This window comes from Chryseobacterium sp. B21-037, from assembly GCF_028570785.1.
Taxonomy (GTDB): domain Bacteria; phylum Bacteroidota; class Bacteroidia; order Flavobacteriales; family Weeksellaceae; genus Chryseobacterium; species Chryseobacterium proteolyticum.
In genome coordinates, this window is the sequence record NZ_JALGCB010000001.1 from 980,415 (window position 1) to 1,211,100 (window position 230,686).

At 36.4% G+C, this 230,686-nt stretch carries 225 protein-coding genes, 2 tRNA genes and 2 pseudogenes (2 of these 229 only partly in view); 141 read left to right on the plus strand and 88 right to left on the minus strand.

The annotated features are described in order from the left end of the window. The 7 genes from pdhA to MTQ00_RS04155 all read left to right on the plus strand — a co-directional run. Nucleotides 1-92 carry the 3' portion of a pyruvate dehydrogenase (acetyl-transferring) E1 component subunit alpha gene (gene pdhA / locus MTQ00_RS04125; protein ID WP_172283218.1) on the plus strand. It extends 910 nt beyond the left edge of the window, so only the last 92 of its 1,002 coding nucleotides appear in the window; its start codon lies off the left edge, out of view; its stop codon occupies nucleotides 90-92. Nucleotides 93-188: 96 nt separating this feature from the next. After that, nucleotides 189-1,805, plus strand: coding sequence for a pyruvate dehydrogenase complex dihydrolipoamide acetyltransferase (locus tag MTQ00_RS04130; RefSeq protein ID WP_273647843.1), 1,617 nt, complete (start codon nucleotides 189-191; stop codon nucleotides 1,803-1,805). 140 nt (nucleotides 1,806-1,945) lie between these two features. Continuing rightward, a complete protein-coding gene (locus MTQ00_RS04135; protein WP_172283214.1) occupies nucleotides 1,946-2,614 on the plus strand; it encodes an ABC transporter ATP-binding protein in 669 nt (222 codons plus the stop codon). A gap of 12 nt (nucleotides 2,615-2,626) precedes the next feature. Then, a complete protein-coding gene (locus MTQ00_RS04140) occupies nucleotides 2,627-3,196 on the plus strand; it encodes a murein L,D-transpeptidase catalytic domain-containing protein (protein WP_273647844.1) in 570 nt (189 codons plus the stop codon). 37 nt (nucleotides 3,197-3,233) lie between these two features. Further along, a complete protein-coding gene (gene radC / locus MTQ00_RS04145; protein WP_273647845.1) occupies nucleotides 3,234-3,911 on the plus strand; it encodes a RadC family protein in 678 nt (225 codons plus the stop codon). Beyond that, nucleotides 3,908-4,828, plus strand: a complete 921-nt coding sequence (locus tag MTQ00_RS04150; RefSeq protein ID WP_273647846.1) for a hypothetical protein — start codon at nucleotides 3,908-3,910, stop codon at nucleotides 4,826-4,828. Before radC ends, MTQ00_RS04150 begins: the two co-directional genes overlap by 4 nt. Nucleotides 4,829-5,095: 267 nt before the next feature. Beyond that, nucleotides 5,096-5,842 carry a phytanoyl-CoA dioxygenase family protein gene (locus tag MTQ00_RS04155; RefSeq protein WP_273647847.1) on the plus strand — a complete coding sequence of 249 codons (747 nt, stop codon included), beginning with the start codon at nucleotides 5,096-5,098 and terminating at the stop codon, nucleotides 5,840-5,842. On the opposite strand, the gene MTQ00_RS04160 is transcribed toward MTQ00_RS04155, so the two are convergent. Further along, nucleotides 5,837-6,583 (minus strand): FkbM family methyltransferase, encoded by a 747-nt coding sequence (locus MTQ00_RS04160; RefSeq protein WP_273647848.1) that lies wholly within the window; start codon nucleotides 6,581-6,583, stop codon nucleotides 5,837-5,839. The two genes, MTQ00_RS04155 and MTQ00_RS04160, sit on opposite strands and share 6 nt — an antisense overlap. 185 nt (nucleotides 6,584-6,768) lie before the next feature. On the opposite strand from MTQ00_RS04160, the gene MTQ00_RS04165 reads away from it, so the two are divergent. Beyond that, a complete protein-coding gene (locus MTQ00_RS04165) occupies nucleotides 6,769-7,281 on the plus strand; it encodes a DUF7935 family protein (RefSeq protein WP_273647849.1) in 513 nt (170 codons plus the stop codon). Nucleotides 7,282-7,303: 22 nt separating this feature from the next. Then, nucleotides 7,304-7,915, plus strand: coding sequence for an inorganic pyrophosphatase (locus MTQ00_RS04170; protein WP_172283200.1), 612 nt, complete (start codon nucleotides 7,304-7,306; stop codon nucleotides 7,913-7,915). A 126-nt stretch (nucleotides 7,916-8,041) separates the two neighbouring features. Here the strand turns inward: MTQ00_RS04170 and MTQ00_RS04175 are convergent, their stop codons facing one another. Next, nucleotides 8,042-9,769 carry an amidohydrolase gene (locus MTQ00_RS04175; RefSeq protein WP_273647850.1) on the minus strand — a complete coding sequence of 576 codons (1,728 nt, stop codon included), beginning with the start codon at nucleotides 9,767-9,769 and terminating at the stop codon, nucleotides 8,042-8,044. 132 nt (nucleotides 9,770-9,901) lie between these two features. On the opposite strand from MTQ00_RS04175, the gene MTQ00_RS04180 reads away from it, so the two are divergent. Continuing rightward, nucleotides 9,902-12,643: a sodium-translocating pyrophosphatase gene (locus MTQ00_RS04180; RefSeq protein ID WP_172283198.1), complete on the plus strand. Its 2,742-nt coding sequence runs from the start codon at nucleotides 9,902-9,904 to the stop codon at nucleotides 12,641-12,643. A gap of 63 nt (nucleotides 12,644-12,706) precedes the next feature. On the opposite strand, the gene MTQ00_RS04185 is transcribed toward MTQ00_RS04180, so the two are convergent. Continuing rightward, nucleotides 12,707-13,846 (minus strand): aminotransferase class I/II-fold pyridoxal phosphate-dependent enzyme, encoded by a 1,140-nt coding sequence (locus MTQ00_RS04185; RefSeq protein ID WP_273647851.1) that lies wholly within the window; start codon nucleotides 13,844-13,846, stop codon nucleotides 12,707-12,709. An 89-nt stretch (nucleotides 13,847-13,935) separates the two neighbouring features. Between MTQ00_RS04185 and MTQ00_RS04190 the strand changes: the two genes are divergently transcribed. From MTQ00_RS04190 to MTQ00_RS04205, 4 genes are all read left to right on the plus strand, one after another. Further along, complete coding sequence (locus MTQ00_RS04190) at nucleotides 13,936-14,988, plus strand: M28 family metallopeptidase (protein ID WP_273647852.1); 1,053 nt, start codon at nucleotides 13,936-13,938, stop codon at nucleotides 14,986-14,988. A 93-nt stretch (nucleotides 14,989-15,081) separates the two neighbouring features. Continuing rightward, nucleotides 15,082-15,525: a GNAT family N-acetyltransferase gene (locus MTQ00_RS04195; RefSeq protein ID WP_273647853.1), complete on the plus strand. Its 444-nt coding sequence runs from the start codon at nucleotides 15,082-15,084 to the stop codon at nucleotides 15,523-15,525. Next, nucleotides 15,522-15,890 (plus strand): glyoxalase, encoded by a 369-nt coding sequence (locus tag MTQ00_RS04200; protein ID WP_172283190.1) that lies wholly within the window; start codon nucleotides 15,522-15,524, stop codon nucleotides 15,888-15,890. Before MTQ00_RS04195 ends, MTQ00_RS04200 begins: the two co-directional genes overlap by 4 nt. 6 nt (nucleotides 15,891-15,896) lie before the next feature. After that, nucleotides 15,897-16,400 (plus strand): endonuclease V, encoded by a 504-nt coding sequence (locus MTQ00_RS04205; protein ID WP_273647854.1) that lies wholly within the window; start codon nucleotides 15,897-15,899, stop codon nucleotides 16,398-16,400. A 147-nt stretch (nucleotides 16,401-16,547) separates the two neighbouring features. Here MTQ00_RS04205 and MTQ00_RS04210 read toward each other — a convergent pair whose 3' ends face one another. From MTQ00_RS04210 to MTQ00_RS04220, 3 genes are read right to left on the minus strand one after another with little or no spacing between them, the layout of a single operon-like run. Further along, the gene (locus MTQ00_RS04210) at nucleotides 16,548-18,137 is read right to left on the minus strand and encodes an MFS transporter (protein ID WP_273647855.1); all 1,590 of its coding nucleotides are present in this window, start codon (nucleotides 18,135-18,137) and stop codon (nucleotides 16,548-16,550) included. A gap of 5 nt (nucleotides 18,138-18,142) precedes the next feature. Further along, complete coding sequence (locus tag MTQ00_RS04215; protein ID WP_172283185.1) at nucleotides 18,143-19,189, minus strand: HlyD family secretion protein; 1,047 nt, start codon at nucleotides 19,187-19,189, stop codon at nucleotides 18,143-18,145. A gap of 9 nt (nucleotides 19,190-19,198) precedes the next feature. Continuing rightward, complete coding sequence (locus tag MTQ00_RS04220) at nucleotides 19,199-20,518, minus strand: TolC family protein (protein WP_273647856.1); 1,320 nt, start codon at nucleotides 20,516-20,518, stop codon at nucleotides 19,199-19,201. 166 nt (nucleotides 20,519-20,684) lie between these two features. On the opposite strand from MTQ00_RS04220, the gene MTQ00_RS04225 reads away from it, so the two are divergent. The 7 genes from MTQ00_RS04225 to ilvA all read left to right on the plus strand — a co-directional run bounded on the left by MTQ00_RS04225 (nucleotide 20,685) and on the right by ilvA (nucleotide 29,500). Beyond that, on the plus strand, nucleotides 20,685-21,473 hold the full coding sequence (locus MTQ00_RS04225) for a helix-turn-helix transcriptional regulator (RefSeq protein WP_273647857.1): 789 nt from the start codon (nucleotides 20,685-20,687) through the stop codon (nucleotides 21,471-21,473). Nucleotides 21,474-22,241: 768 nt separating this feature from the next. After that, on the plus strand, nucleotides 22,242-23,141 hold the full coding sequence (locus MTQ00_RS04230) for an aminotransferase class IV (RefSeq protein ID WP_172283179.1): 900 nt from the start codon (nucleotides 22,242-22,244) through the stop codon (nucleotides 23,139-23,141). Next, the gene (gene ilvD, locus MTQ00_RS04235; protein ID WP_273647858.1) at nucleotides 23,134-24,816 is read left to right on the plus strand and encodes a dihydroxy-acid dehydratase; all 1,683 of its coding nucleotides are present in this window, start codon (nucleotides 23,134-23,136) and stop codon (nucleotides 24,814-24,816) included. Before MTQ00_RS04230 ends, ilvD begins: the two co-directional genes overlap by 8 nt. 10 nt (nucleotides 24,817-24,826) lie before the next feature. After that, the gene (gene ilvB, locus MTQ00_RS04240; protein ID WP_273647859.1) at nucleotides 24,827-26,566 is read left to right on the plus strand and encodes a biosynthetic-type acetolactate synthase large subunit; all 1,740 of its coding nucleotides are present in this window, start codon (nucleotides 24,827-24,829) and stop codon (nucleotides 26,564-26,566) included. Between the two features lie 8 nt (nucleotides 26,567-26,574). Further along, nucleotides 26,575-27,114 (plus strand): acetolactate synthase small subunit, encoded by a 540-nt coding sequence (ilvN, locus tag MTQ00_RS04245; protein WP_228457034.1) that lies wholly within the window; start codon nucleotides 26,575-26,577, stop codon nucleotides 27,112-27,114. 69 nt (nucleotides 27,115-27,183) lie between these two features. Next, on the plus strand, nucleotides 27,184-28,245 hold the full coding sequence (ilvC, locus tag MTQ00_RS04250) for a ketol-acid reductoisomerase (RefSeq protein ID WP_273647860.1): 1,062 nt from the start codon (nucleotides 27,184-27,186) through the stop codon (nucleotides 28,243-28,245). Further along, nucleotides 28,235-29,500 carry a threonine ammonia-lyase IlvA gene (gene ilvA / locus MTQ00_RS04255; protein WP_273647861.1) on the plus strand — a complete coding sequence of 422 codons (1,266 nt, stop codon included), beginning with the start codon at nucleotides 28,235-28,237 and terminating at the stop codon, nucleotides 29,498-29,500. Before ilvC ends, ilvA begins: the two co-directional genes overlap by 11 nt. A 440-nt stretch (nucleotides 29,501-29,940) precedes the next feature. On the opposite strand, the gene MTQ00_RS04260 is transcribed toward ilvA, so the two are convergent. Continuing rightward, nucleotides 29,941-30,504 carry a 5' nucleotidase, NT5C type gene (locus tag MTQ00_RS04260; protein ID WP_273647862.1) on the minus strand — a complete coding sequence of 188 codons (564 nt, stop codon included), beginning with the start codon at nucleotides 30,502-30,504 and terminating at the stop codon, nucleotides 29,941-29,943. Between the two features lie 81 nt (nucleotides 30,505-30,585). On the opposite strand from MTQ00_RS04260, the gene MTQ00_RS04265 reads away from it, so the two are divergent. Continuing rightward, nucleotides 30,586-31,335, plus strand: a complete 750-nt coding sequence (locus tag MTQ00_RS04265; protein ID WP_273647863.1) for a DeoR/GlpR family DNA-binding transcription regulator — start codon at nucleotides 30,586-30,588, stop codon at nucleotides 31,333-31,335. 43 nt (nucleotides 31,336-31,378) lie between these two features. Here MTQ00_RS04265 and MTQ00_RS04270 read toward each other — a convergent pair whose 3' ends face one another. The 3 genes from MTQ00_RS04270 to MTQ00_RS04280 form a co-directional block, all read right to left on the minus strand. Then, nucleotides 31,379-31,552 carry a hypothetical protein gene (locus MTQ00_RS04270; RefSeq protein ID WP_172283168.1) on the minus strand — a complete coding sequence of 58 codons (174 nt, stop codon included), beginning with the start codon at nucleotides 31,550-31,552 and terminating at the stop codon, nucleotides 31,379-31,381. 83 nt (nucleotides 31,553-31,635) lie between these two features. Beyond that, a complete protein-coding gene (locus MTQ00_RS04275) occupies nucleotides 31,636-32,583 on the minus strand; it encodes an MBL fold metallo-hydrolase (RefSeq protein WP_273647864.1) in 948 nt (315 codons plus the stop codon). 525 nt (nucleotides 32,584-33,108) lie between these two features. Continuing rightward, nucleotides 33,109-33,180: transfer RNA gene (locus tag MTQ00_RS04280), tRNA-Arg, on the minus strand. Nucleotides 33,181-33,345: 165 nt separating this feature from the next. Between MTQ00_RS04280 and MTQ00_RS04285 the strand changes: the two genes are divergently transcribed. Both MTQ00_RS04285 and MTQ00_RS04290 read left to right on the plus strand, forming a co-directional pair. Beyond that, nucleotides 33,346-34,143, plus strand: a complete 798-nt coding sequence (locus tag MTQ00_RS04285) for an SDR family oxidoreductase (protein ID WP_172283165.1) — start codon at nucleotides 33,346-33,348, stop codon at nucleotides 34,141-34,143. A 76-nt stretch (nucleotides 34,144-34,219) separates the two neighbouring features. After that, nucleotides 34,220-35,134, plus strand: a complete 915-nt coding sequence (locus MTQ00_RS04290; protein WP_172283163.1) for a helix-turn-helix domain-containing protein — start codon at nucleotides 34,220-34,222, stop codon at nucleotides 35,132-35,134. Between the two features lie 55 nt (nucleotides 35,135-35,189). On the opposite strand, the gene MTQ00_RS04295 is transcribed toward MTQ00_RS04290, so the two are convergent. Together MTQ00_RS04295 and MTQ00_RS04300 are read right to left on the minus strand one after the other, a co-directional pair. Next, nucleotides 35,190-35,738, minus strand: coding sequence for an AAA family ATPase (locus MTQ00_RS04295; RefSeq protein WP_273647865.1), 549 nt, complete (start codon nucleotides 35,736-35,738; stop codon nucleotides 35,190-35,192). A 36-nt stretch (nucleotides 35,739-35,774) separates the two neighbouring features. Further along, complete coding sequence (locus MTQ00_RS04300; protein ID WP_273647866.1) at nucleotides 35,775-36,761, minus strand: GlxA family transcriptional regulator; 987 nt, start codon at nucleotides 36,759-36,761, stop codon at nucleotides 35,775-35,777. 120 nt (nucleotides 36,762-36,881) lie between these two features. Between MTQ00_RS04300 and MTQ00_RS04305 the strand changes: the two genes are divergently transcribed. Both MTQ00_RS04305 and MTQ00_RS04310 read left to right on the plus strand, forming a co-directional pair. Then, a complete protein-coding gene (locus tag MTQ00_RS04305; RefSeq protein ID WP_273647867.1) occupies nucleotides 36,882-37,331 on the plus strand; it encodes a DUF1569 domain-containing protein in 450 nt (149 codons plus the stop codon). A gap of 70 nt (nucleotides 37,332-37,401) precedes the next feature. Beyond that, nucleotides 37,402-38,550, plus strand: coding sequence for a hypothetical protein (locus MTQ00_RS04310; RefSeq protein ID WP_273647868.1), 1,149 nt, complete (start codon nucleotides 37,402-37,404; stop codon nucleotides 38,548-38,550). A 50-nt stretch (nucleotides 38,551-38,600) separates the two neighbouring features. On the opposite strand, the gene MTQ00_RS04315 is transcribed toward MTQ00_RS04310, so the two are convergent. Beyond that, nucleotides 38,601-40,040: a S41 family peptidase gene (locus MTQ00_RS04315; protein WP_273647869.1), complete on the minus strand. Its 1,440-nt coding sequence runs from the start codon at nucleotides 40,038-40,040 to the stop codon at nucleotides 38,601-38,603. Between the two features lie 51 nt (nucleotides 40,041-40,091). After that, nucleotides 40,092-41,948 carry a helix-turn-helix transcriptional regulator gene (locus MTQ00_RS04320; RefSeq protein WP_273647870.1) on the minus strand — a complete coding sequence of 619 codons (1,857 nt, stop codon included), beginning with the start codon at nucleotides 41,946-41,948 and terminating at the stop codon, nucleotides 40,092-40,094. 233 nt (nucleotides 41,949-42,181) lie between these two features. On the opposite strand from MTQ00_RS04320, the gene MTQ00_RS04325 reads away from it, so the two are divergent. Genes MTQ00_RS04325 through MTQ00_RS04345 form a run of 5 tightly spaced genes read left to right on the plus strand, consistent with a single transcriptional unit; the run spans nucleotide 42,182 to nucleotide 45,241 of the window. After that, complete coding sequence (locus MTQ00_RS04325) at nucleotides 42,182-42,505, plus strand: DUF4870 domain-containing protein (RefSeq protein ID WP_172283152.1); 324 nt, start codon at nucleotides 42,182-42,184, stop codon at nucleotides 42,503-42,505. Between the two features lie 19 nt (nucleotides 42,506-42,524). Then, nucleotides 42,525-42,998, plus strand: a complete 474-nt coding sequence (locus MTQ00_RS04330) for a hypothetical protein (protein WP_273647871.1) — start codon at nucleotides 42,525-42,527, stop codon at nucleotides 42,996-42,998. Further along, on the plus strand, nucleotides 42,998-43,495 hold the full coding sequence (locus MTQ00_RS04335; RefSeq protein ID WP_273647872.1) for a hypothetical protein: 498 nt from the start codon (nucleotides 42,998-43,000) through the stop codon (nucleotides 43,493-43,495). Before MTQ00_RS04330 ends, MTQ00_RS04335 begins: the two co-directional genes overlap by 1 nt. A 29-nt stretch (nucleotides 43,496-43,524) precedes the next feature. Next, nucleotides 43,525-44,505, plus strand: coding sequence for a hypothetical protein (locus tag MTQ00_RS04340; RefSeq protein ID WP_273647873.1), 981 nt, complete (start codon nucleotides 43,525-43,527; stop codon nucleotides 44,503-44,505). A gap of 4 nt (nucleotides 44,506-44,509) precedes the next feature. Continuing rightward, entirely contained in the window at nucleotides 44,510-45,241 is a 732-nt protein-coding gene (locus MTQ00_RS04345; RefSeq protein WP_172283145.1) for a hypothetical protein, read from the plus strand. A gap of 362 nt (nucleotides 45,242-45,603) precedes the next feature. Here MTQ00_RS04345 and MTQ00_RS04350 read toward each other — a convergent pair whose 3' ends face one another. Continuing rightward, nucleotides 45,604-46,710, minus strand: coding sequence for an epoxide hydrolase family protein (locus MTQ00_RS04350; protein WP_273647874.1), 1,107 nt, complete (start codon nucleotides 46,708-46,710; stop codon nucleotides 45,604-45,606). 309 nt (nucleotides 46,711-47,019) lie between these two features. Here MTQ00_RS04350 and MTQ00_RS04355 point away from each other — a divergent pair, with 309 nt between their 5' ends. Continuing rightward, entirely contained in the window at nucleotides 47,020-47,658 is a 639-nt protein-coding gene (locus tag MTQ00_RS04355) for an NAD(P)-dependent oxidoreductase (RefSeq protein ID WP_273647875.1), read from the plus strand. Between the two features lie 53 nt (nucleotides 47,659-47,711). Here the strand turns inward: MTQ00_RS04355 and uvrA are convergent, their stop codons facing one another. Further along, nucleotides 47,712-50,504 carry an excinuclease ABC subunit UvrA gene (gene uvrA / locus MTQ00_RS04360; protein WP_273647876.1) on the minus strand — a complete coding sequence of 931 codons (2,793 nt, stop codon included), beginning with the start codon at nucleotides 50,502-50,504 and terminating at the stop codon, nucleotides 47,712-47,714. Between the two features lie 602 nt (nucleotides 50,505-51,106). Between uvrA and MTQ00_RS04365 the strand changes: the two genes are divergently transcribed. Together MTQ00_RS04365 and MTQ00_RS04370 are read left to right on the plus strand one after the other, a co-directional pair. Further along, on the plus strand, nucleotides 51,107-52,915 hold the full coding sequence (locus MTQ00_RS04365) for a TonB-dependent receptor plug domain-containing protein (RefSeq protein ID WP_273647877.1): 1,809 nt from the start codon (nucleotides 51,107-51,109) through the stop codon (nucleotides 52,913-52,915). A 53-nt stretch (nucleotides 52,916-52,968) separates the two neighbouring features. Next, the gene (locus MTQ00_RS04370) at nucleotides 52,969-53,685 is read left to right on the plus strand and encodes a DUF2490 domain-containing protein (RefSeq protein WP_172283137.1); all 717 of its coding nucleotides are present in this window, start codon (nucleotides 52,969-52,971) and stop codon (nucleotides 53,683-53,685) included. Here MTQ00_RS04370 and MTQ00_RS04375 read toward each other — a convergent pair. The 10 genes from MTQ00_RS04375 to MTQ00_RS04420 all read right to left on the minus strand — a co-directional run bounded on the left by MTQ00_RS04375 (nucleotide 53,682) and on the right by MTQ00_RS04420 (nucleotide 64,089). Then, complete coding sequence (locus MTQ00_RS04375; RefSeq protein ID WP_172283136.1) at nucleotides 53,682-54,128, minus strand: phosphohydrolase; 447 nt, start codon at nucleotides 54,126-54,128, stop codon at nucleotides 53,682-53,684. The genes MTQ00_RS04370 and MTQ00_RS04375 overlap by 4 nt on opposite strands. A gap of 79 nt (nucleotides 54,129-54,207) precedes the next feature. After that, the gene (locus MTQ00_RS04380; RefSeq protein WP_273647878.1) at nucleotides 54,208-54,543 is read right to left on the minus strand and encodes a YegP family protein; all 336 of its coding nucleotides are present in this window, start codon (nucleotides 54,541-54,543) and stop codon (nucleotides 54,208-54,210) included. Between the two features lie 112 nt (nucleotides 54,544-54,655). Further along, nucleotides 54,656-56,446, minus strand: a complete 1,791-nt coding sequence (locus MTQ00_RS04385) for an acyl-CoA dehydrogenase family protein (RefSeq protein ID WP_172283132.1) — start codon at nucleotides 56,444-56,446, stop codon at nucleotides 54,656-54,658. 109 nt (nucleotides 56,447-56,555) lie between these two features. After that, nucleotides 56,556-57,734: a thiolase family protein gene (locus tag MTQ00_RS04390; protein ID WP_273647879.1), complete on the minus strand. Its 1,179-nt coding sequence runs from the start codon at nucleotides 57,732-57,734 to the stop codon at nucleotides 56,556-56,558. Nucleotides 57,735-57,783: 49 nt separating this feature from the next. After that, nucleotides 57,784-58,137, minus strand: a complete 354-nt coding sequence (locus tag MTQ00_RS04395) for a four helix bundle protein (protein ID WP_273647880.1) — start codon at nucleotides 58,135-58,137, stop codon at nucleotides 57,784-57,786. Nucleotides 58,138-58,176: 39 nt separating this feature from the next. After that, nucleotides 58,177-60,582 carry a 3-hydroxyacyl-CoA dehydrogenase/enoyl-CoA hydratase family protein gene (locus MTQ00_RS04400; protein WP_273647881.1) on the minus strand — a complete coding sequence of 802 codons (2,406 nt, stop codon included), beginning with the start codon at nucleotides 60,580-60,582 and terminating at the stop codon, nucleotides 58,177-58,179. A gap of 62 nt (nucleotides 60,583-60,644) precedes the next feature. Beyond that, nucleotides 60,645-61,094, minus strand: coding sequence for a MarR family winged helix-turn-helix transcriptional regulator (locus tag MTQ00_RS04405; RefSeq protein WP_172283496.1), 450 nt, complete (start codon nucleotides 61,092-61,094; stop codon nucleotides 60,645-60,647). Nucleotides 61,095-61,258: 164 nt separating this feature from the next. Then, complete coding sequence (locus MTQ00_RS04410; protein WP_273647882.1) at nucleotides 61,259-62,182, minus strand: ABC transporter ATP-binding protein; 924 nt, start codon at nucleotides 62,180-62,182, stop codon at nucleotides 61,259-61,261. A gap of 345 nt (nucleotides 62,183-62,527) precedes the next feature. Next, nucleotides 62,528-63,499, minus strand: coding sequence for an iron ABC transporter permease (locus MTQ00_RS04415; protein ID WP_273647883.1), 972 nt, complete (start codon nucleotides 63,497-63,499; stop codon nucleotides 62,528-62,530). 23 nt (nucleotides 63,500-63,522) lie between these two features. Continuing rightward, nucleotides 63,523-64,089: a TlpA family protein disulfide reductase gene (locus tag MTQ00_RS04420; RefSeq protein WP_273647884.1), complete on the minus strand. Its 567-nt coding sequence runs from the start codon at nucleotides 64,087-64,089 to the stop codon at nucleotides 63,523-63,525. Between the two features lie 29 nt (nucleotides 64,090-64,118). Between MTQ00_RS04420 and MTQ00_RS04425 the strand changes: the two genes are divergently transcribed. Together MTQ00_RS04425 and MTQ00_RS04430 are read left to right on the plus strand one after the other, a co-directional pair. Further along, entirely contained in the window at nucleotides 64,119-65,243 is a 1,125-nt protein-coding gene (locus MTQ00_RS04425) for an iron-sulfur cluster-binding domain-containing protein (RefSeq protein ID WP_273647885.1), read from the plus strand. Next, on the plus strand, nucleotides 65,240-65,857 hold the full coding sequence (locus MTQ00_RS04430; protein ID WP_172283116.1) for a SanA/YdcF family protein: 618 nt from the start codon (nucleotides 65,240-65,242) through the stop codon (nucleotides 65,855-65,857). The genes MTQ00_RS04425 and MTQ00_RS04430 overlap by 4 nt, the downstream gene beginning before the upstream one ends. On the opposite strand, the gene tamL is transcribed toward MTQ00_RS04430, so the two are convergent. Then, complete coding sequence (gene tamL, locus MTQ00_RS04435; protein ID WP_172283114.1) at nucleotides 65,854-68,466, minus strand: translocation and assembly module lipoprotein TamL; 2,613 nt, start codon at nucleotides 68,464-68,466, stop codon at nucleotides 65,854-65,856. The genes MTQ00_RS04430 and tamL overlap by 4 nt on opposite strands. Between tamL and MTQ00_RS04440 the strand changes: the two genes are divergently transcribed. Then, entirely contained in the window at nucleotides 68,452-69,177 is a 726-nt protein-coding gene (locus MTQ00_RS04440; RefSeq protein ID WP_273647886.1) for a TrmH family RNA methyltransferase, read from the plus strand. The two genes, tamL and MTQ00_RS04440, sit on opposite strands and share 15 nt — an antisense overlap. Before the next feature lie 78 nt (nucleotides 69,178-69,255). Here the strand turns inward: MTQ00_RS04440 and MTQ00_RS04445 are convergent, their stop codons facing one another. From MTQ00_RS04445 to porQ, 5 genes are all read right to left on the minus strand, one after another. Next, nucleotides 69,256-69,753, minus strand: coding sequence for a phosphoribosyl-ATP pyrophosphatase (locus MTQ00_RS04445; RefSeq protein ID WP_172283110.1), 498 nt, complete (start codon nucleotides 69,751-69,753; stop codon nucleotides 69,256-69,258). A gap of 3 nt (nucleotides 69,754-69,756) precedes the next feature. Beyond that, on the minus strand, nucleotides 69,757-70,065 hold the full coding sequence (locus MTQ00_RS04450) for a phage holin family protein (RefSeq protein ID WP_172283108.1): 309 nt from the start codon (nucleotides 70,063-70,065) through the stop codon (nucleotides 69,757-69,759). Between the two features lie 82 nt (nucleotides 70,066-70,147). Then, nucleotides 70,148-70,495 (minus strand): YtxH domain-containing protein, encoded by a 348-nt coding sequence (locus MTQ00_RS04455; RefSeq protein ID WP_273647887.1) that lies wholly within the window; start codon nucleotides 70,493-70,495, stop codon nucleotides 70,148-70,150. 96 nt (nucleotides 70,496-70,591) lie between these two features. After that, complete coding sequence (cmk, locus tag MTQ00_RS04460) at nucleotides 70,592-71,266, minus strand: (d)CMP kinase (protein ID WP_273647888.1); 675 nt, start codon at nucleotides 71,264-71,266, stop codon at nucleotides 70,592-70,594. Nucleotides 71,267-71,329: 63 nt separating this feature from the next. Then, nucleotides 71,330-72,319, minus strand: a complete 990-nt coding sequence (gene porQ, locus MTQ00_RS04465; RefSeq protein WP_172283105.1) for a type IX secretion system protein PorQ — start codon at nucleotides 72,317-72,319, stop codon at nucleotides 71,330-71,332. Nucleotides 72,320-72,486: 167 nt separating this feature from the next. Here porQ and pyrH point away from each other — a divergent pair, with 167 nt between their 5' ends. Together pyrH and frr are read left to right on the plus strand one after the other, a co-directional pair. Then, nucleotides 72,487-73,194 (plus strand): UMP kinase, encoded by a 708-nt coding sequence (pyrH, locus tag MTQ00_RS04470; RefSeq protein ID WP_172283104.1) that lies wholly within the window; start codon nucleotides 72,487-72,489, stop codon nucleotides 73,192-73,194. 112 nt (nucleotides 73,195-73,306) lie between these two features. Beyond that, nucleotides 73,307-73,861 (plus strand): ribosome recycling factor, encoded by a 555-nt coding sequence (frr, locus tag MTQ00_RS04475; RefSeq protein WP_172283103.1) that lies wholly within the window; start codon nucleotides 73,307-73,309, stop codon nucleotides 73,859-73,861. A 166-nt stretch (nucleotides 73,862-74,027) separates the two neighbouring features. Here frr and MTQ00_RS04480 read toward each other — a convergent pair whose 3' ends face one another. The 3 genes from MTQ00_RS04480 to MTQ00_RS04490 form a co-directional block, all read right to left on the minus strand. After that, nucleotides 74,028-75,479, minus strand: a complete 1,452-nt coding sequence (locus tag MTQ00_RS04480) for an LptF/LptG family permease (protein WP_273647889.1) — start codon at nucleotides 75,477-75,479, stop codon at nucleotides 74,028-74,030. 65 nt (nucleotides 75,480-75,544) lie between these two features. Next, entirely contained in the window at nucleotides 75,545-76,192 is a 648-nt protein-coding gene (locus tag MTQ00_RS04485; RefSeq protein ID WP_273647890.1) for a LolA family protein, read from the minus strand. 68 nt (nucleotides 76,193-76,260) lie between these two features. Next, nucleotides 76,261-78,774, minus strand: a complete 2,514-nt coding sequence (locus MTQ00_RS04490) for an FtsK/SpoIIIE family DNA translocase (protein WP_273647891.1) — start codon at nucleotides 78,772-78,774, stop codon at nucleotides 76,261-76,263. A gap of 634 nt (nucleotides 78,775-79,408) precedes the next feature. Between MTQ00_RS04490 and MTQ00_RS04495 the strand changes: the two genes are divergently transcribed. From MTQ00_RS04495 to MTQ00_RS04530, 8 genes are all read left to right on the plus strand, one after another. Further along, nucleotides 79,409-81,100, plus strand: coding sequence for a hypothetical protein (locus tag MTQ00_RS04495; RefSeq protein WP_273647892.1), 1,692 nt, complete (start codon nucleotides 79,409-79,411; stop codon nucleotides 81,098-81,100). 44 nt (nucleotides 81,101-81,144) lie between these two features. Beyond that, on the plus strand, nucleotides 81,145-81,645 hold the full coding sequence (locus MTQ00_RS04500; RefSeq protein ID WP_273647893.1) for a hypothetical protein: 501 nt from the start codon (nucleotides 81,145-81,147) through the stop codon (nucleotides 81,643-81,645). Nucleotides 81,646-81,909: 264 nt separating this feature from the next. Continuing rightward, entirely contained in the window at nucleotides 81,910-82,557 is a 648-nt protein-coding gene (locus tag MTQ00_RS04505) for a cysteine hydrolase family protein (protein ID WP_273647894.1), read from the plus strand. 62 nt (nucleotides 82,558-82,619) lie between these two features. After that, entirely contained in the window at nucleotides 82,620-83,201 is a 582-nt protein-coding gene (locus MTQ00_RS04510; RefSeq protein ID WP_172283096.1) for a Crp/Fnr family transcriptional regulator, read from the plus strand. Between the two features lie 196 nt (nucleotides 83,202-83,397). Further along, nucleotides 83,398-86,664, plus strand: coding sequence for a cytochrome c biogenesis protein CcsA (gene ccsA, locus MTQ00_RS04515; RefSeq protein WP_273647895.1), 3,267 nt, complete (start codon nucleotides 83,398-83,400; stop codon nucleotides 86,662-86,664). A 182-nt stretch (nucleotides 86,665-86,846) separates the two neighbouring features. Further along, on the plus strand, nucleotides 86,847-87,713 hold the full coding sequence (locus tag MTQ00_RS04520; protein WP_172283094.1) for an SPFH domain-containing protein: 867 nt from the start codon (nucleotides 86,847-86,849) through the stop codon (nucleotides 87,711-87,713). Between the two features lie 69 nt (nucleotides 87,714-87,782). Then, nucleotides 87,783-87,977 carry an Arc family DNA binding domain-containing protein gene (locus tag MTQ00_RS04525; protein WP_172283093.1) on the plus strand — a complete coding sequence of 65 codons (195 nt, stop codon included), beginning with the start codon at nucleotides 87,783-87,785 and terminating at the stop codon, nucleotides 87,975-87,977. 393 nt (nucleotides 87,978-88,370) lie between these two features. Continuing rightward, nucleotides 88,371-89,399 carry a hypothetical protein gene (locus tag MTQ00_RS04530; protein WP_273647896.1) on the plus strand — a complete coding sequence of 343 codons (1,029 nt, stop codon included), beginning with the start codon at nucleotides 88,371-88,373 and terminating at the stop codon, nucleotides 89,397-89,399. 108 nt (nucleotides 89,400-89,507) lie between these two features. On the opposite strand, the gene MTQ00_RS04535 is transcribed toward MTQ00_RS04530, so the two are convergent. After that, nucleotides 89,508-89,705 carry a hypothetical protein gene (locus MTQ00_RS04535; protein WP_172283065.1) on the minus strand — a complete coding sequence of 66 codons (198 nt, stop codon included), beginning with the start codon at nucleotides 89,703-89,705 and terminating at the stop codon, nucleotides 89,508-89,510. Nucleotides 89,706-89,838: 133 nt separating this feature from the next. Here MTQ00_RS04535 and amaB point away from each other — a divergent pair, with 133 nt between their 5' ends. The 10 genes from amaB to MTQ00_RS04585 all read left to right on the plus strand — a co-directional run bounded on the left by amaB (nucleotide 89,839) and on the right by MTQ00_RS04585 (nucleotide 101,314). Continuing rightward, complete coding sequence (gene amaB / locus MTQ00_RS04540; RefSeq protein ID WP_273647897.1) at nucleotides 89,839-91,389, plus strand: L-piperidine-6-carboxylate dehydrogenase; 1,551 nt, start codon at nucleotides 89,839-89,841, stop codon at nucleotides 91,387-91,389. Between the two features lie 106 nt (nucleotides 91,390-91,495). After that, a complete protein-coding gene (gene lat / locus MTQ00_RS04545; RefSeq protein WP_172283058.1) occupies nucleotides 91,496-92,821 on the plus strand; it encodes an L-lysine 6-transaminase in 1,326 nt (441 codons plus the stop codon). Nucleotides 92,822-92,884: 63 nt separating this feature from the next. Continuing rightward, complete coding sequence (locus MTQ00_RS04550) at nucleotides 92,885-93,115, plus strand: DUF2007 domain-containing protein (RefSeq protein WP_273647898.1); 231 nt, start codon at nucleotides 92,885-92,887, stop codon at nucleotides 93,113-93,115. Nucleotides 93,116-93,270: 155 nt separating this feature from the next. Continuing rightward, entirely contained in the window at nucleotides 93,271-93,783 is a 513-nt protein-coding gene (locus tag MTQ00_RS04555; RefSeq protein ID WP_172283053.1) for a GNAT family N-acetyltransferase, read from the plus strand. A 116-nt stretch (nucleotides 93,784-93,899) separates the two neighbouring features. Continuing rightward, nucleotides 93,900-94,355: a transcriptional regulator gene (locus MTQ00_RS04560; RefSeq protein WP_172283050.1), complete on the plus strand. Its 456-nt coding sequence runs from the start codon at nucleotides 93,900-93,902 to the stop codon at nucleotides 94,353-94,355. A gap of 6 nt (nucleotides 94,356-94,361) precedes the next feature. Then, entirely contained in the window at nucleotides 94,362-95,546 is a 1,185-nt protein-coding gene (locus tag MTQ00_RS04565; protein WP_172283048.1) for an efflux RND transporter periplasmic adaptor subunit, read from the plus strand. Next, nucleotides 95,546-98,692, plus strand: coding sequence for an efflux RND transporter permease subunit (locus MTQ00_RS04570; protein WP_172283046.1), 3,147 nt, complete (start codon nucleotides 95,546-95,548; stop codon nucleotides 98,690-98,692). The genes MTQ00_RS04565 and MTQ00_RS04570 overlap by 1 nt, the downstream gene beginning before the upstream one ends. An 89-nt stretch (nucleotides 98,693-98,781) precedes the next feature. Next, nucleotides 98,782-100,197: a TolC family protein gene (locus MTQ00_RS04575; RefSeq protein ID WP_172283044.1), complete on the plus strand. Its 1,416-nt coding sequence runs from the start codon at nucleotides 98,782-98,784 to the stop codon at nucleotides 100,195-100,197. Nucleotides 100,198-100,340: 143 nt separating this feature from the next. Beyond that, entirely contained in the window at nucleotides 100,341-100,835 is a 495-nt protein-coding gene (locus MTQ00_RS04580) for a GNAT family N-acetyltransferase (protein WP_273647899.1), read from the plus strand. After that, nucleotides 100,835-101,314, plus strand: coding sequence for a MarR family winged helix-turn-helix transcriptional regulator (locus MTQ00_RS04585; RefSeq protein WP_273647900.1), 480 nt, complete (start codon nucleotides 100,835-100,837; stop codon nucleotides 101,312-101,314). The genes MTQ00_RS04580 and MTQ00_RS04585 overlap by 1 nt, the downstream gene beginning before the upstream one ends. Before the next feature lie 430 nt (nucleotides 101,315-101,744). Here MTQ00_RS04585 and MTQ00_RS04590 read toward each other — a convergent pair whose 3' ends face one another. After that, on the minus strand, nucleotides 101,745-102,122 hold the full coding sequence (locus tag MTQ00_RS04590) for a membrane lipoprotein lipid attachment site-containing protein (RefSeq protein ID WP_172283038.1): 378 nt from the start codon (nucleotides 102,120-102,122) through the stop codon (nucleotides 101,745-101,747). Nucleotides 102,123-102,339: 217 nt separating this feature from the next. Then, the gene (locus MTQ00_RS04595; RefSeq protein ID WP_172283036.1) at nucleotides 102,340-102,573 is read right to left on the minus strand and encodes a hypothetical protein; all 234 of its coding nucleotides are present in this window, start codon (nucleotides 102,571-102,573) and stop codon (nucleotides 102,340-102,342) included. Between the two features lie 257 nt (nucleotides 102,574-102,830). On the opposite strand from MTQ00_RS04595, the gene MTQ00_RS04600 reads away from it, so the two are divergent. Then, a complete protein-coding gene (locus MTQ00_RS04600) occupies nucleotides 102,831-103,427 on the plus strand; it encodes a Crp/Fnr family transcriptional regulator (RefSeq protein WP_273647901.1) in 597 nt (198 codons plus the stop codon). A gap of 85 nt (nucleotides 103,428-103,512) precedes the next feature. Here the strand turns inward: MTQ00_RS04600 and MTQ00_RS04605 are convergent, their stop codons facing one another. Beyond that, nucleotides 103,513-104,109: a Crp/Fnr family transcriptional regulator gene (locus tag MTQ00_RS04605; protein ID WP_172283032.1), complete on the minus strand. Its 597-nt coding sequence runs from the start codon at nucleotides 104,107-104,109 to the stop codon at nucleotides 103,513-103,515. 441 nt (nucleotides 104,110-104,550) lie between these two features. Here MTQ00_RS04605 and MTQ00_RS04610 point away from each other — a divergent pair. Next, nucleotides 104,551-104,624, plus strand: a tRNA-Ala gene (locus MTQ00_RS04610). A 706-nt stretch (nucleotides 104,625-105,330) separates the two neighbouring features. On the opposite strand, the gene MTQ00_RS04615 is transcribed toward MTQ00_RS04610, so the two are convergent. Further along, entirely contained in the window at nucleotides 105,331-105,981 is a 651-nt protein-coding gene (locus MTQ00_RS04615; RefSeq protein ID WP_273647902.1) for a hypothetical protein, read from the minus strand. 153 nt (nucleotides 105,982-106,134) lie between these two features. Between MTQ00_RS04615 and MTQ00_RS04620 the strand changes: the two genes are divergently transcribed. From MTQ00_RS04620 to MTQ00_RS04695, 16 genes are all read left to right on the plus strand, one after another. Then, on the plus strand, nucleotides 106,135-106,704 hold the full coding sequence (locus MTQ00_RS04620) for a C40 family peptidase (RefSeq protein WP_228457032.1): 570 nt from the start codon (nucleotides 106,135-106,137) through the stop codon (nucleotides 106,702-106,704). A 160-nt stretch (nucleotides 106,705-106,864) separates the two neighbouring features. After that, nucleotides 106,865-107,677 (plus strand): 2,3,4,5-tetrahydropyridine-2,6-dicarboxylate N-succinyltransferase, encoded by an 813-nt coding sequence (locus MTQ00_RS04625; protein WP_273647903.1) that lies wholly within the window; start codon nucleotides 106,865-106,867, stop codon nucleotides 107,675-107,677. 28 nt (nucleotides 107,678-107,705) lie between these two features. After that, nucleotides 107,706-108,875, plus strand: coding sequence for a glycosyltransferase family 87 protein (locus tag MTQ00_RS04630; protein WP_273647904.1), 1,170 nt, complete (start codon nucleotides 107,706-107,708; stop codon nucleotides 108,873-108,875). 4 nt (nucleotides 108,876-108,879) lie between these two features. Continuing rightward, nucleotides 108,880-109,809: a glycosyltransferase family 2 protein gene (locus tag MTQ00_RS04635; protein WP_273647905.1), complete on the plus strand. Its 930-nt coding sequence runs from the start codon at nucleotides 108,880-108,882 to the stop codon at nucleotides 109,807-109,809. After that, on the plus strand, nucleotides 109,810-110,586 hold the full coding sequence (locus tag MTQ00_RS04640) for a polysaccharide deacetylase family protein (protein ID WP_273647906.1): 777 nt from the start codon (nucleotides 109,810-109,812) through the stop codon (nucleotides 110,584-110,586). It abuts the gene before it with no gap. Next, nucleotides 110,583-111,680 (plus strand): glycosyltransferase family 4 protein, encoded by a 1,098-nt coding sequence (locus MTQ00_RS04645; protein ID WP_273647907.1) that lies wholly within the window; start codon nucleotides 110,583-110,585, stop codon nucleotides 111,678-111,680. The genes MTQ00_RS04640 and MTQ00_RS04645 overlap by 4 nt, the downstream gene beginning before the upstream one ends. A 248-nt stretch (nucleotides 111,681-111,928) precedes the next feature. Then, complete coding sequence (hisG, locus tag MTQ00_RS04650; protein WP_273647908.1) at nucleotides 111,929-112,786, plus strand: ATP phosphoribosyltransferase; 858 nt, start codon at nucleotides 111,929-111,931, stop codon at nucleotides 112,784-112,786. 2 nt (nucleotides 112,787-112,788) lie between these two features. Continuing rightward, a complete protein-coding gene (gene hisD / locus MTQ00_RS04655) occupies nucleotides 112,789-114,072 on the plus strand; it encodes a histidinol dehydrogenase (RefSeq protein WP_273647909.1) in 1,284 nt (427 codons plus the stop codon). Then, nucleotides 114,073-115,098, plus strand: a complete 1,026-nt coding sequence (gene hisC, locus MTQ00_RS04660) for a histidinol-phosphate transaminase (RefSeq protein WP_273647910.1) — start codon at nucleotides 114,073-114,075, stop codon at nucleotides 115,096-115,098. Nucleotides 115,099-115,100: 2 nt separating this feature from the next. Further along, nucleotides 115,101-116,195, plus strand: coding sequence for a bifunctional histidinol-phosphatase/imidazoleglycerol-phosphate dehydratase HisB (gene hisB, locus MTQ00_RS04665; protein WP_273647911.1), 1,095 nt, complete (start codon nucleotides 115,101-115,103; stop codon nucleotides 116,193-116,195). Between the two features lies 1 nt (nucleotide 116,196). Then, nucleotides 116,197-116,781: an imidazole glycerol phosphate synthase subunit HisH gene (gene hisH, locus MTQ00_RS04670; RefSeq protein WP_273647912.1), complete on the plus strand. Its 585-nt coding sequence runs from the start codon at nucleotides 116,197-116,199 to the stop codon at nucleotides 116,779-116,781. Further along, complete coding sequence (gene hisA / locus MTQ00_RS04675) at nucleotides 116,778-117,500, plus strand: 1-(5-phosphoribosyl)-5-[(5-phosphoribosylamino)methylideneamino]imidazole-4-carboxamide isomerase (protein WP_273647913.1); 723 nt, start codon at nucleotides 116,778-116,780, stop codon at nucleotides 117,498-117,500. The genes hisH and hisA overlap by 4 nt, the downstream gene beginning before the upstream one ends. Next, entirely contained in the window at nucleotides 117,493-118,257 is a 765-nt protein-coding gene (hisF, locus tag MTQ00_RS04680) for an imidazole glycerol phosphate synthase subunit HisF (protein ID WP_273647914.1), read from the plus strand. Before hisA ends, hisF begins: the two co-directional genes overlap by 8 nt. After that, complete coding sequence (gene hisIE, locus MTQ00_RS04685) at nucleotides 118,244-118,831, plus strand: bifunctional phosphoribosyl-AMP cyclohydrolase/phosphoribosyl-ATP diphosphatase HisIE (RefSeq protein WP_273647915.1); 588 nt, start codon at nucleotides 118,244-118,246, stop codon at nucleotides 118,829-118,831. The genes hisF and hisIE overlap by 14 nt, the downstream gene beginning before the upstream one ends. Nucleotides 118,832-119,051: 220 nt before the next feature. After that, nucleotides 119,052-121,172, plus strand: coding sequence for a TonB-dependent receptor (locus MTQ00_RS04690; RefSeq protein ID WP_273647916.1), 2,121 nt, complete (start codon nucleotides 119,052-119,054; stop codon nucleotides 121,170-121,172). 246 nt (nucleotides 121,173-121,418) lie between these two features. Next, nucleotides 121,419-123,416: a glycoside hydrolase family 97 protein gene (locus tag MTQ00_RS04695; protein WP_273647917.1), complete on the plus strand. Its 1,998-nt coding sequence runs from the start codon at nucleotides 121,419-121,421 to the stop codon at nucleotides 123,414-123,416. 68 nt (nucleotides 123,417-123,484) lie between these two features. Here the strand turns inward: MTQ00_RS04695 and MTQ00_RS04700 are convergent, their stop codons facing one another. The 10 genes from MTQ00_RS04700 to thrS all read right to left on the minus strand — a co-directional run bounded on the left by MTQ00_RS04700 (nucleotide 123,485) and on the right by thrS (nucleotide 132,505). Beyond that, a complete protein-coding gene (locus MTQ00_RS04700) occupies nucleotides 123,485-124,663 on the minus strand; it encodes a M28 family peptidase (protein ID WP_273647918.1) in 1,179 nt (392 codons plus the stop codon). A gap of 128 nt (nucleotides 124,664-124,791) precedes the next feature. Continuing rightward, nucleotides 124,792-124,869: a hypothetical protein gene (locus MTQ00_RS22360; RefSeq protein ID WP_442868072.1), complete on the minus strand. Its 78-nt coding sequence runs from the start codon at nucleotides 124,867-124,869 to the stop codon at nucleotides 124,792-124,794. Continuing rightward, complete coding sequence (locus MTQ00_RS04705; RefSeq protein ID WP_273647919.1) at nucleotides 124,848-125,975, minus strand: M28 family metallopeptidase; 1,128 nt, start codon at nucleotides 125,973-125,975, stop codon at nucleotides 124,848-124,850. The genes MTQ00_RS22360 and MTQ00_RS04705 overlap by 22 nt, the downstream gene beginning before the upstream one ends. A 128-nt stretch (nucleotides 125,976-126,103) precedes the next feature. Continuing rightward, nucleotides 126,104-127,279: a M28 family peptidase gene (locus tag MTQ00_RS04710; protein ID WP_273647920.1), complete on the minus strand. Its 1,176-nt coding sequence runs from the start codon at nucleotides 127,277-127,279 to the stop codon at nucleotides 126,104-126,106. Nucleotides 127,280-127,389: 110 nt separating this feature from the next. After that, entirely contained in the window at nucleotides 127,390-127,734 is a 345-nt protein-coding gene (rplT, locus tag MTQ00_RS04715; RefSeq protein ID WP_172282993.1) for a 50S ribosomal protein L20, read from the minus strand. 121 nt (nucleotides 127,735-127,855) lie between these two features. Continuing rightward, a complete protein-coding gene (gene rpmI, locus MTQ00_RS04720) occupies nucleotides 127,856-128,053 on the minus strand; it encodes a 50S ribosomal protein L35 (protein WP_034676300.1) in 198 nt (65 codons plus the stop codon). Nucleotides 128,054-128,233: 180 nt separating this feature from the next. Further along, nucleotides 128,234-128,797: a hypothetical protein gene (locus tag MTQ00_RS04725; protein ID WP_172282991.1), complete on the minus strand. Its 564-nt coding sequence runs from the start codon at nucleotides 128,795-128,797 to the stop codon at nucleotides 128,234-128,236. Between the two features lie 173 nt (nucleotides 128,798-128,970). Further along, on the minus strand, nucleotides 128,971-129,792 hold the full coding sequence (locus MTQ00_RS04730) for an alpha/beta fold hydrolase (protein ID WP_273647921.1): 822 nt from the start codon (nucleotides 129,790-129,792) through the stop codon (nucleotides 128,971-128,973). 191 nt (nucleotides 129,793-129,983) lie between these two features. Next, on the minus strand, nucleotides 129,984-130,514 hold the full coding sequence (gene infC / locus MTQ00_RS04735) for a translation initiation factor IF-3 (protein WP_172282988.1): 531 nt from the start codon (nucleotides 130,512-130,514) through the stop codon (nucleotides 129,984-129,986). A 71-nt stretch (nucleotides 130,515-130,585) separates the two neighbouring features. Beyond that, nucleotides 130,586-132,505 (minus strand): threonine--tRNA ligase, encoded by a 1,920-nt coding sequence (gene thrS / locus MTQ00_RS04740; protein ID WP_172282986.1) that lies wholly within the window; start codon nucleotides 132,503-132,505, stop codon nucleotides 130,586-130,588. A gap of 93 nt (nucleotides 132,506-132,598) precedes the next feature. Between thrS and MTQ00_RS04745 the strand changes: the two genes are divergently transcribed. After that, nucleotides 132,599-133,792 (plus strand): DUF4932 domain-containing protein, encoded by a 1,194-nt coding sequence (locus MTQ00_RS04745; RefSeq protein ID WP_273647922.1) that lies wholly within the window; start codon nucleotides 132,599-132,601, stop codon nucleotides 133,790-133,792. An 8-nt stretch (nucleotides 133,793-133,800) separates the two neighbouring features. Next, a complete protein-coding gene (locus tag MTQ00_RS04750) occupies nucleotides 133,801-134,760 on the plus strand; it encodes a dipeptidase (protein ID WP_273647923.1) in 960 nt (319 codons plus the stop codon). A 52-nt stretch (nucleotides 134,761-134,812) separates the two neighbouring features. On the opposite strand, the gene MTQ00_RS04755 is transcribed toward MTQ00_RS04750, so the two are convergent. After that, nucleotides 134,813-136,357, minus strand: a complete 1,545-nt coding sequence (locus tag MTQ00_RS04755; protein WP_273647924.1) for a hypothetical protein — start codon at nucleotides 136,355-136,357, stop codon at nucleotides 134,813-134,815. A gap of 146 nt (nucleotides 136,358-136,503) precedes the next feature. On the opposite strand from MTQ00_RS04755, the gene MTQ00_RS04760 reads away from it, so the two are divergent. The 4 genes from MTQ00_RS04760 to leuB all read left to right on the plus strand — a co-directional run bounded on the left by MTQ00_RS04760 (nucleotide 136,504) and on the right by leuB (nucleotide 140,928). Further along, a complete protein-coding gene (locus MTQ00_RS04760; RefSeq protein ID WP_273647925.1) occupies nucleotides 136,504-137,667 on the plus strand; it encodes a 2-isopropylmalate synthase in 1,164 nt (387 codons plus the stop codon). Nucleotides 137,668-137,705: 38 nt separating this feature from the next. Next, nucleotides 137,706-139,094 carry a 3-isopropylmalate dehydratase large subunit gene (gene leuC, locus MTQ00_RS04765; protein WP_273647926.1) on the plus strand — a complete coding sequence of 463 codons (1,389 nt, stop codon included), beginning with the start codon at nucleotides 137,706-137,708 and terminating at the stop codon, nucleotides 139,092-139,094. Nucleotides 139,095-139,214: 120 nt separating this feature from the next. Continuing rightward, nucleotides 139,215-139,814, plus strand: coding sequence for a 3-isopropylmalate dehydratase small subunit (gene leuD, locus MTQ00_RS04770; RefSeq protein ID WP_172282977.1), 600 nt, complete (start codon nucleotides 139,215-139,217; stop codon nucleotides 139,812-139,814). Then, entirely contained in the window at nucleotides 139,804-140,928 is a 1,125-nt protein-coding gene (gene leuB, locus MTQ00_RS04775) for a 3-isopropylmalate dehydrogenase (RefSeq protein WP_172282975.1), read from the plus strand. The genes leuD and leuB overlap by 11 nt, the downstream gene beginning before the upstream one ends. A gap of 75 nt (nucleotides 140,929-141,003) precedes the next feature. Here the strand turns inward: leuB and MTQ00_RS04780 are convergent, their stop codons facing one another. From MTQ00_RS04780 to MTQ00_RS04825, 10 genes are all read right to left on the minus strand, one after another. Next, nucleotides 141,004-141,189 (minus strand): hypothetical protein, encoded by a 186-nt coding sequence (locus MTQ00_RS04780; protein ID WP_172282973.1) that lies wholly within the window; start codon nucleotides 141,187-141,189, stop codon nucleotides 141,004-141,006. A 10-nt stretch (nucleotides 141,190-141,199) separates the two neighbouring features. Beyond that, a complete protein-coding gene (locus tag MTQ00_RS04785) occupies nucleotides 141,200-141,805 on the minus strand; it encodes a DUF4230 domain-containing protein (protein WP_172282971.1) in 606 nt (201 codons plus the stop codon). A 3-nt stretch (nucleotides 141,806-141,808) separates the two neighbouring features. Then, entirely contained in the window at nucleotides 141,809-142,375 is a 567-nt protein-coding gene (locus tag MTQ00_RS04790; protein WP_273647927.1) for a thioredoxin, read from the minus strand. Nucleotides 142,376-142,378: 3 nt separating this feature from the next. Further along, nucleotides 142,379-142,846 (minus strand): nucleoside triphosphate pyrophosphohydrolase family protein, encoded by a 468-nt coding sequence (locus MTQ00_RS04795; RefSeq protein ID WP_273647928.1) that lies wholly within the window; start codon nucleotides 142,844-142,846, stop codon nucleotides 142,379-142,381. A gap of 192 nt (nucleotides 142,847-143,038) precedes the next feature. Then, nucleotides 143,039-143,458 carry a hypothetical protein gene (locus MTQ00_RS04800; RefSeq protein ID WP_273647929.1) on the minus strand — a complete coding sequence of 140 codons (420 nt, stop codon included), beginning with the start codon at nucleotides 143,456-143,458 and terminating at the stop codon, nucleotides 143,039-143,041. A gap of 13 nt (nucleotides 143,459-143,471) precedes the next feature. Continuing rightward, a complete protein-coding gene (locus tag MTQ00_RS04805) occupies nucleotides 143,472-144,179 on the minus strand; it encodes a glycohydrolase toxin TNT-related protein (RefSeq protein WP_273647930.1) in 708 nt (235 codons plus the stop codon). Between the two features lie 421 nt (nucleotides 144,180-144,600). Then, nucleotides 144,601-146,835 (minus strand): reprolysin-like metallopeptidase, encoded by a 2,235-nt coding sequence (locus MTQ00_RS04810; protein ID WP_273647931.1) that lies wholly within the window; start codon nucleotides 146,833-146,835, stop codon nucleotides 144,601-144,603. 249 nt (nucleotides 146,836-147,084) lie between these two features. Then, nucleotides 147,085-150,015 carry a reprolysin-like metallopeptidase gene (locus tag MTQ00_RS04815; RefSeq protein WP_273647932.1) on the minus strand — a complete coding sequence of 977 codons (2,931 nt, stop codon included), beginning with the start codon at nucleotides 150,013-150,015 and terminating at the stop codon, nucleotides 147,085-147,087. Between the two features lie 201 nt (nucleotides 150,016-150,216). Beyond that, entirely contained in the window at nucleotides 150,217-150,714 is a 498-nt protein-coding gene (locus MTQ00_RS04820) for a DinB family protein (RefSeq protein ID WP_273647933.1), read from the minus strand. 16 nt (nucleotides 150,715-150,730) lie between these two features. After that, the gene (locus tag MTQ00_RS04825; protein WP_172282956.1) at nucleotides 150,731-151,870 is read right to left on the minus strand and encodes an acyl-CoA dehydrogenase family protein; all 1,140 of its coding nucleotides are present in this window, start codon (nucleotides 151,868-151,870) and stop codon (nucleotides 150,731-150,733) included. Between the two features lie 195 nt (nucleotides 151,871-152,065). Between MTQ00_RS04825 and MTQ00_RS04830 the strand changes: the two genes are divergently transcribed. The 6 genes from MTQ00_RS04830 to MTQ00_RS04855 all read left to right on the plus strand — a co-directional run bounded on the left by MTQ00_RS04830 (nucleotide 152,066) and on the right by MTQ00_RS04855 (nucleotide 158,917). Next, a complete protein-coding gene (locus tag MTQ00_RS04830) occupies nucleotides 152,066-153,940 on the plus strand; it encodes an endonuclease (protein ID WP_273647934.1) in 1,875 nt (624 codons plus the stop codon). Between the two features lie 204 nt (nucleotides 153,941-154,144). Next, nucleotides 154,145-154,750 carry a SatD family protein gene (locus MTQ00_RS04835; RefSeq protein WP_172282953.1) on the plus strand — a complete coding sequence of 202 codons (606 nt, stop codon included), beginning with the start codon at nucleotides 154,145-154,147 and terminating at the stop codon, nucleotides 154,748-154,750. 1 nt (nucleotide 154,751) lies between these two features. Further along, entirely contained in the window at nucleotides 154,752-155,447 is a 696-nt protein-coding gene (locus tag MTQ00_RS04840) for a DUF3307 domain-containing protein (RefSeq protein ID WP_273647935.1), read from the plus strand. Between the two features lie 32 nt (nucleotides 155,448-155,479). Then, complete coding sequence (gene purC, locus MTQ00_RS04845) at nucleotides 155,480-156,199, plus strand: phosphoribosylaminoimidazolesuccinocarboxamide synthase (protein WP_172282949.1); 720 nt, start codon at nucleotides 155,480-155,482, stop codon at nucleotides 156,197-156,199. A 110-nt stretch (nucleotides 156,200-156,309) separates the two neighbouring features. Beyond that, entirely contained in the window at nucleotides 156,310-157,803 is a 1,494-nt protein-coding gene (purF, locus tag MTQ00_RS04850) for an amidophosphoribosyltransferase (protein WP_172282947.1), read from the plus strand. Between the two features lie 166 nt (nucleotides 157,804-157,969). Next, nucleotides 157,970-158,917 carry a glycerophosphodiester phosphodiesterase family protein gene (locus tag MTQ00_RS04855; RefSeq protein ID WP_273647936.1) on the plus strand — a complete coding sequence of 316 codons (948 nt, stop codon included), beginning with the start codon at nucleotides 157,970-157,972 and terminating at the stop codon, nucleotides 158,915-158,917. Between the two features lie 101 nt (nucleotides 158,918-159,018). Here the strand turns inward: MTQ00_RS04855 and MTQ00_RS04860 are convergent, their stop codons facing one another. The 3 genes from MTQ00_RS04860 to MTQ00_RS04870 all read right to left on the minus strand — a co-directional run bounded on the left by MTQ00_RS04860 (nucleotide 159,019) and on the right by MTQ00_RS04870 (nucleotide 161,572). Next, a complete protein-coding gene (locus MTQ00_RS04860; protein WP_172282943.1) occupies nucleotides 159,019-159,723 on the minus strand; it encodes a porin family protein in 705 nt (234 codons plus the stop codon). A 498-nt stretch (nucleotides 159,724-160,221) separates the two neighbouring features. Continuing rightward, entirely contained in the window at nucleotides 160,222-160,782 is a 561-nt protein-coding gene (locus MTQ00_RS04865; RefSeq protein WP_273647937.1) for a porin family protein, read from the minus strand. Nucleotides 160,783-160,924: 142 nt separating this feature from the next. Beyond that, on the minus strand, nucleotides 160,925-161,572 hold the full coding sequence (locus tag MTQ00_RS04870) for a porin family protein (protein ID WP_172282940.1): 648 nt from the start codon (nucleotides 161,570-161,572) through the stop codon (nucleotides 160,925-160,927). Between the two features lie 507 nt (nucleotides 161,573-162,079). On the opposite strand from MTQ00_RS04870, the gene MTQ00_RS04875 reads away from it, so the two are divergent. Then, a complete protein-coding gene (locus tag MTQ00_RS04875) occupies nucleotides 162,080-162,853 on the plus strand; it encodes a hypothetical protein (protein ID WP_273647938.1) in 774 nt (257 codons plus the stop codon). Nucleotides 162,854-162,928: 75 nt separating this feature from the next. Here the strand turns inward: MTQ00_RS04875 and aroB are convergent, their stop codons facing one another. Further along, entirely contained in the window at nucleotides 162,929-163,975 is a 1,047-nt protein-coding gene (gene aroB / locus MTQ00_RS04880) for a 3-dehydroquinate synthase (RefSeq protein ID WP_172282936.1), read from the minus strand. 101 nt (nucleotides 163,976-164,076) lie between these two features. Between aroB and MTQ00_RS04885 the strand changes: the two genes are divergently transcribed. Beyond that, the gene (locus tag MTQ00_RS04885; RefSeq protein ID WP_273647939.1) at nucleotides 164,077-165,246 is read left to right on the plus strand and encodes a pseudouridine synthase; all 1,170 of its coding nucleotides are present in this window, start codon (nucleotides 164,077-164,079) and stop codon (nucleotides 165,244-165,246) included. A 196-nt stretch (nucleotides 165,247-165,442) separates the two neighbouring features. On the opposite strand, the gene pncA is transcribed toward MTQ00_RS04885, so the two are convergent. Further along, nucleotides 165,443-166,048 carry a bifunctional nicotinamidase/pyrazinamidase gene (gene pncA, locus MTQ00_RS04890; RefSeq protein ID WP_172282934.1) on the minus strand — a complete coding sequence of 202 codons (606 nt, stop codon included), beginning with the start codon at nucleotides 166,046-166,048 and terminating at the stop codon, nucleotides 165,443-165,445. A gap of 266 nt (nucleotides 166,049-166,314) precedes the next feature. Between pncA and MTQ00_RS04895 the strand changes: the two genes are divergently transcribed. From MTQ00_RS04895 to MTQ00_RS04915, 5 genes are all read left to right on the plus strand, one after another. Next, entirely contained in the window at nucleotides 166,315-167,457 is a 1,143-nt protein-coding gene (locus tag MTQ00_RS04895) for a DEAD/DEAH box helicase (protein ID WP_172282932.1), read from the plus strand. A gap of 183 nt (nucleotides 167,458-167,640) precedes the next feature. Next, a complete protein-coding gene (locus tag MTQ00_RS04900; protein ID WP_172282930.1) occupies nucleotides 167,641-168,177 on the plus strand; it encodes a YfiT family bacillithiol transferase in 537 nt (178 codons plus the stop codon). Next, nucleotides 168,171-168,632 carry a DUF1569 domain-containing protein gene (locus MTQ00_RS04905; RefSeq protein WP_228457030.1) on the plus strand — a complete coding sequence of 154 codons (462 nt, stop codon included), beginning with the start codon at nucleotides 168,171-168,173 and terminating at the stop codon, nucleotides 168,630-168,632. The genes MTQ00_RS04900 and MTQ00_RS04905 overlap by 7 nt, the downstream gene beginning before the upstream one ends. Next, on the plus strand, nucleotides 168,629-169,009 hold the full coding sequence (gene ytxJ / locus MTQ00_RS04910; RefSeq protein ID WP_273647940.1) for a bacillithiol system redox-active protein YtxJ: 381 nt from the start codon (nucleotides 168,629-168,631) through the stop codon (nucleotides 169,007-169,009). Before MTQ00_RS04905 ends, ytxJ begins: the two co-directional genes overlap by 4 nt. Further along, complete coding sequence (locus MTQ00_RS04915) at nucleotides 169,006-169,596, plus strand: Crp/Fnr family transcriptional regulator (protein WP_172282926.1); 591 nt, start codon at nucleotides 169,006-169,008, stop codon at nucleotides 169,594-169,596. Before ytxJ ends, MTQ00_RS04915 begins: the two co-directional genes overlap by 4 nt. On the opposite strand, the gene MTQ00_RS04920 is transcribed toward MTQ00_RS04915, so the two are convergent. Then, the gene (locus tag MTQ00_RS04920) at nucleotides 169,593-171,017 is read right to left on the minus strand and encodes an aminotransferase-like domain-containing protein (RefSeq protein ID WP_273647941.1); all 1,425 of its coding nucleotides are present in this window, start codon (nucleotides 171,015-171,017) and stop codon (nucleotides 169,593-169,595) included. The two genes, MTQ00_RS04915 and MTQ00_RS04920, sit on opposite strands and share 4 nt — an antisense overlap. A gap of 89 nt (nucleotides 171,018-171,106) precedes the next feature. Here MTQ00_RS04920 and MTQ00_RS04925 point away from each other — a divergent pair, with 89 nt between their 5' ends. From MTQ00_RS04925 to MTQ00_RS05035, 23 genes are all read left to right on the plus strand, one after another. After that, the gene (locus tag MTQ00_RS04925; protein WP_273647942.1) at nucleotides 171,107-171,991 is read left to right on the plus strand and encodes a DMT family transporter; all 885 of its coding nucleotides are present in this window, start codon (nucleotides 171,107-171,109) and stop codon (nucleotides 171,989-171,991) included. A gap of 257 nt (nucleotides 171,992-172,248) precedes the next feature. Continuing rightward, on the plus strand, nucleotides 172,249-172,488 hold the full coding sequence (locus MTQ00_RS04930) for a hypothetical protein (RefSeq protein WP_273647943.1): 240 nt from the start codon (nucleotides 172,249-172,251) through the stop codon (nucleotides 172,486-172,488). A 256-nt stretch (nucleotides 172,489-172,744) separates the two neighbouring features. Then, a complete protein-coding gene (locus MTQ00_RS04935; RefSeq protein WP_273647944.1) occupies nucleotides 172,745-173,341 on the plus strand; it encodes a Crp/Fnr family transcriptional regulator in 597 nt (198 codons plus the stop codon). A gap of 41 nt (nucleotides 173,342-173,382) precedes the next feature. Continuing rightward, nucleotides 173,383-173,997, plus strand: coding sequence for a Crp/Fnr family transcriptional regulator (locus MTQ00_RS04940; protein ID WP_273647945.1), 615 nt, complete (start codon nucleotides 173,383-173,385; stop codon nucleotides 173,995-173,997). Between the two features lie 219 nt (nucleotides 173,998-174,216). Beyond that, on the plus strand, nucleotides 174,217-175,035 hold the full coding sequence (locus tag MTQ00_RS04945; RefSeq protein WP_273647946.1) for a KGG domain-containing protein: 819 nt from the start codon (nucleotides 174,217-174,219) through the stop codon (nucleotides 175,033-175,035). Nucleotides 175,036-175,105: 70 nt separating this feature from the next. Continuing rightward, nucleotides 175,106-175,696, plus strand: coding sequence for a ferritin-like domain-containing protein (locus MTQ00_RS04950; RefSeq protein ID WP_172282913.1), 591 nt, complete (start codon nucleotides 175,106-175,108; stop codon nucleotides 175,694-175,696). Between the two features lie 21 nt (nucleotides 175,697-175,717). Beyond that, nucleotides 175,718-176,065: a hypothetical protein gene (locus MTQ00_RS04955; RefSeq protein ID WP_273647947.1), complete on the plus strand. Its 348-nt coding sequence runs from the start codon at nucleotides 175,718-175,720 to the stop codon at nucleotides 176,063-176,065. 11 nt (nucleotides 176,066-176,076) lie between these two features. Further along, complete coding sequence (locus MTQ00_RS04960) at nucleotides 176,077-176,457, plus strand: hypothetical protein (protein ID WP_273647948.1); 381 nt, start codon at nucleotides 176,077-176,079, stop codon at nucleotides 176,455-176,457. A gap of 39 nt (nucleotides 176,458-176,496) precedes the next feature. Further along, nucleotides 176,497-178,632 carry a catalase gene (locus MTQ00_RS04965; RefSeq protein WP_273647949.1) on the plus strand — a complete coding sequence of 712 codons (2,136 nt, stop codon included), beginning with the start codon at nucleotides 176,497-176,499 and terminating at the stop codon, nucleotides 178,630-178,632. A 48-nt stretch (nucleotides 178,633-178,680) separates the two neighbouring features. Further along, complete coding sequence (locus MTQ00_RS04970) at nucleotides 178,681-179,850, plus strand: zinc-dependent alcohol dehydrogenase (protein WP_273647950.1); 1,170 nt, start codon at nucleotides 178,681-178,683, stop codon at nucleotides 179,848-179,850. Nucleotides 179,851-179,894: 44 nt separating this feature from the next. Further along, nucleotides 179,895-180,395 carry a CinA family protein gene (locus MTQ00_RS04975; RefSeq protein ID WP_273647951.1) on the plus strand — a complete coding sequence of 167 codons (501 nt, stop codon included), beginning with the start codon at nucleotides 179,895-179,897 and terminating at the stop codon, nucleotides 180,393-180,395. A gap of 4 nt (nucleotides 180,396-180,399) precedes the next feature. Further along, the gene (locus MTQ00_RS04980) at nucleotides 180,400-181,200 is read left to right on the plus strand and encodes an SDR family NAD(P)-dependent oxidoreductase (RefSeq protein ID WP_273647952.1); all 801 of its coding nucleotides are present in this window, start codon (nucleotides 180,400-180,402) and stop codon (nucleotides 181,198-181,200) included. 5 nt (nucleotides 181,201-181,205) lie between these two features. Beyond that, on the plus strand, nucleotides 181,206-181,958 hold the full coding sequence (locus tag MTQ00_RS04985; protein ID WP_194304268.1) for an SDR family oxidoreductase: 753 nt from the start codon (nucleotides 181,206-181,208) through the stop codon (nucleotides 181,956-181,958). Between the two features lie 5 nt (nucleotides 181,959-181,963). Further along, nucleotides 181,964-183,433: an alpha-amylase gene (locus MTQ00_RS04990; RefSeq protein WP_273647953.1), complete on the plus strand. Its 1,470-nt coding sequence runs from the start codon at nucleotides 181,964-181,966 to the stop codon at nucleotides 183,431-183,433. 24 nt (nucleotides 183,434-183,457) lie between these two features. Next, on the plus strand, nucleotides 183,458-183,601 hold the full coding sequence (locus MTQ00_RS04995; protein WP_273647954.1) for a hypothetical protein: 144 nt from the start codon (nucleotides 183,458-183,460) through the stop codon (nucleotides 183,599-183,601). A 63-nt stretch (nucleotides 183,602-183,664) separates the two neighbouring features. Next, entirely contained in the window at nucleotides 183,665-185,176 is a 1,512-nt protein-coding gene (locus MTQ00_RS05000) for an FAD-dependent oxidoreductase (RefSeq protein WP_273647955.1), read from the plus strand. A 17-nt stretch (nucleotides 185,177-185,193) separates the two neighbouring features. Further along, nucleotides 185,194-185,850 (plus strand): DUF6766 family protein, encoded by a 657-nt coding sequence (locus MTQ00_RS05005; protein ID WP_273647956.1) that lies wholly within the window; start codon nucleotides 185,194-185,196, stop codon nucleotides 185,848-185,850. Between the two features lie 84 nt (nucleotides 185,851-185,934). Continuing rightward, nucleotides 185,935-186,615 (plus strand): response regulator transcription factor, encoded by a 681-nt coding sequence (locus MTQ00_RS05010; protein WP_172282883.1) that lies wholly within the window; start codon nucleotides 185,935-185,937, stop codon nucleotides 186,613-186,615. 119 nt (nucleotides 186,616-186,734) lie between these two features. Continuing rightward, a complete protein-coding gene (gene porY / locus MTQ00_RS05015; RefSeq protein ID WP_273647957.1) occupies nucleotides 186,735-188,021 on the plus strand; it encodes a sensor histidine kinase in 1,287 nt (428 codons plus the stop codon). An 87-nt stretch (nucleotides 188,022-188,108) separates the two neighbouring features. Continuing rightward, nucleotides 188,109-188,852, plus strand: coding sequence for a COG4705 family protein (locus tag MTQ00_RS05020; RefSeq protein WP_273647958.1), 744 nt, complete (start codon nucleotides 188,109-188,111; stop codon nucleotides 188,850-188,852). A 64-nt stretch (nucleotides 188,853-188,916) separates the two neighbouring features. Continuing rightward, nucleotides 188,917-189,342 (plus strand): hypothetical protein, encoded by a 426-nt coding sequence (locus tag MTQ00_RS05025; protein ID WP_273647959.1) that lies wholly within the window; start codon nucleotides 188,917-188,919, stop codon nucleotides 189,340-189,342. 5 nt (nucleotides 189,343-189,347) lie between these two features. Further along, entirely contained in the window at nucleotides 189,348-191,771 is a 2,424-nt protein-coding gene (locus MTQ00_RS05030) for a TonB-dependent receptor domain-containing protein (RefSeq protein WP_273647960.1), read from the plus strand. A 17-nt stretch (nucleotides 191,772-191,788) separates the two neighbouring features. Then, complete coding sequence (locus MTQ00_RS05035) at nucleotides 191,789-192,577, plus strand: phosphatase PAP2 family protein (RefSeq protein WP_273647961.1); 789 nt, start codon at nucleotides 191,789-191,791, stop codon at nucleotides 192,575-192,577. Between the two features lie 36 nt (nucleotides 192,578-192,613). Here the strand turns inward: MTQ00_RS05035 and pdxR are convergent, their stop codons facing one another. Then, a complete protein-coding gene (pdxR, locus tag MTQ00_RS05040; protein ID WP_273647962.1) occupies nucleotides 192,614-194,068 on the minus strand; it encodes a MocR-like pyridoxine biosynthesis transcription factor PdxR in 1,455 nt (484 codons plus the stop codon). A gap of 100 nt (nucleotides 194,069-194,168) precedes the next feature. Between pdxR and MTQ00_RS05045 the strand changes: the two genes are divergently transcribed. The 3 genes from MTQ00_RS05045 to MTQ00_RS05055 are packed head-to-tail and all read left to right on the plus strand — an operon-like array spanning nucleotide 194,169 to nucleotide 195,777. Continuing rightward, nucleotides 194,169-194,624, plus strand: a complete 456-nt coding sequence (locus tag MTQ00_RS05045; protein ID WP_273647963.1) for a cupin domain-containing protein — start codon at nucleotides 194,169-194,171, stop codon at nucleotides 194,622-194,624. Between the two features lie 30 nt (nucleotides 194,625-194,654). Further along, complete coding sequence (locus MTQ00_RS05050; protein ID WP_273647964.1) at nucleotides 194,655-195,539, plus strand: dihydrodipicolinate synthase family protein; 885 nt, start codon at nucleotides 194,655-194,657, stop codon at nucleotides 195,537-195,539. 4 nt (nucleotides 195,540-195,543) lie between these two features. Continuing rightward, nucleotides 195,544-195,777, plus strand: a complete 234-nt coding sequence (locus MTQ00_RS05055; protein ID WP_172282865.1) for a thioredoxin family protein — start codon at nucleotides 195,544-195,546, stop codon at nucleotides 195,775-195,777. A gap of 82 nt (nucleotides 195,778-195,859) precedes the next feature. Here MTQ00_RS05055 and MTQ00_RS05060 read toward each other — a convergent pair whose 3' ends face one another. After that, nucleotides 195,860-196,366 (minus strand): pyridoxamine 5'-phosphate oxidase family protein, encoded by a 507-nt coding sequence (locus tag MTQ00_RS05060; RefSeq protein ID WP_273647965.1) that lies wholly within the window; start codon nucleotides 196,364-196,366, stop codon nucleotides 195,860-195,862. A gap of 287 nt (nucleotides 196,367-196,653) precedes the next feature. Here MTQ00_RS05060 and MTQ00_RS05065 point away from each other — a divergent pair, with 287 nt between their 5' ends. The 6 genes and pseudogenes from MTQ00_RS05065 to MTQ00_RS05085 all read left to right on the plus strand — a co-directional run bounded on the left by MTQ00_RS05065 (nucleotide 196,654) and on the right by MTQ00_RS05085 (nucleotide 201,439). Continuing rightward, nucleotides 196,654-197,892: a Na+/H+ antiporter gene (locus MTQ00_RS05065; RefSeq protein WP_172282861.1), complete on the plus strand. Its 1,239-nt coding sequence runs from the start codon at nucleotides 196,654-196,656 to the stop codon at nucleotides 197,890-197,892. Nucleotides 197,893-198,028: 136 nt separating this feature from the next. Beyond that, nucleotides 198,029-198,279: pseudogene (locus MTQ00_RS22260) on the plus strand (DUF6597 domain-containing transcriptional factor); the annotation flags it as partial. Between the two features lie 186 nt (nucleotides 198,280-198,465). Continuing rightward, on the plus strand, nucleotides 198,466-198,822 hold the full coding sequence (locus MTQ00_RS22265; RefSeq protein ID WP_337249981.1) for a helix-turn-helix domain-containing protein: 357 nt from the start codon (nucleotides 198,466-198,468) through the stop codon (nucleotides 198,820-198,822). A gap of 178 nt (nucleotides 198,823-199,000) precedes the next feature. Next, entirely contained in the window at nucleotides 199,001-199,957 is a 957-nt protein-coding gene (locus MTQ00_RS05075) for a nitrilase family protein (protein ID WP_273647967.1), read from the plus strand. A 138-nt stretch (nucleotides 199,958-200,095) separates the two neighbouring features. Then, entirely contained in the window at nucleotides 200,096-200,704 is a 609-nt protein-coding gene (locus tag MTQ00_RS05080) for a Crp/Fnr family transcriptional regulator (RefSeq protein ID WP_273647968.1), read from the plus strand. Between the two features lie 90 nt (nucleotides 200,705-200,794). After that, nucleotides 200,795-201,439: an NADPH-dependent F420 reductase gene (locus tag MTQ00_RS05085; RefSeq protein ID WP_273647969.1), complete on the plus strand. Its 645-nt coding sequence runs from the start codon at nucleotides 200,795-200,797 to the stop codon at nucleotides 201,437-201,439. A gap of 54 nt (nucleotides 201,440-201,493) precedes the next feature. Here the strand turns inward: MTQ00_RS05085 and MTQ00_RS05090 are convergent, their stop codons facing one another. The 4 genes from MTQ00_RS05090 to MTQ00_RS05105 all read right to left on the minus strand — a co-directional run bounded on the left by MTQ00_RS05090 (nucleotide 201,494) and on the right by MTQ00_RS05105 (nucleotide 203,273). Beyond that, complete coding sequence (locus tag MTQ00_RS05090) at nucleotides 201,494-201,853, minus strand: rhodanese-like domain-containing protein (RefSeq protein ID WP_273647970.1); 360 nt, start codon at nucleotides 201,851-201,853, stop codon at nucleotides 201,494-201,496. Next, nucleotides 201,850-202,152, minus strand: coding sequence for a DUF3817 domain-containing protein (locus tag MTQ00_RS05095; RefSeq protein WP_172282849.1), 303 nt, complete (start codon nucleotides 202,150-202,152; stop codon nucleotides 201,850-201,852). Before MTQ00_RS05095 ends, MTQ00_RS05090 begins: the two co-directional genes overlap by 4 nt. Nucleotides 202,153-202,154: 2 nt before the next feature. Beyond that, complete coding sequence (locus tag MTQ00_RS05100; protein ID WP_273647971.1) at nucleotides 202,155-202,613, minus strand: hypothetical protein; 459 nt, start codon at nucleotides 202,611-202,613, stop codon at nucleotides 202,155-202,157. A 69-nt stretch (nucleotides 202,614-202,682) separates the two neighbouring features. Beyond that, on the minus strand, nucleotides 202,683-203,273 hold the full coding sequence (locus MTQ00_RS05105) for a TetR/AcrR family transcriptional regulator (protein WP_273647972.1): 591 nt from the start codon (nucleotides 203,271-203,273) through the stop codon (nucleotides 202,683-202,685). Between the two features lie 186 nt (nucleotides 203,274-203,459). On the opposite strand from MTQ00_RS05105, the gene MTQ00_RS05110 reads away from it, so the two are divergent. The 3 genes from MTQ00_RS05110 to MTQ00_RS05120 all read left to right on the plus strand — a co-directional run bounded on the left by MTQ00_RS05110 (nucleotide 203,460) and on the right by MTQ00_RS05120 (nucleotide 206,522). Continuing rightward, nucleotides 203,460-204,689, plus strand: coding sequence for an MFS transporter (locus tag MTQ00_RS05110; protein WP_273647973.1), 1,230 nt, complete (start codon nucleotides 203,460-203,462; stop codon nucleotides 204,687-204,689). 184 nt (nucleotides 204,690-204,873) lie between these two features. Further along, entirely contained in the window at nucleotides 204,874-205,452 is a 579-nt protein-coding gene (locus MTQ00_RS05115; RefSeq protein ID WP_273647974.1) for a 5'-methylthioadenosine/S-adenosylhomocysteine nucleosidase family protein, read from the plus strand. Nucleotides 205,453-205,631: 179 nt separating this feature from the next. Beyond that, nucleotides 205,632-206,522: an MBL fold metallo-hydrolase gene (locus MTQ00_RS05120; protein WP_273647975.1), complete on the plus strand. Its 891-nt coding sequence runs from the start codon at nucleotides 205,632-205,634 to the stop codon at nucleotides 206,520-206,522. A gap of 20 nt (nucleotides 206,523-206,542) precedes the next feature. On the opposite strand, the gene MTQ00_RS05125 is transcribed toward MTQ00_RS05120, so the two are convergent. Further along, nucleotides 206,543-206,998: a PCC domain-containing protein gene (locus MTQ00_RS05125; protein WP_172282837.1), complete on the minus strand. Its 456-nt coding sequence runs from the start codon at nucleotides 206,996-206,998 to the stop codon at nucleotides 206,543-206,545. Nucleotides 206,999-207,019: 21 nt separating this feature from the next. After that, nucleotides 207,020-207,613: a Crp/Fnr family transcriptional regulator gene (locus MTQ00_RS05130; protein WP_273647976.1), complete on the minus strand. Its 594-nt coding sequence runs from the start codon at nucleotides 207,611-207,613 to the stop codon at nucleotides 207,020-207,022. A gap of 562 nt (nucleotides 207,614-208,175) precedes the next feature. On the opposite strand from MTQ00_RS05130, the gene MTQ00_RS05135 reads away from it, so the two are divergent. Beyond that, on the plus strand, nucleotides 208,176-208,517 hold the full coding sequence (locus tag MTQ00_RS05135; protein ID WP_172282833.1) for a helix-turn-helix transcriptional regulator: 342 nt from the start codon (nucleotides 208,176-208,178) through the stop codon (nucleotides 208,515-208,517). 6 nt (nucleotides 208,518-208,523) lie between these two features. On the opposite strand, the gene MTQ00_RS05140 is transcribed toward MTQ00_RS05135, so the two are convergent. Beyond that, nucleotides 208,524-209,255, minus strand: coding sequence for an MBL fold metallo-hydrolase (locus MTQ00_RS05140; RefSeq protein ID WP_273647977.1), 732 nt, complete (start codon nucleotides 209,253-209,255; stop codon nucleotides 208,524-208,526). A 166-nt stretch (nucleotides 209,256-209,421) separates the two neighbouring features. Here MTQ00_RS05140 and MTQ00_RS05145 point away from each other — a divergent pair. Further along, a pseudogene (locus MTQ00_RS05145) lies at nucleotides 209,422-209,953 on the plus strand (GNAT family N-acetyltransferase). On the opposite strand, the gene pdeM reads toward MTQ00_RS05145, so the two are convergent. The 4 genes from pdeM to MTQ00_RS05165 form a co-directional block, all read right to left on the minus strand. Then, nucleotides 209,950-210,594, minus strand: a complete 645-nt coding sequence (gene pdeM, locus MTQ00_RS05150) for a ligase-associated DNA damage response endonuclease PdeM (RefSeq protein WP_172282827.1) — start codon at nucleotides 210,592-210,594, stop codon at nucleotides 209,950-209,952. The pseudogene MTQ00_RS05145 and the gene pdeM sit on opposite strands and share 4 nt — an antisense overlap. A 116-nt stretch (nucleotides 210,595-210,710) precedes the next feature. Next, complete coding sequence (locus tag MTQ00_RS05155) at nucleotides 210,711-213,113, minus strand: ligase-associated DNA damage response DEXH box helicase (RefSeq protein WP_442868073.1); 2,403 nt, start codon at nucleotides 213,111-213,113, stop codon at nucleotides 210,711-210,713. Between the two features lie 49 nt (nucleotides 213,114-213,162). Beyond that, entirely contained in the window at nucleotides 213,163-214,743 is a 1,581-nt protein-coding gene (locus MTQ00_RS05160) for an ATP-dependent DNA ligase (RefSeq protein WP_273647979.1), read from the minus strand. Next, a complete protein-coding gene (locus MTQ00_RS05165) occupies nucleotides 214,740-215,762 on the minus strand; it encodes a ligase-associated DNA damage response exonuclease (RefSeq protein ID WP_273647980.1) in 1,023 nt (340 codons plus the stop codon). Before MTQ00_RS05165 ends, MTQ00_RS05160 begins: the two co-directional genes overlap by 4 nt. Before the next feature lie 216 nt (nucleotides 215,763-215,978). On the opposite strand from MTQ00_RS05165, the gene MTQ00_RS05170 reads away from it, so the two are divergent. From MTQ00_RS05170 to MTQ00_RS05185, 4 genes are all read left to right on the plus strand, one after another. Beyond that, nucleotides 215,979-216,767 (plus strand): SDR family oxidoreductase, encoded by a 789-nt coding sequence (locus MTQ00_RS05170; RefSeq protein WP_273647981.1) that lies wholly within the window; start codon nucleotides 215,979-215,981, stop codon nucleotides 216,765-216,767. A 72-nt stretch (nucleotides 216,768-216,839) separates the two neighbouring features. Beyond that, the gene (locus MTQ00_RS05175) at nucleotides 216,840-217,241 is read left to right on the plus strand and encodes a GlcG/HbpS family heme-binding protein (RefSeq protein ID WP_273647982.1); all 402 of its coding nucleotides are present in this window, start codon (nucleotides 216,840-216,842) and stop codon (nucleotides 217,239-217,241) included. 18 nt (nucleotides 217,242-217,259) lie between these two features. Then, on the plus strand, nucleotides 217,260-218,081 hold the full coding sequence (locus tag MTQ00_RS05180; protein ID WP_273647983.1) for a helix-turn-helix domain-containing protein: 822 nt from the start codon (nucleotides 217,260-217,262) through the stop codon (nucleotides 218,079-218,081). Between the two features lie 6 nt (nucleotides 218,082-218,087). Next, nucleotides 218,088-218,588 (plus strand): hypothetical protein, encoded by a 501-nt coding sequence (locus MTQ00_RS05185; RefSeq protein WP_273647984.1) that lies wholly within the window; start codon nucleotides 218,088-218,090, stop codon nucleotides 218,586-218,588. Nucleotides 218,589-218,611: 23 nt separating this feature from the next. Here MTQ00_RS05185 and MTQ00_RS05190 read toward each other — a convergent pair whose 3' ends face one another. The 7 genes from MTQ00_RS05190 to MTQ00_RS05220 form a co-directional block, all read right to left on the minus strand. Beyond that, nucleotides 218,612-219,526 carry a helix-turn-helix domain-containing protein gene (locus MTQ00_RS05190; protein ID WP_172282815.1) on the minus strand — a complete coding sequence of 305 codons (915 nt, stop codon included), beginning with the start codon at nucleotides 219,524-219,526 and terminating at the stop codon, nucleotides 218,612-218,614. 29 nt (nucleotides 219,527-219,555) lie between these two features. Next, nucleotides 219,556-219,810, minus strand: coding sequence for an Atu4866 domain-containing protein (locus MTQ00_RS05195; RefSeq protein ID WP_273647985.1), 255 nt, complete (start codon nucleotides 219,808-219,810; stop codon nucleotides 219,556-219,558). 5 nt (nucleotides 219,811-219,815) lie between these two features. After that, nucleotides 219,816-220,667: an SDR family NAD(P)-dependent oxidoreductase gene (locus MTQ00_RS05200; protein WP_172282811.1), complete on the minus strand. Its 852-nt coding sequence runs from the start codon at nucleotides 220,665-220,667 to the stop codon at nucleotides 219,816-219,818. A gap of 110 nt (nucleotides 220,668-220,777) precedes the next feature. Next, complete coding sequence (locus MTQ00_RS05205) at nucleotides 220,778-221,698, minus strand: helix-turn-helix domain-containing protein (RefSeq protein ID WP_273647986.1); 921 nt, start codon at nucleotides 221,696-221,698, stop codon at nucleotides 220,778-220,780. 59 nt (nucleotides 221,699-221,757) lie between these two features. Further along, on the minus strand, nucleotides 221,758-222,477 hold the full coding sequence (locus MTQ00_RS05210; RefSeq protein WP_273647987.1) for an SDR family oxidoreductase: 720 nt from the start codon (nucleotides 222,475-222,477) through the stop codon (nucleotides 221,758-221,760). 109 nt (nucleotides 222,478-222,586) lie between these two features. Beyond that, complete coding sequence (locus MTQ00_RS05215; RefSeq protein WP_273647988.1) at nucleotides 222,587-223,051, minus strand: PPC domain-containing DNA-binding protein; 465 nt, start codon at nucleotides 223,049-223,051, stop codon at nucleotides 222,587-222,589. Between the two features lie 17 nt (nucleotides 223,052-223,068). Then, nucleotides 223,069-223,911: an NAD(P)-dependent oxidoreductase gene (locus tag MTQ00_RS05220; RefSeq protein ID WP_273647989.1), complete on the minus strand. Its 843-nt coding sequence runs from the start codon at nucleotides 223,909-223,911 to the stop codon at nucleotides 223,069-223,071. Between the two features lie 316 nt (nucleotides 223,912-224,227). Here MTQ00_RS05220 and MTQ00_RS05225 point away from each other — a divergent pair, with 316 nt between their 5' ends. The 5 genes from MTQ00_RS05225 to MTQ00_RS05245 all read left to right on the plus strand — a co-directional run bounded on the left by MTQ00_RS05225 (nucleotide 224,228) and on the right by MTQ00_RS05245 (nucleotide 228,997). Then, on the plus strand, nucleotides 224,228-224,854 hold the full coding sequence (locus MTQ00_RS05225; RefSeq protein ID WP_273647990.1) for a chloramphenicol acetyltransferase: 627 nt from the start codon (nucleotides 224,228-224,230) through the stop codon (nucleotides 224,852-224,854). Between the two features lie 154 nt (nucleotides 224,855-225,008). Then, the gene (locus MTQ00_RS05230) at nucleotides 225,009-226,196 is read left to right on the plus strand and encodes an MFS transporter (protein WP_273647991.1); all 1,188 of its coding nucleotides are present in this window, start codon (nucleotides 225,009-225,011) and stop codon (nucleotides 226,194-226,196) included. Nucleotides 226,197-226,302: 106 nt separating this feature from the next. Beyond that, entirely contained in the window at nucleotides 226,303-227,001 is a 699-nt protein-coding gene (locus tag MTQ00_RS05235; RefSeq protein ID WP_273647992.1) for a DsbA family oxidoreductase, read from the plus strand. Between the two features lie 114 nt (nucleotides 227,002-227,115). Continuing rightward, the gene (locus MTQ00_RS05240) at nucleotides 227,116-227,910 is read left to right on the plus strand and encodes a helix-turn-helix domain-containing protein (protein WP_273647993.1); all 795 of its coding nucleotides are present in this window, start codon (nucleotides 227,116-227,118) and stop codon (nucleotides 227,908-227,910) included. A 70-nt stretch (nucleotides 227,911-227,980) separates the two neighbouring features. Then, entirely contained in the window at nucleotides 227,981-228,997 is a 1,017-nt protein-coding gene (locus tag MTQ00_RS05245; protein WP_273647994.1) for a S41 family peptidase, read from the plus strand. Nucleotides 228,998-229,090: 93 nt separating this feature from the next. Here MTQ00_RS05245 and MTQ00_RS05250 read toward each other — a convergent pair whose 3' ends face one another. Further along, entirely contained in the window at nucleotides 229,091-230,188 is a 1,098-nt protein-coding gene (locus tag MTQ00_RS05250) for a taurine catabolism dioxygenase TauD (protein ID WP_273647995.1), read from the minus strand. A 213-nt stretch (nucleotides 230,189-230,401) separates the two neighbouring features. On the opposite strand from MTQ00_RS05250, the gene MTQ00_RS05255 reads away from it, so the two are divergent. Beyond that, on the plus strand, nucleotides 230,402-230,686 hold the start of the coding sequence (locus MTQ00_RS05255; RefSeq protein WP_273647996.1) for a pyridoxal phosphate-dependent decarboxylase family protein. The gene runs 1,239 nt beyond the window's last position; 285 of the gene's 1,524 nt are visible here — the first part of the coding sequence; its start codon is at nucleotides 230,402-230,404; its stop codon lies off the right edge, out of view.

Sequence of the window (230,686 nt, forward strand, 5' to 3'; positions counted from 1 at the left end):
TGGAAAATTCCCCATATCCAACCGCGGAAAAAATCTATGAGTATGTATATGCACAGGAAGATTTCCCATTCGTAGATAAACTGGAAAACTAAACATAATAGGAGATCATATGATGATGACCGGGAGTTATTATCATATCCCTTTCATTATCAAATTATCAAATTAATTCATTATCATATTAAAAAATTATGGCAGAAGTAATTACAATGCCTCGTCTTTCCGACACAATGACGGAGGGGAAAGTGGCGAAATGGCATAAAAAAGTTGGAGATAAAGTAAAAGAAGGAGATATTTTAGCTGAAATTGAAACAGATAAAGCTGTTCAGGATTTCGAATCTGAGATAGAAGGAACCCTTTTGTACGTAGGTGTAGAAGAAGGCGGTGCTGCAGCTGTAGATTCTGTTCTTGCAATCATTGGTAATGAAGGTGAAGATATATCCTCATTAAAAGGAGGAAGCGCTCCGGCAGCGGGAGGATCTGAAGAGAAAAAATCCGAAGAAGAGGTTAAAACCGAAAATAAAGAAACGAGTGTAGAACAAGCTTCTTCTGAAGTTCCTGCAGGAGTGGAAGTGATTACAATGCCAAGACTTTCTGATACAATGACAGAAGGAAAGGTAGCGAAATGGCATAAAAACGTAGGAGATACCGTAAAAGAAGGAGATCTTCTTGCGGAGATCGAAACTGACAAGGCTGTTCAGGATTTTGAATCTGAATTCAACGGGGTATTATTAAAGCAAGGTGTCGAAGAAAACGGAGCAGCTCCGGTAGATTCGGTATTGGCGATTATAGGACCTGCGGGAACAGATGTTTCAGGAGTAGGTGCTGCAAAATCATCGGGTGCTGTTTCAGAAAAACCAGCTGAACAAAAATCCGAAGTGAAGGCAGAAGATAAACAAGCTGCTCAGGCGGTGAGTTCATCATCTACGGATAGAATTGCTATTTCTCCTTTGGCTAAGAAAATTGCTCAGGAAAAAGGGGTGGATATCCATGGTGTACAAGGTTCCGGAGAAAACGGAAGAATTGTAAAAAAAGATATAGAAAATTATCAGCCTTCTCAGGCTAAGCCCGCAGCATCTGCTCCGACGGCAAGTCCTGCAGCTCAGGTTGCTTTAAATTTTGTTCAGGGAGAAGATACGGAAACTCCAAACTCTCAGGTAAGAAGCATAATTGCAAAACGTCTAGCAGAAAGTAAGTTCTCTGCACCTCACTATTACCTGATGGTAGAGATCAATATGGATAAAGCAATTGAGGCAAGAAAAGAAATCAATTCCTTACCAGACACGAAGATCTCTTTCAATGATATGATCATTAAAGCAACAGCTGTTGCGTTAAGAAAACATCCGCAGGTAAATTCAAGCTGGGCAGGTGATAAGATCATTCACAGAGGAAACATCAATATCGGAGTAGCCGTTGCGATTCCTGATGGCTTGGTAGTTCCTGTTCTTAAGAATACAGACCAGATGAACTACAATCAGATTTCTGCGGCTGTGAAAGATATGGCTTCAAGAGCTAAATCTAAAGGCTTAAAAGCAAATGAAATGGAAGGTTCTACATTCTCTATCTCTAACCTTGGAATGTTCGGAATTGAAACATTTACAAGTATCATCAACCAACCGAACTCTGCAATCCTTTCTGTTGGAGCAATCATTGAAAAACCAATTGTTAAAAACGGAGAAATTGTAGTTGGAAACATTATGAAGCTATCTTTAGCATGTGACCACAGAGTAGTAGATGGTGCTACAGGAGCTCAATTCTTACAGACTTTAAAAACATATCTGGAAAGTCCTTTGACTTTATTACTGTAACAAATCCGGATGATATAGATAAAAACCTCTCGTTACGAGAGGTTTTTTGTTTGTAGATCTTGTAATTCAATAGAATTTCAATCATTAAAAAATTAATGTAAGATCATTAGAGTTTTATTTATATTCACTATTTTTGAAACATGATTATAGCAAGAAATATCCATAAATCTTATGGAAATTTAGAAGTGTTAAAAGGGGTTGATATTCATATCAAAACCGGGGAAGTAATTTCTATTGTGGGAGAGTCCGGAGCCGGAAAATCTACTCTATTACAGATTTTGGGAACATTGGATTCACCTACTAATTCAAAACTTTACGACACCGAAATTACATTGGCTGGCGAGTCATTTATCAATATGACAGATAAGCAGCTTTCTAAATTCAGAAACCAGAATATTGGTTTCGTATTTCAGTTCCATCAGTTGCTTCCTGAATTCACAGCACTGGAAAATGTTTTGTTACCTACCAAAATTGCAGGAGCAAATGAAAAAGAAGCGCTGGAAAAAGCTTATGCGCTATTTGAAGATCTAAGAATTGAACAGAGATTGCATCATAAGCCGAACCAGTTATCTGGTGGAGAAGCACAAAGGGTAGCGGTAGCAAGGGCACTTATCAATTCTCCCAAAACTATTTTTGCTGATGAACCAACGGGGAATCTTGATTCAAAAAATGCGGATGATCTGCATCGTTTATTTTTTGATCTTAGGGATAAATACAATCAGACCTTTGTCATTGTAACCCATAATCCCAATCTTGCGGAGATTACAGACCGTAAGCTGGTGATGAAAGATGGAATGATTATAGAATAGTTTGCTTCAATCATGCAAAAAAGGATGTTCTTTTTTCTGGTATTATTTATTTTTGTGGGCTTTAAGTCACAGATCAACTCTAATTTGCCGGAAGCAAAGATCATCGAAATTAAAAGATTCTTAGCCGGGAAAAGTTATAATCAAGACCTCGCTATATTCATTAATTATAAAATCCACTCCGGTAAATACCGTTATTTTGTTTACGACCTGAAAAATAATACAATACTTCAGCAGGCTATTGTTTCTCATGGAAGTGGTTCCGTTAATAAAAACACGGACGTCCTTAGCTTTAGTAATACTGAAGGCTCTTTTCAGTCTTCCTTGGGGAAATTTGAAATCAAAGAAAGTTATATAGGGAAGTTCGGGAAATCTTACCGGTTAAACGGTCTTGATTCAAGCAATAATAATGCAATGGGCAGAGCTATTGTTATTCATTCATACGGATGCATACCGGATAAAGAATCACAAACGCCTGCTTGTCTGAGCCTTGGCTGTCCGATGTTATCGTCTGGTGCTTTTCAACAAACCGCCCGCTTTATTGATTCATCTAAACTACCGGTAATATTGTATGCTTTTTATTAAAAATTCGTACTTTGTACTTTTAATTTAAACTTCAATTATGTCCATTAAATTTCTTGCTGAGGATGACAGGCCACGGGAAAAATTTTTACGAAAAGGTAAAGATTCACTTTCCGATTCTGAATTATTGGCCATTGTAATGGGAAGTGGAAATAAAGATGAATCTGCCCTGGAATTAGCCAGAAAGATTTTATCATCTGTTAATAATAACTGGAATGAACTCAGTTTGCTATCCGTTAAAGAGCTTATGAAGTTTAAAGGGATAGGTGAAGTAAAAGCACTGTCAATTGCTACCTCTCTTGAAATAGGACGCAGACGTGCCCGGCAGGAAATCTCAGACAAGCCGGTTATTTCGAATAGTAATGATGCTTATGTCATTTTTAAAAATCATTTATCGGATTTAAGGACTGAAGAATTCTGGGCACTGTTCCTTAACCAAAGTAACAAAGTTACCCATATTTCACAGCTGACACAGGGGGGGATCAGTCAATCTATCGTTGATGTACGGGTTCTTTTCAAAACTGCGCTGGATAATTTTTCTACAGGTGTAATTATAGCACATAATCATCCTTCCGGAAGTTTAAAACCCAGCCGTGAAGATCTCACCATAACCCAAAAGATAAAGGAAGCGGGAAGGTTTTTAAGCATCCAGCTTTTGGACCATTTAATAATAACCCAGAATGCATATTTTAGTTTCTCAGACGAAGGATTATTATGATTAAGAGAGTACGATACCCTGAAATTGATTTTAAAAAATATACCCAATGCCTGGAAGGCTCTGAACAAAGGAAATATTCAGCTTCTAAAACTTTTTTAGATATCACGTCCCTGGATAAATGGGAATTGCTTGTTTACAATGATTATGAAGCAGTAATGCCGGTTCCGTACGTAAAAAAATACGGAATAAAAATTGTTCACAATCCTATGCTTTGTCAGCAGCTAGGCGTTTTTTCAAAGAAAGATGATGTTTCAATCAACCAGGCGTTTTTGGAATTTTTACAGGAAAACTATCTGATAAGAATTTACCAGTTCAATGATTGTAATCAGTTTCAATCTACAATACCATTGAGAAAAAATTTCCTTATTCTACCTGATGCATACGAAAGGGTATATGCCAAATATTCACCTAAAAGGAAAAGGAAGTTAAGGCTTGACGAAAACGTACTGGAGAATTCCCTGATTAAAAATGTAAGCTTTGAAGAGGCCCGAAGTTTTATTTCGGCCAATATGCTTGGACTTGATAAAGAAGGTGATCTTAACGGCTTTTTAAGGATTTTTGAAGTATTTTATAAGCTGGGTAAAATTAAATTTTCAGCTTTTTATTTTAAAGATCAGATCATTAATATAATTGCGCTTTATGAAGATTTAGGTACTGTTGCCTTACTTGGAACATTTAACGATAAAGAACATGTAAAAATTTCTGGCGCATCCGTTCTCATCGATCATGCAATCAGGAATCATATTGAAAGTAAAATATTTGATTTTGAAGGAGGAGAGCTACCTAATATTGAAGAGTTTTTCAGAGGATTCCGTCCGGAATTAAGACCTTATGGGGTTCTGCAGAGTTCTGTGAAATCTTTGGCTGAGAATTTAGTGAGATTAATTATTAAAGGAAAATTCTCAACATTAAAATAGATGACAAGACCTGTATCTCATTTAGATTCGTTCTAAATATTATTTGTACCTTTATGAGGTTATTTTAACAACCTATTTAGCGATGTTCAAGCAGATCCGAAATTACAAATTACCTTACGTTATTTATAATTTTTTCAATAAGAATAAATTAAAACATAATATTCCGCTTTATAAAAAGTATGGTGTGAAAAAGAACTACTTTTCAAGTATTTCAAGTAAAGATTTTTCGCATCTTCCTGCAAGCAAAGAGAAGTGCATCAGGAAAAGATGATGAATACGGATTTTTATAAAAGCCTATCGGAAGAAAATAAGGAAAGTGCATCCAGTTATAATGATAATGGATATCTGATCTTAAAAAATTACCTTAATTCTTCAACGGTGGACCAGATCAATGCTGAAATCGAAAAATTAATGAATGACGGGACTTTGAAATTCCGTTACGGCGGTAAGCTGATGTTTGCTATCCATCATTCGGAAATTATCAGAAGTATTGGTAATGATAAGGAGTTTCTCGATTTTCTATCGGTGTTACTGGACGGGCAGGCCAAACTTTTCCAGAGTATCAATTTTATTAACGGGAGCCAGCAAAAAACACATTCGGATAGTATCCACATGACTACCTATCCTCTGGGAGGATTATTGGGCGTATGGATCGCTTTGGAAGATGTAGACGAAAATAACGGAGCATTGCACTATATTCCGGGAAGCCATCAATTACCTTATTTCCTGAATTCTGATTATGATAATGAAGGAAGTGTCTTTAAAATCGGTAAAAAAAGTTATAAGGCTTATGAAGAGTTTTTAGAAAATAAAGTTCAGGAGCTGGGATTAAAGAAAGAGGTTTTTCGAGCTAAAAAGGGAGATCTTTTAATATGGCATGCGAACATTCTCCATGGAGGGGAACCACACCTGGATAAAAGCAGAACCCGCAAAAGTCTTGTTTATCATTATTTTGATGAAAACAGTGTTTGCTATCATGAAGTGACCCAACGTCCCGCACTTTTTGAATTATAAACCGACTGGTTTGCATGCAAAAAACACATCTTTACTCTGGTTTTTTATGGTAAATTGATATGGACTCAGATCTCTGTTTAACGTAATGGAATCATAAGGCGGGTGAGTTTCAATTACTATATTCTCTACATTTTGAAGCCATGAATTATTTTTGCTGAGTAGTTCAGCTTCCGCTCCTTCAATATCGATTTTAAGAAGATCAATATTTTGGATACCATTATTTTTCATGATGCTTACAATAGATAAAGCGTCCGTAAGAATACCGGTTTCAGATATTTTTTGATTGTAAGAAAGTTCATCTCCACCAAAGTGTAAAGTATCATCTTCAAAATAGGCTGCTGCATGTAAACAAATAATATTCTTAAATGACTGCGTATTAGCTTTTAGCAGTTCAAAATTATCCCGGGAAGCTTCTACTGCATAAATTTTAGCATTTGGATATTTCAGAGACAGGTAAATGGAGGTCATTCCGATGTGAGCACCAAGATCAACTATAATCTCAGGGCTTTTGTTTAAGAATTTAAGATGATCGGTATAGGTTTCTTTCCAGAATATTTCGTAGAAAATATCAATATCACCTTTAAAGGTCCTCAAATACAGGCTGAATTCTTTTTTATTCTTCTTAAAATTATATACAAAGGTCTCATTGTTATTAAAATTGAGATCGTTCTTTCTGAATTTGGAACTGTACCTTTTTGAATTCACAATAATTGTAAAAAAGGTCTTCAGAGTACCGCTCATATTTTTATTGAAAATTACCTTTGAAATGTAGTTTTTTAAAGACATTATAAATTATAAGATGGTTGACAGTACAAATTAATGGTATTTATGTTTATTTCACTATTTTTTTGATAGGAAAATAAAAAATAAAAGCTTTAAACTTGCATAGTGAATAGTAAATTATTAGTAATTTTGCACATCGAATTATGACAAGTTTTTCAGAATATCTGCCGTATGCTTTTGCTCTAATTATTGCAATTCCTTTTCTGGTTTTGCTGAGACAATTTGTACATAACTATATTACCCTTAAAAACCAGGAAATAAAGCTTCTGTCCGTGAAATCAAATTCTGAGAACAAGAGCCATTCATATGAAAGGATGACCTTGTTTCTGGAAAGGATCAAACCTTCGAATATCGTTCAGCGGTTTGATAAGGATCTGGCAGTTCATGAATTTATTTTTCTTACAGAAAAAACGATCAATGAAGAGTTCGAGTACAATTCTTCTCAGCAGCTTTATTTAACGAAAAATTCATGGAAGAATGTTGTCGATTGTAAAAATGCAATTATAGATTTGCTTCATAAGACGTATGAAGGTCTTAATAATAATGCCGATCTTAATGAATTTAAAACGGTTTTTATTATGAATTACATGAATGCTGAAGATTATATTGCTGTTACCATAGAAGATTTAAGAAGAGAAGTTTTAATATTATCATAACAAAAAAATTAAAATATAAATAATGATTCCAAATTTTAAAGCACATCCGTGGCATGGAATTTCTGCAGGAGAAGATGCGCCAAATGTTGTAAATGTATTTGTGGAGATTGTTCCTTCAGATACGATTAAGTATGAAGTTGATAAGGAAACTGGATATTTAAAAGTAGACCGTCCTCAGAAATTTTCAAATATTATCCCTGCTTTGTATGGTTTTGTGCCAAGAACATATTGCCATAATGAAGTTATGAAGCTTGCTGTTGAAAGCGGTGCTGACGATGTAACAATGGGAGATCATGACCCATTGGATATTTGTGTATTAAGTTCACACAACATCCACTCAGGAGGAATGTTGATGGAAGCTATTCCAATCGGTGGTTTCAAAATGATTGATGGAGGTGAGGCAGATGATAAAATTGTTGCTGTAATGGTAGGTGATCACGCTTTCGGACATTTCAGGGATATCGCTGAATTACCGGAAGCTGAAGTAAGAAGATTGATGCATTACTTCTTAACATACAAAAACTTACCGGATGAGCCTGCAAAATGTAGAATCCAGGAAGTTTACGGAGTAGAGCATGCAAGAAAAGTAATAAAAGCATCGCAAAAAGACTACGCAGAAAAATTCGGGGGCTAAAATAAAACAGCATTCGGAACACAATATATAAGGCAGATGAATTTTCATCTGCCTTTATATTTAAATGAAGTAGGAAAAGGACCTCCGGTCATTAAATATAACCCTTGATCGTATTATAAGAACCTCCTATTTTCTTTGATAAACAGAAACTCCTTCTTTAATCGTTTCCAATACTTTAATATTCCTGATTTGTTCAGGATCAATGGTTAATGGATTTTGATCTAATATGACGAAATCAGCAAGCTTTCCAGCTTTGATTGAGCCTTTCCTTTCTTCTTCCTGAAGCTGATAAGCTGCATTAATCGTGATGGCTTTTAATGCCTGAAGAGGGGTTATTCGTTCATTGGGACCCAGGATCCTTCCGGAACGGGTTTTCCTGTTCACTGCAGAATACATTGCTGTAATCAAATCGGGTGGCGTAACGGGAGCATCGTGATGCATGGTGAAGATAATTCCTGCTTTTAACGCTGAATTTGCAGGACTGATGAATGATGCCCTTTCCGGCCCGAAAACGCTTGAATAATGCCAGTCTCCCCATAAATATACATGAGTAGAAAAATAAGAAGGAATAAGCCCTATATCTTTAATTTTCTGAATATGATCCGGACGGCTGTTCTGAACATGGATCAGGGTAGCACGGAGTTCCGGCCTGTAAATATTTTCCTCTTTCAGTTTTCCGATCACCCGTAAGGCCTGATCAATAGCAGCATCACCATTTACATGAAGCTGTGCGGTGATATTGTTTTGAAATAAAGTTTTCAGATCATCGTATAAGACCTGGTCAGAAAATATCGGAAAGCCTTTATAATCTGCTGACTGGCCTTCGGGAGGAACGAGATAAGGCTGGGTAAGCCAGGCCGTTTTTCCCTGTGGCGAGCCGTCATCTGAAAATTTAAAACCGCCAAGTTTTAAATGATTGTTGTATTTCATATATTTCGGCTTAAAGGTACTCAGCTCCTTTTTGAAATACTCATAATCGGGAAAATACACAACATCTGCTTTAAAAACGTGTTCGGATGCCGCTTTTTCCAGAAGGGCCACACTTTCGCCCATTGTCCTTCCGTCACAGATGGTGGTCTGGCCATAGCTGAGCCATTCATCCTGAGCTTTCTTAAGATTCTGCATGGCCTGCTCCTGAGCATTTCCTGTTTGTTTACTCATTTTTTCTGTAAGGGAAAGAAGCGCTGAAAAGCTTGCGTTTTCTTCTAATTTTCCATTAAGCTTTCCTGTTTTTTTATTTCGCCCGTAATGGCCTCCTTCCGGATCTTTTGAAGAATCTGATATCCCTAAAAACTTTAGCATGGCGGTATTGGCTACACTTGCATGACCTGAGGTATGAATAACAATAATAGGATTGATTTTGCTTATAGCATCCAGTTCGTCCCTGGTCGGATGTCGGTGTTCGGTCATGATGGCATCATCATATCCATTGCCTATGACCGGTTGATTAGCAGGAATAGCATGGTCTTTAAGGTATTTTCTGATGGTATTCTGAAGGTCTTTAATGGAATTAACCGTACCATAAGGTTCAGGAAACAGATCGATTGCCTGCAGCATCCCCGCTCTTGAAGTGAGGTGGCTGTGAACATCAATAAAACCGGGAAGTAAAACTTTCCCCTCAAGATTGATGATCTTCGTTCCTTCATCTGTGTAACGTTCAGCTTCTGCCTTTATTCCGGCGAAAAGTATTTTACCATTTTTTAAAACTACTGCCTCCGACTGGGGAAGTGTATCTTCCATTGTTAAAATTGTTCCTCCAAAATAAAGAATTTCTGCTTTTTCTTTGTGAGGTCTTCCTGCACAGCTGATAACAATAAGAACTACTGAAAATAGTAAATAAATTGATGCTTTCATACAATATTGTGTTTTTGTGGTGTTCTTAAATTTACGAATAAATATATTATCGGCCTAGTCTTAATAAACCATAAGAATTTTTGTTATATTTATAAAACTAATTACTATTTATTAATATAAAAATAATAAACTATGGATTTGTTCTATTTAATTCCGGTTTTTGGTGTTATTGCTTTACTATACACTTTTATACAAAGTAATTGGGTGCAAAAACAGAATGCCGGAAATGAAAAAATGAAAATTATCAGCGGGCATATCGCTGACGGTGCGATGGCTTTTCTAAAGGCCGAGTACAAGATTTTAACTTATTTCGTAGTAGTTGTGGCGATCTTATTAGCCGTAATGGGAATGAGTAATTCTAATTCCCACTGGAGTATCGGGATTGCCTTTGTGGTAGGAGCTATTTTTTCTGCTTCTGCAGGTTTTATTGGGATGAAAATAGCAACCAAAGCCAATGTGAGAACTGCAGAAGCTGCGAAGACTTCATTGTCTAAAGCTTTAAAAGTTTCATTTACAGGAGGTTCAGTAATGGGAATGGGGGTTGCAGGATTAGCCGTTCTGGGCTTAGGAGCTCTTTTCCTGATCATTAAGCAGATCTTTGCTGCTGATGCTCCGGTTGATTCTCATGAGATGGAAAAAACGATTGAGATCCTTACCGGGTTTTCTTTAGGCGCAGAGTCTATTGCATTGTTTGCCAGAGTGGGCGGCGGTATTTATACTAAAGCGGCCGACGTAGGGGCGGATCTTGTAGGGAAAGTGGAGGCAGGAATTCCTGAGGATGATCCCCGGAATCCGGCTACCATTGCAGATAATGTGGGAGATAATGTAGGGGATGTGGCAGGAATGGGAGCCGATTTATTTGGTTCTTACGTAGCCACTGTTCTGGCAACAATGGTACTGGGAAGAGAGACAATTTCGGTGGATTCTTTCGGGGGATTTGCTCCCATTCTGCTTCCGATGCTTATTGCAGGAACCGGGATCATTTTTTCCATCATAGGGACCTTATTTGTCAGAATTAATGACAATGAAGGAGCTTCAACTTCCAGTGTGCAGAATGCATTGAATCTGGGAAACTGGGGAAGTATCGTAATTACTGCGGTAGCTTCTTATTTCCTGGTTACTTATATTTTACCTGAAACAATGGTATTAAGAGGTCATGAATTTACCAAAATGGGTGTTTTCGGGGCTATTATGGTAGGATTGGTGGTAGGAACTTTAATGAGTATCATCACTGAATTCTATACAGCGATTGGTAAAAGGCCGGTTTCTAGTATTGTGAGACAATCTTCGACCGGTCACGCAACGAATATTATCGGAGGTCTTGCTGTAGGAATGGAGTCTACTTTGCTTCCTATTATTGTTTTGGCAGGAGGTATTTACGGATCTTATCTATGCGCCGGTCTTTATGGAGTGGCTATTGCAGCGGCCGGAATGATGGCGACAACAGCTATGCAGTTAGCGATTGATGCCTTTGGACCCATTGCTGATAATGCCGGAGGAATTGCTGAGATGAGCGAGCTCCCGAAAGAAGTTCGTGAGAAAACAGATATTCTTGATGCTGTAGGAAATACCACCGCAGCTACAGGAAAAGGATTTGCTATCGCTTCTGCAGCATTAACAGCCCTGGCTTTATTTGCGGCATTCGTAGGAATTGCAGGAATTGACGGAATCGATATATACAGGGCTGATGTTTTAGCCGGCTTATTTGTAGGGGGAATGATCCCTTTTATTTTCTCGTCACTGGCAATCACAGCGGTGGGGCAGGCGGCAATGGCCATGGTGGAAGAAGTAAGGAGACAGTTTAGAGAGATCCCGGGAATTCTTGAAGGGACTGCTGAACCCGAATATGAAAAATGTGTTGCCATATCAACGGATGCGTCGATAAGAAAAATGATGCTTCCGGGAGCCATAGCGATTATATCTCCTTTATTAGTAGGTTTTATTTTTGGTCCTGAAGTATTGGGTGGATTCTTAGCCGGAGCTACGGTATGTGGTGTTCTGATGGGGATGTTCCAGAATAATGCCGGAGGTGCGTGGGATAATGCCAAAAAATCTTTTGAAAAGGGTGTAGATATCAACGGTCAGACTTATTATAAAGGTTCAGAGCCTCATAAAGCTTCTGTAACCGGTGATACTGTGGGGGATCCGTTCAAAGATACTTCCGGACCATCGATGAATATTTTAATTAAATTAATGTCTATTGTTTCTTTGGTGATTGCGCCTACATTGGCCACTTTACATAAAGATAAGATTGAAGCTGAAAGAAAAGCGACAATTGAAAATTTATTGAGCAAAGCCGGTGCACATTCAGGTGTTGAAAATATGGATCCTGGAGTTTCTGGAATTACTGTAACTCCAGCCGAAATCAAAGGACATTTGAATGAAAACGGAGATTTTGTATATGAAACCGGAAATATCAAGGAAATCAAGCTGAACAATGGAAAAACCATTTCACTTGGAGAAAACAGCCGTCTGTTTGAGATGTATAACAGCATAAAAAACAAAAATCAATCTGTTCTGGATCCTAATCATTGGTACACAATTGAAAATCTTTATTTTGAAAGTGGTTCCAGTGATCTTAAGGCGGGTTCTGATGCTCAGCTGGCTAATTTAGCGGAACTGTTGAATGCTTTTCCGGGTCTTAGGATAAAATTAGGTGGTTATACAGATGATACAGGAAATCCTGACAGTAATAAAAAACTATCCAACTTAAGGGCTCAAACAGCTAAACTGAAACTTTTAGAAATGGGTATACCTTCAGATAGAGTAGAAGCAGAGGGATATGGTTCCCAATTCCCTGTTTGTGAAGAAAATGATACCGATGAATGTAAAGCAAAGAACAGAAGGATTGACGTAAGGGTCCTTTCTTTATAATTCAAAATAATATCTACAAAAAGCACCGCAAATTGTGGTGCTTTTTTATGTGGAGCAATCTAGCTACAGGTTCTTTTTTAAATGTTCCATCGCCCGGATGATCATATCATCGCTTTTAATAAAGCTAAATCTTACATAATCAGAGTTTTGCCTTGAATTATAAAAGGCTGACAAAGGAAGGCATGCGACCTGTTTTTCTGTGGTCAGCCACTTTGAAAATTCAACATCAGTCATGGTTTTAGAGATGTTTCTAAAGTTAACCAATTGAAAAACACTTCCTTCTGACCGCTGTTCAACAACTAAAGGCGTATTTTTAATTAATTCATTGAACAGATCTCTCTTCTTTTGCATCAGGAGTTTGTTTTCCAGGGGATCAAAAACCTCAAGGTATTTTGCAATAGCATATTGAGCAGGACCATTGGCACTATAGGAAATATACTGTTGATGACATCTGAATTGAGAGGATAGAGGTTCCGGCGTAAGCAAATAGCTTACTTTCCATCCTGTTGTATGGAACATTTTACCAAAGGAAAAAATGCAGAACGTCCTTTTTCTAAGTTCTTTGTGTAAAAAGGAACTGTAATGTTCCTGTTCATCATAGCAATAGGTGTCGTAGATTTCTTCCGATATAAGATAGATTTCCTGATGATTGATCAGATCATAAAGATGATTCCAATCCTGTTCTGACCATATTTTGCCGGTGGGGTTTTGTGGAGAATTCACAATGATTGCTTTGGTCTTTTCCGATAAACAGCATTGAAGTTTATCCCAATCTATATCAAAATCATTTCCAAGATCATAATATACAGGAACACCACCATTGAGAACAATAGAAGGAGCATAAGTGTAATAGGATGGCTGGATAATAATCACTTCGTCTCCGGGATTTATAATGCTTTTTAAAGCCGTATATAAGGCAAAGGTTGTACAAGGGACTATGGTGATCTCTTCCTTTTTCAGATGGATCGGATTTTTACGTTTTTCATTAAACCTGATGATGGATTCTATAAGCGACGGGCTACCCGCAAGCGGTTCGTACTGATGGTGAATCAGATCAACTGATTCTTTAAGGTAATATTTGAGGCGGTGATCAATATCAAAATCAGGTAACCCTAGTGATAAATCATAACTGTTATGCTTTGCGGCCAGCTCAGACATATCAGTAAAAAAAGAATAATGTGTAAATCCGTAAATATTTTCCACCTTTTGCGTGTTTATATCAAATATAAGGAAATTTAGAATCGGTTATAGATTAAATAAATTTTGTTACTTTTAGTAAAATTATTTTTGTAATGAGAAAAATACTTATTCCACTATTGGCTGTCGCGATATTATCTTCTTGCGAAACTGCTAAAGTGACATCGGAAAATCAAAACGGACAATCGGCTTCAAAGGCAATGTCTAAGTCTGAGAAAGCTTTTCAATCTGCATATAAAGAAATTAAGCTAGATGACCTGAAGCAAAATTTATATGTGATTGCTTCCGATGAAATGGAGGGCAGAGATACCGGAAGCCCGGGACAGAAAAAAGCGGGAGAGTATATGGTTAAATTTTACAAAGATCTCGGAATTTCTTATCCAAAAGCTTTAGGTTCATATTATCAGAAAGTACCCGCATCTTTCATGCAACAGAGAGGAGGGAGAAATCTTCCTGATTCTGAGAATATCCTTGCATTTATTGAAGGTTCTGAGAAGCCTGACGAAATAGTTGTGGTTTCTGCGCATTATGATCATGTAGGTACGAAGAACGGGATCGTATACAATGGGGCTGATGACGATGGAAGCGGAACTGTAGCTGTGATGGAGATAGCTAAAGCTTTTCAAAGTGCTAAGAAAGCCGGTAACGGACCCAAAAGATCCATTTTATTCCTGCATGTAACGGGAGAAGAGCATGGATTATTCGGATCAGAATATTATACGGACAATCCGGTCTTCCCATTAGCCAATACGGTAGTAGATCTGAATATCGATATGATCGGAAGGGATGATCCTGAAAACAGAGGAAAAAACTATGTGTATGTAATAGGCTCGGAAATGCTGAGTTCACAGCTGAAAGTAATTAATGAAGCAGCCAATAAAAAGACCAATAATTTAGCACTTAATTATAAATATGATGATCCTAATGATCCTGATAGATTGTATTACAGATCGGATCACTATAACTTTGCAAAGAATAATATTCCTGTTGCTTTTTTCTTTGACGGAATCCATGAAGACTATCATAAACCAACCGATGATGTTGAAAAGATTGATTTCAGTTTATTGCAAAAAAGAGCTCAGCTGGTATTCACAACAGCGTGGGAAATTGCCAACAGACCGGAGAGAATTACGGTTGATAGAAAATAATAGATAATAAAATACTATAATCAATTACTTTATATAAATGATGTAATTATTTATTATATAGTTGTTTATTTATTTTTATTGAAGTATTACGTGATGGTAATTCGAGAGGCGAAATCAGAAGATATTTTTCATATACAGATAGTGAGAAATGCTGTAAAAGAAAATAGATTGTCAAATCCTGATCTTGTTACTGATAAAGATTGCGAAGAATTTTTATTTGAAAGAGGGAAAGGTTGGGTGTGTGAAATCAATGATCAGGTTGTCGGTTTTTCAATTGTTGATTTGAAAGAAAATAACATTTGGGCACTATTTGTTCACCCAGATTTTGAAGGTCTTGGAGTAGGGCAAAAGCTTCACCACATCATGCTGGATTGGTATTTTCAGCAAACTAAAAAAAGTGTTTGGCTGGGAACAGCTTTTGATACAAGAGCTGAAAAGTTTTACCGGAAGATAGGCTGGAATGAAACAGGAACTCATGGAAAGCACGAAATTAAATTTGAAATGACTTATAAAACCTGGAAACAAATAAAGCCATGAAACAAAAAATGAAATCAATTCGACCATTTATTGGTGCTCAAAACTTTATGGAAAGCAGATCTTTTTATACGGATCTGGGATTTGAGGAAATTGTTTTAGAAGAAAAATTATCATTATTTAAAAAACAAGATATTGCATTCTATCTTCAGGATGCATATGTGAAAGAGTGGATTGATAATACCATGATCTTTGTTGAAGTAGAAAATGTGGATGAATATTGGCAGGAACTTTTGGATTTGAACTTGACAGAGAAATATAATACTATAAAACTAACGCCCGTAAGAACCCTGAATTGGGGAAAAGAATGTTTCGTGCATGATCCTTCTGGTATTTTATGGCATTTTGGAGAATTTTTCAACCATTAATTGAAGATGATTTACGCTTTTGATACCTACTATTATGAGAATTACGCCTACACAGTCTGTCTGGCATTCAAAGACTGGGAAGATGATCTGGAAACAGCAGCTTACAGTGAAAAAACTCCTATAACTTCTGATTACGAAAGTGGAGCTTTTTACAAACGGGAACTTCCATGTATTCTAAGTTTATTATCAAAGATTGATCTCAAAAATGGAGATATTCTGTTAGTAGATGGTTATGTGACTCTCAATAATGAAGGTAAGATTGGACTCGGAGGATATTTATATGAAAAATTAGAAGAAAAATATCCTGTTGTGGGAATTGCAAAAAATGAATTCTCCGCTCCTGACTCTCAGCGGAGAACAATCTATAGGGGGGAAAGTAAAACACCGTTATTTCTTACTTCGAAAGGAGTTGATGTAGATTTCTTAAAAAATAAAATAGAGAAAATGCACGGATTGTACAGAATACCGACATTGTTGAAAAAACTAGATCAATTGACAAGAATTGCTTAATTACAACCTTCTTATCTACAACTAGGTGAGGACTTTGTCATAATTTTGAATTTTATAAAAGGATAAAAACGGATAAGAAGCAGAATATATAATTCTGCTTCTTATTTCGTTAATGTAGTCCATAATAAACGGAATTTACGAACCAGTTTAATAAGGTACATTTCCTTTTCGCAATCTGAGAACAATATTTTGAATTCCAGGTAAGCATATCAAAATAACAATTACAACAAGCAATCCGATCAGCATAATATCATAATAATCTTTTGTTGAGCGTATTAATATCTGTTGTTTTATAAAATAATTGAAGTAAGCATTTGAGGCTCCTTTGGAAGTATACATATCGTTGCCTGCATTCAAATAAGCTTGTTGAATATTCTGCAGGGTAATTGATAATTGGGGATTCGTTTCTGTCAATGATTCTCTGAGTTTATCATTGGCTTCAGATCTGGTATATAATTGTGTATAATTGTTTACAGCCATACTGCTGCTAAATCCTAAGAATCTGGCAAAAATACCAAGAAAAGCAGCATTGAAGGCAACCTTTGGAGGTGCTGAAGAAACCATAAATGATACAATAGGAACAAACAAGACCCCTGTAGAAACTCCATAGATGAACATTGGAAGAATAAAGTCTTTTGTTTCGCCCGTAGAAGATACAAATTGTAACATGTAGAAATAATAGCAGGCCATGATGACAAATCCTGTGATAATAATTCTTATCAAGGAAATCCCCATTAAGATAAAACGAGCAGTGATTGCCATGCTGATTGCTGTACCTAAGATAACGCCTATCCAAACAGGAATAATATGGAGAGGATCAGTGGCAAGGACAACTTCTATATAACCATAGGTAAGGCCGGTTGTTCCTTTAAAAATATAAAAAACAAAAAGCAATAATAAACCGATGACAAAATTTTTGGCTTTAAAGATCTGTAAATTAATCAATGGATGTTTTAACCTGTTTTCCCGGACTATAAAAAGAAACAATAGGATGATAAAGAACATACCCAACAGAACAATAACTGGACTATCTAACCAATTGAGCTGCTGTCCATATATCAAAATGTATCCGATAACAGAGGAAAATGTAAGATAGTAGAGATACCCGATCCAATCTACTCTGTAGAGAGGAATCTTTTTTGAAAACCTGGCTTTTGAATTCATGCCTATTAAAATCACAAAAAGCAGAGTAATGAGCATTAAAATCAATCCGAAAAACAGCCAGTTAAAGTCTAAGACATCAAGTAAAATACTACTATAAATAGCATATACGGGAACTGCGATCTGTATGGCTGCATAGAAAATACTGTAACCGATAACTCTTGCTCTCGTGGAAGATAAACGGGAAAAAACCATATTGAGGATGATACTGCAAATGAGTGCACAGGCAATTCCCTGAACGACTCCACATACCAGAAATAATCCCCAGTTTTTAGAATAAAAACAGATGAGTGAATTCACCGAATTTAATGCTAACCCTATTATCAGATATTTCCTGGGTGCAAAATATTTAGTAATACGAAAATCTAAAGCTAAAAAAGTGACTGCAGAAGAATAGGTAAGTACCATAGCATATTGAACATCTGTTGGCTGGACTCCATAATATCCTGCCATACTGATAGGCCTTCCGTACAGAGCAAAGCTGAATAAGGAGACCATTAATATGGTAAAAATAATGCTTCTGGCCAGCCATTCAGGGATCCAACTTTTAAATATGGGCATATTGTGGGCTTCCATTAGCTTTAATTTTTGTTGATATACACATTAGCATTCATTCCTGCAGATAGCCCGGACAGTTTCTCCTTGGTTTCTGTAAGTTTGATTCTTACAGGAATACGTTGTATTACTTTTACAAAATTGCCTGTAGCATTATCTGGTGGTAGAAGAGAATAGCGGGAACCTGTAGTAGGAGATAAGGATTCTATGACACCTGAAAATGTTTCTCCTGGAAAAGCATCCACTTCTATATTGACCTTTTGGCCTATTTTGAATGTCTTGATCTGTGTTTCTTTGAAATTGGCTACCACCCATTTCTCCTGCGATTTATTGACAAGAAATGCCAGAGTCTGCCCAGGTTGAATCAGTTGTCCTTCCTGAATGTTTTTTTTTCCTATTTTACCATCAAATGGAGCCGTGATTACCGTATAACGTATATCGAGATCCTGCCTTTCTATAGATGCCTGTCTTACTTTTATTTCAGCATTTATTGCGAAACGTTGTGCTTGTATATCATTGAGTTTTGACTCTGCTACCCGAAGAGATGCGAGCGTTTCTTCGTAATCCGATTGATTGGTTAATAGGGAAGTATGTACATTATCAAATTTTTGTTGAGTAGTCGATTCATCTGCCAGAAGGTTTTTATAGCGATCGTATTCCTTTTGCTGCTGATCCAGTTTAGCTTTGATTCCTGAAATATGGGCTTTTATGACATCAATATTTTTGATCTGGGTTTGTTCACTGGCGCTTAGTATAGGGAGTTTGGCCTCCGATGTCGCTAATTCTGCTAAAGCTGTTTCTTTTTTAAGATCATATTCATCCCTTTCAATACGTACGAGAGTATCTCCTTTATGGACTTCCTGATTATCCTGATAATAAATTTTGCTGATATATCCCCCAACTTTAGCATTTATAGGTGATAGATAAGCTTCTATCTGTGCATCATTGGTCTGCTCATACCAATATCCTTTCCAGAAATGAAGTACAGCCCAAGTGATGATTACGATTAATAATAGTATTCCTAACCATTGTGTTGCTACTACTATAATACGGTCTGTTTTATTCTTGTTCATAATTTTATTTTAAAGTGTTCCTGTGATAATCAATAGTTTTATATGGCTTAGTCTTAAATTTGCTTCAGCAGATGTAAGATTGAATTTAGCTTGTAACAGAATGTTCTCAGCATCTAAAAGATCGGTCAGAAGAGATTGCTGATTGAGGTAGCTGTTTCTGATTACTCTCACACTTTCAGTACTTTGACGGATGGTAAGTTCTGCTGTCTCTACACTTTCTCTTGCCTGTTCTCTTTCAAGGAAAGCATCTCTTACTTTAATCGATAGGTCGTCTTGTTTTATCCGGCTCTTTTCAATCTCCTGTTTTTTCAGGTTATATGCATGAGCAATAGTGTGTTTACTCTTATAAAGATTGTCTACAGAGTAGGTTACCTTTAAACCTATTTGACCAAATCCCCAGAGATCATTGGAGTATGGATAAAATGAAATTTGAGGATACGTATAGTTGTATCTGGAGTATAAAGAAATCCTTGGTAATAGGCTTGATTTTACCTGCCTAATATTAAGCTCACTTAATGTCTGATTTGTGTTAACAATCTTAAGATCAGGTGAATTATCGAGTGCAGCTGCAAGATAGTCTTCATAATTAGATCCTTGTAAATTTTTGTTTTCCAGAATATCTTCAGAAGAAATAGCCAGTGGCTCAGTACTACTTCTTCCCATCAGAATGTTGAGTCGTTGCTTGGTAAGATCAATTTTCTTTTTTACATCCGAATCACTGAGTTGCAATTGAGATAGTTTGACTGAGATTCTTAATACATCACTCTTCAATACAATACCATTCTTGTTAAGATTTTCAATGGTGGATAGCTGCTTCTTTTCGCTAGAAATTTCGGAGGAAATAAATGATTCAAATTCCTGGAATTTGTACAGATCGTAATAGGATGCAGCGATCATATATTTTACATTATCTTTCTGTAATTCAAACTCATATTGTTTGCGTATTTTCTCTTCTTTTTTAATTTCAATGTTTCTTTTGTCTTTTCCTCCACTATAAAGATTGAAATCCAGATTGTAGCCCAATCCATAACCATATCCCTTAATTGGAACACTTTGAGGTGACGAAAACAGACCATTTTCATACAGAAGAAACTTGGAGTTAAGACGAAAATCTCCAACGACAGACAATTCTGGTAATTGCTTATCTTTTGCTTCTAAAATACTGATATCGCTTTCTTCTTTTGCAAGTTCTGCAAGTTTCAATTGTTTGTTTTGTGACTCTGATATATTCCAGATTTCATTCAATGTCAATACGGAGGGATTATCCTTTATTTGTGCTTTTATACCAGCCGAAACAGCCAGGTACAGAAGTATGATATATCTTTTCATTGTCAGATTACATTTTTATACTGGCAAAATTATTGTGGATTAAAATGAGTCTTTTTATAATATTAGCCTTATTTTTGTTTATTCTGGCCAATATTTTTAAGTTTATCTCTATTTGATAAGTCATTATCAGTGTTCTGTTGTAAAATTTTAAAATCGACTCCTGCCTATGAAAACGATAAAAGAAGTAAGAGAAAAAGTAGATGCTCATCCTGCATCCATATTGATGATCCGTCAGCAATGGGAACAAAGACTACCCATGCATAGGCATCAGAAAGGGCAGTTGCTTTTGGTTATTGGTGGAATGGCAAAATTGAGAACAAAAGAAAAAGATCTTTACATTCCACGCAGTCACTATATCTGGATGCCTAAAATGTACTCGCATAATTTGATGTTCAATTCTAAGGATCTTGATATCATTAATATTTACTTTCCGGAGGAAGAAAAATTTAATCATCCATTTTACGATGATCTGGGGATATATCCTGTAAGTAATCTACTTTCTGAGCTTTTGAAATTCGGAAAGGATTGGAATGGAGATTTCTTTCCAGATTCATGGGAATATGAATTTCTTCTCACTATGAAACATTTACTTCCTAAGGAGAATCTGAAAAAATTTTCTATCCAGTTGCCTACCACCAGTGATGAACGTCTTACTGCAATTATAAAATTTGTTCGAAACAATTTAGAAAACCCACTCACACTAGAAGAAGTAGGGGGTAAATTTGGATTTAGTGTAAGAAGTCTGACCCGTATATTTACCAATAAATTGGGGATTTCGTTTATCCAGTATGTAAAGATGGTAAGGATCATTCGTGCAATGGAATTACTAAAAGATACCACTCTGAGTATGAGTGAGATTGCTTATGAAATTGGCTATTCCAATATTTCAGCATTTAGCAATACATTTCAGCAACTGACTAATATGAGACCAACAGAATTTAAATCGATGCTTTAATGAAATAATTATTCCCGTCTGTAATTGCATCTTAAGCTTTTCTATCAAGGATTATAGATACCATTAATCATTTTGTTTTTTATTGAGATTTAATTAAAAAAATGATAAAATATTTTTTTAATTAAAAAAAGTTTATACATTTGTCACATCAAAAAATAAAAGTGAACAGTACATTCAACAATATTATTACTATCGTTATTGTCATTATCGGATTCCGGTGATGAGCGATGGTATTGTTGAAACTCTATAAAATTATTAGAAAGCCATCCTCATCCGGGATGGCTTTTTTTTATACCCGAATTTTAAAAAATCTAAAAAAATTAAAATATGTATTACAACAAAAAATTTAAACTCCATAATCTGAAAAAGGTTCTGAAATCATTCGGAGTTTGCAATCATTCTTTTCAATCGGATAGCAATGATACATCCGGTGCTTTTTATCTAACAAATCAAAGTACTGTAGGACTAATGATTTTATAATGCAGAAGTGAAGTCTTTTTATAATTCTGCTATTGTAGAATTAGATAATTTAAATTATTGATTATTAGTGTTTTATATTTATTTTATCGTGATTTGAATATTGTAATTTTAATTGAAATATGAAAGATAGAAAATATACAAGCCTTAGTTTTGAATCAAAATTAGAAAAGAACTTCATGTACTGCTTTTGGAATCGGAACAGGTTAAGTAAGGTTTATTACCATGTTGACCCGACTGATGAGAATAGCTTTTTTTATGTCTAAACTTAAAATAATTTAAAAAATAAATATGTATTACAACGAGAAAACGATGCTTTATTATGACGGAAAGTTCCAGGAGGCTACTACTGCTTCTACGGGTCTTTACGGACAATCACTTCACTACGGATATGCTGTCTTTGAAGGAATTAAATCATACAAAACAAAGAACGGGACCAAAATTTTTAAGGCAAAAGAACATTATGACCGCCTGAAAAAATCAGCAGAATTAATGATGATTCCTTTTGATTATTCTACGGAAGAGATGATTGACTTGACCTATAAGCTTTTGGAAATGAATAATTTAAGTAATGCATACATCAGACCATTAGTAATTTGCTCTCCTAACATGAGCCTTTCAAAAGGAAACAAAAGTTCTTTGATTATTGAAGCGTGGAGTTGGGATAACGGATACTTATCCGACCATGCAAGGATAATGACCTCTTCTTTTGAGCGCCCCAATCCGAAGGCATTTAGAATAGAAGCAAAAGCGAGTGGTCATTATGTAAACTCTATTCTTGCATCGCAGGAAGCCAAAGATAAAGGATTTGACGAAGCAATGCTTTTAGATGGCAATGGAAATGTAGCGGAAAGTTCAGGAGCTAATATTTTTTATGAAAAGGATGCAAAATTATATACACCGGCAAAAGGGAGTATTCTTCCGGGGATAACCAGAGCGACAATGTTCGAGATATGCGATCAGCTAGGGATTAGCTACGAAGAAAAATTCTTTAAACCTGAAGAAATGGAAGGAGCAGATGCCGGATTTTTTTGTGGTACTGCAGCGGAAGTGGTTGCATTAGAATCATTGAATAATATTCCATTTAAACTGAAGTGGGAAAACAGTGTGTCTGCTTTGATTCAAAAAGCTTACAGACATCTGGTTTTTGAAGAAGATTATTCCTATTTAAAACAAGCGTTGTATGTGTGAAACATTAAATAAATATTCCAGGGTTCTCACTCAGGATCCTACTCAACCGGCAACCCAGGCGATGTTTTACGGAATCGGCTTTAAAAAAGAGGATTTCGATAAAGCCCAGGTTGGAGTAGCGAGTATGGGATATGACGGAAATACCTGCAATATGCACCTTAACGGGCTGGCAGAACTGGTTAAAAAGGGAGTAAACGGACAGAATCTTGTTGGCCTGATGTTTCATACCATAGGGATCAGTGACGGAATGACCAATGGGACAGATGGAATGCGATATTCTCTTGTCAGCAGGGATGTGATTGCAGACAGCATTGAAACGGTGTGTGCAGGACAGTACTATGACGGTCTTATTACAGTTCCGGGATGCGATAAAAATATGCCTGGTTCCCTAATGGCAATGGCGAGATTAAACAGGCCATCGATCATGGTATATGGGGGAAGCATAGAAGCAGGACACTATAAAGGCAATGATCTCAATATCGTATCTGCTTTTGAAGCATTGGGAAATAAGATTGCAGGAAAGCTTTCTGATGAAGATTATGATGGAATCATCAAAAACTCCTGTCCAAGTGCGGGGGCTTGTGGTGGTATGTATACAGCCAATACAATGGCTTCGGCGATTGAAGCACTGGGTATGAGCTTACCATACTCATCTTCTTATCCGGCTCTAAGCAAAGAGAAAAAGGAAGAATGTGAGTTTGCCGGACATTATATGAGGATATTGCTGGAAAAAGACATCAAGCCTTCCGATATCATGACGCCAAAGGCTTTTGAAAATGCCTTGAGAATCATTATGGTTTTAGGGGGAAGCACGAACGCAGTCCTCCATTTCATTGCAATAGCAAAGAGTATTGGTCATCATTTAACGCTGGATGATTTTCAGAAGATTAGCGATACTACACCTTTGCTGGCTGACCTGAAACCTAGCGGCAAGTACCTGATGAAAGATCTTCATGAGGTAGGAGGAGTACCGGCTGTGATGAAATATCTATTGGATCTCGGACTTCTTCATGGAGACTGCCTTACGGTAACCGGAAAGACAATGGAAGAAAACCTTAGAAATATTACTTCAATTATAGATAGGAAACAGGATATTATCAGAGATATCAGCAATCCTATAAAAGAAACAGGCCACATCCGAATTATGTACGGCAACCTGGCGGAAAGAGGCTGTGTGGCCAAAATTACAGGTAAGGAGGGAAATTTTTTTAAAGGAAAAGCAAGGGTTTTTGATGGTGAAAAAGAATTTATCAAAGGTATTGAAGACAAAATAATCCAGGAAGGTGATGTAGTTGTGATTAAGAATGAAGGCCCTAAAGGCGCTCCTGGAATGCCTGAAATGTTGAAACCAACTTCTGCATTGATGGGTTCCGGACTAGGTAAGAATGTAGCATTAATTACGGACGGGCGCTTTTCCGGGGGAACTCATGGTTTTGTGGTAGGGCACATTACACCTGAAGCCTTTGAAGGAGGATTAATTGGTTTGGTTAAAGACAATGATGTGATCGAACTAGATGCTGTAAAGAATACCATCAACCTGATTATATCAGATGAAGAATTAAAAGAAAGAAAAGCCGGATTCAAACAACCGGATTATAAAGTAAAAACAGGGGTGTTATACAAGTATGCAAAGCTGGTATCAGATGCCTCTCAGGGATGTATAACAGATTTTTAAATTGAATATAATGGAATCAACATTTAATGCATTAGAAACAGAAAGGTCTACACAGACCATAAAAAAATTGAAAGGGGCAGAAGTTATTTTGGAAATCCTGAAAGCTGAAAACGTCAATACGATCTTCGGATATCCTGGTGGAGCTGTCATTCCGATTTATGACGCATTATATGATTACAAAGACGATTTAAAGCATATTCTCGTTAGACATGAACAGGGAGCAATCCACGCAGCACAGGGGTTCTCCAGGTCTTCGAACCATACCGGGGTAGCTATTGCAACCAGTGGCCCGGGAGCAACCAATCTGGTAACAGGACTTGCAGATGCTATGATTGACAGCACACCGGTTGTTTGCATAACCGGACAAGTATATGCATCCCTTTTGGGATCTGATGCTTTTCAGGAAGTAGATGTGATCAATGTTACCGCTCCTGTTACCAAATGGAACTGTCAGGTAACCGATGCTAAAGATATTCCGACAGCTTTGGCAAAAGCTTTCTATATAGCAAGATCAGGGCGACCGGGTCCTGTATTGGTGGATATTACTAAAAATGCACAACTTCAGGAAATCGATTTTACAGGATATGAGGCCTGTAATTCCATCCGGTCTTATCATCCTAAACCCCGAATCAGGCATGAATATATTGAGCAGGCTGCTTTACTGATCAACGCTGCTAAAAGACCATTCCTACTTTTCGGGCAAGGAGTGATTATAGGACAGGCAGAAAAAGAGTTACAGAATTTGGTTGAAAAAACCGGCATTCCTGCGGCTTCTACTGCTTTGGGTTTAGGAGCACTTTCTACAGAACATCCGCTTTATATAGGAATGCTAGGAATGCATGGACATTATGCTCCTAACAAATTAACCAATGATTGTGATGTGATTATCGCTGTAGGAATGCGATTTGACGATCGTGTAACCGGGAAATTGGATCAATATGCCAGACAAGCTAAAGTAGTTCATCTCGATATTGACCTTGCGGAAATAGATAAAAATGTAAAAGCGGATGTCCCTGTTCTTGGTAATTGTAAAGAAACACTTCCTCTGCTGACTGAGGCTCTTTCAGAAAACTCACATAAAGAGTGGCTGGATCAGTTTAAAGAACTGCATCGTGAAGAAAATCTTGAGGTTGTACACAAGGAATTGAATCCGGAAACAGAAGAACTTACCATGGGAGAGGTGTTAAAATACCTGAACCAACTCACCCATGGAGAGTACATCATCTGTACGGATGTGGGACAGCACCAGATGATTTCCTGCAGATATGCTGAATTTAAAAAATCAAAAAGAAACGTCACTTCCGGTGGTCTTGGAACAATGGGATTTGGTCTTCCTGCAGCAATAGGTGCAAAAATGGCAAATCCTGACAAGCACGTGATCTGTATTGCCGGAGACGGTGGTTTTCAGATGAACATCCAGGAGCTGGGAACTATTTCACAATTCGGAATAGGGGTAAAGATGATTGTTCTGAACAATTCTTTTCTCGGGATGGTTCGTCAATGGCAGGAACTCTTTCATGACAAGCGATATTCTTTCGTGGATATCACCAGTCCGGACTTTTCTGCTGTTGCTGAAGCCTATGGCATTAAAGCAAAGCATGTAAAAGAAAGAGCTTTCCTGGAATCTTCATTAAAAGAAATGCTTGAAACAGAGGGATCTTATCTTCTGGAAATAAAAGTAGGGAAAGAAAATAATGTTTTCCCGATGGTCCCACAAGGATGCAGCGTAAGTGAAATCCGCTTAAAATAAAAATAAATATGATGAATAAACAGGAATACACCATAAGCGTTTTCACAGAAAACCAGGTAGGATTACTCGCCAGAATAGCAACGGTTTTTTCTAGGAGGGGGATTAATATAGACAGCCTGAATGTTTCACCTACAGAAATTACAGGTATTTCCAGGTTTACCATTGTAGTGGAAACTACATATGAAACTGTAAGGAAAATATCCCGCCAGATTCAGAAGCTGGTAGAAGTGATAAAAGTATATTACAATACCAATGAAGAAATCGTATGGCAGGAACTGGCACTTTTTAAAATAGAAACCAATGTCGTTTCTGAAAAATTCTATGTTGAAAGGATTTTAAGACAATATGGTGCAACCATCGTAAGTGTGAGAAATGATTATACTGTTTTTACGATTGTGGGACATCATGAAGAAATAGGCCGTTTCCTTGACCTTCTGGAGCCCCATGGTCTTATAGAGTTTATCAGAAGCGGAAGAGTAGCAGTTATTAAATCCAATGAAGCTTTCCATAAAAAGCTGACGGCCCTTGAAAAAATGGCTTATCAATAAAAAACACAAGTTCAATATATTATAATGTGGCCAGAATTGGCCGGAAAAATAACAATTAAAAACAAAATTATGGCATTAATTAAATTTGCAGGAGTAGAAGAAAATGTAGTAACAAGAGAAGAATTTCCAATTGAAAAAGCGCAGGATGTATTAAAAAATGAGACTGTAGCGGTTTTAGGATATGGTATCCAGGGACCTGGTCAGGCTTTAAACCTTCAGGATAACGGAATCAATGTAATTGTCGGACAACGTAAGAATTCTAAAAGTTGGGATAAGGCAGTACAAGATGGATTTATTCCGGGTGAAACATTATTTGAATTAGAAGAGGCAGCACAAAGAGGAACTATTCTGTGCTATCTTTTAAGTGATGCAGCACAGATCGAATTCTGGCCAACATTAGAAAAACACCTTACCCCTGGAAAAACATTATATTTCTCACATGGTTTCGGAATTACCTATAATCACCAGACTAATATCGTACCGTCTAAAGAGGTAGATGTAGTTTTGGTAGCGCCTAAAGGATCCGGAACATCTTTAAGAAGACTTTTTGTGGAAGGTAAGGGATTGAACAGCAGTTATGCCATCCATCAGGATGCAACGGGAAATGCGAAGGATAAAGTAATTGCATTAGGGATTGCGGTAGGCAGCGGATATTTGTTCGAAACCAACTTTAAGAAAGAAGTATATAGTGATCTGGTAGGAGAAAGGGGCTCATTGATGGGTGCAATACAGGGACTTTTTGCGGCTCAGTTTGAAGTATTGAGAGCTCAGGGACATTCACCTTCCGAAGCCTTTAATGAAACCGTTGAGGAATTAACACAGTCTTTAATGCCTTTGGTGGCAGAGAACGGAATGGATTGGATGTATGCCAACTGTTCAACAACAGCCCAAAGAGGAGCTTTAGATTGGTGGAAAAAGTTTTATGATGCTACTAAACCTGTATTTGAAGAGCTGTATCAAAGTGTGAAAGAAGGAACTGAATCACAAAAATCAATTTCAAGTAACAGTAAAGAAAATTACAGGGAAGGTCTTAACAAAGAGCTTGAAGAATTGAGAAACAGCGAATTATGGCAAGCCGGGAAAGTCGTAAGATCGTTACGTCCGGATAGAGAATATGAATATGAAAAGTAAAACCATTACTTTCCCTTCCTTAGATGCTGTTAAAAAGGCCCGGAAAACCCTGGAAAATATTGTCAATACAACACCACTGCAGGAAAGCGTTAGACTTTCCAGACAGATTGGAGCGAATATTTTTTTGAAAAGGGAAGATATGCAACCGGTCCGTTCCTATAAGATCAGGGGTGCCTATAATAAAATCTACAGCCTCCACAGAAATGATAAAACCGGAAATGGTGTTGTTTGTGCCAGTGCAGGAAATCATGCCCAAGGCGTTGCTTTTGCATGCAGGAAAATGAAGATCAACGGAACGATTTTCATGCCCGTCACGACTCCTAAGCAAAAACTGGAGCAGGTAGCCATGTTTGGGGAACAGTATGTTGAAATAAAGCTTATAGGCGATACTTTTGATGACTCAAAGAATGCGGCCATAGCATACAGTGAAAATTCGGGAGCTGAATTTATCCATCCGTTTGATGATGTGGAAATCATTGAAGGCCAGGCTACCTTGGCCATGGAAATTCTGGAACAAGCAAAAGATCCTATAGATTTTGTACTTGTACCACTTGGAGGAGGTGGGTTAGCTGCTGGCATTATCACTGTGTTTTCGATTTTATCACCTCAAACGAAAATCATTATTGCAGAACCAAAGGGAGCTGCATCGATGAAGGCATCTGTAGAAGCAGGAACCAATATCGAATTGTTGCACATTGATAAATTTGTAGATGGAGCTGCTGTTCAAAAGGTAGGTGACCTTGCTTTTGAAATCTGCAGGGACCATATCCATGAGTGTATTGCTGTTCATGAAGGAAAAGTATGTGAAACTTTATTGGAACTTTACAACAAGGATGCAATGGTGCTTGAGCCTGCAGGTGCATTGACGATAGCTGCACTGGAGCTCTGTAAAGAAGAGATAGCAGGAAAAAATGTTGTATGCATTGTAAGCGGAAGTAACAATGATATTACAAGGACGGAGGAGATTAAAGAAAGGGCAATGCTTTATAAAGGATTGAAACATTATTTTATTGTAAAATTTCCTCAGCGACCGGGTGCTCTTAAAGAATTTGTTCTGAGTGTTTTGGGAACATCGGATGATATTACTTTTTTTGAATATACCAAAAGGAATTCCCGGGAAACTGCTTCAGCGATCGTTGGTATTGAAGTTCCTTCTTTTTCAGACTTTGAAGGATTATTAAAGAGAATGAAGCAGGCAGGGTATTATGAATCATATCTCAATGATTCCCCCAATATGATGAATATTTTAATTTAGATTAATGAATCAAGCCACTTACAAAAGTGGCTTGATTATTTGGTAAACATAAGCTTTGACAGGTAATAAATACCCGTTATAGTCTTATGGATACTTAAAATAAGGCTAAACTGATAAATGTCATGGTGTTTATTATTTTTATTCAGTCTAAATAAATATAAATTTGTTGTAGCAAAATAACAATAAGAAATAGAGAGATAATTACTCTCAATTATTACGGTTTGTTTTTTGGAAAGTATAATAAAAATAACACAACTAATCATATCCATATCAATTTTTGTTTTTTTAACCGGTGAGGCCATATCTCACCGGTTTTCTTTTATTATAGGATAAATGTTCCTGTAAAAAGAAACCCTTCCTATTATTGGAAGGGTTAGTTGTTAGAGTAAATTATTTCGGTTTATTAGATAAATCAAATCGTTACGATTATTCCTGATGGCTTAAACAGCTTCAGATTTACTTAAATTCCTGATATCATTGAATAATGTCCGTACTTCACCCCATGTATTTACTCTTTGATGGTGATCTATATTACTGTTGTGTCCTGCGTTAAACATAATTGGTCTTCCCTTACAGAAATCCAGATTTTTAATATGGTCATCAATAAGGTAGTCCGTATCGATTACACTCTTATCTCCGCACATAATGATATTTTTCCATGAAATAAAAGGGAAGTGCTCCTGCAGCCATTGGTATTTTTCATATAATGAAAGCGGAAACTCCATTGCTGCTGTCACAATATATACATCATAATCTTTCATCAGTTCCTGTACTACCTCTATGGCACCAGGCATCACTGGCAAGGTGCGGAAAAATCCCGGAGTTTGCAGATATTCGAATATTATTTCTTTGTTGGGAAAAGCGTCCGGTTCCGGTTTACCGATCATATCTTCCCGGCTGATTAAAATGCCATGATCCCTGTGATACCAGGCGATTAATTGTGCCTCTACATCTGCAATTACACCATCCATATCTATAGCGATCGTTTCTTTTTTATTTTTCATTTTGCAATTATTTGCAACAAATATATAAAATATTGCATGAAGTTGCATTATCTTGCAGTAAATATTTTCTATATTTGTGTTATGATAAAAGCTGAAAGACAGGATCGCATTCTGGAATATCTGGCCAAGGACAAAAAGGTTTTGCTTGATCAATTGAGCAAAACCCTTAAAGTATCTGAAGATACCATACGCCGGGATATTAAAGAATTATCCGATAAAGGGTTGCTTAAAGCTGTCCGTGGTGGTGCTCTTCAACGGTCATCAATGCCGTTGCATTTTAAGGACCGGCAGAATATTGATGTAGCCCACAAAAAGATGATTGCAGAGAAGGTTTTGGAATATATCACTCCCGGCATGGTTCTGCTTGTGGATTCAGGAACCTCAGCATTGGCTGTAGTAGCGAATTTGCCAAAGGATATCGCTTTAACTGTTGTCACCAATAGCTTTCCTGTGGCTTCTCTTTTGGAAGACCATACAGAAATTGAAGTTTTGTTTATGGGGGGAATGCTGAATAAAATTTCATTCTCTACAACAGGATACGAAACCATACAAAGTATAAGAAATATCAGGGCAGATATCTGTCTACTGGGTGTTTGCAGTATTGATCTGGAGGTGGGTGTGACGGGAGATGATTACGAAGATAGCCTGGTTAAAAGAGTAATGATAGAAACTTCAAAATGTACGATTGCCTTATCGACCTCAGATAAACTGGGAAAATCGGAATCCTTTTACATATGCGCCACGAATTCCCTGAATGTGATCATCACAGAAGCTGATCCCGATTCTGATTATTTAAAACCTTATATAGAAGCGGGTATAGAAGTACGGTAAAATCAAAAGGCAAAGAATAACTTTCTTTGCCTTTTGATCAATTCTAATCGATAATAATGGCCATGCATAACCCATTAGGCCCTGCTTGTGATCTTGGACGGCATGCTCCGTTAATGCAGCACCAGTCATCACCACATTCCAGGTTGGCAGGACATTGCAGGTATCCGCCATTAATACGTCTTAGTTCACTTCTTTCCAATGATTTTAAATTTTTCATAGTACATAGTTTTAGTTGTAAAACAAATGTAATGAATTATGTAATAGGAAATTATCTGTTATTTAAAAAAACTGTTTATCTTTTTACAAAGTGATTTTTTCTCCTTGTACAGGGAAAATATACCGGATTCCCAAAGTATTTTTTTCCTTCAGTTGCTTCTTGATTTTCTCTATGCTATCATCCACAGGTTTCAGGTGGGTAATGATTACAGGGACGTTTTTTAGTTTTCCGGGTTGACAAAAACCATTCAGAATATTCAATTCATTTTCCAATAACGCTGGGGTAAGATGTCCAAATAATGATTTATCCGGTTGTGCATTTGGAAAAGAAACTTCTATTAGAATTCCTTTTAGCTTTTGCTTATTTACATGTGGAGCAACCTGTTTCCATAGTTTTTCGAGCTTATTGCTTTTTTCTATACGATCGCTTCCCGTATCTCCCAGGTAAAGAAGGTAATCGTCATTATACCGTAAAAGAAAAGCTGTACTTTCATAAGGGTTGACGTGGCTAAGCGGAAAAGCTGTCACATACATTTCTGTGTCTGTTAGAGGTATTTCCCTGTTTTCTTCCAGACTGATCATTTTATATTTACCTAACCTGGGTGTTTCTCCGGTATCGGTAAAATTAGCCCAGCTTTGCCACGAGAAATATTTATCTGTAATGATGTTTCCAACAGAAGGTAGTGTATACACGGACTTTTTTGTATCATCCGGGCTGTTGATGATCAATCCGCTTACATGATCAAGATGTGCATGGGAGATAAGATAGCCTTTGATATTTTGTTGGATCACCTGCAATGCAGAATTTTGTTTAAAATTTCCCTTCTCTATTGCTTTTTCAATTCCGGAACGTATTGTTCCGGCATCAAGAGTAATATAATTGTCAGAATGCACCGGAGCAGCCATGTAGCTGGATAAGTTACTTTCATAACCTCCACCATAAATCCCCAATGGGATTACTTTGAAGCTGTTCTGTGCGGAACAAATGGCTGTCGACAAAATAATAGCCAGGCTGAAAAATTGTTTTATCATGTAAAATACGTGTTATTGTTATGAGGAATAATGGGAATACAAATTTAATTTAAAACATAGCGATCACAAAACAAATTAAAGAAATCTATGTTTTGTAAGACTCCAGGTAATTATAATTATGTTTATTACAATTCTGAAATAAGGGAAAAGGGCTTCTCATAAATGAAAAGCCCCTGCTGCAAATGCATTACATATAAGCATGTAATAATTTATTAAATAAAAGCTTCCCGCTGGAGGGAAGCTTTAGACTAAAATGATGAAAATTATTATTAAGGTGATGTTTCGTATTCAAAAATAGTGATTGCTATACATTTGTTTTTATGATCATGATCATAAAGTGGTGAATTATACTAGTCGTTTATCAAAAATAATTATGAAACTTACTTTACCAAAGTAGCGTCAAGTTCTTTTTTTCAACTATGAAAAAAAGAACTTTCACTTCAAATAAAGTTGCCGCTTGTTTAATTCCGATTTTGAATGTTTCGGGGGATACTATTTTTAGAGCTTTGAACAAAAGGTGATGTGTAGCCTCACCAGGGATCGAACCTGGATCTAAAGTTTAGGAAACTTTTGTTCTATCCATTGAACTATGAGGCCTTAGTGGGTCAAATATATTAATATCCATTTAAAAATAAGCCATGTTCAGCCATTTTTTCTTTCAAAAAGGCTGATTTCCATTTTGGCTACATCAATATCCGTTTTGGCAACTTCAGTCATTCTTCGAGTGCGGACATTTGTATTGTAATTTTAATACAACAAAAAATGAAAACAATTTTTATAACAGGTGCCTCTACAGGACTTGGAAAAGCGAGTGCCAAATTATTTCAAAGCAAAGGATGGAACGTAATAGCAACGATGAGAAATCCGGAATCTGATACCGAACTGCATACTTTAGAAAACGTAACGTTACTTCCTTTGGATGTTACCAATCCGGAACAGATCAAATCTACAGTAAAAAAGGCATTGGAGATGAGTTCGATAGACCTTGTATTCAATAATGCGGGATATGGTTTAATAGGACCTTTGGAAGCTTTAACAGATGATCAGATTGTAAAACAATTAAATACCAATCTTTTGGGAGTGATCCGTGTTACACAGGCTTTTATTCCTTATTTCAGGGAAAAGAGAAGCGGAATGTTCATTACTACAACTTCTATTGGAGGCTTGATTGCTTTTCCATTAGGATCTACCTATCATGCCACGAAGTGGGCATTGGAAGGATGGAGCGAAAGCCTGGCATTTGAACTGAATACCTTCGGGGTGGATATAAAAACCGTTTCTCCAGGCGGGATTAAAACAGATTTTATCAGTAGGTCGCTGGATATGGGTACCCAACCGGAATATGAACCAATGATCAATACTATGTTTTCCAATACGGAAGCGATGATGGAAGGGGCTTCAGAGCCTGAATTAATTGCTGAAGTAGTATATGAAGCTGCTACCGACGGTAAAAAGCAACTTCGCTATGTTGCAGGTAAAGATGCTAATGAGCTGTATGCACAACGTCTGGAGATGGGAGCAGAAGCATTCCGTGAACAATTCGGAAAGCAATTTATATAAATATTCATTCAAAGAACAGTGCAGATATAACGACTGCACTGTCTTTTTAACTTTAAATAATGCTTACATTTATATTATGGAAAAGAAAGATAATGCTCCTCTGAAAATTTCCTCTATTTCCGAGCTGCACGATATATTACAGGTTCCCAAACCGCTACATCCTCTGATCAGTCTTGTGGATAATACCACAATGAGTGTAAATAAAGAAATACTAAACCGGAATTTTGTCTTGAATTTTTACAAGATATCATATAAATTTTCTGAAAACGGGAAAATGGGATATGGGCAAGGATATTATGACTTTAACGAGGGTGGAATGATGTTTACGGCTCCCAACCAGATCCTGTCCACTGACGAAGAAGCGGAATACCATGGATATACCTTATTCATACATCCTGATTTTATTAGGAATTATCCCTTGGCTAAGAATATAAAGAAATATGGCTTCTTTTCTTACGATACAAATGAAGCACTTCACTTATCCGACAAAGAGAAGAAGCTTATCGTTGGATTGCTGGATAATATCAATGGAGAACTCCATACTGCGATTGATGATATCAGCCAGGATGTCATTATATCTTATATTGAAGTATTACTCAATTACAGCAACAGATTTTATAAGCGTCAGTTTATTACCCGCAAAACCGTAAGCAATGATCTTCTTTCCCGGATGGAAAAGATCCTGGAGAATTATTTTGAAGATCAGGAGACCTTACAAAATGGACTTCCTACCGTTGAGTTTCTGGCTTCCCGACTGAACCTGTCACCCCATTACCTGAGTGATATGCTTCGCAACCTTACAGGTCAAAATGCCCAGCAACATATCCATGAAAAATTAATTGAAAAAGCGAAAGAATATCTTACAACCACCAGCTTATCTGTAGCAGAAATAGCTTATCAGCTGGGATTCGAGCATTCACAATCATTTAATAAATTATTCAAAAAGAAAATGAATATCACACCCCTTATGTTTAAGCAATCGTTTAACTGATTATCGCAAAGGGCTGAAATGTAAGAATGGTTGCTTTTTATTGTTGGAAATCACTTTATATGATATTCCTGAGAATAAAGTTTGCCCGTGCCTGCGGAGTATCAGGCGGTACATCTATAGGCGTATAACCATAATCAATATAGGTAGACCTCATCACATCATAAGTTTCTGCTGCTTCTTCCCAGGTTTGCTTTCTTTCGCCGTCTGTTCTGTAAATTTCCGGCCAGGGTGGAAGAATAAATATTTGAGGATTATATAGATAGTTTTTAGTAATACTTTTCATTTCAGGGCTAACAGGTAGTTGAATCATACGTGCATAGCAAAAAGCATCTATAATCCCACGATCAAAAAAAACAATCTCATCCCGAACAGCAGAAACAGCCTCATAACTTTGTAAAGATGCACTGATCATAAGATCCGTATAGAGTTCTCTGTTTCCCCATGGAAGTCCATTTCCTTTATTTTTTATCTGTTCTTTAATGATTTGTCTTGCATCTTCTTCTACTGTCCGATATCCTGCATTTTCAAGCTCGTTCAGTAGAGTTGTTTTTCCAACACCGGGACCACCGGTGATGACGTAAAAGTTGTTCCTACGGTATTTCATGCCCATTTTTATGGAGTTTTTTAGAAGGAAAATGATTTAATCTATTTCCTGGCTTTTATATTTGTTCCTGTAATCTGCCGGAGTGAGTCCTGTGATTCTTTTAAAGACCGTTCTGAAGGTTTTAAGATCGTTATAACCGATACTGTAAGTAACATCAGCAATATTGTGTTCTCCGGATTCAAGAGCTTTCTTTGCAGCTTCCACCTTTACACGCTGGATGTACTCTATAGGATTTAGGGAAGTCGCATTTTTAAAGCGGCGGATAAAATTTCTGCGGCTCATATTCACCTGGCTGGCGATCTGTTCTACTGAAATTTCTGTTGTAAATTTCTTTTCAATATAACTTTGTGCTTTATGGATTTCATCATCATTATGCCTGCGCTGTCCGGAAAAGATCGTAAAAATGCCCTGGGAGCTTCGTCCATAGTCAAGAGCATAGAATTTGCTTAAAGAAACCGCCACTTCTTTACCGCAGTTTTTTTCAATGAAATACAAAATTGCATTCAATGATGAAAATCCGCCACCGCCTGTAATGATCGCCTTAGAATGGGTAACCACATGCTCCGGTTTGAAATCGATCAAAGGGTATCGATACTGAAGATCTTCTATAGCGTTCCAATGTGAAGTCGCAGGCATATGATCAAGAAGTCCGCTTTCAGCAAGGAAATATGCTCCGGTACAAAGACTGATGATCTCACATTTTTGTTCATACTTTTTCAGAATCCATCCCGTCAGTACAGCATTTTTTGTTAATATGGCATTCACATCTTCCTGTCCGGATTTCATGGGAGCCACAATCACAACATCTGTATCGAATTTTTCTGCCAGTGTTCTGCTACAGCAAAACTGCATAGGCAGCCCGGATGAAACTTCTTTATGATGAATCCCGATAAGTTCTATATGAAAGGGAAGTGGCTTGCCATTCATTAATGCCATCTCATTGGCACTGCTAAAAAGTGCTGTTACCGTGGAGACTGCTGTAGGCATGGCATCTTCATACACTATAATTGAAATATGTTTCATAATATCAGTGCTTGTATACTCAAAAGTACATAATTAAATGGCACAAAATGCACTGCATGTTGTCATTTATGCGTTGCCCCTTTTAAAAAGAGGCTCTTTAATTTTACATAAAAATCAGTTATGAAAACAATATTTGAACATAAAGACAGGCAGGAGCTGATCGAAAGGATCAGTGCACTAACAGATAATAAGACTGCACAGTGGGGAAAAATGAATCTTTATCAGATGATCAGACACTGTACCGTTTGGAATGATTGGATTTTAGGAAGAAATAAACAAGAGTATAAACAGGAATTTTTGGGAAAACTATTTGGGAGAATGGCTTTAAAAAGATTATTGCGGGAAGGAGCTGTCATGGATAAAAATGTACCGGCAGGTGAATTTGCCATTAAAGAAAAAACAGGAGATACGGACTTATATAAAAAAATATGGTTGGAGCAGATTGCTGCTTATGAAAACTATTCAAATCCTGATTTTATCCATAATTTCTTTGGGAAAATGAAAACAGAGGATTTGGGCATGTTTGTTTATAAACACATGGATCATCATTTACGGCAGTTTAATGTATAATATTCATGATATAGGATACTAATCATTATTTCTTGCTATATTGGTCTTTCACTAATTGTTACCTAATATCATGAAATACCTATATTTAGTAGTATGCTCACTTTTAATTATTGCCTGTAAAGGACAGGGAAAAACAGATCTTTCAACATTGAGATTGAATGAGTCCATTGAAGATCTGATCGACTTTAAAAATAAAAATATGGTTGAAGTAAATACTGTTGAATATCCCTTTTGTTTATTTATTGAAATAGATAATTCAGAGAAGTTTACGTTTGACGGAATAGATTTAAAAGGACAAAAAGTATTTTTCCAGATTAATTCCGAGCGATTGAAAACAGACAGTATTACAAAATTTGGTGGAGGTCATTTTGATATGCAAGGTTTTAAAGATAAAAAAGAACTTGCTGCAATTCTGAAAAAACAAAAAGCAGATCCCACGATATATGGATTCAGGATAGAAATGAAAACTCCTGCCCTGAAGAAAGAAATCCTAAAAAAGCTCGAAAGCCGGTACGGAAAGGGAATTAAAAATCCTAATACGGATAATGGGCTATACTGGAATGTAAAAAAAGACAATCGATATATTTTCTATGCACCGGACTATGACAGGCTAATCATTCTGAATAATACAAATCTTTCAAAAACATGTTATTGGGATGCTATGAACGGTCTTATAGATTTTGGCGGATGTGACAATGAATCTTATACGAAGGAACTCACCAAGAACAGAACCGATTCTAAAGATATCAAAGATAAACCTGTTATCAAAATTGATAAAAGCTGGAATATAAACGGTCTTGCACTTGGTACTTCAACCGAAGCGGATTTTGTTAAATCTTCGCTCAACAAAAATTTTGAAAGAATAACCACCGTAGATTCAAAAGGAGACCTCAAAGAATTGATGCAGCAAAATACCTATAATAATTTTCATTTTTATTTCACGGCTGGAAAAAACGGTGAAAATGATCAGAAAAATAACATTTTGAAAGGTTATGCGATCAATGATTTTGAAGCGGTGGAGGTTTCATTTGGGAATCAGTTGAAAAAAGGAATGAAAGGAGAGGATGTATTAAAGATCATAGGTAAAAATGATGTTGTAGGAGATCCGGGATTAAAGTACTCCAATTATTTAGAGATTAAAAATCCTGCTTATAAAATCAATTTAATATTTGATGATAATAAATTGTTTTCAAGCATGTATGTGCTCAAAAAAGAATAGAAATTGTGCCAGAAAGAGATAAAGCTCCGGTAAATCCGGAGCTTTAATATTTATTCCATGATCCACTCGGTAGCTTTTTGTAGAACGGCATCAACATTTTTATCCTCTGAAGGAGTAATCATAATGTCCGGTTGTATGCCTTCCTTGTATTCCTTTCCTGTCCGGTCCATTTCGTAGGAAACCGCAAGGTAAAGTGTTCTTCCATCACTCAGTTCGTATCCCTGATTTGCACTGGTAAGTCCTGCAGAAGGCTGACCAAAGGTTTTAACATTCTTTTTTCCGATAAAGGAAATAGTGGTCGCCTCACCACTACTGGCTGTCATAGGTCCTATTAAGACTGCTATTTTAGGGTTCTGATCATGTAGCGTATAGGGTTTTGAAACAGAAACACTATACATACTGCCATCCTTGTATTTCCAGGCACTTTTGCTTTTTCCATCTTTTGTAAAATAACCCAAAGCTCCCTCTCCTGTTAAGGGGCCTAATCCCGTTATCATGGGATACATATTGCCTCCGGTATTGGATCTGAGATCCACAATCCAGCCTTTCAGGGTGTTTTCTGAATCAAGCTTTTTAATCATACCCTGTATTTTTTCAGCAAAAGCATTACCTACTTCTTTGTTAAGAGATGAAAATGCGGGGACCATAATATAACCGATCTTTTGGTCCAATAATTTATATGCAGGTTCAATAGGAGAACTTTTGGTACTCTTTTTTTCTTCAGCATATTGTTTGTTGTCCACGAAAGAATGATTATCTCCTGCAGCCCGCAACACTTTTATAATATGTTGAATAGCAGGAGCTGTAACTTCCTCTGTTACCATACCTCCTGAAAGTTTCTGAAGGTTATTATCAAGTGAACTCCAGTCTATTTTATCTTTAAAAATCGAATTTTTCTTTACGATGTTTTTAAATTGATTGATATACTTCAAAGCGGTCTTCGAAGCTTCCTTATCGGAAAATGGGATTTCCGTGACAGAAAAATCATCAAACCAAACTTTACCACTTCCTTTTAAAAAGCCACCCAATACAAAGTAGTCTGCCTGATCATTAAGTATAAATTCCAGGGTGTACTTTTTCCAATCTTCATTTTGGACTATTTTACGGTTTTGGGAAAAAGAATTTCCGAAATCAACCATAGTATTCTTTCCATCCCAAACCTGTGCCCACAGAGAAATATTACCCAGGATATTTGCTGATTTTATAAAAGCACCGATTTCAACTTTTCTTAATCCTTTTCCAGGAATCTTTACTTTTTGAGAGAAAGTTTGTAATTCATTAACATGATCCTGTTTACCGAAGATTTGTAATGAGCCGTTACCGGAGTGTTTAACCTCACCATCATATTTCATCTCATATGGGTCGAGGACTTTATGGCTCCAATCCGAAGGATAGTTGTTTTCTGTTTTTTCAAAGCCGGGATTTTGTAATTGGGCTGACGCAAAAATGCTACCGGCCAAAAGAAAAATACCAATGGAAATTTTTTTCATGGTTTAAATTTGATTTCTAAAAATAGGAATATTTAAAAAATATCCAACCCTCTAATTACCTAATTTCTGAAGGAAAAGATTAAGATCTTCCTCTTTGTCCAGTCCTAATTTTTGTTTGATCCTGTAGCGGCTCATTCTTACACTTTTAGGCTCGATATGCATCAATTGGGAAATCTGGCGGTTATCCATTTTAAGATAAAGGTAAGCACAAAGCTTCATATCAAGAAGGGTAAGCTTTTTATGGGCTTTTTCGTTGATGAGGTTAAAGAAATCGGGGTGAACTCTCTGGATCTGGAGTTTTGCATCTTCAAAATCATTATCAAGAACGAGCTCTTCTTTCATAATCTTCTGCATATTCAGAGAGCTGTCATCGGCAAGTTTATCTTTGATGCTATGCAACATGCGGTTTTTATGTTCCAGCTGAAGGACGTTGGCCATTGCTTCTTTTTGGAGTTGCTGCTGCTGGGCTTCCAGCAGTTGTTGTTCTGCCCTTAATCTTGCCTGTTCTTCCTTCTCCAGTTTTACCTGCATTTCAGATTCGTGTTTTTCGAATTCAAGTTGTTTCTCCCGTTCTAAGGAAAGACGCAGTTTGAAATGGTAGGAACGAAACATAAAAAGGAGTCCAAGTAATGAAGCGATAGCAATGCAAACATATAAATAGTTTTGAAGTTTACGGCTTTCCTCCCTTTCTTTGAGTATTTTCACTTCATTATTCTTTTTTTCTGTTTCAAATTGTATCTCAAGCTTCTGTGCATTAAGGGCTTGCTGCTGATTAAAATTCTTATCGCTGTATTCGGTTACTTCCGCCTGAAAATCCAAAGCTTTTTCAAAATTGCCCTGATTTTTATAAAAGTTAGACAAAGCCTGGGTAATATTGATTAAAGTATAATAGTATGGGGCTTTATCGGCTTTCATCAGATGATAAGCTTCTAATAGATACTTTTCTTCTAAAAGAGTATTACCATCTCTTTTGGCATATTCACTTAATATCCCAAAGCTACTGGCTTTAACTTCTGAAGCATTAGGATTATCTTTTAATATATTCCCCGCTGTCTCAGCATAATAAATGGCTTTTTTTTCTGCATCTTTATCATTGGCTGGAAAATATTTTAAATATACATTGGCAATATTGTTACAAGTGATGGCATAGGTATATCTGGATACTCTTGTTGGATATTTCAGATAAAGATCTTCAGACTTTCTTAAATAAAAGAGAACACTGTCCAGTCCTTTTTTTTCTTTGGAAGAATTGTAATTATATTCGTGGGCAACGGATAAGGCTGCATACGCATTACTGAGAAGATTATAATTTTTTGTTTTTTTTGCATTTTCAACTGTTTTGTGCGCATAGTTATTGACTTGGGGTACATTATTCCATGTTGAATATGAAGCATAAAGCTGATAATAAAAACAGGCTGCAATATAAGGGTCCGGTGATTTTTCCAGCTCTTTTAACCCGAGCTGACAATATTTTATCCTTTTTTCGTGGTCATCCAAAGTTTTATACAAGAACACTTTTGCATAATATGCGGAAGCCATTGCCTGAGGATTTTTAGATTGTTGGGCAATCATTAAAGCCGAATCACTTATCTTTTTTAAAGAGGCTATTTGCTGATCATTGGCTTTTATAACTGTGAGAAGTGTATAAGCTTTTGTTGCTTCAAGGTAATTCTTATTCCTTAAGGCGATACGGGCACTCTGCCTTGCCTTATTTTCGGCAGCAGAATAGTTTCTGTTTATTCTGTAAGCTTCTGCAAGTTGATTTAATAAAAAGGGCTTTTCTTTTTCCTCAGTGGCCGGTTTATTAATTGCCGATTGAAGACTGTCGGTATACACACCCTGAGGAAAAACATGACAGCTTATTCCTAAACAGGTCCATAAAAATATTTTGTAGAATACAGATTTCATATACTTAAAATTAAGATAATTTGTTAGATTCCCGCATAAAAGTTTGTAAATATGGACGAATATATAGAATAGCAAGATGCTGGAAACCAGTGCTGTTTGATTCCTGTAGTCATATTGTAGACACCCTTATAAGAGAAGTAGATGTTTTGTAGCATCATAAAGTTTGGAAATACGCGCCATTCAAACGAATCTTTGTCTTAGCAATATTGCTGTATAATTAATCACAGATTTTTATGAACAACAAAACTTTATCTATCGTTTCCTATATTACTCCTATAGGCTGGATTATAGCCTATCTATCAGGAAAAGACAATGCAGACGCTCTACTTAAATATCATTTAAGACAGTCTTTAGGACTTATGATTATAAGTATCCTTTTCAATATTTTAATGAGAATACTGGTTTCTGTGACACCTGCATTATCTTTTTTAGGTATCGCAGGACTTCTTATTACCATATTCTGGATATTGGGAATCATTAATGCCGCAAACGGAGCAGAAAAGCCGGTTCCCGTATTCGGAAAAATGTTTGAAGATAAATTTAATTTCATTGGTTAACACAAGCAGGAAAATTAATATGGACGATTATAAATATTTCATCCGTGAAGGCAATCAGTTTCATCTTAAAACCAAAGTCTCAACTGCAGTTCTAAGAACAATATTATGTGTAGTAATAGCTGTTGTTTTGTATTACATAATCCCTCCGGAAAATAAGATAAGGCTTTGGTCAGCTGTTCTTTTCGTGTTCTTTGCATTGGTTAATTTGTTGAGGACAACAAAAAAATTGATCATCGATACACAGGCCAGAACCATCATTCATAAAAATAATATATTGAGTGGAGAAGCTGTTTACCGTTTTGAAGATTTTGAACAATTTTATGTACTCGTGGGAAAATATCTTTTTATCACCATGGACAGTACAGCTTTCTTAATATTTGATCAGAATGGCAGAGAGAAGAGAGTTCCGGTCGTTGTAGGGCTTTTTAGTTCAAGAACTCCACAAAATGCCATTAATGAAGTAAGCGAAATCATGAATATTGCAGAAAAATAATGGAATCGAATAAATATCAACTGGAAATAACCTCCACTGAATTAAGTATAAAACCTTATTTCGGATATTTACCAAAGATAAAGATATTCGCTTTTCTGGCTATTGTTATATTCTGTTTTGTTCCCTTTTTCACCCAGCTGAATGATAACGTCCGATATACGTTGTATGGCCTTGGTGGGATCATGTTATTGTATGCGGTATATGATTTTATCTTTTGGGCCGGTATAAAATTCCTGTTTGATAAAAAAACAAACAGTATTTACAAGATTTACCCATTGTCGGTAAGAAAAAGATTAATGGCTTTTGATGAAATGACAATTATCAATACTGCAGAATATGGTGACAGGGCTTATGCCATAGGTAAAAAGAAGAAACAGTTTCTAAGAAATTATCCTATTAGTGATACCTTTTCAGGAAGTAAAAGAAGTAATAGGAGAGAGGATGAATACGTAGAACAGATACTGAATCCTATTCTTGAGTTTGTAAATAATCCTTAAATCTAAAGTCACTCCAAATACATATCAATATGAAAAAAAAGATTGTTATATTCTGGATACTGTATATGTTGTTTTTTGCAATCCCATTTCCAATGATTTTGTATTACAACATCAAGGGGGATGACCCTACTGATCTCAGCCTTGTAAACCCATGGCTTGCTTTAGGTATTTTAGCCGTTTCTCTTATATTATGGATCATTATTCTTACCGGGTATTTTCGCAAATGGATCCTGTCTAATTTTACAGCAAAAAAGAATATTGAATATTTAAACAAAAATGGAGTCCCTCGCAAAGCCGAAATAATTGAAGCTGTAAAAATAAAGGAGGAGAGTAAATATAACTCTTATGACCTAAAACTATTATTTAAAAATTTAGTAGATACTGAAATTGTCCAGAAAACAACGGTAAACGATTCAAAACCTCAGCAGCATCGATTTGAAGCCGGGAAAAAGATTGATATTCTTATTGACAAAGAAGTAAAAAGAGAACCTTATTTTATTTTTGCAGGAACTGAAGCGAAGATCAGTATCCTGACTATTTCTCTTATTTGCTTAGGATGGCTTGCGCTTGTTGCAATTATTTCCTGGTATTATATCTACTCTTATCATACGGAAAGTATGGGAATGGGTTGGAGGTTTATGGTTTTCTGGCATCCTCTTATTCTTTGCCCTGCCATTCTTTTGCTGTATAGAGTAGGATTTCCTTTGATTATAAGAGTATTTGAAGGAAAAAAAAAGGGTGAAGCAGCGCTTATTAAATTGAAAGGGATAAAAACTACAGCCAGATTACTGAGCGCCAAACAGACAGGAACCTATATCAATGAACAGCCCATGGTTCTGTTTAAAGTAGAATATATAGATTTCCAAAATCATACAAGAAGGGCAGAGCTCAAAAAAATTGTAAATCTTCTTGACCTGAATATAGTAAAACAGGCAAACATAGATATTTTTTACCTCAAAGAAAATCCTGACCTTGTTGCATTTGCCTCTGATTTGGATCAAATTAGTTAACACCATGAAAAAATCAATCATTATAATAATTGCAGGCAGTACTCTTTTTACAGGTTGCGAACAGATTTCAAAGAGTGTTAAGGATACCCTTAAGCCTGTACCAAAAGATAGTATCTCTACCTATGTAAAAAAGGAAGAAACTTTTCCTGAAAGCCCATTTGATCCTGCAGTAGAACGGCAGATAGAAGAAGCGCAGCATATGGTCAATACTATTTTGGAAAAACATACTAAAACCCATGTTCAGACTCATCAGGAAGGTAAAAGCACAGACTTTCTAAGCAACGAAGAAAAATTAATCAAAGCTGAGGAAGCACTGAAAAAGCTGCCTCAGTACATGGGTAAAGAGATCTTTATCTACTCTTCCGTTTATTTTTATAACGACGGCAATATCAGGCTGATGCTTCAGCATCCTCAGAACCCGGAATACATAGACAATTACCGTTATGAAAATGGTAAATGGTCTGATCCCAGCCCGGAACAATTATCCGTTAAAGATAATATTAAAACCAGGTTGGTCCCCTTAAGAAAGCTTCCTTTCGTAAATATTGCCAAAGCGGCAGAAATCTATAATGAAAAAACAGCTCGCGTTGAAGGAGCAAAGCCTGTTACAAATATTTCCATTTCGGTCTGGAACAATATGATAAGATGGTATCCTTCAAGCATTAACGGAAGCAGGGAACGCTATTCAATTGAGCTAAACGAAAACGGAACATTAAAAAAATTTGAAAGAGAGTAGTAAGGAGGTATAATATAAAAGAATCCGCTCTTTAGGAGCGGATCCAGTAGATAAATACATCTCATTTTTTTAATTAGACAACAATAAAAAGCACAGCCGACAATGCTGTGCTTAAATTTTTATAAATTTAATTGCAATTTCAAATCTGAAAAAAGCAAAAAACGATTTCATTTCAGTTGTATTACATAGTAAATGTAGGAATAATTTTAATACAAAACATGAATTAAATGTTAAAATTCACAAGTTATCCACATTTTTTTGTGGATAGGTCTGTGATCCGGTCTTTCAGTGTATTTATTGAGTTAATCAATTTGAGGTTTTTATCCTTATCATGGTGTTTTGAGAACCAATTCTTAGCGCAGCTACAAAGAATAAAAGAATGATCTCAATTCATCTGAAAATACCTCGGGTATTTCCAATGCTGCAAAATGGCCGCCCTTATCCAGTTTTTTAAAAGAGACAACATTGACAAACCGTTCTGCCCATTCTCTGGGAAACTGTGCCTCACGGGGAAGCACTACAATTCCCGCAGGAACATCGTTTTTTTCCAATGGCTGAGATCCTCCCCATTGTGCTATAGCATCGGCTTTATACATTCTCATGGATGTACCGATGGTCTGGGTGACCCAATAGATCATAATATTAGTAAGCAACTCATCGCGTCCTCCAAAAGCTGTTTCAATTAATTCAGGAGGAGCACCGGCGTTTCCAAAACTAATGATCCATGCCGCTAACCCTACAGGAGAGTCATTGAGTGCATAAGCCAATGATTGTGGTTTTGTAGAGTGAACCATAGCGTAAGCACCTTCGGAATACCACCAGCGCTGTACAAACTGGGCAAATTGCTTTTCTTCCTCTGTCATTGTATTCGGATCTTCCTGTCCCATAGGGTAACCGATATCCGTAAAATGAACCCCCTCCATAATATCCGGATATTTGGAAGCTAAAGCTTTGGTAACTCCCATTCCCACGTCTCCACCCGCAGCACAAAATTTATTATACCCTAATGTTTCCGTCATTAATTTGATCCATACATCTGCTACGGCTTCACTACTAATGGCAATCTTATCAGAAAAGCCAAACCCTGGAATGGAAGGAATAATAAGATCAAAAGTTTGTTCACCCTCCGTAAGCAGAGGAATTATTTTGTGAAAACGATAAAAGGTATCCGGCCAGCCGTGGGTTAGCAATAAGGGGATGGAATTGCTTCCTTTTCCTTTTATATACTGGAAATGAATCTGAATCCCGTCAATGTCAGTTGTATATTGGGGATATTGATTCAACTGGTCTTGATGTTTTTTCCAGTCGTATTCATTGATCCAGTAGTCTGTAATTTCCTTCAGGTACTTTTCGCTTGTTCCGAAGTGCCAGTCAGAACCTTCAGCTTCTCCGGGCCATCGGGTGTTTTGAATTCGGTTTTTCAGATCTGTAAGAACAGTCTCTGAAATGTTTACGGTAAATGGTTTCATATGATTTGAATTTGGTTGTATGAGTTGCATTATGGTTCTTAACAAATATAATTCTTTAATTGTTTTGTAAAGTCGTATTAATTAGATATTTATAAATTTTTATACTGCTGTTTTAAATTAAATAAGTAAATTTATCCTATTAAAATCTCTTTATAAATATCATCAGTATTTACCGGTAAGATTCTATAACCGGGCTTTATAAGGGTTCAGGCTCCTGGACTCCTTGTCTTTTTATATTTACATAAAAACAAAACCAATGGTAATATCATATTACCGGCGTGTACAGTTTATAACATTAAAGAGATTCTTATGAAAACAAATACAATAGCCGTGATCGGCGGTACCGGAAAATCCGGAAAATATCTTGTTCGTCAGCTTTTGGAAAAAGGCTATTCCATTAAACTTTTGCTCAGAAATCCCGAGAATTTTAAATCAAAAAATTCTCTGATAGAAATTATGAAAGGGGATGCCAGAAATTATCAGTCCGTTCATGCTTTACTTAAAGATTGCAGCTGTGTTATCAGTACTTTAGGGCAGCCGGTTGGTGAAGATCCTATATTCAGTGATGCCACAGGAAATATTCTAAAGGCAATGACCTTTCACGGTCTTAAAAGATATATTGTAACTACCGGATTGAATGTTAACACCCCTTTTGATAAAAAAAATATAAAGGTGAAACAGGCAACAGACTGGATGTATCAAAACTATCCGAAAACAACGAAAGACAAGCAGACAGAATATGAATTACTTACGACAACAGATCTGGACTGGACATTGGTAAGACTTCCTTTAATTATTCAGACCGATGAACATTTCAATGTGGAAACCAATCTGGAAGATTGTAAGGGTGAAAATATCAGCGTAGCAGACCTGGCGGAATTTCTGATTTCACAAATTGAAGATACAACATACATCAGGGAAAGCCCCTTTTTGTATAATGTACTTTAAGATCATTTAATAAGATTAAAAAACAGAGAGTCAAATTTGACTCTCTGTTCATATTAATTTTCTAATTTTTCTTTGATATATTTGGCCGTATGCGACTTTTTATTGTCTGCCAGTTCTTCAGGTGTCCCGGCAAAAACTACTTCACCACCATATTTTCCGGCTTCAGGACCAATATCAATAATATAATCTGCAGATTTGATGATGTCCGGTTGATGTTCTATAACAATTACAGAATGCCCAAGATCAATCAGTGCCTGAAGAGATTTCAGTAATTTTTGGATATCATGGAAATGGAGTCCGGTTGAGGGTTCATCAAAGATAAATAACGTCTTATCCGTTGTTACTCCTTTTACCAGGAAAGAAGCAAGTTTTACACGCTGTGCTTCACCTCCCGAAAGGGTAGAAGAGCTTTGCCCAAGCTGTAAATAACCTAAACCAACCTCCTGCAAAGGTCTTAATTTCGTAACAATTTTGTCTTCATGATTTTCTTTAAAAAACTCAAGAGCTTCATCCACCGTCATATGGAGGATATCAGAAATATTCTTCTCATCAAACTTTACTTCCAGAATTTCATTTTTGAAACGGGTTCCTTTACAGGTTTCACATTCCAGCTCGATATCAGCCATAAACTGCATAGAGACATTAATAACCCCTTCTCCTTTACACTCATCACATCTTCCACCATCTACGTTGAATGAGAAATGTTTCGGTTTATAGCCCATCATCTTAGACATCTTTTGTTTGGCAAAAAGATCTCTGATATCATCGTAAGCTTTAAGATAAGTAACAGGGTTTGAACGTGAAGATTTCCCGATAGGATTCTGATCGATGAGTTCAATATTCTTGATCAGTTTTTTAGGAAATTCCACTGTATCGTAATCTCCCTTTTTTCCTCCCATTCCCAACTGTATCTGGATATCGTTTGTGAGAATTTCTTTCATTAGTGTAGATTTGCCACTTCCGGAAACTCCTGAAATAACAACCAGATTTTCCAAAGGAACATCTACATCAATATTTTTGAGGTTATTTTGTCTGGCTCCTTTAATATGGATCCATTCCTTAGCTTTCCTTCTTTTCTCAGGAACTTTAATTTCCAGTCTGCCTGTTAAATAATGAGAGGTAAGGGTATCAGCATTTTTTAATTCTTTATAATCCCCGGCAAAAACAAGTTCACCGCCCAGGTAACCGGCTTCAGGACCAATATCGATAATATAGTCTGCAGCTCTCATTACATCTTCATCGTGTTCAACAACGATAACGGTATTTCCCAAATCCCGCAGATTTTTTAAAACTCCGATTAAATTTTCAGTATCCCTGGAGTGTAACCCGATTGAAGGTTCATCCAGAATATAGATGGAACCTACTAATGAACTTCCCAAACTGGTAGCCAGGTTAATCCTTTGGCTTTCTCCTCCAGACAGCGTGTTGGATGTTCTGTTAAGGGTAAGATATCCTAATCCCACCTTTAATAGGAATTCCAGACGGGTAGTGATCTCATAGAGAAGCCTTTTAGCTACTTCCTGATCATATTCCGAAAGCTGTAAAGAATTGATTAAAGGGAAGAGCTCGTCAAGCGGTAATTCAATCGTAGACTGGATATTATGCCCGTCAACTTTTACCCAGCTTGTTTCTTCACGAAGCCTTAAACCTTCACAGGTTGGACAAAGTGTTTTACCCCGATAACGGGAAAGCATGACACGGTATTGGATCTTGTATAAATTTTCTTCAAGCATTTTGAAGAAATTATTGATCGATGGAAAACTGCTGCTACCATCTCCTTTCCATAAATAATTTTTTTGCTCCTTCGTAAGCTGATGATAAGGCTTATGGATAGGAAAGTCCCCCGCTTTTTTGATGAATGCTTTTTTCCATTCACTCATCGTTTCTCCTCTCCATGCCACAACAGCATCTTCATAAACGGAAAGGGTCTTGTTAGGAATTACAAGGTCTTCATCGATTCCTATTACTTTTCCATAACCTTCACAGGTAGGACAAGCACCATAAGGATTATTAAAACTAAAAAAATGGACATTGGGCTCCAGGAATTCTATCCCGTCCATCTCAAATTTATTGGAAAACTCTCTGACTTTTCCTGTTTCAATATTTTTAAGCGAGCAATACCCTCTACCTTCGTAGAAAGCCATCTGAATAGAGTCTGCCAATCTTTGAAGAAAACTCTCATCTTCTTCATAAGCAAAACGGTCGATCACCAGATTAATGACCATTCCTTTTTCAGGAGTAAATCCAAAGCTTTCGAGATCTTCAATTCCCGCAACGTTATCATTAATCTCCAATCTTGTAAAACCGGCTAGCTTGAGGACATTTAAGTTCTCTGCAAAATTGTCAATATCATATTCCAGTGGAGCCGTTAAAAGAAAAGAAGAATCCTTCTTTGAAGATTTAATAAAATCCACGACATCTGTCACCGAATCTTTTTTTACCTCCTGTCCTGAAACCGGGGAAAATGTTTTCCCGATTCTGGCAAATAAAAGTTTAAGGTAATCATAAATTTCTGTGGAAGTTCCGACTGTTGAACGGGGGTTGGAAGAAATAACTTTTTGCTGGATAGCAATTGAAGGAGCGAGTCCTTTAATATCATCCACTTTTGGTTTTTCCAGTTTCCCTAAAAACTGTCGTGCATACGAACTTAAGCTTTCAACATATCTCCTTTGTCCCTCCGCATAAATTGTGTCAAAAGCGAGTGATGATTTTCCGCTTCCGGACACTCCTGTGATAACGATCAGTTTATTTTTCGGGATTAATACATCGATGTGCTTCAGGTTGTTAAGATGTGCATTTTTAACAAATACCTGCTTTTTTATATCTATTTCTGTAATTGATGCCATAGTAAAATTAAGACCAACAAAAATACGAATTTTTAACGGATTTTCTTCGTCTAATTATCGCTTTTACTATTCAAAAAATCTATTAAACAGACTGTTAATATTTACAAAATAAAAACATTGACCCGGTCATTGCTTTGGTACTTTTTTGATAAAAAAACACTTATGTAAATACTTTAAACAGACCAATTGATTATTTCAATAATAAAATATTATTACTGCGGTGTATTAAACAATAAGTTATAAAATGATAGCAATGAATCTGTTCATCAGCATTAATTATTAAACAAAGAAGGAAAGATGCAATATATTATTTAGCATGTTAAAGAAATTTTATGAATTTTTATGTTTTTTTAAGTTGCAGTATTGCTTCGTATTTTAAATTTATTTAACATTGCAGCGTATAAATGTATATAATAATGGTAAAGTTATTCAGAGACCTTGTTACACATTTAATGAGAAAAAGGTAATTACTTCCCCACACAAGATGCAGTCCACTGCATCTTTTTTTATTTATATCAATTAAAGTTTATGATAATAATCATTTGTAAGTGTTGTTCAAGTCGTCTAATTTTGGAAATCTTAAAAAAATCTTAAATTAAGGAATGAAAAAGCTGGGAGCCGTTTTTTTTCTGGGAGCTATTGTAATGGGACAAGCACAGGAAAAAGCATCAGATATTGAAACGATAGAAGTTCAGGGAAAATTTATAGCTACTCCCTATAAGAGTGCCAATCAGAATATTACCATAATTTCAAGAGAAGAGATCGCAAATGCTGCGGCCAAAAGTATTGATGAAATTCTTCAGATGGTTCCTGGAATGGATATCAGAAGAAGAGGGGCCAATGGTGTACAGAGTGATGTAGGATTTCGTGGAAGCTCATTTGAACAGGTCCTTATACTATTAAACGGGATTCGGATGAATGATTCACAAACGGGGCACAATTCTTTAAATATTCCGGTGGATCTGGAAGATGTTGAGCGCATAGAAATTATTAAAGGTCCAGCAGCACGTAGATTTGGCCAAAATGCCTATGCGGGTGTCATCAATATCATCACCAAAACAATTTTAGGTAAAAAGGTAAAAATAAGTGCGGAAGGCGGAGATTATGAGACCTATGGTTTCGGGTTGAATGCCCAATTGGGAAATGAAAAGTTTTCCAACTCCCTGCAAGCTAATTCATCCACTTCCCAAGGATATATGCATAATACGGATTATGAAATACGGAATGTGTTTTACCAGAGCAAATTAGGGATTAGAAATGGAGATATAAGGCTTCAGGCAGGTTTTTCAGAAAAGAAATTCGGAGCCAATGGATTTTATTCATCACCGAAGGCTACAGAGCAGTATGAGGAGATGCAGGCTTCCATTATCAGTTTAGCCCACCAGCAAACTTTTGGGAAACTGAAACTTAATTCTAATGTATATTGGAGAAGGGGACAGGATATGTATTTATATAACAGGCAAAATCCTGCTCTGTACAGGAACATGCATATCGGAAATAATGTTGGAGGAGAAGTTAATTCAAGTTATACATGGGGATTGGGAACGACAGGGGTTGGTGTCGAACTGAGAAAAGAGTTTCTGGTGAGTAATAACCTTGGAGACAGAAACCGTTTTGTCACCCAGGTACTCTTTGAACATCACTTTTCATTGCTGGACAAAAAACTAAATATCAGTCCCGGAATTTCCTGGGCTAATTACTCCAAGGAAGGAAATTTCTTCTATCCAGGGCTGGATGTAGGTTATAATTTTGATTCAAACAACAAGGTCTATGCGAATGTGGCAAGAGTACACAGGGTGCCAACATTTACAGATCTGTATTATATAAGTAAAACAGAGCAGGGAAACCCTGGTCTTTTGCCTGAGAATGCTGTTTCATCAGAAGTGGGATATCAATATCAGAATAAAATATTACTGGCAAAAATCAGTGGTTTTATGCGCAGTTCAAAGAATTCTATCGATTGGGTAAAGAAATCCTTGGAGGACCCTGTATGGTATGCTCAAAATGTAGGAGAAATTGATACGAAAGGAGTTGAGATAGAATTTAATCACAGATTATTCCCTTGGATAAAATATTCTTTGGGGTATACGTACCTGGATACCGAATTTAAACAGTCTAATGATTTTGTTTCAAGATATGTTCTCGATAATCTGAAACATCAGTTGGTTGCCAAACTTGAGACAAGTTTCCTGCAACATTTCACTAATGAATTAGTATACCGTTATAATGACAGAGTGAATCTTGGCAGCTATAATTTATTGGACGAAAAAATTAGTTTCGTTAAAAAGGATTTCTCAGTCTATGTTCTGATTAATAATGTTACGAATACGAAATATACCGAAACCTTTGGTGTTCAGATGCCTAACAGATGGTTTCATATAGGATTTACCTACAATATTAATATTAAGTAAAGTTAATATTAACGAGTGGTTAATTAATTTTATTTTTGCAAAAATTTTTTCAGATGAAACTTTTCTTAGGTTTAAGTTTGCTATGTAGCATGGCATTTATAAAGGCACAAGAGCATATTTCAAGCTTTAATGCTGTAACCCTCACCTATAAATTTCATCCAAAATTTTTCTTGTATGCAGAAGGTCAGCTTCGAGGAAATGAAGATTATACTTATCCCGATTATTACGAAATAAAAGGAGGGCTGGGATATAATCTCACAAAAAACCACAAGCCGTTTATAGGCCTTGGAAGATATGTGAACTATAAATCCCAGAGCTTAAGCAGGGAGGAATTCAGGGTATGGCTCCAGGACGTTATCGACGTTAAGAAAGGGATTGTAAAATTTGAGAATCGTCTTCGCGCGGAAAAGAGCTGGTTTTACGAACCTAAAACAGATAAAACATCTCAAAGGATGCGTTATCGTTACCGTTTGAATGTAAGCGTACCTCTTAATGCGAAAACAATCGAAAAAGGAACTGTATTTGCCAATGCTTATGACGAAGTATTTTTTGTAAGCCCTATGAAACCTACATTTGCCCGAAACAGGGTTTACGGTGGATTCGGTTATCAGATTGACGAATATTTCGGTGTTTTATGTGGTTACCTCTGGCAAAGAGAATTCGATGCAACCGGAAACAAAAACCTTCATTTTATTTACTTAGCCCTGAACATTAATATCGATGGCACCGATCACCATACAAAAACTTATGAATTCCCGGGAGCGGATTAATATTTTTCGATGAGATAATGATATGCCTTAAGGTATTTATTAAATCTTTTAATGTCTTTAGGAGTAAGTTCCCTGTTTACTCTTCGTAAATCCATATTATCCCGCAGATCGTTTAATTTGACAGCTACAGCAAGGGGAGATCTTTCGGTTCGTTTTATGAAATCGTCATAATCCTCTTCGGGATCGAACTTGGTAAGGCAACTAATGGCAAACAGGATATATTCCGGAAAGCCCTCATTTCGTAAAAAATCAAGACTAAACTCAGAAGGGTGATCTTCTACGACATCATGCAATACCCCTACGATTTTTTCATCCATTGTTTTTCCGTACTCCATAACACGCATTACATGGGCAATATAGGGTGCATGGTATTTATCGGTCTGCCCTTTATGCGCTTTATCAGCAATCTTTATGGCTCTGTGTAAAAGTTCTTCTTTAGTCATTTTTTTTGAAAAGATTCTGTGCAAAAATAGAAAATGCCTTAAATAAATAAGACATTTCTTTTAATTATTTTAAAATATTTTATCCCTGTGTTTCGTCTTCAACAGATGCAATGGGAGCGTTGTTTTTTACTGATTCTATGCCGTTCTCCATACCATTTTCAGATTCATACATCTGGCTGGTTCCAATAATCTGGCCATTCCCTGCTTTTAGATTAAAATAAGACTTTTCATTAGAAGAAGTTTTTCTTTCAAATTTAGAGTCGTCTCTAGAATTGATTCTCACGGATTCTATGCCGTTTTCACATCCTGATTTGGAGCTGTATCCCTGGCTTGTTAAGATTACCTGGCCGTTTCCTGCTTTCAGGTTGAATTGATAATCCCCGTTTGTTCTTGTAGAAATAATAAATTTTCCCATAATTTATTTGTTTTATGATGATGTTTCGGTTATTTAAAAGTAACAAAAATTTATAAAACAAAAAAGCACTTCAAAGTGAAGTGCTTTAACATCAAATTTATTTTAGAAAAGACTAATAATGTCCTTTTTCAATATAGTGTGCTGCAACTTTTTCAGTAAGAGCAACTATATTAGGATGATTAGTATATTTTGTAAATCTTCTTAATCCGGAAAGCATCATTCTTTGCTCATCTCCCTCAGCAAAAGAAACAATTCCTTCTTTAGCAGCAACGATGATTTTCTCAACTGCTTTGTAAAGGTTAAGCTGAGCCATAGCTGCTTCTACAGAATCAGGAGTAAAGTGTTTTTCAGCTCTTAAGATTGCAGATTCTGCCATGTAGATCTGATTAAGGATTTCTGAAGCATTTAGCAATAAGTGTTGCTGCTTTTCAATATCCATCATATATTTTTGAAGGGCAGCTCCTGAAACCATTAAGAATACTTTTTTAAGGTTTGCAATAATCGCTTTCTCCTCACTCATAAAGGCAGAATAATCCGGCACCTCAAATGAAGGGATACCCATTAATTCTTTACTGATTGCCATAGCAGGAGATAACAGGTCTAATTCACCCTTCATCGCTCTCTTGATCAGCATTCCTACTGCAAGTAGTCTGTTGATCTCATTGGTACCTTCATAGATTCTTGAAATCCTTGAATCTCTCCAAGCTGCCTCCATAGGAGTTTCCTCCGAGAATCCCATACCTCCGTATACCTGAATTCCTTCGTCAGCTGTATGTTGCGCCAGGTCAGATACGAAAACTTTAAGAATTGAACACTCTACAGCAAATTCTTCAACACCCTTTAATTCTGCAGCCTGATGATCTAATCCTCCCGCTACCAGTTCATCAATCTTATCCTGAATATCTTTAGCCGCTCTGTACGAACCTGCCTCACTTACAAAAATTCCTGTTGCCATCTCAGCAAGCTTCTTTCTGATCGCTCCGAAAGTTGAAATAGAAACGCCAAACTGTTTTCTTTCGTTAGCATACTGGATAGAGTGGTTGGTAATTCTTCTCTGGGCATCAAGACAAGCTGCAGCTAATTTGATACGACCAACGTTCAATGCGTTCAAAGCAATTTTAAATCCGTTGTTTCTTTCTCCCAAAAGGTTTTCAACAGGAATTTTCATATCGTTAAAGAAAACCTGACGGGTAGAGGATGCACGGATCCCTAATTTATGTTCCTCTTCTCCGAAAGTTAAGCTTTCAGGATTTTCAAGTTCAGAACGGTTGATTACAAAGCCTGTAATATTTTTATCATCATCGATCTTTGCAAACAGAGTGAAAGTATCGGCAAATCCAGCATTGGAAATCCACATCTTTTGTCCGTTGATGATATAATGTTTACCATCCTCAGATAATTTAGCTCTTGTTTTTCCTGAGTTGGCATCAGAACCTGCATCCGGCTCTGTTAAACAATAGGCTCCAAACTTAGTTCCTGTAGCCAGATCCGGAAGATATTTTTTCTTTTGCTCTTCTGTACCGTAAAGAACAATTGGTAATGTTCCGATTCCGGTGTGCGCTCCGTATGCCGTAGCTAATGAACCGGTAACTCCCGAAATATAATCGCAGGCAAGCATGGTTGTTACAAAGCCCATTCCCAGTCCTCCATATTCTTCAGGAACAGCAATTCCAAGCATACCCATTTCACCAAGCTTACGCATTGTCTCTTCTGTAAATGCATAATCTTTCTTTTCGAAACGTTCCTTTTGCGGAACTACTTCTCTGTCAATAAATTCTTTCGCAGAATCACGAAGCATTTTTTGTTCCTCATTAAGTTCTTCAATAGAGAAGATCTCATTAGCAGGAATTTCTTTAATTAAAAACTCACCGCCTTTTCGTGTTTTATTAAGTGTATCACTCATTGTTTTTTATTTTTTTAGATTAATTATTTGTATTAAAGTATTCATGTAATATGTATTTATGAAGTTTCCTTCATCATGAATACTTTTTACGTCAATACATCAATACATTTTATAGAAGTTCAAAAATACTTGCTGCTCCCTGTCCTGTTCCTACGCACATTGAAACCATACCGTATTTATTTCCGCGTTTTCTCATTTCATCCAGAAGCTGTACAGTAAGCTTTGTTCCGGTACATCCAAGAGGGTGCCCCAGAGCGATTGCTCCTCCGTTTACATTAAGGATATCAGGGTTTAGACCTAATTCTTTTTTGATGGCAACTGACTGGGAAGCGAAAGCTTCATTTAATTCAATTAATTCGATGTCTTTTAATTCAAGGCCTGCTTGTTTTAGTGCTTTTGGAATAGCATAGATAGGTCCCATTCCCATGATTCTAGGCTCAAGTCCTGCAGCAGCATAGGCAACAAGCCTTGCTTCCGGCTGTAAACCTAACTCTTTTACCATTTCCTCACTCATAACCATTACGAAAGCAGCTCCATCACTCATCTGAGAAGAGTTTCCGGCTGTTACGCTTCCTCCGTTGGCGAATACAGGTCTTAGTTTAGCCAAACCTTCTAAAGAAGTATCTTTTCTTGGTCCTTCATCAACAGAAAAATCAAACTTTTTGGTTTGCATCTTCTGGTTTTCATCCAGGAAATTATATTCTACAGGAAGGGGAACAATCTGATTGGTAAACTTACCTTCAGCATTAGCCTTTAAAGCTTTCATATGAGATTCAAAAGCGAACTGATCCTGTTCTTCTCTTGTGATCTTATATTGTTTTGCCACTTCTTCCGCAGTATAACCCATTCCCCAATAATAGTCAGGGTTTGTTTTGGCAATATCAGTTTCCGGAACCGGCTTGTATCCTCCCATAGGAATATAAGACATTGATTCAGTACCACCGGCAATAATACAATCCGCCATTCCGGCCTGAATTTTAGCTGAAGCAATAGCAATTGCCTCACTTCCTGATGCACAATATCTGTTTACAGTTACACCTGGAACTTTATCCGTATTCAATCCCATCAAAGAGATCAGACGGGCTACGTTTAAGCCCTGCTCAGCTTCAGGCATTGCATTTCCTACGATAAGGTCATCAATCCTGTTTTTATCCAATTGCGGAAGCTCAGCCATTAATTTTTCAATTACTGTAGCCGCCATTACATCCGGACGTGTAAAGCGAAGGGAACCTTTAGGCGCTTTACCCACCGCTGTCCTGTATCCTTTTACTATATATGCTTGTTTCATTTTTTTGTATTTAAGTATTAATGTAAAATGTATTAATGATCTAAAATGTTTAAGTATTAAATTTTTGCTTCAATTTGGCCAGCATATTTTGAATATGTTTAGTTTCTGAATAAATAATATCAAAATCATCATTTTTGAAAAACCCCAAATCATTAGCGATTAATATTTGTGTTTCGAATTCAAAGGATGATCCTAAGGCAATATTCAGGAAATGTGAAAACTGAGCATCTGTATCACGACCCGCACCTTCAGCAATATTTGAAGAAATTGAATAAAGACTTCTTCTTGATTGAGAGGTAAGTCCGAATATTTCATCTTTTGGAAAATCAAGCGTGGCCAGGTAAAAAATTTTACAAAGTTTCATTGATTTTGTCCAAACTTCTAGGTCTCTGAAATTGTGCATCGTTAATACATTAATACTTTTTACATTTTACAGAAAATTCTAATTCCTAAGTGGTTTTCCATTCTGCAACATGTACTGTATTCTTTCCAGGGTTTTTCTTTCTCCGCAAAGTTGAAGGAAAGTTTCTCTTTCAAGATTCAACAGGTATTGTTCGGTTACAACAGTTGGTTCGGAAAGATTTCCACCTACCATTACATTGGCCAGTTTATCTGCGATCTTCTTGTCGTGTTCAGAAATAAAGTTTCCGGTTAACATCTGGTCTGTTCCTACATAGAACATTCCCAATGCATCTTTTCCTAAAACTTTTACGCTTTGTTCAATAGGTTGTGTGTATCCTTGCTCTGCTAATAATTTTGCAATCTTTTTAGCCTCTGCAATTTGTCTGTTTTTACTTACGGAAACAATATCTTTTCCTTTTTCAAGGATTCCCATATCATAAGCTTCGTAGGCTGAAGTTGCTACTTTACCCATGGCAATGTTCATGAAAGCTTCGCGTAACCTGTTATTTTTCACATCATCGGTGTGAAATTCTCTTGAAGTTCTTAAAGTTAATTCTTTAGTACCACCACCACCAGGAATTACACCAACTCCGGTTTCTACCAGGCCGATATAAGTTTCCGCAGCAGCAACTACACGGTCAGCGTGCATGGTCATTTCGCAGCCGCCACCAAGAGTCATTCCATGAGGAGCCACTACGACAGGAATTGAAGAATAACGAACTCTCATCATTGATTTCTGGAAATAGGCTATAGCCATATTCAGATCATCCCAGTCCTGTTCAATAGCCATCATAAGGATCATAGCTAAATTGGCACCTACCGAGAAGTTGGTCCCCTGGTTACCGATTACAAGACCATCGTATTCTTTTTCAGCTAAGTCGATCGCACGGTTAAGTCCGTCAAGAACTTCTCCGCCAAGAGAGTTCATCTTGGAGCGGATCTCAAAATTGATAATTCCGTCTCCCAGGTCTTCAATAGCTGAGCCTGAATTGCTCCAAAGCGTTTTATTCTTTCTGATATTATCTAAAATAATGAAGGCATCCTGACCCGGGATATTGTTGTAATTTCCTGAGTTTTTGTCATAATAGATACTTTGACCTTCATCATTAACTTTATAGAATGTTTGTCCTTTTTCCGCCAATTCTTTAGCCCAATCAGAAACCTCATAGCCTGCATCTTTCGCAAGTTCAATACCTTTTTGAATACCTACGGCATCCCAGATCTCAAACGGACCGTTTTCCCATCCGAAACCAGCTCTCATGGCATCATCAATTTTATAGATGTCATCAGAAATTTCCGGGACTTTATGAGATACGTAAGCGAATAACGCACCCAAAGATTTTCTGTATAATTCTCCTGCTTTATCTTTTCCGCCGATTAAAACCTTGAATCTGTCGATAGGTTTATCAATGGTTTTAGTAAGCTCAAGGGTAGGGAAAGATGATTTTCCCTGAAGTTCATATTCTAAAGTATCCAGATTTAATCCGTGAATTTCAGATTTTCCATCCGCATTCTTCACTTTCTTGTAAAATCCTTGCTGTGTTTTAGAGCCTAACCATTTATTATCCATCATTTTCTGGATATAATTGGGAAGCGCAAACACATCATTAAAGTCATTGGCTTCTGAACCACTTTGGCGTACACCGTTAGCTACCATAACCAGAGTATCCAAACCTACCACATCTGCTGTTCTGAAGGTTGCTGATTTTGGACGGCCGATCACCGGTCCTGTTAATTTATCTACATCGGAAACGGTAAGACCTAACTTCTGTACATTATGTAAAAGGTCCATCATGGAAAATACCCCGATTCTATTGGCAATGAATGCCGGTGTATCTTTTGCCAAAACGGTAGTTTTACCCAAGAACTTAGCTCCGTAGTTCATATAGAAATCAACGATCTTGGGATCTGTATCATTGGTTGGGATAATCTCCAAAAGAGGAAGATAACGTACCGGGTTGAAGAAGTGGGTTCCTGCGAAATACTTCTTGAAGTCATCGCTTCTTCCTTCCGTTAATAAGTGGATAGGAATTCCCGATGTATTAGAAGAAATTAAAGTTCCTGGTTTTCTGAATTGTTCAATCTTTTCATAGACAGATTTTTTGATGTCCAGTCTTTCAACGACCACTTCAATAATCCAGTCTGTATTTTTTATTTTCTGTAAATCATCATCAAAATTTCCTACTTTGATTCTATCTGCAAATTTTGGAGAATAGAGTAGTGCAGGACTCGCTTTTTTAAGTTTTTCAAAGTTCTCTGCAGCAATTCTGTTTCTTACTGCTTTATCATCTTTGGTCAAACCTTTTTTTTGTTCTGCTTCAGTCAATTCAAAGGGAACAATATCTAAAAGCAAAACTTCCACACCAATATTGGCGAAGTGAGCTGCGATACCGCTTCCCATGATTCCTGAACCAAGAACCGTAACGTGTTTGATTCTTCTTTTCATCTGTAAACTATTTATTATTTATTTTTATTGGGTCAGACGTAACCTTTCGGTTGTATGTTAATTTATTTTCTGTTATTCAGATCGTTGGCAATTTTCATTATTTCATTCATTACTTCCTTAAAAATTTCCATTTTTTCCGGAGCAATTTTATCCATGACCCTTTTGTTGAAACTTAAGACCACTTCTTTTGAAAGATTTCTTGAGTTTAGCCCTTTGTCTGTAAGTTTTATGATAACCTCTCTTTTGTCGGTAGTGGTTTTCTCCTTATAGATATAGCCGTTATCTTCTAGAAGTTTTATAATTCTTGTAAGAGAAGTAGGCTCAATGGCCATCTTGGGTCCCAAATTTGTGCTTCTTGTCCCTTCTTTAGGATCTATTTTAAGAAGCGTGAGCGCCTGAACGGCTGTAGAATCGTGCTCCTGGGCAAGTTCTGTGAACATTTTGGATACAGCAAGCCAGGTTTGTTTTAGAACCAGATCTACATTTTCTATTTTTTCTTTGTTGTTATCCATCATTTTTGGTAATAGGTTTTTATCAAATTTAGTAAATATTATGCATGCATAGTATTTATTAACGTTAAAATTTGTTAACAATCTGATAGTAAATCGATTAAATTGTATGATTAGCATAATACTATGCATGCATAGTATGTGAAATAAATAATAAAAAGTACGTATTAATGAATGTTTCTGATGGAATCAATGATTTCTTCGAATGATTCACATTGATGTTTTGTGTTATGGTAATAAATTACCCAAAACTTGTTTTGAAACTCAAATTTAAAAGATGAGAGGTCTTTTTGAAAGTTTTTTTGAAGCAGTGAATACAGCATCTCCTTATAAATCGGAGGAGCAGAAATTTCCGGTGCTACAAAACTTTCGTTAACCTGAAATAAAGAAACGTTGGTCAGTTCATCATGTTGGAGGAGGATATCTTCAACAATCCCTGAATACAAATGATTGTCTTTTACGTACCATATCTTATCAGCAAATTCTTTTGCCAGCCGCCAGTCATGGGAAGAAAAAAGGATAAGTTTGTTTTGTTCCTTTGCCAGCCTGCGTAATGTTTTAAGGATGATAATCTTATTTTTTTCATCAAGATGAGTGGTAGGCTCATCTAGAATAATAATAGGGGAGTTTTGTGTTAAAGCACGTCCAATAAATGCTTTCTGAAGATTTCCATCAGAGAGATTTTTCAGGAGTATATCCTTATACTGATTCAAATTCAGTTCACTGATGATATGTGAAACTTCATCTCTGTCCTCTTTTTTTAATTCAAAATAATATGGATAATAAATATATTTTCCTAACGAAATAAGATCTTCCACCGTATAGTTTTGTGGAATAACCGCCTTAGAAAAAACAATGGCAATATTCTCGGCAATTTCTTTAACAGACAGTTTCTTTATATTCTTACCATTTATTAAAATTTCTCCTTGTAATAGTGGTATCTGATGTAAAATTGATTTAATCAGAGTGGTTTTTCCTACACCATTGTTTCCAATCAACAAGCATACGTCTCCTAAATTCAAGTGGGTATTAGTATTTGAAATCAGGGTGGTATTATAACCAATATGGGCTTGTTTGATTTGTAGATGCATTTTGAATTTTAATTCGTTAAATAGATCATTATTAAAAAGAGGATAACTGGCGTGATGCTAAAGATTAAATATAAAAATTTATTTTCTTTTACTTTGCATAAACTATAAATTGCCAAAGACAAAGAACCGATGAAGCATATTGGTAATGTAACCATAAAGTAGTGAAGGTGCCCCACTGAATATATCCAATGCAATTCTTTATCAAATCTCAATGTTTTAGAATATTTTAAAAAGGTAATGCCAGAAATAAATAGAAAGATGTTTATGACTATTAATCGTTTTAGTGACATTTTGTGTTTTTTATAATACTTTGTTTACATTTTTCCAAAATAATAGCGAAATTATTTAAATCTTATTCTGCTTCAAAAGCATCACAAGGATAACGGGGATTCCAAAAATAGAACTTATCACATTCAACGGAATTTGACTTTTCTCTGCAATAATTGAAAACAGTAACATCATCAGCATTCCCAGCATCATATTCAAGATCCACTGCTGCCATAGTTTTGCAGGATTGTAAATAAGTCTGCAAAAATGAGGAACAATAATGCCTATAAACAAAATAGGCCCCAAAAATGCCGTTATAGATGCTGATAGGAGCGAAGCGGCTATGATGATGAACAGCTTTAAATGATGCAAGTTTACTCCAAGGCTCTGTGCATAGGAGCTTCCCAAGGAATTTCCAATTAATGGTTTAATGGTTTTAAAAGACATATATAAGCCGACAATGACCAAAACAGATAATACAAGGATCTGGTTTCTGGTGACCATATTATTTGCGCCGAAAGACCATAGGATATAATTTTTCAGACTTTGATTTTCTGCATACAACTGAAGTAAAGAAACAATTGCTCCGGCCAGTGCGGAAACTAAAAACCCGAAGATAATAAGATAAGATTTGTCCTGGAATTTCTTAGAAATGGATAAAAGTACGATCATCAGGAAGAAACTGCCGATAATCGCTGATAAGCTCAGGAAACTGTTCTGGAGATAATCCGGAAGCAGAATATCATGAGAAAAGAAAATATAAAATGAAACAGATAAACTAGCTACGGAAGTGATACCTAATATATCCGGCCCTGCTAATGGATTCTGGAAGTATTCCTGCATCAGAAACCCTGAAGTGGGAATAGAAATTCCGGCTAAAAGCATTACCAAAACCCTGTTGATACGAATATCTGCAATCTGGCCGTTGGCTGAGCTATAAAAAAAATCCTTTAGGTTTAAACTTAAAAATCCTGTATTCAGATTAATAACAGCAGCTAGAATAATGGCGATTATAAATAAAAAACACAGGATTTTGAATTTTTTTGACATTTTCAGAAGTGATTCTGTACAATTTATTTTAAGAATGAATCGATCTTAGAGTTTAAAAGTTCTTCATTCATCATTCCAAGATATTCGTCAGTTTTTGCTCCTTTTCTCATATAAGTAAAAGGGATAGAACCACCGTCCCATTTTTTAAAATTTTTCGGAAAGAAATTCTCATCAAGCTTTTGGCCATCCAGTAAGATTATGTTTTTTGCAAGATCATTTTTTTCTGCAAAATCTTTAACTGCAGTACTCCAATCAGATTTTTTATCCAGATTAACAAAAGTAAACTTTACAGGTTTTCCTTTTAGTTCTTCCATTTTTTTTCTGAAATGTGGAATTTCCTGAATACATGGCCCACACCAAGTGGCAAAGAAATTAGTAACATACAGTGTGTCATTATTTTTTGCCAGATAGTCTCCAATGTTTTCGGGAGAAATTTCTTTTGAAATATAAGCTGTGTGATCAGCAGAAGTAGTATTTTCTGCAACAGCTACTGAATCCTGGGATATCCCTTTGTCATCAATTTTTGAACTTTCTTTTTTACAACTGGTCAGCGCAAATATAACTAGGGTTGATAAAATGATCTTCTTCATAATTATTTTAGTATTTTTGATTTTGAAGTATGGAACAACAAATCTATAAAGGGAAACTTACAACGTTTCATTGGTTAAAAATAGCGAAAAAGGAAGAACTGACCAAAAATACTTTCTCCCTGGAATTTGAGATTCCCGGGAATTTACAGAAGAATTTTGAATTTGAAGCGGGTCAGTTTGTCAGTATTAAATTTCAGTACCATGGAAAAGATATCATCAATGATTATTCAATGACATCGGCTCCTTACGAGAAAAAAATTAGCCTGGGCATAAAAGTAAATTCTCCTGTAGGAGCAACAGCAGAACTGTTTAAAAATTATAAGGTTGGAGATGAACTATTGGTAAGTGAACCGGGAGGTCGATTTACTTTAATATCTAAACCCAGTGAGTTCAGAACGATAGTCGGTTTTGCTGCAGGAATCGGGATAACCCCTGTGTTAAGCCATTTCAAAAATATTCTTCATAATGAGCCCAGAACGCGACTGTTTTTGTTTTTCGGAAATAAAAATTCTGACGAATTAATCTACCGGGATCTTTTGGATAATCTGGCCAGAACTTATGGGGACAGATTACAGATATTTTATTTCTTTTCGCAGGAAAAAACACCGGATCAGCTTTTTTATGGAAGGCTAGATGCGAAAAAGTTAAACCTTATTATCAATCAGATTTTGCACCTTGATGATACAGACGAAGAATCCACCATCTGGGATGCAGTAGATGAAGTTCTGATCTGTGGAAAAGGGGAGATGATAAAAACACTGGCCAATGCCTGCTACCATCATGGAATCCCGAAAAAAAATATTCATTTTGAACTTTTTGAAGAGTTTAATGATGATATTTACCCTATAGAAAAAGAGTTTCCGTTGATTGAAAATGTGGAAATCGACTTTAAAATATTGGGAAAAGACTACAGTACCCATCTTCCGGATAACAAGGATAAAATTCTGCAGCAATTGCTGGTTCAGAAATTTCCTGTTCCTTATTCCTGTAAATCTGGAATTTGCGGAAGTTGTGAATGTTATTTGGAAGAAGGAGAAGTTGAATTACTAGAGAATGAATATTTAACGGAAAAAGAAGAGTTGCAAGGGAAAATATTAGCATGCATGTCTATAGCAAAAACAAAGAAAATAAAGCTTAACTTTGATCTCATTTGAGAGCTGTAAAAAACATATTCAATCTTATTCTCACATCAATAGAAATTGGAATTCTAGTGATATGTTTGGCTAATGCCTGGGTTTTTGCCCTTACTAATGGGAGGACCTATACCAAAATATCAAAGATACCACCTCGTGAGGTCGCTCTGGTTTTAGGTACTTCACCTAAGATGAGATCCGGACTATCCAATCCTTATTTTACGAAAAGAATGGATGCTACTGCTTTATTGTATCATCATGGGAAAATCCGTAAAATAATTGTAAGCGGTGAAAAAAGCAAAGGTTATAATGAACCGGCTGCGATGAAAAATTATCTTGTTTATCAGGAAGGAGTTCCTGAAGAAATCATTATTGAAGATCCGAAAGGCTTCAACACATATAAGAGTATTTTACGTTGTAAGGATGTGTACAAAAAAAGTAATGTTATTATAGTATCTCAGGGATTTCATAACCTTCGGGCCCTATTTTTCGCAAGAAACAATAATATGAATGCACTGGGATTTGATGCACAGGATGTAAATAAACCTGAAAGCTACTACAGAAATCAGTTCAGGGAGATTTTCGCAAGAATGATCGCTGTAGTCTATTTCCTGTTGGGAATTTCTCCTGATTAGAAAGGATATCCAAACGCTACATTCAATGTAGGTTTAAAAGGCTGGAAATCTTTGAATCTCCATCGGTCACCAGTAGGTTTATTAGGATCATAGATTTTATATGCAAAATCAAGCCTTAAAGTGATGTATGCAATATTTACCCTTAATCCGAATCCACTACCGATACCCACCTGGCCTAAAAATTTATTGAATTTAAACTCATCGCCGTATCCATCATTATAATCCCTGAGACTCCAGGTATTCCCAATATCGGTAAACAGCGCCCCTTCATACATATCGTTGAAAGGGAGACGATATTCAATATTTGTAGTAAGCTTTAAATTATCTGTCATATAAGTACGAACTCTTTCATCAATCTGAGAGTCAGCAGGACCTAAGCCTCCAAAAGCAACCCACGCCCGGATATCATTGGATCCTCCGTTGAAATAAGACCTGATAACCGGCATCGATGAAGAGTTTCCGTAAGGTATTCCTACTCCTACGAACTGACGAAGTACTAAAGTCTGATTCCCGTTAAACTTAAAGTACTTTCTTACGTCAATATCAAATTTTACAAACTGTGCATAAGGCACTCCAAAAATTGTTCTTTGAGGACTTGTGATTACACCTCCGCCATCATTTCGTTTTTGATTAAAAATGCTTAATATATTACCAGCCAACTCTACCTTTCCATTAAAGTAGAAAGCGTTAGGATAATCCTTCTTACCGATTTCGTTATACACATAATTATAGATCATGGACGAAATCAGAACATCCTGGGTTTGCCTGTCTTTATTGACAAGAATTCCTGTAAATGCAGTAAAAAGATCCGCACCTGCCTGATCTAAAGAATTACGGTAGGCATTATCAGTGACAATCTGTTGAGATACTTCATCTACTGAAAGCTGTCCGGATAAAAGCTTGGCTTTCGTTGCTGCACCTTGCGGGCTGTTTTGAAAGTAATTCTCAAATATTTCATCTTTTAGATCACGATCGTTTGTAAAGTAATCATAATAAGCCGATTTATTCTTTGTTAAACTTAACTGTGTATTAAAAAGGGTCAGCCTATGGGATACTTTATCATTAACCGTAGCGAGATAATTAAGGCCGGTATTGAAGTTAACTCTTCCTAAACCGATATTATTTTGTACAGTAGCCCCCAGAACAATTGATGATGTAGGGCTGTATCTTTTAGGAATCAATTTATAATAGTCAAAAGGTAGTAAAAGTCTTGGGAAATTCAGGGAAGCCTGTGCTGATAATTCATAGGCTAATATACGCTGACTGATATCTTTAGTGCTTCTGATAGAACCAAAAGTACCAGCCAGACTTGTTGAAAGGTTTTCTGCCCCTCTAAAAACATTTCTGGTAGTAAGGTCTATGGAGGGAGAAATCCCAAGATTTAATAACTGCGAATAATTGATATCCGTTCCTACTTTTAATTCATATTTCGGAAGCGGTTTAAGTATATATAATACATCAATAATACTATCATTCGGAGAGCCTTCACCTCCGTGTCTTAAGGAATCTTTTGCTTTCAGAATGCTAAAGTTATTCATAGATAGGAGATTCCTTTTGGTAAGGTCAAGCTTTTTCTGATCATAAATCTGTTTGTTTCCAACTATGATATTTCTCCATACGGAACGGGTTGTATATTTATTATCAACCTTATGGAACCGTATTCCTCTTAAGCTGTCTTTGGTTGTATTTTTACGGTATTCTGATGCTTCATTAACGATGGCTACGTCTATATTACCAATAGTTGCCCTTTTATAAGGAGTATCAATGGAATCTTTATGAATTTCAAGGGTCAGAGGAACCTGTTTTCTGCTTTTTAGTGAATCGGCGACAAAATAAATTTCATCATTGGCACTATTGAATCTGTAATACCCATAATCCCTCATGATTTCATTAAGTCTGGTAACTTCTTTTTCAAGAACCGTTTGATCAAGTACCTGTCCGGATCTGATGAGGGTTCCGTTAATTTTCTGCTGGTAAAGATTATGGAGAACCGGATCCGGAATATTGTAATAATATTCTTTAATATAAGTAGGATCATTATGTGTAATGAAATACGTAACAGCCGCTTTTTTTGCTGCAGAATCTATTTTGGTTTTAAACTTTACTTCTGCATCCCAGTACCCTTTGTAAGTAAGTCGTTTTTCAATGGATTCGGCTCCTTTTTCCACTTTTGTTTGATCCAGGATAACAGGAGGTGAACCCCAGTTGTGGTATAACCTGTCTAATAAAAGGCTTTTTCCCACACTACTTTTCATATTGTATTTAATGAAGAGCGAATCCCTGAGCTTTTGCGTTCGCATTTCGCTAGGGTAGGTCATGTATTCATTAAGAATAGTGTCATATTTAGGATTGGCGGCGTTGTATAATAATAAGCCTAAAGGCATAAAAAGGAATTGCTTCTTATTGGGTTTTTGCTGAACATAACCCTTTAGCTCTCCATCAAATGGTTCTTTTTTATCAGTAAAAGTGAATGTATTCTTCGTAAGCAAATATTCGCCATCGGGAACTTTCTTTGTGGTGCTACAAGCATAAAGAAGAGTAACAAATGTTGCAAATGATATAATTTTATAATATTTTTGAGGAGAATTCTTATAATGCTTACAGCTCATACAATAAAAATTTTACAGTCTTTAGATAAAAAGAAGTTCCGACAAAAATACAATTTGTTTTTGGTTGAGGGTAATAAAATCATTTGTGAACTTCCCAATTCTAACTTTAAAATTAAAGAAATATTATCTACAGATCCAGAGAAAATTAAATTTTCTGACGTTCCTATTATCCATATATCTGAAAATGAGCTAAAAAAGATCAGTTTTCTTAAAACACCTAAAGATTCCGTTGCCGTTTGCTATATGAATTCTGATAAAAAGATGGCAGACCCGGATATACAGATTGTATTGGATGGGATTCAGGATCCCGGAAATCTGGGAACTATAATCCGTTTAGCCGATTGGTTTGGGATAGAACAAATTATTTGCAGTGAAGATACAGTGGATTTTTATAATCCCAAAGTGATTCAGGCAAGTATGGGATCTTTTACAAGAGTGAACATGGTGTACTGTAATCTTACCGATTATCTTTCGAATACGGAGAATGTTAATATAGGAACCGATATGGAGGGAGAAAATATATACCAATTCGAGAAGCCTAAGAAACTAAACCTGATTTTAGGAAATGAAGGAAATGGAATGCGACCGGAAACGGAAAAGTTGCTTCATAAAAGTATTAGTATTCCTAGGTTTGGTACATCTCAGTCAACGGAAAGTCTTAATGTATCTATGGCAGCCGGAATTATATTGGGACAATTGTTTTCTAAATAGATTCCAAAAGTCAGAGGTTAGCTGGATTAAATTTTAAAGATAACCTTTAGCTAACTTCTAACCTCTGGTTTGTTATTTTTATATTAATTGCTCCATGCTGGACACACTTTTATTTTTCTGATAACTTTCAAGCTTTTTTCTGACAAATTTTAATGCAATTGGCGCAAGATAAATCATAGCCACACCAAGCAGTTTCTTTTTCCAATTAGAACTACGCATATTTTTCTTTGCATAGTTTCCAACAAGAGCAGTAGCACCTAACCTGATGATACCATCCAGTGCATTACCCTTGAGCGCTGAGCTTGCAATACCCATTGCTGTATTTTTGCTGATAAACATATCTTTCACCTCAGAAGTAAGCTGTTTAGCAATCACATCCTTTCTCAGGACTATTTTTTCATCACCGTCTTCATCTACTTTTTCCTGAAGATATTGATCCGTTAAACCATTGGTAAATGCGCTTAAACTTTCTTTTGTATTCTTGAATGTAAGAAGGTTTTCCAAATCATCAAGTTCTGCCTTCAGTAACTTCTTCTTTATTCTTAATTCTTTCAGACTTTCATAGTTTCTGCTCATAGTTTAATGATTTAAAAATTTAATAACCTGGTCCGCTACGGTATTTACAATTCTCTTTTTAAACAGAACAACAAGAATCATTATCAATAAGTAAAATGCAGCTACAATAAGGAATCCGTAGGAGTAGTTGTCCAACGCTTTACCGATAAGAAATGCAATTCCAAAGTTGAAAAGAATAATAAAAAAAGCAAAAGCAACAAGCAATACGACCAGATAGGTAATCATACCTGCGGAGAGTGATGACTTTTCGGTAGCTTCTATTTTAAGTAGATCTATTCTCTTAGATGCATATTCTTTAAGAGTTTCTATCATCTGTTTTTCTTTAAAGTTACAAAAAAAGGAACTTTAATGCAAAAAGTCCCTTTCATAATTTAAAAATTAATTGAAATTATTACTATTTAAGATCGTTTAATTCTGCTTCTACATCTTTTACTACATCTGTAGTTTTAGAAACAATCTGATCTTTATATTTATCATATCCATCTTTTACGGTATGAGCAACACTGTTTGCTGTTTCTTTAAAAGTAGAAGATATATTGGCATACTGATCTTTTACTCTTTCAGAAACTTCTCCGTATTTTGTTTTAGCCTGATCTTTAAGATCGTTAGCTTTTGTTTTAATCTTTTTTCTCGTTTCTTTTCCTTCTTCCGGCGCATAAAGCATTCCAAGTACTACACCTGCTGCTGCTCCAGCTAGAAGTCCCGCTAATATACCTGCTGTATTGTTTCCTTTTCTAGACATTTTTCGTTTTTTTTAATAGTTAAATAATATTAGTTTTTACTTTGTTAAATATTACAATTAATATACCAAATGAGCCTATGGTCCTATTAAAAATTGTTAAATCTTTTGGATATAAGACAGTATGGCTTCGATGGTTTCTTCTTTAGAAAGTTCGGTATTGTCAATAACAATGGCATCTTCAGCTTGTCTTAACGGAGCGATTTCTCTTTCACTGTCAATTTTGTCTCTTTCGATAAGATTTTCTTTTACCTGCTGCTCGTTTGCTTCGATATTTAAACTCAAAAGCTCGTTGTATCTTCTTTTGGTTCTTTCATCGATGCTTGCCGTAAGGAAGAACTTAAAATCAGCATTGGGAAGAACTACCGTCCCGATATCACGGCCGTCCATTATAATACCTCCTTTTTCGGCAAGGGAACGCTGGGATTGTAATAAGAAATCCCTTACTTCCTTTTGTTTAGCTACAAGGCTTACATTGTCAGAAACTTCATTAGTTCGGATCTCCTTTGAGATATCATTATGGTTCAGATAAAGAACCAGTTCACCTTCATCATTTTTAAATTCAAGCTGGATCTGATCTAATAATGAGAAAAGTCGATTAAGGTCAATAGAACCTTTTTCGTCCTTACAATTTTGCAGGGCAAACCAGGTAACTCCTCTATAAAGCGCTCCGGTATCCAGGTGAATAAGTCCTAATTTATCGGCAATGACCTTTGATATTGAACTTTTTCCGGTAGAGGAGTATCCATCGATAGCTATTACAGGTTTTTTCATACTGCAAAGTTCAAGATTTTTTTTAAAAAATCAAGGAAATGGAAAATTAAATATTGAAAAAGTTTAATAGCGATGCCCGCTAAGGTCCATAGATATTCCTATTTGATTCACATTGGAAGAGTTATGGTATCTTACATGAGCGTAATCTACACGGAATCTTGAAATTTTAATTCCAAATCCTCCTGATAGTCCAGAGAAATTTCTTTGGTCAGCTACAGCCAGTTCATTTCCTCTTTTCACATTATATCCTAATCTGATATTAAAGTTTTTTTCCGGAAATAATTCTGCTCCAATAGAAAAGTGATCTGCAATTTTTCTTCCCACATTCACTTCCTGACCGTCTACGTTAAACGGAGATGAAATATCGAATTGTTGTAAATCATGGGCCGTAATTGTAATGGCAAGTGGAATAGCCTTTAAGATTCTCGTATATCCCAGATCAATACGAAACGGAAGGTTCTCACGGGTGCCATTAAAAGATTTGAACTGATATCCGAAATTTCTTGCGACAAGAGAGAGAACTTCTTTGTTTTTTTTATTATGGTAAGTAATTCCGGCAGTTCCTGAAATAGCAGAAGAAGTATAGGTATCTATTTTTGAAGTAATAAAATTAATACCTCCTCCAATGGTCCAGTCTTCTTCAAACTGATAGGCGTAACCAGCTCCGATGGCAACATCGGATGCGTTGAATTGTCCGTTTTCAAAACCACTTTCATCAGTCCTTGGAATATCACCATAACTCATATATCTGGCGTTGATTGTAGCCATGTGGCCATTATCAAAATCTTTAGCAAAAGCAATCGTTCCGTATTTGGAATCCGCAAGATATGCTGCTCCGTTCACAGAAAGTTGTTTGTCTGAATCTTTATTAAGTAAGGCCGGATTTGCTATAGCAAAGGAAACATCATAATCTCTTATAGTAATTGCATCGCCACCTAATGCAGCCTGTCTGGCAGATACGGGAATGTTTAAGAAAGGATAAACATTTGTTCCCGTTTGTGCATAAGAAACAATTCCTGACAGAAATAATGAAAGAATGATAATTTTCTTCAATTCAATTTATAATTATTGCAAAAATAATCCTTTTTTGTAGTTGTCAAAATATTTCTAACATTATTTACAGCTAAATATTTTTCTTTTTTCAATATTTTTAATGATTATATTTGCAAAATCAAATTTCAGGGATATAAACCCTATTTAAAATTTATTAAAAATTAAAGATGAAATATAAAAGAATCCTTCTAAAACTTAGTGGTGAAGCCTTAATGGGGAACAGACAATATGGTATTGACAATGACAGACTTCAGGAATATGCTGTTGAAATAAGAAAAGTAGTAGATAAAGGTTGTGAAGTTGCCATTGTAATTGGAGGAGGAAATATATTCCGTGGAGTAGCAGGTGCTGCAAAGGGAATGGACAGAGTTCAGGGCGATTATATGGGTATGCTTGCAACAGTGATTAATGGAATGGCTTTGCAAGGTGCTTTGGAAGACGCCGGTATTAAAACCAGACTTCAATCTGCTATAGAAATGGACAAGGTAGCTGAACCATTCATTAAAAGACGTGCAGTAAGACATTTGGAAAAAGGAAGAGTGGTTATTTTCGGAGCAGGAACCGGAAACCCTTATTTTACAACTGATACTGCAGCTACATTAAGAGCCATTGAAATTGGTGCTGATGTTATTTTAAAAGGAACAAGGGTAGATGGAATTTATGACAGTGATCCTGAAAAAAATGCGGACGCTGTAAAATATAATTCTTTATCTTTCGATGAAGTTTTCGAAAAGAATCTTAAAGTAATGGATATGACTGCATTTACTTTAAGTCACGAAAATAAACTTCCTATCATCGTATTCGACATGAATAAAGAGGGGAATTTAGTAAAGATTGTAGACGGAGAAAACGTTGGTACTTTAGTGGATTTATAGTCAGTAAAGTAAATAGATAAAGAGATTTAAAAATTATTTATTGTTGATCCCATACCACTGAGGTAAAGATCATCGTTTATAAATGTGTAATTTATCAAATTTTAAATATATAATGGAAGAATTAGATCTAATAGTAGAGTCTGTAAAACAGGACATGGAAGCGGCTATTAAGCACCTTGAACATGTATTTCAAAGAATTAGAGCCGGACGTGCTTCTACTTCAATGGTTCAGGATGTGATGGTTGAATATTACGGAGCTCCAACTCCGATCAACCAGGTTGCTAATGTTTCGGTTCCTGATGCAATGACGATTTCTATTCAACCTTGGGACAGAACAGCAATCAATGCTATTGAAAAAGCTATTATTAATTCAAACTTAGGTTTTGCACCTTCTAACAACGGGGAGAATATTATTTTGAATGTTCCGCCTTTAACAGAAGAGAGAAGAAGAGATCTGGCAAAACAAGCTAAAGGAGAAACCGAACAGACAAAGATTGTCGTAAGAAATGCAAGACAGGACGGTTTGAAAGAACTTAAAAAACTTGAAGGTGTTTCTGAAGACGTTATTAAAGGCGTTGAAGAGGATATCCAGGCACTTACTGATAAGTATGTGAAAGCTTGTGATGACCACCTTAAAACAAAAGAAGCTGAAATTATGAAAGTGTAACTTTCGCTTTAGAACATATACTAAAACAGGCCTCATTATGAGGCCTGTTTTTTTATTGTCAATAAGGCTGAAGGTGTTTCTAATATCTAAAAATAAAATTGTTAGAATGATTTGGAAACGGGAGCCTTTCCCTTTTAAAAAACGCTCCGGAATCCGGAGCGTTTTGTTATTGATATCTTTTATGTTCTTTGTTTTTAGAAAACCTTTTGGTAATAGGTTTGAGAAATGCCTTGTATTTTTCAGCGTCAAAGAGTTGCGAATCCGTTAATGCTTTATAGGTCATAATCACTCCGAACGGGAACAGTATAATATTAGGGAGCCATGCTGCCAGATATGGATTTAATGTTCCTGCCCAGGCAAGGTTTTCCATTCCCACATTAATCACATAGAAAATAATAAATATAACAATGGCAATAATTACGGGAACTCCCATTCCTCCTTTTCTGATGATGGAACCTAAACTGGCACCGATAAGGAAGAATATGATACAGGTAAATGAATAGGAGAGTATTCTTTGCTGATAAATAACAACTTTACTGAAATACTTAACATTGGGTTTGAAATCATTGGCTTTACCGTTTAGTGTGGTTTTCAGATTATCCAATCTCGTATAGGCATTGTAGATAATCTCCATCTTCCTGTTTCCTTTTACCGTATCCAGTTTTAGTTGTTGTTTAACCGGAGCTTTGGATTTATTGTTTTTATCCATATAGCTGACTGTGGAGTTGGTCTGATTCAAAACATCGTCCGTGACGGTGGAAAAGAATCTTTCGTTGTCTTTTTTATTAAGATCAATAGTTTTATTAAGCTGATTGAATGTCTGAAAACGGTAATCATCCGTGATCTGCTCTTCTTCGATTGCTTTATTAATGAGCTCGCTAATATCAAAATGCGAAACAAGAGTATCAAATTTAATCGCCTGATCCGGTTGCTTTAATCTTACATTTTCACCTTTCCCTGCAAAATTATCTTCAAATACATAGCCCTTATAAAGCTCAAGTTTTAAGTAATGGTTGTTAGCTGCGGGAATAAATTTCCCTTTTTCAGCGACAATAGACTGCTGGTTTTCGAATGTGCTAGCTTTTCTGTGAACAAAAACACCTTCAATACTATTGTCTTCGTGGATTTTATCAAACTTCACCATATAACCGGGTATCTGATCAATAAACTGCCCTGGAGTAAAGTTAAGAGCGGGTTTTGTCTGAGCAATATTGAAAAGCATATTTTTCGCTTTTCTTTGAAAATCCGGGATAATATTATTAGAGAAAAAGAACAGCATTATAGATAATATGGTGGTGACCCCAAAAAGAGGAACCATAACCCTGGTTAATGAGATTCCGGCGGCTTTCATAGCTGCAAGCTCGTACCGCTCCCCAAATTCACCAAAAGACATAATACTTGCTAAAAGGATCGTAAGAGGCAAAACCATACTGATAACACTTACCCCTAAATAAAAAAGGAGCTTAATAATTTGCCAGTAGCTTAATCCCTTTCCCATAAACTGCCCTAACTGAACCCAGATAATGTTTACAATAAATATGAAAAACAATACACTGAATATAAAGAAAAATGGTCCGAAAAAGGTTTTTATGATATATCGGTCTAGTATTTTTAACATTCGCCAAAATTAATGAAAAAGCCACAAAGTTTACTTTGTGACTTTATAAATTATTACTTTTTTAATTACAATTCTGTAATAACGTAATTTTTAAATTTATTCTTATCGAAAACAAACATGTTAGGATCTAATTCCTGGTTCTCCTTGTATTCTTTTATTGCAATTACTGCAACATCTTTGTTGCTTCCATGCTGTTCAAGTTTCACCATTTGTTTCTTAGCTGAGTCTACAAACAGATAAACATAGCTTAATCCATTAGGCTTAACCGGAGTAAGCTTGATCAGATCAGCACTTACACCATTGACCACTTTCTTTCCTCCATAAACTACATTGTAATCATTTCTGTAGGTAGAAAGGTAATTGATAGGGGAGAACATAGTACTGCTTCCGTTAGGTTTGGCAATCGTTACTTCCATGTCGTCAGCATTAATATTGTAGATCTTGCTACCATCGAAAATCTGTTCTGTATCCATGATTTTCAATTTATATTTATCACCTGATGAGTAATAGATTCCAGGCTCTGTTTTAGCAACCTTGCCATTGACACCGCTTCCAAAAGAAAATTTAAAATAGGTATTCTTTTTAGAATTATAATTGGAGGTGATATCATCCAATATCTTTTTAGCTTTTGCATCTATTTTCTGTGCATTGGATAATCCAACAGCTCCTACCACAAATCCTCCTAATATAATTTTCGAAACTATGTTTTTCATTTTTTTATTTTAATATTCTTTAGACATTTTTTCCACTTCAAAAGTTAAACATTATGGCATGTTTTCCTTTATTTACGCAAATCTTCCAAAAACTGTTCCAAAGAATGAAGGTCGCTAATAATCACTTCCCTTGCCTTTGCGCCATTAAAGCCTCCTACAATACCACTAGCCTCCAGCTGGTCCATAATTCTTCCCGCTCTGTTATATCCTAATTTAAGTTGTCTCTGAAGCATGGAAGTAGATCCCTGCTGAGTAGAAACAATAATTCTGGCTGCTTCTTCAAACAGTGCATCTTTTTCGTTAGGATCGAAAGAACCTACTGAACTTGTTGCATCTTCAGAAACGTATTCAGGAAGAAGAAACGCAGAAGCATATCCTTTTTGCTCGCCAATAAATTCTGCAATTCTTTCTACTTCAGGCGTATCTACAAAGGCACATTGCAGTCGAAGAATTTCATTTCCATTAAAGTAAAGCATATCCCCCTTACCAATCAGCTGATCAGCACCGGTAGAATCAAGAATTGTTCTTGAATCTACACTTGAAATTACCCTGAATGCTGCTCTTGCAGGGAAGTTTGCTTTGATCATCCCTGTAATTACATTTACGGAAGGTCTTTGGGTAGCAACAATGAGGTGAATTCCTACCGCTCTTGCCAGCTGTGCCAGTCTTGCTATCGGTAATTCTACTTCTTTACCTGCTGTCATAATTAAATCGGCAAATTCGTCAACCACCAGAACGATGTATGGTAAGTAACGGTGTCCGTTTTCAGGATTTAGTTTTCTTTCAGCAAATTTCTTATTGTACTCTTTTAAATTCTTACAAAATGCATTTTTAAGTAAGTCATATCTGTTATCCATTTCAATACAAAGAGAATTCAGTGTATTGATTACCTTATTGGTGTCCGTTATGATGGCATCATCCGTATCCGGAAGTTTTGCTAAATAATGTCTTTCAATTTTTGAATATAAAGAAAGTTCCACTTTTTTAGGATCAACCATTACGAATTTCAGTTCGCTTGGATGTTTTTTGTATAAGAGAGAAGTAAGAATTGCATTAATACCTACTGATTTACCCTGGCCGGTTGCACCTGCCATCAGTAAGTGTGGCATTTTTGATAAATCGGCCATGAAGATCTCGTTGGAAATGGTTTTTCCAAAAACGACAGGTAGATCCATGTCTGTATTCTGAAATTTGTGCGAAGCGATTACAGAGCGCATAGAAACCATAGTAGGATTCTTTCTTGGAACTTCAATTCCAATGGTTCCTTTTCCAGGCATAGGTGCAATGATCCTGATCCCCAAAGCTGAAAGATTCAGGGCAATATCGTCCTGTAGCTTTTTAATGGCGGATACCCTGATTCCTGCTTCAGGAACAATTTCATATAAGGTTACTGTAGGTCCGATGGTTGCCTTAATTTCAGCAATACCTACATTAAAGTTCTTTAAAAGACCAACAATCTTATTTTTATTCTCTTCTAATTCTTCTTTATTGATTGAAATCTCCTCATTACCATAATCTTTTAGTAATTCCACCGGAGGCATTTGAAACTTGGCCAGATCTAATTTGTGATCATACAAACCATGTTTTTCTACTAGTTCCTGGGATTGCTTTTCTGTGTCATCTAAAACATCAATTACAGGAGCAATTTCAACATTGAACTTAATATTTTCCTGCGATGGAGTAGATGGTGTAAGATCAAAGGCTTGTTCCGGAGTTGAAACCGGAAGACCTGGTTTGGTATTAAGATTAAGGTTGATCGGCTTAGCATTGTCATCATCTTCAAATGAAGTATGATTAGGAGTAGTGATGGTTTCCAGGTTTGTAGATACCGGGACCTCAGGAAAACCTTTGGGTACCTTTACCGGTTCCTGTTGTTTCACGGGCTCACTCATATCCGTAACCGAAATATTAGGATGATTGTCGAGTGCTTCTTCTTCCAGCTCTTCATCAGCCTCAAAGTTTTCGTCAGAACTAGGCATCATGGATTTTACCTTTCCGATCGTATTTTCATTAATATTATTAAGTTTTGCTTTGATGGAACTCGGACGTAAGTTAAACTCAAGGATAAAATATAAAGCTATACTTGAGGCCAGTACCAACCAAAGACCAACAGTTCCTATGATTGCATTAAGCGAATCCATAATCTGGTAGCCATAAACGCCTCCCAGAACACCTTGCCCTTTTGTAACAGCTCCCATGAAAATAGGAACCCAGCAGATAAAAAACAACGAATGACCTATTGTTTTCCAAGGTTTGAAAATTTTCTTTTTTAAAATTAAAGTTCCGAAAACAAGGAAAAGGAAAGCTATAATAAAAGAAGCTACGCCAATACTTTCAAAAATGAAAATATTCCCGAGCCAATCTCCAACTTTACCAAAAATATTAGAGGATTGTATGCTTTTATCAAGCATGGTTCCTGCCTGGCTTTGATCTGCCTTCCAGTTCATTAAATATGAAATGAATGAAAATATAAGTACGACAGAAAAAAGTATAAAAGTAAGCCCGAAAAATATACGGGGTTTCGATAGGATTTTGCCTTTTTCAGACATGTCTTGCTGCTTTGTTTGTGTCTTTTTGTCCATAATATCAATGAGGGCAAATTTAGTGTTTTTTCAATATTAAAATAATCTTTTTTTATTCAAAAGCATTTTACAATAACTCTATGATCCTTTTCAGACATCAGAAAATCCTGATTATTGAATTTGATTCTAAATAATATCAAATGAAATTAAAAACTCATATAAAAATGAATAATTTTCTATTGACAAAATTTTATCATTATGAAATTATTAATTGAAAAAAAAGAATCATTATCAAATATATTAACAATCATTCGCTTATTCTGTGGTTAAATTGTATTTAAAAAGTATATTTTTATTAAAATAATTTATAAATTTACACTAAGGTAATATTAAGAAGCATTAATTATTTTGTTGATATTATTTACAGACATTACTTATTGTTTAAATATTCCACAATTTTTGTCTAATTTAAAAACACACATATAAATGAAAACAAAAAATACTTCCCAACATAAAAGTATTATTTCAATACTACTATCTTCTTTATGATCTTGTTATTAATTCTGGATTATTGACCACATTACTTACCATGAGTATTTTGGCTGATTTCTAGTTTCACCATTGCCGATTATTTTTTTTGAGATAGTCGGGTCATATCAATGAATATACTTACAAACAATTAAAAGAAACATCAATGAGAAAGCAATTATTATTTACAGCAATGATATTCAATTCATTATTGTGGTCTCAATCTCCCGGAGGCGTTTCTGCTAACCTTCAAATATGGGTAAAAGCAGATGCCGGAACGAATACAACAGTAGACAATACGCAGGTTGCTATATGGAATAATCAAAGATCAGGCGGAATTAATGGTATTGCCAACCAGGGGATGCCGGGTTATTATGCGGACCCAGGTGTAAGTGCAAGACCAGTCTACAGGACAGCAACCTCTATTCCTAATTTTAATTTTAATCCTGCAATTGAAATTACGAGTACCAATCAATATAGATCGGGATATAAATTTCCGGGAGGATTTCCAGATAACACCACCAATGCACTGACCTCCTATACATTTCTTACAAGAACCGCTTCTGCCACCTATAGATCGGTATTTGTAATGAATGGTGTAACAAGAAATTCCAATGTATCTCCAATAGCAGGAGTGTGGCAATCTCCATTTTTCGGGACCCGCACCAATCGTCCAGAATTTTATAATGAAAAAGAATCCGGGGATGTGTTTTTTGGAACAAATACTATAAATACTGTTAATACACAGTTTCCAAGTATACAATCATTTTATAATGAGTTGTCCGGAGGAAACATGAATTATTTTTTTGATAATAATGCGCTTGCTTTTGGCAATCCTTCCAATAATGTATCTTCTACAAGCAACTATCCGGGAATGGTTCTTTTGATGGATAATGACGGGGGATCTGGTAGCAGTTCATTGGAAGGAGATAGGATTGGAGAATTTATTTTATATTCTGGTACACAGACAGCTGTAGAAAGGCAAAGTGTAAATTCTTATTTAGCTGTTAAATATGGAATTACTTTGCAGCAACCCCTCAATTACATTGCCTCCGACAAGACTACTGTTACCTGGAATTCTGGACTGAATACCAGTTTCAATAACAACATTTTTGGGATGGCGAAAGATGACGATACAGCATTAAACCAAGTGGTTACAAATAGCGTTAATCAAAACAATAATAGCATGCTAATCGTATCAACCACGAATGATTTTGTTTCGGCAAACAATGCTGCAGGTAGAACAAGTTTTTCGCAAGACAAAACCTTTCTTATAATGGGAGATAATAATAATCAATCCTTAACCTTACTCAATTATGGTATAGCTCCGGGAAAGATTATTCAGAGGACGTGGTTAGCACAAAAAATGAATGACACGGGTTCTTCCTGGCTACAAGCTGACCTTACTAATTATACCAGTATTGTGGCAACAGATAAATTATACATGATTGTAGCTGATAACAGTGGACTTTCACAGAATGTACAATTTATTCCGGCAACAAGTTTTACTGGAGGGAAAGCTGTATTTAATTATTCGTTTCCTGCTAATAAATATTTTACCTTCGGAACCAATATTCAAACATATTGTACTAAAGATCCGGTTACAGGGACACCAAACAGTATGACGAAATTTGGTATTACAGGTCTTCGTGAAATCCTGCCCAACTGGCCAACCAATATTCCTAATGGTTTTATAGCATTAGAATCAAAAGATAAAGGTTTTGTTATTACCAGAACAACTTCCGCAAATATTGCTGTTCCGGTAGAAGGGATGCTGATTTTCGATACTACAGATAATTGCTTTAAACTGTATAACGGTACTTCATGGAACTGTATTATCCGGTCTTGTAATGACTAACCCTAGACAGATGGCTTAAATTTTAAAATTATAAAATAGAAAACATGAAAAATATATTAGCTATATTAGGATTGCTTGGAATTGGTTTTATCCACGCCCAAATAGCGATCGGTAAGCAAACAGTAGACGGAGATGGTATTCTTGATTTCGCTTCAGGTACAACTAACGGAATTTTACTTCCTATTGTAGAAACTCTCCCAGGTAACGCTGTTGCTGGAACTCTTTTAATGGATAAGAATGATAAGATCTTAAAAATGAATACCGGCTCCGGCTGGGTGAATATGAGTGATCCCGGGTCCACTACAAATGTTATATTTAATACGAGTGCCGAAACAGCGGGAAATAACAGAGTGATTATAGGCTCTTCTACTACAAGTGCTCCCGGAGTCCTTGTTTTGGAATCTTCCAATAAAGCATTGATTTTACCCAAGGTAGCTAATCCTCATCTTAATGTGAGAACCCCGTATCCGGGGATGATATGTTATGATACCGTCAGTAAGACAATAGCTCTGTTTGATGGTTTGAAATGGAATTACTGGAAATGATCAGACTCAATTCATAGGAATAGTAGACCTCTACTTTATTTATAAAATTGCCCATTATATCCTTGTGGGCATTTTTTATGTTTTTTTCCAATCCTGGAAATATTTAATAAGACTTTCCAAATTGGTTTTAGAAAAATAGTAGATCTACACAGTTTGATATTCGGCATTAATTTGAAATGTCTGTGGCTTGTACTTTCTTTTTTAAACTAGTTCAAATGCTATTGATGATACCTCCTGTAATTTTGTACCATCAATTTATAATAAATGAAAAACATATTCAAAAGGATGCTGACGTTATGTATAGTATTCGTTACACTTTCGTCTGCAAAAGCACAACAAAATAACATGACAATGGAAAACACGGCATTATTAATCATCGATGTACAAAACGATTATTTTCCCGGAGGAAAAATGGTTTTAGAAGGGGCAGAAACTGCAGGTAAAAATACCAGTAAGGTGTTGGAATATTTTAGGAAAAATAATCTGCCAGTCATTCATATTAAACATATAGCAACCAATGAAGGAGCTGATTTTTTCCTTCCGGACACAAAGGGTGCTGAAATTCATAACCTGGTTTTACCAAAAGGGAATGAGAAAGTAATCATCAAACATTTTCCAAATAGCTTCAGAGAAACAGAACTTCTTGCCTATTTAAAAGAGTATAATATTAAAAATTTAATTATCACCGGAATGATGACCGATGTATGTGTGGAATCTACTACAAGAGCAGCTTTTGATCTGGGTTTCAGTAACACGATTGTGGGGGATGCAACGGCAACAAAGAACAGGGAGCTGGATGGAGAAATTATAAAAGCAGCAGATATTCAGAAATCTTTCCTGGCGGGTATTTCTTCATTAGGAAATTTATACAGCAGAATCATAAGTACAGAGGATTTGCTGGCAAGTAAATAAGATTAGTTTAAAATAAGGATACCGGTCATAATATCGGTATCTTTATGTTTTAATTTTATACGATGTCTGACCTACTTTATCATTACATCAAGCAATATGTCGATTTTTCTGAGGATGAATTTAAAAGATTTTCCGAATCTTTTAATAAAGTTCAATTTCCGAAAAATGACTTTGCGCTGAAAGAGGGAAATTACTGTCTTTTTGAAGGGTTTGTTACAAGCGGCTGTTTTAAAGTGTACTATCTCAACGAAAAAGGGATGGAGCAAACATTATATTTTGCAGTGGAAGGATGGTGGATTACGGATATAGATAGTATGATCAATCGTGTTCCCAGTATCTTAAATATTCAAGCGCTGGAAAATAGTGAAGTTCTTATGGTTTCAAAAGAAAATAAAGAACATCTTTACAAAACCATTCCCTGGGTAGAGAAGCTTTTCAGAATCATGAATCAAAGGTCTTCAGTGGCACTACAGAGGAGGATTCTTTCTTTGACCGGTAAGACGGCAGATCAGCGATATATTGAATTTCTTGAAAAATATCCTGGTCTCGAACAGAAAATTACACAGCAACAGGTCGCATCATATCTTGGTATCACCCATGAATTTTTAAGTAAAATAAGGAAAAAAATAAGCCTTCAAAAATAGACAGACTCAATGACTTGTATAGCTTTTTTTCATTCTTATAATCGTAGTTTTTAGTTTTAAATTTTCTTTAATGTTTTGTGGCTTATTAAGAATAATTCAAAATAAGTAATATAGGCTTTAAAATGATAAAAAACATCTTTTTTTATCGACCTTTTACTTAATCATGCTTATTTTTGCATGTCAAGTAAAATAAATCATGAAGAAGATCCAAGATATTCTTATTTCAACCAGAACAATGGCGGTTTTGCTGTTGGTCTTTGCATTTGCCATGGCATATGCAACGTTTCTCGAAAACGATTATGGAACCCCTACGGCGAAAGCATTAATTTATGAAGCAAAATGGTTTGAGCTGATCATGGTATTGCTGATCTTAAATTTTATCGGAAATATCGGCAGATACAGACTTTGGAAAAGAGAGAAGTGGCCGGTTTTGGTTTTTCACCTTGCATTTGTCTTCATTTTTATCGGGGGAGCTATTACAAGGTATGTGAGTTTTGAAGGAACAATGCATATCAGGGAAGGAGAAACTTCTAATGAAATAGTTACGGATAAAAACTTCTTTAAGATTCAGATTGAAGAGAAGGGAGATGTGCTTAACTACCAGGATATTCCTTATCTGATGTCTCCTTTGCACAAAGATTTCAGCGCAACCTATGACTTTCACGGAAAAGAAGTAAAGATTTTTGCCAAAGAATATATTCAAAGAAAAAAAGACAGTCTTGTGGCCGACCCGAGTGGTACTGAATACCTGCACTTGGTTTCAACGGGACAGACCGGAAGACAGAATATCTACATCAAGCCAGGTGAAACAAAATCCATTAATGGAACGCTTGTTACTTTTAACAGAGCGATTGAAGGAGCTGTGGAATTTAAAAATGAAGGAGGGAAATTATTTGTTAAAACTCCTGTTGATGCAACGTATATGACGATGGCAACTCAGGCGACCGGAAATACAAAGAAGGATGAATTCCAACCTTTGGCATTGAGAAGTTTATATAGCATCAATGATCTGAAATTGGTTGTTCCTGAAGGTTTAAGAAAAGGAAAACTGATCGCGATTGAAGGAGATAGAAAGAAAGATCAGGCAGTTCCTGATATGTTGAAAATAGAAATCCACGGTCCTAAAACAAAACAGTTGGTTGAACTATCTGTAGAAAAAGGAAATCCGAATGCATTCAAGCAGATCACGATGGATGGATTGAATATCATGGCAGGTTTTGGTCCTAAAGTATACAACACTCCTTTTGCACTGAAACTGGACGACTTTGTAATGGAAACATATCCGGGAAGTTCTTCGCCTAGTGCATATGAAAGTCATGTGAAGATCATTGACGGTGGTAAGCAGACACCTTATAAAATCTATATGAACCACGTTCTGAACCACGGAGGATACCGTTTCTTCCAGGCAAGTTTTGATCCGGACAGAATGGGAACTGTATTATCAGTAAATCATGATTTCTGGGGAACTTTGATTTCTTATATCGGATATACGTTTTTGTTTTTAGGCATGTTTTTAATTTTCTTCTGGAAAGGATCACATTTCTGGAAATTAAATAAAATACTGACTGATGTGAATAAGAAAAGAGCCACCATGGTGATTGTATTATTGCTAAGTTTAGGATTAAATGCTCAGAAAATTGAAACCCATGGAACTACTGACGGAAGCAGAGAGCACATCCATGTAGAAGGCGATGATCACGCTCATGCACAGGCTTCCCAAATGGGACAGACGGAAACTGCTCCGCGACAAAATTCTCTGGCAGCTCCATTTTCTAAAATGAGATTAATTTCTGCAGATGAAATCATCGCTAGAAACAAAATAAGCAAGGAACATGCAGATAAATTCGGATATCTTTTGGTACAGAATTTTGAAGGAAGAATTGTTCCGATCAATACTGAAGCTCTTGATGTTTTAAGAAAGCTTTATAAAAAAGACGAATTTAAAGGAACGGATGGAAAATATCTTACTGCAAATCAGTGGTTTTTATCCATTAACACAGATACTCCTAGCTGGACAATGGTTCCTATCATTAAAGTAGGTTCTAAAGGAGGAGATGAGCTGAAGAACAAAACCAAGGCTGATGAAGATGGTTATACTTCCCTGATGAATTTGTTTCCTGCGGATGCTAACGGTAACCTTACCTATATCCTTGAGCATGACTATAACATTGCTTTCCGTAAAAAACCGGCTGAGCAAACCAATTATGACAAAGAAGTTATTTCTGTAAATGAAAGAGTTCAGATCTTCAATGAATTTTTCAGCGGGCAATTTATGAGAATTGTGCCTGTGAAAAATGATCCGAACCACACATGGCATTCATGGCTGGACCAGAAATTTGAACCGGATATGGAATCTCAACAGGTAATGGGACCTTATTTTGCTGAAGCATTAGCTGCTCAGAAAACAGGAGACTGGAGAAAAGCAGATACTCAATTGGCAAGACTTTCAGAATACCAGCAAAAATGGGGTAAAAGTGTAGTTCCGGCTAAATCTAAAGTTGATCTGGAGGTATTCATGAATAAAGTGAATATCAACTTTAAACTCCTGATTTTCTATACACTGATAGGAGGGCTATTACTGATTTTAGGTTTTGTTGAATTATTCAAGCCTAATAAGATATTGAACAAGATCATCAAGGTGATTATTGTGTTAGGTCTGGTAGGATATATATTCCATTTCCTTGGATTAGTGGCAAGATGGTATATTTCCGGGCATGCACCATGGAGTAATGGTTATGAAGCAATCATTTTCATTTCATGGGTAGGTATTTCAGCCGGATTGTTATTGTATAGAAATTCCAATGCTTTGATTCCTGCAGCCGGATTTATGGTAGCGGTTATTATGATGGGATTTGCTCACGGAGGATCTGCTCTTGATCCACAGATCACACCATTAGTACCTGTATTAAAGTCGTACTGGCTGATTGTGCACGTAGCAATCATTACATCGAGTTATGGATTTTTTGCCCTGTCGATGATTATTGCTGTCATTTCACTGGTATTCTATATTATTTCGAGTAAAGAAACATACAAAATTCATCATGATACTACTTTAAAAGAGCTGGTTATTGTTTCTGAGATGTCTCTTACTATAGGTTTGTTTGCTTTAACGGTAGGGAACTTTTTAGGAGGAATCTGGGCGAATGAGTCATGGGGTAGATACTGGAGCTGGGATCCTAAAGAGACATGGGCATTTATATCTATCATGGTATACGCTTTTGTGTTACATATGAGATTGGTACCCGGATTAAGAAGCAAGTGGGCGTTCCATGTAGCAACAATGTTTGCTTTCTGCTCAATGGTTATGACCTATTTTGGAGTTAATTATTATTTAACGGGACTTCACTCGTATGCAGCAGGAGATCCGGTACCAGTACCGGCTTGGGTATATATCGGACTTTCAGTAATGATATTATTGTCTACAGCTTCTTACTTTAAGTTTAAAATGCTGAACAAAAAATAAGCGTAAATACATACACATACTAAATCCCGGAATGATAGTTTCCGGGATTTTTCTTTGTCTTTAAGGCAAACGGAATTAGGTATTATTACTAAGTAAAAAATTTTAAGATTATCATTTTTAATTCAAAATTTATTTATAACTTTATGATATCAAAATAATATCATTTTAAAATTAATACCTATATGGAAAAAATCTTAAAACCTATGTCCGGCTACTTAACCCTTGTTATTTGTTTGGGTTTATTTATAGCTGCAGTTTACTTCTTCATCAGCGGAGTAGATCAGAGTATTACTTATGTTGTTTTAGCCATGCTTTGTTTTCTGACTTCATGTTTTTTCTTAAAAGGTCTGATGATCATTCAGCCTAATCACTCAAGAGTCTTGAATTTCTTTGGAAAATATGTAGGAACAGTGAAAGATAACGGACTGTTCTTTATCAATCCATTATACTCATCCCAGAAGATGTCGCTTCGTTCTGAGAACTTGCAGGGACAAACATTAAAAGTGAATGATAAAATGGGTAACCCAATCGAAATTGCTGTTGTCATCGTATGGAAAGTAGGGGATACCTATAAAGCAGCTTTTGATGTAGAACGTTATTCTGATTTTGTAAAAATGCAGAGTGAGGCAGCGGTACGTCACCTTGCTATGAGCTTTCCTTATGATAATTTAGAAGATGATCATGCACCAATTACTTTAAGAGAGGGTGGTGATAAAATCAATTCTATTCTGGAGCAGGAGCTTACTGATCGTCTTTCTAAAGCCGGAATTATAATCCAGGAGGCCAGAATATCACACTTGGCTTATGCATCCGAAATTGCAGGTGCCATGCTTCAGAGACAGCAGGCTACAGCTATCGTTGCAGCAAGAACAAAAATTGTAGAGGGCGCGGTAGGAATGGTTGATCTGGCATTGAAAAAACTTTCGGCAGAGAACATCGTAGAGTTGGATGATGAGAGAAAAGCTGCAATGGTGAGTAATCTGATGGTGGTTCTTTGTGGTGAGAAGGCAGCAACTCCGGTTCTTAATGCAGGAACTTTATACAATTAAAACTTCTTTTTGGTTAAAGAATCGACCTGAAACCATAGGCGATCTTATCATGAAATTTAAAAGTAAAAAATGAAATCTCAAAAATCTCAAAATTCTTCTGAAAGCACTCAAAAAGGCAAAAAATCATTTGTGATAAGGATAGAAGAATCAACGTATAAACTTCTTGAGAAATGGGCGAATGATGAGTTTAGGAGTGTAAACGGACAAATTGAGTATTTGCTTCATCAGAGTCTTATTGAGTCGGGAAGGAAGAAAAAGGAATAGCAATGGAATAGCTAAAAGGCAAAATTGCTAAGTTTAATAATTGTGAAGGAATTGAAAGCTGGAACTTTGACAGCTTTTGATTTCCTGCACTGTAAAGCAATCTTTCTAAGGAAAATAAAATCAGGATTAGGGATAAGTATATTAATAATGAAAATATAAATCTTAAATTATAGATAAAAGTACTATTTTAGAGTGATAAAGTAATGAACTACTCCAAATAATATTTTTCAGTATAATACATAAAGCAATATGGTGAAAAAGACATTTTTCTTATTCGTAATACTATTTTCAACAAAATCCTTCGCCCAAGAGCAATATAAATTTTCAAATGATATTGAAAATGACATCCAGAATGATAAAAATGGAGACGATTACAGATATCAGGTGGGAGCAATGAAATATTCCGTTTCGAACTATTACATTAAGGGTTTACAAACCTGGGATAAACTTGGACGTAAAAGAAAAAAAATATCTAAAGATGACAGTTTGAAATTAGTAAAGCTTAAAGTTGAAAATGCTAAAAACTATATTTTAGACCAAACAAAAAAAGAGCAAATAGTAATTCTTAATGAAGCACATCATTACGCAAGTCATAGAACATTTGCAACATCCCTCTTAAAAGGACTTTATGAAAACGGTTATCGTTATTTGGGCTTGGAAGCTATTGGAGATGATTCAATAAATGTTAGAAAGTTTCCTACAACAAAAAGTGGTTTTTACACCTCTGAACCACAATTTGGTAGTTTTATTAAAACAGCTTTAGATCTGGGTTTTACTCTCTTTAAATATGAAGCAGTACAAGGAGAAAACGGAAAAGACAGAGAGATAAAACAAGCGGATAACATCTATAAATTTATGCAGGAAAATAAAAATGGAAAATATATTATTTACTGCGGTTATGGGCACGCATATGAAGGAAAAGATCCATATTGGGAAAAAACCATGGCAGGAAGACTTTCCGACTTAACAAAAATCAACCCATTTACAATTGACCAAACAGAGTTTTCTGAAAAAAGTGTTACCGAACGTAATAGTCCTCTATTAAAAATTATAAAGGGGAAGGATCCTGTCGTTTTGCTGGACGAAAATAACAAGGCATTCAAAGGAAGTCAAATTGAACCTTTTACGGATATAAAAGTGGTTCATCCCGTTACAACATATATCAAAGATAGACCTCGTTGGATGCTTAATGAAAACCGGAAACTTTATGAAGTACCAAAATCAAAGATTAAAAGTTATCCTTCTTTAATTTTTGCCTATAGAAAAGGAGAGTTTGACAATAATGGTGTTCCTGCGGATATGATAGAATTACAGAGTGATAAAGACTCAGGATATCTTATTCTGGATAAAGGAGGTTATGATATTATAGTAAAAGACAAATCATATAATGTAACCAATAGGTTTGATAGCTCAATAGAATAAATAGTAACTGTACCAGTTGCCAACTTATCATTAGCTTTTAGTTAAACTTCCAAAAAAAAGAAAGCAGAGAAATTTTCTCTGCTTTTTTTATTTTAATAATACGCACTATTAATCGAATAGAGCGGTAAAATAATTGCTGATGATAGTCCAGAAATTTTTTCCGAGAAAATAGATCAGGGTTGACGTAATAATCCCTTTTACGGTAAAGAATATAATCCCTCCGATCCCAAAACGCTTAACCCATTGTTTCCATTTTGAAGTATTCTCTTTGACAGGCTGCTCGTCTAGTGGTTTATTATTTTCCATTTCCGAAATTAAACTATTGATATGACAAAGATAGGTATGTTTATAATTAGTCCAAATAAAAACGTTAGGAAAATTAATTTTTTGCGGTTCGCATAATATTTTTATCTTTAGAGAAAACGAAAAGGAATATTTTATGTCTAAAAAAGTCAAGGATTTCGGTATCGAGAAATCCCTAAAAAATCTAGGTATTAAAGATGACAACAAAGGAACTTCTGTAGGGGGGAAATACTTTGCATCGGGGAAAGTAATTGAAAGTTATTCTCCTGTTGATGGAAAATTAATTGCTAAAGTAAAAACATCGAATGAAGGTGATTATGAAAAGGTAATTCATTCTGCTCAAAAGGCTTTTCAGGAATTCAGGTTAATCCCGGCACCTAAAAGGGGGGAAATCGTAAGACAATTAGGTCTAAAACTAAGAGAATATAAAGATGATTTGGGAAAACTTGTTTCGTATGAAATGGGAAAATCCCTGCAGGAAGGTCTTGGTGAAGTTCAGGAAATGATTGATATCTGTGATTTTGCGGTTGGTCTATCAAGACAGCTTCATGGATATACGATGCATTCTGAAAGACCAGGTCACAGAATGTACGAACAATATCACCCGCTAGGGATTGTGGGAATCATTACGGCTTTTAACTTTCCGGTAGCTGTTTGGGCTTGGAATACAGCATTATCATGGATTTGTGGGAATGTTACGATCTGGAAGCCTTCCGAAAAAACACCTTTCTGTGCAATTGCATGTCAAAATATTTTAGCAGAAGTTCTTAAAGAAAATAATCTTTTTGAAGGAATTTCTAGCGTATTGGTTTCAGATCATGAGATCGGGCAAAAATTAGTTGAAGATAAGCGTATTTCTTTAATTTCGTTTACAGGTTCAACAAGAGTAGGAAGAATGGTTTCTTCTAAAGTAGCAGAGAGATTTGGAAAATCAATCCTTGAGCTAGGTGGAAATAACGCCATCATTATCTCTAAAGATGCTGATCTTGATATGTCTATCATTGGTGCTGTATTTGGAGCTGTAGGAACTGCAGGGCAAAGATGTACATCTACAAGAAGACTGATCATTCATGAAAGCGTTTACGATGAAGTGAAAAACAGATTGGTAAAAGCATACGGACAGCTGAAAATAGGAAACCCGTTAGATGAATCCAATCATGTGGGACCATTGATCGATACCGGTGCTGTTACCCAATACGAAGAATCAATAAAAAAATGTAAAAAAGAAGGCGGTAAATTCATCGTAGAAGGCGGCGTTCTAAGCGGTAAAGAATATGAATCAGGATGCTATGTAAAACCATGTATCGCGGAAGTAAAAAACTCATACGAGATTGTGCAGCATGAAACTTTTGCACCAATTCTTTATTTGATCAAATACAAAACTCTTGACGAAGCCATCGCTATTCAAAATGATGTTCCTCAGGGATTGTCTTCTGCAATTATGACCCAAAACTTAAGAGAGGCAGAATTATTCCTTTCCCATGCAGGTTCAGATTGTGGAATTGCCAATGTAAATATCGGAACTTCAGGTGCTGAAATCGGCGGAGCATTCGGTGGTGAAAAAGAGACAGGAGGCGGTAGAGAATCCGGTTCTGACGTTTGGAAATACTATATGAGAAGACAAACGAATACCATCAATTATACTACAAACCTTCCTTTGGCACAAGGGATTAAATTTGATATTTAATAAAAAAACAACATTTAAATCATTTTAAGATTTAAGAATTTAAAAATTAATACCCATGAATGCTTAATCTTTTAATCATTCAATTTTTAAATCACATCAAAATATTATGGAACAAACAATTGATATAAAAGCAAATAAAGTTAAAGAAACAGTAGGGAAACATGTACTTGCAGATGGTTTTGATTTCGTTATGGATATCGAAAGATCTCATGGATCATGGTTATATGACAAACTTACTGACAGAGAATTTTTGGATATGTTTTCTATGTTCGGTTCAGGATCTATAGGATACAATCACCCTTATCTTGTAAGTAAATCAGATTGGCTAGGTAAAATGGCGGTTAATAAGCCTACCCTGGCAGATGTTTATTCTGAAGAGTATGCTCATTTTTTAGAAGTTTTTGAAAGAGTAGTTATTCCGGAAGAATTGCAATATGCGTTTTTTATTGAAGGGGGAACATTAGGTGTTGAAAATGCAATGAAGGCATGTTTCGACTGGAAAACCCGCAAAAATTTTGCTAAAGGACTTCAGACAGAAGCCGGAATTTGTATTCACTTCAGACAGGCATTTCATGGAAGAAGCGGTTATACTTTAAGCTTAACCAATACTTCCGATCCAAGAAAATATCAATATTTCCCGATGTTTGAATGGCCAAGGATCCTTAATCCAAAATTAAGCTTTCCTATTACAGAGGAAAATCTTGAAGAGACCATTAAAAATGAAAGAATGGCGTTATTACACATCGAAGAGGCAATTCTTTCCAATCCGGATAAAGTGGCATGCATTATCATTGAGCCGATCCAGGCAGAAGGAGGAGATAATCACTTCAGGGATGAATTTTTCGTTGAACTAAGAAAGCTGTGTGATCAGAATGAGATCCTGCTGATTTTTGATGAAGTTCAGACAGGTATTGGAATTACCGGAAAAATGTGGGCTTTCCAACATTTTACGGCTAAGCCGGACATTATTTCTTTTGGTAAAAAAGCACAGGTTTGTGGTGTTTTAGCAAATAAAGAAAAATTTGATGAAGTTCCGAACAATGTTTTCAGAGAGAGTTCAAGAATCAATTCTACATTCGGAGGAAACTTTATAGACATGCTCCGTTTTCAATTGGTTATGGAAGTGATTGAAAAAGAAAACCTTGTTGAGAATGCTAAGGAGGTTGGAGAATATCTATTGGAAGGGTTGCAAAATCTGGCTCAGAAATATCCTGAAAAGATTTCCAATGCAAGAGGAAGAGGATTGATGTGTGCAGTAGATTTACCTTCCGGAGGACAAAGAAATCTTTTAGTAAATGAACTTTTCAAAGATGGATTAATAATTTTACCATGCGGTGATCAATCCGTTCGTTTCAGGCCACATTTGAATGTTTCGAGAGAAGAAATTCAATTGGCTCTCGATAAAATTGAAAATAATATTAACAAAATTTAAAACGGTGGATTTGTGATTTAGGAAAAATCTTACTATATTTAGATATTCAAAAAAGGATAAAATATGGAAAGAAGTACGAGAGTATCAGTTTTTGAAAGTGATAATCCTTCAGAAATTCAATTGATCAAGTCTAAATTAGATGACGCTCAAATCACAAACACAGTTGAAAATAATTATCTCACTTTTACAACAACGCCAACGGCAACATCGCTAAAGCTCATGGTGGATCTGGAAGATGAGAAAAAAGCATTTGAAATTATTGACAATTATATACAACAAAGTGCAAACCAATAAAACAATTTCATAATTTTAAATTTTACTACTTCGAACCGAAAATTAATTCAATTAATTTTCGGTTTTTTTATTTAAATTTAATGCTAAAGAAATATATAAGGTTGAAAATAATCTTAATTTTCTTTCTTTTAAATCCTGACAACAATTAAGAATCTATGACGCAGCAAATTAAGTTCAGAAAGGCCGAAATTAAAGAGAAAAATATCATCTGGGACATTATCCAGCAATCAATCGAAAGGAGAAGATTGGACGGGAGTACTCAGTGGCAAAATGGTTATCCGAATGAAGATACTATAGAAAGTGATATTTCGAAAGGTTTTGGTTTTGTTCTTACAGTAGATGATGTTATTGCCGTTTATGTTGCCCTGATATTTAATGACGAGCCTGCTTATAGTACCATTGATGGGGCATGGCTTAGTGACGGTGAGTTTGTTGTTGTTCACCGTGTAGCTGTTTCCGAAGAGTTTGCCGGACAGGGACTTGTAAAAAAACTATTTGATCATATAGAAAATTACACAAAAAGCCAGGGGGTATTGAGTGTAAAAGTAGACACTAATTATGATAATATTGCCATGCTGAAGATTCTTGAAAAGCAAGGTTATTCCTATTGCGGTGAAGTAGTTCTTGCCGGAGGAGTCCGAAAAGCATTCGAGAAGATTATAATTTGAGCGAAAGGTTAAATCCTTTTCCATTGAATTTTTAAAACGCTATATATTTATAAACTCTATTGCGTTTGTTCGTTTAGTTCTGAACTAATTTATACTTTTGCTCAAATTTGTATATTATGCATAAAAGTATAGAAGTTGATGAAAAAATTTTTCAGGATGCCGTAAAATTCTATGGTACCAACCTGAATATTCCTCCATTAGCTTCAAAAATATATGCTTATCTCATCTTCGATTTTGAAAAAGTAGGAATTACTTTTGACGAATTTGTAGAAGTGCTCTCAGCCAGTAAAAGTTCCGTTTCCACCAGTATTTCATTATTACTCAACTCTCAGCTTATTATCGACCATAATAAGATCGATGAGAGGAAGCGGTATTTCTTTATCAATGATGAGCATATGAAGATAAGGTTTGAAAAAATTCTCCAGAAATTACAGGATGAACTAAAACTACTAGACGATTTAAATAACTTTAGAAAGGTACACGATGAACATTACAATGAAAAACTTAGTATTTATAAGGCGCTATTGAATAAAAATATTTCAAATATTCAGGAATCTATTAATAAACTATAATTTAAAATGACAAATAAACTATTCATACTTTCTGTTGCAGCTATCTCACTGACAGCCTGCAAAAAAGAAGCTCCAAAACAGGATGGTGCAAAACCTTACCCTGTAATTTCGGTGGAACAAAAGAATATCGTAGGATACCAGACATTCCCTGCGAGCATACAAGGTAGAGTAAATAATGATGTAAGGGCTAAGATTCAGGGATATATTACCCAACTATTAGTAGACGAGGGGCAATATGTAACCAAAGGACAACCTTTATTCCGTCTTGAAACCAATATACTTACTGAAAATGCAGCTGCTGCAAAGGCAGGTATCGGTGCTGCCGAATCAACGGTGGCTGCCGCACAGGCTTCGGTAAATGCAGCTCAGGTGGAGGTGAATAAACTTAAACCTCTGGTTGCTAAGAATATCATCAGTAACGTACAGCTTCAAACAGCACAGGCTAACCTGGCTCAGGCTCAGGCACAGCTTCAGCAGGCGGTTGCTTCAAAACGTCAGGCGACAGCCAATTACAAAGGGGTAGAAGCTAATATCGAATATTCTATTATTCGCGCACCTATTTCGGGGGTTGTTGGAAAACTTCCTTTAAAAGTGGGTAGCTTGGTAGGACCGACTGATCAGACTCCTTTAACGACAATTTCAGATACCTCCGAGGTATTCGCCTATTTTTCGATGAACGAAAAAGAATATTTCAACTTTTTGGAGAAATCTGTAGGAGCCACAATGCCCGAGAAAATCAAAAATCTTCCTATGGTTGATTTACAGCTGGCTAATGGAAGTATTTATCCTGAAAAAGGGAAGATCGAAGCTATTACAGGACAAATTGATCCCACTACAGGAACCATTCAGTTCAGAGTAGCATTTTCAAATGCCCAAAAGTTACTTAGCAACGGGAACAGTGGAACAATAAGATTACCTAAAGCGTATGATAGCGTTTTGGTTGTTCCGGAAAGTGCCACATACGAACAACAGGGAATTGTTTATGTGTATAAAGTTGAAAAGGATACTGCTAAAAATGTAGTAGTAAATGTAATTGACAGAATTGACAACATGGCGTTAATAAAATCAGGAATAAATAAAGGAGAAACTATAGTGGCAGCAGGTATCGGTGGTTTGAAATCCGGAACTCCTGTAAAGCCAAAACCTATAAAAATGGATAGCCTCGTTCAATCTATAAAACCGAAATTCTAATGATAAAAAACTTTATTAACAGACCGGTTTTATCCACTGTTATTTCAATATTAATTGTTATACTCGGTGTTTTAGGCCTTATTTCATTGCCTGTTACCCAGTACCCGGACATTGCGCCTCCTACAGTGAGTGTTACAGCAAACTATACGGGAGCTAACGCGGAGACGGTGATGAAAAGTGTGGTAGTTCCTTTGGAGGAACAGATTAACGGGGTAGAAGGAATGGATTATATCACCTCTTCTGCAGGAAACGATGGATCTGCCAATATCCAGGTTTTCTTTAAGCAGGGGATTGATCCGGATATTGCAGCGGTAAACGTACAGAACCGTGTTACAAGAGCAACACCATTACTTCCAAGTGAAGTAACCCGTTCAGGGGTTGTAACTCAGAAGCAGCAAACCAGTGCCTTGATGTATATGTCTTTCTATTCCGAAAATAAGGACCTCGATGACGTTTATCTTCAAAATTTCCTGAATATTAATATTATTCCTAATATCAAAAGGATTAATGGAGTTGGAGATGCTCAGGTTTTCGGTGGGAAAAACTACTCGATGAGAATATGGCTGGATCCTGCGAAAATGGCAGCCTATGGAGTAACACCGGATGATGTTACAGCGGCTATTAATGAGCAGAGTAGAGAAGCAGCAGCTGGATCCATCGGACAAAACAGTGGTAGTTCTTTTGAATACATCATTAAATATGTAGGGAAATTTAACGAGAAATCTCAATATGATAACATCATTATCAAGTCTCTTGCCGATGGCCAGAATCTGATGCTTAAAGATGTTGCCAAAGTTGAATTGGCTGGGCAATCTTATACCGGAATTGGGGAGAATGGAAATAATCCTTCCATCAGTATGGGATTCTTTCAGACACCAGGTTCCAATGCTCAGGACATTATTAAGAATATTAAAGCATACTTAAAAGCATCAGAGGGAAGTTTTCCTAAAGGGATTAAATATACTTTCAACTTTGATACCAATGAGTTCCTTGATGCCTCTATTGATAAGGTTGTTCATACCTTAATTGAAGCATTTATTCTGGTATTCATTGTAGTGTATATTTTCTTACAGGATTTCAGATCTACTTTGATCCCGGCTATTGCAGTTCCGGTATCTATTGTGGGAGCATTCTTCTTCCTGAATTTGTTTGGATATTCACTCAACCTTTTAACCTTATTCGCGTTAGTACTTGCTATTGGTATTGTAGTGGATGATGCCATTGTCGTCGTCGAGGCCGTTCACGCTAAAATGGAGCATGGTATTTCCGATGCTAAAAAGGCTACCGTAGAAGCGATGGATGAGATTACAGGAGCAATTATTTCAATTACATTGGTAATGGCATCCGTATTTATTCCGGTAACTTTTATTACCGGTCCGACAGGGGTATTCTATCAGCAGTTTGGTATTACACTTATCGTAGCGATCATCATTTCGGCAATCAATGCATTAACGTTAAGTCCGGTTTTATGTTCACTATTCCTTAAACCTCATTCTGAGCATCACCAGGAATACAAGAATATGAATATCCTTCAGAAGTTCTTCTATAAATTCAATATAGCATTTAGAACAACCACTGAACGTTACGGAAGAGGATTTGTTTTCTTATTAAGGCATAAATGGGTTACCCTGATCATCTTTGCCATTACAGGAGGAATTTTATTCTGGGCAAGTTCAACGATGAAAAAAGGATTCGTTCCTACTGAAGACCGTGGAATTATCTTTACCGATGTGCAGCTTCCTCCGGGATCATCTATGGAAAGAACCTATAATGCATTGAAAACACTACAGGCTAACGCAATGAAAATTCCGGGAGTCCAAAACGTTACCATTTCTACCGGTAGAGGTTTCTTATCCGGAAACGGAAGTAATAATGGTCTTGCCTTTATTAAATTAAAACCTTTTGATGAAAGGAAAAAAGATAATTTAACCTCTGAAGATATTACGAAAAAACTATTTGGAATTTCAGGGAAAGTACCGGATGCCAAAGTCGTATTCTTTCAGCCACCAAGTGTACCAGGTTTTGGTAACAGTGCAGGATTTGAGATGGTATTGCTGGATAAATCCGGTGGTGAATATACAGCGCTTGATGATAAAACTAATGAATTCATCGGTAAGCTTATGGAAAGACCCGAGATAGAGTTTGCACAGACCTCGTTCAATACAAAGTACCCGCAATATCAAATGGAAATTAATGTTCCTTTGGCAAAACAATTAGGAGTTTCTGTAAATAGCATCCTAAGTACAATGCAGGGATATATTGGAGGGATTTATACAGCTGACTTTACGAAATACGGAAAACAATTCCGAGTAATGGTTCAGGCTCTTCCTGAAAACAGAAAAAACATCGATAATCTTAACGATCTCTATGTAAAAACAGGTTCGGGTATAATGTCTCCTATTTCGCAATTTGTGACATTAGACAAAACATATGGTCCACAGTCTGTAAGTCGTTATAACCTTTTTACATCAGTAAAAATTACAGGGGGTAATTCCCAGGGGTACAGTTCCGGGGATGCTATTACTGCGGTACAGCAGGTAGCGAAAGAAACCCTGAATCAGAATTACGATGTTGAGTTTACCGGATTGACAAGAGAAGAATTAAACTCCGGATCTCAGACCGTATTAATCTTTGGGCTAAGTTTAATTTTTGTTTACTTTATCCTTTCTGCGCAATATGAAAGTTATATTCTTCCGCTGATTGTTGTGATCTCACTTCCATTAGGGGTAATGGGAGCTTATTTTGGACAAAAAATCATGGGCTTGGAAAACAATATCTATTTCCAGATTGCCTTGATCATGTTGGTCGGATTATTGGCTAAAAATGCCATTTTGATTGTTGAATTTGCAGTTCAGAGAAGACATCATGGTGAAACCATTGTCATGTCTGCAATCAATGCTGCGAAGGCAAGATTAAGACCGATTCTGATGACCTCATTTGCCTTTATATTTGGTCTATTACCATTGGTGCTGGCAAGTGGAATCGGAGCGGTAGGAAACAGATCTATTGCAACGGGTGCTGCCATTGGATTATTGATAGGAACGGTATTAGGGCTTATCGTAATTCCTGTATTGTATGTGATCTTTGAAACATTGCAGGAAAAAATCAAACCGATTAAAAGAGAAGACATCAATTTAGCTGAATAAAAATAAAAACCAGAGAGGTAGAAGTAGAAGAATAATTGAATTTCCGATCTTACTTCTAACCTCTGGTTTCTAACTTCCAATTTTTAACAATGAAAAGTTTAATAAACATCATAAAAGGAATAACTTTTTCAGTTTTCATACTGGGAGCCATTTCATCATGTATGGCGAGAAAAGAGTATGAAAGACCGAAAAATGTCGTGGACGAAAAGCTTTTCCGTACCGATATGCTTCCTAAGGACAGTGCAAGTATTGCTGATATCTCCTGGAAAGAAATTTTTACGGATCCCATATTACAGGGGCATATTTCAAAAGCTTTGGAAAACAATTTAGATATCAGAATTGCATTACAGAGTATTGCCTCTGCCGAAGCTTATCTTAAACAAAGTAAAGCAGCATATCAGCCAACGGTTTCAATCGGGCCCAATTACACGTTTCAAACCCAATCCATCAATACCCAGTTTGGTCAGATCATTGGAGAAAGACGTTATGTAAATCAGTTTGATATTACAGCGACTATAGGTTGGGAAGCGGATATCTGGGGTAAATTAAAAGCTCAGGAAAAAGCGCAGCTTGCCACTTATTTAGGAACAGTTGCCGCACACAAGGCTGTAAAAAGCAGTTTGGTAGCCTCAGTAGCTTCTGCTTATTATCAACTGCTGACTTTCGATTCGCAGAAAAGAATTATTCAGGAAACCATTGATGTCCGGGAAAAAAACCTTGAAACAACAAAAGCTCTGAAAGAGTCAGGAACGGTAACTGAAGTGGCGGTTCAGCAAAGTGAAGCGTTGGTTTTTAATGCGAAATCTCTACTTATTGATATTGATACTCAAATCCAGTCTTTGGAGAATACAATGAGTCTGTTGATGGGAGAACCTTCTCATGCTATTGAAAGATCAACACTAGAAAGCCAAAGCCTTCCGAAGGATATCAAGCTTGGATATCCGGCTCAATTACTGGCCAACCGTCCTGATGTAATGCGTGCGGAATACAATCTGATGAATGCTTTCGAATTAACCAACTCTGCGAAAGCACAGTTTTACCCTACACTAAAACTTACCGGAACCGGTGGAGTACAGTCTGTAGATATTGATCATTTATTCAGTGTGAATTCGTTATTTGCCAATGTAGTAACAGGATTGGCACAACCTATTCTCAACAGAAGACAGATCAAAACGAATTATGACGTGAGCCTGGCCAATCAGGAAACGGCTTATCTGAATTTTAGAAAAACAGTTCTTACTGCAGGAAAAGAAGTATCTGATGCAATACGGGTATTTGGAGTACAGGATTCTTTTATTGAACTTAAAAGAAAGGAACTGGACGCGTATAAAAAATCAGTAGATTTTTCCCAGGAATTGGTTAACTATGGTATGGCCAATTACCTTGAAGTGTTGAATGCGAGTGTAAATTCATTGAATGCAGAATTGAATATTTCAAATGCAGAATACAACAAAATGAAAGCTGCAGTTGACTTATATCAGGCACTAGGTGGTGGTTGGAAGTAATTTTCTAGCCACTTTTTAAATAGATCAGACGCATGCAGATATTGTATGCGTCTTTTTATTGATAACATAAATTATTGTTGATTGATTAAATATATTTGTTTTTATGTAGTTAACTACGTAGTTTTGTACATTAAATAAAAATTATGACATTAGAAATCCAACCTATCGGTAATACTTATTGCGAACAAGTCATAGATTTGATTCTGAATATTCAGCAAAAAGAATTTAATATTCCTATCACGATCGAAGACCAGCCGGATCTTTTAAAGATTGAAAGCTTTTATAGAGAAGGGGGCGGAAACTTTTGGGGGGCTTTTCTGGATAAAGAGTTGGTAGGTACCATTGCTTTAGTTAAATTTGACGAAAAGGCTGCAGCCATCAGAAAGATGTTTGTTAAAAAAGAATTCAGGGGAAAAGAACATCAGATCGCACAAAAATTATTAGATATCCTGATTTCGTATTGTAGGGAAAATAAAATTGAAGAAATTATGCTGGGGACAGTTTCTGTGCTGAATGCGGCCATGCGTTTTTATGAACGTAACCGGTTTCAGAAAATTGCCAAAGAAGATCTCCCTCCTTCATTTCCTCTGATGAGTGCTGATAACGTCTTTTATATTCTTAATTTAAATGAGATCTAATGAATGTTATTAACGAATCCGGAATTCTTGCGATATCCACAAGATTGCAAAGGCTAAGTGAACAGCTCCGTAAAGATGGAGCTTTGGTTTATAAGGCATTTGATATTGATTTTGAGCCTAAGTGGTTTCCTGTTATCTTTACACTTTATCACAAACAGCCCCTGAGTGTTGTGGAGCTGGCCAATGAAATAGGGTATACCCATCCCTCTACAATAAGCTTACTTAAGGAACTTGAAAAGGAGAAGATGATTATTTCAAAAAAGGATAAGCAGGATGAAAGAAAACGTTTGATCGGATTAGCACCCAAAGGTCTTGAACTCATCGAAAAAATGAAGCCTGTATGGGAACTTATTTCAACTGTTTTGGGAGAAATTGCCGACAATAACAATCACTTATTAAAAGCCATTGATGAAGCAGAAGAAAAACTGGCAAATCAGTCCTTTTTACAACGCACTTTGCAATTGAAAAATACCAAGTAAAATTTCTGATGGTACTCAATTTTACAGCTTATACATATGAATAAAATGAATCCTGCACTACGCAGGATTTTTTTTGAATTCTGTTTTTTTAATGTTAATGGGCTTTGCGGGCTTTTTTTTATATGATAGATGATGTAAATTTAATCTATTGATATTCTATAAGTTGACATTAAACCTGAAATTTTATTGAAAAAATCACTTCATAGGGTACAGTATTTGCATATAACAAAAGCGCACACGCAAATCATGCTTTACATACGATAAATATTAAGGTTTTCCTTAAAATTGATTATATAAAAGCAACACACCACATCATTTTTTTATATATTATTAAGATAAATCTCCGGTATGCTACCGGAGATTTTTACGTTTTAAATAAGAAACAAAAAAAGGTGACCACTGGCCACCTTTTTATATGTAGTAATAAACCTTATTGACTTTTATCTTTTTCCCCAGTCCATGATCCGGATCTTGTAGGGGTAGGAACAGCATTTGTCCAGCTTCCGTTTCCTTTTTTATCAGTACCCAGGTTTCCGTTGAAAGAACCATCAGACGGAAGACCAACTGAAGCGTTTAACTCCCCTGAATCATTTAAATGACCGGCAATCTTGTAATTTTCATTATTAACATCAGAATGCATTGTTCCATTTACGGTTCCATCACTTGCGACTACAATATTCCAAACCCCTTTATCGCTTCCATCATAAGTTCCTGACCAGGTTCCGATGTAATCATAGATCGTATCATCATCTGAGCTACATCCTATTAGTGCAAAAGTTGCTAATAAAAGAAAAAAAAGTTTCTTCATAGTTTTGATAGTTTTACAAGAGTGGAGAATATGGGAATCTTCATTTTCTCCTTTTTAGTTAAAATCGTTAGTAATCCTCGTTTCTGTTGAGCGCAAATATATAATTTTTTATTTAATTTGTGCACTTTTTGTGTTTTTTTTGTAAAACAAATAATTGAATATTTGTTTTGTAGGATCTAATAACCGAGATCAATAAAAAGATAAAAAATCTAAACTATCAATTGTAAATTGATGGCTTATCTCCTGATAAAACTTTATGCCCTAAATAAAAAAGCAGATGAATAGAATCCTTGGGAATACGAAGCTGTAGGTTATGTGAATTAATCATTTCAAATTTCCATTGATGTTCAACACAATAAAGCATCATTTCTTGTAAATCTTTATCCAAAAGAGCAAGTATTACAGTCACTTCATCATTGCTTAATGTTTCTTGATTTAAACTAGGTTCCATTGCTATTTTCAAATATGCTTATCCATTATCAAGCAATGTGCCACAGTAAAGAGAAAATGAGGAATGTGGTATGTATTTTTTTACTTTTTATCAGGAGAATTTCTTCTTGTTGATAATCGGATGGTAACTGCTATTCGTAATGCCTTATTTTTAAAGAATATAAACTATCCGGAATGCCTTCAGTTGTACTTTTTGATACCACATTTCACTAATTATTGATAATATACCTATAATTTTGAATGACCAAACATTAAGAAATGATAATATGCGAAAATCTGTTACTTCAAAATGGGGGAGAAGTAATAGAATATCGGGCTAATGAATGTATAGTAGAAGAGGCTACTTGCGCAAAATATTATTTACAGATTATAAAAGGTACAGCAAAGATGAATTCAGTTCATTTTGACGGTAAAGAATATTTTTATGGCCTGCCTTTCAATGGGCATTGTATTGCAGAATCTTATTTATTTACTGATAAAAAATATCCTTTTAGTGCAATAGCAATTTCAGATTGTAAGATCATTCGCGTAGAAAAGAATCAGTTTATACAACTTATAGAAAATATTCCTTCTCTTTTAGTTAATTTATATGCCTATACAGCAGAAAGGATCCACTATAAAAATCTTATGCTCTCAACACTGGGATGTGTCACTTCTCAGGAGCGATTAACTATTTTATTAGATTATATTAAAGAGTTTTATACATTAAATGATACCCGCCCCTTTATTATACCTTATACCAGACAGCAATTGGCATCGTTGACGGGGTTAACTATTGAATCGGTCATAAGGACAGTCAAAAGGATGGAGAGCCGTAATCTGCTTTCAATCGTAAATGGGAAGATTTTCTATTAAATCTTTTTCAAGCCATAAAAAAAGAGTCTTTCTTTTTTGAAAGACTCCACAGATTATTTTTTCCTATCATTAGGTATTTTACCCGTTAATAATGGATTTTTCCTCTTTCTATTTTCAGGATATTTTCCGTTTCCATTTTTTTTATGGTTCTTATCACCGTTTCTACCGTCAGGCCGGTAAGGTTTGCAATCTGTTGACGGGTAAACGGAACCTGGACAGTATCAGATACCTCTCTTAAATTATAATCTTTAATATAATCCAGAACTGTTTTAATCTTTGTAGCAGGCTCAATGCCTGATAAATTAAAAAGCATTAAATATTTGTAATACAACCTTTCAGACAAACATTGTAATAAATTCTGCATTATGTTAGCATCCTGGCTTACAAGATTATTAAAATCATTTTTGCCAAGACATAACAGGATGCAATTTGTCTTTGTAATTGCGTTCATTGGATAAGGTCTGTCTGTAAATAACAGGGATTCACCAATACTTTGTCCGTCATTTAAAATGTTCTGAATAAATTCTTTTCCGTTTGAGTGGTAATTAAATAACTCCACTGTACCAGTACATATCTGATAATAATATTTAGGTTGACTGCCTTCTTCAAATATTATTTCATCTGGTTGAAATTCCTTGTAAACCGCACCATGTGCCAGCAATAAATCTTCACGTATTATCATAATTGTAAGCTTTTAGGTTATAAGAATAATTTTTATAAAGATTGATGAAAAATTCTCAGCAAATTCCAAACCAGTTTTTACCTCCGTGTGGTATGTAGACGTCATTTTCTATATTTTTTTTCAATAAAAAAGCTTCCCATATCGGGAAGCTCAACGACTGTAAAAACGATGAAAAATTATAAGTATAAATTTAAGTGTACTCTTATAATACATTTATGATTGCAGTCATAAAGACTGCAAATGATAGAAAAAAGTTAAAAATAGACCTTGGAAAAAATGAATTGTAATCCTGGTACAGATATTTATTCCTGATCTTACTAAATTTTGTATTTATTATTCAGTTCATTACAGAAGTTTATAAATAAAATTTTAGAAAATATTTGTATATGCGCTATAAATACTTACTTTTGTACCGCTTCAGAAAATGAAGTCCACAAAAATGGGGAATTAGCTCATCTGGCTAGAGCGTTAGACTGGCAGTCTAAAGGTGACGGGTTCGATCCCCGTATTCTCCACAAACAATGAGCAATCCCTTTATATAAAGGGATTTTTTATTTCAATAATAAGCCTGATACACAAAAGCACAATTATTTTTTATAAACTCATAAATAGCTCATTGCTTAAGTTTTTTACGTATACATTGGTATGTTTTCCATTAAAGTATTTTACCGTTTTAGCAAATAGATTATTTATTGTAACTGATAACAAAGTCATCATAAAGAAATTGTTAAAAGCACTTATAAAGTTTTACAATTGTTATTTCATATTTAAAATTAGCTTTATTTTATTTATTCGCATTGTATATTTCTTTATTTTTATTATATTCACAATTCATAAAATAAAACTACTATGAAAAATCTAAAAAAGTTTCAAGAGCGAAACTAAAGCAAGTTAACGGAGGGGGCCCTGATAAACCAGATACCGGAATCGGAACAGATCCAACAGGTCCAGCATGCGGAGGATCACATTGTCCAACTGCAGAATATCAATGTTGTTATCACCCAACTGGTAATTATTGTGTTACTACCCACTGTGACGATTAAGAAATACTTCCCTCAAATGAGGGATTTTTTGTTTCCTTTTTTACTGTTGCTGAATATATTTCAATAGCTTTTTAGGTTGCTGCTTTTGTCACATCCTGACGTGATGTATACTTAATATATAAATAAACCCCTTTACGTAAAGGGGAGCTAGAAAAAATAAATAAAGGAATGGTTTACATTACACAAACCCCATATTTAAAATCTCACCTTTTCTTTTCAAAACCATAAAATAGAGGAGAAGATCATCGTCAGAAAAATGCTTTTCAAACCTGATCATTTCCATGTCAGGTTTCAAAGCCTCGGTTTGTTCAAACTTTTCAATCGAATACGAGTCAGTATCTACCTTTAAAGTAACAATGGTAACTTCATCAGCTTCACTTTTTTTATGAATGTGAAGATTGTTCTCCCAAAGGTCAAATGAGACAGAAATATGGTCTGAAATAACCGGGATCTGTCCAAACTGAAACTCCTTGAGCAGTTTTTTTCCCTCTTCCAAAGGCAATCCATGTTTCACATTACGGTTTCCTCTTACTGAAATCTGATCAAGATCCTTAATTCTCGTCATTGTTTTCGCGAAACTTTGATAGAGTAGCGGGTCTCCAGCAGCTTTAACGTAATGGTCCAGGGCCTGGCGTATTATTTTCCCCACTTTTGAGCAATGTCCGAATTCGGAACTGTTTTGTCTTACTTTTTCGTAGGAAGCGCTTTTTTTGAAAGCATTTTTATTAAACCCACTTTTCTTCCGGACGACATTTTTTCCGTTCAAAGTGTAAAAAACAAGGTCACCAACTGATCCTGTTATTTTAATTATGCTTTCATATGTGGCCATTTTCTCAAAATTAAAACCAAATATAGTGATAATTAAATAAATATAAAATTTTAACATATATTTATAATATAGTTGTAGTATAGATTTTATATAATTAAAATATAAAATGTATATTTGTAGATAATTAGGTACCTCGGTAAAAATCAAGCAGATATGACAACAGGATTATTTATTGGAAAAATGAGAATAAAGCAGATTGCTGCTTTGCTGATTGTAACCTCTACTGTGATTTCATGCGGAAGCAGTAAAAGTGTTTCTTCAAAAAAGAGTAACACAAAAACAGTGGCAAGATCTGAAAACCTCAGACGTCTGGATTCAAATTTCAATGGGAAAGTGTCTGGCTCAATCAATAGTATTCTGAAAGATGCTGAAAAGTACATTGGAACTCCGTATAAATTTGGAGGCAGTACTTCTTCAGGATTCGATTGTTCCGGTTTTACGGTAAAAGTATTTGAAGAAAACGACCAGAAATTACCTCGAAGATCTTCTGATCAGGCAGATACGGGAAAGAAAATTGACATCAGTGAAGTGAAACCCGGGGATTTGCTGTTTTTTGCAACTGCAGGTGGAAGCAGAGTATCGCATGTTGGCATTGTTCATGATATCGGAAACGATGGCGAAATCAGATTTATCCATGCTTCAACCTCAAAAGGGGTGATGATTTCTTCTTTAAATGAAAAGTATTGGAATAAAGCGTATCTGCATGCCCGAAGGGTTTTATAATGAGTAGACATTCTGTATTATCTTTCTATTATCATTTCAGTTTTTATACGATGGCAGATTGATTTAAATCATTTTGCATTCAGTAAGTTTCAAAAGGTTTTGCTGAACTTTTTTGTATCTTTGGCCGGTATAATTATTCAAATTAATTTAAATTAGAAACATGTCGTTACAACAAACTATTGAGAACATCTGGGATAATAGGGACTTATTACAAAATGAAGATAGCCAGAAGGCGATAAGAGAAGTTATTTCTTTATTGGATTCCGGGGAACTTCGTGTTGCTGAACCTACGGAAAACGGGTGGCAGGTAAATGAATGGGTGAAGAAAGCTGTAGTAATGTATTTCCCGATTCAGAAAATGGAGACCATTGAAGTGGGACCATTTGAATTCCATGACAAAATTCCTTTGAAGAGAAATTATGCTGAAAAAGGAGTACGTGTTGTACCTCATGCTATTGCAAGAGAAGGAGCTTTTGTTGCTTCAGGAGTAATTATGATGCCTTCTTATGTAAATATTGGGGCTTATGTAGATTCAGGAACGATGGTAGATACCTGGGCAACCGTTGGAAGCTGTGCACAGATCGGTAAAAATGTTCACCTTAGCGGTGGTGTTGGCATCGGTGGTGTTTTAGAGCCATTACAGGCTGCACCGGTAATTATTGAAGACGATTGTTTCATTGGTTCAAGATGTATCGTGGTAGAAGGAGTACATGTGGAAAAAGAAGCGGTATTGGGAGCGAATGTAGTATTAACTGCTTCAACAAAGATCATTGACGTTACAGGAGATCAACCGATTGAGATCAAAGGTAGAGTACCTGCCCGTTCAGTGGTAATTCCTGGAAGCTACACCAAACAATATCCGGCAGGGGAATATCAGGTTCCTTGTGCTTTGATTATTGGTACAAGGAAAGAATCTACAGACAAGAAGACTTCTCTTAATGATGCATTAAGGGAAAATAATGTAGCTATATAAGCACTTATCCATCTAATACTGCACAATTTTGAAAGATAAAGTTTTAAAATTTATACTAAACCCTAAATATATATTTGGGGTTTATCTTATTATATCGGTAGTTACTGCAATTTCCAAATATCTGAGAGGAGATTATGCCATCAACAACTATCTGATTTTTAAAAATGTATTTTTTAATACCATTCATCAGAAAAATTTATTTATCCATTATCCTGACCTCTATTTTGATTTGAATCATTATGGAGTTTTTTTTAGCTTATTGATTGCTCCGTTTGCCGTTATGCCGGACTGGCTGGGAATTTCACTCTGGAATCTGATTAATACTTTTGTATTTGTATTTGCCATTTATAAGCTTCCGTTTTCGGATTCCAAAAAGGCGATATTCGGATTGCTGTGCCTCCAGGAGTATATTACCGCTGCATTAAGCCTGCAGTTTAATGTAGCTCTTACAGGGCTTTTGATATTATCTGCAGTATACATCTATGAAAGAAAAGAAGTACGTTCGGCTACAGCGATTCTCATTGGTGTTTTTGTGAAAATATATGGTATTGTAGGATTGAGCCAGTTTTTCTTCATCAAAAATAAGATGAAGTTTATTATTTCGGGGATTGTAATTGCCGCATTGTTTTTTGTCATTCCTATGATCTATTCCACTCCTCAGTTTGTCATACAGAGCTATGCAGATTGGTTTCATTCTATTGTAGAGAAGAATAATGAAAACCAGGTATTGGGAAATATGCAGGATATTTCATTAATGGGTTTTGTAAGAAGAGTTCTTGGGGATGCCTCCATTTCCAATCTTATATTTTTAGCTTTTGGCTTGCCATTATTTGCTTTGCCATATGTGCGAATAAAACAATATAAAAATTATGCTTTTCAGCTAATGATTCTGGCTTCTACATTATTGTTTTTGGTGCTATTCAGCTCAAGTTCAGAATCACCTACGTATATCATTGCTGTTGTAGGAGTGATGATCTGGTTTTTTCTTCAGAAAGAAAGAACACCATTTATCATTGGATTGTTGATTTTTGTGATCATTTTTACTTGTTTTTCAACTTCAGATCTTTTTCCTAAATCAGTCAAAAATGATTATATCATCAAATATTCATTAAAAGCGGTACCTTGCATTATTGTTTGGCTAAGAGTTGTATATGAACTTTTAACCAAAGATTTTGAAAAAAATTATAGCCTGAACTGATCCGATGAAAAAAATTTCTATTGTAATACCAGCCTATAACGAAGAAGGAAACGTAGCTATGATCCATCAGAAGATCAAAGAGGTTTTTTCCGGGTTAAAGGCTTATGATTTCGAAATTATATTTGTAAATGACGGAAGCAGGGATAATACACAGCAAAAACTTGAGGAACTGTCCGAGCTGTATGATGAAGTGAAATTTATTGAATTCTCAAGGAATTTCGGGCATCAGCCGGCAGTAAAAGCAGGGATGGATCAGGCTTACGGAAATGCTGTGATTTCTATGGACGGAGATCTTCAACACCCTCCGGAGCTGATTCCTGATATGATCAGAAAATGGGAAGAAGGCTATGATGTTGTATTAACGGTAAGGACCTATCCGAAAGAAATTTCTTTCTTTAAAAGGAAAACCTCCGATTTTTTCTATAAGCTGTTATCTAATCTTTCTGATGTAAACCTTACTAAAGGGGGAGGATCTGATTTCAGACTTTTGGATGCCAGTGCTATGGAAGTAATGAGGCAATTCAATGAAGATGATTTATTTTTAAGAGGACTGACAAGCTGGATGGGCTTTAAACAAACAGCCCTTAATTTCACGGCTAATGAGAGGTTGGCTGGTAAAAGTAGTTATAATCTCAAGAAGATGATAACTTTTGCTTTCACGGGAATAACGGCTTTCAGCGTAAAACCTCTTTATATTGCGGCTTATTTGGGATTCCTGTTTTCTGCAATATCAGTGATCGGCTATGGAATCTATGTGATTCATTCTTTTGTGTCTCATACAGAAATTTCAGGTTGGGCATCTTTGATTATGACGATCGTATTTTTTGGTGGCTTACAGCTTATCATCCTTGGAATTATCGGGATGTATCTGGGCAAAATTTTTAAACAGGTTAAAGAAAGGCCTAATTACATTATTAAAAATAAAAAATTATAAATGGTTTTATTAAGTTTTGACATCGAGGAATTTGATATGCCATTAGAGTATAAAGGAGAAATTCCTTTTGATAGGCAGATCTCTATTTCTCAGAAAGGATTGGAAAGAATACTTGACCTTTTGAAAAAACATCAGGTAAAAGCGACTTTTTTTTCAACTGTTGTCTTTGCAGAAAACAGTAAACATTTAATCGAAAGATTGTTAAGCGAAGGACATGAACTGGCTTCCCACACATGGTTTCATTCTGAATTTGAGGAAAAGCATTTAAAAGAATCCCGGGAGAAACTTGAAGAGTTATTTTCAGCAAAAGTTACCGGCCTTCGGATGCCAAGGATGATGCCTGTTAATGAAATGGCAGTGGAAAAAGCGGGTTATTCTTATAATTCTTCGATTAATCCAACCTTTTTACCGGGAAGATATAATAACCTGAAAGTATCCAGGACTTACTTCAAAGAGGGAAATGTTACCCAGATTCCGGCTTCTGTTTCTCCAAATTTCAGGATTCCTTTATTCTGGCTGAGTTTCCATAATTTTCCCCTTTCCATCTATAAAAAAATAGCTTCAGATAGCCTGAAGAAAGATAAGTACCTTAATATATACTTTCACCCATGGGAGTTTGCTGAAATTAAGGATGAAGCCTTTAAACTTCCTGGCTTTACGGTGAAAAATTCCGGAGTTGATATGGTAGAAAGGTTTGATGAATTCATAGGATGGCTGAAAAATAAGAAGTATAGCTTTGGAACATTTCAGGAATTTCAAAAAAAGATAGAATCATGAAGATTGCTTTTGACGCTAAACGTTTTTTCCATAATACTTCCGGGCTGGGTAATTATTCCAGGGATCTTGTAAGAATTCTTTCAGAATATTTTCCCAATAATCAGTACCTGTTACTCAATAAAAATAAATCAGACAGGGGGGCAGATATACTTCAAAACCCTAATGTTCAGTTTGTTGAAACCTCCAAAGGAAGTATGTCCCGTCAGTTCAAAATGGGAAAGGATGCCCAGAAAAGCGGAGCCGATATTTTTCATGGTCTATCCGGGGAATTGCCTTTAAAATGGGACAAAAAACCAATAAAGAAGGTTGTAACGATTCATGATCTTATTTTCGTAAGATATCCTCAGTATTACTCATTTTTTGACCGCAAGATTCATTTATGGAAATTTAAAAAGGCGGCGCAAAGTGCAGACAAAATTATTGCTATTTCAGAACAGACCAAAAACGATATTATCCAATATCTGAAGGTACCTGAAAATAAAATTAAAGTTATTTATCAGGGTTGTCACAAGGCTTTTAAAGAACAGCAGCCCGAAGATTTGATTAAAGCTACAAAAGAAAAATTTAAACTTCCGGAAAGATTTATTTTAAATGTAGGGACTATTGAGGAGCGTAAAAATCTTTTAAATGTTTTAAAGGCTATCAATGGAACCGGAATTCCTTTGGTTGTTATAGGGCGGAAAACCGGATATTATAAGAAACTGGAAACCTTCATCAGGAAGAATAAATTAGAAAATCAGGTTCACTTTTTAGAAGGAGTTTCTATGGATGAACTGGCCGTTATCTATAAGTTTGCTGATATTTTTATTTATCCCAGTTTATTTGAGGGATTTGGAATCCCTGTTATTGAAGCGCTTTTTTCAAAAACCGTTGCCATAACGAGTAATATAAGCAGTCTGCCGGAAGCGGGAGGAAAGAACTCCGTTTATATTAATCCGGAAAATTATTTGGATATTCAATCCAAAATACAATTTTTATGGGATAATCAGGCGGAAAGAAAACGTCGTGCTGATCTGGGTTTTGAGTTCGTTCAGAAGTTTAATGACGAACCTATTGCACAGGAACTGATGAATTTGTATCATGAAATTTTGTAAAAAAAATTTTGTTATTTAAAAATAAGTCCTACATTTGTACCACAATTTTCAAACATGAAACCGAATTTTTTAACACTACATCATTATCATCATCATCTCTGCTAAGACGGAATTGATTGATAGTAGCCTGTGTTAAAATCAAAAAATAATTAAAAACCGTCTGAGTAACAGACGGTTTTTTGTTTCAAATTCTTCCCGGAAACTTTTCAAAAATACTTTTCATTTACTCAGACCCAATATGTGCAACAATGAGTAAATTAAAAATTGCCATCCAGAAGAGCGGCAGACTTTATGAAGATTCTTTACAGCTTTTAAAAGATTGTGGAATTTTCGTTAACAACGGAAAAGACCAGCTAAAGGTTTCTGTAGACAATTTTCCATTTGAAATCATGTATCTCAGAAACTCTGATATCCCTCAATACCTTGAAGATGGTGTGGTGGATATCGCTATTGTAGGTGAAAACCTGCTGGTAGAAAAAGAAAAGCAAATTGAAATTGTTCAGAAGCTCGGATTTTCAAAATGCAGGGTTTCTCTAGCAGTTCCCAAAGATGTAGAAACCGATGAACTGAATTATTTTCAGGGAAAGAAAATTGCCACATCATATCCTAACACCCTTAAAAAATTTCTGGCAGAAAATGCTGTATCAGCAGATATTCACGTTATTTCAGGCTCTGTTGAAATTGCTCCCAATATAGGATTGGCAGACGGGATCTGTGATATTGTAAGTTCGGGAAGCACTTTATTTAAAAACGGATTAAGGGAGACTATCACCTTATTGAAATCTGAAGCAGTACTTGCTAAAAACCTTCAGTTGAATGAGGAAAAAGAAAACATTCTGAATCGGTTTTTATTCAGGGGCAAGGCTGTGCTCAAAGCAAAAAATTCCAAATATATTCTTATGAATGTACCTGATGATAAGATCAAAGATATTTCCAGAGTGCTTCCGGTTCTTAAAAGTCCTACCGTACTTCCCCTGGCTGAAAAAGGGTGGAGCAGTATTCACTCCGTTATTGACGAAGAAAGGTTCTGGGACGTCATTGATGAACTCAAGGACAACGGAGCACAAGATATTCTTATAATTCCAATCGATAAAATGGTAATTTAATTATGTTTATACACAGGTATCCTAAAAAAGAAACATGGAAGGAGCTGGTTAAGCGTCCGGCCAGGAAAAAAGAAGAAATCTCAGAAATTATTTCAGAAGTATTCAGGAAGGTAGAAGAGGAAGGTGATAAAGCATTGCTTGAATTTACGAAGAAATATGATTCTGCTGATATTGAAGAAATAGAAATTTCTCAAGTCGAGATTGAACAGGCGGAATCTTTGGTCAGCCCAGCGTTAAAAAAGGCAATTCAGGAGGCGAGCGAAAACATTACAAAATTTCATGCTCTGCAACAACCGGAAACGAAAAAGATAGAGACTACAAAAGGAGTGATTTGCTGGCGGGAAAATCGTGCGGTTGATAAAGTAGGGATCTATATTCCCGGAGGAACTGCGCCTTTATTTTCAACTGTTCTGATGTTGGCTATTCCTGCCCGTTTAGCAGGATGTAAAGAAATTATTCTGTGCACTCCTCCGGATAAAAATGGAAATATTAATCCTGCCATTCTTTATAGCGCAATGATTTGTGGGGTGACCAGAATATTTAAAGCAGGAGGAGCACAGGCTATTGCAGCAATGGCTATTGGAACAGAAAGCATACCTAACGTATATAAAATATTCGGGCCCGGAAATCAGTTTGTGGTGGCAGCAAAAGAATATGCACAAAACTATGGGGTAGCCATTGATATGCCTGCAGGGCCAAGTGAAGTTCTGGTTATTGCAGATCAACAGGCAGTGCCTGCTTTTTGTGCGGCTGATCTTCTTTCTCAGGCAGAACACGGAAGTGACAGTCAGGTTGTTTTTATTTCTACAGATTTTAGAATATTTACTGAAACGATCAAAGAAATAGATAATCAGATCAAAAAACTTCCCAGGAATCAATTTGCAGAAGAGTCTTTAAACAACAGTTATTTTATTTTACTGAATACGGTAGAAGAAGCAATAGAATTCAGCAATTTATATGGTCCGGAACACCTTATTCTGGCAATAGAAAATTTTGAGGAATCTATTTCTTCAATTCAAAATGCCGGGTCTGTGTTTTTAGGAAACTATTCCTGTGAAAGTGCCGGAGATTATGCCAGTGGAACCAATCACACACTTCCTACCAACGGATTTGCACGCAATTACAGCGGCGTTTCATTGGACAGTTTTGTAAAGAAAATCACTTTTCAGGAGCTTTCAGCAAAAGGCTTGCAGAATTTGGGAAAAACAATAGAAATAATGGCAGAGGCAGAAGGATTATTTGCCCACAGGAATGCCGTTTCAATACGATTAAAAAATAAAAAATAGATGAAACAATTAACGATCAGTCAGTTTGTACGGAAGAATATTTTAGAGCTACAACCTTATATCAGTTTCAGGGATCATAATGAATTTGAATCACCGGTTCTAATGGATGCCAATGAAAGTCCTTTTGGAGAGTTTAACCGGTATCCTGATTCCACCCAGAAGATGCTTAAAAAGAAAATTGCAGATCTCAAGGAACTATCTCCAGAGCAGATTGCAATCGGAAACGGAAGCGATGAGCTTATAGACCTGATCATAAGGATTTTCTGTGAGCCAAAAAAAGACGCTATCATGATGATGAATCCATCTTTTGCAATGTATGCATTTTATGCTACGATCAACGAAAACAAGGTGATCAAAATGGATCTTGACGGAAACTTTGAGATTATCAAGGAAAACTTTCTCAAGATATCCATGGAAAACCGACCAAAGATATTTTTCCTTTGTTCGCCTAATAATCCTACGGGGAATAGTGTCGATGATATTGAATTCTACTTACAGAATTTTGATGGAATTGTAGTAGTCGATGAAGCCTATATTGAATTTTCAGATAAAAAATCAAGCCTGGAATTGCTGATGAAATATCCAAATCTTATCGTTCTTCAAACTTTTTCAAAGGCCTGGGGAAAAGCGGGAGCAAGAGTTGGGATCGCCTATGCTTCTAAAGAAATCATTAATCTCATCAACACAGTGAAGGCTCCTTATAACGTTAATTCTTTAAGCCAGGATTTGATTTTAAAAAGCATCGATCAGATAGATTTGTTTCAGCAGAATGTTGAAAATATATTAATTGAAAGAGCCTGGTTAAACAATGAGCTCAAAAAGCTTCAATGCGTGACCAAAATTTTCCCTACTGATGCCAATTTTTTCCTGGTTGAATTTACCAATGCAGACCAGGTTCATCAAAAGTTACTGGCCAATGAGGTACTTACCAATAAAAGGGCTCCGGCCATTCCTGATTGCATACGCATCAATATCGGAACAAGAGAAGAAAATATAAAATTAATTGCTGTTTTAAATAGAGTGTAATTATGAAAAAAGTACTGTTTATAGACCGTGACGGGACACTCATTATTGAGCCACCTACAGATTTTCAGGTTGATTCTTTGGAGAAACTGGAGTTTTATCCGGGTGTTTTTCAAAACCTTTCCAAAATAGCCAGGGAACTGGATTATGAATTGGTAATAGTAACCAATCAGGATGGATTGGGAACTGAAAGCTTCCCTTACGAAAACTTTATTAAGCCTCAGGAAAAAATGTTGAATGCTTTTAAAAATGAAGGAATAATTTTCAATGATATATTAATTGATAAAAGTTTTGAACGTGAAAATCTTCCTACCCGAAAGCCAGGAATTGGGATGCTTGGTCAATACATCTATGGAAATTATGATCTTGAAAACTCATACGTTATCGGAGATCGATTGACAGATATTCAGTTGGCCAAAAATTTAGGATCAAAAGCAATTTTTATCAGTGAAACGGCTGATGATAATGCTGCTTTGACAACCAAAGACTGGTCGGAAATTTATCAGTTTTTAAAAGATATGCCAAGAAAAGCAAAAGTTGCAAGGAAGACTAATGAAACAGAAATAGAAATTGAAGTTAACCTCGATGGGAAAGGCAACTCCATTATTTCAACAGGACTGCACTTTTTTGATCATATGCTTGAGCAAATTTCAAAGCATGGAAATTTAGATCTAAGTATTCAGGTGAAGGGAGATCTGCAGGTAGATGAACACCATACGATAGAAGATACGGCCATCGTTCTGGGGCAGGCTGTTCTTAAAGCATTAGGAAATAAGAAAGGGATTGAAAGATATGGCTTTCTACTTCCGATGGACGACTGTCTGGCCCAGGTGGCTCTGGATTTTGGAGGGAGACCATGGCTGGTTTGGGATGCTGATTTTAGAAGAGAAAAAATAGGAGATGTTCCTACTGAATTGTTCTTCCACTTTTTTAAATCATTTTCCGATGCATCTCAATCCAACCTGAATATTAAAGCAGAAGGAAGCAATGAGCATCACAAGATCGAGTCTGTTTTTAAGGCTTTTGCCAAAGCTTTAAAGATGGCTGTAAATCAGACCGATCAGAATTTTAATTTACCTTCAACTAAAGGAAGCTTATAAGATGATTGCAATTATTAAATATAATGGCGGAAATGTACAATCCGTTCAGAATGCCTTGGGCAGGTTAAACGTGGAATCAGTGGTCAGTGATGATTTTACTATTATTCAACAGGCTGATAAAGTGATTTTCCCTGGCGTAGGAGAAGCATCTTCAACAATGGAACTTTTAAAGGAAAAAGGACTTGATACGTTTATCCCCGGGTTAAAACAGCCGGTATTGGGAATATGTTTGGGAATGCAGCTGATGTGTAAAGATAATGAAGAAGGAAATACTACAGGAATGGGAATTTTTGATATCAATGTCAAAAAATTTCCGGCGAATGATATCGTTCCTCATATGGGATGGAATACGGTAAACGATTTGAAGAGTCCTGTTTTTTCAGGTATTGAAAAAACAAATGACCTGTATTTCGTGCACAGCTACTATTGTGAGCTTTCTGAGTATACGACTTCTGTTTGTGATTATATACTTCCATTCAGTGCGTCACTACAAAAAGACAATTTCTTTGCTACCCAGTTTCACCCTGAAAAGTCCGGGAAAGTGGGGGCAAGATTACTTCAAAACTTTTTAAATCTGGAATTATGAAGATCATTCCTGCTATTGATATTATTGACGGAAAGTGTGTACGTCTTTCTAAAGGAGATTACAACACAAAGAAAATATATAACGAAAGCCCCCTTGAGGTGGCAAAAGAGTTTGAAGATTCCGGTATTCAGTATCTCCACCTGGTAGATCTGGACGGAGCTAAATCCAGGCATATTGTAAATCAGAAAATATTGGAATCAATTGCTCGCGAGACTTCCTTGCAAATTGATTTTGGAGGAGGATTAAAAACACCGGAAGATATTGAGACGGCTCTTAATGCTGGTGCAAGTCAGGTGACTATCGGGAGCATTGCAGTTCAGGATCCGGAACTCTGTTACACTTTAGTCAGCAAATACGGTCCTGAAAAAATTATTCTCGGAGCTGATTGTGAAAACAGAAAAATAAAAACTTCTGGATGGCTTGAAGAAAGTCAAATTGATGTAATCTCTTTTATCCTTCAATATAAAGAAAAAGGAATTAGGCAGGTAATCTGCACGGATATTTCTAAAGACGGAATGCTGGAGGGACCGTCAATCGATCTGTATCAGGATATTTTAGGGAATGTTCCTGTTAATCTGATTGCCAGTGGAGGAATTTCAGGTATCGAGGATGTATATAGGATGAAAGAAATAGGCTGTTCCGGAACGATCATCGGAAAAGCTATTTACGAGGGGAAAATTGAATTAAAAGAACTTCAGAACTTTATTGAAAATGCTTAAAAAAAGAATTATTCCATGTCTTGATATTAAAGATGGGACAACCGTGAAAGGAATTAATTTTGAAGGACTCCGAAATGCAGGAGATCCGATCAGCCTGGCTAAAAAATATGAAATTGACGGTGCGGACGAACTGGTCTTTCTCGATATCACAGCTACTATTGAAGAAAGAAAAACCTTTGTAGAACTTGTCCGGGATATCGCAAAAGAATTAAGCATTCCTTTTACAGTTGGCGGAGGAATCAATTCTATTGAAGATGTAAGAAAACTTCTTGAAGCGGGAGCAGATAAGATCAGTATCAATTCTTCTGCTGTCAAGAAACCACAGCTTATTACAGATCTGGCCAATGAATTCGGAAGTCAGTGTATTGTGGTTGCCATTGACACAAAATTCGTGTATAATGAAGATTGGGTCCACATTAAAGGCGGAAGAGAAGCAACAGAGCTGAAAACTTTGGATTGGGCTAAAAAAGCTGAAGTTTTAGGTGCCGGTGAAATTCTTCTGACATCAATGGATGGTGACGGAACCAAAAAGGGATTTGATATCAGGATAACCAAAGCGGTGTCTGAAATTGTCAATATCCCCGTAATTGCTTCAGGAGGGGCAGGAACAATAGGAGATTTTACAGAAGTATTTCAGGAAACAAAAGCTACCGGTGGTTTGGCTGCGAGTATTTTCCATTTTGGAGAAATTCATATTCAGGATGTAAAAAAAGAATTATTATATAAAAAAATACAGGTAAGAAATGATCAATTTTAATAAAACAAACGGGCTGGTTCCGGTTATTATACAAGATGCACGGACTTTACAGGTTTTAATGCTCGGCTATATGAATGAAGAAGCATGGAACAAAACCAGGGCGGAAGGAATTGTTACCTTTTTCAGCCGGTCAAAAAACAGATTATGGACAAAAGGAGAAGAGTCAGGGAATTTTTTAATGGTAAAAAGTATCGATATTGATTGCGATCAGGATACTATTTTGATAAAAGCTACTCCTAAAAATGTGGTTTGTCATACCGGAAGCTTTAGCTGTTTTGGTGAAAAAGATTCCAAGGGATTTTTATATGAGCTGGAGGAAAAAATAGGACAAAGAATTGATGATAAAACAGAGGGATCTTATACCTACTCACTATATCAGAGAGGTATCAACAAGGTTGCCCAGAAAGTAGGTGAGGAGGCTGTAGAGCTGGTAATCGAAGCAAAGGACGATAATGAAAATTTGTTTAAGGATGAAGCTGCGGACCTGATGTATCACTTCTTAATTCTGTTGAAAGCCAAAAACTTTTCCCTGAAAGACATTGAACGCGTTTTGTTGGAAAGGAATGGAAAATAAAAATATTTGAGATGTGTGTTAGCTAGTAAACATGATATTTATCTCTTAATGTGTAAAAAATAAAATTACTGTAATTGAATTATTGGATTTTTTACATTAAAATAAGTTTTTATAATTCAATCGTTTTTCATTTTATCTGATTGGGTTAAATATGTATTATTTAGTAAAATATTAAAAGCATTACTTTTGCCTTTTAATTATTCTAAATAAGAACACGTAGATGAAAAAAAATATTTTTTGTTTGGGAAGCTTAATCGCAGCTTCCTTAATACATGCACAAAAAAAAGATTCACTTGATCAAAGGAGACTTGAAGAAGTTATTATCACAGCATCAAGGTCTCCCGAAATTGTAAAAAAGACGGCTTCTACAGTACATATTATCCATAAAAAAGAAATTGAAGAGCAGTCTCTGATATCTCCTGATCTCAGTAATATATTAGCATATAAAGTTCCGGGACTTGCTTTTGGTAATAATCTCGTAGGAAATAGAGGCCAAACCCTGAGGGGTAGAAATGTACTGGTCATGATCGATGGTATTCCTCAATCAAGTCCGTTACGAAATAATGACAGGGAGATCAGAAGTATTGATCCGTCAGTACTTGAACGTATTGAAGTTGTTAAAGGAGCAACATCCATTTATGGAAATGGTGCAGAGGGCGGTATCATCAATTATATCACTCAGAAAAATACTAAGAGCAAACCATTTTCAGGAAAAACAGTTTTGGGCTTTACCAGTCATGATTTATTCAATAGTAATATGTTCAAATCGGACGGTGGCGCTGGCTACAGGGTTTCCCAGAGTTTTTTTGGAAACTTAGGAAAGTGGGATTACCTGATTAATGGTACAATTACTCAGAATGGAGTGAAAATAGACGGTGATGATTTGGTTCAAAATCCAAGATATGGATTAGGAGAAACCAGTGTAGGAAACATATTCGGAAAAGTAGGATATAATATAGATGATGATAATAGAGTGGAGTTAATGTATAATTATTATTCCAGTTTACAGGATTCTAAATATATTCTTGATATCGGAAAGTATGGAGAAAGACCTTCTACGGGAAAATTAGGAAACAGAGAAGGGGTGAAAGAGGGAACAAGATATAATCATAACGGATATTTAAAATATATCAATAAAAATATTTTCCATCAGACTTCCCTCAATACAACGCTTTATTTTCAGGACTTTTATACAATCTATGATTATCGTAACCCACCAAGATGGAAAACAGGGGGACAATCGGCTATTTTGGAAAAGAAATATGGATTCAGGGCAGATTTTAATACTGAATTTAAAAAAGGAAATGAGCTGATGGGTTCTTTAACCTATGGTCTTGATTTACTCAATGAGAAAACAAGCCAGCCTTTGGTAGACGGAAGAATATGGGTTCCTGAAATGAGTATGCTGGCCGCTGCTCCTTTTGTACAAGGTAAATTGTTTATCACCAAAGACTTAACTGTTAAAGCAGGATTGCGATGGGATAAGATATCTGTAAAAGTTCCGGATTATACTACATTGCCTTCTGGAAATGCCTCTGAATTTAATGTGCAGGGAGGCCGGTTAAATTATTCCAATATATCATATAATGTAGGAGTAAGTTATGTTGCAATTGACTTTTTCCAGCCTTTTACCTCTTACTCAAGAGGATTTAATATTTATGATTTAGGACGAGTGCTGAGAGATGCTAAAACTAATGTTTTAAATGAAATCAATACGGATCCTGTTGTTATTGATAATTACGAGATTGGATTTAACAGTAAAATTGGCCGGGCTGTTGATTTCTCAGCGAGTTATTTTTATAATTATTCAAAATTGGGGGCAGACTTGGTCTCTGTAAACGGATTTTGGACGCCTTTAAGGGCGCCACAATACATTAGTGGAGTAGAGCTGGCAATGAACGTATATCCGACCAGAGGATTAAGTATAGGAGCTAATTATACTTACCAGGAAGGAAAAGTAGACGTGAAAAATGATAATAGCTATGATAAATATTTGAGCGGATTGAGGATCGCTCCAGCCAGACTTAATTCTTATATCAAATGGAATAATAAATCCCAGAAGCTTCAATTGGGAGTTTATCATATGTACTCCTTTAAAAGAGAACAATTTGAACCGATATCCGGAAAATATCAGGAAGGAGAAGGTCCTGTAAAGGAATTTAACCTTTTTAATTTTCAAGGGAGTTACCAATTTAATAATGTAATTACAGTAGGATTAGGAATAGAAAATGTATTGAATAAAACCTATTATACTCCAACTTCAATGTACACTGCACGAGATGCAGAGTATGTAAGAGGAAACGGAAGGTATTATACCTTGTCTCTGAATTTTAATTACTAGACTAATTTCAGCTATATGAATAATGAAATCCTATCTGCTTTTAGATAGGGTTTTGTGTTTTAAAGAATAATCCTCTTTGTCCTATGTAATCTTTTGCATTCTGAGCGCCATAGCAGTATTAGGCATAAAAAAACTTAAAAAGCAGATGATATTTTCAAAACATTTTTCATAATTTACATTTTATTTTCAAAACAACCTTAAAGAATATGTCATAAACAGAATTTGTACAAATACCCAGTAATATTTATGAAAAAAAATGATTTTATTATTTTCATCTTATTCTGTCTGATACTTTTGCCTACAGGGGTTTCAGCTCAAAAACAATTAATACTCACTTCTCCTAATAATAAACTGAAAACCTTCATCAACATAGGTAAAACAGTAGAGTATTCCGTATTACACAATGGAGATGTAATGCTCGACAAATCTGCTATCTCCATGACACTTGATGATGGATCTTTCTATGGGAAAAATGGAAAACTTTTAAGATCGTCGGAAAAAAAAGTTAATCAGACTTTCAATGTGCGGATATATAAACGCCAGCAAATTAAAGACTATTATAATGAATTGATAATAGAGTTTAAAGATTATCATATTATTTTTAGAGCTTATGATGAAGGGATTGGTTACAGATTTGTGTCTTTAGCTAAAAAGCCATTTAAAATAATGGCCGAACAAGCTGAATTTAATTTCCCTGCAGATCAAAAAGCTTTTATCAACTATACCAATAAACCGGAAACAGCTCCTTTGGAAAAACAATTTTTCAACTCGTTTGAACAACCTTATTTTCATTATCCTTTATCTGAATGGAATAAGAAAAGACTCGCTATCAATCCTTTACTTGTTGAAGGAGTAAAGGGTAAAAAGCTTTGTATTGCCGAATCTGACCTGATCAATTACCCGGGAATGTTCTTATATCCGGGAGATAAATCCAATAGTTTAAAAGGCGTATTTGCACCTTACCCGAAAGAAGTTCAGCAAGGGGGACATAATAATTTGCAGATGCTCATAAAATCTCGTGAAAACTTTGTTGCCCAATTCGATAAAGGGACAGACTTTCCTTGGCGAATCATTATTATTTCCGAGAAAGACTCAGATTTGACAGATAGTGATATCGTCTATAAATTGGCAACTCCTTCTCAGGGAGATTATTCATGGGTGAAACCAGGAAAAGTAGCCTGGGATTGGTGGAATGATTGGAATTTGTACAATGTAAATTTTAAGACCGGGGTTAATAATGAAACCTATCGATATTATATCGATTTTGCTGCTCAATATGGAATAGAATATGTGATTCTTGATGAAGGTTGGGCAGTCAATAAGAAAGCAGACCTCTTTCAGGTAGTGCCTGAAATCAATCTGCCGGAATTGATTGCTTATGCAAATTCCAAAAAAGTAGGGCTTATTCTTTGGGCTGGTTATTATGCTTTTGATCGTGATATGGAAGCTGTTTGTAAACATTATAGTGAAATGGGAATCAAAGGTTTTAAAGTAGACTTTATGGATCGGGATGATCAGATCATTGTTGACTTTCACCGGCGAGGGGCAGCAATGGCTTCAAAATATAAGTTGTTGATAGATTATCATGGGACATATAAACCTACAGGGCTACAACGAACCTATCCTAATGTTATTAATTTTGAAGGGGTAAACGGATTGGAGCAAATGAAATGGGCAGATCATCTTGACCAGGTGACCTATGATGTAACCATTCCATTTATCCGACAGATAGCAGGTCCAATGGATTATACTCAGGGAGCAATGCGTAATGCAACCAAAGATAATTTCAAAAGTGTTGATAGTGAAGCTATGAGCCAGGGAACACGATGCCGTCAGCTGGCAGAATATATAGTCTTTGAGTCTCCGTTAAATATGCTTTGTGATAGCCCGTCAAATTATATGGCAGAAACGGAATGTACAGAATTTATTGCTAAGGTTCCTACCATTTGGGATCAAACCATAGCTTTAGATGGTGAGGTCGCAAAATATGTAGCAATAGCCCGTAAAAAAGGAGATGATTGGTATATGGGTGCTTTAACCAACTGGAATGCACGTACTGTAGAATTAGATTTATCATTCCTAGGAAAAGGCAATTTCAAAGGTGAAGTATTTAAAGATGGAATCAACGCGAATCGTGTTGCTAAAGATTACAAAAAGGAAGTCATTGACATTCCAGCCAATAGAAAATTAACCGTATCAATGGCGTCAGGAGGAGGTTACGTAATAAAGATCACAAAAAAATAAAGAATTATAAAAACCAAAAGCTTTCTAAAAATAGAAAGCTTTTGTATTAAGATATATAGTATAAGTGATTATTCAATCATAATTTTTCTAACTACTGTATGCTCATCGGCTTTAAGATTTCCTAAATAAACCCCTTTTGGCAAATTAGAAACATTAATTCTTGTCTGGTTTTCTTGCTTAAGTAAAGACCTACCTAACAGATCGGTGATTTCAAAACTGAAGTTGCTAACGGAAGATGGTAATTCCAGACTCAGAATATCTTTTGCCGGATTGGGATAAATTTTAATGGATTCAAGCTTATCTGCGGCGGTTTCTTTGGTATTCAAAACTAAAGATGCCGTAGTGGATGCTACTGCAAAATGCTGAAGTGCCCCCACCGTTGCTTTTCCTACATTGAAAATATATACAGGGTCTGTATTCGCAAAGGTATCATTCACAGTATGCGGATAACTGCTTCTTTTATACTCAAAGTATCCTGTAATTACTTCTCCTTTCTGTTCAAAAGGGATATAGTCCGTATCTTCTGCCGGATCAATCCCTGTAAGTAGTGGAGAATATAGAGTAGTACAGGTTACCAGCTGTTGTGTAACCGCACTTGATGCCACATTATTGCTGCTTACTCCTCCCTGATCCTCATCACAGTATATTCTGTTATTTACATTCCCCATTTTTCCACCTACCTGGTCAAGATTGAATACCAGTTTTATATCCAGCTTTCGAACACCGTTTTGATAAGCTACATTGTTTACATAATGAGAACTTCCTCTTAATCCCTGTTCTTCCCCGGAAAAATGAATAAACTTGATAGAATATTCTGTCGGAACATTTCTAAGGATCCTGGCAGCTTCCAGTATAATTGAAGTACCACTACCGTTATCATTGGTTCCCGGACCTACGATGCTATCAAAGTGCCCACAAATAATAACATATTTATTAGGATATACTGTTCCTGTTTTGGTTATGATCAGGTTTTTGGAACTTGTGCTTCCAAAGGTAAAAGGATCCTCAACAATCTGGCTTGCTGTGTAGCCATACGATAAATATTTGTTTTTGATCCACGTAAGCGCATTGGCATTATTGGTAGAACCTGTTGTTTTTACACCAAGATTTTGGAACTGCTGCAGATTGGTTGTAATATTGGTTTGTGTAACCTGGTTTGCCCTGTCCTGATAAACTTGAATGAAGCTTTGAGATTGTAATTGCTGGCCTAATAAAGCGCAAAAAAGAAGAGTAATTATATTTTTCATTGTTAGGTGATTTTTGTAAAAGTAATCATAAAATCACAATGAAAGAATAAAAATATTATGTAATAAATAAAAAATGCTCTTATTGTTGATAATAAAAGCATTTTTGTAATTGAGAGATATTTGATGATTTATTTTTCTATAACAATTTTTCTTGTTGTACTCTGACCTTTGGCTTTTATAATGACTAGATAAGCTCCTTCCTGCAAACCGGAAATATCGATTTTTCTTTGATTTTCTTTTTGATCAGAATATGTCCTAAAAGATCTGTCAGCTCAAAGTTGAATTCTTTAATGGTATCAGGTAAGTCAATAGTTATAATATCTTTTGCCGGGTTAGGATAGATCTTTACTGATTCTATTGATGCCTGAGCTTTTGTTTCTTCTGTGTTTAGAACCATTGCTGCGGTTGTAGATGCAACGGCAAAATGTTGGAGCGCACCAACAGCAGCTTTACCTACATTGAATACATATACAGGATCTATATTGGCAAAGGTATCATTTACCGTATGCTCATTATTGCTCCTGATATTCTCATAAAAACCTGTGATAATATCTCCGTTTTCTTCAAAAGGTATATAGTCTGAAGCATATGCGGTAGCCATCACTGTCTGAAGAGGAGAGTACAGACTTGTACAGGTTGCCAACTGCTGGGTGAAAGAGCTCGATGTTGCATTATTGGCGGAGCTTCCGTTAACTCCCTTTTCACATTTTATCTTATTGTTGTTATTTCCTAATTTACCTCCCACCTGATCAATATTGAAGACCAGTCTTATATTAAGTTTGCGAACTCCGTTTTGAAAAACTACATTGTCTGCATAGTGGTAGCTCCCGTAAAGTCCCTGTTCCTCTCCTGAAAAATGAATGAATTTTATTGAATACTGGGTAGGGACATCTTTTAAAATTCTTGCGGCCTCTAATAAAATTGAAGTTCCGCTTCCGTTATCACTTACGCCGGATCCCGTTACCGTATCATAATGCGCGCAAATAATTACATACGTATTGGGATATGTTGTCCCTGTTTTCGTAATGATCAGATTCTTTGAACTCGTACTTCCAAATGTAAAAGGATCTTCAACGATTTGACTGGCTGTATAGCCATAAGAGAGGTACTTATTTTTTATCCACGTGAGAGTATTCGCATTGTTCGTGGAACCTGTAGTTTTGACACCCAGGTTTTCAAATTGCTGTAAATTCGTTGTAATATTGGTTTGAGTAACCTGATTGGCCCTGTTCTGATAGGCCTGAATAAATGTTTGAGATGATAGTTGCTGACTTAGCAGGCAAAAAAATAGTAAATTAATTATATTTTTCATTAGTTGGTGATTTTTGCAAAAGTAATAATTAAATCACAATGAAAGAATATTAATTTTGTAGTATAAATAAAAAATGCTTTTATAACGTGTAATAAAAGCATTTTTGATTTATTTTTTTTAGCGGTGAGCTATTTGCTGATTACTACTTTCCGTACAGCGGTATGATCAGCAGTTTTTATTATAGCTAAATAGGCACCGTTTGTCAGAGAAGAAACCTGGATCGTTTTCTTGTTATTCTGTTTAATTAAAGTGTGGCCCAGCAGATCTGTTAATTCGAAATTAAAATCATTAATCGTATTTGGCAGGTCAATTGTCAATACATCTTTTGCCGGGTTAGGGTAGATCTTTACAGATTCTAATGATTTCTGTCCTTCTGTTTCGCTTGTTCCCAAATTCAGAGTTGTTGCTACAGCAAAATGTTGAAGAGCACCAACCGCTGCCATACCTACGTTGTAGACATACACAGGATCTATATTGGCAAAGGTATCATTTACCGTATGTTCATTATTGCTTTTGATATTCTCATAAAAACCTGTAATGATATCTCCGTTTTGTTCAAAAGGAATATAATCTGAGGAATATGCGTTAGTAATTACAGTCTGAAGAGGGGAGTAAAGACTTGTACAAGTGGCCAGCTGTTGTGTAAACGCACTTGAAGTTGCATTATTGGCAGAGCTTCCGTTAACGCCTTTCTCACACTTTATCGTATTATTGTTATTGCCAAGTTTACCACCTACCTGATCTATATTAAATACCAGTCTTATATTCATCTGACGGATATTATTCTGAAAAACCACATTGTCTGCATAATGATAGCTTCCTTCCAGTCCCTGTTCTTCTCCTGAAAAATGAATGAATTTAATAGAATATTCTGTTGGAATATCTTTTAAGATTCTTGCAGCTTCCAATATAATAGACGTTCCGCTTCCATTGTCGCTAACTCCGGAACCGGTTATGGTATCATAATGTCCGCAGATAATTACATAGGTATCAGGATAAACAGTTCCTGTTTTGGTAATAATTAAATTCTTAGAACTGGTACTTCCAAAGGTAAAAGGATCCTCAACCATCTGACTTGCACTATATCCGTAAGACGTATATTTATTTTTGATCCAGTTTAAAGTATTGGTATTATTTACAGAACCTGTTGTTTTTACACCCAGGTTTTCAAACTCGTGTAAATTAGCTGTAATATTGGTTTGTGAAACCTGAGTTGCTCTGCTTTGGTAAGCCTGAATAAAGCTTTGTGCCTTTGCGCTATAAATAGCAATGGAAAAAAGAAGTAGAGTAGTTATTTTTTTCACTTGATAAAAGAATTACAGAATTATTATATTTTCAATGAAACAAATGTATATAATAAAAAAATCCTGAGCAAAAAACTCAGGATTTAATATTGATAACAAAAAATTTTACATTATTTTACTTGATCTACAACTGCTTTGAAAGCTTCAGGGTGATTCATTGCTAAATCTGCTAAAACTTTTCTGTTAAGCTCAATGTTGTTCTTTTTAAGAGCTCCCATAAATTGAGAGTAAGACATTCCGTGCTCTCTTGTTCCAGCGTTGATACGCGTGATCCAAAGTGATCTGAAATTTCTCTTTTTCTCTTTTCTTCCACGGTAAGCATATTGCATTGCTTTTTCTACCGCGTTTTTAGCTACAGTCCAAACGTTCTTTCTTCTACCGAAAAAACCTTTAGCTTGTTTCATGATTTTTTTTCTGCGAGCTCTTGAAGCTACTGCATTTACTGATCTTGGCATAATTTAAATTGTTTTTTTGAAAAGGGCGGTAAACTGTTTCATTACACTTATCTGCTCCGTTTCAGGGTTAAAAATTCTGAATTGTTTTAATTCCTATAAACCGAATATAGATTTATAAAAACTACTTAATTGCTAATTGACGTTGAACGCTTTTCTCATCCACTTTAGCTACGTAAGAAGTAGTAGTAAGATTTCTCTTCTGCTTAGTTTCTTTTTTAGTTAAGATGTGGCTTTTGTAAGCATTTTTTCTTTTGATCTTACCAGTTCCGGTAAGAGCAAAACGTTTCTTAGCACCTGATTTCGTTTTTAATTTTGGCATTGTCTTGCTTTTTTATTATTTTGTTATCAATATCTGATTTACTTTCTTCCCAAAGACACTTAGGAATAATAGTGTGCAAAGATACAAAAAATATCAATTCGAATTTTCAAAATTGTGATTTTATAGTATTTTCAAAAAACCACTTCTATAAAAAGTGGTTACAAATCATTAAATTACTCACTAGATATCCTTATGAGTTATTTCTCTTCTTTCCTGATTATTTCCACCCAGAATAACTTTAACTCTAAAACCACTACCGATTAAATATCCGGTTCTTGAATAAAGCTGAAGCTTAATATGTGGGTTGGAAACGTTCCCTGCAACTGCGCTGTCTGAATTCCAAAGAGGAGTATCGTTATTGTAAATAACAAGATTCCCATCATTTTGTGCAATAAGTTTTGGGGTACCTCCGCTTCTTACCGTATTAGATGCCCATAGTACTCTGTAGCTGCTAGGTGTTTCAGCATATAGGACAAGATTACTATCTCCTTGCATTACCAGACGGTAAGTAACACCCTGATTTTCTAAACTAATTGATTCGCCGGCATTTAACACCTGAGGATGATTGGTTGTTTCCGAAATAAATGTTAATGTGGTAAGACCACCACCAGGAATAGATTTATTTGCATTCGCAGTTGTTTGTACCTTTCCATTTTCTACAATTACATTGTCAAGAGTATCGTCCTGACCACAAGATGCTAAAAGCATTGAAAGACTTACAAAAGTCAATAATTTTATCTTCATATATTATTTTTTTGAGCCGCAAAAATAATAAAAAATCAAATTAACTCACAATCATAAGACTTAATATATTTTAATTTTCTCTTTATTAATCGCATTTTCAGGAAGATAAATTTATAACAAAAAAAAGACCGATTGGTGAATCAGTCCTTTTAGTTTTTATTTCAATTAAGGTTTTATGATTGGAAAAAAGCAAGAAGATCTCTGTTAATAGTTTCAGCTTCAGTCGTTGGCATACCGTGAGGGAATCCCGGATAAGTGATCAACTTTCCATTTTTAACTAATTTTGCGGCTACCACACCTGTAGTTTCATAAGGTACAATCTGATCATCTTCCCCATGAAGCACCAATACCGGAACATCTGTACTTTTAAGATCTTCTGTAAAATCAGTTTCCGAAAAAGCTTTGATACAGTCATAATGTGCTTTAATTGATCCCATCATTCCCTGTCTCCACCAGTTTCTCTGGATACCTTCGGAAATGTTAGCTCCTTCTCTGTTATAGCCGTAAAAAGGGAAGGTAATATCGATATAGAACTGCTGCCTGTGGTGTGCCGTATTGTTACGGATATCATCAAAAACAGAAATCGGGACACCGTTCGGGTTATTTTCATTTTGAACCATAATCGGGGTAACAGCGCTTATTAAAACAGCTTTGGCAACTCTTCCTTTTCCATGCTGTGCTACATATCTGATCACTTCACCGCCTCCTGTGGAATGTCCTACGTGGATCACATCTTTCAGGTCTAGTGCCGTTACGATCTCATCAACATCTGATGCATACGTGTCCATATCATGTCCCTCCGCAGTCTGGGTGGATCTTCCATGCCCTCTTCTGTCGTGAGCAATGACTCTATATCCTTTTTCCAAAAAGAAAAGCATTTGAGCATCCCAGTCGTCACTTGATAATGGCCATCCGTGATGAAAAAATACAGGTTGTCCTTTTCCCCAGTCTTTGTAATAAATTTCAGTTCCGTCTTTTAGTTGAATTGTACTCATTGTTTTTAATTTTATGATTAGTAATTTAATTTTTTAATATCTATGATATTTTAATCTTATTTCTAATTCAAAATTAAATTTATTAATAAACACAACTCTTAACATAGGATATTTTATTCGGAATTGAATAAAAAAAAACCTCAAATTTCTTTGAGGTTTATATTGGAAATTAAATTCTGAATTTAATTTGATTATTTAGCTGCTTTTTTAGGACTCATCATCATAATCATCCTTTTACCTTCCAATTTAGGAAGCTGGTCTACTTTACCTACATGCTCAAGTTCCTGTGCAAGTTTTAAAAGTAAAATTTCTCCCTGATCTTTAAAGATAATTGAACGTCCTTTGAAAAATACATAGGTTTTAAGTTTCGAACCTTCTTCCAGGAATTTCTCAGCGTGCTTTTTCTTGAATTCATAATCATGGTCATCTGTCTGAGGCCCGAAACGGATCTCTTTTACAACCACTTTTATTTGTTTTGCCTTAAGTTCCTTTTGTTTTTTCTTTTGCTCGTATAAAAACTTCTTATAGTCTAATACTCTTGCAATAAAAGGTTCTGCTTTGTCTGAAATCACAACCAGGTCTAATTCCTGATCCTTGGCTATCTGCAAAGCCTTATCTAATGGGTAAACTCCAGGTTCCACATTGTCACCTACCAAACGAACTTCTCTGGCTCTGATTTTACCATTAATTTGATGCAAATCCTCCTGTACCGGACGACGCATTGGGCCTCTGTTGTTAAATCTTTGTGCTATTGTCTTAAATTTTATTGGTTAACTTTCTATTGACAGCTTTCTTATATAGCTGCTTCTTTTTTAAAATAATTGACGAAATCTTCCATCTTCATTACGCCAAGATCTCCTTCTCCACGTCTTCTTACTGAAACGGTTCCGTCTTTTTCTTCATTTTCACCGATCACAATCATGAAAGGGATTTTCTTTAATTCTGCATCACGGATTTTCTTTCCGGTCTTCTCATTTCTGTCATCAATCAGACCGCTAATATCGTGATTTTCCAAAAATTGTGAAACTTTTTTTGCATAATCTACATATTTTTCACTAATCGGTAGAATTATATACTGATCAGGGCTCAACCATAAAGGAAAATCTCCTGCTGTATTTTCTAATAAAATAGCGATAAATCTTTCCATAGAACCAAACGGCGCTCTGTGGATCATTACCGGTCTGTGCTTTTCGTTATCATTTCCGATGTAGTGAAGATCAAACCTTTCCGGCAGGTTATAGTCCACCTGGATGGTTCCTAACTGCCATTTTCTTCCTAACGCATCCTTAACCATGAAGTCCAGTTTAGGGCCATAGAAGGCAGCTTCACCATATTCGATAACGGTTTTCAATCCTTTTTTCTCTGCTGCATTGATGATGGCATTTTCAGCTTTCTCCCAATTCTCATCAGAACCGATATATTTTTCCTTGTTTTCAGGATCTCTTAAAGAAACCTGTGTAACAAAATCCTCAAATCCTAAAGATTTAAAAACATAAAGTGTTAAATCTATTACTTTCTCAAATTCTTCCGACAGCTGATCCGGAGTACAGAATAAGTGGGCATCATCCTGAGTAAATCCACGTACTCTTGTCAAGCCGTGAAGCTCTCCACTTTGCTCATATCTGTAAACAGTACCGAACTCTGCATATCTTTTTGGAAGATCCCTGTAGCTCCATTGTGAAGTTTTGTAGATTTCACAGTGGTGAGGACAGTTCATAGGCTTCAGCAAAAATTCTTCACCTTCATTCGGTGTTTTAATAGGCTGGAAACTGTCTGCCCCATATTTATCCCAGTGTCCTGAAGTCACATACAGCTCTTTTGAACCAATATGCGGGGACATCACGAATTCATAGCCTCCTTTTTTCTGAGCCTCACTAAGGAAGTTTTCTAATTTTCTTCTTAATGCAGTACCTTTTGGAAGCCATAGCGGAAGTCCGGCACCCACTTTTTCAGAGAATGCGAAAATCCCTAATTCTTTTCCAAGTTTTCTGTGATCCCTTCTTTTTGCTTCTTCCAATCTTTCCAGATATTCTGTAAGCTCTTTCTGTTTTGGGAAAGAAATACCGTAAACCCTTGTCAATTGGGGGTTCTTTTCATCACCTCTCCAGTATGCTCCTGCTGCATTTAATATTTTTACGGCCTTTACAATTCCTGTATTGGGAATATGACCTCCACGGCATAAATCCGTGAAATTATCATGAGTTACAAAAGTAATTTCTCCGTCATTAAGATTGGAGATCAGTTCTACTTTATAAGGATTATCTGCATAAGTTTTTAATGCCTCTTCTTTGGAAACAGGATAGAGGGAGAATGTAGAACCTTTCTTAGCATTCTCTAAAACTTTCTTTTCAATCTTTTCAAAATCCTTTTCAGATAAACTTTCGTCTCCAAAATCTACGTCATAATAAAATCCATTTTCTATGGCTGGGCCGATAGTAAGCTTAGCATCAGGATAAAATTCAAGGATGGCCTGCGCCAGAAGGTGGGCAGAAGAATGCCAGAAAGCTTTCTTTCCAAGATCATCATTCCATGTCAATAGCTGTACCGTAGAATCCGTCGTTATAGGTGTGGTAATCTCTACTTGTTTGCCGTTTACGACTGCGGAAATGGTATTTCTAGCCAATCCTTCGCTTATAGATTTTGCCACATCTAAAGGAGTTACTTCTCCCTCGAATTCTTTGACACTATTGTCTGGAAGTGTAATTTTTATCATTGTTTACTATGAAATTTTAAGATGCAAAAATACGCATTTTTTATTTAAAATGGTATATTAACGTATATTTGAATAAATAAATAATTCAAAATAATGAAAAACCTATTAACGGTATTTACTGTTTTATTTTTCACATTCTCTTTTTCACAAAAAAAAGCCCCAAAATTTCAGGTTTCTTACAGCAAAAATATAGATACTTATTTTTTAGCTGAGATCCTTTCAGCTGAGCATAGGAAGATCAATAAAGATTTTGAATTATTCAAGATTAAAGAGTGCTCAACCTACCAGCCTATTGTAAAAAGAGCATTGGAAAAATATGGGCATCTGAAAAATTCTAAAATCGCTCATCTTACTGCAAAGATTAATGATACGCTACTCAGTAAATATGGCATTGGAAATGACGCAATCATGAAACCGCTTTTATCACATAAAGAATTTCCATTAAAAGGCTGGAATGATGACTATTTATTTGAAAAAAATACGCTGACCAAAGTACAAAATGATGAAATAACATTCCTTATTAAAAACTACATCTCAGAATTGCAGCAATTTTATATACAGGAAAAAATTGGGGATTTCTTTTCAGAGAATAAAACATTCTATGAAGGTGGAATTAAAGAATATTACCAACAGATTCCCGCGAATTTTGTTTCAGCAATGGAACATTACTATGGAGAAAGATTTGGCAGCTATACTGTTTTCATTTCACCAATGATGATGTGGCCAATAGAAGATAATGAAGGTCGTGGCATTGGTACTGATATACAACATTCGGGAGGAAAGAAAAGTATTTATGAAGTTGCAAGCCCTTTTATGAGAGTGGCAAAAGAAGGGGAATGTGGATATAACAACCAGTTTCAGGCGAGGTTTTTAACTATTCATGAGTTTGGTCATGCATTTATAAATAAGGAAGTCTATCAGAATAAGGATAAGCTCAATATGTTTAAGGATTTGTTTGAAAAATCAAACTTAAAAGAAATCATGACAAAAACAGGTGGCGTTGCCGATTATCAGACTTGCGTGGTAGAACATCTGGTAAGGTTGGGGGAAATTGAAACAGCCATTATACAGAATGATCTTGAACGTGCTAAAAAACTAGAGGCCTATCATCTGAAAAATCATTTTATTTTTCTCCCTCAGTTAGAAAGAAAGATAAAGGAATACAATGCTAACAGAAAAAAATATAAGAAATTCGGAGATTTTGTTCCGGAACTCTTAAAAGTATTTGAAAATAGTGATATTAAGTGGATTAATAAAGAACTCGACATAAATAAAGATAAAATATAATGAATGAAATGAATTTTGATTTACACTGTGATTTATTGTATTATCTGCTAAGAAAAAATTCAAAACCAGATGACAGGGAGTTGGGGTGTTCATTGCCCTATTTAAGAGAAGGAAATGTAAAATTACAGGTAATGGCCATTTACACGGCTACAGCTATGAACAGTACGGCCGAAGGAATCAGGCAAAGTGAGGTATTCGCTGATTTATTGAATACTGATGATTTCTTCCTGTTTGATCCTTCAAATTATGAAGCACACGAAAATAAGGATCGGGCAGGAGTACTTGCTTCCATAGAAAATGCATCCTCATTTTGTGAAGAGGATTCTGACCTCGAAACAGGTTTTAAAAACCTGGAAGCTATTATCAATAACACGCAGAAAGTCCTTTATATAGGACTTACGCATCATACAGAAAACCGATTTGGGGGCGGAAATAATTCAGGGACAGGATTAAAAGAAGACGGAAAAGTAGTTCTGGATTATATTTCGGACCGAAAAATTGCCATTGATCTTTCCCATACAAGCGATCAGCTGGCCTATGATATTCTTAATTATATCGATCAGAGAAACTATCATATTCCTATCCTGGCAAGCCATTCCAATTACCGCACTATCTATGATAAAAAGAGGAATCTTCCTGATGAACTGGCAAAAGAAGTGATTAGGAGAAAAGGTCTTATCGGACTTAACTTTATCAGGAATTGTGTTGATGAAACTGATCCTTACAAGCTATATGAACATCTTCAATATGGGCTTGATCTTGGTGGAGAAAATTCAATTGCTTTTGGTGCAGATTTTTACTACTGCAAAAACTATCCGGATCCGTCAAAGCTTCCCATATTCTTTCAGGAGTTCGAGAATGCTACCGCATATAAAGCAATTAATAAAAAGATTTCCGAAAATTATTCCGTTGAGCTAATGGAAAAAATAAGCCATAAAAATGCTCTGGATTTTATAAAAAAGCTTTAAAATAAACACCAGATGTTGGCTTTAAGAGTCCGTTACCATCTGGTGTTCTTTATTATTTCAGTCTTTTATACTTCACTTTTTTCTTTATAATTTCAATTACATCCACATGCTGAACTTTTGACTGTATCCAGCCATGGATATCTATATAAAAGAGTGAACGTCTGTAATATTCATTGTTTTCATATTGATCCAGTTTCCGGTCAAATGCTTCAAATGCTTTTTGTCTTTCATCCAAAACAAGGTTATTGAGATTTTTAAAAAAATCGATGCTTTCAAAATGAAATTCTTCCGGCTTTTTCATCTTTAAAGCGAACTTTAAAGTAGCTTTAATAAACTCATCGTAATCTTCGTCATTTCCGGATTCATGCTTGGACATAAGGATCAGAATCCTCGTATGAAATAAAAGATCTTCCTGTACGTTGCCTTTTGACTCGATGATCTTCATAGAGTAGCGCATCGATTCATTATACTTCTTGCTTCCAAAAAACATAGCTGCCATCTTAAGATACAGAATCATAAAATGGTGCTCATCAATTTTATCCCGGAGCTTTTCCATCTTCATTTCTATTTCTGGAATAAGCTTCGTTCCACTGAAAAACTCTCCTTTTACGAAATGGATATTCATTAAAGTATTGGAGTATGTAAGGAATGTAAGAGCCTGTAAATTCTCATTTTGGGCAAATCCAGGTGAAGAAACCGTTTTAGTGAAATTTTCAAATTGTTTTTCTAAAATATCGATATTACCATAAAGGAAAAGGATCTTCAGTAAATAAGTATTGCCTTTGATATACCACACCGGATGACTAAAAATCATTTCGGGTTTTTGATGAAACAGCTCAACCCACTGATAGGCATATTTCAACGTGTATTTGTAATCCTGCAATAGCTGATTTTTCCAGACATGCGCTTTATAATACCAAAGTTTTTCGGTAAAATTTAAACGTGAAGGTTTTATATTTTTAATCTGAGAATTGAAGATTTCCAGTATCTCTTGCCTGTCCGCATCGTTTTTCACATACCCATGGGTGAGCATTTCACTGTATAACTTCAATGAAAGATTGGAAAGTTCAGTTGTGTATTGGTTTTGTTTGCTTATTTCTTTAGACTCTCTTATCAGTTCTTCGGCCCTTCCGTCTATACTTCGTGTAATAAATTGGGATTCAATTACCTTCTCAAGGTCAATAATCTCTGAAGCGATGCTTTTTTCATCCAGTTCCAGGGCAGATTGCTTCGTTTTATCCAATATTTTTAAAGCCTGCTTGTATAGTCCTTTCTGATACAGGATATTGGCAAAATCAAGTTGCTCCCGAAGCTGAATCCTGTAATTTTGATGGCTCGGGTTCATACGAAGGCTTACTAAGATTTGCTTATAGAGATGCGCTTTCAGGTTAGAAAGCTGCTGCTTGGTAGAAATTTTCTTCTCTATGATGACAGACTCGTTATACTCAGTCATTTTGTCAAGCTCAGAGAAAAGTAGTAGAAATTTAGCATCTACATTAATTCCTAAACGATTAACATAAAGCTTAAATTGCCGTTTCTCAGAAGTGGTTAATGATTTAATGAGTACAAATAAGAAGTCTTTCTGCAATTCTGCCATTGTAAAATTTAATAATTTAAATTATTGATTTTATTATACTTACGTTTAGTTTTTCATTATTTGAATATTGTAATTTTCATTAAAATTGAAAATGTAAAAAATATGCAAGCCTTAGTTTTGGATCAAAATTAAGTAAAAACTTCATTATGAATTCCGAAAAAATTGAAATTTTTGATACCACTTTGCGTGATGGGGAACAGGTTCCGGGATGTAAGTTAAACACAGAACAAAAATTAATTATCGCCGAAAGGCTTGATAAGCTAGGGATTGATGTAATAGAAGCCGGTTTTCCGGTATCAAGTCCGGGAGATTTTCATTCCGTTTCTGAAATTTCCAAGTTGGTACGAAATGCAAAAGTTTGCGGACTGACCAGGGCCAATAAAAAAGATATCGAAGTGGCTGCCGAAGCATTGCAATATGCAAAACGCCCCAGAATCCATACAGGAATAGGAACTTCAGACTCACATATTAAATATAAATTCAACTCTACGAGAGAAGACATTATTGAACGGGCAGTGGATGCTGTAAAATATGCTAAAAGCTTTGTGGAAGATGTTGAATTTTATGCAGAGGATGCAGGAAGAACTGATAATGAATACCTTGCCAGGGTTTGTGAAGCTGTAATAAAAGCCGGGGCAACCGTTTTAAACATTCCTGACACCACAGGATATTGCCTGCCGGAGGAATATGGACAGAAAATTAAATATCTAAAAGAAAACGTAAAAGGCATTGATAAAGCAATCCTTTCATGCCATTGCCATAATGATTTGGGATTGGCAACTGCTAATTCCATTGCAGGAGTAATGAACGGGGCAAGACAAATTGAATGTACGATCAACGGATTGGGAGAGAGAGCAGGAAATACGGCTTTGGAAGAAGTCGTCATGATTCTGAAGCAACATAAAGACCTTAGACTTCATACAGATGTTAATTCCAGAATGTTGAATACAATGAGTTCTTTGGTATCAGACCTTATGGGAATGCCTGTTCAGCCTAATAAAGCGATCATAGGAGCCAATGCGTTTGCCCACAGTTCGGGCATCCACCAGGATGGTGTGATCAAGAACAGGGAAACTTATGAGATCATGAATCCTGAAGATGTGGGAGTAACCGAATCTTCGATTATTCTTACAGCAAGAAGCGGACGTTCTGCTCTTGCATACCGTTTTAAGCATATCGGCTTTGATGTTACCAAAAATGAGCTGGACTTTTTGTATGGGGAGTTTTTAAAAATTGCAGATGCTAAAAAAGAAGTGGATAATGATGATCTTAGCCTGATGATGAATGCATTAACGAGAAAAATCAGTTAGGCATTTCACATCATTTCTCAATAAAATCAAACAAAAAAATGAACAATAATAAGAAAACACTTTTTGATAAGGTCTGGGATGCTCATGTGGTGGAAACAATTCCTGACGGACCGCAAATTATTTATATCGATAAACATCTTATTCATGAAGTAACAAGTCCTCAGGCTTTCGCTGAACTGGAATCAAGAAATCTTGAAATATTCAGGCCTGATCAGATTGTAGCTACAGCAGATCACAATGTACCGACTTTAAATCAGGAGCAGCCTATCCGCGATGAGTCTTCAAGAAACCAGGTACAACAACTTACTGAAAACTGTACCAAAAATAATATCGAACTGTATGGTCTTGGGCATCCCTATCAGGGAATTGTCCACATTATTGCACCGGAACTGGGGATCACGCAGCCGGGAATGAGCATTGTATGCGGAGATAGTCATACTTCTACACACGGAGCTTTCGGAACAATAGCTTTTGGTATCGGAACCAGCCAGGTAGCACAGGTTTTTGCGAGCCAGTGTTTATTGCTCAATAAACCGAAATCAATGAGGATTACGGTTAATGGAAAGCTTAAAAAAGATGTTCAGCCCAAGGATGTTATCCTGTACATTATTTCTAAAGTAGGAACTAATGGAGGAACCGGGTATTTCTGTGAATATGCGGGGTCTGTTTTTGAGGAAATGTCGATGGAAGGAAGAATGACGGTGTGCAATATGAGTATTGAAATGGGAGCCAGAGGAGGAATGATTGCTCCTGATGAAACGACTTTTGCCTATGTAAAAGGAAAACCTTTTGCACCAAAAGGAGAGGAGTGGGAAGAAAAGCTTGCCTATTGGAAGAGTCTGAAAACGGACGAAGATGCCACATTTGACGCTGAATTTAGTTTCGATGCATCAGAAATAAAACCTATGATTACCTATGGAACAAACCCGGGAATGGGTATCTCTTTGGATGAGATTATTCCTGTTCCACAAAATGAATCCGAGGAAAAGGCGTTGCAATACATGGGATTAAAAGCCGGTCAGTCTCCTTCTGATATTAAGGTAAATTATGTATTTATTGGAAGCTGTACGAATGCAAGGATTGAAGATTTTCGCTCTGCAGCGCAATATATTAAGGGAAAGAATAAATCTCAAAATGTTAAAGCGCTTATTGTTCCCGGATCCCAGCTTGTCGTAAAGCAGATCTATGAAGAAGGCCTTGATAAAATATTCAATGATGCCGGTTTTCAGATCAGGCAGCCCGGATGTTCAGCCTGTCTGGCCATGAATGATGATAAGATTCCTGAAGGTGAATATTGCGTTTCGACCTCCAACAGAAATTTTGAAGGCAGACAGGGACAGGGAGCCAGAACTATTCTGGCAAGTCCGTTGACTGCTGCTAAAGTCGCCATAGAAGGCAGAATCAATATTTTTGAAAATTTAAATTAATAATAAGACATACAAATAGAGGATGTTAAAAATGGCTGCTTTTGTTTGAACTGATTTCTCATACATTTTAAATAAAGCAGCTTTTAACCAAAACATATTGTAATCTAGTAAACTAAAGCAATGCAAAAGCTAACTATAATAAAATCAAGTGCAATTCCTTTGCCTGTAGAGAATATAGATACTGATCAGATCATTCCGGCAAGGTTTCTGAAGAGTATAGACAAAAAAGGGTTTGGAGATAATCTGTTCAGAGATTGGAGATATGATGTTCATACCAATCAGCCAAATGCTGATTTCATTTTAAATAAACCCCAGTACCGCGGTGAGATTTTAGTAGCCGGTAATAACTTTGGTTGTGGGAGTAGCCGTGAGCATGCTGCCTGGTCTTTAACCGATTATGGGTTTAAAGTGATTGTATCCAGTTATTTTGCGGATATTTTCAAAGGAAATGCTTTGAATAACGGTTTGTTGCCTGTAAAGGTTTCTGATGTATTCTTACAGGAAATCTTAACGGACATTACAGAAAATCCTGAAAAGGAAATTACCATAGACGTTGAACAGCAAACTATAAGTTTTAATGGTAAAACAGAATATTTTGAATTGGATTCTTATAAGAAAATATGTTTGCTTAACGGATATGACGACATTGATTTTCTGATCAGTAAAAAAGAAGCCATAAAAGAGTTTGAATTAAAAACACAAAAAGTATATGAACAATAATTATTTCAAAATAGCTGTACTTCCCGGAGACGGAATTGGTCCTGAGGTGGTCAGTGAGAGTGTGAAAATCCTTAAAGTAATTGGTGAAGTGTTCCAGTACAATTTCCAGTTTACCTATGGATTGATGGGAGCGGAAGCAATTTTTCAGACAGGAGATCCGTTGCCTGAACAAACACTGGACATTTGTAAAGAATCAGATGCCGTGCTTTTTGGAGCGATAGGCGACCCTGCTTTTGATAATAATCCCGACGCAAAAGTAAGGCCTGAACAGGGATTGCTGAAGCTTCGTAAGGAATTAGGGCTTTTTGCCAATATCAGGCCGTTAAAAACCTATTCTTCATTGATTGAGAAAAGTCCTTTGAAAAGAGAAATCATTGAAGGAGCGGATATTCAGATTTTTAGGGAATTGGTGAGTGGGATCTATTTTGGTGAAAAATTTACCGATGAAGAAGGATCTTATGCCTATGATGTTTGTAAATACAGCAGGGAAGATATTATACCTATTGTCCATATGGCATTTCAGGAAGCCCAAAAACGTAAAAAGAAATTAACGCTTATTGATAAAGCTAATGTTCTGGACACTTCAAGATTGTGGAGAAAGATCTGTAAGGAAATCGCCCAGGAATATCCTGAAGTTCAGTTGGATTTTATGTTTGTAGATAATGCTGCGATGCAGCTGATCCTTAATCCTAAACAATTTGATGTTATCGTAACGGAGAATATGTTTGGAGACATCATTTCTGATGAAGCGAGTGTAATCGGCGGTTCCATAGGACTTCTGCCTTCCGCATCTATAGGAAATGAAAATGCACTATTTGAGCCTATTCACGGGTCTTATCCGCAGGCAAAAGGCAAAGGTATTGCTAATCCTGTAGCCTCAATATTGAGTACGGCAATGATGTTGGATCACCTGAAATTGAATCAGGCAGCAGATAAATTGAGAGAATCGGTAGAACATGCCATTGAAAACAAATATGTAACCGTAGATCTTAATGCGAAGCAATCTTATTCTACAAGCGAAGTAGGGGACTTCATTGCAGATTATATCAGGTTTTCCGAAAAATCATATTACAATTTTGAGAATATCAAGATCGGAAAATCCACTATTGTATAGTGATAACTAAGAGTTTGATTTTATTTTTTTTATATTGAAAAGGTCTGCTTCTTCTGAAGCAGACCTTTCATTATTTTACCGACGGGTATTATCTGTTTTTCCGGACTTATTCTTCGAAGATTTTTCAATATCCTCTTTATCGATATCCGGTGGATTGGTTTTCTTAGATGATGCAGGAATATCCGGGAAATCCTGGTTTTGTTTTTTCGATTCTGCAGCATTGGCAGATTCCTTTTTTTTAGCATTATCTTTTGAATTCATAGCTTAGATTTTAAAGTTCTAAAATACCGAGTTGACCTGTTTTGTCTTCAATGGTATAATTCAAAGCCTTTGCCAAAACAAAAATATTATTAAGATTTTCCATCAATTGCTTACGTCCTTCATTTCGTAGTTTATTTTCATCAATAGCTTTAATAGCTGTTTCTTTTGCTTTGTTGGTTACATTTTTAATGTCTTTTTCAGAAATCCTGTTAAAGAAAGAATCGTCAAGCGACTGTATTTCCACACTTGGAGTAATTCGGATATCGGCATTAGGCAGCTGAGTAATAACCAGTTTTTTATTGATCGAATCCACCTCTATCTTCATTTTATTAAGATCGTAGGAAACCTGGGCATTGGTCTTGGTATAGGTGATTATACTGTTACTGGATACTTCGTTTCCGAATACTTCATAACCCATTTTGGTTTTCTGCATGCTGGAAATATTCTGTTCCAAAACCACCATTTTATTCATTTTGGAAATCTGGTTCGTCAGAATATAATAATCCGATTTTTCCGTTTTGCCTCCAAAATTAAAACAGGACTTAAGACCGAAAAACAGGAAAAGCATCACAAGAATTCCTGCTACAAAAGATAATATAAGCTTATTATTTTTCAATATTTACTTTTTAAATATTTCTTTAAGTACCGATTTGTCATCTTTTTTCAGAATTTCTACCAGATCCCTTTCTACATAACCGGTTTTGGGCATTTCAATAATTCTTCCGATTTCTTTATCATATTTTTCAACAATAATAGTCGGAACTTTCTGGATATTATAAATACCTTCTTCTCCTGATGGAGATTCCTTTTTGCGATTGACTGCAATAATGGTCAGCCTGTTATCCGGAAAATTTACTTCTTCCAGAATTCTCATCAGTCTCGGAAAGTCCCTGTGGCTATCCTCACACCAGGTTCCCATGAAAACAATAATGTGATAAGAACTTATTTTAGCTTTTTTCAAGTCTGCAATGGCCTTCTGATCTAAAGCATATTCATCATGCTCTTTCACATACCAATCTGCATAAGGTGCCTTTAAAAACTGTTCTTTTAACTGGTTACCCAAAAGCATTTTGCCATCATTCTGGGTTTCTACCTCACGGTTTACAACCACTTTCTGAGCACTGAGCTGCTGGGTAGCCAGGAACAATCCTGAAATAGCAACAGTATTTGTAATAAATTTTTTCATATTTTATTTCTCGATGATCGTTTTCAAATCAGCAGGAGAATAGTATTTGTTTTTCAGAACTTTGTGATCGGTTTTTCTGTAAACGTTGAATTTTTCTCCTGATTTTTCATAAAAAGATTCTACTTCTTTTTCTTTATAGAATTCAACAGTTTCATTTGCCTGCTCCTCATTGTCACATGCTTTTGACATATTGGAACGCTGAACTTCGTTGAAAAGCTCTACAAATTTGTTGCCAAGACCAAATTCTAAAACAGCACCACTCAAAACGTATTGTAAATCACATAAAGCATCTGCAATTTCAACGATGTCATTATCTGCGATTGCTTGTTTTAATTCGTTTAATTCTTCCTGTAACAGTTCAACTCTAAGATTACATCTTTCAGAAGAAGGAATTTGTGGTGTTTCTAAAATAGGGGCTTTAAAAGTAGTATGGAATTCTGCTACTTGGTTCAGACTATCAATTTTATCCATGAATTTTTTTATTTAAAGCAAAGATAGAAAACGATTTGCTAATGGTAAAATGTACAACGCAAAATGTACCTAAAAACGGTAGAATATAGCCTACTTCTCTGTAATCTACTTCATGATCCTCTGGCGGATTTTGCAGATAATCATGTTCATTAGTAACCATGCGAAATTATCAAAATGATGATTAAAAACAGATTACTCCATTTTTTCAAATTTCCAGACCCCGGAAATATGTAAGACCGTTGCTCCCGGTTGTTTTTCACCATAACTGAAAACACAGATATAAGAGGAGTGGCAGGATGGACAGTCCGTACCAAAGTATAAGGTAGGTAAATTAGAAACCGTTAATTCTCCAAAATGCAACATGCTAGGGAGGGTGGGAGCAACAATACCATTATCTGTTAATTCATTTTTCGAAAGGACTTTGTCACTCTGATAAATCTGAAGGATCGGGAACCCTGATTGATAAGGGATAATTTCGAGTTTATTTTCATAACCGCAGTCACAACAGGCAAATGTTGTGATTGCAGATGGGATAATTTCACCATTGGTAAAAACTGTTTTTGCTACGAGAGCTTTTCTGCCAATTCTTATTTTTTTTGATATTGAATACATCAGGATCTGTCTTTTATTGAATCACTGTACCTACTAAATTGTTGTAATGACCGCTTGGACTTTTTTTTATGGTTATTTTCACATATCCTTCCTCCGCCAGCTTATTCCAGGTTTTCTGATAGCCGGTTGCCGGATCTATAGGGATTTTCCACATCGTTTGTTTTCCGCCACCTACCTGATTAAACCAGGGAATTACATCAGCTGTTTGAGAAGTGAAAGGTAATGAATTATTCAGAACATCGATCTCATAATAAAAATCATAGGTGTTTTCAGGTTGATTTAATGCTCTTTGAGAGAAAGTATACACATACCCGTTTATAATAGGACTTGTAAAACTGCCTCCTAACGTAGGAATTCCGCTTCCATTATAATTAATCGCTCCGCTGTACCGGTCAAACTTTTGCCCGACCTGAAAGGGAACATTATCAACTATATTATATCCTCCATTGGCAGGGGGCCAGCCTCCATTTAGATTATTGGCTTTAAAAAGAGCTTCCAGTTCACTCCATTTTCCCTGTTTGTATAATTCGAAAGCCTGATTCCGGATATCCTGGTTAACCAGTCCCGCGGTATCATAAGTTAATGCAAATTCATCAGCGGTCTTATAAAATACGTGGGTAACTCCGTTTGTGTTATCAATTTCATCATCCCTGTCCGAACTACAAGCAGTCGAGAAAAAAATAACGGATAAAAAAAGTAAATACTTCAGTAAATGTTTCATAATAATTAGTTTTTTATTTATAATTAAGTTAGTGTCAGGAGGCATATCTTTTTCATTAATATTCATCTAGTGAATATTGGCGGTCATCTTCGGAATAAATTTATTGGTTCACTTTGGATGTAAAATAAGGCCCTTATTAAGACTTTATCCAAAGTAATGGAATGCAAAGTGATATGAATCAGGCAATGCTTACTAATAGCATCTTCGACCCGAATACCCGATGGCAGGCGGTACAATGATTCGATAAATTTAAATTAAAAAACTATAACAAAAGAATAAATTATTTTAAAAATCAATAATTAATGAATTATTTACTTTTTTAGTTTTTAATTTTAGAATTTATTACTTTTCTATAAGATGAATTGAATAAAAAAAGGCCGCTCTAAAAAGAGCAGCCTTAAGATCATTGTTATCAAGATAATTATTCTTTAATAAACCTTTTTGTTGTTTCTCCAGTCTGAAGTAAATAAACTCCCTTAATAAGGCCACTTACATTAATAGCTCCTCTTTCAAGTTTTCCTGAATTAATTAGTTTCCCGCCCATATCAAAAATTTTATATTCTTCTGAAGTAGCGTTTGAAACATTTAAGATATTTTTTACCGGGTTAGGGAAGAGCTTCACCTCGGTGATCAGGTCTTTAGTGATGTCTTTTTGTTTGGCTGAAGATGCAGTTACCTTTATATTGGCATTGTTCACATCAAAGAAAATGTGATTGCTTCCTTTTACCATAATTCTTCCTGTTGTTGTTGCAGCATTAGGAATTGTTACTGCCTGGGTACCATCATTTGGAGTTCCCGCCAGCAAAGTAGTCCAGGTAGTTCCACTATTGGTTGACCATAATATATCCACATTAGCCGCATTTACATTATTTCCTGTAGTTCCTGCAACGTCCCATGTTATGATTTGAGAGCTTCCCCCGGCATAAGTTACGGCAGAATTTTGAGAACTCACCTTAAATGGACCAGCGGTAGAGTTTACTGTAATTATAGCATCATCGGAATTATTTCCTGATCCACCGGCTCTGTTATCACGAACCGTAAATCTGAAATTCAGTTTTCTTGCCACATTAGATAATGCTTCTACTGTGATTTCCGATCCTGAGGTAGTTGTAGCACCTGCAAGGATAGAAGCCATTCTTGGGAAATACCTGGTAGGAGAGGCAGTTGGTGTCCATGATCTGAATGTAGGACCAGCAGTTTTTGTAGCACTGGCTGCAGAACTGGATCCTGTTTGTGAAGAAGTTCCCTTATCCATTTGCTCCCAGATGTAAGTTAATGTATCTCCGTCAGCATCCGTACCGGTTCCTGTCAACATAAAGGGTGTGCCTTTAGGAATAGTGTAATCAAGACCTGCATTGGCTGTTGGGATGGAATTTCCTGTAGCTGTATTTACAGAGCAGGTTGCGGCTTTAATATTGTCCGTAATCTGCTGAATGCTTAAAGCATGGAATAAAGCGTCCGAATGAGCTTGCACATCATAACTTGTAATCCCTGCATAGCCCATAATGGTAGATCCGGATCCCGGTTCTACAGGTTGCAATCCGGTTTGGGTCTGATAAGACCATGTATGATTACCTCCAAACTGATGTCCCATCTCATGAGCTACATAATCTATATCAAAACTATCTCCTGAAGGAACTCCGTCTGCCGGTGAGGTGTATCCGCTTCCCTTGTAATTCTCAGGTGAACCATCAGAATCTAAAGTCTTATCATTGCTACAAATACAGCCTATACAACCTGCATTACCACCACCACCATCTTTTCCGAATAAATGTCCTATATCAAAATTGGCATCACCAATTGTTGAATTTAAGGTTTGCATAAGTTCATAATTCCAATTATCAAGCTGTGATGAAGGGGAATAAGGATCGGTGGATGAATTGGTGTAAATGACATCATCATTATTTGAGATAAGGACCATTCTGGCAGCAAAATCTTTTTCAAACACTCCGTTTACACGGGTCATTGTGTTATTCATAGCAGCCAGGGCGTTTGCTTTAGTTCCTCCAAAATAAGACGTATACTCACCGGTGCAGGAAAGGGCTAATCTAAAGGTTCTTAACTTTGAATCATCAGCATTCGGTCTTGCAACAACGGTTGTTTTATCAATCCCTTTCTGTGCAACATCAATCACTTTACATTCAAATTTATTAAGTGCATCCTTTTTATCAGACTTCCTATAAATTACATACGTAGAAAGATCCTTCGTGTAAGGCTCAATAAAAACAGCAGAGCGGTCACCGTAAATTTCCATAGAAGAAAGCCCCAAAGGAGAAATACTGAAATACACAGTCGAACTTTTATCTTCTGCTCCCTGTCCAACATACGATTTAATATCCGGATATTTTGCAGCTAAAAGAGGATCAAAGTTTGAGTTTTCCCTTACTTTAAAATTTTCCATTTTTCCTTCTGAATTAGGAAAAGAAATAATAATTTCTGATGGTTCTCCCGCAGACAATCTTTTTGGAGCTTTTGAAAGGACGCTTTTGAGTGCATCAAGATTTAGTGAGTACACTTTTGGATCAGTAATGCCGGTTTTGTTCTCAAAAACCTGCGATGCTGTCTTTGGTGAAGTTTGAGACCAGAGACGATCGGTCTGCGCGAAAGAGATGCCCGAAATTAAAAGCACCCCAATCATGGATAACTGTTTTTTCATATAAAATATTGTTTAATTGTGGAATACCAAAGCTAACGAAAATAATATTACGAAAAACGTACTTAATTCATATTTTTACTAGGTATTAATTATTATTTTCATTTACGAATTGAATAATAGTTAATTTTTTAATAAAAAATGAATAAAATAAATTAAAACAAAATAAATGATTAATTTTTTTCTAAATCAACAAATAAAAAAACTACCTCTGGTGAGGTAGCTTTTTCATTTAATCCTGATTTAATATTATTAATCTTTAATGAATCTCCTTGAAATTTCACCAATTTGTATCATATAAGCTCCTTTTACGAGATTATTTACATTAACAGATCCTCTTTCGAGTTTTCCTGAATTGATTAATTTTCCTGTCATATCGAAGATTTTATATTCTTCAGATGTTGTATTGGAAACATTAAGGATATTTTTTACCGGATTAGGATAAAGTTTGATATCTGTAAGCATATTATTGCCACCTAATATGTCTCCTTTAGATGTTGATCCGATATTTACCGTGTAATCCTCAACTTGTCCATACGTATAAGTTCCGCAAGATGATGATGGGATAGAGCTGTACTGCATCATTACTCTCATTCTTGTAGAGCCAAGTGCAGCAGAAGCCGGAATCGTTATACTTCCCGTTACCGGTGTTGTAGTAGATCCTGATTTGGTCCATACCAATTCGCCGCTATCCGTAAAGACTCCGTTTTGATTGTAGTCAATATATACTGCGTACGCTTCACTGTATACGGTTGAAGTCCATACCGGAGTAATAGAAATTGTATAGGCAGTTCCTCTTGTAACATTAGTGGAAACAGATGTGAAATTTTCGTATCCTGCAGTTCCCGTAGAAGTGTTGTTGATTGTTCCAAACTTCACGTTTCCTATTCTTTCGTCAGCAGTATTGTTTGCACTTGCTGAACAATAAGTTACCGTGCTTCCTGCAAGAGTTGTTACACTTACGGAATTACTGGCTGCTGAAGTGTTTCCTGCGGCGTCTTTTGCTTTAACGGTAAAGCTGTAAGTGGTAGATGGACTTAAGCTTGTTACTGTATAAGAAGTAGAAGCGGTAGATCCTATTAATGAAGCACCCTGGTACACATCATATCCGGTAACCCCTACATTATCCGTAGCTCCGCTCCATGATAAATTGGTTGTGGTTGCAGTAGTACCGGAAGCAGCAAGAGTAGGTGCTGTAGGCGCTACAGTATCAGTTCCTCCTGAACCTGCATTTACCGTGATGTTAGCGTTATTTACATCAAAGAATACATGATTGGAACCTTTTACCATAATTCTCCCTGTTGTCGTAGAGGCATTAGGTATGGTAACAGCCTGGCTTCCATCATTAGGTGTTCCGGCCAATAATGTAGTCCAGGTATTTCCACTGTCAGTTGACCAAAGAATATCTACATTAGCAGCATTTACATTATTTCCTGTAGTTCCTGCTACATCCCATGTTACAGTTTGGGAAGTTCCTCCTGTATATGTCGTTGCTGAATTTTGGGACGAAACCACAAATGGTCCTGCTGTAGAATTTACCGTAATCACTGCATCATCAGAATTGTTTCCTGAACCTCCGGCTCTGTTATCACGAACTGTAAATCTGAAGTTCAGTGTTCTTGCTACATTAGATAAAGCTTCTACAGTAATTTCTGAACCTGCGGTTGTGGTAGCACCGGCAAGGATAGAAGCCATCCTTGGAAAATATCTGGTTGGAGAAGTTGTTGGAGTCCATGATCTGAAAGTAGGTCCGGATGCTTTTGTTGCGCTGGCTGCAGAGCTTGCTCCTGTCTGTGACGAAGAAGCATTGTCCATTTGTTCCCATATATAGGTTAAGGAATCTCCGTTTGAATCCGTACCGGTTCCTGTTAACATAAATGGTGTGCCTTTAGGAATAGTGTAATCAGATCCTGCATTAGCGGTTGGAATTGCATTTCCTGTTGCTGTACTTACAGGACATGTTTTAGCTTTAATATTATTAGTGATCTGCTGGATGCTTATTGCATGGAAAAATGCATCAGAATGGGGTTGTACATCCTGAGACGTAATTCCTGCATATCCCATGATGGTAGATCCTGAACCAGGTTCCATATTAGCTCCGGTTCCTTCATTGCTCATAGAGAATGTATGGTTTCCTCCGAACTGATGCCCCATCTCATGCGCTACATAATCAATATCAAAATTATCTCCTGAAGGAATTGCATCAGCAGGGGAGGTGTAGCCGCTTCCTTTCGAGCCGTTTGTACAAACACATCCGATACATCCGGCATTTCCACCACCTCCGGTAGCCCCGAAAAGGTGTCCGATGTCGTAATTAGCCTCGCCAATCACAGAAGTTAGGGTATTTTGAAGTTGCGAATTCCAGTTATTCATACTGCTTGAAGGAGAGTAAGGATCCGTAGAAGCATTAGTGTAAATTACAGCATCATTGTTAGAAATTAAAACCATTCTTGCTGCGAAATCTTTTTCAAAAACACCATTTACGCGGGTCATTGTATTGTTCATTGCAGCTAAAGCATTGGCTTTTGTTCCCCCAAAATAAGTAGTGTATTCTCCCGTGCATGAAAGTGCTAATCTGAAAGTTCTCAGCTTGGCATCATCAGCGTTAGGTCTTGCAGCGAGACTGGTATTATCAATCCCTTTTTGGGCAACATCAATAACAGTACATTCAAATTTGTTAAGATTGTCTTTTTTGTCTGATTTTTTATAAACCACATACGTTGAAAGATCTTTGGTGTAAGGCTCGATGAACACAGCCGATTTATCACCATAAATTTCCATCGAGGATAACCCTAAGGGCGAAATACTGAAATAAACTGTGGAATTAGAATCTCCAAGACCCTCACCAACGTAAGATTTAATGTCCGGATACCGGGCTGCCAGTTGTGGATCAAAATTTGAATTTTCTTTTACTTTAAAGTTTTCCATTTTCCCGTCAGAATTAGGAAAAGAAATAATGACTTGTGATTTTTCGCCGGCAGCCAGTCTTTTGGGAGCTCTTGAAAGCGCGTTTTTCAAACCATCTATGTCCAGTGTATAGACTTTTGGATTATTGATGTTCGTTTTATTCTCGAAAACATTTGCAGATGTTTTCTGTGAACTTTGAGACCAGAGACGATCGGTCTGAGCGAAAGAAATGCCCGTCATAAAAAGCACTCCAATCAGAGTTAATTGTTTTTTCATAAAATATTTGTTTGATTGTGGAATGTCAAAGCTAATAAAAAATTTACAACAGAAAACAAAATTTTTTAAGAAAATTTTTGATTATATTTTAAATATATTAAGCATTATGTTAAGAATAATAAAATTCATATTGTATCAAAAAAAGAAAATAGCATACGTAAAATACGCATGCTATTCATTTATTGATAAGTTAACTCTACATTACAATCTATCATCAGCCGTAGGGCCATACAATCCAGGAACTTTATTTCCCGTTGATCTCAGATAAACAACCAGTTCTCCTCTGTGATGATATAAATGATTAAATAAAAAGCCTCTGATTACCTGAACTCTTGGAGTAGGAGCGAAAAGAATTTTTCCATTCATTTCCATTTTCCACTCATTAAAATATGTACTTTCATCAGAGTCCTCTATTACTTGTTGGGCTCTACTGACATTATTTTCAAACTTTGCTACAATATTTTGAATTGTGGAAATATCCCCTTTATCATATTGGTAGATTCCCATATCGAAAGTATCCTGATTGAAAGTATATTCATACCAGTTGTAAATCTCTGCAATATGTGAAGCCAGTTGGCCCGTGGTCCAGCTTTTATCGGAAGGTTTCCAGTCCAGAACACTGTCGGGAATTGCATTTAAAATTTTCCGGGTATTCTCTGCTTCATAGAGAAACTCACCTAAAAGAGCCTGTTTAATCATGATAGTAGAAAATAAATTATTGTGTAATATCTCTTCCGATTACCAATCTCTGGATTTCTGAAGTTCCTTCACCAATGGTACAAAGTTTAGAATCTCTGTAATATTTTTCTGCAGGAAAATCTTTAGTATATCCATAACCTCCAAAGATCTGAACTGCATTATTTGCAATTCTCACACAAGCTTCAGAAGCAAATAACTTCGCCATTGCTCCTTCTTTGGTCATTTTTTGTTTTGCATTCTTTAATGTACAAGCCCTGTGAATAAGAAGTTCAGCAGCGTCAATTTCAGTTGCCATATCAGCAAGCATGAAATTAATAGCCTGAAAGCTTGCGATAGATTTTCCGAACTGATGTCTTTCCTTAGCATACTTTAATGCTGCTTTATATGCACCTCTTGCTGTCCCAAGACTTAATGCTGCAATAGATATTCTTCCCCCATCCAGGATTTTCATAGCTTGCTTGAAGCCTTCTCCAACTTCTCCTAAACGATTAGAATCTGGTACACGTACATTATCAAAAATTAATTCAGCCGTTTCAGAAGCACGCATTCCCAGTTTGTTCTCTTTCTTTCCTGAAGTGAAACCCGGCATTCCCTTTTCCAAAACAAAAGCAGTTGAATTATTCTTTGCTCCTTTTTCTCCCGTTCTTGTCATTACGACTGCAATATCTCCGGAAATAGCATGAGTAATGAAGTTTTTAGCTCCATTGATTACCCATTCATCACCATCCTTCACAGCTGTTGTAGACATTCCTCCTGAATCAGAACCCGTATTGTGTTCTGTTAATCCCCATGCTCCAAGTACTTTTCCTGTTGCAAGCTGAGGCAGCCATCTATGTCTTTGCTCTTCATTTCCAAATTCGTAAATATGGTTCGTACACAATGAGTTGTGTGCGGCTAAAGAAAGTCCGATAGAAGGGTCTACCTGAGAAATTTCGTCAAGAATGGTAACATATTCGTGATAGCCTAACCCGGAACCTCCATATTGCTCAGGAACAACAATTCCCATAAAACCCATTTCTCCTAATTGATGAAATAGATCTTTTGGAAAAGTCTGGCTCTCGTCCCATTCCATAATATGGGGTCTGATGTTTTTTTCAGCAAATTCTTTTGCTGTTTCTGCTATCATTTTGATGTTGTCAACAATCTCGGTATTCATTATATAAGTAAATAGTTAGTTCTCAAAGATACTTAAATTGTAGAAATACGAAAATAAATTATCCAATGCGTAATATTATGTCTACAATAAATTAACTATCAGTTTTTTACATAATATAATTTAATAATTTTTTAATAAAAATCGTGTAAAGAGATATTGATTATTTATCTACTTTACAATACCAAATTTTAGAATATGAAAAAACTTTTACGATCTATTATCTTATTTTCCTCTTTTGTTTCAGCACAAGCTCCGGCCGGATATTATGACGGAACAACGGGACTTACCGGATTTGCATTGAAGTCCAGATTGCATGACATTATTTCGACCAAGAACATAAGCTGGCATTATGGTGATCTCACCAATTATTATAATCAGACGGATCTCGATATTTATTATGATCATGATGCAAGCAACACGACCATACTATTGGATATGTACTCTGAAATTCCGACAGGACCGGATGCTTACGAATATACGACCGCTAATCTTATAGGAAGTTCGTCGGCAGAAGGACTCGGATGGAACAGAGAGCATATGATGCCTCAAAGTACATTTTACAGTAACTATCCCATGTATTCGGATTTGTTTTATGTAGTACCAACAGATGCAAGGATCAATCAGTTGAGAAGTAATTATCCTTATGGAATTTCTACTACAACACCTTCTAATGTATTTTACACCTTTACCAATTCTTCCAAAATCGGAAGAAGTGCCATTCCCAATTATGCTTATACAGGACGTGTTTATGAACCGATAGATGAGTTTAAAGGAGATATTGCCAGGAGCTTATTGTATTTTGCGGTGAGGTATGAAGGAAAATTAGGAACTTTTAAATTCAACAATAATGCAAATCCGGCCTCGGATACCAATCCTCTGGACGGTACGGAAGAAAAAGCATTTGATGATGCGTATATAGCTATGCTTCTCCAGTGGCATGCCCAGGATCCTGTTTCCCAAAGAGAAATTGACAGAAATAATTCTGTTTACATGATACAAAAGAACAGAAATCCATTTATTGATCATCCGCAATGGGTAAATGATATCTGGGGACAGGTTCCGGACACGGTTTCTCCTCAATCACCAACGAATCTAACTGTGAGTCAGACAAGCACCTACTTTACAACATTGAGCTGGACGCCAAGTACAAGTTCCGATGTTATTGGATATAAGATTTATCAGAATGGGTCGCTGGTGGCATCAACAAGAAATACCTCGATAAGCATCGATCATCTTTCTCCTTCTACCAACTACAATTATACGGTTAAAGCCTATGATAACGGATATCTTTTTTCACCAGACAGTAATATTGTTTCAGTAACCACTCTTGCTTCCGATGTATATTCCAAAGACCTTTTTGTTTCTAAATATTTAGAAGGAACATCCAATAATAAAGCTATTGAGATTACCAACAGAACGGGGCATGCGGTGAATTTAAGCAATTACAGGCTTGCTATTCAGTTTCCTAGTGGTACCAATTATTATTTTCCCGCTCCATATGAGCTGGAGGGGACCGTACAGAATAATGAAACTTTTATGATTTTAAATCCTAACGCCAGTTTTTCATGCTTTGGCAATGAAAGCGCTAAGTTTGTTACTGCAGCCCCGCAAATGACATTTTCAGGAAGCCAGTATATTGAGCTGAGCTATAAATCGGCAACTGTTGATGCTATTGGTATCAAGTCCCAATCCAATTCATCTCAATTGACTGACGTTTCTCTTTACAGAAAAGCTAATGTTACTCAGCCCACAACTTCTTTTAATATAAATGAATGGGATGCACATCCTGCTGATCATTGTGAAGATACGGGAACTTTATTTTTACAGGATATTCAGTATTCCGGACAGGAAGAGCTTAAAATATATCCTAATCCTGTCAGTGAAAATATATTTGTAACCGGAAAAACAGAAGGCATAGAAACGGCACAGATCATCGACTGGTCCGGAAGGGTATTGATTACTGAAAAAACACCTTTCCTAAATAAAAATAATATTTCCGTGCAGAATTTACAATCCGGTCATTATCTTTTAAAACTGGATAACAAAGTATTTAAATTTATCAAGAAATAACTTTATAAAATTCAGAAAATAGATTTTTTCACTTTAAAAAGTAATGAAATTATAGTTCTGGAAATTAATTTTCAAAGAGCTCATATCCCGTTGAATCTACTGTTTTACAGGATATTGATATAAGCAGATTCACTAATAATTAATATCTATAAGTGTTTCTGCTTATATCTTTTATTTATAAGTAATTATGCTTATATTTGCAAAATGATAGCGGTCATCACCGGTGATATTATAAATTCGCAACATGCAGACACAGAAGTTTGGATTACCAAACTAAAGAATCTCCTGGAGAATTGGGGGAGCTCACCCCTCACATGGGAAATTTACAGAGGAGATGAATTTCAGTTTAAGTGTACTATCGATGAAGTTTTCTGGCGTTTTCTAGCCATAAAATCTATTATAAAAAGTCAGGAAAATTTAGATGTAAGGATAGCCATCGGTATTGGTGAAGAAAACTTTTCATCAGAAAAGATTACCGAATCCAATGGAACGGCCTACGTTAATTCCGGAAGATTACTGAATGGATTAAAGAGTGATGGTGATACTGTTGCTATTAAAACATCGAACGAAACGGTAGACAGGGACCTCAATATTCTTTTAAAGTGGGCTTCAAAAGATTTTGATAACTGGACAATGGCTACCGCAGAAATTATTCATGAAATGATTATGAATAAAGATATCACCCAGGAAGATCTAGCCAGAAAGTTTGCCATATCGCAATCTTCGGTAAGCCAGAGGCTAAAACGGGCGAACTATGACCTTATTGTAGAGACAAATCAATATTTTAGAAAGAAAATTTCAGAACTGTAACATGATTTTCACTAAACTCATATTGGCACATTTACTCGGAGATTTTATTCTTCAGCCAAATTCATGGGTTGCTGATAAAGAAAATCGTAAACTTAAAAGTAGGTATCTCTACCTGCATGTTCTCATACATACCGCTTTAACTTTTATTTTCCTCTGGAACCTTCAACTTTGGTGGGTGGCAGCGTTGGTAGGTATTTCTCATTTTATCATTGATGCAGCTAAGCTTATCTTTCAAAACATTAAAACAAAGAAAAGATGGTTTTTTATTGATCAAGTTCTTCATATTCTGGTCATTCTAGTTGTTTCATTTTATTTTAAAGAATTTGATGTAACGATATTTGAAAATCAGGAATTTCTGAAAATAGTAATGGCTGTTTTATTTTTAACGACGCCTTCATCTATTATCATTAAAATATTACTGTCTTCATGGACTCCGGTTGCTGAAGCTCAGAATAATATACAAACCGAATCTTTAACGAGTGCAGGTAAATATATAGGAATCCTGGAACGTTTGCTGGTATTTATTTTTATTCTGGTAAACCACTGGGAAGGGGTAGGTTTCATGGTTGCTGCCAAATCTGTATTCAGATTCAGTGACCTTGCACAGGCAAAACAACGAAAGTTGACTGAATATGTATTGGTAGGAACGCTTTTAAGTTTTGGAATGGCTGTTTTAACGGGAATTTTAATAAAATAATTATAAATCTAACTATAAAGACAATTTAGAAAATGGAAAAGAAAGAAATGTTGTACGAAGGTAAGGCTAAACAAGTGTTTGCTACCGATAATCCTGATCAAGTAGTAGTGCGTTTCAAAGATGATGCTACGGCTTTCAATGCTCAGAAAAGAGGACAGGTTGATCTTAAAGGCGAAATGAACAACGCGATCACCACTTTAATTTTTGAGTATTTAAATGAAAAAGGGATTAAAACTCATTTCATTAAACAATTGAACGAAAGAGAACAATTGGTAAAAAAAGTATCCATTATTCCTTTGGAAATGGTTGTAAGAAACTATTCTGCCGGAAGTATGGCTCAGAGATTAGGAGTAGAGGAAGGTATAAAATCTCCCGTAACTATTTTTGATATCTGCTATAAAAAAGACGAATTGGGAGATCCTTTGATCAATGATCACCACGCTGTTTTCTTAGGTGCAGCTACGTATGAAGAGCTTGACGAAATGTACGAGCTGACTTCTGATATCAACGAAATCCTTATCGATCTGTTTGATAAGATGAATATCATCCTGGTTGACTTCAAGATCGAATTAGGGAAAACATCAGATGGTGAAATTATCCTGGCAGATGAAATCTCTCCTGATACATGCAGATTATGGGATAAAGACACCATGAAAAAATTAGATAAAGACAGATTCAGAAGAGACTTAGGTGAAGTAACTGAAGCGTATGTCGAAATCTATAACAGACTGAAAGCTTTACTTAATAAATAAGTAATACGGAAGATTTATAATCAGACTTGAGATTGTATTTAACATAATATTGAATTTCACATCTAATTGTAGAATCTATCAAAATAAAATCTAGATTAGAAAAAATAGAAATGAAAAGTTTAGACATTCATAAAAGTGAATATTTAAAACAGTTTAAAAACCAGACTTACGGTAGAAACCTTTTCAGAACAAAGGAAGAGGAAAGACTTGATGCTCCGAATGAGGAGTGCGGTATTTTCGGATTGTATTCTGACAATGATCTGGATACGTTTTCCCTTTCTCAGTTCGGACTTTTTGCTTTACAGCACAGAGGACAAGAGGCTTGTGGTATTTCCGTTCTTAAAAACGGGAAGATCAATAACCTGAAAGACGAGGGGTTGGTTTTAGACGTTTATAAAGATATTCAGGATCCTGAAGCTTTTATGGGGAATTCTGCAATAGGGCATACACGTTATACTACGGCAGGAGACAAAAAGAAGTACAATTTCCAGCCATTTTTTGCGAAAAATGAATATGACCAGATTATACTTTCGATTGCACATAACGGTAATTTAACGAACGCAAAAGAACTGAAAGCCGAACTGGAGGCAGAAGGTGTTGTTTTCAGAGCAACTTCAGATTCTGAGGTTATCTTAAGATTAATCCAGAAAAACCTTGATCTGGGATTAAGAGGAGCGATCAAAGCAACAATGGAAAAGATCGAAGGAGCTTATTCCGTGGTAGGAATGACGAGAAATAAGTTTTTTGCATTCAGGGATTTCAACGGGATCAGACCGTTGGTTTTAGGAGCTATTGATGAAAAATCATATGTGGTGGCTTCTGAATCCGTAGCATTGGACGCAGTGGGAGCACAGTATGTTCGTGATATTTTACCTGGAGAGATCATCTACACCAACGAAAATGAGACCGGATTACAATCTTATATGGTGAATGAAAAAGGAAAACAAAGAATCTGTTCTTTCGAATATATTTACTTTGCAAGACCTGACTCTACATTAGAAAACATTAATGTGTATGAGATCAGAGAAAAGTCGGGTGAAAAAATCTGGGAACAAGCTCCTGTGGATGCAGATATCGTTATCGGAGTTCCGGATTCAGGAGTACCTGCAGCGATTGGCTTTTCAAAAGCATCAGGGATCCCTTTCCGCCCGGTTTTAATTAAAAACCGATATATCGGAAGAAGTTTTATTGTTCCGACTCAGGAAATGAGAGAAAGGATCGTTAACCTGAAGCTGAATCCTATTATATCTGAAATTAAAGGCAAAAGAGTAGTTATTATTGATGACTCTATTGTAAGGGGAACTACTTCTAAAAGACTGGTTAAGATTTTAAAGGATGCCGGAGTAAAGGAAATCCATTTCAGAAGTGTTTCTCCTCCGATCATTGCACCTTGTTATCTTGGGATTGATACTCCATCAAAAGATGATTTGATTTCAGCCAATATGACGACTGAAGAGCTAAGAAACTACCTTGGAGTAGATTCTTTAGAGTTCCTTAGTACAGAAAACCTTAAAGAAATCTTAGGATCTTCCAATCACTGCTTTGGATGTTTTACAGAACAATATCCTGTAGCAAAAGGGGAGGAAGTAGAGCTATTTAATTAATTGTCTCAACAATCAATACATAAAAAGACCTGATAGCATAATATCAGGTCTTTTTTCGTTTTTATTGTCGAAAAAAATAATTGATATAAATGTAGCAAAAGCTTAATATTACTGTCGTACAGGATATGCCGGTATCCTTTAATTTTGCGTAATTAAGATCAGGATTATGAAAAGTACATTTATCACAGGTATTTTATTTCTGTTTATTCAGCTATATTCAGCTCAGTCTTTTGATAACCAGGCGCATAGGGGTGGAAAATCCTTATATCCGGAAAACACCATCCCTGCAATGAAAAATGCTTTAAAAATGGGTGTTACGACACTTGAAATGGATCTTGCCATCACAAAAGACAAGCAGATGATTCTTTCTCACGATGCATTTCTTTCACCTGAACTGGTAACAAAGCCTGACGGAACATTTATTCCCCGGGATTCAGGATTTTATTACAAAATTTATGAAATGCCTTATGCAAAGATCAAAACTTTTGATGTAGGGATGAAAACACTAGCCAATTATCCTGACCAAAAGAAAATGGGGGTACAAAAACCGCTCTTTTCAGATGTTATAGATGCCTGTGAGAATTATGCCCGGGAACTTAAAAGGCCTTTGCCGTTTTATAATATAGAGACTAAAACGCGACCTTTTTCGGATGATATTTTCCATCCTGAACCTAAGGAATTTGTCGATCTGATGATGAAGATCATTGCAGGGAAAAATATCCAGGACCGGGTTATTATTCAATCCTTCGATCCAAGAACCTTAGAGCTTATCCATGCACAATATCCTAAAATAATGACTGCCTTACTGGTAGAGAAGGTGGATGATAAAAAGCTCGCCCAGCAGCGGAATTATTTTAAAAATATCCCTGTCGAAAAATTCAGAATGTATCCCGATCATCTTAATGGAGTATCGGGTGATATGAAATTCTTAAGTTTTACTCCTACAATTTACAGTCCGGATCAATCTCTTGTTACGCCCGGATTGGTACAGGAATGTCACAAGCTCGGAATGAAAGTCATACCATGGACAGTAAACTCGAAAGAAAGACTGCAGGAATTAAAAGCAATGGGAATAGATGGTGTGATTAGCGATGACCCGCGAATTTTCGAATAGATTAGCCTTACTCATACAATAGAAATGGCTGGAAGAATAACTTCCAGCCATTTTATAATGCAGAAAACTACATTCTATGGTTAAAAAATTGGTTGTTGTTATTAAAACTTATAATTCAAACCTAGTTGGAATACTCTGTTGTTGTTTTCAGCAGCAGGTCTGCTTTTATCAATCTTAGTCAAGCTATTTACATATCTTGCGTTGATTCCCAGATTACGTGTGAAATAGTATCCTAAACCTAGACCTAGACCAAAGTTGAATTTGTTGATGTCATCTTTGTTGATCGTTTCAGAAACTGAATTTTTCTGAGTGGTAGCGATACCGTTTGTAGTGCTTGTAACAGTATTTTCACCTTTGTTTTTTCCATCGATGAAATAACTGAATTCAGGACCTGCTTCTACATAAAAGTTATCGGCTGGCTTAAACTGAACCATTACCGGTACTGAAACATAATTCAATGTTGTTTTGTAATCACGTTGAGTTTTTACAGTAGTAGCTCCCGTAGTAACTTCAGTAGAAGAAAGAACACTTCTTGCTCCTAATTGGTTATACAATGCTTCAGGCTGTATACTGAATTGCTTTGAAAGAGGAATATTTACAAAAACACCGGCATTAAATCCTATTTTCTGATTGTTTGCACTTAATTGTTGCTGACTGAATTGAGCGGAGTTAGCTCCACCTTTAATACCAAATCTGATTGGTTCTTTTTCTTTGTTAACAGTAGTAATAGTAGCTGTTGTTTGTGTTTCCTGAGCAAATACTAATGAACCAGCAACTATTGCTAGTCCTAGAAATAACTTATTCATAATTTTATTTTTTAAATTGTACTATTTCTTGTTATCCGAATTATTCATTCAGATGGGGTGTATTTTGCAAAAGGCTTGCCATAATTATAATTTTATGATTTGCAGAAAGATAAGCTGCGAGCCGCTTCTTTAAAAGAATAAGTGATAATCCACATACGTGGGATTTTTTTAGTTAAAACAATCTAATTTGTTTAATTTTTAAGTTAAAATTGCTTGAAAAAAAATGCAAACTTTTTTCATTTTTTTTATTCAACACCCTTTATTCATCGTTAATTATGACCATTTTCACCCAACTTTCCAGATGAATTGAAGCTTACAAAAATGGCAGGTGACCATTTTGATCAGACTTTTATACTTTTTTATGATCATAATTTGTTGATCAATGGATGCATTGCAATGATTATTCAATGTGAAAACAGAACATTACAGGAGATCCGGATATAAAAAAACGGTTAAATTTATTAAATCTAACCGCTTATCTTGTTATTAAGTATATTATTACTTATTAAATTTATAAGTAAGACCGATCTGGAATACGTTATTTTTTCCATCTGCCTGTACGTTATTAACTTCTTTAGCAATATCTATAACACCCGCAACATATCTTGCATTCACACCGATATTCTTCGTAAAGAAATATCCTGCACCAAGACCTACACCAAAATCAAAACCTTTCACAAAATCCTTTCCATCTCTAGAATAGGAATTGTATTTAAATTTTGAATTGATCAGGAAACTAAACTGAGGTCCTGCTTCAAGATAAAACTGCGGAGTTGCATTATACTGGAACATCACAGGAACAGAGATATAATCTAAATTTACTTTAACATCATTATTTCCATCAGCTTTTGCGCCTAATCCATTGTATAAGATTTCGGGTTGTACACTAAAGCTAGGAGCTACAGGGACATTCATTAAAACCCCACCATAGAATCCCGCTTTTGATTTTGAATCACCACCTGAAATTGTAGAAATATTAAGACCTGCTTTTACTCCAAATGTTTGAGCAAACGTTAATGAACCAGCAACGATTGCCAAACCTAATAATAATTTTCTCATGATTATATTTAATTTTAATTTGTACTGTTTTGCTGCAAAATTCTTGCCAAATTATGTTAAAATAACAAAAATGGTTAGATTTAACCATTAAATCTAACCATTTTATTGAAATCAAAATTTGTTATCTGAATGTGTTTTATGCTTATTTAAATTTGTAAGCTAAACCAACCTGGAATACGTTGTTTCTCATCGCATCACCATTGTTGTTTTTGTAGATATCTGTTAATCCGGCAGTATATCTAGCTGTAATTCCTAGGTTTGGTGTGAAATAATATCCTGCACCAATACCGATTCCAAAGTTGAATGTGTTGAAAGCATCTTTGTCAAGACTTCTCGTTCTTGTGCTTGTATTATCATTCGTAGAACTTTTGAATTTATCTTTAGCACTTACTAAAAATCCGAATTCAGGACCTGCTTCCAAGAAGAATTCAGGAGTTGCATTATACTGGAACATTACCGGTACAGCTATATAACCTAAATTTCTTGAAGATTCATCCTTAAAGTTATTACCTAATACTGTATATTCTCTGGTTACTTTTGAACCCAAGTCATTATACAATACCTCCGGTTGAATGCTGAATGAGCTCGCTACCGGGATGTTTGCAAAAACCCCTGCATTGAATCCGATTTTAGATTTTGAATCACTAAGGTCAGCTCCTTTTGAAAGAGATGAAACGTTCATACCACCTTTAACACCAAATGTAACCGGGTTAGAAGATGAAGTAGAAGTTGTCTGAGCGAATGCTAATGAACTTGCAGTTACTGCTAATCCTAAAATTAACTTTTTCATAACTTAATTTTTTTAATATTTTACTATTCTTAATTTTAAATTTTACTACTTGTCAACTTTCGTTTGACGCAGAGTATCTTTCAAATTAGATGCCAAAACATAAAACATGACAAAAGTCAGGTGTATAAATACTGTTAAAAAACAATGCAAAATGCTTTTAATCAGATTAATATGATAAATAAACAAACATTTGTTTAACATATCTTAAAAACAGCTTAAATCCTAAATTATACTTATTTCGAGGAAAATAATACTCAAATGACTTGAACGTAATTGATATATATTACTCCTTTTTTGAAATAAGTGGAATTTATTTTAAAATTAAGGCCGGATGAAAATTCCTTTATGAAAAAGTATAAGGCCTTTACGAATAGTAATTTAAATCATTCTTTTATATATTTTTAATCGTCTGTAATACAATACAGTATATAAGTTGTAATTTTGATAATAAAACTTAAGGATCAGGGTTTATATTGAACCTTAAATGAAAAATAAACTAATCTGGGAATGAAACAAAACAAGCAGTTGAAATTTATACTTCCTATTCTGGGATTGGTTATTCTGCTGCTGTTGACTATGGTGGCTGGTAAAATTTTTTATCCATTAAACCTATGGGTAATGATCTGCCTGGGTATTTTAATCATTGCATTAAGTTTAAAATTAATCTATAATCTATTTCTATCCAAAGCAGATCAATCTTTATCATCCAGGCAATACGTCGATGAACCTGGACAAAAGATCTTCTATATTTCAACTTTCCGGACAAGTTTGCTAAGTTTGTCAATGATATTTTTGTCCGCAATTTTCATCTATCTTTTCACTCAGCTATTCCCTGAAGTTATTGAAGAAATTTATATGGAACCTTCGGTAATCGTTATTCTCCTGATGTTCTTATACGTTATTTTATTTATAGGATCTATTTATTGTTTTTTGACAGGAATTAAGCTTTTTATCAGACGAAAGAAAATCGTACAGTTAATTATCAATGATGACAGCATCGAATTTCTCCCTGTTTACGACTTTGGAACTGCAACCCGAAACATAAGTGCGCTATCTCTATTTTTTAAGAAAAAAATGCGTAAAGCATATTTTACAGATCAGATTTCTGTTGAAAAGGTTAATAACACCTGGAACGGAGACAAAATAAAAATTTATATTGAAGGGATCGGTTTTTACTTACCCTTTCTATATGATGATGTGGAGGACCTGGAAAAGGTATTTCAAATGATTAGACATCGCCTGATAAAGTATATTCAATTCACTACTCATGATACACTGTAGAGGTGGTCTGATCATTAAAAAATCCTGATCAAACAATCAGGATTCTTAATTTTATCTAAAAAGTAAACAGGCATGTTATGCATCATTCAGTTTTCTGTAAAAATGCAGTGATTTTTCAATATTTTCCTGGCTGCATTCATGGTCAAAAACACACGATCCTATTCCGGAAAGCAAAGAAAAATTAATCTTCTTTTCCGTATTCTTTTTGTCGTTTAATAATAGAGACATCAGATTTTCATCGCTAAAATCACTGATATCCAGGTATGGATAATACCTTTTGATATGGTCAATGATCATTTCCGAATCTTCTTTTGAAATTAACTTTTCAAGGTGAGAAAGATGTGCTTCACAGATCATTCCGGCAGCTACTGCTTCTCCATGTAAAACTGGATTTCCCTGTTCAAGACAGGAGCTTTCGATAGCATGACCGATTGTATGTCCGAAATTTAAAGTTTTTCTGACATTTTTTTCATGAAAATCCTGATCTACAACATCCTGTTTGATCGCCATCGAGGTCTGAATGTGTGGTAGTACTGATTCTACATCTAGCTTTTGTATTTTGATCAGGTTCTCCCAATGTAAACGGTCTGCAATTAACCCGTGCTTCAGCATTTCAGCAAAACCACTTCGTAATTCTTTGAAGGGAAGTGTTTCTAAGAACTTAGGGTATACAAAAATCTGTTCAGGAAAGGTAAAGGTACCTACCATATTTTTGTAGTGCATCAGGTCAATACCTGTTTTTCCTCCAATAGAGGCATCACACATCGATAATAGAGTAGTTGGAACATTAATGAACTGGATCCCTCTTTTATAGGTTGAGGCAACAAATCCGCCCATATCGGTAATAACACCACCACCGAGGTTTATAACCAGAGCTTTTCTATCTGCCTGCATTTCCGTTAAAATCTCCCAAAGCTGATTGGCAGTCTGAATATTCTTCATTTCTTCACCCGCTTCTATCTCCAGGATTTCAAAAGCAAGATCCGTTTCCATATTGCCTAAAAGTACCGGAAGGCAATATTCATGTGTATTTTCATCAACCAATATGAAAATTTTGCTGAAAGATTTTCCATGCAAAAAATCATTAAGCTGGGAAAACTGATCGTTTAATAGTGTTATCATTTCTGGAATAATATATATTTAATTGTAGAACAATATTGCAAAGTTATGATTCTTAATTTTTAACTCGTAACTAAATTACTATCTTTGCAAAAATATTTAGAATGAGCAGAGATAATAATAAATCAGGGAAACCACAAAGACCAAGAATTTCAACCAGAAAAAATTCTGATGATTCTCGTGCTTCTAAATCTGGAAATTCTTCAAGATCAGGTTCTTTCAAGAAATCTTTTCCTAAAGCAGGAGAGAGAAATTTTGATCACAAAAGCAGCAGTTTGAAGTTTAAGAGGAGTGAGGAAAGTTTTGAAGGACGTGCTGAAGAAGGTAAATCAAAACCTGAGAGAACACCTTATATTACCAATCAAAGTGAAGGACGAGAAAAAAAGACCTATGGAAAACCAGGTCCTAAAAGAGGAGGGAAAAGTTTTGATGCAAGAGATAAATATGAGAGAGGCAGCTTAAAATATGGTAGAAGACCTTCATCGGGCAATGACAGAGATGAGGATAAAGCAAGATCTTTTGTACAGAAAAGAAGATTGAGCAAGATCGAAAAAGATGTCCATAAAGATACGATCCGTCTTAACAAATATATAGCCAATTCAGGAATATGCAGCAGAAGGGAAGCAGATGAACTGATCACACAGGGTCTTGTAGAAGTAAACGGAAAAGTGGTTACTGAAATGGGCTATCAGGTTCAGAAAAGTGATAAAGTAGTTTTTGACGGACAAAATATTACTCCTGAAAAACCTGTTTATGTCCTTCTGAATAAACCGAAAGGATATATTTCCACTACAAAAGATGATAAAGCCAGAAAAACGGTAATGGATCTTGTTGCAAATGCGTCTCCTTATCGTGTATTCCCGGTTGGAAGACTGGACCGTTCCACAACAGGTGTTATTCTTTTAACAAATGACGGACATATGACCAAAAAACTGACACACCCGTCTTTTGATGCTAAAAAGATCTATCATGTAACACTGGACAAAAAACTGACACATGAAGATATGAAACTGATTGCTGAAGGTATCCGTCTGGATGAAGGCGTTGCTACGGTAGATCAGATTTCGTTTATTGAAGGAAAGCCTAAAAATGAGGTAGGAATTGAGATCCATATCGGATGGAACCGTGTCATAAGAAGGATATTCCAGAGATTAGGGTATGAAGTGGAAGCTTTAGACAGGGTGATGTTTGCCGGTTTAACAAAGAAAAATATCAAAAGAGGTCATTGGAGAATTCTTACGGAATTAGAAGTTAACAATTTAAAAATGCTTTAGAGATTAATTTTTAATTGATCAAAAAGGTTTTTAAACTGAAAAATATAGGCGTGGTAAAAGAATAACCACGCTTTTTTATTTAATACCATTCAGTAAAAACTATTTGTGTCATTTATACTGATTTCATTCCGGTGTAATCGATACACAAAAAGCACAGTAATTAACTGTGCTTTTTTATTTTTATGATAATAAAAGACTATCCTAAAACAGTAACTCCCTTCTGGATCATTTCGTAAATGGCGTCTCTACCGTTATCCGGTTTTACATTAACCGCGCGTGTTCCGTTAAAATGAAGGCAGGTAACATATCCGTTTGCTACAGCATCTGTACAGGTGAACTTTACACAATAATCCATTGCCAGACCGACGATTTCCAATAACTGAATGTCATGGTATTTTAAGAAGTCATCCAATCCGGTCTTCATAAAGTGATTATTGTCCTGAAAACCGCTATATGCATCAATTTCGGTATTCTTTCCTTTTTGAATAATATGGGTTACTTTATCCCTGTTAAGATCTTTATGAAAATCTGCTCCGAAAGTTCCCTGGATGCAATGATCCGGCCACATAAATTGCGGAACACCACCTAAAATAATACTTTCTCCTACTTTTTTTCCATTGTTGCTGGCAAAACTTTTATGGTCTGCGGGATGCCAATCCTGGGTTAAAACAATTTGGTCATATTCGTTTTCCTCCATTAAAAGATTGATATAAGGAATAATTTCATTAGCTCCCGGAACCGCTAAAGCTCCACCTTCACAAAAATCATTCTGAACATCTACTATTATTAGTGCTTTTTTCATATTTAAATCTCGAATTTTTGATAAATTTACAAAAACTAATACTCAAAAAATTGTCCAAACACGAATTATCGGACAAAACGACACTTTATGAAAGAATTCACCATTGTCAATGGATGAGTTCATCACAGAAAATGGTCCTTGATTATAGATTAAATTTTTAAATAATTAATTTCTATCCCAACAGACTCATTCACCTGTAAAATTAATAATCCGGTTCGGGTGTAAACCAAATATCAATAGTTTATCTTTGCAGCAAATATGTATTTATGTCATTTGAGTCTTTGGGATTATCGCACAATATTATTCAATCTGTCAAAAAGCTAGGCTATTTAAAGCCATTTCCAATTCAGGAGCAAGCTATTCCTGTTATTTTACAGGGAAAGGATTTGATGGGAATTGCACAAACCGGCTCCGGAAAGACGGCTTGTTTTGTGATGCCTATTTTAGAAAAATTACAGAATGCAGAAGTTAAGAAAGACCGTAATATTCAGGTCTTAATATTGGTTCCTACGCGTGAGCTGGCAATCCAGATTGATGAAGTTTTCAGAGCCTTTACCGGAAACCTGAAACGTGATATCCGTACGATGGCAGTATATGGTGGAGTTTCTATCAACCCTCAGATGAAAGGAATGTTCGGAGTAGAAGTCCTTATTGCGACCCCAGGACGTTTATTGGACCTGATAGAACATAAAGCTTTGAGCATTTCAGAAATAAAGCACCTGGTGATTGATGAGGCAGATAAAATGTTCCAGCTTGGATTTGGTGACGAAATGAATAAGCTTTTTGCTTTAATGCCGGTGATGAAACAAACGACTATGTTTTCAGCAACTGTAGATGATAAAGTTTCTGAAATAAAAGAACGTTTATCTCATAATCCCGTTATTATTGAAATAAAAAAGGAAGCGGTTGAAATTGATAATATCGAGCAGCTGGCTTATCATGTTTCTCCTGAACATAAAGGGCCTTTCCTGCGTTATTTAATCAAAGAGAAAAAGGTTGAAAAAGCTTTGGTATTTGTATCTTCAACAAAGTCAGCAGATAAACTGGTTGAAAAGCTTAAAAAGAATAAAATTAAGGCAGTAGCCATTCACAGTCAGAAGTCACAGGGTGCCCGACGAAATAATCTGGAAGAGTTCAAGGTAAACGGTGCTCAGATTTTGGTTGCTACGGACTTACTGGGACGAGGCATTCATATTGAGTCTTTGCCTTGTGTGATCAATTATGAGCTACCACGTTCACCCTTGGATTATATTCACCGTATCGGAAGGACGGGACGAGCCAATGAAAAAGGTACCGCCATTTCAATCCTCACGGATGATGAGTTGCAACATTTCAGGGTTATTCAAAAGAAAATGGGTAAAAAAGTGACATTGCAAAGGACGGAAGGAATCGATCTTCACGGTTATTAGAAACAATAAAAACGCTTCAATTTTTTTTAAGAATTGAGGCGTTTTATTTTATCCCGTTAATCCCTATTTTTTTGTTGGCTGATAGCTTTTCTTGTAGTAATTTTAGAAAAAATTCCGGAAGGGCAAAAACCTTTCTGTTATTTATTGAAAGGATGAAGAACATATTAACCACGATAATTAAAAATGAGCAATTTAGAATTAAAAAAATATCCGATCGGACCATTTGAAAAGCCGGAAAGCATCGATGATATCCAATTGGATGAATATATAAAAGTGATCAAACACTTTCCTGCCAAACTGAAAAATCTGATTGAAAACTTTTCGGATGATCAATTGGATACCCCATATCGGGAAGGTGGATGGACGGTAAGACAGCTTGTCAATCATATTGCAGACAGCCATATTAATAGTTTCATTCGTTTTAAATTGGCTTTAACGGAAAATAATCCAACCATCAAACCTTATGAAGAGGCAAAATGGGCTGAACTCCAGGACAGCAGAAGTTCTCCTGTGAAACCGGCAATGAGAATGATCAAAGGAACTCACGAAAGATGGTATATCCTCCTTAAAACACTCACGAATAAGCAATTCGAAAGAACATTTCATCATCCTGAAAACCATCAGGATTATGACCTTAGAAGCTATCTGGCATTTTATAGCTGGCATTGCAATCATCATTTTACTCATATTGAAAATCTGAAGAAGGAGAGAGGTTGGTAAAAAAGAGTCTGCATAACCGAATCTATTTTGATGAGATCCTCAACAGGGTTTCTATGCTTACTGAAAATTCTCCAGGAAAATGGGGTAAGATGAATGTTGCTCAAATGTTAAAACATTGTGACCTTATTCTTGGCATTGCATTGGGAAAAACCTGGCTTTCAACTATCAATCCCCTTTTTGAGACAATAGGAGTGCTCACTAAAATAGAAATGCAGGTCTTTAATAACGGAATTCCCCGAAATATGCCTACTTTTCGAAAACTTATCGTTAATTTTGAATGTGATTTTACTGAGGCCAGAAAAGGACTCTTAGAAACAATGAATGAATACTGGGAATGTTATACCCAAGATAACCTGCCTGAAAAGCATGTTCTATTTGGAAAAATGGGAGAGAAAGACTGGGGTTTTCTGGAGTATAAACATCTCGATCATCACCTAAAACAATTTAATGTATGAGTTTTTTTGATAAAATATTTGGCGGGAAAGAAGAGAAACCGGAACAGAAATCTTTCTGGAAAAAAATAGAATCCGAGGAAGATCTCGCAGAAGCTATAGAAAGATCATACCATAACAGGGTTGCCATATTCAAACATTCTACCAGTTGTTTTATCAGTAAGACGGTGCTCAGGAATTTTGAATCGGAAATTAAGGATGCCGGAACCAATGCAGATTTATATTTTCTTGATTTGCTGGCATACAGACCTATTTCCAATAAGATTGCAGAAGATCTTGATGTAACCCATCAAAGTCCTCAACTGATTGTAGTAGAAAACGGAAAAGCCGTAAATAATGCTTCGCATCAGAATATATCAATAACCCAAATCGCACAATGAAGAATATTAATAACTACCTAGCTCAGGTTTTAAATGTTCCCACAGAACAGGTTAATGGCTGTAGCTTGCACTATGAAGTAAAAAAAGTTCAAAAGAACCAGTTCCTTCTTCAATACGGCGAAATTTGCCGCTATGTATTTTTTGTAGAAAAAGGGCTTTTAAAGATGTATTCTATCGATAAGAACGGAAAAGAACACATCATACAATTTGCCCCTGAAAGCTGGCTGATTTCTGACCGCACCAGTATTTACTTTAACGAACAATCGGTGTATTATATAGAGGCTGTGGAGGATTCCGAAGTTTTATTTCTTCATCCGGACTTTTTTAACAAACTGGTCTCCCAGTTTCCGGACAGTGCAGAAAGACGGGATATTCTTTTACAAAAGCACGTCAGAAGTCTTCAGGACAGGATCAGCTCATTATTAGGTGAGACTGCGGAAGAAAGATACCTTAAATTCATTAAAATGTACCCGGATTTATTATTACGGGTACCACAATGGATGATCGCATCTTATTTAGGAATTACCCCTGAAAGCCTGAGCCGTGTAAGAAAGGAATTAGCGAGGAAAAACTTTGTTGTTGATTAAGATTCCCTCTCAATCATTTTAGCCATTTTTCCTACCTCTATTAACTTTTGTTGGGTTTCTTCTGACCAGGGAAGCCCGATACACATTCTCATACAATTTTCAAACTGATCCTGGAGACTGAACATTCTTCCCGGTGCAATGCTTATACTTTGCTTAATGGCAAGGTCGTATAATTTCCGGGTCTGTATTTTTTTATCGAATTCCACCCAGAGGGAAAGCCCTCCCTGTGGCCTGCTTGTTTTGGTTCCTTCCGGAAAATGCTGCGCAATGGTCTGGACATAATTCTGATAATTAGCCTGCAGGGTTTTCCGTAGTTCCTGAAGGTGTTTTTCGTATTTCCCGGTTTTTAAGAAATTAGCAACGGCTTCATTTACAATAGAAATAGAAGAGGTGGAATGAAGAAGTTTGAGTTTGAGGATTTTGTCTTTGTACTTTCCGGGAGCAATCCATCCTACACGATAACCCGGGGCAAGCGTTTTTGAGATAGAGCTGCAATACAAAACATTTCCTTCAGTATCAAAGGATTTACAGCATTTCGGACGGTGTGTTCCGAAATAAATATCCCCGTACACATCATCTTCAATAAGCGGAATGTTATTTTCGGCAAGAAGTTTTACAACTTCTTTTTTATTTTCATCAGACATACAGCTTCCTAAAGGAGTATTGAAATTAGGGATCAATAAGCAGATGTCAATTTTAGGAATAGCTTTTTTCAGGGATTCGATTTCAATTCCATGGGCAGGATGGGTAGGCAATTCCAATACTTTAAGTCCAAAGCCGGTAGCCAGTTGTAAGATGCCCGGATAACATGGGCTTTCTATAGCTATTGTATCTCCCGGTTTTCCTAAAGCCATCAGACAAAATGACAAAGCATTCATTCCACCGTTGGTCGTCACAAGGTCATTTTCGCTAAAGTTTCCGCCCCAGGATAAAGATCTTTGGGCGATCATTCTTCTTAATTTTAAATTCCCTTGGAGTTCCTCATACTCTGCGCCTCCATATTCAAGCTCCCGTGTGGCATGGATGATTTCCTTTTTAAGTTTTGCATGCGGTAATAATTCTCCGGATGGAATTGCTATGGAAAAAAGGGTAAGATTTTTCTTTCCCATATTTTCATACACTTTACTGATGAGTTCATCGGGTTCGTTATTATTGGCAATCAGTGATGGCCTGCTGACTTCAGGAAGCGGAAGCTTTACCGAAAGTAACTGACTTACAAAATATCCGGACTGTGGTTTGGATTCAATGAGTGACATGGATTCCAGTTCCAGGAATACACGCTTTGCCGTGTTCATGCTAATCTGATGCTCAAGGCATAATTTTCTTACCGACGGAAGCTTGTCACCAGGCTTCAAAACGCCGCTTGTAATCTGTGAAACAAAACCATTGGTGATCTCTGTGTACAAAAAATTTTTACTCATATCTTAAACTGTGCTCATGCAAATATACAAAACTGAGACTGTGTTTATTTATTTTTCCTCTCTAATTTTGATTTATAATAAAATATAAAATGATAACGAATAAAATTTCAAAAGATCAGGCTCTTAGCGGATGGATCAACGGATTTATCGGAGTATTGCTATTCAGCGGTTCGCTGCCGGCCACAAAATTAGCCGTAATGGATATGAACCCAATTTTCGTAACGATCGCCCGGGCAACCATTGCCGGTGTATTGGCTTTATCTGTCATTCTGATATATAAAGAAAAACGTCCGGTAAAGGAACAGATATTCCCATTAGCTCTGGTCTCATTGGGATGTGTTATTGGTTTCCCTTTGTTGTCTTCTCTGGCCCTTCAATATATCACATCTGCACATTCTATCGTGTTTTTAGGAATGCTTCCTCTTGCAACAGCTATATTCGGGGTACTTAGAGGTGGTGAACGACCGCATCCTGTATTTTGGTTTTTTTCTATTGCCGGCAGCCTTTTGGTCATAGGATATGCTGTTTCGCAAGGGATATCAGCTTCTCCTGTTGGCGATATTCTGATGCTTGCCGCTGTTGTTTTATGTGGGCTTGGTTATGCGGAAGGTGCTAAGTTGTCAAAAAGACTAGGAGGGTGGCAGGTGATATCCTGGGCGCTGATACTGGCTTTACCCCTTATGATCCCTTTATTTTTCATCTATTTTCCCAACCATATTGAAACCGTAAGCGGACAGGGATGGTTTGGCCTAGCTTATATTTCATTATTCAGTATGTTTATCGGGTTTATTTTTTGGTATAAAGGACTTGCGCAGGGAGGAATTTCGAGTGTAGGGCAATTACAGCTTTTACAACCGTTTTTTGGACTTGCATTGGCCGCCTATCTGCTTCATGAACCTGTAAGTATAGGAATGCTGGGAGTGACAATTGGTGTGATTTTATGTGTTGCCGGGACCAAAAAATTTGCAAAATAAAAGGTTTATAATAGTATAACAAGAAAAGATTGCTGTAAGGCAGTCTTTTTTGTTGTATATAAATCACTCTGGTAAAGCATTATGATATTATAAATTAAACTTTCACACAAAAAGCCTTATGATTGAAGTCATAAATTCATGAATGTTTTATCTGTAGATTTGAAATATAATTATTAAATAATCGTTCATATATAAATATGATTGATTTTTATTTAAAATTATATTATATACACCACACACCACAAAATAAAAATATTATGAAATTGATCTTATCATTAAGCATCATGGGTTTACTTATCCTGAGCTGCAAAAAAGAAAAGGAAAATCAGATGAATAACGGCGTTGACACGGTAACTACAGTTCCGGGGGATACGATGGGAGCTGTTCCTCCAGCCTCTGACACGATGACTACATCATTGCCTTCCAGAGACAGTACTGCCCAATCCGGCACAACCACTATGCCTGCACAGGATTCTACCACAAATAAAAAGAGATAATTCTTCAAATTAATGTAAAAATTCTTTCAAGTAAATGGGTATTCGTGATATCTCACGAATGCCTTTTGTTGATAGATTTACGAAAATACTTCTATATAATAATTTGTATTTCAATCAGTTAATTAAATCATAATTAACATAAAAAATAATCAATAGGTGCAATTATTGCACTTGTAAAAGCATTGGTCCATTAAAATATTTTACTAGGGTGTTTTTGTGAACTTTGTTTATATAATAATACCAAAAACTAAATATTATGGTAATCAACGAAAACGTCTTATATTCTATAGGAGCTGAGACAAAACAATATAGTCCTTCGGATTTTATTTTTAGTGAAGGAGATTTTGCACACTATTATTATCAGATTGTAGAGGGTGAAGTAAAATTGAATAATTATAATGAAGATGGTAAGGAATTTATCCAGAACATCTTATCAGAAGGACAATGCTGTGGCGAGTCTATTCTCTTCATAGATAAACCTTATCCTATGAATGCCGAGGCATTGACGGAATGTAATATCCTGAGACTTTCTAAAAATCTTTTTTTTCAATTGCTGGAGGAATCTCCTGAGCTCTATCTTGAAATCAGCAACTTTTTATCCCAAAGGCTTTATTATAAATATGTAATGATGCAGAATATATCTTCCCTTAATCCTATAACACGCCTAAAAGTTTTGATGGATTACCTGAAGAGCTTTCATAATGACAAAAGCCCTTATTCATTTTCTATTCCTTTAACCCGACAGCAGATGGCCAACCTTACAGGCTTGTGTGTAGAAACAGTCATACGATCTTTTAAAAAAATGGAAAAAGAATGCACCGTGCAGATTGAAAACAGAAAAATTTTGTACTAAGGTTTAGTTTTAGTATTTTTCTGGGTACAAATGGAAACAGAATGAAAACAATAAGTTGCATGAACATTGACCAGGAACTTTTATATTCTTTTGGTGCAGAAGATAGAACATATAAAAGAGGGGAATTGATTTTCAGAGAAGGTGACCATGCGCTTTATTATTTTCAGATTGCTGACGGAAAAGTAAAGCTTAATAATTATAATGAAGAGGGAAAAGAGTTTATCCAGAATATATTAGGAAAAAACCAGAGTTTTGGAGATCCATTACTCTTTCTGGATAAATTATATCCAACAAACGCAACGGCGTTAACATCTACACAAATTATAAGAATATCAAAAGAAAGCTTCCTGAAATTACTGGAAAAAAATCCAGATCTTTCTTTAATGATGAACGCCTGCCTTTCTCAAAGGCTATATTATAAAATACTGATGACCCAGTATATGGCATATCAGAATCCTGTATTTAGATTGAAAGGGCTCATGGAGTACCTGAAGAGCTATTCGGAGAATGACTGCCAGTTTGAATTTCCCATAGAGCTGACGAGACAGCAGATTGCCAACCTTACCGGGTTGCGTGTAGAGACTGTTATCAGAACGTTAAAGAAAATGGAAAAAGAAAATTCTATTAAAATCGAAAATAGACGAATTTTATATTAGTAACATGATTCAAGTCATAAGAATAGGCATTTTAATCTCCTATCTTTGATATACTAATTTACAACTAAGGAATGTAATTCCTTTTCCAGAGTAAAATAATTACTCCTTTTTTTGCTGTGCAATTTATTTAAAACATCAAATCATTAATTGTTGTTCAATACTAGTCACGTCCAATAATTAATAACATCACGCAATATTAATTACAAAAAATTTAAAGTTATGAACACCAGAAATTCAAACAATCGAAGTTCAAGAGGTAATTCATCCAATGAGTCAAGATCAACACTTGAAGAAGTGTATCAATTAGGTTATGACCATGGTTATAACGATGCATCCGAAGAAGAGGATTATGATGATGATTTCTCAGATTATGAGGATTATTATGATAATGAATATGATGACGACGATGAGGAGTATGATGATGAAGATTACGACGATGAAGATGAAGATTATGAAGATGACGATTATGAGGATTATGATGACGACGACGACGATGACAATGGCAGTGGCAACAGAGGTCGTGGTAGGTCAGGAAATGGAAATCAGCAAAGAGATAGTCAGGGCCGATTTACATCAGGAAGAGGAAGAGGAGGTAGCTCTGGTTCCCGTAGCAACTCTAATTCCGGATCACGTTCCGGAGGAAGAAGGAGTTCATCAGGAAATGGAACTTCAAGAAGAGGTTTTGCATCTATGAGTAAAGCTGAGCGTACAAGAATTGCCCGTATGGGTGGTGAAGCTTCGCATGGAGGTGGAAGGTCTTCTTCGGGTTCCAGATCTGGAAATTCCGGTTCCAATAGCAGATCATCAAGCAATAGTAGTTCCAGAGGTTCAGGTTCTAGATCAAATAGTGGTAACTCCTCTGGACGTGGGACAAATTCCGGAAACGGAAGTTCAAGAAGAGGTTTTGCTGCCATGAGCAAAGCTGAACGTACAAGAATCGCCCGTATGGGAGGTCAGGCATCTCATGGAGGTGGAAGATCTTCGGGTTCGGGATCAGGTTCCGGAAGATCAGGATTCGGAGGCAGACGTAATTCATAATTTATATTATTAATCAGATTGTCCCTTCCCTGATAGAAGGGGCAATCTTTACTATTAAACACCACACATTATGGCAACGAAAACATCAGAAACCAATACAGCTACAACAACTCCTGAAAAGAAAATAACAGTAGGAAACGCTTCTGTTAATGAAAAGGAGATGAAAGATTCTTCCCTCCATCAATTTTTCGTAAGTGCATTAAAAGATATTTATTTTGCTGAAAATGCAATTATTGATGCTCTCGAAAAAATGCAGGAAGCCGCTACGACAGAGGAACTGAAAGATGCTTTTGAAGATCATCAGTTACAGACGAAAAAACATGTAAGCCGCCTTGAAAAGGTTTTTAAATTAATCGATGAGAAGCCTGAAAAGAAAGAATGCGAAGCTATAAAAGGGATCATTAAAGAAGGAGAAGAGATTATAAAATCCACCAAAGACGGATCGATGACCCGGGATGCCGCTTTAATTATTGCCGCGCAGAAAGTAGAACATTATGAAATAGCAACCTATGGTGGCCTTGCTCAGCTCGCTATAACAATGGGACATGATAAGGCAGCGGATCTTCTGGAAAAGACCCTCGAAGAAGAAGAGGATACAGATTACACCTTAACTGAGATCGCTGAGACCTACATCAATTTTGATGCTGAGCAGGAAGATTAAACATTTACCTATATAAGCCAGATGGATGCTTCTATTGATCTGGCTTATTTAATACCTTATAGCAAAATGAATTACCAGGCGATAATCAAATCAATACAATGTGATCAGTTTAAAGAGGTTACCAATAAAGGGAAATGGCTGGAAGACAGTGCCACTGTATATGCCAAGGAAATCGGACAGAATATTTTTCTTGTTTTTATTACGGTGAAGAATATTGAAACCGAAAGCATCAGAGCCATGATAGGCCATTTTGACGACTTTAACAGTATTGGATCAAAGGAACCGAAACAGCTCATGTTTTATCTTTCCATAAAGAACAAAGAAGATCTGCATTATTTTGACAAGTATCTGAAAGTCCCAGAAATTTAAAATTCACGGTTATGATATTTGAAAATGAAACATTAAAACATTCGGGCCTCTATGATAAAAATAATATCCTTGAGAATGAATCTTTATTTCCCGGTATCATTAATACCTATGGGGTAAGTGCATTTGTTATGAAATCTTTGGAAAAAATAAAACATAATGCCAGCTGTGGACAATTGAAAACAACACTGGATAATTATACAACAGAATGTATTGCTTCCATCACCCGATACCAAAATGAAAGTTCAATAACCCATCCCAATATTCATGAAACAACAGGGAATATGAATTTTACATTATATGCTAAAACAGCTTATTATAAGGTCTTAAAAGAAGAAGAATATCTTCAGAAACTTATCAATAGTCTGGACAGAGAAATAAATCACATAGAATAACAGCTCTTCGGAGTAACACCAATCAACAATTACACTATTATGAAAAAAGATGCACAAAATAATCAAAAGATTGAACAACTGGAATCATTAAGTACCTCTAACGACAACGAAATGTTAACGACGAACCAGGGGCTTAAAATTAATGATAACCAGAATTCGCTAAAGGCAGGAGAAAGGGGACCCACCTTACTGGAAGATTTTATTCTCAGGGAGAAGATCACCCATTTCGATCATGAGCGTATACCCGAAAGAATAGTTCATGCCAGGGGTTCAGGAGCTCATGGCGTTTTTAAATTAACAAAAAGTCTTTCCCAATACACGAAAGCTAGATTCCTAAGTGAAATAGGTAAAGAAACTCCAGTTTTTGTGAGGTTTTCAACGGTTGCAGGTAGCCGGGGAAGCACAGACCTGGCAAGGGATGTAAGAGGATTTGCTGTAAAATTCTATACAGATGAAGGAAATTATGATCTGGTGGGGAATAATATGCCTGTATTTTTTATTCAGGATGCTATAAAGTTTCCTGATCTTATCCATGCCGTAAAACCGGAACCCGATAACGAAATTCCGCAAGCTGCTTCAGCACACGATACTTTCTGGGATTTTATTTCTTTAATGCCGGAAAGCATGCACATGATCATGTGGCTGATGAGCGACAGAGCCATCCCAAGAAGTTTCAGGATGATGGAGGGATTCGGTGTCCATTCTTTTAAACTGATTAATGAGGAAGGGAAATCCCATTTCGTGAAATTTCACTTTAAACCAAGGCTGGGAGTGCATTCTGTTGCATGGGATGAAGCCTTGAAAATTTCAGGCGCAGATCCGGATTTTCACAGGAGAGATCTTTGGGAGGCCATCGAATCGGGAAGTTTTCCTGAATGGGATCTGGGGGTACAGTTAGTGCCTGAAGAAGATGAGCATCGTTTTGATTTTGATCTTTTAGATCCTTCCAAAATTATTCCTGAGGAAATTGTTCCCGTAGAGATTGTAGGAACTTTAACCTTAAATAGAAATCCTGATAATTTTTTCGCTGAAACAGAACAGGTCGCTTTCCATCCCGGACATCTTGTTCCCGGAATAGACTTCAGTAATGATCCTCTGCTTCAGGGTAGGTTGTTTTCATATACAGATACCCAGTTATCCAGGTTAGGTTCACCCAATTTCCATGAAATTCCTATTAACAGATCTGTAAATACCGTACATAATAACCAGCGTGACGGCCATATGAGACAACAGATCGTTAAAGGAAAAGTAAGCTACGAACCCAATTCTATAGGAGGTGGATGTCCTTTCCAGGCTATGATGAAGGAAGGCGGATTTGTTTCTCATCAGGAGCCTGTCTCAGGAGCTAAAATAAGATCCAGAAGTAAGAGTTTCGTTGATCATTATTCCCAGGCAAAGCTGTTCTATAACAGTCAATCTGATCCGGAACAGCGCCATTTGCAAAACGCTCTTATTTTTGAACTTTCTAAAGTAACCATTCCTGCAATCAGGGAAAGGTTAGTGGGTCAACTAGCATTCATTGATGAAAAGCTGGCTTCCATTGTAGCAAATAAATTAGGGGTAAAAGTTAAAAAACCTGAGCAACCCAATCAAAGTATACCGGCAGATGCGGATCCGAAAGAATTGCAAAGCAAAGAAAAGGAACCTGAAATTGCGAAATCGGACGCTTTAAGCATGGAAAATACGGTTAAAGATACTATTAAAAGCAGGATCATTGGATTTATAATGGGGAACGGAACAGATGCTAAATCAACAACCCGGCTGAAAAACCTTCTTGAAAAGAATGGTGCTCAGGTACAGATCATAGGTCCGAGCGTAGCACCCGTGACAGCTGATGATGGTACTTCTTTTATTCCCAAGCATTCTCTCACCAGTACAAAGAGTGTATGTTTTGATGCGTTATTGCTTTGTCCGGGAGAACTGTCTGAAAAAGAGCTTTTGAGCCCTGAAAACAAACATGCAGTCCTCAACTTTATAAACGAAGCGTATCAACACTGTAAAGCTCTTTATTTTGGAGCTGGAACGGATAACCTTTATGCTAATTCTAATGTAGCTCATAAAAAGCACGAAGACCCTGCGATTATAAAAGCATCGGATCAGAATTCAGAAGACCGGTTTATCGACGCTATTGCCCGTCATAGGGTGTGGCATCTGGAAACGGAAAGGAATTCTTAGAAATTCATACTACACACCAACAACAGCATCACACCAAAATATTACATTATGAAAGCTGCAGTTTTTCACGCACCAGGTAAAATTACCTGCGACACAGTAGACGATCCTGTTATTCAGGATTCAAATGATATCATTTTAAAAGTAACCTCTACAGCCATTTGCGGAAGTGATCTTCATATGTATTCAGGGGGATTACCACAAGTTCGTCCTATGGTCATGGGACATGAATTTATGGGAATTGTAGAGGAACTGGGTAAAGGCATCACCCATCTGAACATTGGAGACCGGGTGGTTGTTCCATTCCCCGTTGCCTGTGGAGGCTGCTTTTTTTGTCAGCACGATCTGCCGGGTGCTTGTGAAAACAGTAATCCGGAACATTATGGACCAGAAGGCGGAATCCTTACCGAAAAAGGAGGAGGCTTATTCGGGTATACGGATCTTTATGGCGGTTATGATGGTGGGCAGGCACAATATGTAAGGGTTCCCTATGCTCATTTCGGACCCAGAAAAGTAGCCGATAACCTTACCGATGAACAGGTTTTATTTCTTACCGATATTTTCCCGACAGGCTATACCGGCGTTATGTGGGGCGAATTAAAAGGTGGAGAAACAGTAGCGGTCTTTGGGGCCGGACCCGTTGGTTCCATGTCGGTAAAAAGCGCCATTCTTCATAATGCCAAAAAGGTCATTGTAATTGATACTTTACAGTACAGGCTGGATCAGATCAAAAGGCTGACGGGCTGTGAAACCATTTTATGGGAAGATGCCAAAAATACCATTGAACAGATCAGGGACATGACGGACGGGCGCGGAGCCGATCTTTGCATTGATGCTGTTGGTTTCGAACCTGAAAGAGATTTGCTGGACAGGGCAAAAGCCGTCCTGAATTTTGAAAAGGGATCAATCAAGGTATTGGAGGCCTGTATGAGTGCGGTAAGACGTGGAGGAACAGTTTCTATTCTGGGGGTCTATCCTGTGAATTACGATAATTTTAAACTCGGACAGATCTTTGATAAAGGAATCACTTTAAAAGCAGGACAGGCTCCTGTACATCCCATTATAGACAGACTGATGAAACATGTAGAACATGGGGAAGTAAAACTCGATGATATTATCACCCATCGTCTCGGGCTGGATGAAGTAGCCAAAGGCTATGAAATCTTCGACAAAAAAGAAGATGGCTGTGTGAAAGTCGTCCTGGACCCATGGAAAGTATGAAACACGACATGGTACACCAATTAATCACTTAAAAATTTACGATTATGAAATTTCAAGAAAATTTGCTTCAATATATAAGCCAGTCCTTACTTAAAACAGGAGAAACAATTGCTGTAGCAGAAAGTGTAACATCAGGCTTATTACAGCTTGCATTTTCACAAATGCCAAACGCTTCTCTATTCTATAACGGTGGTATCACCGCCTACACTTTACCACAGAAAGTTATATTTCTGGATGTGGATCAGAAAGAAGCCGAAGAATGTGATTGCGTATCTGAGAATATTGCCAAAACCATGGCCCTGAGTGTCGCAAGATTATTTGATACAGACTGGTCCATTGCAACTACAGGTTATTGTACACCGGTGAGAAGTTCATCCTATAAAATATTTTCATATTTCGCATTTTCATACAAAGGAGAAATTGTTCTGAGTAAAAAGCTTGAACTTCATCCTAAAACTCAGGCATTGGATGCACAGTTATATTATACCGAATTTATTCTAGGGTGCTTTAAAAGTGAGCTTAACCAGGTTTTAATATTAAAATAAATTTATGGAACGTAAAAATCAATATGCACTCATTACAGGGGCTACAAGTGGAATAGGCTATGAGCTTGCCAAAATTTTTGCCAAAAACGGATATGACCTGGTTATTGTTTCCAGAAATCATGATCAGCTCAAAATTAAAGCAGAAGAATTTAAAAGCTACGGAGTGAATGTGATCCCTATCTCCAAAAATCTTTTCCTGCAGGATGAAGCTTATTCTTTGTACTCTGAACTCAAAGCCAACGCCATTAGTCCGGAAATTTTGGTTAATGATGCAGGCCAGGGAGTTTATGGTAAATTTCAGGATACCGATATACACAGGGAAATAGACATCGTCAACCTCAATATCACATCGGTGGTGATCCTGACTAAACTATTTTTAAAGGATCGCATATCCAAAGGAAGTGGAAAAATACTAAACCTGGCGTCCATTGCAAGCAAATCTCCCGGGCCCTGGCATTCCGTTTACCACGGTACTAAGGCATTTATATTATCATGGTCTGAAGCTATCCGTGAAGAACTGAAGGATACCGGAATTACTGTAACAGCCCTTTTACCGGGACCGACAGATACGGATTTCTTTAACAAAGCAGATATGACCAGGAGCAAGATCATGGAAGATAAAGAAAATTTTTCCTCTCCGGCAGATGTTGCCATGGATGGATTCAATGCTCTGATGAAAGGAGATGATAAGATCATTTCAGGGACAAGAAATAAGTTAAATGTTGCGATGCTTAATGTATCGACGGACAGCATGGCTGCTCAGAGAATGGGTGCCATGCAGGAGCCGGTTTCAGAAAAACACTAAAGATCATGGGAGAATTAAGATTAAACAACAAGTCGGTTCTTATCACAGGAGCTGACAGTGGCATTGGAAAAGCGGTCGCCTTGTTGTTTGCAAGACAGGGAGCTAATATTGCCATCATTTACCATGCTGATGATGAGGATGCAGAAAAAACACAGAATGACATTATGATGATCGGCAGAAAATCAATCCTTTTTAGGGGAGATATCAATGACTATGAATTTTGTGAAAAGACGGCAGCGAAGGTTGCTGAAGAATTCGGAGGCATAGACATCCTAGTGAATAACGCAGGAGTTCAGTTTCCTGCAGAGGATATCGAACAATTGGAGGAAGAAAATATCAGAAAAACATTTGATTCCAACATTATCGGAATGATCCTGCTTACAAAAGTAGTTTTCCCTTATCTGAAAGAAGGGGGAAGTGTTATTAATACAACCTCTGCGGTGGCTTATCAGGGACACGAAGAACTGGTAGACTATTCTGCTACAAAAGGGGCAATCGTATCTTTTACCCGTTCCCTGGCATTACAGTCGAAATCCAAAGGAATCAGGATCAATGCTGTTGCACCGGGACCTGTAGCAACACCTCTTACCAAGGAAACTTTTGGTGAAGAAGAGGAGGATCCCAGCAAACCTCCGTTTGAGAGAAATGCAACTCCCGAAGAGGTTGCCTACAGTTTTTTATTCCTTGCCAGTACAGAATCTGCGCAGATTACGGGGCAGGTTTTACATCCTAACGGAGGACTTATTGTGAATGGATAAATGATATGAATGGAGTTATTATGCAATTTTTCCATTGGTATCATGAAGCAAACCTTTGGAAAGAGTTTTTAGAAAAAGCAGATGATCTAAAAGAACTGGGGATAACTGCCGTATGGTTTCCTCCTGCTACAAAAGGCGGGCTGGGTAAAGAGGGAAGAGGCTACGATGTATATGATTTATATGATTTAGGGGAATTTGATCAGAAGGGGACAGTAGCCACACGATATGGAACAAAAGAAGAATACCTTACCGCAATTCAAAAAGCGCATGATATTGGAATGTCGGTGTATGCGGATATCGTTCTTAACCACAGGATAGGAGGGGATGAAAAAGAAGATATCATCGTACATGAAGTAAACGGAGAAAACAGAAATGAAATGGTAGGAGATTCTTTTTCAGCATCGGCTTTCACGAAATTTACTTTTCCCGGGAGAAATGGAAAATACTCGGATTTCATATGGGATTTTCACTGTTTTAGTGGTATAGATACTATTGTTAAGGACAACAATGAAAAGCAGGGAGTTTTTAAAATCCACAATACGTCGGGGCAAGAATGGAATGACTCTGTCAGTCATCAGTTTGGAAATTACGATTATCTGATGGGTGCTGATGTTGAATACCGGAATCCGGAGGTTGTTACAGAAATGAAAAGATGGATTAAATGGTATGTGGATACGACTAAAGTAGACGGACTTCGTCTTGATGCGTTAAAACATATTTCCTATGATTTTTTAAAAGAATGGATTATCTACATAAAAACGGAGCTTAAGCCTGATATTTTTATTATGGGGGAATTGTGGAAAGATGAGGTAGTAAAAATCAACGACTTTTCTGAATTCATGGAAGACCTTTTATGCTATTTTGATGTTCCGTTGCATTACCATTTTTATAATGCCTCCAATGAAGAGGAGAAATATGATCTGAGAAATATTCTGGATGGCACTCTTTTAAGTCAGAATCCCAGATGTTCAGTGTCATTTGTAGAAAATCATGATACCCAAAAGCTTCAGGCGTTGGAATCTGTCGTTAAAGATTGGTTTAAACCGATTGCCTACACATTGATCCTTATGAACGAAAATGCTTATCCATGTATTTTCTATCCGGACCTATACGGCGCTGAATATACTGACTTGTCAGAGGGCAAAGAAATTAAAGTTTCTATGCCTAAAGTTCAGCTTTTGCCACTGCTTTTAAAAGCCCGGCAGGAATTTGCCCATGGTGAGCAGATCAACTATTTTGATGATCCGAACTGCATTGCATGGATGAGAAAAGGTGATGAAAAACACAGAGGATGTATCATCATCATTTCTAACAACGGTGAGAGGGCCAAAGAAATTGATCTGGGGAAAGAAAATGCTAATTCCGAATATTTCGATTTTCTTCAACAGAGAAAAGATAAAATAAAATCAGATGAGAACGGAAGGGCCGTTTTTAAAGTAAATGCCCGCTCTGTAAGCATCTGGATTCAAAAATAATATAAACCACCAAAAACTTGTATTATGAAAACAACAGCAACGATCCTTTTAGGTATTTTTTGTCTCTTTTCTACGGTTTCATGCAGATGCAATCTTGAAGAAGATGAGCCAAAGGCAAAATATAAAAGTCCGGATGTCGAAAACGACACCATCATTCTTAAAAAGTAGGGTGCATTAATAAGTAATTGAAACAAATCTGATATTTTGGAATAACAACTTAAAACATCTATTATGTTTAGAGACGGCGTACGAAAAAGTATATGGCAGGAAGAAATCAGGAAATTCCCATCTAAAATCCATACAGATCCATTGTATGATGTAGCCATAGTAGGTGGCGGTATTACTGGTATTTCAACAGCAATGCGTCTGCAAAAGGCCGGCAAAAAGTGTATTATCCTGGAAGCTTCCAATATTGGCTTTGGAACAACGGGAGGCACCACTGCTCACCTGAACAATTTCTTTGATACCACCTATGCTGAAGCTATTAAAGATTTTGGATTAGATAATGCCATACTCTTAAAAAATGTAGGAATAGAAGCACTTCATATTATTAAAAACAATATCCATGAGTTTGATATTGATTGCGATTTTGAGATGAAAACCGGCTATCTTTTTGCTCTGGATGAAAAGCAGGAGAAGAAACTCGCTGATATTATAGAAGGCTCTTCAAAAGTAGGACATCGTATTGATTCTATTAACGATATTCCATTTCCCATCCCGTTTAAAGCAGCGGCAATTATTCCTGATCAGGCGCAATTTCATCCGGTTAAATATATAAAAAAACTTACCGAAGCTTTTATCGCGGCCGGTGGTGTGTTTATCGAAAAGTGCCTTTGTAAAAGCCATGAGGAGTTTGACGATATGGTGAGGTTGCATACATCGAAAGGCATAATCAATGCCACACATGTAATTTATGCCACTCACATTCCTCCAGGGATTAACCAGCTTCATTTTATGAATGCACCTTATAGAAGTTATGCCATTGCATTTACCTTAAAAGGTGATTCATACCCGAAAGATCTTGGTTATGATCTGGTAGATCCGTATCATTATTACAGGATTCAGGAAATCGATGGGAAAAACCTTCTAATTGCAGGTGGGGAAGACCATAAAACAGGACATTCTGATGATACAGGAGTATGTTTTTCGAGGCTTGAAAATTATGTGCGTCAGTATTTTGACGTGGGGACAGCTCAATACAGTTGGTCCAGTCAGTATTACGAGCCGGTAGATGGCTTACCCTATATCGGAGTATTGCCGGGAAGTAAAGGTCGTATTTATACAGCAACGGGGTTTCGGGGAAATGGGATGATCTTCGGAACGATTACCTCACAGATCTTAAGTGATTTAATTGTAAAAGGATCTAATAAATATGAGCAGCTTTTTTCTCCCGGCAGGATCAAACCGATCGCTGGATTTTCAACTTTTGTACAAGAGCAGGCAACTGTAATGTTTGATTTTATTAAAGACAAATTACTCACTGAAAAAATAACTTCACTTTCGGAGATTAAAGACGGTGAAGCCAAGGTGATCCGATACGAAGGAGAATCTTATGCGCTGTACAAAGAGAAAGGAGGGAGTTTACATATGGTAAAGAGTACCTGCCCGCATGCAAAATGTGAAGTAAGATGGAATAGTGCAGAGATCACTTGGGACTGCCCGTGTCACGGATCCCGTTTTAATGTTAATGGTAAGCTTCTTACGGGTCCTGCCGTGAAGGATTTGCAAAGAATAGAATCTTAATTTTAAAACTTACGGTCATGTCAAAAAATAATTTCTTTTACCGGAATAGTCTGAGTATTGTTTTAATTTCTTTAATGCTCATTTGTCTTTTGGGGCAGATTTTAACCGGCTGGAATACTCAGAATAAAGAATTAATGGAGGAAGGAAGTGCTACTCTGAGCCTGAGTGAATATGTATACAGCGGTCATTTCATTCAGGCGACTTTTGAAAACTGGGAAAGTGAATTCCTCCAAATGATGATCTATGTTTTGCTGACGATTTCCCTTAGACAAAAGGGCTCCAGTGAATCCAAATCCCTGGAAGAAAAAGAAGATGTGGACAAAGAGCCTGTCCCACATCCAAAAGCCCCATGGCCTGTGAAGAAAGGAGGCATTTGGTTAACGATATATAAGCATTCTCTATCCATTGCCTTTGCCATTTTATTTCTCTTAAGCTTTGCACTGCATTTTTACGGTAGTCTCAAAGAGTACAATACGGAGCAGATCTCCAAGGAAAAACCTGTTATTACAGCATTTGATTATATAACGGAATCCCGTTTCTGGTTTGAATCATTTCAGAATTGGCAAAGCGAATTTCTGGCTGTTTTTTCTCTTGTTATTCTATCCATCTGGCTTAGGGAGAAAGGGTCACCAGAATCTAAACCCGTTGACATGGCTCATGACGAAAATCCCTGATTAATGTTTTCTATTTTTTCGGATTTTTAGCACTATTTTAGTTTATTCAAAATTTCTTCAAAATTGGATATGTAAATTAGTCCCATGAAAATTCTGATCATAGAAGATGAAACCGAGCTGGCCAAAAGCATTTCTGAATATCTGTCGGAAGAGGATTACCTATGTGAGTTTGCCACTACTTTTCTTGAAGCAACAAGGAAAGTAGAAATGTTTCAATATGACTGTATCCTTTTGGATATCATGCTTCCCGATGGCAATGGGCTCAAAATTTTAGAAGAACTAAAAAAGCAAAACAAACAGGACGGAGTCATTATTATTTCTGCAAAAAATGCTTTGGATGATAAGATCAACGGATTACAAATGGGAGCAGATGATTATCTGACGAAACCATTCCATCTTTCCGAGCTTCTGGCAAGGATATATTCTATTATCCGCAGAAAACAGTTTAATAATTCTAATGTTATCAGCCAAGGTGAGCTCCTTATCGATCTTTTGGCTAAAAAAGTATCCATTAATAATACCGTCGTGTCGCTTACCAAAAAAGAATTTGATCTTTTAATCTATTTTATAGGTAATAAAAATAAAGTAATTTCCAAAAGTACTTTGGCTGAACACCTTTCAGGTGATTTTGCTGATATGCTTGATAATCACGATTTTGTGTATGCCCACGTTAAAAATTTAAAGAAGAAGCTTTACGATGCAGGATGTAATCATTATTTGAAAACAGTATATGGAACAGGTTATAAATGGGAAGAGGAAGATTAGGAGACAGATATTAGAACTTAGATATTAAAAATATGATGTAAAATTTTCCGGATTCTGAAATTCGGTCCAGATAAAGTAAACCTCATGATTAATAATATAATGCTTATTTTCCCCGAACTTTGAAACCTTTACTAAGTAAAACCACAAAACCTTTCCTGATCTACGTTCTTATCGTATTGGTCATCAGTATCCCCATTTATTACTGGGTAGTGGATACTATTTGGAAAAGTGAACTGGATGAGCATAATATAACCATTGTAGAGAAAACGGCTTATAGCTTTAACCGCTTAAAACTTTCGGATAGTGAGCTGGAAAAAAGCATTGTCCTCTGGAACAAGATTCAGCCAGGAACTGATATTGAATATGTTTCAGGTAATGACGCGCAAAAAGACGTTACATTTACAGTAGAGAAAAAGAAAACTTTTTCTGAAAAGCCAGAGGTCGAACGCTACCGGTGCTTAAAAAAAACGGTTTATATCAATCATAAACCATTTCTTTTTACAGTAGAAACCAATATTGAAGAATCACATGAAACAATAGCTGTTATTGCTGCCATTACTGTGTTTTTCTTTGTTCTTATTGTTGTGGGACTCTTATTCCTCAATAGAAGACTCTCTCGTTCCATCTGGCAGCCCTTCAGAAATACATTGGAAGAACTAAAAACTTTCAATCTGAATAGTCAGAATACCATCGATTTTACCAGCACTGATATTACAGAATTTGAAGAACTGAACGAATCCTTAAAGAAGTTGATAGAACATAATGTTTCAGCTTATAAAACTCAGAAGGAATTTACGGAAAATGCTTCTCATGAGCTGCAAACCCCCTTGGCTATTATCAAAAATAAGTTGGATGTTCTATTGCAGAACAGGGATCTTACGGAAAGGCAATATGAAATCATAGAAGAAATCAACAGGGCTTTGACCAGAAGTTCAAGAATCAATCAGAATCTTTTATTACTGGCTAAGATTGAAAACCGTCAGTTTGCTCAAAAAGAAAACCTGGAAATGAGTGGAATTCTCCACCAAAGTTTAGATATGTTTCAGGAGTATTTTGATCAAAAGCAGATACATATTCGTTCAGAAATCACTGAAGAAGTATATATTGATGGAAATCATACATTAGCTGAAACGCTGGTCAATAATCTTCTGATCAATATGGTAAGGCATACCCCAAATAATGGAACAGCTTATGTAAAGCTTTCCGAAAAACAGTTGGTCATTTCCAATTCAGGATCTGTTCAACTGGAGAAAGAGTCTCTATTTAAAAGGTTTTCAAAAGCTTCTACAGACACTAATGGAAGTGGTCTTGGGTTGGCTATTGTGAAAGAGATTTGTAATCATCAACGGTGGACCATAACATATCATTTTGAGCATCATCATCACATTTTTTCTGTAAATTTCTAATAATCCCGAAGGTATGATGCGGATGCCATAAATCTATTCTTTCATTCTAAATTTCTTCCAAATTGATCAGGAACTTTGAATGAAAAAATGAAAACGATTAATAAAGTAGCTTCTGTCACGCTTCTTTTCTGGCTGATGAAAATAACGGCTACGACCCTGGGTGAAACTTTCGGGGATTTTATATCCATGACCCTCAATCTCGGATATACGATGGGTATTCTTGTTACCTTATGCCTTTTTATCATCACTATTTCAATCCAATTAACGGTTAAGCAATATATTCCCATTGTTTACTGGCTGGTAATCATAGGAACCACTACTTTAGGTACTGAAATTTCTGATTTTATTGACCGGACTTTAAAAGCAGGATACCTTGCAGGCAGTTTAATTTTAGTTGCAGGACTATTAACGACGCTTTTCTTATGGTACCGAAAATATAAGAATCTTGAGGTTTATCCTGTTTTTGAAAGAAGCAAAGAGATCTATTATTGGATTAGTATTCTTTTTTCAAATAGTCTCGGAACGGCATTCGGTGACTTCCTGAGTGACAATCTGGGATTGAGTTATTTAACGGGAGCCTGGGTTACCGGTATCATTATCCTGGTCGTAGTTCTCCTGCATTATCATACCAAAATCAATCATGTTTTGCTATTCTGGATTGCATTTGTTTTTACAAGACCGTTTGGTGCTACCTTTGGTGATTTCCTGACCAAACCTCTTTCAAAGGGAGGACTTGATCTGGGAACACTCAATGCGTCATTGGTTTCCCTGGGACTATTACTTTTCATGATCTTTATTTCTCATAAAAAGCAAGAAAATAAACCCCTGTAATCCCATCTTCTAAATTTATTCTAAATCATACCCGATCATTGTATCTTTAATTAACTATCATACAATGAAAAAATCAGGAATTTTAATAGCATTTATAGTAGGCGCAGCCATGATTCATGCACAAAAGATCCAAAAAGATGTCCCGGTTCAGGTACAATCTTCGTTCACCCGAAAATTTCCAGACGCTCATCATGTAAAATGGGAAAAAGAAAAAGGGAAATTTGAAGCGGGATTTACATCTAAAGGAACTTCTTATTCAGCTCTGCTGGATGCAACAGGAAACATTATTGAGACTGAAAAGCTGATCAGTCCACAATCACTTTCTGCTCCCATTAAACAGTTTATCATTAAAAAATATCCGGAATCCTCTATAAAAGAAGCTGCTCAAATAACAGATTCAAAAGGGGTGGTTACTTACGAAGCAGAAGTGAATGGAATGGACATCATCTTTGACGCCAACGGTAAATTTTTAAAGGAAATTAAAGACTAGAAATAATGGGAAAATTCAGGTTGTTATTTTTGTTCATCATTCTATCGTTTTCTTCAGTGATCAAAGCCCAGGTGTCATCTGTAACTGTTTCCGGCCTCGTAACGAATACCGGGAAAGCTGCATTACCTTACACCAGCGTTATTTTAAAATCATCAAAAGACAATGCATTTGTATCGGGAACAATTACCAATGAAGAAGGACGATATTCCCTTACGGAAGTAAAACCCGGAAATTATCAGATTGAAGTTTCAATATCCGGATATGATACGTATAGTCAGCCTCTTTTTGTGGGTAGCCTTTCAGAGTTTCTGGATATTCCTCCCGTTGAGCTTGGACAGCATCTTAATGATAAAGAAACAAAAATAGAAGAGATTATGCTTACAAGTGATAAAAAAAATGAAGTGAGCAACCAGCTTGATAAGAAAACTTATTCTGTTGCGGATAATATCAGCCAAGCCGGAGGTTCTGTATTGCAAAGCATGCAGAATCTCCCGGGAATAACAGTACAGGATGGAAAAGTACAGCTTCGTGGAAATGATAGGGTGACTGTTCTGATTGACGGAAAGCAAACTGCTTTAACGGGATTCGGAAGCCAGACCGGATTGGATAATATTCCCTCCTCGGCAATTGATAAGATTGAGATCATTAATAATCCCTCTTCAAAATATGATGCTAACGGGAATGCGGGGATCATTAATATCATCATGAAGAAAAACAAACAGAATGGTTGGAATGGAAAAGCAGGCCTTACACTGGGGCTCGGATCTTTATGGGAAAGAAAACAAAATCTTCTTACGATACGCCCACAATACAAAACCACTCCCAAGATCAATCCATCGATTTCCCTGAATTACAGAAAAAATAAGATCAATGCTTTTTTACAGGCGGATAACCTTTATACCGAGACCCTTAACAAAAATGAATATGTAAGAAGAATATATGATGATGGAACGGTTATCAACTCACAGTTGAAAAGAAACAGAAATACCAATTTTCTGACTACAAAAGCAGGAATAGACTGGAATATCAATAGCCAGAATACATTGACAATTTCAGGGCTTTACGGAAGTGAAAAAATAAAAGATCGTGGAGATCAGCCTTTTTTTAACGGAGACTTTTCACAGCGTTTACGCTTGTGGCAATTTTTAGAGGATGAATTAAAAACTACGGTAATGGCTACGGCTTCTTACCAGCATAAATTTAAAGAAGCTGGTCACCTGCTTAATATAGGTTTCAATTATACTTTCCACAGGGAAGATGAAAAATATTTCTATGATAATTTTCTGCCTTCTTCAGCAGGAACAGATGCATTTAAACTTCTTTCCGATGAACAGGTTTATGATTTCAATATCGACTATGTGAAACCTTTGAAATATGGACGTATTGAGGCTGGAATCAAGCTTAGAAACAGAAATATACCGACGAATATGAATTTTATCCCGGGGACCAATTCTGTAATTGATGCCAATGCAGGAGGCTGGGCAAACTATAAAGAACTGATTCCGGCAGTATATGGTAACTATGTCTTTGAAAATAAAAAATGGGAAGCAGAACTGGGCTTAAGAATGGAGTATGTAAAAATTCAGTATGATGTAAATCCCAATCATCCTACATATTCAAGTAACGGATATAATTATACCCAGCCTTTTCCTAATCTGAGATTGGCTTATAAGCTTAATGATCACAATAAGTTTTCTGTATTCTATAACAGAAGGGTAGACCGTCCTAATGAGGTTGACATCAGGATATTTCCAAAGTATGATGATGCTGAAATTATCAAGGTTGGAAATCCAGGTTTACGCCCGCAATTTGCGAACTCAATTGAACTGGGGCATAAATACAATTGGGACAGTGGGTATTTGTATTCTTCAGTCTATCATCGTTTTTCAAACGGAACAATTACCAGGATCTCCAGTATTGTTCCCGGAAGTAATTTGATTTATGCCGTATTCCAGAATGCAGGAAGAAGTTATAATTCCGGGATTGAAGCCATCTGGAATCAGAAGATTTCCCCGGTTTATTCATTCAATATCAATGGAAATGTGTACAGGAATCAGATCAACGCCTTTACGGTGGAAAATTTATATCCTCAACCCAATACTTTTTCAGCGGAGAAACAAACTGCTGTTTCAGGGAATATAAAATTCAATAACACCTTTAAATTTTCTAAAGGCATTAATGCTCAGCTTACAGCAGTTTATCTTGCACCGGATATTATTCCACAAGGAAAAGTCAAAGGTCGTTTTTCAATGAACCTTGGAGTAAAAAAATCCATTCAAAACGGAAAAGGTGAAGTTTTTCTAAATGCAACTGATCTTTTTAACACCCTCGTCATGAAAAAACAAATCCAGGGTAGTGGATTCAGGTATACAAGTGACGATTATTATGAAACTCAGGTCATCAGACTAGGCTATAGTTATAAATTTTAATTTCAAATATAATTCAAATGAAAGGTTTAATTGCAGGCATCATTTTAATTTTCATATGCTTTCAGAATGTTGTTGCTCAGGATAGTATAGCTGTGGACAAAGTTAAAGACAGTATAATTTCTCCTGTTGCATTGAATACGGATCAGGCCAATCATCAGTTTTCTTATAAAAAACTAATCATACCCGCGACATTAATTACCTATGGTGTAGCCAGTTTAAGTATTAAAGGACTCAAACAGCTTAATTCTTCAACACAATATGAAATCAGTGAGCACAAGCCTGATCCTATAAAACTGGACAATTATTCCCAGTTTGCACCAGCAGCTCTGGTATACGGATTAAATGCCATTGGAATTAGAGGACAGCATAATTTCAGGGACAGAAGTATTATTTATTGTACTTCTTTACTTATTTCCTCCGCCTTTACATTGCCCCTTAAACATCTCACAAAAGAAGAAAGACCTGACGGGTCGAACAACCTTTCCTTTCCGTCCGGCCATACTGCAATGGCTTTTGCCTCGGCCCAGTTTATGTTCCGGGAATATAAGGATACTAATTTCTGGTTGGGAGTTTCCGGATATTCATTTGCTGTTTTTACGGGAGTTTACAGGATGCTGAATAATAAGCATTGGTTCGGAGATGTGGTAGGTGGCGCTGGTTTTGGTATTTTATCTACAGAATTGGCTTATTGGCTTTATCCTAAAATCAATAAACTTTTAGGAGGAAAAAGTGAAAGATCTCAAACCATGGTAATGCCATTTTATCAGCAGGGAAATGTGGGAATAGGTTTAGTTAAAAATTTCTAAAAAAGCATTTTAAAAATAATAATCAACGAAGCTTTCCTAAGCGGGAGAGCTTCCTTGATGTTGACCGGACAATATTTCCCCGATAACCTTAATGCTTTGATCCAGCTGTTCCTCTGAAAGAGAACCGTAACTGAGTCTGAATCCGTTAATATATTGATCAAAACCATAATGCTTGGGATGAATTATTTTAATTTTATGATCTAATAACAAATCAGTTACTATATCCCAATTCAATTCTGCTTTAGGTGTAATCCAGAAAGCAAGTCCTCCATCTGGTAAATTAAAATCCGCACAACCCGCCATATATTGTTTTAAAAGCCGGTATACAAAATCTCTCTTATTCCTGTAATGAATAGTAGCTCTTTTAATATGTTTCCGTACCGCTCCTTCCTTGATCAGCTCCAAAACAGCCTGTTCCATAATCACATCGCCTTGTACATCAATAATCTTCCTCAATTCTCCGATCTTTTCAAGCAATAAAGTGTCCTTGGTTGCTAAATAGCCTATTCTTAAAGCCGGAGCAACAACTTTACTCATTGTCCCTATATATACATAATTGTCTAGCTCTGCAAAACTTGAAAGGGGAAGGATGGGACGGTAACCAAAATGAAATTCATTATCGTAATCATCTTCAATTATCGTAATGCCATATTCATTAGAAAGATCTACTAATTTTAGCCTTCTAGCGAGACTTAAAGTAACGGTTGTAGGATACTGTCTGTGAGGCGTCAAATATATCGCTTTTATCTTTTTGTTCTTTTTCAGAATTTGAATAAGATCTTCCACGATTATACCTTCTTGATCTACGGAGATGGGCAAAAGTTGGGCTCCTGTATGCTCAATTGCTTTCCAGGCAGGCTTATATCCTGGATTTTCAACCACTACATAATCTCCGGGATTTAGAAGGCTTTTTGCAGTAAGAAACATGGCCATCTGGCTTCCCCGGGTTATGGAAATCTCATGTTCAGTGGTATCCATTCCTCTTTGGTGATTAAGCATCCGGGAAATTGCTCTCCGGAATTCAATGTCGCCATGAACATCTGTATATCCCATCATCTGCCATCTGGCTTTCCTGTCGAATATCTGACGGTAAGCTCTGGCCAATTCAGTAATAGGAGCTATTTTACTGTCTGGATGCCCGTCATCAAAATCAATGATAAAAGGATCTGCATAAGGGATATGATCATTTATACGGGCTTTGGTATCAACGGGATAAATTTCAAATGAAGAAGGTAATCTGTCAGAAACAAAAATACCTTTACGCTCTTTAGAGATTGCCCAGTCCTCATTAATCAAAACCTGGTAAGCCTCAACGACTGTATTTCTGTTCACTTCAAGCATTGAGGCCAGAATACGACTGCCCGGAAGTACATCTCCGGCTCTTAATCTTCCGGAACGGATATCTGCTATGATGGTATCTGCAATCTGAAGATATACTGCTTTTGAGCTTTTTTTATCGATTTTAAATTCTAATTTCCAAGGACGCAACATCTGGACTACCTGTTTTTATAAAAACTGAATCAGTTAACTGGTCCAAATATAAAATAATTTTGTTATGCAATAATGCAAAAAACATTAAATATTTTACATCATGGACAATGAAAAATTCAGTTCAAAAGATTTTCATAAAACTTTTGCAAGACCAGAATTCCAAAAACCCAGTCATCTCATTCATAAAAATGTAGAAAGAGCTGGTGAGCATAATCAGTTTTCAACAGAAAGAAAACATCCTGTTTTCTTTGTGGATCTGCCCAGTAAAAATGTAAGCATGACTATTGGAGGATTATTACCCGGGCAGCAAACCAACAGGCACCGTCATACTTATGAAACCGTTCTTTATGTTATAGAAGGAAAAGGGTGGACGGAAATAGAAGGCGAAAAAGTGGAATGGCAGGCCGGAGATGCTGTATATATTCCATCGTGGGGATGGCACAAGCATCAAAACCTTAGTGATACCGAACCTGCAAAATACATTGCCTGTGAAAATGCTCCGCAATTACAAAACCTGGGAGTAGCATTGAGAGAGGAAGAAGGAAGAGATTTGTAAAATCAAATTACCATTAAAAAGAAGAAATACATGAAAAATGTTCCATTTAAAGGGATCATTGCCTATCCTATAACCCCATTTGATATAAATGAAAAAGTAGATCTCCCTCTTTTCAAAAAGTTAGTCGAAAGACTTGTTGTTTCCGGAAGTAACGGTATTGCACCTTTGGGAAGTACCGGTGTATTGCCGTATTTATCAGATGAAGAAAAAGAGGCTGTAACGGAAGCAACACTAAAGCAGGTAAAGGGAAGGATCCCGACACTGGTGGGTGTTTCTAATTTAACCACTGAAAAAACAACGTATCATGCACAATTTGCTGAAAAGGCGGGAGCTGATGCTGTAATGATCATTCCAATGAGTTACTGGAAATTAACAGACGACGAAATCGTTGCTCATTATGATAAAGTAGCCGGTAAAATATCAATACCCATTATGGCGTATAATAATCCGGCAACCGGTGGAGTAGATATGTCCCCGGCCTTACTGAAAAGGTTGTTGGAAATCCCCAATGTTACTATGATTAAAGAAAGCACAGGTGATATCCAAAGAATGCATTACCTGCGAAAAGAGCTTGGAGAAGATGTCGCTTTTTATAACGGATCGAACCCGTTGGCGCTTGCTGCATTTGCAGCTGGTGCAAGAGGATGGTGTACTGCAGCTCCTAATTTAATTCCTGAACTGAATATAGATTTGTACAAGGCCATTGAAAATAACGAATTACAGGAGGCTCAGGATATTTTTTATAAACAGGTGGAATTACTCAGGTTTATTGTTTCCAAAGGACTTCCGAGAGCGATTAAAGCTGGTTTAAATATCCTGGGTGAAGATGGAGGCTGCTTAAGAAGTCCTCTAAAACCCTTGCAGGAAAATGAAATAAAAGAGTTAAAAAATATTATTAATAACCTTAAAAATTAATCAAATGAAAAAATCCGTTTTTTATCATGCGGGATGTCCTGTATGTGTCAGTGCAGAGCACGATATCTTTAACCTGATCGGTCAAGACAATATAGAAGTTGTACATCTTGGAGAGGAAAGGCACAGAATTGATGCTGCAGAAAAAGCTGGTGTAAAGTCTGTACCTGCTTTAATTACTCCTAACGGGAATGTACTTCATATTAATTTCGGAGCATCGCTGGAAGATGTGAAAAAATAAAATGAAAACAGGTCAAAACCTGTATTAATAGAGAAGGAAAATAATAAAAAAGCAGACCGACAAATCGGTCTGCTTTTTATAATCAAATGCTGGCGTTGCCTTCCACACCATCAGCATTATTGGTCTTGATTCCTGTAACGGCAGAAGCAACAAAGCTTAACAAACTTACCAGTTTTCCAGCCTTAGTGTCCCAGTAATAAGTTTCTTTCGGTTCCACCCGGATAATGGTCACATTAGGATCATCTTTACCATCGAACCAGGCCTTTGCCATTGTAGACCATTTTTCCTCAATTGTAGCTTTATCCTTGTATACAGATGCTTCACCGTATACGGAAAGATACTGGGAATCATCATTATTCATAAAGAATAGTTGGACTCTTCGATCTTCTTTGATCTCAAAATTTTTATTGCTGGTTTCACTGCTTATAAACCATAAATTCCCGCTGTCATCCGTTTCCTGTAAAGTCATAGGACGGGAATTAACAGGAACAGTTTCCAGTTCTGTACAAAACATACAAATTCTTGCTTTCGTCGAAAGTTCCTGAATCTTTTTGATTGCCTCCAAATGGACAAGATCTTTTGTTGACATAATATTATATTTTAAGTGATTGGTTAAGAAAATTGAATAAAATGATAATTCATTTCAGGTATTACACTTCAAAAACCTAACCATAATTTCCAATACAAGATATCAAGTCTATTAAAAACTTGTATTTGTGGTATATTTTTTCCCCTTCTTCTAAAATAAATTTTCCTCTGGTCTTGGATAATACAAAGAAAATGAAAGGACTTTTGATAAGCAGAAATAATATTTGTTACTTTTATACACTCAACAAACAGTTAAAACGATACATTTTCTGAAATACAACAAACCTGATGGAGAACTATGCAGTCATTTTAGTAATTATGGCCCTGATGATCGGGGTGTCCGGTTTAGCCGGTAAATTTAAGGTTCCCGTCCCCATGCTGCTTTTAATTGCCGGGGTGATGATAGGGTTTGTTCCCGCTATGCCAGAGGTTGAGATCAATCCGGAGATCATTATGTTGCTTTTCTTACCTCCTTTATTGTATGATGCAGCATTTAATATCTCATTTCAGCAGTTTAAAACCAATCTCAATACAATAGGTACACTGGCTATAGGACTTGTTTTTATGACTACTGCAGGTATTGCTGTGCTGGCTTATTACCTAATTCCCGGAATGACCTGGCCATTGGCTTTTGTCTTAGGTGCTATTCTATCTGCAACCGATGCTGTGGCAGCTTTAGGCGTAACAAAGGGATTAGGTCTCTCCCATAAAACAATGACTATACTTGAAGGAGAAAGTTTGATCAATGATGCCTCTGCGTTGGTAGCATATCGTTTTGCCGTAGCTGCCGTAACAGGAGTAGCTTTTGTAACCTGGAAAGCGTCCATTGAATTTTTATGTGTACTAGGAGGAGGATTTCTTATTGGCTGGATTATTTTTATAGCATTAAGATTCGCTATTGCCTTCTTCCGTAAAGATGCCATGGTTGTAAACAGCCTGATCCTTTTAATGCCGTTTGTAACTTATCTTATTGCAGAACATTTCAAAGTTTCCGGGGTAATTGCTGTTGTTATGTTAGGTTTGGGAATGTCTAAACTGAGCAGGATTAAATTTCCTGATCATGTAAAGGAACAATCCCGTAATTTCTGGGATATCATTATTTTTCTACTCAATGGATTGATCTTTTTATTGATTGGACTGGAATTTCCTGTTATTTTGAAGAAAATGCCTCAAATCCAGGTATGGACCTACGCGGGTTATGCTGCTATTATTGTGATTGTAACCTTACTGATCAGAATGGCAAGGGTATATCTGCAGCAATTTAACCTTCAAAAGGCATTTCAGGGTAAAAGAAAAATCAGCGAAGAAGCTTTGTTCGACTCCAAAACGAGCTTTATTCTTAGCTGGTCGGGAATGCGCGGAATCGTTTCTTTAGCCATTGCATTAGGTCTTCCAACAACGATTAATGGAGGAGAACCGTTTCCGATGCGTAATGAAATTATCTTTTTATCTGTCGTTGTGGTTTTGATCTCCTTATTAGGACAAGGTTTAACGTTACCATGGATCGTTAAAAAGTTTAAATTATAAATGAAATGGTATAAGCATATTCAAGGCTTTGATTGCTTGTTTTCATCACTCAAACTCTTGCAGCAGACTATGTAAATTGGATACACCGTTTCCGGGATGGCATATTTTATTAGTTATTTTTACCTAATTTTGGATCATGCAGGTTTCTCCTTCCAGTCAATTATCCGGTTTTATCAAACATTACATCTTTTTAAAAAACACTGAAAAAGATCATAAAGACCTGCGTTTATTTGCTGACGGGAATACAGGGCTTATCCTATCACCCGATATGAATATGTCCGATAGTTCAAAGCAAAACCTGCCCTCATCTTTTTTTATGGTCAGCCAACTGTCTACAAAGATCTTTATACAAAAGGGGAGTTTTCTTTATTGGCAGTCGTTTTTCAGCCCTATTTTTTCAATCTTCTTTTTGGTGTGCCTGCTAAAGAAACTAAAAATGAAATCATTTCTGCAACTGATATTTTAAAAAATCAGCTCCTACCATTCCAGGAAAGTCTTTATAAAAAAGATGATCCGCAATCGATAATCAATGCTTTGGATCTCTTCTTCTTAAAACTGATTTCCAAAAAAAATATGTCTGAGCTTTGGCTGATAAAAGCCCAGCAATATCTTTTACAAAATAAAGGAACGGTATCTTTAAAAAAGCTCGAACGCTTTACGGGATATTCCGAAAGGCATATCGAAAGGACATTTGAAAACCATATTGGGCTATCCCCTAAGAGATACAATACCATCATACGGCTTCATCACTTTTTGGGTCTTATGAAGAATACCACTAAAAACACTACCATGACAAGTCTTTCTTATGAAGCAGGGTATACGGATCAGTCACACCTGATCAAAGATTTTAAAAACATCATTGGCCTGACTCCCGGACAATATCTTACAACGAAGAATAAATTAGCTGTTAATTTTATAGAGCTTCATTGAAAGCAATTTAAAGCACAATAAATAAAAAACAGTAACAATTCATTTTCTACTCGCTGGATATAATGAACGTGTTTTTTTTAACTATTAATTTTATTTTAAGATAAAAACGCCACAGAGAAAATGGCGGATTTTTACAATTCCGGAATACTTCAAGCTTATAGCTTTGCTGAAAAAAAATATGACCAATCTAAAAATTTCAAGCGCGCAATTCGAAAACAAAAGTGGAGATAAAGAATACAATCTTTCAGTCATAGAAAAGCTAAGCGAGGAAGCTGCCCATAAAGGTTCACACGTTATTGCCTTTCACGAATGTTCAATCACAGGATATACATTTGCCCGAAAACTAAACAGGGAACAAATGCTCGATATTGCCGAATTCATTCCGAAAGGCAAAAGTATACAGAAACTAAAGGAAATCGCAGGGAAATTTAACATTACCATATTAGCCGGTCTTTTTGAAAAAGATGAGCATGATAACCTTTTCAAGGCCTACGTTTGTGTCGATAAGAACGGATTGGTAGCGAAATACAGGAAACTGCATCCTTTCATCAATCCCCATCTTAGTCCGGGACAGGAATATTGTACTTTTAATATTCATGGATGGAAATGCGGAATTTTGATCTGTTATGATAATAATATTATTGAAAACGTACGGGCTACCAGACTTTTAGGAGCAGATATTATTTTTATGCCTCATGTTACCATGTGTACACCCTCTTCAAGACCGGGAGCCGGTTTTGTAGATGCTCAACTTTGGAAAAACCGGGAAGCCGATCCCACTTCATTACGCCTTGAGTTTGATGGAATGAAAGGACGCGACTGGCTCATGAAATGGCTGCCCGCAAGAGCTTATGACAATGGCATCTACGTTATTTTCTCCAATCCCATAGGAATGGATGATGACCAGCTGAAAAATGGCTGCTCCATGATCATCGATCCTTTTGGAGATGTTCTGGCAGAATGCCGCTCATTTGAAGATAGCTTTGCAACTGCTTTGATCACTTCTGAAAAACTCTTCCAGTCAGGAGGACACCGGTATATTAAAGCGAGACGGCCCGATCTGTATCGGGATATCATTGGACGCGAGCATCAGCCTGAACAGAAAGTAATCTGGTTACATCCTGAAAATGACTAAAATCTACGGATTTGCACAGTTGTATTATTGCCGGAATGCACGGGACTCACTGAATAAGAATTATGATTTCCTTAAATATTGCTGATCAATGGATAAAATTGGCAAAGGAATAGTAAATTTGTCATACGAATCCATTTTATGAAAGAAAATCCCGGACAAGCTTCAGTAGAGCCATTAATTGATTATTTTAACCAACGCATTCCTTTAAATGCGGAGGAACGCCTACTTGTAACTGAACTTTTCAAGCCCAGATTATACAGGAAAAAGCAATATGTTCTTCAGGCAGGAGATCATTGTACTCATTTTAATTTTGTGGTCCGGGGATGCCTCAGGATGTATAAGGTAGACGAAAAAGGCCATACTCATATTATCCAATTTGCTGCAGAAAACTGGTGGATCAATGATATTGGAAGTTTTCATAAGAAACAGCCTTCGGAACTTAATATTGATGCCTTGGAGGATACCATGCTTTTGCAGATCACCCGGGAGGATTTAGTTACTTTGTATACAAATGCTCCCAAATTTGACAGAATCTTCAGGGTTTTGCTGGAAAACAGTTTTATCACATTACAAAACAGATTGTTGCAAAGCATAAGTTCTACAGCAGAAGAACGGTATCTTTTCTTTATGCACACGTATTCCCATTTGTCTAATCGTCTGTCACAAACACAGATTGCATCTTTTTTAGGGATTACACCTGAATTTCTCAGCAGACTCAGAAACAGACTGGTAAAATCAAAATCTTAAACCAGATCAATCGTATTTCTTGATGCAGTTCATTGGAAACAGAGCATTTTTCGGTGGATATTTGTCTTATCAATTTAAAAAGAAATCATTATGACAACATCATCAAAAGTAGCCGTAATCGGCTTGGGAAATATCGGTCAGGCAGTAGCAGGAAATCTTTCAAAGTCCAATACCTCATTTATTGCTGCAGATCGTAATTTAGAAAAAGCAAAGGAACTTTCTGAAAAATGGAATGCTGAACCAAGTGATATTCCAGGTGCTGTAAAAAATGCAGATATTCTAGTCCTTGCTATTCCTTTTGGGACCATCAGTGGATTTATGAAAGACTATTCCGCAGATCTGGAGGGTAAAATCATCGTTGATCCGTCCAATCCGATTGCTCCCGCAGAAAGTGGAGGATTCAAGAAGGTTATCGGAGAAAATGAATCAGCAGGAGAAATCAATGCATCTTATCTTCCTCATGGTGCAAAATTAGTTAAAGCACTGGGAACCTTAGGTGCCGAAACGTTGTCCAACGCAGCATATCAATCTCCAGAAAAAGCAGTCTTATTCTATGCTACAGACGATACCAGTATCGATCCTCAGGTAGAAAAGCTAATTCATGATACCGGCTATGATGCATTAAGAGTAGGAGGGATCGATCAATCGATCAGGATAGAAGTTTTTGGCGACCTTCATGAATTCGGTGCTTTGGGAAAACTGGTTACCTTATCTGAGGCAAAGCAGAAAGTATAAAGATTTTAAAATATTAAATCGAAAAGATCTTTTTGGACCTTTTCGATTTTTTTTTTAATCCGGTTTCAAGGTCTTCTCCAAGTCACTCCATGCTCCACCATTATAAACTTTTAGAAATCCCCTTTCTTTTAAAATACTTTCAGCTTTTACACTTCTGAGCCCATGCGAGCATACGGTGATATACGTTTTATTGGGATCCAATTCGATATACCTTTCCCTTATTGTTCCTAAAGAAATATTGACGGAACCATTAATATGGCCGGTTTCATATTCTTTTTCTGTCCGTACATCCAGGATAACAGCTCCGCTTTTGATAAGTTGGGGCAAACCATTGTCCAGAGTCTGGTATCTGTAGACCCGGTAGATGACATAAATTCCAAGCAAAATTCCCCAGAAAATAAGAAGGTTCTTCATAGCTTGCTTAGTATTTTTTTATCAATATAAAAGGTTCCGAAAGGAATAAAGCAAGCTATTAAGACTTTCCATGTTGTCTCTTTAAATTTCCAGTGTTGCTCAACTCCTACACTCAGGGTATTAAAAAGGAAAAGCAGAAACAGAGAACCGTGAACCGGTCCCATGATCTTTACTAGAGAAGGATTTTCCATTCCATACTTCATAGGAACAGCAATGCAAACGAGGGTTAATAACGAGATCCCTTCAAGAATAGCAAGGATCCGCAGGCGTCCGATTTTGGTTTTAAGTAAATCTGTCATAATTATCTGAAATAAGGTCTGTTTGCAAGAGGGGAGAAAGGCCACGGGATCGCGATAAGAATGATAAGCAATCCGACGCCAAACCATAAGAATATAGTCCTAAACTTATCCTTGTCGGTTTCTTTACGTTTTGCCAGGGCAGAGCCAATCGTAATCATAACAATAGAAATCAGCATTAGGGAAATGTGGATCAGTCCAAAAAATAACAGGTCACCGGTATCTTTAGCTACCTTGAAATTCTTCCAGAAGTAGGAGACAATAGGGCTTTTGGAGTATAGTATAATTCCCAGAACAAGCTGGATATGGGCAATCGTTGCTGTCCAGTGTCTCACGGAATCATCAGTTTTAGAGAATTTGCTGTTTGAACGGTATCCTTTATAAGCTCTGAATATTGCATATATAAGGCTTATTAAAACCAACCACCGGAAGATGGAATGCAGAAAAGTAAGTGTCTGGTACATATGTAGTTTTTAATACGCAGACAAAGATATAATAAAACATACTAATTAGTATGTTTTTAAGTAAAAAAATTATTGAAAGCCTTGTAAATAAACCTTAAGTTGCTTTAAATAAACAAGATAAACTGACTTATTGTTTTCTAATTTTCCTAAATTACGGATTCCCCAATAGCCCGACATTACAAAGACTGCAATTCCTTTAGCATCTGCTTTTTCACTAACCGTTCCATTTTCTTTGCCTTTCTCAATTGCCAGGATCATTGCCTCCTCCCACTGGCCCGATAAACTGTTCAGTGCTTTTGTGAATTCTATATTCCATGGAGCCATTTCTTGTGCGAAATTGGAAGCAGGGCAACCGTATTCTACTTTTAAAAACTCATTATCCATCAGAAGGGAATACATCAATTGATATACAGCATCCAACGGATCATCCGTATTTTTAAACGGGGCAATAAAAGTATCCTGAAAGGTAGTTTTCATCAATTCATTGATGATGGCCAGCCCCATTTCATCTTTTGTTTTGAAATGATAATAGAAAGCTCCCTTTGTAACCTGGGTGGTTGCTATGATCTCGTCTACGCTTGTTGTCTGATATCCATTGGAATAAATCAGTTCAAATGCTTTCTGGAGAATGTTTAGTCGGGTGGCTTCAGATTTTTTCATTAGATACTAACCGGTATTTTTCTACAAATAAACAATATTTTTTCATCATTACAAATTCGGATCCGGTTAAATTCAACCTCTAAACTATTATAATTATAATAAATAACTACTATTTAACTAATTTTAATAATACTAAATTTTATCGGAACTTTGTCCTGTTAAAAGAACAACCAAAAACATAATACAATGAATCATCAGAATGAAATAGCTGTTTCCGACAAAACAGTCACCCAAAAGATAAAAAAAGGCCTTCCTGCTGCACTATGGGCATTAACGATCAGTGCATTTGGAATCGGAACTACAGAATTCGTTATCGTAGGTCTTTTACCAACAGTAGCAGGAGATTTAGGTATTTCCATTCCTTCAGCAGGCTTATTGGTAAGCTTGTATGCTATAGGAGTAGCCATAGGAGCTCCCGTTTTGACAGCTTTAACAGGTAAGGTACCCCGCAAAACGCTTTTGATCTCCATTATGATCCTATTCGTTATCGGAAATGGATTAGCTTCAATAGCCCCTGGATTTATTACATTAATTTTAGCCAGAATTTTAACAGGATTTGCTCACGGAGTCTACTTTTCTATCGGATCTACGATCGCAGCATCTTTAGTTCCTGAGGAAAAAAGAGCTACGGCAATATCGATTATGTTTGCAGGCCTCACTTTAGCCATTGTTACCGGTGTTCCACTCGGAACATTTATCGGACAGCATTTTGGCTGGCGGGCAACTTTTATCGGAGTCGCTATTTTAGGAATTATCGGGTTATTGGCCAGTATGATTCTTGTGCCTGCCCATTTACAAAATGGAAAAACAGCTTCTTTACAACAACAGTTAAAAGTACTTACCAATAAACGTTTAATTTTTGCCTTTTTAATGACAGCTATGGGATATGGCGGAACCTTTGTCGTTTTCACTTATCTATCACCAATTCTGCAGGAAATTACAGGGCTGAAAGAATCTGTTGTAACGTTGATCTTACTGATTTATGGAATTGCTATTGCTCTGGGAAACCTTATCGGAGGAAGGTTAGCTAACAAAAATCCCCTGAAAGCATTATTATGGATGTTTATAGCACAAGGTCTGGTTTTATTTCTTTTTTACTTTACGGTTCACAGTCCGGTTTTAAGTATTATAACCTTATTCTTCCTCGGAGCATTATCTTTTGCCAGTGTTCCCGGATTACAGCTTTTAGTCGTTCAGATTGCAGAAAAAGAACTTCCGGGAACACAGGATGTGGCGTCAGGCATTAATATTGCCGCCTTTAATATTGGAATTGCGATCGGATCCTATTCAGGTGGGCTTATTGTAACATCATCTTTAGGGATAGAAAGTACACCATGGATCGGAGCTTTATTCCTTGTCATTACAGTAATGATTACATTATACAGCATTCACCTTGGAAAAAAACTGTTGAAATAATTGGCGGAAAAACGATTAACTGTTTATCCGTATAAAAAGACTCAACCCTTTTGGGATGAGTCTTTACATACAACACCAAATCTAACTATGTTTTGAACAGTGTGAGAAAAAACCATTTGCACAGATTTTTTATATGCTTTTTAATAAATACATTTGCATCCGTTATTTCTAAAAATTATTACTCATGATAGCAATTAATTCTGAGCATACATATCCGTTAGAAGGCACCCTCTTTGTTTTCGCACTGGAATCTGAAGCCGCAGATCTTTTTAATGATACCCATAAACTGATCACCGGAATAGGAAAGGTGAATGCTGCCTCAGCACTCACCAGGGAAATCCATTCCAGAAAACCGAAGCTAATTGTTAATCTGGGTTCCGCAGGGAGCAAAACATTCGGTAAAGGAGAAATTGTTTGTTGCACAAAATTTATCCAGCGCGATATGGACGTAAGAGGTCTTGGGTTTAAAAAATATGAGACTCCGTTATCGGGAATTCCACCTGTCCTCGAATACGGATTGAAAATGGATGGAGTACAACAGGGGATATGCGGAAGTGGTGACAGCTTTGAAACGGATCATATAGAAACAGATTATAATGTAGTGGATATGGAAGCTTATCCTCTGGCATTGATTGCGATGAAGGAGGAAATTCCTTTTCTAAGTTTGAAATATATTTCGGATGATGCTGGCAGTGATGCTGCTGACGACTGGTCGGTACAGGTACATCTTGCTGCCGAGGCATTCAGGAAGTTGTTGTTTTAAATAACAGAAATTGCCTGTCAGAAAGGATTAATTTTAATTTAAAGTATTTTTTTTATTTATAAAATTATTTAATTTTGCAATACAGTAAATCAATTTACCACCAGTTCTTATGATCTGGTGTTTCTTATTTAAAACAGTTTTTGAAAACTGATATAGGAATATATTAATTCAGAAAGCGAATGAAATCAAAAAATAGCGCATCGATCCATATTCCAATGGGGGAAATGGATGTTTATATTGTATCGGACGGATATTTTGGAATAGGTAATCCACAACCTATTTTAGCTCCTGAAATTGAAGAAGAGAATGTACAGGATGCTTTAAAATCTTTACACTTACCCGGATCTGAATACGAGATGCCTATTACCACCCTTTTTATCAAGAGTGGAGACCGTCATATCCTTGTGGATACCGGCGAAGGGTATCATGATCCCGTAAACGCTGGCTGGCTTCAAAATAGCTTATCGGAAGCAGGGTTCTCACCGGAAGACGTTACGGACATCCTGATCACGCACGCACACAGGGACCATATCGGAGGAATCCTTTTTGAAGATGGCGGAAGAAGATATCCTAATGCAAAATATCACATACCGGCTCCGGAATATAACTTCTGGAACAGCGAAGCAAAAGATTTCTCCAAAAGCAAAATGACTGTTTATCCAACAGGAAAAATACAGACCGATATCCTTGGAGCGATTAAAAATGAGCTTACTATTTTTGAGCCCGGCGATGTATTATTCTCATGCATCAAAACAGAACTGGCACCCGGCCATACACCTGGGCATATTATATTGCATATATTTTCCGGTGACCAATCTATCACACACCTCGTAGATGTGGTTCATTCTTCTTTGCTCATTGCTCATCCGGATTGGGGCACCCAATGGGATGTTAATTTTGAAGAAGGAGTTGCTACCAGAAAGCGGATTTTAGAAAGTTGTTCTGTCAACAATACTTTAGTGACCACCTGCCATCTTCCGTGGCCGGGGATAGGATATATTGGGAAAACCGAAAAAGGCTGGCAATGGATTCCGAAAGCACAATCAGATCCCTATTCAATAAGGATCTGAAGTATTTTTGGATAATACAATTAATTAAAACTCCAGAAGCTGGTATGGCAGAGGTCCAGAAACTCATCGGTGATTATCCGGTCATCTGCAGAATAAAACAGGAATTCCGTACAACCGTGTACTTTAGCATCAATCAGCTGACCCGACAATGTGGTTTCATTTCTCCATTCGAGGGTAGCATTCAAGGAAACGGATATTTTTCCTTCGTGATCTGAAACAGCTCCTGAAATATTCTGAATTTCTATGGGATTATTTAAATGGGTATATAAATACTTCTTTACAATAGGCTCTAAAAAGCGAAGGGTCATCTCTTTGACGATTCCTACACCCGAAAAATTTCCTGATTTGATCCTTTCATACGAGACAAAATCATTTAAAGCATCCAGAACATCTGCTTTGTCCTGAAGCTTTACAATGTAGTAATCTTCAATTCTGTGAGCGGTCCATAGATTGCCGGTAACAATTTGTGAATTCATGATAGTTAGTTTTGCTTAAAATTAATAGAAAATTTTTCGGTTCACAATTTTTAATTCATTTTCTTTTTCCATATTTTTTATAACACGAATTACAGTTTCTACACGAAGCCCTGTTAAAGAAGCCAATTGTTGCCTGGTTAAAGGGATTTGAAAAGAATACGGTGTCTTATTTTCGTCATAGCTTTTAAGATAATCCATTAAGAGTTTTAATTTGGAAGCGGGATTTTGAACGGAAAGATTATACAACATAACATATTTGTAATACATCCGTTCTGCCATACACTGGTAAATATTGTTGGAAACTTCAGGATTTTCTTTCATTAAAATTAAAAAATCCGATTTAGAGAGTTTGAGGACTGTGGAGGGGGTGAGGGATTCCGCGTTCATGGGATAGGGTTTATCGACAAACAAAATGGATTCTCCAAAGCTATTCCCATCCGAAAAAATATTCTGAATGAATTCTTTTCCGTCTTCCGTATAATTATTGAGTTTTATTTTTCCTTTAATAATTTGGTAGTAATGTAGTGCAAGTTCTCCTTCCCGGAATATCGTGTCGCCTGATTTATAATTTTTAACTTCTGCTCCATAGGAAAGCAATAGATCTTCATTTATCATGGTAATATCAGCTTATAAGGTTAAAAATTAAATATGCTGGTAAGGTAGCCGCTACCTTTGTTTAGTAAAGAGAGACTAATTTTCGGTAATTTCCTAAAAATCACGTACCACATCAGTACCACGTATTTTATTTGTCGGTATGTGGAAACATGCTGCTATAACAAAATAGAAAAACATTGATCATGATCATAAAAAGTAATGAGTGAAGCGGTGTACATTTGAATTCTCACTTAAAAAATGCGGAATCTGGAAAAAACACTAAAAATAAATCTGACTGGCACTATGGAGAGACTCGCGTGGTATCTATGTGGTATTTTAATTTAACAAAAATTTAATCATTTTTTCTTTCTTTGTCTTTGTTAAAGCAAACTTTATTTTTAAAGGTATGAAGGAATTGTAAAAAATAGTTCAGTCTAAAAAATTAATGGTGTTCCTATTGTTTTCAATAACAATCAGAAGATTCTAAATGTATTAAAAATAATAGTGAGAAAGCGTATTAAACTCTGTAGCAGTGTAATAAAATGATAACGTTGCAGAAACTAGTAGAGATGAGAAAAATATTATGAAAAACGAAAAACCTGGATTTAATTTAGAAGATTTAAACGAAAAATTTTTTGCTCAAGACGAAATTATAGCATTAGCCAAAGAAAATTCTCCACGTCTATTGAATAAATTCAGATTAGTTTATCCCAATTTCTTTGAAAAAATATCCCTTATACAACCCGATTTAAAAAATTCGGAATTGATTTTTTGTGTTTATCTAAAACTGAATTTATCAACAAAAGAGATTGCAACCTATACTTTTGTAACGCCAAAAGCCATCCAGAACAGAAAAAACAGAATCAGAAAAAAGCTGTTCATTCCCTCTGAAACAGACATTTACAAGTGGTTTAATGATTTATAGGAGGATTTAGAACTGTATAGCCGTTTTATCAAGATCGTGATACAGTAATATATTCCAATGTTTTTCTTCGGCTTGCTTTTGCCAGTCTTGTCGTAATTCCATAGCTTTTCTGCCATCAAAATCGCTTTTATAAGCGAGATGATAGTGCAGATAGGCTTCCTGTGGCAAATCGTCAGCACCATAAAAGGCAGTTTGCCCGTCCTCAGTGATCCAGAAAACCTGCATAAAAGGAGTATGCCCTCCAACCACTTCGTAAGAAATTTCATTGGTAATGCTGCCTTTATCATCATTCATCCAGACGATGTTTGGTAATTGAACAAGCTTATCCAGGGTATCGAAATCAAACGATGGATTTCCTGTATTTTCACGTGCATATTCCAATTCACGCTTCTGAATATATAGGTCAGCATTGGGGAAAGTAGCCTCAAAGCCGGTTTCAAGGTGCAGGATCGCTCCTTCGATATGATCTTTATGTAAATGGGAGAGCAGGACTTTGGTAATCTGATGACGGCTGATATTTTCTTTCTCCAGAATGTCTAAAATAACCATTTTTCCTGTTTGATTTTTCCAGCCCAATCCGGTATCAAGCAGAATATAATCGTTTTTAGTAATGATCAGAAAAGGTTGTACAGCCATTTTTATTCCTTGGGCAAGATCAATTTTCCCCGTGGTTAAAAGACTGAAGTCTTTGGTTGGGCTGGCTACAAAATTACCTTCTTTTAGTGGAATGATTTTCATGTTGCAAATTTCCTGAATATTTGTAAATATTGAAAACTTTATTTTCAATACAAACTATCGGTAAAACCAATGTTATTATCAAAAATGTCAATTTTTATCAACTCTGTATCCATCCCTTTTTATAATCTATTTGTAATTTTACAATTAGTAATAAGCAACAGTAAATATGAGCTCGATAATACTCAATAAAGCATTTCCGGAAGACCTGGATGTCCTTCAGATCCTTGGAAAAGAAACTTTTTCGGAAACCTTTGCAGCAAGCAATTCCAAAGAAGAGATGGATCTTTATCTTGAAAAAAGTTTTAATAAAGAAAAACTGACTGATGAATTGAATAATCCCGAATCTTATTTTTTTATTGCCTGGGAAGAAGATAACCCGATCGGATATCTGAAACTGAATTCTGGAACTGCACAGACTGAGTTACAGGACCATTCGTCACTTGAAATTGAAAGAATCTACGTAAAGAGCAGCCATCACGGTAAAAAAGTGGGTCAGCTTCTTTATGAAAAAGCATTAAACACTGCCCAAGAGCTAAATAAGGCTTATATCTGGCTTGGCGTATGGGAAGAAAACCATAGGGCTGTTAGTTTTTATAAAAAAAAACGGTTTTGAGGAATTTGACAAACATATTTTCCGTTTAGGCAATGAAGAACAGACAGATCTTATGATGAAGAAAACATTGAATAAACAATTTTAAATTTCATAGATCTCGGCATCGGTAAAAACAAAGAATTTTCCTCCTTTAGGAAGATTCTTTGTGTCTAAACCGGTAAATTCACTGTAAGCCGGAAGAAGCAACTGTCCGGACGTTTTTACAAAGCATGGAAGACGGATATTTTTAACCGGAGAGCTGATGACAAATCCCGGATGGATATGCCCTGTAATCTGGAACTTCGGATTCGAATTGTCGAAATCATGAATAAACAGGATATCTCCTAATTCAAGCACATCGGCTTTAAAATCAAGACATAATTTTTCATCCAGCACTTTGGAAATCCGGTCATGATTTCCTTCCACAAGATAGAATTTCAGATCCGGGTATTGATTTTTCCATGCACAGAATTCATCCACATCAGAATTATTTCCGGCATGAAGCAGATCGCCTACCATAATAAATTTTTCAGGCTGAAAATAAGCAATCAGCACAGAAAGACGCTCCAGATCACTTTTCATTACATGGTTCGCCAAAGCAATTCCATTTTTTCTGAAATGGGCTGTTTTCCCGATGTGAAGATCGGATAAAATCAGTGCTTTCTCTTTTTTCCAAAATACAGCGCGCTGATTGGTTAAGGTGAAGATTTCAGATTGAATGGTTACGTTTTTTGTGGCGATGTTCATTTATTTGTTAGAGGTTAGAGGTTAGAGGTTAGAGGTTAGAGGCAAAGTTAAAGATTATTGAGTATTCCGGTCTTTTCTCTTTTCTCTTTTTTCTTTGCTCTATTTACTCTCTTTTTCTATTTTCTTCCCTTAGTCGCCTGTTGTATCAGCTTTTGTATCCTCGTATCTAACCCTTCACTTGAAAGCGTCTGACGAAGACTGTCAACTTTAATAGGAAAGCTTAAAGGGGTAAAAGTATTGGAATATTTTAAAACAATCTTTGATTTTTCTATTCTCTTAAAAGCTTCCACGAGCCTTTGCTCCTGAAGCTGCATGTTGAAGACTTCCGTATAGGCCTGACGAACAAGGAAGTGATTGGGATCATAGTCTTCCAATACTTTAAAAATAAGGCCTGCTGAGCTTTGCAAAGCTTTGTTCGATCTTTGTTGTCCGGGAAAATTCTGAATCACCATTCCGGAGATCACAGCAATATCCCTGAATTTTCGCCGGGCCATTTCAGCCGAATTAATACTCGATATTACATCAACCATAAGATTATCCCGGGTCAGGATCTTTTGCAGATTATCTTCATGTATCGGAATCTCCTTATCACTGAACAATTCAAATCCGTAATCGTTCATGGCCATTGAAAATGAAATGGGAGCCAGTTTTGAAATCCTGAAAGCGATCAGGGCTGCCATTACTTCGTGCACTAAACGTCCCTCGAAAGGGTACATAAACAAATGGTAACCTTCTCTGTTTTTAATAAGTTCTACCAGAAACTCATCTTCTCTCGGTATATGGGACCTTTTTTCCTGATTAACCAATAATGGATGTAAAAATTTCAGCTCTTTTTCCGAAGATGAAGGATTCAATGCACCGGAAAGTTTTTCCCTTAAGAAATGCCCTAGATTTGAACTTAAAGGTAACCTTCCTCCAAGATAGCTCGGAGCCAGAGCTTTTCCCTTTGCCAACCGTACATAAACGGTCATATCCTTCACCATTGCTACCTCAAGAACTCTTCCAGCCAAAATGAACTTCTCTTCTTTTTTAAGCTTTGAAATAAAATATTCCTCAACCATTCCGATATAGCCTCCGGAAATAAATTTCACTTTCAGCATGGCATCACTTACAATCGCTCCCATGTTCATTCTGTGCAGCATAGCTATTTTGCGGGAAGTAACTTTAAACAAACCATCTTCCATAATAACTACCTTATGAAACTCCTCATAACTTTTCAGAGCACTGCCGCCAATGGTAAGAAAATCTATTATAGCCTGCCATTCTTCATCCCTTATTTCCTGGAAAGTATAAATGTTTTTAATTCCCTGATAGGTTTCGTCAGGGTAGAAACCATCACCTATAGCTAAAGTCATCAGGAACTGAACCAATACGTCAAAACACAAAACCTGAGGTTCCCTGGGCTCTATAACTTTCTGTTTGACGGCTTCCTTCAATGCTGCCACCTCGATCAGCTCCAGGGAATGGGTAGGAACACAATATATTTTTGAAGTTTCAAAAGGGGAGTGTCCGCTTCTTCCTGCCCGTTGCAGAAATCTTGCGACTCCTTTTGCTGATCCTATCTGGATCACTGTATCAACAGGTTTAAAGTCGATACCTAAATCTAAAGATGAAGTAGAAACAACAGCCTTTAATTTGCCGTTACTTAAGTTTTCTTCAATCCAGATCCTTAAATGAGCATCTATGGAACTATGGTGAATGGCAATTTGCCCGGCAAAATCAGGATATGCATTTAAAAGCAGCTGATACCACATTTCACTCTGGCTTCGGGTATTCGTAAAAACAATGGTAGATTTGGATTCCAGAATGATGGGAACAATTTTATCTGCCAGTTTAGCCCCGAGATGTCCAGCCCACGGTAAAATTTCAACTTCATCCGGAAACACAGGAATGATATCGATCTTTTTATGTTGTTTAGCCGTGATCTTCACTTTTTTTACATCATACGGTATCAGAACATCCATTGCTTCTTCAAGATTGCCTATTGTTGCGGTAATTCCCCAGATCTTTAGTGTTGGAGCATATTTTCTGACCTGCGAAATTCCCAGTTCCACCATCACACCTCTTTTGGATCCCAGCAGCTCATGCCATTCATCTACAGCAATACAGTGAAGATTCTGGAAGAATCTAACATGATTTTTCTGTCCCAGAAGCAGATGTAAACTTTCCGGTGTTACGACAAGGATTTCAGGCATATTTTTTACCTGCTGCTGTCTGGTTTTAGGATCAGTGTCACCATTTCTGACACCTACTGTCCAATCCAACCCGATTTCATTGATAGCTTCTTCCATGGCTTTAGCAATATCTTTGGAAAGGGATCGGAGAGGAGTGATCCAGATCATTTTAAGTCCTTTTTTAAATTTCTCAGGATGATTAAGAAAATCTGTAATTAACGCCAAAAACACGGAATAGGTCTTACCAAATCCCGTAGGCGCAATAACCATTCCGCTGTATCCGTTTCCAAATTTCCACCAGGTATCCGTTTGGAATTTAAATGGGGTATTACCTTTTTCAGCCATCCATTGCTGGATAACCTTAAATCCGTTGGTATGTTCAAAAGCACTCAAACTATTGTATCAGTTTTTTTATTTCTTCAAGATCATCAATTTCATCGACTGTTTTGTCTTTCCGCCATCTTACGATTCTCGGAAAACGTAGAGCCACCCCGCTTTTATGCCTGCTGCTGAAACCTATTCCTTCAAAAGCAATTTCAAAAACAAGTTCCGCCTTTACAGTCCGGACAGGACCGAATTTTTCAATCGCATTCTTATTAACAAACCTGCTTACTTCCATGATCTCCTTATCCGTCAATCCTGAATAAGCCTTAGCAATTGTTACCAGTGAATCTCCATTTTTAACTGCAAAACTGTAGTCGGTATAGTAAGCACTTCGTCGGCCACTTCCTTTTTGAGCATAGATCAGCACTGCGTCAATGGTCATGGGATTGATCTTCCATTTCCACCAATCTCCTTTTTTCCGTCCTGAATGATACGGAGAGTTCTTTTGTTTAAGCATTAAACCCTCACTATTAATATCCCTGGAGCTTTCCCTGATCTGATCCAGTTCCTCCCATTTTTCAAAATCAACGATTGCTGACAGCTTTAATTTTTCGGGATTTTCATTCAGGAATAATTCTTCGAGCATTGCTCTTCTGGCTGATATAGGTTTTTCGCGCAGATCATTTCCTTCAAGCTCAATAAGATCATAGGCAAATACTTCGATAGGAACATCAGTAAGCATTTTTTTGGTGACATTTTTACGGTTTAACCTTTTCTGTAATTCATTAAAGTTTAAAACTTTATCATCCCTTACCGCAAGTATTTCTCCATCTATGACAAAATTCCCCTGCATGGCCTTTACAGACTCTGCAATTTCAGGAAACTGTTCTGTTACCAACTCTTCACCCCGGGACCAGATGAATACTTCATCATTTCTCCTGATGATCTGCCCGCGGATTCCATCCCACTTGTATTCGACGAGCCATTCATCCGGATCTCCCAATTCCGAAAGCTCTTTCTCCAAAGGATAGGCAAGACAAAATGGATAAGGACGTGAATTATCTGTATTTACTTTTTCGGCGGAGATCAGTTCCTGAAAAGAAACTTCACCGGGATTCCATTTCCCCATCATACTGTGCATTAGTGCACTGGCTTCCTGTCCGGAATACTTTGTAAGCGCATTAATCAGTGTTTTATCCGATACGCCGATCCTGAAGCTTCCGCCCAGTAATTTATTGAATATTAATCGTTCTGTATAATCCAGCCCATTCCACGATTCTAAGACAAACTCTTTTTTCTCAGCCTCTGTCTTTTCTTTTAAGTTCACAATATCATTCATCCACTGTGAAAGACTTCGTTCTATTTTTTCGGTAGGTTGCGGAAGAATCAGAGAAAGTGTTTCTCCAAGATCTCCGACAGAAGAGTAGCTTTCCTGAAAAAGCCAGAAAGGCAGCTTTGTAATCTCCAAAGCCCATTCTTTCATATAATTTGTATTGACATTCCTTTTGGGTCTTTTGCCTGTAAATAAGGCAATAAACCAAACTTTATCTTCATCAGGAGCACGCTCAAGATAATCAATGATCGCATCAATTTTGGCATTGGTTTTATTGGTGCTTTCCAAAGCGTTGATCAGTTCTGCAAAATGTCTCATGATTCGGGGTTTTCAATGATTTCTTTTTCAGCCTCTTCTTCATCGTCGCCAAATTGGGTGGCAACCACATCCGCCTTAATTCCTATTTCATTTAAGTATTTTGAAAAAACTTCAGTCTGGCCATGGGTTACATATACTATTTCAGCTTCGGTAGCTTTTACAGCTTGTAACAATCCACCCCAATCCGCATGGTCACTCATTGCAAACCCTGCATCAGCACTCCGCCATCTTCTGGCCCCCCGAACCTGCATCCAGCCGGAGCAAATTGCCGTAGCGGCATCCGGTATTTTGCGGATCATATTGGTATCCAGTAAAGCAGGCGGAACAATGACAATTTCACCCTGCAGGTGTTTTATGCTTTCTCTGAAATCCGGGATTTCATACTCAGGCAGGACGATTCCGGCACTTTCAAATGCTTCGTTAAGCTTTCCGATAGAGTAGTGGACATGTATTTTCCCCAGACCTTCTACAGCTTTCATGATACGCTGAGCTTTTCCAAGAGAATATCCTACAAAAACTGAAGTCTTGGAATTTTCCTTATTTCTCAACACCCAGTTCTGAAGCTTTTTATTAAGATCTTCAATATCCAGCCAATTATAGATGGGAAGTCCGAAGGTACTCTCAGTAACAAATTCATTACACTTTACCAATTCAAAGGGTGTACTTAATCCATCATCCTGAACCTTATAATCTCCGGAAATCACACTTACATATCCTTTATATTCTAACCGGACCTGGGCAGAGCCTATAATATGTCCGGCAGGATGAAGGGAAACTTTTACTCCATTGATCGTGGTAACTTCTCCATATCCTACACTCTGACATTCGATATCGGGACCAATTCTCTGGTATAAAATAGGTTTTGTAAAATCATGGCAAAAATACTTCTTCATTCCCCAACGGGCATGATCAGCATGGCCATGCGTTATAACCGCAAGATCTACAGGACGCCACGGATCTATGTAAAACTGACCCTGAGGGCAGTATATTCCTTTTTTTGTGAATGTAATTAGTTTCAAATGAGGTATATTTTGTTATCGATAAAAGATATAATGCTTTTATAGCGATTTGGTTTAATTTATCATTCAAAAAGCTGACCAATTATCATTAAATCATGAAAAATAATCATTTTTCAGTGTGAACTTCCCAGCAATAAAACATTGGACTTTTCACCAATAAACAAAGACTGTATAAATCTGAAATTTGCCTTATGACTAACCCATAAAAAGTACAAAATGAGTAAGACGATTTTAATTACAGGAGCAGCAAGCGGATTTGGAAAAATAGCAGCTTTCGATTTAGCAAGAAAAGGACACCATGTAATTGCTACAACACAGGTATACCCCCAGATGAGCGACATGATCCGTGAAGCCAAAGAGCAAGGGGTAGAAATGACTGTTGATAAACTGGATGTTACCAATTCAAGAGATATCGCTTATATCTTAAAAAAATATGATATTGATATTTTAATAAGCAACGCCGGTATTATGGAAGGCGGACCTATTGCTGAACAGCCTTTGGATCTTATCCGTTCAATGTTTGAGGTGAATGTATTCGGGGCTTTGGAACTCGCTCAGGGATTCATTAAAAAATTCGTTCAAAAGAAAAGCGGAAAAATAGTATTTACCTCTTCTATGGGAGGTTTGTGGACGGTTCCGTACGTGGCAGCATACTGCGCATCAAAACATGCTCTGGAAGCTATAGCTGAGGGCTTAAAGACAGAACTGGCTCCTTTTAACATCAAAATTGCGACATGCAATCCGGGAGTATTCGGAACCGGTTTTAATGACAGGGGAGTGGATTCCATAAGACATTGGTATGATCCTAAAGAAAACTTCACTCCGGAATCTGCTTTTGCAGGAGCTGAAGAATCATTAGCCCATCAACTGGATCCTCAATCCATGGCAGATGTTATTGTAAATGTTACGTTGGATGACCATAGCAACTTCAGAAATTTGCATCCAAAGGAAACCGAGGATTTTGTAAAACAATTACAAACTGAAGCCTGGAGCGCAAAGAGCTAAAAACACAGTTACTTATAGAATGCATGAATATTATTGTTCATGCATTCATTCTCCCATTTAAATTTAAACGACATGAATATTACTTATCACGAAGCAACAAAAGCATTAAACGAATCAATTAAAAAAGCAGAAACACTTGGTATTCCCGTAAGCATTGCCGTTGTAGATACCGGAGGACATCTGGTTTCTTTTGCCCGCTTAGACAGTGTATACGGAGTAATAGATTTCGCCATAAAAAAAGCAAGAACGGCCGTTATGTTCGGAGTAGACACGGAGGTAATGGGAACCATCATTGCTGGCGCAGACATTCACGGATATGGCATGCTGAATTCAAACGGCGGTCTCCTTACGATTGCCGGCGGCGTAATCATCAGGAATGAAAAAGGGGATATAATAGGTGCTATCGCGTCTTCAGGAGGTACTGTGGAGCAGGATAGAGAAATAGCACTTGAAGGAGCCTCTTCTATTTTTTAAATTTTGCATATTTGTATAATGGCTCCACAATCTGAAATATTATTTAATCAACTGGTGTATTCCTGTGCATTTGAAAAACACAGGGGACATGAGGAATTTATTCCTGATCATTTCCTTGGTTTTCAGCTGTCTGGTGAAACCCATGCTTTCCATGATCAGGGGAAAACCGTTATAAAGGAAAATACAGTGGTTCTGGTGAGAAAAAACCAGCTGATCAGGACCATAAAGTATCCTGCCAAAAGTGCAAAATACCAATTTATTTCTATAACACTGGATAAAGAAACTTTACGGCAATATGCCGCTGAAAATAAAGTAGTAACCGACGATGTATTTCATAATAACAAGAAAATATTCTTTGAATCGGATGCATTCTTTTCGAATTATTTTATTTCGCTTACTCCTTACATTGATAAAACAAAAACAATTAGCTCCAATCTTGCTTCCTTAAAAGTGAAAGAAGCTATTGAGCTTATTTTACAGAGCAATCCTGATTTTAAAAATCTGCTTTTTGATTTTTCCGATCCCCATAAAACGGACCTGAAGGAATTTATGAATAAGAATTTTATCTTTAATCTTTCTATAGATGCCTTTGCAAAGCTGACAGGACGCAGCCTTTCAGGCTTCAAGCGTGATTTTCAGAAGACATTCAATATGCCTCCTAAAAAATGGATTAAGGAAAAAAGGTTACAGGAAGCGTATTATCTTATCAAACATAAAAATAAAAAACCGGCTGACATCTATCTGGATCTTGGATTTGAAAACCTGTCCCATTTCTATTATTCATTTAAAGAAAAATATGGTCTTACTACTTCTGAAATTTCACCACAGTCAGTATCCTGATGTATTATGATGAATTATATTCAGCAACTTCATCATTGGGCAAAAGGGGATCTGCTTCAGGCTAAAATCATGTTGGCCTGGGCCTTTATTTTTTGTATACCGCTCATCTGCTATTGTTTTAAAATCAATAAAATCTTTTATAAGGGTCTCATTATTCCATTAATTTTACTGGCCATCATGCTTTTAGGGTATGGCAGCTATTTATTGATCACAAAAGACAAAGAGGTTCGCAAAATAGAACAGCAATATTTAGAAAATCAAAAGAGAATTATTAGTAAAGAGCATTCCAAAGGAAAAGCCAACAGTAAAAGTTATGTCGTTTTTAAAACAATCTGGGGTTCATTGCTGCTGGTTTCCATTATAATCTACCTTTTGGCAAGCAGTATGTATATAAAAGGTTTTTCAGCAGGGTGTATTATTCTGTTTTTAACTTTATTGATTACAGATAACTTATTTCATGCCAGGATGAATGTTTATCTTTCTTTTTTACAAGAACTTAACAAGTAAAAGGTAAACATAGAAACAATCTTTTATGAAAAAAACTTTCTGAATTCCAATGGGGATTGGGCCGTCTTCTGTTTAAAAAGTTTACTGAAAGATTGCGGATGCTCAAAACCCAATTCATAGGCAATTTCGCTAACGGACAGACTGGTTGTGCTTAGCCGTTCCTTTGCATAGTCGATGAGCCTGTTCTGAATATGGTTCTGCGTGCTTTGCTGAGTGTGAATACGCAACAGACTTCCCAGATAATTAGGAGAAATATTCATTTCTTCAGCAATAGCTTTCACTGTGGGTAAACCATTACTAATGATCCTTTCATGATCAAAGAATTTAGAAATTGTTTGTTCAAAACGTTCTATGACTTCATGATTGGATTTTTTCCTGGTCAGGAACTGTCTTTCATAAAAACGTTCGGAATATATGAGAAGCAGTTCTATCTGTGCGATGATCAGGTCCTGGGTAAATTTATCGATATTAGACCGGTATTCTTTTTCTATATTCAGCAGAATTTCTACAATAGCTTTTTCCTCTTTGTCTGAAAGAAATAAAGCTTCATTCACTGCATATTGGAAAAAATCATAAGATTTGATCTTTTTGGCAAGTGACGTATTCCACAGAAAATCGGGATGGATCAGAAGTATCCAGCCTGTAGGTTCCACTTTAGCATTCTGATTGATCTCCACCTTTAAAAACTGTAAAGGAGAAACAAATGATAAAACCCCGGAATCAAAATCATACTCCTGCTGTCCGTAGTTAAATTTAGCATTAACATTCCGCTTTAAACCAATAGAATAAAAATTCTGAATCCATTTCATTTCATCATCCTTCACAGGGTAAGAAACCCTGCTATAATCAATCAGACTGATCAGCGGATGTTCAGGTCCTTCAAGATTACAAAAATGATGAAACTCGGAAATCGAATTAAAGCGAAATGTCTTTTCCATATCTTATACTATGATGCTAAATTAGTGAATCAATTTTCTTTGTACAAAATCATACCTCCATGATATAATATCCCTTCTTTAAACTCTCCGTCAGCTGTAAATCCGGTGTCATCTTTATAATCAATATGATTACCTGAAACGATATAACTTCCCTGATAAGCACTTTCTCTTGAGCCACGTGCTTCGTAATACCGGTTGTCCGGCAGCAATTCATGACGGACGTACCCATCCTCTGTTACCCACATTCCGATGTATTCTTTTGTTTTTTCGATGGTCTTATTCATTTTTATTATGAAAGTTCTGTGTATGCGGTAGACAATGTGTAATTTTTCCACTGTTCCGCATCTTGGTTAATCATATTTATTTTATTTTTAAGTATATCATAAGCATCATTTCCCAGCAATAAATGCACTGGTGGCTGAGCCTCCTTACTTATGGCAATAAGCACTTCAGCAGCCTTCTCCGGATCGTTGGCCTGGTTTCCATTAATTGTATCAAGGTGTAATTGCTCAGATTCACGGGCTGCTTCGTATGCTTTAATGGTATTTTTAGGTGTCCTTACAGAACCTTTAGCAAGAAAATCTGTGCGGAAATAGCCCGGATAAACCACTGTAGCTTTTACGCCGAAAGCTTTAGCTTCTTCAGCAAGGGCTTCAGTGAATCCTGCAACAGCAAATTTAGTAGAACAATAAATTCCCCAACCCGGAAAACTTCCAAATAAACCTCCTACAGAAGCAATGTTAAATATATTTCCGGAACCCTGATTCCGTAAATAAGGCATAACATTTCTGATCACATTTAAGGAGCCAAATACGTTCACATCAAAATTTTCTCTGGCTTCTTCGTCCGATAATTCTTCCAGAGTACCTATCTGGCCATATCCTGCATTATTGACAATAACATCCAATTGTCCGAAATGTGCAATGCTTTTTTCCACAGCCTCTTTTACGCTGGAATCATCTTGTAAATTAACTTCCAATGGTAAAAATGCATCAGAGGCATCACCTATTTCTTTAACCAAAGATTCGGCATTCCGGCTTGTCGCTACAACGCGGTATCCTTCACTTAATAATTTTCTTACAAGACTAAGCCCCAAACCTTTTGAAGCGCCTGTAACAAACCATACTTTTTTTGTTTCCATTTTTTTATTTTTTTGATCTTAATTGATGATACAAAGATCATAAGGAAATCAAAATTTAAGATAACCCGATCAACTAAAAATGTAATCAAATCGTGGAAGAACTTTTTATTCTAATTAAAAGATTGCCTGAATGCCAACGGAGACATATCCGTTTTATTTTTAAACAGCTTGCTGAATGATTGCGGATGCTCGAATCCCAATTCATAGGCAATTTCGCTCACCGATAAATCAGTTGTTGAGAGCTTTTCTTTAGCTTTTTCAATTAATTTCTCATGAATATGCTGCTGGGTAGTTTGTCCGGTAAGTGTTTTTAATAGTGCGCTTAAATAATTATAGGAGAGGTTAAGCTCGCCGGAAATAAACTGCACCGTGGGCAATCCTTTTGATGCGAGATCATGATCATTAAAATAGGCTTCCAGTAATTCTTCAAGTCGGGCCAGGATCTTATGATTGACCGCCTTTCGTGTCATAAACTGCCGTTCATAGAATCTTTCGGAGTAGTTCATCAATGTTTCAAGATGCGAAACAATGATGTTCTGGCTGAATTTATCAAGATTCAAATGGCTCTCCTGTCTGATATTCCCAATGATCTGGTCAAGTATGATTTCTTCCTTATTTGAAAGGAACAGGGATTCAGTTAAGGAATAATCAAAAAATCCATATTGCCTGATCTTTTTTGCCAGTGATGTATTCCACAAAAAATCAGAATGGATAAGCAACATCCATCCCGACTGTTTATTTTCTGAGGTAGTTTCTGCTGCTATCCTGAACACCTGGTTGGAAGAAATGAAAAACATAATACCTTCATCAAAATCACATTCCTGTTGTCCGTACTTTAGCTTGCCGTTCATTCCCCGTTTAACTGAAATATGGTAAAAATCAAGGATCCAGTTGACTTCACCGATATCAGAAGGACGTTTCATTGTACTGTAATCGATCACGCTGATTAAGGGATGCTCTGGTGGTGGCAGCCCTCTTAGCTTATGGTACTCCGTGATCGTTTTTATCCTTATGGTCTTTCTTTGTTCCATATTTAAAAATGTGAATTATAATACCACGAATACAAAATTTCACATTCGTGGTTTATTCTTTACCATGCAACCTTACCATCTTTTCTGAAGAAACTTCCTGTAGGTCCTTCTTTGTCCAAAGTAGCATATTTTACGATAATTTCTGCAGCCTGCTTTGGGCTTTGCGTCCCCATAAAATTATTCAGGTCGGTTGCTGTATAACCCGGCTCAACACTGTTTATTTTAAAATTTGTACCATCGAATTCCCTTGCCAGTAATACTGTAAAAGCATTTAATGCAGTTTTAGAAGCGCTGTAAGCATCATATATCCTATGATTAGGATTCTGTGAACTGTTCTGGATTTCCAGGGAAGCCAGCTGACTGGAAACATTCACAATTCTGGGCTCGTCTGATTTTTTCAGCAGGTTCACCAATTCCTGTGTAGTCTGTACAGCTCCAAAGAAATTGGTTTCAAATATTCCTCTCAGGTTTTCCATTTCACAGGAAGAAATATTTTGTGGCTGCTTACCTGCAATACCTGCATTATTAATTAAGACATCGAGATGGTCTATGCTACTCTCCAGTTCTTTTCTTGCGGATTGTATCGACCTCAAATCCGTTACATCAATTTCCAGCAGATCCACATTATTAAATCCCTCAGCATTTAATTTTTCTACTGCCTCAGTTCCATGAGACCGACTGCGACATCCAAGGTAAACATGATATCCAAGTTTTGCTAATTGCCGGGTAGTTTCAAAACCTATTCCTTTGTTTGCTCCTGTAATCAATACTGTTTTCATATGTTTTATTTATACATACAAAGTTGCGAATGTATCTATCAATTAAAGTAGCCGGATATATGATTGTTGTAGCTGAATATAATATACAAACAAAAATTAAGGTATTTCCTTAGTTTTCAATGTCATAAAAGTTAATTCCCACTTCCTCATCTTTGACCTTTACTATTCTGGTATCCAGCGGATAAAAAATAAATTCTCCGGCACCGCAAATTTTTGCATCCAAAAGATGTCCTGCCAGAGCTGTATAATCCTGTCTGCCTAACGTGATATGCAAATGGAGTAGTGGCTGGCCGTTGAGCTCAGAAACATTCCCGGAAATATTAGAGACTTCCATTTGTTCATTGAACGTTTTATCCACATATTTCTTTGTTGAGGGTACAAAATAACGAAGCGTCGCTTCACTTACAGCACCAATTCCTGTTATTTCTCCCGATTTGATGTCTTGATTTATTACAAAATCGGTCAACGCTTCCACAATACCTGAATGGTTTTTCACACTCACAATATAAGTGGAATTTACTTTTTTAGCAGTCCAGTTATTTCCTTTTAAAATAGCAGTACTCGTACTCATCATATTTCAATTTACACTTATTATTTCTTAAGATAATTGATGATCCCGATAACATCATCTTTTCCAAATCCTTCATCATGGGCAGATTGATAGGTTTCAATAAGCGTTTTTGATAAAGGATAATCAGCTCCTGCATTATGGGCTAAAAGGATATCTTTTAACATCAGATCCAGGGCAAATGCCGGTGCATAATCATCATTGATCAGTAGTGGTGTTTTTACTTTTGTGGCACCACTTCCACTTGCACTTTCATTAATTATATCAAGCATGTCCTTCCTGTCGATTCCCAATTTATCTGAAAATAAGACCGTTTCCGCAAGGCCCTGATAGAGCGTAGACAGAAAATAATTCACCGAAAGCTTAGCAGCGATTCCTTTTCCGTTCTCTCCTAAATGTCTGATCTTTCCCAGCTTTTGTAAATAAGGTTCAGCACGATCAAGATCCTTTTCATCACCTCCTGCCATGATGATCAATGTTCCATCAGCTGCAGGTTTGGTACTTCCTGCTACAGGTGCATCGATAAAACCGGCTTCCTTTATCTTAACTGCAGAGGAAATATCATTGGTCGCTTGTGGAGAAATGGTACTCATATCTACGAAAAGTTTTCCATGAATATCCTCTGAAAGAATTTCTTCATATACCTGGCGCACTGCTGTATCATTGGTCAGCATTGTAAAAATAACATCATTGTTTTTTACCAGCTCAGTAACTTTGGTATATACGGTTGACTTCTCCTTAAAATCATTTGCTTTTTCGGTGGTTCTGTTATAGACAGACAAAGGAAATCCTGCTTTTTCTAAATTTTTAGCCATGGGATGCCCCATATTTCCTAATCCGATGAATCCAATTTTTGCGTCTTCCATATTTTTATTTTTTGTAAAATGTAAAAAGTATTAATAATGAATTGAAAGTTGGGAAATACAGCTTAGAGATTAGATGAGCAATGATAATTATGGATGGTTATTCATAACTGCCTCAGATTTCATATCCTGTAACCATTGATTTAAAATCCGGGATTCATAATTTACTTCTTATTTCTTAAGCCTTACAATGTGTTTTTCTATCCAAACAACAATCAACGTATCAAAATTACGCATTCCAAAATCAATTTTATTACCCTTACATTTTTTATAATGAGAAAACTTACAGAAATTTGCAGAAAAAATAAGCAGTATAAAAATGAAGATCATTGATGTTGAAAAGTGGAACAGAAAAGAACATTTTAATTTTTTTTCAAAAATGGCAAGTCCTTATTTTGGTTTTACAGCAGAAGTGGATTGTACAAAAGCTTATGATACTGTAAAAACTAACGGTCATTCTTTTTTTGCCTATTACCTTCATAAATCGATGGTTGCCGTGAATTCTGTTGAAGAACTGAAAATGAGAATTGTTGATGACCAGGTGGTCATTTTCGATGTCATCGATGCGGGAAGTACAATCGCCAGGGCAGACGGAACTTTTGGTTTTTCTTACATTCCTTTTTCAGAAAGCTTTGAAGTTTTCAATAAAGAATTACAAAAAGAAATTCAGGCTGTACAAAGCTCCACAGGATTAAGATTAAGTACTGATAGCGTCACCAAAGCTTTAATAAGACATTCTACTATTCCCTGGAATTCTTTCAGTGCACTGCTGCATCCTACGAATTTTGATAAGACGGAATCTATTCCGAAAATTACATTTGGAAAATACAGCATCCGTAACGGAAGGAAATATTTACCGGTTTCCATAGAAGCTCATCATGGTCTGGCAGACGGTCTTCATCTGGCAAAATACTTCGAAGAATTTCAAAAACAATTGGATTTATAACGAATAATTTTAATGTAATTAAATTATCTTTGCAGGTAATTAAAAGGTTTCTTTTTCTTTCTGACCGGAATTTAAATCCTCGATTTGATTCCGGAAATCAGGAAAGATACTTATCTCATTATTCTATAATTAATTTTGAATTTAAAACGTTAGTATGCAGGCGAGTTCTTCTCAGGGCATTTCCAGAACTGTGATATGGCTGATGGCTATTATTTCAGGGTTGGTAGTTGCCAACAACTATTATAATCAGCCACTATTGGCACTCATTTCAAATGATGTACATATTTCAGAAAGTGCTGCCAGCAAAATATCCGTACTGACCCAGATAGGATATGCACTGGGATTGCTTCTTATTGTTCCGTTGGGTGATAAATTTTTCCGTAAAAAACTGATTTTGATTGATCTTCTTTTGGTTTTCGGATCACTTTTATGGATGACCTTTGCTACTCAACTATGGATGCTGTATGCGGCGAGCTTACTGATCGGAATGACCTCTGTTATTCCGCAGCTTTTTGTTCCTATCGCAGCAGAACTTTCATCTGATGAAAAGAAGTCTTCCAATATAGGATTGGTAATGTCCGGATTACTTTTGGGTATTCTCTTATCCAGGTTTGTAGGGGGAATCCTGGGAGAAATTCTGGGTTGGAGGGCCGTTTTCGGTATTGCGGCAGGCTTGATGATACTCGTTTGGTTTGCAGTGTATAAAATGCTTCCTGAGCTCTCACCAAATTTTAAGGGGACATACAAAGATCTGATGCGTTCTGTATTTCATCTCGCAAGAACACAGCCTGTTTTACAACTGGCCTCTTTCCGGGGCGCAATGGCTTTTGGCTCTATGTGTGCTTTATTCACCACTTTGGTTTTTCATATGGAGAAACCTCCATTTAATGCCGGTTCATCTGTGGTAGGGAGTTTTGGCCTGGCAGGGGCAGTAGGTGCTTTAGCCGCAGCCAAAGTCGGGGCATTCCAAAAGTTCATGAATATCAACAGGATCATATTCTACTCACTACTAATCGTTTTAGGCAGCTGGGCTTTTACCTATTTTGCAGGATACACGTATTGGGGTTTGATTGTAGGAGTCATCCTGGTTGATCTCGGAGTACAATCCAGTCATATTATGAATCAAACCAGTTATTTTCTGATCAGAACCAATGCGGTCAACCGCCTGAATACGGTTTATATGGTCTGCTACTTTATCGGTGGATCATTAGGAACATGGCTGGCATCGGTTGCATGGCATTACGCACAGTGGGAAGGGGTGTGCTTCGTTGGAGCAAGCTTTGGTCTCTTAGCTTTAATCGCTCATTTGATCTTTAGCAGGAAAGTAAGTAAAACATTGTAATCCGCGTTTCTATTCGTAAAACGAAGTAGATCCAAGTTAAATGTAATAAATTTTGTTACATTAAAATTAAATGGTAACTTTGCAGAACATTACAACAAGAATTACAATGAAAATAGAAATATGGTCGGACGTTATGTGTCCGTTTTGTTATATAGGAAAAAATAATTTTGAACAGGCTCTTCAAAAATTGCCATTCAAAGATCAGGTAGAAGTAGAGTGGAAGAGCTTCCAGCTGGATCCTACCTTAAATACAGGTGAAACAAAGAATACACTTACCTACTTCAGAGAGAAAAAAGGCTTTCCTGAGACCCAGGCTACGCAAATGATCAGCCAGGTTACTCAAATGGGAAAAGGGGCTGGTATTGATTTCAATTTTGAAACTGCGCTTATAACCAATACGTTTCCTGCACATAAATTGTTGCAGTTATCTAAAAAATACAACAAGTCCAATGAAATGGAGGAAGCTCTGTTCATCGCCCATTTTATTGATGGCAAAGACGTGGGGGATGTTGATACATTGGCAGAAATTGCAGAATCACTGGGTATTGATAAAGAGGAGGCAAAGCATGCAGTAACTTCAGAGGAATTGACATCAGAAGTCAATGAAGACATCCAACAAGCCAGAAATAATGGAATTACCGGCGTTCCATTTTTTGTTTTAAATGGAAAGTATGCTGTTTCGGGCGCTCAACCTGTTGAAGTTTTTGAAAATGCACTCCAGCAAACGTATAAAGAAACGGTTTCTCCATTCACAGATCTTTCTAATGGAGAAAATGCCTGTGACCCCGATGGATGCAGCATTTAACTGATATAATATTCAGAAGACAATTAAATTACGTTATATAGAAAAACCTGAAGAGATTTTCTTCAGGTTTTTCTTTTGTATTTGTAATTTTATACCCTTATTTATTGTCAGATTATGGATATCCATTTTTACCAACCAAGAAATCCTGTTCTTAAAAAATATATCCAGGGATATTATTTTATGGATAAAGATGAATCTGCTTCGTCTATCAGATATCTGACATTTCCAAACAATTTTTTCATTGTTTCAGCCTGTCAGGATGCCGAGATCAGATCGGATGAAGGCAGTATGGAAATTTATCATTCTCCCATAAAAAATATAGTGATTGATTTGGTCTCCCGATGCACAGGATCTACGGAAATCTTTTATGAGAAACCCATTAATGAAATTACCATCTACTTTAAACCTTTGGGGATCTATCATTTTTTTAATGCTGACAACTGCTTAATTCTAAAAGATAAAATTTTATCTTCGGACTTTCGTGAGGCTATGGATAAGATACTGAATGAACACGGGAAGGAAATACAAATAAAAGCCCTGGAAGATTACCTGCTCTCTAAATTCATTGATAAGCATCTGACTGGAGCCGAAAATATCATCAAAGACCTTGAGAATGATATCAGTATCCTGGACATTGCGGAAAAGAATGGCATTACAAGACAATACGTTAATAAAATTACCAAACGGTTTGTAGCAAAACCAGCCTCCGAATATCGTAAAATAAACCGGTTTCGAAATTCCCTGCTGCGAAACAAACAGGTGAAAAATCTTACGGAATTATCCTATGAAAATCTTTTTTACGACCAGTCTCATTTTATCAAAGATTTTAAGGAACTTACTCAAATAACTCCAAAAACATTCTTCAAAAAAGTTAATACAGAACAAAATAATATCTGGTTATTTATTTAATCTGTTTCCTTTTTTACAATTCTCAATTTTTCCTGCCCCGTACTTTTGTCATGAACTTAAATTATATCTCATGAAGAAAACACTTGTCCTCATATCATTATTATATTCTTTATCATTTGGCTGCCAGAAAACAAACAACCCTGTTGTGAAAGATATTCTGGAAAAGGTCAAAGAGCACTATACAGATAAAGATCTTTATAAAAAGCTTGAAACGGAATTTCAACCGGAAGACTGGGATACACTGACCGGAAAAGAACTGGCTCAGAAGCTTACTGAAAAATTGAGGACTGTGTCCGGTGATCAGCATTTTTTTATTAAATACAAGGACGGTCTAACATCTGAAAACAAGAAAAATGCAAAGGAAACCGCCGCTGAAAATAATTTCCTTAATAGCCTTGAAAATTTCGGATTCGAAAATGTAAAAAGATTGGAAGGGAACATTGGTTATATTAATTTCAAAGGGTTTGCAGAATCCCGTTCAAGTGCAAAAACACTTGCATCAGTAATGGATTTTGTTGCGAATACCAACTCTTTGATTATTGATCTTCGTGAAAACAGAGGAGGTGATAACGGAATGCTTATCTTATTTTGCAGTTATTTTTTCAAAGAAAAAACCAATCTGTATTCTACCTATTTCAGAGACAAAGAAAAAACGGTTCAAAATACTACCCGAACAAAAGTTTTAGGAAAAAAATACCTTGATAAAAATGTCTATATCCTTACGAGCAGGTCTTCTTTTTCTGCTGCGGAAGGATTAGCCTACTTTCTTAAAAACTATAAACTCGCCAAAATCATTGGAGAAAATACCGGAGGGGCGGCAAATCCTGTAGACGAATTTATTATTGCAGATCAATACCTCACCGTTATTCCAGTCGGAAAAATTACAGCCACAATAACCCATGGAAACTGGGAACACACAGGTGTTTCCCCGGATATAAAAACCACAGCGGAAAATGCTTTAAAAACAGCATATATTCTGGCTTTAAAAGAGATCATGAACAGTAAAATACAAACAGAATTAAATAGGGATGAACTGGAAAGTCTTATTGAGAAATTAGAAAATGAGAAAAGCAAGATGGCAATTTAAGCTTATATTTTCCAAATTGTAATACATCATAAAAATCCTTTCTGCACAAATGCTCAGAAAGGATTTTATAGTAAAATTTAAATCTTTAAATGATTAGAAGTCTTTGAAGTTTTTACCCAAATGTTCTTCTATTACAAAGAATGGATCTTCTTTGAGGGTATGTCCTCTCATATCTATAAGACTTACTTTACTCATCATACGAAGCATGATCCTTCTTTCACAGGTATGTTCAACACCATTAATATTTTTTATTCCCGCGCGGAAAGCGGATCTTCCGTGGGCACATAAATGATTATTAACGACGATAACGTCTCCTGCCTGAGGAGTAAAATCTGAATAAATCAGATGTTTTGCTTCCTGCCAGAATTTGCTGAGCGCATGATGGGCAATATCTGTTTGCTTAATATCCGGATTAAACAATTGCTCTGCGGCATCAAATCTCATAAACGGCAGTTCCTTATTTCCGTATAAAATAGCATCTAAAGTATCGATTTCCTCTGCCTCGGTTTTTAGATTCGCATCCTTAGGAATTTTAAAGATCGGATCAAATAAAGGTTTGTAATCTTCATGAATAGATTCATGGGAACGGATAGAGTAAAGGGTAGAAGGTACCTGTTCTTCATTACGGATATACATAAAGCTTAAAAAGTCTGCCTGATGTTTAAGAAAAGCATCTTCCGTATGGACATACAGATCTGTAGCTGATCCTGATCCCGTCTGAGTATCCCGCATTTTTTCATCCGGAATGATCGCATGGATCAGCCCGCCTCCCTTACGCTGTGAATAATACTGTACCGGTTTCGATGGAAGAGCACCATGCAACAAAGCACAGGCAAATCCGTATTGATTGAATTTTGAGTAATCCGCCGATTGCCAGTTGGGTGGAGTCGTTCCTATTTTTTCCTGGTCAATGTCAAAAAGGCCCTGGAAAATCAATGCACCATACTGCTCTCTGGAAAAATCGCTGGCAAATGACGCCAGAACCTTTAATAATCTTTCCGGTAAAAAATAAGAGGCCAGTTGATGAACCTGCATGACAAACTCTCTGTTTTCAAAAGTTCCATATTTTCTTTCGAGATGATCTACCGCGTCTTTGATCATCCTGCGCTCGCTATCTGTAATCTGAATGGCTACAGGAAGTACTCTTTCCATAGTCAAACTGCTTTCTTCAAGAATTTTTAGAGAATTCATTAAAAAAAATTTTGTGTTAGGATTAAATTATTATATTTGTTTTTAATTATTCTAAATAACAATTGCGTTGTCAAATTTATGAATTTTTAATTAAGTACCAAATAAAAAATGCAAAAAAATAAAACTTAACGTATTGATTACGAGATATATAACCTATGTCCAAATAAAAATAAGTCAACACCATTTTTTTTAATCAACGTTATAAATAAATATATGAACAACGAAATTTTGCCTCACGAAGGAGTGATAAACGACACTTTGAATCACTTTTCGGGGAAATTTGAAAACATTTTTCATCAGGATAATTATGATCACTATCGTTCCGCTATCAATGACACTTTAGACCTGGTCGGAACATTTCTTCATAGAAACGACAAACCATTTAGCGGAATAGAAGCTAAAACAATGAAACAAAAGGTTCAGCACATTGACCTGAACCAAAAACTCTCTTCTTATGAAGAGCTCCTGAATGAGGTGGATGACATCTACGTAAAGCAT

What these genes read in the sequence shown, in the direction of transcription:
- MTQ00_RS04130 (WP_273647843.1), top strand. Translation starts at nt 189, where the DNA reads ATGGCAGAAGTAATTACAATGCCTCGTCTTTCCGACACAATGACGGAG.
- MTQ00_RS04135 (WP_172283214.1), top strand. Translation starts at nt 1,946, where the DNA reads ATGATTATAGCAAGAAATATCCATAAATCTTATGGAAATTTAGAAGTG.
- MTQ00_RS04140 (WP_273647844.1), top strand. Translation starts at nt 2,627, where the DNA reads ATGCAAAAAAGGATGTTCTTTTTTCTGGTATTATTTATTTTTGTGGGC.
- radC (WP_273647845.1), top strand. Translation starts at nt 3,234, where the DNA reads ATGTCCATTAAATTTCTTGCTGAGGATGACAGGCCACGGGAAAAATTT.
- MTQ00_RS04150 (WP_273647846.1), top strand. Translation starts at nt 3,908, where the DNA reads ATGATTAAGAGAGTACGATACCCTGAAATTGATTTTAAAAAATATACC.
- MTQ00_RS04155 (WP_273647847.1), top strand. Translation starts at nt 5,096, where the DNA reads ATGATGAATACGGATTTTTATAAAAGCCTATCGGAAGAAAATAAGGAA.
- MTQ00_RS04160 (WP_273647848.1), bottom strand. Translation starts at nt 6,583, where the DNA reads ATGAGCGGTACTCTGAAGACCTTTTTTACAATTATTGTGAATTCAAAA.
- MTQ00_RS04165 (WP_273647849.1), top strand. Translation starts at nt 6,769, where the DNA reads ATGACAAGTTTTTCAGAATATCTGCCGTATGCTTTTGCTCTAATTATT.
- MTQ00_RS04170 (WP_172283200.1), top strand. Translation starts at nt 7,304, where the DNA reads ATGATTCCAAATTTTAAAGCACATCCGTGGCATGGAATTTCTGCAGGA.
- MTQ00_RS04175 (WP_273647850.1), bottom strand. Translation starts at nt 9,769, where the DNA reads ATGAAAGCATCAATTTATTTACTATTTTCAGTAGTTCTTATTGTTATC.
- MTQ00_RS04180 (WP_172283198.1), top strand. Translation starts at nt 9,902, where the DNA reads ATGGATTTGTTCTATTTAATTCCGGTTTTTGGTGTTATTGCTTTACTA.
- MTQ00_RS04190 (WP_273647852.1), top strand. Translation starts at nt 13,936, where the DNA reads ATGAGAAAAATACTTATTCCACTATTGGCTGTCGCGATATTATCTTCT.
- MTQ00_RS04195 (WP_273647853.1), top strand. Translation starts at nt 15,082, where the DNA reads ATGGTAATTCGAGAGGCGAAATCAGAAGATATTTTTCATATACAGATA.
- MTQ00_RS04200 (WP_172283190.1), top strand. Translation starts at nt 15,522, where the DNA reads ATGAAACAAAAAATGAAATCAATTCGACCATTTATTGGTGCTCAAAAC.
- MTQ00_RS04205 (WP_273647854.1), top strand. Translation starts at nt 15,897, where the DNA reads ATGATTTACGCTTTTGATACCTACTATTATGAGAATTACGCCTACACA.
- MTQ00_RS04210 (WP_273647855.1), bottom strand. Translation starts at nt 18,137, where the DNA reads ATGGAAGCCCACAATATGCCCATATTTAAAAGTTGGATCCCTGAATGG.
- MTQ00_RS04215 (WP_172283185.1), bottom strand. Translation starts at nt 19,189, where the DNA reads ATGAACAAGAATAAAACAGACCGTATTATAGTAGTAGCAACACAATGG.
- MTQ00_RS04220 (WP_273647856.1), bottom strand. Translation starts at nt 20,518, where the DNA reads ATGAAAAGATATATCATACTTCTGTACCTGGCTGTTTCGGCTGGTATA.
- MTQ00_RS04225 (WP_273647857.1), top strand. Translation starts at nt 20,685, where the DNA reads ATGAAAACGATAAAAGAAGTAAGAGAAAAAGTAGATGCTCATCCTGCA.
- MTQ00_RS04230 (WP_172283179.1), top strand. Translation starts at nt 22,242, where the DNA reads ATGTATTACAACGAGAAAACGATGCTTTATTATGACGGAAAGTTCCAG.
- ilvD (WP_273647858.1), top strand. Translation starts at nt 23,134, where the DNA reads ATGTGTGAAACATTAAATAAATATTCCAGGGTTCTCACTCAGGATCCT.
- ilvB (WP_273647859.1), top strand. Translation starts at nt 24,827, where the DNA reads ATGGAATCAACATTTAATGCATTAGAAACAGAAAGGTCTACACAGACC.
- ilvN (WP_228457034.1), top strand. Translation starts at nt 26,575, where the DNA reads ATGATGAATAAACAGGAATACACCATAAGCGTTTTCACAGAAAACCAG.
- ilvC (WP_273647860.1), top strand. Translation starts at nt 27,184, where the DNA reads ATGGCATTAATTAAATTTGCAGGAGTAGAAGAAAATGTAGTAACAAGA.
- ilvA (WP_273647861.1), top strand. Translation starts at nt 28,235, where the DNA reads ATGAAAAGTAAAACCATTACTTTCCCTTCCTTAGATGCTGTTAAAAAG.
- MTQ00_RS04260 (WP_273647862.1), bottom strand. Translation starts at nt 30,504, where the DNA reads ATGAAAAATAAAAAAGAAACGATCGCTATAGATATGGATGGTGTAATT.
- MTQ00_RS04265 (WP_273647863.1), top strand. Translation starts at nt 30,586, where the DNA reads ATGATAAAAGCTGAAAGACAGGATCGCATTCTGGAATATCTGGCCAAG.
- MTQ00_RS04270 (WP_172283168.1), bottom strand. Translation starts at nt 31,552, where the DNA reads ATGAAAAATTTAAAATCATTGGAAAGAAGTGAACTAAGACGTATTAAT.
- MTQ00_RS04275 (WP_273647864.1), bottom strand. Translation starts at nt 32,583, where the DNA reads ATGATAAAACAATTTTTCAGCCTGGCTATTATTTTGTCGACAGCCATT.
- MTQ00_RS04285 (WP_172283165.1), top strand. Translation starts at nt 33,346, where the DNA reads ATGAAAACAATTTTTATAACAGGTGCCTCTACAGGACTTGGAAAAGCG.
- MTQ00_RS04290 (WP_172283163.1), top strand. Translation starts at nt 34,220, where the DNA reads ATGGAAAAGAAAGATAATGCTCCTCTGAAAATTTCCTCTATTTCCGAG.
- MTQ00_RS04295 (WP_273647865.1), bottom strand. Translation starts at nt 35,738, where the DNA reads ATGAAATACCGTAGGAACAACTTTTACGTCATCACCGGTGGTCCCGGT.
- MTQ00_RS04300 (WP_273647866.1), bottom strand. Translation starts at nt 36,761, where the DNA reads ATGAAACATATTTCAATTATAGTGTATGAAGATGCCATGCCTACAGCA.
- MTQ00_RS04305 (WP_273647867.1), top strand. Translation starts at nt 36,882, where the DNA reads ATGAAAACAATATTTGAACATAAAGACAGGCAGGAGCTGATCGAAAGG.
- MTQ00_RS04310 (WP_273647868.1), top strand. Translation starts at nt 37,402, where the DNA reads ATGAAATACCTATATTTAGTAGTATGCTCACTTTTAATTATTGCCTGT.
- MTQ00_RS04315 (WP_273647869.1), bottom strand. Translation starts at nt 40,040, where the DNA reads ATGAAAAAAATTTCCATTGGTATTTTTCTTTTGGCCGGTAGCATTTTT.
- MTQ00_RS04320 (WP_273647870.1), bottom strand. Translation starts at nt 41,948, where the DNA reads ATGAAATCTGTATTCTACAAAATATTTTTATGGACCTGTTTAGGAATA.
- MTQ00_RS04325 (WP_172283152.1), top strand. Translation starts at nt 42,182, where the DNA reads ATGAACAACAAAACTTTATCTATCGTTTCCTATATTACTCCTATAGGC.
- MTQ00_RS04330 (WP_273647871.1), top strand. Translation starts at nt 42,525, where the DNA reads ATGGACGATTATAAATATTTCATCCGTGAAGGCAATCAGTTTCATCTT.
- MTQ00_RS04335 (WP_273647872.1), top strand. Translation starts at nt 42,998, where the DNA reads ATGGAATCGAATAAATATCAACTGGAAATAACCTCCACTGAATTAAGT.
- MTQ00_RS04340 (WP_273647873.1), top strand. Translation starts at nt 43,525, where the DNA reads ATGAAAAAAAAGATTGTTATATTCTGGATACTGTATATGTTGTTTTTT.
- MTQ00_RS04345 (WP_172283145.1), top strand. Translation starts at nt 44,510, where the DNA reads ATGAAAAAATCAATCATTATAATAATTGCAGGCAGTACTCTTTTTACA.
- MTQ00_RS04350 (WP_273647874.1), bottom strand. Translation starts at nt 46,710, where the DNA reads ATGAAACCATTTACCGTAAACATTTCAGAGACTGTTCTTACAGATCTG.
- MTQ00_RS04355 (WP_273647875.1), top strand. Translation starts at nt 47,020, where the DNA reads ATGAAAACAAATACAATAGCCGTGATCGGCGGTACCGGAAAATCCGGA.
- uvrA (WP_273647876.1), bottom strand. Translation starts at nt 50,504, where the DNA reads ATGGCATCAATTACAGAAATAGATATAAAAAAGCAGGTATTTGTTAAA.
- MTQ00_RS04365 (WP_273647877.1), top strand. Translation starts at nt 51,107, where the DNA reads ATGAAAAAGCTGGGAGCCGTTTTTTTTCTGGGAGCTATTGTAATGGGA.
- MTQ00_RS04370 (WP_172283137.1), top strand. Translation starts at nt 52,969, where the DNA reads ATGAAACTTTTCTTAGGTTTAAGTTTGCTATGTAGCATGGCATTTATA.
- MTQ00_RS04375 (WP_172283136.1), bottom strand. Translation starts at nt 54,128, where the DNA reads ATGACTAAAGAAGAACTTTTACACAGAGCCATAAAGATTGCTGATAAA.
- MTQ00_RS04380 (WP_273647878.1), bottom strand. Translation starts at nt 54,543, where the DNA reads ATGGGAAAATTTATTATTTCTACAAGAACAAACGGGGATTATCAATTC.
- MTQ00_RS04385 (WP_172283132.1), bottom strand. Translation starts at nt 56,446, where the DNA reads ATGAGTGATACACTTAATAAAACACGAAAAGGCGGTGAGTTTTTAATT.
- MTQ00_RS04390 (WP_273647879.1), bottom strand. Translation starts at nt 57,734, where the DNA reads ATGAAACAAGCATATATAGTAAAAGGATACAGGACAGCGGTGGGTAAA.
- MTQ00_RS04395 (WP_273647880.1), bottom strand. Translation starts at nt 58,137, where the DNA reads ATGCACAATTTCAGAGACCTAGAAGTTTGGACAAAATCAATGAAACTT.
- MTQ00_RS04400 (WP_273647881.1), bottom strand. Translation starts at nt 60,582, where the DNA reads ATGAAAAGAAGAATCAAACACGTTACGGTTCTTGGTTCAGGAATCATG.
- MTQ00_RS04405 (WP_172283496.1), bottom strand. Translation starts at nt 61,094, where the DNA reads ATGGATAACAACAAAGAAAAAATAGAAAATGTAGATCTGGTTCTAAAA.
- MTQ00_RS04410 (WP_273647882.1), bottom strand. Translation starts at nt 62,182, where the DNA reads ATGCATCTACAAATCAAACAAGCCCATATTGGTTATAATACCACCCTG.
- MTQ00_RS04415 (WP_273647883.1), bottom strand. Translation starts at nt 63,499, where the DNA reads ATGTCAAAAAAATTCAAAATCCTGTGTTTTTTATTTATAATCGCCATT.
- MTQ00_RS04420 (WP_273647884.1), bottom strand. Translation starts at nt 64,089, where the DNA reads ATGAAGAAGATCATTTTATCAACCCTAGTTATATTTGCGCTGACCAGT.
- MTQ00_RS04425 (WP_273647885.1), top strand. Translation starts at nt 64,119, where the DNA reads ATGGAACAACAAATCTATAAAGGGAAACTTACAACGTTTCATTGGTTA.
- MTQ00_RS04440 (WP_273647886.1), top strand. Translation starts at nt 68,452, where the DNA reads ATGCTTACAGCTCATACAATAAAAATTTTACAGTCTTTAGATAAAAAG.
- tamL (WP_172283114.1), bottom strand. Translation starts at nt 68,466, where the DNA reads ATGAGCTGTAAGCATTATAAGAATTCTCCTCAAAAATATTATAAAATT.
- MTQ00_RS04445 (WP_172283110.1), bottom strand. Translation starts at nt 69,753, where the DNA reads ATGAGCAGAAACTATGAAAGTCTGAAAGAATTAAGAATAAAGAAGAAG.
- MTQ00_RS04450 (WP_172283108.1), bottom strand. Translation starts at nt 70,065, where the DNA reads ATGATAGAAACTCTTAAAGAATATGCATCTAAGAGAATAGATCTACTT.
- MTQ00_RS04455 (WP_273647887.1), bottom strand. Translation starts at nt 70,495, where the DNA reads ATGTCTAGAAAAGGAAACAATACAGCAGGTATATTAGCGGGACTTCTA.
- cmk (WP_273647888.1), bottom strand. Translation starts at nt 71,266, where the DNA reads ATGAAAAAACCTGTAATAGCTATCGATGGATACTCCTCTACCGGAAAA.
- pyrH (WP_172283104.1), top strand. Translation starts at nt 72,487, where the DNA reads ATGAAATATAAAAGAATCCTTCTAAAACTTAGTGGTGAAGCCTTAATG.
- frr (WP_172283103.1), top strand. Translation starts at nt 73,307, where the DNA reads ATGGAAGAATTAGATCTAATAGTAGAGTCTGTAAAACAGGACATGGAA.
- MTQ00_RS04480 (WP_273647889.1), bottom strand. Translation starts at nt 75,479, where the DNA reads ATGTTAAAAATACTAGACCGATATATCATAAAAACCTTTTTCGGACCA.
- MTQ00_RS04485 (WP_273647890.1), bottom strand. Translation starts at nt 76,192, where the DNA reads ATGAAAAACATAGTTTCGAAAATTATATTAGGAGGATTTGTGGTAGGA.
- MTQ00_RS04490 (WP_273647891.1), bottom strand. Translation starts at nt 78,774, where the DNA reads ATGGACAAAAAGACACAAACAAAGCAGCAAGACATGTCTGAAAAAGGC.
- MTQ00_RS04495 (WP_273647892.1), top strand. Translation starts at nt 79,409, where the DNA reads ATGAGAAAGCAATTATTATTTACAGCAATGATATTCAATTCATTATTG.
- MTQ00_RS04500 (WP_273647893.1), top strand. Translation starts at nt 81,145, where the DNA reads ATGAAAAATATATTAGCTATATTAGGATTGCTTGGAATTGGTTTTATC.
- MTQ00_RS04505 (WP_273647894.1), top strand. Translation starts at nt 81,910, where the DNA reads ATGAAAAACATATTCAAAAGGATGCTGACGTTATGTATAGTATTCGTT.
- MTQ00_RS04510 (WP_172283096.1), top strand. Translation starts at nt 82,620, where the DNA reads ATGTCTGACCTACTTTATCATTACATCAAGCAATATGTCGATTTTTCT.
- ccsA (WP_273647895.1), top strand. Translation starts at nt 83,398, where the DNA reads ATGAAGAAGATCCAAGATATTCTTATTTCAACCAGAACAATGGCGGTT.
- MTQ00_RS04520 (WP_172283094.1), top strand. Translation starts at nt 86,847, where the DNA reads ATGGAAAAAATCTTAAAACCTATGTCCGGCTACTTAACCCTTGTTATT.
- MTQ00_RS04525 (WP_172283093.1), top strand. Translation starts at nt 87,783, where the DNA reads ATGAAATCTCAAAAATCTCAAAATTCTTCTGAAAGCACTCAAAAAGGC.
- MTQ00_RS04530 (WP_273647896.1), top strand. Translation starts at nt 88,371, where the DNA reads ATGAAATATTCCGTTTCGAACTATTACATTAAGGGTTTACAAACCTGG.
- MTQ00_RS04535 (WP_172283065.1), bottom strand. Translation starts at nt 89,705, where the DNA reads ATGGAAAATAATAAACCACTAGACGAGCAGCCTGTCAAAGAGAATACT.
- amaB (WP_273647897.1), top strand. Translation starts at nt 89,839, where the DNA reads ATGTCTAAAAAAGTCAAGGATTTCGGTATCGAGAAATCCCTAAAAAAT.
- lat (WP_172283058.1), top strand. Translation starts at nt 91,496, where the DNA reads ATGGAACAAACAATTGATATAAAAGCAAATAAAGTTAAAGAAACAGTA.
- MTQ00_RS04550 (WP_273647898.1), top strand. Translation starts at nt 92,885, where the DNA reads ATGGAAAGAAGTACGAGAGTATCAGTTTTTGAAAGTGATAATCCTTCA.
- MTQ00_RS04555 (WP_172283053.1), top strand. Translation starts at nt 93,271, where the DNA reads ATGACGCAGCAAATTAAGTTCAGAAAGGCCGAAATTAAAGAGAAAAAT.
- MTQ00_RS04560 (WP_172283050.1), top strand. Translation starts at nt 93,900, where the DNA reads ATGCATAAAAGTATAGAAGTTGATGAAAAAATTTTTCAGGATGCCGTA.
- MTQ00_RS04565 (WP_172283048.1), top strand. Translation starts at nt 94,362, where the DNA reads ATGACAAATAAACTATTCATACTTTCTGTTGCAGCTATCTCACTGACA.
- MTQ00_RS04570 (WP_172283046.1), top strand. Translation starts at nt 95,546, where the DNA reads ATGATAAAAAACTTTATTAACAGACCGGTTTTATCCACTGTTATTTCA.
- MTQ00_RS04575 (WP_172283044.1), top strand. Translation starts at nt 98,782, where the DNA reads ATGAAAAGTTTAATAAACATCATAAAAGGAATAACTTTTTCAGTTTTC.
- MTQ00_RS04580 (WP_273647899.1), top strand. Translation starts at nt 100,341, where the DNA reads ATGACATTAGAAATCCAACCTATCGGTAATACTTATTGCGAACAAGTC.
- MTQ00_RS04585 (WP_273647900.1), top strand. Translation starts at nt 100,835, where the DNA reads ATGAATGTTATTAACGAATCCGGAATTCTTGCGATATCCACAAGATTG.
- MTQ00_RS04590 (WP_172283038.1), bottom strand. Translation starts at nt 102,122, where the DNA reads ATGAAGAAACTTTTTTTTCTTTTATTAGCAACTTTTGCACTAATAGGA.
- MTQ00_RS04595 (WP_172283036.1), bottom strand. Translation starts at nt 102,573, where the DNA reads ATGGAACCTAGTTTAAATCAAGAAACATTAAGCAATGATGAAGTGACT.
- MTQ00_RS04600 (WP_273647901.1), top strand. Translation starts at nt 102,831, where the DNA reads ATGATAATATGCGAAAATCTGTTACTTCAAAATGGGGGAGAAGTAATA.
- MTQ00_RS04605 (WP_172283032.1), bottom strand. Translation starts at nt 104,109, where the DNA reads ATGATAATACGTGAAGATTTATTGCTGGCACATGGTGCGGTTTACAAG.
- MTQ00_RS04615 (WP_273647902.1), bottom strand. Translation starts at nt 105,981, where the DNA reads ATGGCCACATATGAAAGCATAATTAAAATAACAGGATCAGTTGGTGAC.
- MTQ00_RS04620 (WP_228457032.1), top strand. Translation starts at nt 106,135, where the DNA reads ATGACAACAGGATTATTTATTGGAAAAATGAGAATAAAGCAGATTGCT.
- MTQ00_RS04625 (WP_273647903.1), top strand. Translation starts at nt 106,865, where the DNA reads ATGTCGTTACAACAAACTATTGAGAACATCTGGGATAATAGGGACTTA.
- MTQ00_RS04635 (WP_273647905.1), top strand. Translation starts at nt 108,880, where the DNA reads ATGAAAAAAATTTCTATTGTAATACCAGCCTATAACGAAGAAGGAAAC.
- MTQ00_RS04640 (WP_273647906.1), top strand. Translation starts at nt 109,810, where the DNA reads ATGGTTTTATTAAGTTTTGACATCGAGGAATTTGATATGCCATTAGAG.
- MTQ00_RS04645 (WP_273647907.1), top strand. Translation starts at nt 110,583, where the DNA reads ATGAAGATTGCTTTTGACGCTAAACGTTTTTTCCATAATACTTCCGGG.
- hisG (WP_273647908.1), top strand. Translation starts at nt 111,929, where the DNA reads ATGAGTAAATTAAAAATTGCCATCCAGAAGAGCGGCAGACTTTATGAA.
- hisD (WP_273647909.1), top strand. Translation starts at nt 112,789, where the DNA reads ATGTTTATACACAGGTATCCTAAAAAAGAAACATGGAAGGAGCTGGTT.
- hisC (WP_273647910.1), top strand. Translation starts at nt 114,073, where the DNA reads ATGAAACAATTAACGATCAGTCAGTTTGTACGGAAGAATATTTTAGAG.
- hisB (WP_273647911.1), top strand. Translation starts at nt 115,101, where the DNA reads ATGAAAAAAGTACTGTTTATAGACCGTGACGGGACACTCATTATTGAG.
- hisH (WP_273647912.1), top strand. Translation starts at nt 116,197, where the DNA reads ATGATTGCAATTATTAAATATAATGGCGGAAATGTACAATCCGTTCAG.
- hisA (WP_273647913.1), top strand. Translation starts at nt 116,778, where the DNA reads ATGAAGATCATTCCTGCTATTGATATTATTGACGGAAAGTGTGTACGT.
- hisF (WP_273647914.1), top strand. Translation starts at nt 117,493, where the DNA reads ATGCTTAAAAAAAGAATTATTCCATGTCTTGATATTAAAGATGGGACA.
- hisIE (WP_273647915.1), top strand. Translation starts at nt 118,244, where the DNA reads ATGATCAATTTTAATAAAACAAACGGGCTGGTTCCGGTTATTATACAA.
- MTQ00_RS04690 (WP_273647916.1), top strand. Translation starts at nt 119,052, where the DNA reads ATGAAAAAAAATATTTTTTGTTTGGGAAGCTTAATCGCAGCTTCCTTA.
- MTQ00_RS04695 (WP_273647917.1), top strand. Translation starts at nt 121,419, where the DNA reads ATGAAAAAAAATGATTTTATTATTTTCATCTTATTCTGTCTGATACTT.
- MTQ00_RS04700 (WP_273647918.1), bottom strand. Translation starts at nt 124,663, where the DNA reads ATGAAAAATATAATTACTCTTCTTTTTTGCGCTTTATTAGGCCAGCAA.
- MTQ00_RS04705 (WP_273647919.1), bottom strand. Translation starts at nt 125,975, where the DNA reads ATGAAAAATATAATTAATTTACTATTTTTTTGCCTGCTAAGTCAGCAA.
- rplT (WP_172282993.1), bottom strand. Translation starts at nt 127,734, where the DNA reads ATGCCAAGATCAGTAAATGCAGTAGCTTCAAGAGCTCGCAGAAAAAAA.
- rpmI (WP_034676300.1), bottom strand. Translation starts at nt 128,053, where the DNA reads ATGCCAAAATTAAAAACGAAATCAGGTGCTAAGAAACGTTTTGCTCTT.
- MTQ00_RS04725 (WP_172282991.1), bottom strand. Translation starts at nt 128,797, where the DNA reads ATGAAGATAAAATTATTGACTTTTGTAAGTCTTTCAATGCTTTTAGCA.
- MTQ00_RS04730 (WP_273647921.1), bottom strand. Translation starts at nt 129,792, where the DNA reads ATGAGTACAATTCAACTAAAAGACGGAACTGAAATTTATTACAAAGAC.
- infC (WP_172282988.1), bottom strand. Translation starts at nt 130,514, where the DNA reads ATGCGTCGTCCGGTACAGGAGGATTTGCATCAAATTAATGGTAAAATC.
- thrS (WP_172282986.1), bottom strand. Translation starts at nt 132,505, where the DNA reads ATGATAAAAATTACACTTCCAGACAATAGTGTCAAAGAATTCGAGGGA.
- MTQ00_RS04745 (WP_273647922.1), top strand. Translation starts at nt 132,599, where the DNA reads ATGAAAAACCTATTAACGGTATTTACTGTTTTATTTTTCACATTCTCT.
- MTQ00_RS04750 (WP_273647923.1), top strand. Translation starts at nt 133,801, where the DNA reads ATGAATTTTGATTTACACTGTGATTTATTGTATTATCTGCTAAGAAAA.
- MTQ00_RS04755 (WP_273647924.1), bottom strand. Translation starts at nt 136,357, where the DNA reads ATGGCAGAATTGCAGAAAGACTTCTTATTTGTACTCATTAAATCATTA.
- MTQ00_RS04760 (WP_273647925.1), top strand. Translation starts at nt 136,504, where the DNA reads ATGAATTCCGAAAAAATTGAAATTTTTGATACCACTTTGCGTGATGGG.
- leuC (WP_273647926.1), top strand. Translation starts at nt 137,706, where the DNA reads ATGAACAATAATAAGAAAACACTTTTTGATAAGGTCTGGGATGCTCAT.
- leuD (WP_172282977.1), top strand. Translation starts at nt 139,215, where the DNA reads ATGCAAAAGCTAACTATAATAAAATCAAGTGCAATTCCTTTGCCTGTA.
- leuB (WP_172282975.1), top strand. Translation starts at nt 139,804, where the DNA reads ATGAACAATAATTATTTCAAAATAGCTGTACTTCCCGGAGACGGAATT.
- MTQ00_RS04780 (WP_172282973.1), bottom strand. Translation starts at nt 141,189, where the DNA reads ATGAATTCAAAAGATAATGCTAAAAAAAAGGAATCTGCCAATGCTGCA.
- MTQ00_RS04790 (WP_273647927.1), bottom strand. Translation starts at nt 142,375, where the DNA reads ATGAAAAAATTTATTACAAATACTGTTGCTATTTCAGGATTGTTCCTG.
- MTQ00_RS04795 (WP_273647928.1), bottom strand. Translation starts at nt 142,846, where the DNA reads ATGGATAAAATTGATAGTCTGAACCAAGTAGCAGAATTCCATACTACT.
- MTQ00_RS04800 (WP_273647929.1), bottom strand. Translation starts at nt 143,458, where the DNA reads ATGTATTCAATATCAAAAAAAATAAGAATTGGCAGAAAAGCTCTCGTA.
- MTQ00_RS04805 (WP_273647930.1), bottom strand. Translation starts at nt 144,179, where the DNA reads ATGAAACATTTACTGAAGTATTTACTTTTTTTATCCGTTATTTTTTTC.
- MTQ00_RS04810 (WP_273647931.1), bottom strand. Translation starts at nt 146,835, where the DNA reads ATGAAAAAACAGTTATCCATGATTGGGGTGCTTTTAATTTCGGGCATC.
- MTQ00_RS04815 (WP_273647932.1), bottom strand. Translation starts at nt 150,015, where the DNA reads ATGAAAAAACAATTAACTCTGATTGGAGTGCTTTTTATGACGGGCATT.
- MTQ00_RS04820 (WP_273647933.1), bottom strand. Translation starts at nt 150,714, where the DNA reads ATGATTAAACAGGCTCTTTTAGGTGAGTTTCTCTATGAAGCAGAGAAT.
- MTQ00_RS04825 (WP_172282956.1), bottom strand. Translation starts at nt 151,870, where the DNA reads ATGAATACCGAGATTGTTGACAACATCAAAATGATAGCAGAAACAGCA.
- MTQ00_RS04830 (WP_273647934.1), top strand. Translation starts at nt 152,066, where the DNA reads ATGAAAAAACTTTTACGATCTATTATCTTATTTTCCTCTTTTGTTTCA.
- MTQ00_RS04835 (WP_172282953.1), top strand. Translation starts at nt 154,145, where the DNA reads ATGATAGCGGTCATCACCGGTGATATTATAAATTCGCAACATGCAGAC.
- MTQ00_RS04840 (WP_273647935.1), top strand. Translation starts at nt 154,752, where the DNA reads ATGATTTTCACTAAACTCATATTGGCACATTTACTCGGAGATTTTATT.
- purC (WP_172282949.1), top strand. Translation starts at nt 155,480, where the DNA reads ATGGAAAAGAAAGAAATGTTGTACGAAGGTAAGGCTAAACAAGTGTTT.
- purF (WP_172282947.1), top strand. Translation starts at nt 156,310, where the DNA reads ATGAAAAGTTTAGACATTCATAAAAGTGAATATTTAAAACAGTTTAAA.
- MTQ00_RS04855 (WP_273647936.1), top strand. Translation starts at nt 157,970, where the DNA reads ATGAAAAGTACATTTATCACAGGTATTTTATTTCTGTTTATTCAGCTA.
- MTQ00_RS04860 (WP_172282943.1), bottom strand. Translation starts at nt 159,723, where the DNA reads ATGAATAAGTTATTTCTAGGACTAGCAATAGTTGCTGGTTCATTAGTA.
- MTQ00_RS04865 (WP_273647937.1), bottom strand. Translation starts at nt 160,782, where the DNA reads ATGAGAAAATTATTATTAGGTTTGGCAATCGTTGCTGGTTCATTAACG.
- MTQ00_RS04870 (WP_172282940.1), bottom strand. Translation starts at nt 161,572, where the DNA reads ATGAAAAAGTTAATTTTAGGATTAGCAGTAACTGCAAGTTCATTAGCA.
- MTQ00_RS04875 (WP_273647938.1), top strand. Translation starts at nt 162,080, where the DNA reads ATGAAACAAAACAAGCAGTTGAAATTTATACTTCCTATTCTGGGATTG.
- aroB (WP_172282936.1), bottom strand. Translation starts at nt 163,975, where the DNA reads ATGATAACACTATTAAACGATCAGTTTTCCCAGCTTAATGATTTTTTG.
- MTQ00_RS04885 (WP_273647939.1), top strand. Translation starts at nt 164,077, where the DNA reads ATGAGCAGAGATAATAATAAATCAGGGAAACCACAAAGACCAAGAATT.
- pncA (WP_172282934.1), bottom strand. Translation starts at nt 166,048, where the DNA reads ATGAAAAAAGCACTAATAATAGTAGATGTTCAGAATGATTTTTGTGAA.
- MTQ00_RS04895 (WP_172282932.1), top strand. Translation starts at nt 166,315, where the DNA reads ATGTCATTTGAGTCTTTGGGATTATCGCACAATATTATTCAATCTGTC.
- MTQ00_RS04900 (WP_172282930.1), top strand. Translation starts at nt 167,641, where the DNA reads ATGAGCAATTTAGAATTAAAAAAATATCCGATCGGACCATTTGAAAAG.
- ytxJ (WP_273647940.1), top strand. Translation starts at nt 168,629, where the DNA reads ATGAGTTTTTTTGATAAAATATTTGGCGGGAAAGAAGAGAAACCGGAA.
- MTQ00_RS04915 (WP_172282926.1), top strand. Translation starts at nt 169,006, where the DNA reads ATGAAGAATATTAATAACTACCTAGCTCAGGTTTTAAATGTTCCCACA.
- MTQ00_RS04920 (WP_273647941.1), bottom strand. Translation starts at nt 171,017, where the DNA reads ATGAGTAAAAATTTTTTGTACACAGAGATCACCAATGGTTTTGTTTCA.
- MTQ00_RS04925 (WP_273647942.1), top strand. Translation starts at nt 171,107, where the DNA reads ATGATAACGAATAAAATTTCAAAAGATCAGGCTCTTAGCGGATGGATC.
- MTQ00_RS04930 (WP_273647943.1), top strand. Translation starts at nt 172,249, where the DNA reads ATGAAATTGATCTTATCATTAAGCATCATGGGTTTACTTATCCTGAGC.
- MTQ00_RS04935 (WP_273647944.1), top strand. Translation starts at nt 172,745, where the DNA reads ATGGTAATCAACGAAAACGTCTTATATTCTATAGGAGCTGAGACAAAA.
- MTQ00_RS04940 (WP_273647945.1), top strand. Translation starts at nt 173,383, where the DNA reads ATGAAAACAATAAGTTGCATGAACATTGACCAGGAACTTTTATATTCT.
- MTQ00_RS04945 (WP_273647946.1), top strand. Translation starts at nt 174,217, where the DNA reads ATGAACACCAGAAATTCAAACAATCGAAGTTCAAGAGGTAATTCATCC.
- MTQ00_RS04950 (WP_172282913.1), top strand. Translation starts at nt 175,106, where the DNA reads ATGGCAACGAAAACATCAGAAACCAATACAGCTACAACAACTCCTGAA.
- MTQ00_RS04955 (WP_273647947.1), top strand. Translation starts at nt 175,718, where the DNA reads ATGGATGCTTCTATTGATCTGGCTTATTTAATACCTTATAGCAAAATG.
- MTQ00_RS04960 (WP_273647948.1), top strand. Translation starts at nt 176,077, where the DNA reads ATGATATTTGAAAATGAAACATTAAAACATTCGGGCCTCTATGATAAA.
- MTQ00_RS04965 (WP_273647949.1), top strand. Translation starts at nt 176,497, where the DNA reads ATGAAAAAAGATGCACAAAATAATCAAAAGATTGAACAACTGGAATCA.
- MTQ00_RS04970 (WP_273647950.1), top strand. Translation starts at nt 178,681, where the DNA reads ATGAAAGCTGCAGTTTTTCACGCACCAGGTAAAATTACCTGCGACACA.
- MTQ00_RS04975 (WP_273647951.1), top strand. Translation starts at nt 179,895, where the DNA reads ATGAAATTTCAAGAAAATTTGCTTCAATATATAAGCCAGTCCTTACTT.
- MTQ00_RS04980 (WP_273647952.1), top strand. Translation starts at nt 180,400, where the DNA reads ATGGAACGTAAAAATCAATATGCACTCATTACAGGGGCTACAAGTGGA.
- MTQ00_RS04985 (WP_194304268.1), top strand. Translation starts at nt 181,206, where the DNA reads ATGGGAGAATTAAGATTAAACAACAAGTCGGTTCTTATCACAGGAGCT.
- MTQ00_RS04990 (WP_273647953.1), top strand. Translation starts at nt 181,964, where the DNA reads ATGAATGGAGTTATTATGCAATTTTTCCATTGGTATCATGAAGCAAAC.
- MTQ00_RS04995 (WP_273647954.1), top strand. Translation starts at nt 183,458, where the DNA reads ATGAAAACAACAGCAACGATCCTTTTAGGTATTTTTTGTCTCTTTTCT.
- MTQ00_RS05000 (WP_273647955.1), top strand. Translation starts at nt 183,665, where the DNA reads ATGTTTAGAGACGGCGTACGAAAAAGTATATGGCAGGAAGAAATCAGG.
- MTQ00_RS05005 (WP_273647956.1), top strand. Translation starts at nt 185,194, where the DNA reads ATGTCAAAAAATAATTTCTTTTACCGGAATAGTCTGAGTATTGTTTTA.
- MTQ00_RS05010 (WP_172282883.1), top strand. Translation starts at nt 185,935, where the DNA reads ATGAAAATTCTGATCATAGAAGATGAAACCGAGCTGGCCAAAAGCATT.
- MTQ00_RS05020 (WP_273647958.1), top strand. Translation starts at nt 188,109, where the DNA reads ATGAAAACGATTAATAAAGTAGCTTCTGTCACGCTTCTTTTCTGGCTG.
- MTQ00_RS05025 (WP_273647959.1), top strand. Translation starts at nt 188,917, where the DNA reads ATGAAAAAATCAGGAATTTTAATAGCATTTATAGTAGGCGCAGCCATG.
- MTQ00_RS05030 (WP_273647960.1), top strand. Translation starts at nt 189,348, where the DNA reads ATGGGAAAATTCAGGTTGTTATTTTTGTTCATCATTCTATCGTTTTCT.
- MTQ00_RS05035 (WP_273647961.1), top strand. Translation starts at nt 191,789, where the DNA reads ATGAAAGGTTTAATTGCAGGCATCATTTTAATTTTCATATGCTTTCAG.
- pdxR (WP_273647962.1), bottom strand. Translation starts at nt 194,068, where the DNA reads ATGTTGCGTCCTTGGAAATTAGAATTTAAAATCGATAAAAAAAGCTCA.
- MTQ00_RS05045 (WP_273647963.1), top strand. Translation starts at nt 194,169, where the DNA reads ATGGACAATGAAAAATTCAGTTCAAAAGATTTTCATAAAACTTTTGCA.
- MTQ00_RS05050 (WP_273647964.1), top strand. Translation starts at nt 194,655, where the DNA reads ATGAAAAATGTTCCATTTAAAGGGATCATTGCCTATCCTATAACCCCA.
- MTQ00_RS05055 (WP_172282865.1), top strand. Translation starts at nt 195,544, where the DNA reads ATGAAAAAATCCGTTTTTTATCATGCGGGATGTCCTGTATGTGTCAGT.
- MTQ00_RS05060 (WP_273647965.1), bottom strand. Translation starts at nt 196,366, where the DNA reads ATGTCAACAAAAGATCTTGTCCATTTGGAGGCAATCAAAAAGATTCAG.
- MTQ00_RS05065 (WP_172282861.1), top strand. Translation starts at nt 196,654, where the DNA reads ATGGAGAACTATGCAGTCATTTTAGTAATTATGGCCCTGATGATCGGG.
- MTQ00_RS22265 (WP_337249981.1), top strand. Translation starts at nt 198,466, where the DNA reads ATGTCTGAGCTTTGGCTGATAAAAGCCCAGCAATATCTTTTACAAAAT.
- MTQ00_RS05075 (WP_273647967.1), top strand. Translation starts at nt 199,001, where the DNA reads ATGACCAATCTAAAAATTTCAAGCGCGCAATTCGAAAACAAAAGTGGA.
- MTQ00_RS05080 (WP_273647968.1), top strand. Translation starts at nt 200,096, where the DNA reads ATGAAAGAAAATCCCGGACAAGCTTCAGTAGAGCCATTAATTGATTAT.
- MTQ00_RS05085 (WP_273647969.1), top strand. Translation starts at nt 200,795, where the DNA reads ATGACAACATCATCAAAAGTAGCCGTAATCGGCTTGGGAAATATCGGT.
- MTQ00_RS05090 (WP_273647970.1), bottom strand. Translation starts at nt 201,853, where the DNA reads ATGAAGAACCTTCTTATTTTCTGGGGAATTTTGCTTGGAATTTATGTC.
- MTQ00_RS05095 (WP_172282849.1), bottom strand. Translation starts at nt 202,152, where the DNA reads ATGACAGATTTACTTAAAACCAAAATCGGACGCCTGCGGATCCTTGCT.
- MTQ00_RS05100 (WP_273647971.1), bottom strand. Translation starts at nt 202,613, where the DNA reads ATGTACCAGACACTTACTTTTCTGCATTCCATCTTCCGGTGGTTGGTT.
- MTQ00_RS05105 (WP_273647972.1), bottom strand. Translation starts at nt 203,273, where the DNA reads ATGAAAAAATCTGAAGCCACCCGACTAAACATTCTCCAGAAAGCATTT.
- MTQ00_RS05110 (WP_273647973.1), top strand. Translation starts at nt 203,460, where the DNA reads ATGAATCATCAGAATGAAATAGCTGTTTCCGACAAAACAGTCACCCAA.
- MTQ00_RS05115 (WP_273647974.1), top strand. Translation starts at nt 204,874, where the DNA reads ATGATAGCAATTAATTCTGAGCATACATATCCGTTAGAAGGCACCCTC.
- MTQ00_RS05120 (WP_273647975.1), top strand. Translation starts at nt 205,632, where the DNA reads ATGAAATCAAAAAATAGCGCATCGATCCATATTCCAATGGGGGAAATG.
- MTQ00_RS05125 (WP_172282837.1), bottom strand. Translation starts at nt 206,998, where the DNA reads ATGAATTCACAAATTGTTACCGGCAATCTATGGACCGCTCACAGAATT.
- MTQ00_RS05130 (WP_273647976.1), bottom strand. Translation starts at nt 207,613, where the DNA reads ATGATAAATGAAGATCTATTGCTTTCCTATGGAGCAGAAGTTAAAAAT.
- MTQ00_RS05135 (WP_172282833.1), top strand. Translation starts at nt 208,176, where the DNA reads ATGAAAAACGAAAAACCTGGATTTAATTTAGAAGATTTAAACGAAAAA.
- MTQ00_RS05140 (WP_273647977.1), bottom strand. Translation starts at nt 209,255, where the DNA reads ATGAAAATCATTCCACTAAAAGAAGGTAATTTTGTAGCCAGCCCAACC.
- pdeM (WP_172282827.1), bottom strand. Translation starts at nt 210,594, where the DNA reads ATGAACATCGCCACAAAAAACGTAACCATTCAATCTGAAATCTTCACC.
- MTQ00_RS05155 (WP_442868073.1), bottom strand. Translation starts at nt 213,113, where the DNA reads ATGGCTGAAAAAGGTAATACCCCATTTAAATTCCAAACGGATACCTGG.
- MTQ00_RS05160 (WP_273647979.1), bottom strand. Translation starts at nt 214,743, where the DNA reads ATGAGACATTTTGCAGAACTGATCAACGCTTTGGAAAGCACCAATAAA.
- MTQ00_RS05170 (WP_273647981.1), top strand. Translation starts at nt 215,979, where the DNA reads ATGAGTAAGACGATTTTAATTACAGGAGCAGCAAGCGGATTTGGAAAA.
- MTQ00_RS05175 (WP_273647982.1), top strand. Translation starts at nt 216,840, where the DNA reads ATGAATATTACTTATCACGAAGCAACAAAAGCATTAAACGAATCAATT.
- MTQ00_RS05180 (WP_273647983.1), top strand. Translation starts at nt 217,260, where the DNA reads ATGGCTCCACAATCTGAAATATTATTTAATCAACTGGTGTATTCCTGT.
- MTQ00_RS05185 (WP_273647984.1), top strand. Translation starts at nt 218,088, where the DNA reads ATGATGAATTATATTCAGCAACTTCATCATTGGGCAAAAGGGGATCTG.
- MTQ00_RS05190 (WP_172282815.1), bottom strand. Translation starts at nt 219,526, where the DNA reads ATGGAAAAGACATTTCGCTTTAATTCGATTTCCGAGTTTCATCATTTT.
- MTQ00_RS05195 (WP_273647985.1), bottom strand. Translation starts at nt 219,810, where the DNA reads ATGAATAAGACCATCGAAAAAACAAAAGAATACATCGGAATGTGGGTA.
- MTQ00_RS05200 (WP_172282811.1), bottom strand. Translation starts at nt 220,667, where the DNA reads ATGGAAACAAAAAAAGTATGGTTTGTTACAGGCGCTTCAAAAGGTTTG.
- MTQ00_RS05205 (WP_273647986.1), bottom strand. Translation starts at nt 221,698, where the DNA reads ATGGAACAAAGAAAGACCATAAGGATAAAAACGATCACGGAGTACCAT.
- MTQ00_RS05210 (WP_273647987.1), bottom strand. Translation starts at nt 222,477, where the DNA reads ATGAAAACAGTATTGATTACAGGAGCAAACAAAGGAATAGGTTTTGAA.
- MTQ00_RS05215 (WP_273647988.1), bottom strand. Translation starts at nt 223,051, where the DNA reads ATGATGAGTACGAGTACTGCTATTTTAAAAGGAAATAACTGGACTGCT.
- MTQ00_RS05220 (WP_273647989.1), bottom strand. Translation starts at nt 223,911, where the DNA reads ATGGAAGACGCAAAAATTGGATTCATCGGATTAGGAAATATGGGGCAT.
- MTQ00_RS05225 (WP_273647990.1), top strand. Translation starts at nt 224,228, where the DNA reads ATGAAGATCATTGATGTTGAAAAGTGGAACAGAAAAGAACATTTTAAT.
- MTQ00_RS05230 (WP_273647991.1), top strand. Translation starts at nt 225,009, where the DNA reads ATGCAGGCGAGTTCTTCTCAGGGCATTTCCAGAACTGTGATATGGCTG.
- MTQ00_RS05235 (WP_273647992.1), top strand. Translation starts at nt 226,303, where the DNA reads ATGAAAATAGAAATATGGTCGGACGTTATGTGTCCGTTTTGTTATATA.
- MTQ00_RS05240 (WP_273647993.1), top strand. Translation starts at nt 227,116, where the DNA reads ATGGATATCCATTTTTACCAACCAAGAAATCCTGTTCTTAAAAAATAT.
- MTQ00_RS05245 (WP_273647994.1), top strand. Translation starts at nt 227,981, where the DNA reads ATGAAGAAAACACTTGTCCTCATATCATTATTATATTCTTTATCATTT.
- MTQ00_RS05250 (WP_273647995.1), bottom strand. Translation starts at nt 230,188, where the DNA reads ATGAATTCTCTAAAAATTCTTGAAGAAAGCAGTTTGACTATGGAAAGA.